Annotated in this window: 187 protein-coding genes, 6 tRNA genes, 2 pseudogenes, 1 CRISPR repeat array and 2 riboswitches (2 of these 198 cut by a window edge); of the genes and pseudogenes, 87 read left to right on the top strand and 108 right to left on the bottom strand. The window is 56.4% G+C overall.

Features of this window, described 5'->3' with window-relative positions:
- Positions 1–212, top strand: partial view of a biosynthetic arginine decarboxylase gene (gene speA / locus ACZ495_RS06780; protein ID WP_012624533.1) — the 3' portion only. 1,705 nt of this gene lie to the left of the window's left edge; 212 of the gene's 1,917 nt are visible here — the last part of the coding sequence; its start codon lies off the left edge, out of view; it ends in the stop codon at positions 210–212.
- 264 nt (positions 213–476) lie between these two features.
- Here speA and ACZ495_RS06775 read toward each other — a convergent pair whose 3' ends face one another.
- From ACZ495_RS06775 to pyrR, 6 genes and pseudogenes are all read right to left on the bottom strand, one after another.
- Positions 477–1,364: an NAD(P)H-hydrate dehydratase gene (locus ACZ495_RS06775; RefSeq protein WP_012624534.1), complete on the bottom strand. Its 888-nt coding sequence runs from the start codon at positions 1,362–1,364 to the stop codon at positions 477–479.
- The gene (locus ACZ495_RS06770) at positions 1,352–2,014 is read right to left on the bottom strand and encodes a putative Se/S carrier protein (protein ID WP_296985039.1); all 663 of its coding nucleotides are present in this window, start codon (positions 2,012–2,014) and stop codon (positions 1,352–1,354) included. The genes ACZ495_RS06775 and ACZ495_RS06770 overlap by 13 nt, the downstream gene beginning before the upstream one ends.
- Positions 2,015–2,323: 309 nt before the next feature.
- Positions 2,324–3,264 (bottom strand): annotated as a pseudogene (locus ACZ495_RS06765) (IS481 family transposase).
- A gap of 86 nt (positions 3,265–3,350) precedes the next feature.
- Positions 3,351–3,566: a sulfurtransferase TusA family protein gene (locus tag ACZ495_RS06760; protein ID WP_012624536.1), complete on the bottom strand. Its 216-nt coding sequence runs from the start codon at positions 3,564–3,566 to the stop codon at positions 3,351–3,353.
- Positions 3,566–4,660, bottom strand: coding sequence for a YedE family putative selenium transporter (gene yedE, locus ACZ495_RS06755; RefSeq protein WP_012624537.1), 1,095 nt, complete (start codon positions 4,658–4,660; stop codon positions 3,566–3,568). Before yedE ends, ACZ495_RS06760 begins: the two co-directional genes overlap by 1 nt.
- 311 nt (positions 4,661–4,971) lie before the next feature.
- A complete protein-coding gene (gene pyrR, locus ACZ495_RS06750) occupies positions 4,972–5,511 on the bottom strand; it encodes a bifunctional pyr operon transcriptional regulator/uracil phosphoribosyltransferase PyrR (RefSeq protein WP_012624538.1) in 540 nt (179 codons plus the stop codon).
- A gap of 127 nt (positions 5,512–5,638) precedes the next feature.
- Between pyrR and ACZ495_RS06745 the strand changes: the two genes are divergently transcribed.
- The 12 genes from ACZ495_RS06745 (at position 5,639) to ACZ495_RS06690 (ending at position 20,627) form a co-directional block, all read left to right on the top strand.
- Positions 5,639–5,956 (top strand): IscA/HesB family protein, encoded by a 318-nt coding sequence (locus ACZ495_RS06745; protein ID WP_081428279.1) that lies wholly within the window; start codon positions 5,639–5,641, stop codon positions 5,954–5,956.
- 89 nt (positions 5,957–6,045) lie between these two features.
- Positions 6,046–6,366 (top strand): IscA/HesB family protein, encoded by a 321-nt coding sequence (locus ACZ495_RS06740; RefSeq protein WP_012624541.1) that lies wholly within the window; start codon positions 6,046–6,048, stop codon positions 6,364–6,366.
- A gap of 167 nt (positions 6,367–6,533) precedes the next feature.
- Positions 6,534–10,001: a transcription-repair coupling factor gene (gene mfd, locus ACZ495_RS06735; protein ID WP_464262867.1), complete on the top strand. Its 3,468-nt coding sequence runs from the start codon at positions 6,534–6,536 to the stop codon at positions 9,999–10,001.
- A gap of 74 nt (positions 10,002–10,075) precedes the next feature.
- Entirely contained in the window at positions 10,076–11,248 is a 1,173-nt protein-coding gene (locus tag ACZ495_RS06730; RefSeq protein WP_464262866.1) for a peptidylprolyl isomerase, read from the top strand.
- A gap of 323 nt (positions 11,249–11,571) precedes the next feature.
- Positions 11,572–12,507: a SurA N-terminal domain-containing protein gene (locus ACZ495_RS06725; RefSeq protein ID WP_012624544.1), complete on the top strand. Its 936-nt coding sequence runs from the start codon at positions 11,572–11,574 to the stop codon at positions 12,505–12,507.
- Between the two features lie 141 nt (positions 12,508–12,648).
- Positions 12,649–13,593: a helix-turn-helix domain-containing protein gene (locus ACZ495_RS06720; RefSeq protein ID WP_012624545.1), complete on the top strand. Its 945-nt coding sequence runs from the start codon at positions 12,649–12,651 to the stop codon at positions 13,591–13,593.
- Positions 13,590–14,342 carry a DNA repair protein RecO gene (gene recO, locus ACZ495_RS06715; RefSeq protein ID WP_012624546.1) on the top strand — a complete coding sequence of 251 codons (753 nt, stop codon included), beginning with the start codon at positions 13,590–13,592 and terminating at the stop codon, positions 14,340–14,342. The genes ACZ495_RS06720 and recO overlap by 4 nt, the downstream gene beginning before the upstream one ends.
- A 379-nt stretch (positions 14,343–14,721) precedes the next feature.
- Entirely contained in the window at positions 14,722–15,600 is an 879-nt protein-coding gene (gene glyQ, locus ACZ495_RS06710) for a glycine--tRNA ligase subunit alpha (RefSeq protein ID WP_012624547.1), read from the top strand.
- A gap of 4 nt (positions 15,601–15,604) precedes the next feature.
- Complete coding sequence (glyS, locus tag ACZ495_RS06705) at positions 15,605–17,689, top strand: glycine--tRNA ligase subunit beta (protein WP_464262865.1); 2,085 nt, start codon at positions 15,605–15,607, stop codon at positions 17,687–17,689.
- A 297-nt stretch (positions 17,690–17,986) separates the two neighbouring features.
- Entirely contained in the window at positions 17,987–18,256 is a 270-nt protein-coding gene (gene rpsT / locus ACZ495_RS06700; protein WP_012624549.1) for a 30S ribosomal protein S20, read from the top strand.
- 212 nt (positions 18,257–18,468) lie between these two features.
- Positions 18,469–18,545 (top strand) — tRNA-Arg (locus ACZ495_RS06695).
- Between the two features lie 417 nt (positions 18,546–18,962).
- Positions 18,963–20,627 carry a sigma-54-dependent Fis family transcriptional regulator gene (locus tag ACZ495_RS06690; protein WP_464262864.1) on the top strand — a complete coding sequence of 555 codons (1,665 nt, stop codon included), beginning with the start codon at positions 18,963–18,965 and terminating at the stop codon, positions 20,625–20,627.
- Positions 20,628–20,734: 107 nt separating this feature from the next.
- On the opposite strand, the gene ACZ495_RS06685 is transcribed toward ACZ495_RS06690, so the two are convergent.
- The 3 genes from ACZ495_RS06685 to dsrA form a co-directional block, all read right to left on the bottom strand.
- On the bottom strand, positions 20,735–20,965 hold the full coding sequence (locus ACZ495_RS06685) for a dissimilatory sulfite reductase D family protein (RefSeq protein ID WP_012624551.1): 231 nt from the start codon (positions 20,963–20,965) through the stop codon (positions 20,735–20,737).
- Between the two features lie 293 nt (positions 20,966–21,258).
- Positions 21,259–22,404 carry a dissimilatory-type sulfite reductase subunit beta gene (gene dsrB / locus ACZ495_RS06680; protein WP_012624552.1) on the bottom strand — a complete coding sequence of 382 codons (1,146 nt, stop codon included), beginning with the start codon at positions 22,402–22,404 and terminating at the stop codon, positions 21,259–21,261.
- Between the two features lie 18 nt (positions 22,405–22,422).
- Positions 22,423–23,736 carry a dissimilatory-type sulfite reductase subunit alpha gene (gene dsrA / locus ACZ495_RS06675; RefSeq protein WP_464262863.1) on the bottom strand — a complete coding sequence of 438 codons (1,314 nt, stop codon included), beginning with the start codon at positions 23,734–23,736 and terminating at the stop codon, positions 22,423–22,425.
- A 792-nt stretch (positions 23,737–24,528) separates the two neighbouring features.
- On the opposite strand from dsrA, the gene cas3 reads away from it, so the two are divergent.
- Genes cas3 through cas2e form a run of 8 tightly spaced genes read left to right on the top strand, consistent with a single transcriptional unit; the run spans position 24,529 to position 32,907 of the window.
- Positions 24,529–27,111, top strand: coding sequence for a CRISPR-associated helicase Cas3' (cas3, locus tag ACZ495_RS06670; protein ID WP_464262862.1), 2,583 nt, complete (start codon positions 24,529–24,531; stop codon positions 27,109–27,111).
- A gap of 2 nt (positions 27,112–27,113) precedes the next feature.
- On the top strand, positions 27,114–28,736 hold the full coding sequence (gene casA, locus ACZ495_RS06665) for a type I-E CRISPR-associated protein Cse1/CasA (RefSeq protein WP_464262861.1): 1,623 nt from the start codon (positions 27,114–27,116) through the stop codon (positions 28,734–28,736).
- A complete protein-coding gene (casB, locus tag ACZ495_RS06660) occupies positions 28,733–29,284 on the top strand; it encodes a type I-E CRISPR-associated protein Cse2/CasB (protein WP_012624556.1) in 552 nt (183 codons plus the stop codon). The genes casA and casB overlap by 4 nt, the downstream gene beginning before the upstream one ends.
- Positions 29,281–29,901: a type I-E CRISPR-associated protein Cas6/Cse3/CasE gene (gene cas6e, locus ACZ495_RS06655; protein WP_072312528.1), complete on the top strand. Its 621-nt coding sequence runs from the start codon at positions 29,281–29,283 to the stop codon at positions 29,899–29,901. The genes casB and cas6e overlap by 4 nt, the downstream gene beginning before the upstream one ends.
- A 30-nt stretch (positions 29,902–29,931) precedes the next feature.
- Positions 29,932–30,984 (top strand): type I-E CRISPR-associated protein Cas7/Cse4/CasC, encoded by a 1,053-nt coding sequence (gene cas7e, locus ACZ495_RS06650; RefSeq protein ID WP_464262860.1) that lies wholly within the window; start codon positions 29,932–29,934, stop codon positions 30,982–30,984.
- Positions 30,974–31,723: a type I-E CRISPR-associated protein Cas5/CasD gene (gene cas5e, locus ACZ495_RS06645; RefSeq protein ID WP_012624559.1), complete on the top strand. Its 750-nt coding sequence runs from the start codon at positions 30,974–30,976 to the stop codon at positions 31,721–31,723. The genes cas7e and cas5e overlap by 11 nt, the downstream gene beginning before the upstream one ends.
- Entirely contained in the window at positions 31,707–32,618 is a 912-nt protein-coding gene (cas1e, locus tag ACZ495_RS06640) for a type I-E CRISPR-associated endonuclease Cas1e (RefSeq protein WP_464262859.1), read from the top strand. The genes cas5e and cas1e overlap by 17 nt, the downstream gene beginning before the upstream one ends.
- Positions 32,599–32,907, top strand: coding sequence for a type I-E CRISPR-associated endoribonuclease Cas2e (gene cas2e / locus ACZ495_RS06635; protein WP_012624561.1), 309 nt, complete (start codon positions 32,599–32,601; stop codon positions 32,905–32,907). Before cas1e ends, cas2e begins: the two co-directional genes overlap by 20 nt.
- Before the next feature lie 41 nt (positions 32,908–32,948).
- Positions 32,949–34,869: direct repeats of the CRISPR family, unit length 29 nt; unit sequence GTGTTCCCCACGGGCGTGGGGATGAACCG.
- Between the two features lie 176 nt (positions 34,870–35,045).
- Here cas2e and ACZ495_RS06630 read toward each other — a convergent pair.
- A tRNA-Glu gene (locus ACZ495_RS06630) sits at positions 35,046–35,122 on the bottom strand.
- A 13-nt stretch (positions 35,123–35,135) separates the two neighbouring features.
- Positions 35,136–35,210, bottom strand: a tRNA-Gln gene (locus ACZ495_RS06625).
- Positions 35,211–35,684: 474 nt separating this feature from the next.
- On the opposite strand from ACZ495_RS06625, the gene ACZ495_RS06620 reads away from it, so the two are divergent.
- From ACZ495_RS06620 to ACZ495_RS06610, 3 genes are read left to right on the top strand one after another with little or no spacing between them, the layout of a single operon-like run.
- Positions 35,685–36,794 carry a YeiH family protein gene (locus ACZ495_RS06620; RefSeq protein ID WP_012624562.1) on the top strand — a complete coding sequence of 370 codons (1,110 nt, stop codon included), beginning with the start codon at positions 35,685–35,687 and terminating at the stop codon, positions 36,792–36,794.
- A gap of 16 nt (positions 36,795–36,810) precedes the next feature.
- On the top strand, positions 36,811–37,206 hold the full coding sequence (locus ACZ495_RS06615; protein WP_012624563.1) for a biotin/lipoyl-binding protein: 396 nt from the start codon (positions 36,811–36,813) through the stop codon (positions 37,204–37,206).
- Positions 37,203–37,655 carry a universal stress protein gene (locus ACZ495_RS06610; RefSeq protein WP_371261805.1) on the top strand — a complete coding sequence of 151 codons (453 nt, stop codon included), beginning with the start codon at positions 37,203–37,205 and terminating at the stop codon, positions 37,653–37,655. The genes ACZ495_RS06615 and ACZ495_RS06610 overlap by 4 nt, the downstream gene beginning before the upstream one ends.
- A 253-nt stretch (positions 37,656–37,908) precedes the next feature.
- Here ACZ495_RS06610 and ACZ495_RS06605 read toward each other — a convergent pair whose 3' ends face one another.
- The 5 genes and pseudogenes from ACZ495_RS06605 to ACZ495_RS06585 form a co-directional block, all read right to left on the bottom strand.
- Complete coding sequence (locus ACZ495_RS06605) at positions 37,909–38,799, bottom strand: formate transporter FocA (protein WP_296984898.1); 891 nt, start codon at positions 38,797–38,799, stop codon at positions 37,909–37,911.
- Positions 38,800–39,400: 601 nt separating this feature from the next.
- The gene (locus ACZ495_RS06600) at positions 39,401–39,793 is read right to left on the bottom strand and encodes a hypothetical protein (protein WP_464262858.1); all 393 of its coding nucleotides are present in this window, start codon (positions 39,791–39,793) and stop codon (positions 39,401–39,403) included.
- 466 nt (positions 39,794–40,259) lie between these two features.
- Complete coding sequence (locus tag ACZ495_RS06595) at positions 40,260–40,832, bottom strand: P-loop nucleotide/nucleoside kinase family protein (RefSeq protein WP_012624568.1); 573 nt, start codon at positions 40,830–40,832, stop codon at positions 40,260–40,262.
- A gap of 262 nt (positions 40,833–41,094) precedes the next feature.
- Positions 41,095–41,266 (bottom strand): annotated as a pseudogene (locus ACZ495_RS06590) (integrase); the annotation flags it as partial.
- Positions 41,267–41,523: 257 nt separating this feature from the next.
- Positions 41,524–41,608 (bottom strand) — tRNA-Leu (locus tag ACZ495_RS06585).
- A 118-nt stretch (positions 41,609–41,726) separates the two neighbouring features.
- On the opposite strand from ACZ495_RS06585, the gene ACZ495_RS06580 reads away from it, so the two are divergent.
- From ACZ495_RS06580 to ACZ495_RS06555, 6 genes are all read left to right on the top strand, one after another.
- Positions 41,727–42,782: a DUF1786 domain-containing protein gene (locus tag ACZ495_RS06580; RefSeq protein WP_012624570.1), complete on the top strand. Its 1,056-nt coding sequence runs from the start codon at positions 41,727–41,729 to the stop codon at positions 42,780–42,782.
- An 85-nt stretch (positions 42,783–42,867) separates the two neighbouring features.
- Positions 42,868–44,166, top strand: coding sequence for a phenylacetate--CoA ligase family protein (locus ACZ495_RS06575; protein ID WP_012624571.1), 1,299 nt, complete (start codon positions 42,868–42,870; stop codon positions 44,164–44,166).
- Between the two features lie 13 nt (positions 44,167–44,179).
- Positions 44,180–44,782 carry a DUF456 domain-containing protein gene (locus ACZ495_RS06570; protein ID WP_012624572.1) on the top strand — a complete coding sequence of 201 codons (603 nt, stop codon included), beginning with the start codon at positions 44,180–44,182 and terminating at the stop codon, positions 44,780–44,782.
- A gap of 1 nt (position 44,783) precedes the next feature.
- On the top strand, positions 44,784–45,536 hold the full coding sequence (locus ACZ495_RS06565) for an RNA methyltransferase (RefSeq protein ID WP_012624573.1): 753 nt from the start codon (positions 44,784–44,786) through the stop codon (positions 45,534–45,536).
- Between the two features lie 529 nt (positions 45,537–46,065).
- The gene (locus ACZ495_RS06560) at positions 46,066–48,096 is read left to right on the top strand and encodes a methyl-accepting chemotaxis protein (RefSeq protein ID WP_012624574.1); all 2,031 of its coding nucleotides are present in this window, start codon (positions 46,066–46,068) and stop codon (positions 48,094–48,096) included.
- A 732-nt stretch (positions 48,097–48,828) separates the two neighbouring features.
- Complete coding sequence (locus tag ACZ495_RS06555) at positions 48,829–50,856, top strand: methyl-accepting chemotaxis protein (RefSeq protein WP_012624577.1); 2,028 nt, start codon at positions 48,829–48,831, stop codon at positions 50,854–50,856.
- 256 nt (positions 50,857–51,112) lie between these two features.
- Here the strand turns inward: ACZ495_RS06555 and ychF are convergent, their stop codons facing one another.
- The 4 genes from ychF to ACZ495_RS06535 form a co-directional block, all read right to left on the bottom strand.
- The gene (gene ychF, locus ACZ495_RS06550) at positions 51,113–52,216 is read right to left on the bottom strand and encodes a redox-regulated ATPase YchF (protein WP_012624578.1); all 1,104 of its coding nucleotides are present in this window, start codon (positions 52,214–52,216) and stop codon (positions 51,113–51,115) included.
- Between the two features lie 252 nt (positions 52,217–52,468).
- Positions 52,469–53,083 (bottom strand): FlgO family outer membrane protein, encoded by a 615-nt coding sequence (locus ACZ495_RS06545; protein WP_464262857.1) that lies wholly within the window; start codon positions 53,081–53,083, stop codon positions 52,469–52,471.
- A gap of 10 nt (positions 53,084–53,093) precedes the next feature.
- Entirely contained in the window at positions 53,094–53,444 is a 351-nt protein-coding gene (locus tag ACZ495_RS06540; protein WP_464262856.1) for a hypothetical protein, read from the bottom strand.
- A 15-nt stretch (positions 53,445–53,459) separates the two neighbouring features.
- Positions 53,460–54,164: a FlgO family outer membrane protein gene (locus ACZ495_RS06535; RefSeq protein WP_464262855.1), complete on the bottom strand. Its 705-nt coding sequence runs from the start codon at positions 54,162–54,164 to the stop codon at positions 53,460–53,462.
- Positions 54,165–54,391: 227 nt separating this feature from the next.
- On the opposite strand from ACZ495_RS06535, the gene ispG reads away from it, so the two are divergent.
- The 7 genes from ispG (at position 54,392) to dxs (ending at position 63,269) form a co-directional block, all read left to right on the top strand.
- The gene (gene ispG / locus ACZ495_RS06530; protein ID WP_012624582.1) at positions 54,392–55,462 is read left to right on the top strand and encodes a flavodoxin-dependent (E)-4-hydroxy-3-methylbut-2-enyl-diphosphate synthase; all 1,071 of its coding nucleotides are present in this window, start codon (positions 54,392–54,394) and stop codon (positions 55,460–55,462) included.
- Positions 55,462–57,186: a proline--tRNA ligase gene (locus ACZ495_RS06525; protein ID WP_012624583.1), complete on the top strand. Its 1,725-nt coding sequence runs from the start codon at positions 55,462–55,464 to the stop codon at positions 57,184–57,186. Before ispG ends, ACZ495_RS06525 begins: the two co-directional genes overlap by 1 nt.
- A 393-nt stretch (positions 57,187–57,579) precedes the next feature.
- The gene (gene xseA, locus ACZ495_RS06520; RefSeq protein ID WP_012624584.1) at positions 57,580–59,070 is read left to right on the top strand and encodes an exodeoxyribonuclease VII large subunit; all 1,491 of its coding nucleotides are present in this window, start codon (positions 57,580–57,582) and stop codon (positions 59,068–59,070) included.
- The gene (locus tag ACZ495_RS06515) at positions 59,067–60,077 is read left to right on the top strand and encodes a M23 family metallopeptidase (RefSeq protein WP_012624585.1); all 1,011 of its coding nucleotides are present in this window, start codon (positions 59,067–59,069) and stop codon (positions 60,075–60,077) included. Before xseA ends, ACZ495_RS06515 begins: the two co-directional genes overlap by 4 nt.
- Positions 60,078–60,082: 5 nt before the next feature.
- Positions 60,083–60,355, top strand: coding sequence for an exodeoxyribonuclease VII small subunit (xseB, locus tag ACZ495_RS06510; RefSeq protein WP_012624586.1), 273 nt, complete (start codon positions 60,083–60,085; stop codon positions 60,353–60,355).
- 15 nt (positions 60,356–60,370) lie between these two features.
- Positions 60,371–61,264: a polyprenyl synthetase family protein gene (locus ACZ495_RS06505; RefSeq protein WP_041723990.1), complete on the top strand. Its 894-nt coding sequence runs from the start codon at positions 60,371–60,373 to the stop codon at positions 61,262–61,264.
- Between the two features lie 70 nt (positions 61,265–61,334).
- Positions 61,335–63,269 (top strand): 1-deoxy-D-xylulose-5-phosphate synthase, encoded by a 1,935-nt coding sequence (gene dxs / locus ACZ495_RS06500; RefSeq protein ID WP_012624588.1) that lies wholly within the window; start codon positions 61,335–61,337, stop codon positions 63,267–63,269.
- Between the two features lie 936 nt (positions 63,270–64,205).
- Here dxs and tilS read toward each other — a convergent pair.
- From tilS to ACZ495_RS06475, 5 genes are all read right to left on the bottom strand, one after another.
- A complete protein-coding gene (gene tilS, locus ACZ495_RS06495) occupies positions 64,206–65,339 on the bottom strand; it encodes a tRNA lysidine(34) synthetase TilS (RefSeq protein ID WP_464262854.1) in 1,134 nt (377 codons plus the stop codon).
- An 817-nt stretch (positions 65,340–66,156) separates the two neighbouring features.
- The gene (locus ACZ495_RS06490; protein ID WP_464262853.1) at positions 66,157–66,492 is read right to left on the bottom strand and encodes a hypothetical protein; all 336 of its coding nucleotides are present in this window, start codon (positions 66,490–66,492) and stop codon (positions 66,157–66,159) included.
- Positions 66,492–67,784 (bottom strand): glutamyl-tRNA reductase, encoded by a 1,293-nt coding sequence (gene hemA, locus ACZ495_RS06485; protein ID WP_012624591.1) that lies wholly within the window; start codon positions 67,782–67,784, stop codon positions 66,492–66,494. Before hemA ends, ACZ495_RS06490 begins: the two co-directional genes overlap by 1 nt.
- A 14-nt stretch (positions 67,785–67,798) precedes the next feature.
- The gene (gene ccsA, locus ACZ495_RS06480; RefSeq protein ID WP_012624592.1) at positions 67,799–68,626 is read right to left on the bottom strand and encodes a cytochrome c biogenesis protein CcsA; all 828 of its coding nucleotides are present in this window, start codon (positions 68,624–68,626) and stop codon (positions 67,799–67,801) included.
- Positions 68,613–69,317 carry a precorrin-2 dehydrogenase/sirohydrochlorin ferrochelatase family protein gene (locus tag ACZ495_RS06475; RefSeq protein ID WP_072312079.1) on the bottom strand — a complete coding sequence of 235 codons (705 nt, stop codon included), beginning with the start codon at positions 69,315–69,317 and terminating at the stop codon, positions 68,613–68,615. Before ACZ495_RS06475 ends, ccsA begins: the two co-directional genes overlap by 14 nt.
- Positions 69,318–69,522: 205 nt before the next feature.
- Here ACZ495_RS06475 and ACZ495_RS06470 point away from each other — a divergent pair, with 205 nt between their 5' ends.
- A complete protein-coding gene (locus ACZ495_RS06470; RefSeq protein WP_464262852.1) occupies positions 69,523–70,812 on the top strand; it encodes a glycosyltransferase family 9 protein in 1,290 nt (429 codons plus the stop codon).
- A 16-nt stretch (positions 70,813–70,828) separates the two neighbouring features.
- On the top strand, positions 70,829–72,172 hold the full coding sequence (locus tag ACZ495_RS06465; protein ID WP_012624595.1) for a CgeB family protein: 1,344 nt from the start codon (positions 70,829–70,831) through the stop codon (positions 72,170–72,172).
- Positions 72,173–72,384: 212 nt separating this feature from the next.
- On the opposite strand, the gene ACZ495_RS06460 is transcribed toward ACZ495_RS06465, so the two are convergent.
- Positions 72,385–73,569 carry a hypothetical protein gene (locus ACZ495_RS06460; protein WP_012624596.1) on the bottom strand — a complete coding sequence of 395 codons (1,185 nt, stop codon included), beginning with the start codon at positions 73,567–73,569 and terminating at the stop codon, positions 72,385–72,387.
- A gap of 197 nt (positions 73,570–73,766) precedes the next feature.
- Here ACZ495_RS06460 and ybgF point away from each other — a divergent pair, with 197 nt between their 5' ends.
- The 4 genes from ybgF to ACZ495_RS06440 all read left to right on the top strand — a co-directional run bounded on the left by ybgF (position 73,767) and on the right by ACZ495_RS06440 (position 78,781).
- Positions 73,767–75,230, top strand: coding sequence for a tol-pal system protein YbgF (gene ybgF, locus ACZ495_RS06455; protein ID WP_464262851.1), 1,464 nt, complete (start codon positions 73,767–73,769; stop codon positions 75,228–75,230).
- A gap of 1 nt (position 75,231) precedes the next feature.
- Positions 75,232–76,560, top strand: a complete 1,329-nt coding sequence (gene dprA, locus ACZ495_RS06450) for a DNA-processing protein DprA (RefSeq protein ID WP_012624598.1) — start codon at positions 75,232–75,234, stop codon at positions 76,558–76,560.
- Complete coding sequence (locus ACZ495_RS06445; protein WP_407844591.1) at positions 76,557–77,678, top strand: tyrosine recombinase XerC; 1,122 nt, start codon at positions 76,557–76,559, stop codon at positions 77,676–77,678. Before dprA ends, ACZ495_RS06445 begins: the two co-directional genes overlap by 4 nt.
- Positions 77,679–77,863: 185 nt before the next feature.
- Positions 77,864–78,781 (top strand): manganese-dependent inorganic pyrophosphatase, encoded by a 918-nt coding sequence (locus tag ACZ495_RS06440; RefSeq protein ID WP_464262850.1) that lies wholly within the window; start codon positions 77,864–77,866, stop codon positions 78,779–78,781.
- A gap of 201 nt (positions 78,782–78,982) precedes the next feature.
- Here the strand turns inward: ACZ495_RS06440 and ACZ495_RS06435 are convergent, their stop codons facing one another.
- The 7 genes from ACZ495_RS06435 to ACZ495_RS06405 form a co-directional block, all read right to left on the bottom strand.
- Positions 78,983–79,357 carry a hypothetical protein gene (locus tag ACZ495_RS06435; protein WP_232088710.1) on the bottom strand — a complete coding sequence of 125 codons (375 nt, stop codon included), beginning with the start codon at positions 79,355–79,357 and terminating at the stop codon, positions 78,983–78,985.
- Between the two features lie 303 nt (positions 79,358–79,660).
- Positions 79,661–80,119: a PTS sugar transporter subunit IIB gene (locus ACZ495_RS06430; RefSeq protein ID WP_012624602.1), complete on the bottom strand. Its 459-nt coding sequence runs from the start codon at positions 80,117–80,119 to the stop codon at positions 79,661–79,663.
- A gap of 1 nt (position 80,120) precedes the next feature.
- Positions 80,121–80,564 carry a PTS sugar transporter subunit IIA gene (locus ACZ495_RS06425; RefSeq protein ID WP_012624603.1) on the bottom strand — a complete coding sequence of 148 codons (444 nt, stop codon included), beginning with the start codon at positions 80,562–80,564 and terminating at the stop codon, positions 80,121–80,123.
- Positions 80,565–80,598: 34 nt separating this feature from the next.
- A complete protein-coding gene (rapZ, locus tag ACZ495_RS06420; protein ID WP_049757400.1) occupies positions 80,599–81,474 on the bottom strand; it encodes an RNase adapter RapZ in 876 nt (291 codons plus the stop codon).
- A 123-nt stretch (positions 81,475–81,597) separates the two neighbouring features.
- Positions 81,598–82,137 (bottom strand): ribosome hibernation-promoting factor, HPF/YfiA family, encoded by a 540-nt coding sequence (gene hpf, locus ACZ495_RS06415; RefSeq protein WP_012624605.1) that lies wholly within the window; start codon positions 82,135–82,137, stop codon positions 81,598–81,600.
- Positions 82,138–82,297: 160 nt separating this feature from the next.
- On the bottom strand, positions 82,298–83,722 hold the full coding sequence (rpoN, locus tag ACZ495_RS06410) for an RNA polymerase factor sigma-54 (RefSeq protein WP_072312217.1): 1,425 nt from the start codon (positions 83,720–83,722) through the stop codon (positions 82,298–82,300).
- Between the two features lie 306 nt (positions 83,723–84,028).
- Positions 84,029–85,672, bottom strand: coding sequence for a CTP synthase (locus ACZ495_RS06405; RefSeq protein ID WP_012624607.1), 1,644 nt, complete (start codon positions 85,670–85,672; stop codon positions 84,029–84,031).
- 260 nt (positions 85,673–85,932) lie between these two features.
- On the opposite strand from ACZ495_RS06405, the gene ACZ495_RS06400 reads away from it, so the two are divergent.
- On the top strand, positions 85,933–86,742 hold the full coding sequence (locus ACZ495_RS06400) for a phosphoribosylformylglycinamidine synthase subunit PurQ (RefSeq protein WP_012624608.1): 810 nt from the start codon (positions 85,933–85,935) through the stop codon (positions 86,740–86,742).
- A gap of 246 nt (positions 86,743–86,988) precedes the next feature.
- Here ACZ495_RS06400 and ACZ495_RS06395 read toward each other — a convergent pair whose 3' ends face one another.
- The 4 genes from ACZ495_RS06395 to ACZ495_RS06380 all read right to left on the bottom strand — a co-directional run bounded on the left by ACZ495_RS06395 (position 86,989) and on the right by ACZ495_RS06380 (position 95,987).
- Positions 86,989–88,131 (bottom strand): NAD(P)H-dependent flavin oxidoreductase, encoded by a 1,143-nt coding sequence (locus ACZ495_RS06395; protein WP_012624609.1) that lies wholly within the window; start codon positions 88,129–88,131, stop codon positions 86,989–86,991.
- Positions 88,132–88,292: 161 nt separating this feature from the next.
- Positions 88,293–91,295: a PD-(D/E)XK nuclease family protein gene (locus ACZ495_RS06390; protein WP_464262849.1), complete on the bottom strand. Its 3,003-nt coding sequence runs from the start codon at positions 91,293–91,295 to the stop codon at positions 88,293–88,295.
- On the bottom strand, positions 91,288–94,707 hold the full coding sequence (locus ACZ495_RS06385) for a UvrD-helicase domain-containing protein (protein WP_464262848.1): 3,420 nt from the start codon (positions 94,705–94,707) through the stop codon (positions 91,288–91,290). The genes ACZ495_RS06390 and ACZ495_RS06385 overlap by 8 nt, the downstream gene beginning before the upstream one ends.
- 326 nt (positions 94,708–95,033) lie before the next feature.
- Complete coding sequence (locus ACZ495_RS06380) at positions 95,034–95,987, bottom strand: DMT family transporter (protein ID WP_464262847.1); 954 nt, start codon at positions 95,985–95,987, stop codon at positions 95,034–95,036.
- A gap of 238 nt (positions 95,988–96,225) precedes the next feature.
- On the opposite strand from ACZ495_RS06380, the gene ACZ495_RS06375 reads away from it, so the two are divergent.
- Both ACZ495_RS06375 and ACZ495_RS06370 read left to right on the top strand, forming a co-directional pair.
- Positions 96,226–96,648 carry a hypothetical protein gene (locus ACZ495_RS06375; RefSeq protein ID WP_012624613.1) on the top strand — a complete coding sequence of 141 codons (423 nt, stop codon included), beginning with the start codon at positions 96,226–96,228 and terminating at the stop codon, positions 96,646–96,648.
- A 178-nt stretch (positions 96,649–96,826) separates the two neighbouring features.
- Entirely contained in the window at positions 96,827–97,252 is a 426-nt protein-coding gene (locus ACZ495_RS06370) for an aspartate 1-decarboxylase (RefSeq protein WP_012624614.1), read from the top strand.
- 78 nt (positions 97,253–97,330) lie between these two features.
- Here the strand turns inward: ACZ495_RS06370 and cycA are convergent, their stop codons facing one another.
- The 13 genes from cycA to ACZ495_RS06305 form a co-directional block, all read right to left on the bottom strand.
- Positions 97,331–98,752, bottom strand: a complete 1,422-nt coding sequence (gene cycA, locus ACZ495_RS06365) for a D-serine/D-alanine/glycine transporter (RefSeq protein WP_012624615.1) — start codon at positions 98,750–98,752, stop codon at positions 97,331–97,333.
- A 699-nt stretch (positions 98,753–99,451) separates the two neighbouring features.
- On the bottom strand, positions 99,452–99,601 hold the full coding sequence (locus ACZ495_RS06360) for a hypothetical protein (protein ID WP_190275419.1): 150 nt from the start codon (positions 99,599–99,601) through the stop codon (positions 99,452–99,454).
- Between the two features lie 23 nt (positions 99,602–99,624).
- Positions 99,625–99,714, bottom strand: a riboswitch (glycine riboswitch).
- A 250-nt stretch (positions 99,715–99,964) separates the two neighbouring features.
- Positions 99,965–100,969, bottom strand: a complete 1,005-nt coding sequence (locus ACZ495_RS06355; RefSeq protein ID WP_296986633.1) for a J domain-containing protein — start codon at positions 100,967–100,969, stop codon at positions 99,965–99,967.
- A gap of 3 nt (positions 100,970–100,972) precedes the next feature.
- Positions 100,973–101,422, bottom strand: coding sequence for a YkgJ family cysteine cluster protein (locus tag ACZ495_RS06350; protein ID WP_012624618.1), 450 nt, complete (start codon positions 101,420–101,422; stop codon positions 100,973–100,975).
- 3 nt (positions 101,423–101,425) lie between these two features.
- Positions 101,426–101,857: a CoA-binding protein gene (locus ACZ495_RS06345; RefSeq protein ID WP_072312092.1), complete on the bottom strand. Its 432-nt coding sequence runs from the start codon at positions 101,855–101,857 to the stop codon at positions 101,426–101,428.
- Between the two features lie 575 nt (positions 101,858–102,432).
- A complete protein-coding gene (locus ACZ495_RS06340) occupies positions 102,433–104,463 on the bottom strand; it encodes a monovalent cation:proton antiporter family protein (RefSeq protein ID WP_394027625.1) in 2,031 nt (676 codons plus the stop codon).
- Between the two features lie 375 nt (positions 104,464–104,838).
- Positions 104,839–105,588 carry an ABC transporter ATP-binding protein gene (locus ACZ495_RS06335; protein WP_464262846.1) on the bottom strand — a complete coding sequence of 250 codons (750 nt, stop codon included), beginning with the start codon at positions 105,586–105,588 and terminating at the stop codon, positions 104,839–104,841.
- Positions 105,581–106,717, bottom strand: a complete 1,137-nt coding sequence (locus ACZ495_RS06330) for a FecCD family ABC transporter permease (RefSeq protein WP_464262845.1) — start codon at positions 106,715–106,717, stop codon at positions 105,581–105,583. The genes ACZ495_RS06335 and ACZ495_RS06330 overlap by 8 nt, the downstream gene beginning before the upstream one ends.
- Positions 106,707–107,786 (bottom strand): ABC transporter substrate-binding protein, encoded by a 1,080-nt coding sequence (locus tag ACZ495_RS06325; protein ID WP_072312095.1) that lies wholly within the window; start codon positions 107,784–107,786, stop codon positions 106,707–106,709. Before ACZ495_RS06325 ends, ACZ495_RS06330 begins: the two co-directional genes overlap by 11 nt.
- Complete coding sequence (locus ACZ495_RS06320; RefSeq protein WP_072312096.1) at positions 107,771–108,538, bottom strand: class I SAM-dependent methyltransferase; 768 nt, start codon at positions 108,536–108,538, stop codon at positions 107,771–107,773. Before ACZ495_RS06320 ends, ACZ495_RS06325 begins: the two co-directional genes overlap by 16 nt.
- Entirely contained in the window at positions 108,526–110,733 is a 2,208-nt protein-coding gene (locus ACZ495_RS06315; RefSeq protein WP_012624625.1) for a TonB-dependent receptor plug domain-containing protein, read from the bottom strand. The genes ACZ495_RS06320 and ACZ495_RS06315 overlap by 13 nt, the downstream gene beginning before the upstream one ends.
- A 127-nt stretch (positions 110,734–110,860) precedes the next feature.
- Positions 110,861–111,397, bottom strand: a complete 537-nt coding sequence (locus ACZ495_RS06310; protein WP_012624626.1) for an FmdE family protein — start codon at positions 111,395–111,397, stop codon at positions 110,861–110,863.
- 376 nt (positions 111,398–111,773) lie between these two features.
- Positions 111,774–112,874, bottom strand: a complete 1,101-nt coding sequence (locus tag ACZ495_RS06305; protein WP_012624627.1) for a DUF362 domain-containing protein — start codon at positions 112,872–112,874, stop codon at positions 111,774–111,776.
- A gap of 213 nt (positions 112,875–113,087) precedes the next feature.
- Here ACZ495_RS06305 and upp point away from each other — a divergent pair, with 213 nt between their 5' ends.
- From upp to ACZ495_RS06290, 3 genes are all read left to right on the top strand, one after another.
- On the top strand, positions 113,088–113,714 hold the full coding sequence (upp, locus tag ACZ495_RS06300; protein WP_012624628.1) for a uracil phosphoribosyltransferase: 627 nt from the start codon (positions 113,088–113,090) through the stop codon (positions 113,712–113,714).
- A 35-nt stretch (positions 113,715–113,749) separates the two neighbouring features.
- The gene (locus ACZ495_RS06295) at positions 113,750–115,009 is read left to right on the top strand and encodes a uracil-xanthine permease family protein (RefSeq protein WP_012624629.1); all 1,260 of its coding nucleotides are present in this window, start codon (positions 113,750–113,752) and stop codon (positions 115,007–115,009) included.
- A 384-nt stretch (positions 115,010–115,393) separates the two neighbouring features.
- Positions 115,394–115,558: a hypothetical protein gene (locus tag ACZ495_RS06290; protein WP_012624630.1), complete on the top strand. Its 165-nt coding sequence runs from the start codon at positions 115,394–115,396 to the stop codon at positions 115,556–115,558.
- Positions 115,559–115,683: 125 nt separating this feature from the next.
- Here ACZ495_RS06290 and ACZ495_RS06285 read toward each other — a convergent pair whose 3' ends face one another.
- Positions 115,684–116,394, bottom strand: coding sequence for a hypothetical protein (locus tag ACZ495_RS06285; protein ID WP_041724001.1), 711 nt, complete (start codon positions 116,392–116,394; stop codon positions 115,684–115,686).
- 180 nt (positions 116,395–116,574) lie between these two features.
- On the opposite strand from ACZ495_RS06285, the gene ACZ495_RS06280 reads away from it, so the two are divergent.
- On the top strand, positions 116,575–117,789 hold the full coding sequence (locus ACZ495_RS06280) for an HlyD family secretion protein (RefSeq protein ID WP_464262844.1): 1,215 nt from the start codon (positions 116,575–116,577) through the stop codon (positions 117,787–117,789).
- Positions 117,790–118,107: 318 nt separating this feature from the next.
- Here ACZ495_RS06280 and ACZ495_RS06275 read toward each other — a convergent pair whose 3' ends face one another.
- Positions 118,108–119,850, bottom strand: coding sequence for a YcaO-like family protein (locus ACZ495_RS06275; RefSeq protein WP_464262843.1), 1,743 nt, complete (start codon positions 119,848–119,850; stop codon positions 118,108–118,110).
- Positions 119,847–120,569, bottom strand: coding sequence for a class I SAM-dependent methyltransferase (locus ACZ495_RS06270; protein ID WP_072312100.1), 723 nt, complete (start codon positions 120,567–120,569; stop codon positions 119,847–119,849). The genes ACZ495_RS06275 and ACZ495_RS06270 overlap by 4 nt, the downstream gene beginning before the upstream one ends.
- A 375-nt stretch (positions 120,570–120,944) precedes the next feature.
- On the opposite strand from ACZ495_RS06270, the gene ACZ495_RS06265 reads away from it, so the two are divergent.
- Both ACZ495_RS06265 and ACZ495_RS06260 read left to right on the top strand, forming a co-directional pair.
- Entirely contained in the window at positions 120,945–121,793 is an 849-nt protein-coding gene (locus tag ACZ495_RS06265) for a 50S ribosomal protein L11 methyltransferase (RefSeq protein WP_464262842.1), read from the top strand.
- Between the two features lie 15 nt (positions 121,794–121,808).
- On the top strand, positions 121,809–122,162 hold the full coding sequence (locus ACZ495_RS06260) for a hypothetical protein (protein WP_012624637.1): 354 nt from the start codon (positions 121,809–121,811) through the stop codon (positions 122,160–122,162).
- 207 nt (positions 122,163–122,369) lie between these two features.
- Here ACZ495_RS06260 and ACZ495_RS06255 read toward each other — a convergent pair whose 3' ends face one another.
- Complete coding sequence (locus tag ACZ495_RS06255; protein WP_464262841.1) at positions 122,370–123,182, bottom strand: M23 family metallopeptidase; 813 nt, start codon at positions 123,180–123,182, stop codon at positions 122,370–122,372.
- A gap of 231 nt (positions 123,183–123,413) precedes the next feature.
- On the opposite strand from ACZ495_RS06255, the gene ACZ495_RS06250 reads away from it, so the two are divergent.
- The 4 genes from ACZ495_RS06250 (at position 123,414) to ACZ495_RS06235 (ending at position 127,299) form a co-directional block, all read left to right on the top strand.
- A complete protein-coding gene (locus tag ACZ495_RS06250) occupies positions 123,414–124,274 on the top strand; it encodes a pirin family protein (protein ID WP_012624639.1) in 861 nt (286 codons plus the stop codon).
- Between the two features lie 173 nt (positions 124,275–124,447).
- The gene (locus ACZ495_RS06245) at positions 124,448–125,527 is read left to right on the top strand and encodes a metal ABC transporter substrate-binding protein (RefSeq protein WP_072312104.1); all 1,080 of its coding nucleotides are present in this window, start codon (positions 124,448–124,450) and stop codon (positions 125,525–125,527) included.
- Positions 125,514–126,440 (top strand): metal ABC transporter ATP-binding protein, encoded by a 927-nt coding sequence (locus ACZ495_RS06240; RefSeq protein WP_012624641.1) that lies wholly within the window; start codon positions 125,514–125,516, stop codon positions 126,438–126,440. The genes ACZ495_RS06245 and ACZ495_RS06240 overlap by 14 nt, the downstream gene beginning before the upstream one ends.
- Positions 126,433–127,299, top strand: a complete 867-nt coding sequence (locus tag ACZ495_RS06235) for a metal ABC transporter permease (protein ID WP_464262840.1) — start codon at positions 126,433–126,435, stop codon at positions 127,297–127,299. Before ACZ495_RS06240 ends, ACZ495_RS06235 begins: the two co-directional genes overlap by 8 nt.
- Positions 127,300–127,385: 86 nt before the next feature.
- On the opposite strand, the gene tpx is transcribed toward ACZ495_RS06235, so the two are convergent.
- Positions 127,386–127,889 (bottom strand): thiol peroxidase, encoded by a 504-nt coding sequence (gene tpx / locus ACZ495_RS06230; protein ID WP_012624643.1) that lies wholly within the window; start codon positions 127,887–127,889, stop codon positions 127,386–127,388.
- A gap of 544 nt (positions 127,890–128,433) precedes the next feature.
- Between tpx and hslU the strand changes: the two genes are divergently transcribed.
- Positions 128,434–129,747: an ATP-dependent protease ATPase subunit HslU gene (gene hslU / locus ACZ495_RS06225; RefSeq protein WP_012624644.1), complete on the top strand. Its 1,314-nt coding sequence runs from the start codon at positions 128,434–128,436 to the stop codon at positions 129,745–129,747.
- 226 nt (positions 129,748–129,973) lie between these two features.
- Here the strand turns inward: hslU and rfbH are convergent, their stop codons facing one another.
- The 12 genes from rfbH to ACZ495_RS06165 form a co-directional block, all read right to left on the bottom strand.
- Complete coding sequence (gene rfbH / locus ACZ495_RS06220; RefSeq protein WP_464262839.1) at positions 129,974–131,275, bottom strand: lipopolysaccharide biosynthesis protein RfbH; 1,302 nt, start codon at positions 131,273–131,275, stop codon at positions 129,974–129,976.
- A 311-nt stretch (positions 131,276–131,586) separates the two neighbouring features.
- Positions 131,587–132,708: a CDP-glucose 4,6-dehydratase gene (rfbG, locus tag ACZ495_RS06215; protein ID WP_072312350.1), complete on the bottom strand. Its 1,122-nt coding sequence runs from the start codon at positions 132,706–132,708 to the stop codon at positions 131,587–131,589.
- 67 nt (positions 132,709–132,775) lie between these two features.
- Positions 132,776–133,912 (bottom strand): SIS domain-containing protein, encoded by a 1,137-nt coding sequence (locus tag ACZ495_RS06210; protein WP_464262893.1) that lies wholly within the window; start codon positions 133,910–133,912, stop codon positions 132,776–132,778.
- A 167-nt stretch (positions 133,913–134,079) separates the two neighbouring features.
- Positions 134,080–135,891 carry a thiamine pyrophosphate-binding protein gene (locus ACZ495_RS06205; RefSeq protein WP_072312348.1) on the bottom strand — a complete coding sequence of 604 codons (1,812 nt, stop codon included), beginning with the start codon at positions 135,889–135,891 and terminating at the stop codon, positions 134,080–134,082.
- A 154-nt stretch (positions 135,892–136,045) separates the two neighbouring features.
- Positions 136,046–136,879 carry an N-acetylneuraminate synthase family protein gene (locus ACZ495_RS06200; protein WP_072312347.1) on the bottom strand — a complete coding sequence of 278 codons (834 nt, stop codon included), beginning with the start codon at positions 136,877–136,879 and terminating at the stop codon, positions 136,046–136,048.
- A 183-nt stretch (positions 136,880–137,062) separates the two neighbouring features.
- On the bottom strand, positions 137,063–138,904 hold the full coding sequence (locus ACZ495_RS06195) for a glycosyltransferase (protein WP_072312346.1): 1,842 nt from the start codon (positions 138,902–138,904) through the stop codon (positions 137,063–137,065).
- A complete protein-coding gene (locus tag ACZ495_RS06190) occupies positions 138,901–139,980 on the bottom strand; it encodes an NAD-dependent epimerase/dehydratase family protein (protein WP_464262838.1) in 1,080 nt (359 codons plus the stop codon). The genes ACZ495_RS06195 and ACZ495_RS06190 overlap by 4 nt, the downstream gene beginning before the upstream one ends.
- Positions 139,981–140,091: 111 nt before the next feature.
- On the bottom strand, positions 140,092–141,153 hold the full coding sequence (locus tag ACZ495_RS06185; RefSeq protein ID WP_072312344.1) for a glycosyltransferase family 2 protein: 1,062 nt from the start codon (positions 141,151–141,153) through the stop codon (positions 140,092–140,094).
- Positions 141,153–143,102 carry a hypothetical protein gene (locus ACZ495_RS06180; protein WP_464262837.1) on the bottom strand — a complete coding sequence of 650 codons (1,950 nt, stop codon included), beginning with the start codon at positions 143,100–143,102 and terminating at the stop codon, positions 141,153–141,155. The genes ACZ495_RS06185 and ACZ495_RS06180 overlap by 1 nt, the downstream gene beginning before the upstream one ends.
- A gap of 60 nt (positions 143,103–143,162) precedes the next feature.
- Complete coding sequence (locus ACZ495_RS06175; RefSeq protein WP_072312342.1) at positions 143,163–144,200, bottom strand: FkbM family methyltransferase; 1,038 nt, start codon at positions 144,198–144,200, stop codon at positions 143,163–143,165.
- Positions 144,197–145,336: an FkbM family methyltransferase gene (locus ACZ495_RS06170; protein WP_072312341.1), complete on the bottom strand. Its 1,140-nt coding sequence runs from the start codon at positions 145,334–145,336 to the stop codon at positions 144,197–144,199. Before ACZ495_RS06170 ends, ACZ495_RS06175 begins: the two co-directional genes overlap by 4 nt.
- On the bottom strand, positions 145,329–147,263 hold the full coding sequence (locus ACZ495_RS06165; protein WP_464262836.1) for a B12-binding domain-containing radical SAM protein: 1,935 nt from the start codon (positions 147,261–147,263) through the stop codon (positions 145,329–145,331). Before ACZ495_RS06165 ends, ACZ495_RS06170 begins: the two co-directional genes overlap by 8 nt.
- A 1,002-nt stretch (positions 147,264–148,265) precedes the next feature.
- Here ACZ495_RS06165 and ACZ495_RS06160 point away from each other — a divergent pair.
- The 3 genes from ACZ495_RS06160 (at position 148,266) to ACZ495_RS06150 (ending at position 152,080) form a co-directional block, all read left to right on the top strand.
- Positions 148,266–150,029, top strand: a complete 1,764-nt coding sequence (locus ACZ495_RS06160; protein WP_464262835.1) for a HAMP domain-containing methyl-accepting chemotaxis protein — start codon at positions 148,266–148,268, stop codon at positions 150,027–150,029.
- Between the two features lie 82 nt (positions 150,030–150,111).
- The gene (locus ACZ495_RS06155) at positions 150,112–151,347 is read left to right on the top strand and encodes an EAL and HDOD domain-containing protein (protein WP_464262834.1); all 1,236 of its coding nucleotides are present in this window, start codon (positions 150,112–150,114) and stop codon (positions 151,345–151,347) included.
- Between the two features lie 241 nt (positions 151,348–151,588).
- Positions 151,589–152,080 (top strand): helix-turn-helix domain-containing protein, encoded by a 492-nt coding sequence (locus ACZ495_RS06150; protein ID WP_464262833.1) that lies wholly within the window; start codon positions 151,589–151,591, stop codon positions 152,078–152,080.
- A 247-nt stretch (positions 152,081–152,327) separates the two neighbouring features.
- Here the strand turns inward: ACZ495_RS06150 and ACZ495_RS06145 are convergent.
- Positions 152,328–152,403, bottom strand: a tRNA-Lys gene (locus ACZ495_RS06145).
- An 83-nt stretch (positions 152,404–152,486) separates the two neighbouring features.
- On the opposite strand from ACZ495_RS06145, the gene ACZ495_RS06140 reads away from it, so the two are divergent.
- From ACZ495_RS06140 to ACZ495_RS06130, 3 genes are all read left to right on the top strand, one after another.
- Complete coding sequence (locus tag ACZ495_RS06140; RefSeq protein WP_083578008.1) at positions 152,487–154,502, top strand: protein-disulfide reductase DsbD family protein; 2,016 nt, start codon at positions 152,487–152,489, stop codon at positions 154,500–154,502.
- A gap of 134 nt (positions 154,503–154,636) precedes the next feature.
- Entirely contained in the window at positions 154,637–155,113 is a 477-nt protein-coding gene (locus tag ACZ495_RS06135; RefSeq protein ID WP_012624654.1) for a chemotaxis protein CheW, read from the top strand.
- Between the two features lie 540 nt (positions 155,114–155,653).
- Entirely contained in the window at positions 155,654–156,112 is a 459-nt protein-coding gene (locus tag ACZ495_RS06130) for a GNAT family N-acetyltransferase (RefSeq protein WP_296986674.1), read from the top strand.
- 34 nt (positions 156,113–156,146) lie between these two features.
- On the opposite strand, the gene ACZ495_RS06125 is transcribed toward ACZ495_RS06130, so the two are convergent.
- From ACZ495_RS06125 to ACZ495_RS06115, 3 genes are all read right to left on the bottom strand, one after another.
- Positions 156,147–156,377, bottom strand: a complete 231-nt coding sequence (locus tag ACZ495_RS06125) for a hypothetical protein (RefSeq protein WP_012624656.1) — start codon at positions 156,375–156,377, stop codon at positions 156,147–156,149.
- A gap of 79 nt (positions 156,378–156,456) precedes the next feature.
- Entirely contained in the window at positions 156,457–159,225 is a 2,769-nt protein-coding gene (locus ACZ495_RS06120) for a TIGR03960 family B12-binding radical SAM protein (protein ID WP_464262832.1), read from the bottom strand.
- 404 nt (positions 159,226–159,629) lie between these two features.
- The gene (locus tag ACZ495_RS06115; protein WP_012624658.1) at positions 159,630–159,971 is read right to left on the bottom strand and encodes a hypothetical protein; all 342 of its coding nucleotides are present in this window, start codon (positions 159,969–159,971) and stop codon (positions 159,630–159,632) included.
- Positions 159,972–160,072: 101 nt separating this feature from the next.
- Here ACZ495_RS06115 and rnc point away from each other — a divergent pair, with 101 nt between their 5' ends.
- Positions 160,073–160,804: a ribonuclease III gene (rnc, locus tag ACZ495_RS06110; RefSeq protein ID WP_012624659.1), complete on the top strand. Its 732-nt coding sequence runs from the start codon at positions 160,073–160,075 to the stop codon at positions 160,802–160,804.
- A gap of 173 nt (positions 160,805–160,977) precedes the next feature.
- Here the strand turns inward: rnc and ACZ495_RS06105 are convergent, their stop codons facing one another.
- The 5 genes from ACZ495_RS06105 to nikA form a co-directional block, all read right to left on the bottom strand.
- Positions 160,978–161,886 (bottom strand): flagellin N-terminal helical domain-containing protein, encoded by a 909-nt coding sequence (locus ACZ495_RS06105; protein WP_012624660.1) that lies wholly within the window; start codon positions 161,884–161,886, stop codon positions 160,978–160,980.
- 422 nt (positions 161,887–162,308) lie between these two features.
- Positions 162,309–163,943: an ABC transporter ATP-binding protein gene (locus ACZ495_RS06100; RefSeq protein ID WP_464262831.1), complete on the bottom strand. Its 1,635-nt coding sequence runs from the start codon at positions 163,941–163,943 to the stop codon at positions 162,309–162,311.
- A 1-nt stretch (position 163,944) separates the two neighbouring features.
- Positions 163,945–164,757: a nickel ABC transporter permease subunit NikC gene (nikC, locus tag ACZ495_RS06095; protein WP_394027582.1), complete on the bottom strand. Its 813-nt coding sequence runs from the start codon at positions 164,755–164,757 to the stop codon at positions 163,945–163,947.
- Complete coding sequence (gene nikB, locus ACZ495_RS06090; RefSeq protein WP_464262830.1) at positions 164,754–165,692, bottom strand: nickel ABC transporter permease subunit NikB; 939 nt, start codon at positions 165,690–165,692, stop codon at positions 164,754–164,756. The genes nikC and nikB overlap by 4 nt, the downstream gene beginning before the upstream one ends.
- Before the next feature lie 148 nt (positions 165,693–165,840).
- Complete coding sequence (gene nikA / locus ACZ495_RS06085) at positions 165,841–167,475, bottom strand: nickel ABC transporter substrate-binding protein (protein ID WP_464262829.1); 1,635 nt, start codon at positions 167,473–167,475, stop codon at positions 165,841–165,843.
- Positions 167,476–168,359: 884 nt separating this feature from the next.
- Here nikA and ACZ495_RS06080 point away from each other — a divergent pair.
- From ACZ495_RS06080 to ACZ495_RS06065, 4 genes are all read left to right on the top strand, one after another.
- Positions 168,360–169,802 (top strand): putative sulfate exporter family transporter, encoded by a 1,443-nt coding sequence (locus ACZ495_RS06080; RefSeq protein ID WP_012624665.1) that lies wholly within the window; start codon positions 168,360–168,362, stop codon positions 169,800–169,802.
- Between the two features lie 17 nt (positions 169,803–169,819).
- Positions 169,820–169,984, top strand: coding sequence for a bacteriocin-type signal sequence (locus ACZ495_RS06075; protein ID WP_394027578.1), 165 nt, complete (start codon positions 169,820–169,822; stop codon positions 169,982–169,984).
- A gap of 78 nt (positions 169,985–170,062) precedes the next feature.
- Positions 170,063–170,287 carry a hypothetical protein gene (locus ACZ495_RS06070; protein WP_012624667.1) on the top strand — a complete coding sequence of 75 codons (225 nt, stop codon included), beginning with the start codon at positions 170,063–170,065 and terminating at the stop codon, positions 170,285–170,287.
- A 5-nt stretch (positions 170,288–170,292) separates the two neighbouring features.
- On the top strand, positions 170,293–170,727 hold the full coding sequence (locus ACZ495_RS06065) for a 2-thiouracil desulfurase family protein (protein WP_012624668.1): 435 nt from the start codon (positions 170,293–170,295) through the stop codon (positions 170,725–170,727).
- Between the two features lie 521 nt (positions 170,728–171,248).
- On the opposite strand, the gene ACZ495_RS06060 is transcribed toward ACZ495_RS06065, so the two are convergent.
- The 3 genes from ACZ495_RS06060 to ACZ495_RS06050 all read right to left on the bottom strand — a co-directional run bounded on the left by ACZ495_RS06060 (position 171,249) and on the right by ACZ495_RS06050 (position 174,449).
- Complete coding sequence (locus ACZ495_RS06060; protein ID WP_012624669.1) at positions 171,249–171,734, bottom strand: HyaD/HybD family hydrogenase maturation endopeptidase; 486 nt, start codon at positions 171,732–171,734, stop codon at positions 171,249–171,251.
- A gap of 79 nt (positions 171,735–171,813) precedes the next feature.
- Entirely contained in the window at positions 171,814–173,490 is a 1,677-nt protein-coding gene (locus ACZ495_RS06055) for a nickel-dependent hydrogenase large subunit (protein ID WP_012624670.1), read from the bottom strand.
- Positions 173,491–173,501: 11 nt separating this feature from the next.
- Complete coding sequence (locus ACZ495_RS06050) at positions 173,502–174,449, bottom strand: hydrogenase small subunit (protein ID WP_333534768.1); 948 nt, start codon at positions 174,447–174,449, stop codon at positions 173,502–173,504.
- A 541-nt stretch (positions 174,450–174,990) separates the two neighbouring features.
- Here ACZ495_RS06050 and ACZ495_RS06045 point away from each other — a divergent pair.
- Entirely contained in the window at positions 174,991–176,256 is a 1,266-nt protein-coding gene (locus ACZ495_RS06045; protein ID WP_041724772.1) for an O-acetylhomoserine aminocarboxypropyltransferase/cysteine synthase family protein, read from the top strand.
- Positions 176,257–176,451: 195 nt separating this feature from the next.
- On the opposite strand, the gene ACZ495_RS06040 is transcribed toward ACZ495_RS06045, so the two are convergent.
- Both ACZ495_RS06040 and ACZ495_RS06035 read right to left on the bottom strand, forming a co-directional pair.
- A complete protein-coding gene (locus ACZ495_RS06040; RefSeq protein WP_464262828.1) occupies positions 176,452–177,456 on the bottom strand; it encodes a D-alanyl-D-alanine carboxypeptidase family protein in 1,005 nt (334 codons plus the stop codon).
- A 9-nt stretch (positions 177,457–177,465) separates the two neighbouring features.
- Positions 177,466–178,572, bottom strand: coding sequence for an AI-2E family transporter (locus ACZ495_RS06035; RefSeq protein ID WP_012624674.1), 1,107 nt, complete (start codon positions 178,570–178,572; stop codon positions 177,466–177,468).
- 587 nt (positions 178,573–179,159) lie between these two features.
- Here ACZ495_RS06035 and ACZ495_RS06030 point away from each other — a divergent pair.
- Positions 179,160–182,189 carry a glycosyltransferase gene (locus ACZ495_RS06030; RefSeq protein ID WP_464262827.1) on the top strand — a complete coding sequence of 1,010 codons (3,030 nt, stop codon included), beginning with the start codon at positions 179,160–179,162 and terminating at the stop codon, positions 182,187–182,189.
- Between the two features lie 157 nt (positions 182,190–182,346).
- Here the strand turns inward: ACZ495_RS06030 and greA are convergent, their stop codons facing one another.
- Positions 182,347–182,835: a transcription elongation factor GreA gene (gene greA, locus ACZ495_RS06025; RefSeq protein WP_012624676.1), complete on the bottom strand. Its 489-nt coding sequence runs from the start codon at positions 182,833–182,835 to the stop codon at positions 182,347–182,349.
- A gap of 456 nt (positions 182,836–183,291) precedes the next feature.
- Here greA and ACZ495_RS06020 point away from each other — a divergent pair, with 456 nt between their 5' ends.
- Entirely contained in the window at positions 183,292–184,845 is a 1,554-nt protein-coding gene (locus tag ACZ495_RS06020; protein WP_012624677.1) for a putative bifunctional lysylphosphatidylglycerol flippase/synthetase, read from the top strand.
- A 234-nt stretch (positions 184,846–185,079) separates the two neighbouring features.
- Here the strand turns inward: ACZ495_RS06020 and ACZ495_RS06015 are convergent, their stop codons facing one another.
- The 4 genes from ACZ495_RS06015 to ACZ495_RS06000 all read right to left on the bottom strand — a co-directional run bounded on the left by ACZ495_RS06015 (position 185,080) and on the right by ACZ495_RS06000 (position 187,651).
- The gene (locus ACZ495_RS06015) at positions 185,080–185,751 is read right to left on the bottom strand and encodes an outer membrane protein (RefSeq protein WP_012624678.1); all 672 of its coding nucleotides are present in this window, start codon (positions 185,749–185,751) and stop codon (positions 185,080–185,082) included.
- Between the two features lie 606 nt (positions 185,752–186,357).
- A tRNA-Ser gene (locus tag ACZ495_RS06010) sits at positions 186,358–186,449 on the bottom strand.
- 280 nt (positions 186,450–186,729) lie between these two features.
- A complete protein-coding gene (locus tag ACZ495_RS06005) occupies positions 186,730–186,870 on the bottom strand; it encodes a hypothetical protein (RefSeq protein ID WP_012624679.1) in 141 nt (46 codons plus the stop codon).
- A gap of 10 nt (positions 186,871–186,880) precedes the next feature.
- A complete protein-coding gene (locus tag ACZ495_RS06000) occupies positions 186,881–187,651 on the bottom strand; it encodes an enoyl-ACP reductase FabI (protein WP_012624680.1) in 771 nt (256 codons plus the stop codon).
- Between the two features lie 85 nt (positions 187,652–187,736).
- Between ACZ495_RS06000 and ACZ495_RS05995 the strand changes: the two genes are divergently transcribed.
- On the top strand, positions 187,737–187,883 hold the full coding sequence (locus ACZ495_RS05995) for a hypothetical protein (RefSeq protein WP_464262826.1): 147 nt from the start codon (positions 187,737–187,739) through the stop codon (positions 187,881–187,883).
- Positions 187,884–187,993: 110 nt separating this feature from the next.
- On the opposite strand, the gene ACZ495_RS05990 is transcribed toward ACZ495_RS05995, so the two are convergent.
- From ACZ495_RS05990 to ACZ495_RS05980, 3 genes are all read right to left on the bottom strand, one after another.
- Positions 187,994–188,875, bottom strand: a complete 882-nt coding sequence (locus ACZ495_RS05990; RefSeq protein ID WP_464262825.1) for a phosphoribosylaminoimidazolesuccinocarboxamide synthase — start codon at positions 188,873–188,875, stop codon at positions 187,994–187,996.
- Positions 188,876–188,900: 25 nt separating this feature from the next.
- A complete protein-coding gene (gene hisD / locus ACZ495_RS05985; protein WP_012624683.1) occupies positions 188,901–190,205 on the bottom strand; it encodes a histidinol dehydrogenase in 1,305 nt (434 codons plus the stop codon).
- A gap of 379 nt (positions 190,206–190,584) precedes the next feature.
- Complete coding sequence (locus tag ACZ495_RS05980) at positions 190,585–191,844, bottom strand: SEL1-like repeat protein (protein WP_464262824.1); 1,260 nt, start codon at positions 191,842–191,844, stop codon at positions 190,585–190,587.
- A 441-nt stretch (positions 191,845–192,285) separates the two neighbouring features.
- Here ACZ495_RS05980 and grpE point away from each other — a divergent pair, with 441 nt between their 5' ends.
- Entirely contained in the window at positions 192,286–192,804 is a 519-nt protein-coding gene (grpE, locus tag ACZ495_RS05975; RefSeq protein WP_407845259.1) for a nucleotide exchange factor GrpE, read from the top strand.
- 143 nt (positions 192,805–192,947) lie between these two features.
- Here grpE and ACZ495_RS05970 read toward each other — a convergent pair whose 3' ends face one another.
- From ACZ495_RS05970 to ACZ495_RS05950, 5 genes are all read right to left on the bottom strand, one after another.
- Entirely contained in the window at positions 192,948–194,027 is a 1,080-nt protein-coding gene (locus ACZ495_RS05970; RefSeq protein WP_012624686.1) for an HD domain-containing phosphohydrolase, read from the bottom strand.
- Positions 194,024–194,620 (bottom strand): PqiC family protein, encoded by a 597-nt coding sequence (locus tag ACZ495_RS05965; protein ID WP_012624687.1) that lies wholly within the window; start codon positions 194,618–194,620, stop codon positions 194,024–194,026. Before ACZ495_RS05965 ends, ACZ495_RS05970 begins: the two co-directional genes overlap by 4 nt.
- Positions 194,620–195,588 carry an MlaD family protein gene (locus ACZ495_RS05960; protein ID WP_012624688.1) on the bottom strand — a complete coding sequence of 323 codons (969 nt, stop codon included), beginning with the start codon at positions 195,586–195,588 and terminating at the stop codon, positions 194,620–194,622. Before ACZ495_RS05960 ends, ACZ495_RS05965 begins: the two co-directional genes overlap by 1 nt.
- Positions 195,585–196,394, bottom strand: coding sequence for an ABC transporter ATP-binding protein (locus ACZ495_RS05955; protein WP_407845258.1), 810 nt, complete (start codon positions 196,392–196,394; stop codon positions 195,585–195,587). The genes ACZ495_RS05960 and ACZ495_RS05955 overlap by 4 nt, the downstream gene beginning before the upstream one ends.
- 172 nt (positions 196,395–196,566) lie before the next feature.
- Positions 196,567–197,694 (bottom strand): MlaE family ABC transporter permease, encoded by a 1,128-nt coding sequence (locus tag ACZ495_RS05950; protein ID WP_464262892.1) that lies wholly within the window; start codon positions 197,692–197,694, stop codon positions 196,567–196,569.
- A gap of 90 nt (positions 197,695–197,784) precedes the next feature.
- Here ACZ495_RS05950 and ACZ495_RS05945 point away from each other — a divergent pair, with 90 nt between their 5' ends.
- Positions 197,785–200,550 (top strand): DNA polymerase I, encoded by a 2,766-nt coding sequence (locus ACZ495_RS05945; RefSeq protein WP_464262823.1) that lies wholly within the window; start codon positions 197,785–197,787, stop codon positions 200,548–200,550.
- A gap of 155 nt (positions 200,551–200,705) precedes the next feature.
- Here the strand turns inward: ACZ495_RS05945 and ACZ495_RS05940 are convergent, their stop codons facing one another.
- Together ACZ495_RS05940 and ACZ495_RS05935 are read right to left on the bottom strand one after the other, a co-directional pair.
- A complete protein-coding gene (locus ACZ495_RS05940) occupies positions 200,706–201,488 on the bottom strand; it encodes a translation initiation factor 2 (RefSeq protein WP_072311831.1) in 783 nt (260 codons plus the stop codon).
- Between the two features lie 242 nt (positions 201,489–201,730).
- A complete protein-coding gene (locus ACZ495_RS05935) occupies positions 201,731–202,972 on the bottom strand; it encodes an HD domain-containing protein (protein WP_012624693.1) in 1,242 nt (413 codons plus the stop codon).
- 262 nt (positions 202,973–203,234) lie between these two features.
- On the opposite strand from ACZ495_RS05935, the gene rplM reads away from it, so the two are divergent.
- From rplM to nrdG, 12 genes are all read left to right on the top strand, one after another.
- Entirely contained in the window at positions 203,235–203,669 is a 435-nt protein-coding gene (rplM, locus tag ACZ495_RS05930; RefSeq protein ID WP_012624694.1) for a 50S ribosomal protein L13, read from the top strand.
- A gap of 13 nt (positions 203,670–203,682) precedes the next feature.
- On the top strand, positions 203,683–204,075 hold the full coding sequence (rpsI, locus tag ACZ495_RS05925) for a 30S ribosomal protein S9 (protein ID WP_012624695.1): 393 nt from the start codon (positions 203,683–203,685) through the stop codon (positions 204,073–204,075).
- Positions 204,076–204,254: 179 nt separating this feature from the next.
- Positions 204,255–206,069, top strand: coding sequence for a YcaO-like family protein (locus tag ACZ495_RS05920; protein WP_012624696.1), 1,815 nt, complete (start codon positions 204,255–204,257; stop codon positions 206,067–206,069).
- 119 nt (positions 206,070–206,188) lie between these two features.
- Positions 206,189–207,334 (top strand): ABC transporter substrate-binding protein, encoded by a 1,146-nt coding sequence (locus ACZ495_RS05915; protein ID WP_012624697.1) that lies wholly within the window; start codon positions 206,189–206,191, stop codon positions 207,332–207,334.
- A 131-nt stretch (positions 207,335–207,465) separates the two neighbouring features.
- Positions 207,466–208,359 carry a branched-chain amino acid ABC transporter permease gene (locus ACZ495_RS05910; protein ID WP_012624698.1) on the top strand — a complete coding sequence of 298 codons (894 nt, stop codon included), beginning with the start codon at positions 207,466–207,468 and terminating at the stop codon, positions 208,357–208,359.
- The gene (locus ACZ495_RS05905) at positions 208,359–209,399 is read left to right on the top strand and encodes a branched-chain amino acid ABC transporter permease (protein WP_012624699.1); all 1,041 of its coding nucleotides are present in this window, start codon (positions 208,359–208,361) and stop codon (positions 209,397–209,399) included. The genes ACZ495_RS05910 and ACZ495_RS05905 overlap by 1 nt, the downstream gene beginning before the upstream one ends.
- Positions 209,396–210,217 (top strand): ABC transporter ATP-binding protein, encoded by an 822-nt coding sequence (locus ACZ495_RS05900; protein ID WP_072311819.1) that lies wholly within the window; start codon positions 209,396–209,398, stop codon positions 210,215–210,217. The genes ACZ495_RS05905 and ACZ495_RS05900 overlap by 4 nt, the downstream gene beginning before the upstream one ends.
- A 54-nt stretch (positions 210,218–210,271) precedes the next feature.
- Positions 210,272–210,994 (top strand): ABC transporter ATP-binding protein, encoded by a 723-nt coding sequence (locus ACZ495_RS05895; protein ID WP_012624701.1) that lies wholly within the window; start codon positions 210,272–210,274, stop codon positions 210,992–210,994.
- A gap of 197 nt (positions 210,995–211,191) precedes the next feature.
- Positions 211,192–213,828, top strand: coding sequence for a M16 family metallopeptidase (locus tag ACZ495_RS05890; protein ID WP_464262822.1), 2,637 nt, complete (start codon positions 211,192–211,194; stop codon positions 213,826–213,828).
- Positions 213,829–214,434: 606 nt separating this feature from the next.
- Positions 214,435–214,616, top strand: a riboswitch (cobalamin riboswitch).
- A 195-nt stretch (positions 214,617–214,811) separates the two neighbouring features.
- Positions 214,812–217,067 carry an anaerobic ribonucleoside triphosphate reductase gene (locus tag ACZ495_RS05885; protein ID WP_072311817.1) on the top strand — a complete coding sequence of 752 codons (2,256 nt, stop codon included), beginning with the start codon at positions 214,812–214,814 and terminating at the stop codon, positions 217,065–217,067.
- A gap of 181 nt (positions 217,068–217,248) precedes the next feature.
- Positions 217,249–217,419, top strand: a complete 171-nt coding sequence (gene nrdD, locus ACZ495_RS05880) for an anaerobic ribonucleoside-triphosphate reductase (RefSeq protein ID WP_041724025.1) — start codon at positions 217,249–217,251, stop codon at positions 217,417–217,419.
- Positions 217,412–217,939, top strand: a complete 528-nt coding sequence (gene nrdG / locus ACZ495_RS05875; protein ID WP_394027563.1) for an anaerobic ribonucleoside-triphosphate reductase activating protein — start codon at positions 217,412–217,414, stop codon at positions 217,937–217,939. Before nrdD ends, nrdG begins: the two co-directional genes overlap by 8 nt.
- 299 nt (positions 217,940–218,238) lie before the next feature.
- On the opposite strand, the gene ACZ495_RS05870 is transcribed toward nrdG, so the two are convergent.
- From ACZ495_RS05870 to ACZ495_RS05840, 7 genes are all read right to left on the bottom strand, one after another.
- Entirely contained in the window at positions 218,239–219,321 is a 1,083-nt protein-coding gene (locus tag ACZ495_RS05870) for a bacteriohemerythrin (RefSeq protein WP_296983609.1), read from the bottom strand.
- A 236-nt stretch (positions 219,322–219,557) separates the two neighbouring features.
- On the bottom strand, positions 219,558–220,712 hold the full coding sequence (gene nifS / locus ACZ495_RS05865; protein ID WP_012624706.1) for a cysteine desulfurase NifS: 1,155 nt from the start codon (positions 220,710–220,712) through the stop codon (positions 219,558–219,560).
- A 4-nt stretch (positions 220,713–220,716) separates the two neighbouring features.
- Complete coding sequence (nifU, locus tag ACZ495_RS05860) at positions 220,717–221,553, bottom strand: Fe-S cluster assembly protein NifU (RefSeq protein ID WP_012624707.1); 837 nt, start codon at positions 221,551–221,553, stop codon at positions 220,717–220,719.
- A complete protein-coding gene (locus ACZ495_RS05855) occupies positions 221,537–221,980 on the bottom strand; it encodes an RrF2 family transcriptional regulator (protein ID WP_012624708.1) in 444 nt (147 codons plus the stop codon). The genes nifU and ACZ495_RS05855 overlap by 17 nt, the downstream gene beginning before the upstream one ends.
- Before the next feature lie 34 nt (positions 221,981–222,014).
- A complete protein-coding gene (metA, locus tag ACZ495_RS05850; protein WP_296983614.1) occupies positions 222,015–222,959 on the bottom strand; it encodes a homoserine O-acetyltransferase MetA in 945 nt (314 codons plus the stop codon).
- Positions 222,960–223,150: 191 nt separating this feature from the next.
- Positions 223,151–223,873 (bottom strand): ATP-binding protein, encoded by a 723-nt coding sequence (locus tag ACZ495_RS05845; RefSeq protein WP_394027561.1) that lies wholly within the window; start codon positions 223,871–223,873, stop codon positions 223,151–223,153.
- Between the two features lie 2 nt (positions 223,874–223,875).
- Positions 223,876–224,532: an HAD family hydrolase gene (locus tag ACZ495_RS05840; protein ID WP_012624711.1), complete on the bottom strand. Its 657-nt coding sequence runs from the start codon at positions 224,530–224,532 to the stop codon at positions 223,876–223,878.
- Positions 224,533–224,802: 270 nt separating this feature from the next.
- On the opposite strand from ACZ495_RS05840, the gene ACZ495_RS05835 reads away from it, so the two are divergent.
- Positions 224,803–225,696, top strand: a complete 894-nt coding sequence (locus tag ACZ495_RS05835) for a Rossmann-fold NAD(P)-binding domain-containing protein (RefSeq protein WP_012624712.1) — start codon at positions 224,803–224,805, stop codon at positions 225,694–225,696.
- A 497-nt stretch (positions 225,697–226,193) separates the two neighbouring features.
- Here ACZ495_RS05835 and ACZ495_RS05830 read toward each other — a convergent pair whose 3' ends face one another.
- The 5 genes from ACZ495_RS05830 to dnaG form a co-directional block, all read right to left on the bottom strand.
- Positions 226,194–226,760 (bottom strand): serine/threonine protein kinase, encoded by a 567-nt coding sequence (locus ACZ495_RS05830; RefSeq protein ID WP_072311313.1) that lies wholly within the window; start codon positions 226,758–226,760, stop codon positions 226,194–226,196.
- Entirely contained in the window at positions 226,742–227,518 is a 777-nt protein-coding gene (gene queC / locus ACZ495_RS05825) for a 7-cyano-7-deazaguanine synthase QueC (RefSeq protein WP_072311318.1), read from the bottom strand. Before queC ends, ACZ495_RS05830 begins: the two co-directional genes overlap by 19 nt.
- The gene (locus ACZ495_RS05820) at positions 227,515–228,516 is read right to left on the bottom strand and encodes a thermonuclease family protein (protein WP_464262821.1); all 1,002 of its coding nucleotides are present in this window, start codon (positions 228,514–228,516) and stop codon (positions 227,515–227,517) included. Before ACZ495_RS05820 ends, queC begins: the two co-directional genes overlap by 4 nt.
- A gap of 163 nt (positions 228,517–228,679) precedes the next feature.
- Entirely contained in the window at positions 228,680–230,449 is a 1,770-nt protein-coding gene (gene rpoD / locus ACZ495_RS05815; protein WP_012624716.1) for an RNA polymerase sigma factor RpoD, read from the bottom strand.
- On the bottom strand, positions 230,436–230,686 hold the 3' end of the coding sequence (gene dnaG / locus ACZ495_RS05810; protein WP_012624717.1) for a DNA primase. The gene runs 1,492 nt beyond the window's last position; the window shows 251 of its 1,743 coding nt (coding positions 1,493–1,743); its start codon lies beyond the right edge, outside the window — the gene reads right to left on this strand; its stop codon occupies positions 230,436–230,438. The genes rpoD and dnaG overlap by 14 nt, the downstream gene beginning before the upstream one ends.

Here is a 230,686-nt window from a genome sequence, read left to right as displayed (position 1 = left end):
ATGGAAGCTACGAGTACGTGCGTGAAATCCGTGGCGACTCTGTGGCGGATATTCTGAGCTATGTGGAGTACGACCCTCGCCGCATACTTGAAGACCTGCGCAGCACCGCGGAACTGGCCGTTCGGCAGGGCCGCATTTCGCCAAGCGAGAGGTTTTCTGTCATGCAGGCCTTTGAAGACGGATTGCGCGGCTATACCTATTTTGAACGATAGAGAGCCTGAAACAGAACGGCCCGTGCCAAAAGCACGGGCCGTTCTTCGTTATGCGGGCGAACGGGTAGCGGCTGGCTGCCCGCAGTTCCGTGGCAGCGTCTTCACAGCCGCCGTTTTTTATGCAGTTCCGTGGCGGAGAGCCGCCATGAGATGCCTGCTGCAAGCCGGCTGGTGTGACCTGTCTGAATGCAAGGCCGTTGCGAGGTGAATGCTGCCGTTTTGTCCGCAAGCGGCGCAGGCGAACATGCGGAACCCTGCACACGGTCAGGATTGCCGTAGCACTTCCTCGGCATAATTGTGAAGCACGTGCGGCAGGCTTTGCAGCAGGGCGCTTACCTGGGTGCCGGGATCAGGGGCGCAGTGCTCTGCCAGCAGGCGGGCAAGGCGTGCCGCCGCAAGGCTGGCCCGGCACATGGATATGCCGCCTGCCAGAAGCGCCGTTACAAGGCCCGTCACCAGATCGCCGGTTCCGCCTATACACTCCATCGCTGCTACCGAAGGCTCTTTTACCGTGCCTGTCAGACGGCCGCCGCAAACAATATGGTCAATCCGGCCCTTGATGATCAGGTGGGCCGGGCAGTTGCCGTGGGCGTTGGCTCTTTCCAGCAGGGCGGCGACGTTTTCTTCTTCGGCCAGCAGAAACCCCCTGGTATAAAATGGATGCGGGGCTTTTTCATCGGCAAGAAAGGCCATTTCGCCAATGTCGGGGGTGAAAAGATCATAAGCGTCGGCATAGCCGCTCATCTTGGCCACATACATAAAGCCGGCGTCCGCCACCAGCACGGGCGGGGCGGGCAGTGCCTGCAGGGCCATAAGCACACGGTTGTGCCAGTCCACATCGGGAAAAAGATAGTGAAATGTGATGCCTTCAGGGTTCAGGGTGTCGGCATGCTCTGCAAGCCAGGCGTACAGGGCGCGGCTGCCTTCTCCCGACCCTGTGTCTCCGGCCAGCAGCAGGCGGGGCGGCTGAAAACCCAAAGCCTCGCAAGCCAGAAGAGCGGTGGCGGCCAGAGCCTCGGTACCGCGCTGCACGGGAAAGGCGCTGTCGTCCGCGAGGTGGAGCCATCCGTCGGACATGCGGGCAGGGCCTTGAGCCGCTGTTTCGCGAAAAACCGGGTCCGGCCCCGGTAGAGTGCCGGCTATGTACCACATGAGTATTGCCTCCGCAGTTCTTCAAAGGCTTTTTGCAGGCTGTAGCAGCAGAGCGTCTGCCCGAGGCTCAGGGGTTCCGGGGCCTCGTCAAGGCGCAGGCCGCACAGGCAGTGTGCCAGCCACGGCACGTCCGGGCAGCCCCCGCCGGAAATGTTCACGATACGGCCGTCCCGGGTGTCCAGGGTGATTTTCATATTGGCCGCGCGTACCATGATCCAGCGGCCCATACGCCTGACCTGGTAAAGCGATACCGGCTCAAGCAGCACGTCGTGGGCGCTGACCACCTGTTCCGGATCAATGTCCTCCTTGTGCAATATTTCCAGCACACGGGCCTGACTCACCAGCTCAAACACGATCACCATATCACAACCGGTGCGCAACTGCGGCGGCGGTCCCTTGACTTCGACGTCAAGACCGGCAGCGCGAAGCTGTTTTTCTGCCTTGATGACTTCGCCCGTGTGGGCAAAGACCAGCAGGCCCCTGTCACTGACGGCACGAGCTGAGCGGGCTGCTGACTGTTCGTCTTTGCCGGGGTGGGCGGCCCGCTGGTCCGTTCTGGCTTTCTTGCCCAGCAGGGCGCGGGCGGCACGGCAAAGGTTGCCCATAAAGCCGCCGCCCGTTTTGCGTATGCCCTTTGGTGTTTTATCCATGCAGATATCCTGCCGGGCGGACGCTCGCCCGGCTGTTTGTTGGCTTTTGAAGTCATCCGTCGTTGTTCCGTGTGGCCAGGTATGGGGTCGACTGCTGTGTCCGGGCCTTCATCCTGGGCAAGTCGCTTTTGGGGCAGCGGTATGCCAGGAAAGTACGCCCTCTGGCTCCCCACCAACTCCTGCCCCGATTCAGAGCAGGAGCATTCCTGCAACAGATTGAAACAAGAATAAAGATGTTGATGGGTGGATTGTGGGAGGCCCCCTGTTGCAAAAGGGGCCTCCCACAAAACATTTCAAGAGTAGAACTCTCTAGCTGTAGAGTGTCAACACGTTGTTCACCCTCCTAGCCTTGAAGCTGGAGGTTTTCTGCCAAGAGCCGAGTGTGGTCGCAAGAAATTATACCGATGCGTCCATATCGACAGATAAGCTGTTCTTTTCCATGAGTGGGTATACGTTTCGGCGTATGCCCACTCATTCAATGCTGTTCGAATGAAGCGTTCTGCCTTGCCGTTGGTTTGTGGTCTATAAGGCCGTGTGCGTTTATGCGTTATTCCAAACTCACGGCAAGCGTCTCGAAATTTCCAAGACCTATAGCAAGCGCCATTGTCCGTCAGAATTCGTTCTACTTTGATGCCGTGCGAAGCATACCACGCGATGGCAAACCACAAAAACTCTATGGCAGATTCCGCCGTTTCATCCGGCAGTACTGCCGTATACGCGGCCCTGGAAGCGTCATCCACACATACATGTAAATATTCCCAACCTGGTCGATGCCGACGGACTTGCCGTGTCCCCGTCTTCCTATGACCAACTCCATCAATCTTGCCGAGACGCTTGATGTCCAGATGAAGCATCTGCCCCGGCTTCGCCCATTGATAACGCTGTACCGGCTCTTTTTCTTCCAAAGAAGAAAGCCGGGAGCAGCCGAGTCTGCGCAAGGCACGAAACACAGTGCTGCGGCACAGGCCAAGGCGTAATGCGATTGCGTCGCCAGTCTGTCGCTTTTTCCGCAACTCAAAAATTCTGGAAACGTCCAGCTCCGTCAGCCGATTTCTGCAATGTCGAGGCCGGGAAGAGGCGTCTGCTAAAGAAGCAAGACCTCCTTCACGGTATCGCTTCATCCATTTTCTGGCGGTTCGCAGGCTTACTCCAAATCCTGCCGCCACCGTAGCGGCAGGATTGTCCAGCATCCGCTGTATCATTTCTTCTCGACCTCTTGCGGTCAGTTTGGCATTCTTATGGCTGTTCACCTTCTCCCTCGATCGGTTTGCTGTTGTCTGTTAACTCCAGCTTTACCGACTTGGGGGAGGGTGAACAACCTATTGGAACACTACATCTAGCCCTTGTGCAGTTCCAGTTTGGTGACTCCTTGCCCTTCGTCGACGGGTTCCACGCAGAATCCCCGGTTGCGGGCCGCGCGGCTGACGTTCTCGCGGCTGGCGTCGTTATCCACAAGTACACTGAAGGGACCGTCGCCCGCCTTGGCGGCATTGAGAAAGAGAAGCACCGGCTGCGGGCATGAAAGACCGCGGGTATCTATAAGTACGGACATTACGCGCCTCGCTTGCAGTTGTAAAATCCTATGCACAAACAAATGCCAAGGCCGGCCAGAGTGGCGGCCATGCCGTGAGGGCCTATGCCGGCGGGGCTGGAGGCCATGCCGAAGTTGTGGGCCATGGCCGTCCCCGCGATGAGGCCCATAACAAACACGGCAGCATCGTTGTCGCCTTCGCCCGCCATAAAGAGCTGCCGCCCGGGGCAGCCGCCTGCCAGGGCAAAGGCAAGGCCCGCCGTAACCATACCCATAAAGTTCCACAGGTCATTGGGCTGTGAAACCGGCTGGTTTTCAAAACCCCAGTGGAAGGAGCCGAAACCGATATTCATGATCAGGGCCGCCGCGAACATGGCGATAAAGCCCAGGGCCAGAAACCACTGGTTGAACAGGATGACGTCGCGCAGAGCGCCCATGGTGCAGAAGCGGCTGCGTTGTGCCAGAAAGCCCACGGCCAGTCCGGCGCACAGTGAAAAGATGAACGGTGCATGCTGTGAACCGGGGCCTTTGATGGAATAGAAGAGCACACCGCTTTTAAGTTCGCCGATGATTTGCGGGTCGGCAAGATACAGGGCCACAAGGGCGATCATAAGCGCAGGCAGCAGCAGCCCCGATATTTTTCCCTGCCCCTGACTGCGCCCCAGAGAGAAGCCCATGCGGAAAAAGACCGTGCCTATGCCCACACCTACGATAAGGCCCGCAAGGCCGAAAAGGGCATGCGCGTCGCCACCGGCCAGGCGCAGGATGACGCGCCAGGGGCAGCCCAGAAAAACCAGCGCGCCTATGCCCGCGATGGCCCCGAGAAAAAAGCGGATGATCGGCGCCGAACCGCCACGCGGCTTGTATTCGCCAAAAAGCATGGCCGCCGCAAAGGCGCCCAGTACCATACCCATTATTTCCGGGCGCAGATACTGCACAAGGTCCGCCCTGTGCAGGCCCACAGCCCCGGCAATGTCGCGGTTAAAGCAGACCACGCATATACCCATATTGCCCGGATTGCCCGCCTGTTGCAGCAATACGGCCAATACGCCGAAAATGAGGCCGACCACGATGATGCCCGTGGTGGTGGACAGAATATTGAAGCCCTGTTTCATGGCTTTCCTCCTGTTTGCGGGCGTGCGCCCATTGCGTAGGCGGCCTGTATGGCCGCATTACGCGGACGGAGGATTACCGTTTGTCAGGGTTGTCGCGCCATGCTCCCAAGCCTCGAGACGCGCCGCCGCCCGCATATACTCCACACCGTGAAGCCTGTGGGTTTGCGTCAGGTCTTGCGCTTGGGCATGTGCGCTCCTTAGTGTTGCGCCGCACGGCCCTGGGCCGTGGGCAGGGGCGGCGTGGCCGCCCGGCAGGGTTACAGCCGGGAGATGCTTCAGGCAAATCCGGTCCCGGCAGGTTGCCCCTGAAATCAGGCGGGGCTGGCTGTAAGGTGAACCGCGTCCTGCCCGTCCCTTTCGGTGAGCAGCACGTCCACGCGCTCCTGGCGGCTGGTGTTGACCGTGCGGCCCACATAGTCGGCATGTATGGGCAGTTCGCGATGACCCCGGTCTATAAGGGCCAGCAGTTCCACAGCCCTGGGGCGGCCATAGTCCAGCAGGGCCTCAAGGGCGGCGCGGATGGTTCGGCCCGTATAGAGCACGTCATCCACAAGAACGATCACGCGCCCGTCCACGCTTGCGGGTATGCGCGACTGGCCGATATGCGGCTGGGCCTCAAGGCTTGTCCAGTCGTCACGGTAAAGATTGATATCCAGCGTACCCAGCAGCACCGGGTGACCGAGGCGCTCCTGCAGCAGGCCTGCCAGGCGGTGGGCAAGGTCCGCGCCGCGCCGCTCGATGCCTACAAGCATGACATGCCCGCAGTCTGCGTGGCGTTCCATAATCTGGGACGCCAGGCGCTCCAGCATGCGGGTCATTTCATGTTCTTCAAGCAGCAGGGTTGTAGCCATCTTTCCTCCCGTAACGTCTCGCTGAAAGCAGGTTAACGCTTTTTGTGGCTGAAGAAAAGTCCCCCGGTAATTGACAAGCCCGGTGCATGGCCTTAGTTACTAGGTCACCAGAAATATGGAGGACACCATGATTCAGTTGACCGACAACGCCCGCAAGGAACTCGATTCCTTCTTTGCGGACAAGAAAAAGGATCCCATCCGGATCTACCTTTCGGCCGGTTGAGGCGGCCCGCGCCTCGCACTGGCTCTGGACGAGCCTAATGATCAGGATTCAACCGAGGAACAGGCCGGGTACACCTTCTGCATGAGCCAGTCTTTGCTGGACGAAGTGAAGGGCGTCACCATTGATTTGACCTATATGGGCTTCACGGTTACCCCCGAGGTGCCCTTTGCTTCCAGCGGCGATGGCGGATGCAGCAGCTGCACGAGCTGCGGCAGCCATTAACAGGGCGGGCTTGGTTCCCCGCTGGCCGATGAAGCATATCTGCCTGTTTTTCGGTATTTTTTATATACTTGAAAAATATTGGAGGAACCATGCTTGAATTGACCGAAAGCGCCCGTCAGGAACTGGATGCCTACTTCAAGGGCAAGGAAAAGAGCGATATCCGCATCTATCTTGCCCCCGGCGGCTGCACCGGCCCGCGCCTTGCGCTGGCTATCGACGCTGCCACTGAAGATGACCAGAGCGAAGAACAGGGCGGTTTTACCTTCTGCATCAATAAAGACCTGCTGGGCCAGATCGAGGGCGTGAAAATCGACCTCACCCACATGGGCTTTATGGTGGAACCCACCGTACCCCTGCCACAAAGCGGCGGGGGGGGATGCTCGGGCTGCTCCGGCGGCTGCGGCGTCTAACAAGGCAGATTGGTATAGTTGACCGGGGGCGGCCTTTGGGCCGCCCCCTCGCCGCTTTAAGGGCGCGGGCGTTTTCGCCATAGCCGCTCCACCATATGACACTGCGGTTCTACGCCGCACTCCCGCATTACAGCGTGCCGGAAAAGTACGCTGTATGGAATATTTTCATGAGTAATTTCAGCACAGTACTGGCAAGCAAGGAAGGACAGGTTTATATCGAGCGCAGCGGCATGGCCACACGCTGCCGCCTCGCCGCCGAGGCCTTTACCCAAGGGCGTACCGTGGTGCTGGTGGCCCGTGACCGGGAAGAGTATAACAGCGCTCGCGCCTTGCTGACGCTTTTTACCCCCGAGCTTTCGCTGGCCGACAAATCTGTTTCAGAACCTCAGTGGAACAGCCCATGCCTGACCCTGCCGCCCCTGAGCCAGTGGCAGGACAGGGCCTCATGGTCGGCGCGCCTTGCCGCCCTGTACGGTCTTGCCCAGGGGCGGCCACGTTGTATTGTCTGCAGTGTCGAAAGTCTTCTGCTGCGCCATATTCCCCTGGATTTTTTTGCCGCCCGCAACCTTGATTTGCGCAAAGGCAGCGACTATGCGCCTGAACTGCTGCTGGATCAGGCCGTTGAGTGGGGATATGAACGTGTCCCCATGGTGACGCGACCCGGAGAAATGGCCCGCCGCGGCGATATTCTGGATATCTTTCCCACAGGTCATGTAAAGCCGGTACGTCTGGAATTTTTTGGCGATACGCTGGATGAAATGCGTGTTTTTGACGCTGAAAGCCAGCGCTCGCTGCAGGGCTGTGATGAACTGGTTCTTCTGCCCGCCAGCCCGCTTGCCCTGGACGCCAAAAGCCTTGCCGCGGCGCGTGAGCGTTGCGACCGCATGTTTGCCGAGGGCCGCATCAGCGAAAACGAGTGCTATTCTTTCAAAAAATCTCTGGATGGCGGCGGTCTGGGGCTTTTGCCCGGCAGCGTACTTGCATCGCCAAGCCTGTTTGAAGACTGGCTGCCCAAAGACAGCCTGTGGCTTTTGCCCGGCGAAAGCGACAGTGCCGATGTCCTGCGCGATGGTCGCCTGAGCCTCAAGGAAAGGCTGGAAGCCGCCGACGCCCCCCTGCCGCAACCCGCATCACTGGCGCTGCGCAAAAGTTCGCAGCCCGCCCCCTGGAACACATTCCAGCGTGTTTACGCCGAACCACTGGTTATGGGCGTGGAAGAGCGGGGGCTGGACCTGCCCGAACGGCCCTTGCATTCCTTTATCGATCTTTTCCCCCTGCCCGGGGCGCAGGACCGCCCCTGGCAACATCTCGCCGCGGGTCTCAAGGAATGGAAGAGCAGCCGCCGTCAGATTGTGTTAAGCTTTTCTTCGGGCAGAAGCCGTGCAAAATTTCTGAAACTTGCGGAGCAGGACGGCATCGTGCCCGTCTTGAGGTATGCGCCCGAGCAGCGGGGGCTGTTCGCTCTGGTTTCGCCTTTCCGCTCCGGAGCCGAGCTTGTCTGGGACGATGTTCTGGTGCTTGGCGAAGACATCCTTTACCCCAAGGCTGAAAAAACGCCGCGGGTCTCTTCCCGCGTGTTCAAGGGACTGGACTCTTTTGATGACCTGAAGCCCGGAGATCTGCTTGTCCACAGGGATTACGGCATAGGTCGCTTTGCGGGTCTGCACCATCTTGATCTCAATGCCGCCGCCAACGATTTTTTGCTGGTGGAATACTCCGGGCGCGACAAGCTCTACGTACCTGCCGACAGGCTGGGCCTCATCCAGCGCTTCAAGGGAACCGAAGGCGTGGAGCCTGCCCTTGACCGTCTGGGCGGCGCGGCCTGGGTGGCAGGTAAGGAAAAGGCGCGCAAGGCCATTGAAAAGATTGCCGCCGACCTTGTGGAGATGTACGCCTACCGCAAGGTAACCAAAGGCTTTCGTTACGATCCGCCCGGCGAGCTGTACCACGAGTTTGAGGCGACATTCGGCTTTGAGGAAACCCCCGATCAGGCCAAGGCTATCCAGGATGTGCTGGACGATATGGACAGGCCGCGTCCTATGGACCGCCTTGTGTGTGGCGATGTGGGTTTCGGCAAGACAGAGGTGGCCCTGCGCGCAGCCTTTCGTGCTGCTTCCGAAGGGCGGCAGGTGGCCTTGCTGTGTCCCACCACGGTGCTGGCCGAGCAGCATTATCAGACATTTCGGGCGCGTCTGGCGGGCTTTCCCGTCAATGTGGGGCTGCTCAGCCGCTTTGTGCCTCGGCCCAGGCAAAAAGAGGTGCTCAAGGCCGCCGCTGCCGGGCAGATAGATATTCTCATCGGTACGCACCGTATCCTTTCCAGTGATGTGAAGCTGCCCAACCTGACGTTGCTCGTTCTGGACGAAGAACAGCGCTTCGGTGTGCGCCACAAGGAAAAGCTCAAGGCTCTCAAGAAAAACGTGGACGTGCTGACGCTCACGGCCACGCCCATACCGCGTACCCTGCAGCTTTCAATGTCCGGCATACGCGAACTTTCCATCATCGAGACAGCGCCGCAGGACCGCAAGCCCGTGGCCAGCGCCGTGCTGCGCAAGGATGACAATGTGCTGCGCAAGGTGCTGGAGCGGGAAATCGAGCGGGAAGGGCAGGTCTTCTGGGTCTACAACCGTGTGCAGGGCCTGGAGCGCGTGGCCGAATATGTACGCGGCCTTGTTCCTGATGCCCGCGTAGGCATGGCTCACGGCCAGATGTCCGAGGCCGAGCTTGAAGATACCATGCACAAATTCTGGCACGGCGAACTGGATGTGCTTGTCTGCACATCCATTGTGGAATCCGGGTTGGATTTTCCCCGCGCCAATACGCTTGTAGTGGACCAGGCGCAGATGTTCGGCCTGGGGCAGCTGTACCAGCTTCGCGGACGTGTGGGCCGCAGCGACAGGCAGGCATATGCCTTTTTTGTGGTTCCCGATGCCGAGCGGCTGACGGCTGTGGCCGAAGAGCGCCTGCGTATCATTCTGGACATGGACTATCTGGGCGCAGGCTTTCAGGTCGCCATGGAGGATTTGCGTCTGCGCGGTGCCGGGAATATACTGGGCGAGGTACAGTCCGGTCACATGTGCCGTGTGGGGCTGGACCTTTACCTTGAAATGCTTGAAGAGGCCGTGGGTCGCCTCAAGGGCACGCCCGAAAGTCTGGTCAGCGAAACCGAGCTTACTCTCGGTCTGCCCGCCCATATTCCGGCATCGTATATCGACGATGGCCGTGAACGGCTGCGCTGTTATAAGGCCCTTACTTCCGCCCAGGGCGGGGCCGCCCGAGAAGAGATCGCCCTCTCCATACGCGACCGCTTCGGTCCCTTCCCCGAGGAACTGGCGAACTTTCTGGCCGTTCTGGATTTCAAGCAGTTTCTTACGGAACTGCAGGTGCAAAAGGCCGATGTGCACCGCGAGCATGTGCGCCTGACCTGGCCCGATGGGCAAACGGCCGTGCAGCCCGAACGCATTGTGGCGCTGGCCGCGTCCATGCCCGGAGCGCGCATGCAGCCCCCGGCCGGGCTGACCCTGCCGCTGGCGAAAGATATGCCTCTTGCCGGGGGGCTTGACAGATTGCGGCAGGCCCTGGAAGACATACGTATGCCCGTTGCGGAAAAGGCCGAAGAAAAAGCCCCTGCCTGATTGCAGGCGTTTCGGTCCGTTCTGCCGCCAGGCTGTTTTTCTCCGGCATTTGTTCCCGTCGGAAAAGGATGTCTATGCCTCTGCTGCCTTCCGTTTTTCACCCTTTTTATGGCGCTCGTCCGGCAGGCCTCGCGTTGCTTTGCCGTCGCCTCTCCGTTTTGCCCGGCCTTGTCCTGTTTGTCTGCTGCCTGTTTCTTGGCGGTTGCCTTGAAGGCCGCCTGCCTGAGGGGGTTGTGGCAACAGTCAACGGCGAACCCATTTATCTGCGTACCGTACAGGCCTTGCTGGATGGCCGCTCGGCGGCTCTGGACACCATGCAGCGTCCATCGCTGGAAAACATGAAGCGCCAGTACGGCGATGCGCTGGGTACGCTTATCATTTACGCTCTGGTCAATCAGGAATTGCGCAGCCTGCAGATCCCTGTCACCGAGTCGGCTGTGGAGTCCGCCGTGGCGAATGTCCGGGCGGATTACGGCGGAGAAGAGGAACTGGCGCGCTTTCTGGCCGAAGAATCGCTGGACGGCAATGAATGGCGTCTGCTCATGCGCGATTACCTCGCCATGCAGAGTTTTGAAAAGCGTGTTCTTTTGCCCGGCATCCGTATTTCTCTTGACAGTGTGCGGGGGTATTACAAGAGACACGAAACGGAATTCAATTTGCCTGAAACGCTGGACATTTGTTTGACCTCCGCCGTAGATCGGCAGGCTGTGGACAACTTTTGTGCGTCTTTTGCCTCTGTTGGCCCGGTTCGTGAAGAGCAGACAGGCGAACTGCTTTTGCAGTGTGTAGAAGCCGGGGCTGCTCAACTGCCCAACGCATGGCAAAAAGGGCTGGAAAAGCTCGCTCCCGGGCAGTGTCTGCCGCCACGGCAGGAGGGTGACCGCTGGTTCGGTCTGGCGCTGGTGCGGCGTAATCCGGCCCATGTCATGAGTGTGGCCGAGGCCTATCCGCTTATAGAAAATATTCTGCGCGAGCGGGAAAAAGAAGCGGCTTTTGCGCACTGGCTGACGGCCGCCCTGTCGCGTGCCCAGGTGCGCGTGAATCCCGACCTTGTTGCTGATCTGCTCTCCCCGGTTTCGACCCGGGCGGCCGGGCGCAACGAAACCTCCGGCGGCAGCGCTGCCGGTGTTGCTCCCGGCGGAGAGGGGGAGAACGAAAACCAGACCGGTCAGGAAGAAGCAGAGGGGTTGGGCGCCCCGGCTGCAGAGCGCCCCGGACAGGGAACTTCAGGAGGGCAGGGCCTGTAGCGCGAGGGCCTGTGCGCCGCTGTGCGGGTGTTTCAGGCCCGTTCGGTTCTTTGGTAATATTCTTGTCTTGCTACATATGCGCCGTATTCTGGCGTACATGACAGTGTTGCCGGGTTCAGCCACAAGGCATCCGGCAACGGCTGAAGCCGGGCCTGCTCCCCGTGGCGATCGGCCGGCGGTGCAGACACCGGGAGATTTTGACGCAAAGTCGCCTGAATAGGGCCGGGGACACCTCTGCCGGGCAGACATTGCATGTCGCGTTGTTTTGGGCTAAAAATCTGAGGATAAACAGGCGCACTGCGTCTTACATGAGGGAGAAACCCGTGAGGAAGACACTTGTTTTGCTGCTGGCGGTCATACTTGTGGCTGCATGCGGCGTGCAGGCCGCCCAGCTCAATAAAGTGGCCGCCGTGGTCAATGGGCAGGTCATTACCATGTTTGATCTGCAAAAAAATGCCCTGCCCGATATGGCGCGCGCCAGGCTTAATCCGGATAATCCCGCTGACGCCAAACAGGTGGATGCTATTTTCCGCAAGGTTCTGGACATGATGATCATGGATATCCTCATTGCCCAGGAAGCCAGAAGGCTGAAGGTCAGCGTGTCACCTGCAGACATTGACAATGAGATTGCCAAGCTCATGCAGGGTCGCAACATGACCAAGCAGCAATTTGAGGAACAGCTTGCCAGACAGAAAAGCAGCGTTGCAGAACTGCGTGGCAATATTGAGAAAAGCCTGTTAAGACAGAAGATCATGAGCATGGAGGTTGGCCGCAAGGTGGTGGTCACCCCCGAGGAAATCCGCGCATACTATGAGGCCCACAAGGACACCATGTATGACCGCAACGGCCTGCACATGGGGGTTATGGTTTACTCTCCCAAGGTGAACGCCGCCTCCATCGCTGCCCAGATCCGTTCCGGTGCGCTGACGTTTGAAGAAGCCGCGCGCAAGTACTCCATCGCGCCCAACAAGGAAAAGGGCGGCGATATGGGACCGGTGGAATGGGACCGCCTGAATCCCGAGTGGGAGGGCCGCCTCACCAAGATGAAGCCGGGCGACGTGACGGAGCTTTTTGACTTGCAGGGGCATAAGGCCCAGGTGCATCTCTTCCGCCCCGGAGGGGGAGGAGTGAAAATGCTCAGCCTTGAAGAGGCCAAGCCGCAGATTGACGCCATATTGCGGCAGCCCAAGGCTATGGAACGTTTTGACGATTATACTGGCCAGTTGCGCAGCAAGGCCGTGATAGATATTCGCTTGTAGCGCGTCTGACCGGGCGCAGCGTGGCCGTGTTTGCCCTGGCCCGCAGCGCCGTTCCGGTTGCGGCCGGGCCTGAAACGGCCCGCGCCGTGCCGCCGGCAACAGCCGCCCATGGGGCGGCAAAGACCTTTACCGAGGCTTTGCATGACCTTAGAGGAATTGGGTGCGGCCCTGCGCGCCGAGCGTGAGCAGAGGGGGCTGAGCATCGAGGATGCGGCCAATCATCTGAAGATAGGTGCACGCCTTTTGCGCGCCCTCGAGGCGGGAGATACATCCTCCCTGCCGCATCTTGCGTATACCAAAGGGTTTATCCGTTCCTATTCCGCCTATGTGGGCCTTTCCGCCGAAGAGGTGGGCGCGGCTCTGGCAACACTGGAAGCCAACAGTGAGGAAGCTGCCGCGCAGCATGCGGGGCCGCCGGAAATCTATCTGGCCCCGCGCCGCAGCCTCAAGCCTTTTTTTGTGGCGCTGGTGCTGATCCTGCTGGGGCTTGGTGTTTATGTGGCCTGGCAGCAGGGCGCGCTGGAATTTTTGAGCAGTCAGACCCGGCGTATGGCGCAACCCGCGCCCATGCAGCGTCCTGACACGGCTGACAACCCGTCTCCGCTTTCCACAGCCCGGCCCGGGCCGGAGGCCGCGCGTACAGACAGCCCCGCCGGGCAGTCCGGCGGCGCGGATTTGCCTGCTGCTGCCACAGCCGCCCAGGCTGCAGCGCCCGCGGGGGCGCAGCGGTCCGAGGTTGTGACCGGTTCTCAGGCCGCTCCAGCGGCTGCCACGGCGTCTGCGCCTGCATCCGCTGCCGCTCCCGCCGCAGCGGCAAATCCTGAAAGCATCGCGGTAGCCGGGCCGCACAAGGTCATCATCACTGCCACCGAAGAATGCTGGGTGCATTCCAGCGCCGACAATACCGATACCAGGCAGTTTTCATTGCGCAAGGGCGATACCTTTGCCCTTACCTTCAACAAGAGCCTGGAACTGAAGCTTGGCAACGCCGGCGGAGTACGCATCCGCTATAACGGCGAAGAACTTCCGCCTGTGGGCGGCAGCGGCCAGGTCCGCACCCTTACCTTTCCCCCGGCTCGGCAATGACAGAATGGGCCGATCACGCGCTTGTGCTGCGCATGGGGCACTTTCGTGAGTCGGACCTCTGGCTGAAAACCCTGTGCCGCAAGCATGGCCTGCTGACGCTGTTCGCTTTTGGGGGCAGCAGAAGCAGGCGTCGTTTTTGTGGCTGCCTGGACGTGCTCAACAGCCTGCACTGCCGCGTTAAAACATCGCCGCGCGGCGGCTTTTTGAACCTTGAAGAAGCGGTTTTGCTTGGCGGGCCACAGGCACTCAGGCAAGACTGGCGACGCATGGGCCTTGCGGCCAACTGCCTGCGCTTTGTGGAAGCCCTTGGCGTGAATGACGACGGCGCGGACGAGGCTTTCGCGCTGGTTGAGGACATGAGGCGCACGCTCGAAGAAGCCCCGGCCCTGCCTGCGCTTTTTCCTCTTTTTTTCCGTCTTCGCCTCGCCGGAGCGCTGGGTTTTGCCCCGAGCCTTGACGTGTGCGGCCTGTGCGGCGCTGACCTGTGCGGCTCTGTACAGTTTGTAGTGGATGAAGGCCATGTGCGCTGCCCATCGTGCCGTGCGCAGGCCGGCCCCGTGCGCTACGGGGTGGAATTGAGCGCCGGCGGGCTTGACCTTTTACGCCATGTGCAGCAAGAATTGCCATCCGGCTGGCACGCGGAGGAATTGCCCTCGGCGGACCGGCGGGCCTGTTCCAGGGTTATCGACGGCTTTGTCCAGTATCATCTGGGACTGGCGTGGGAGGGGGGATTTTTTCGCCGCGTGTAGATGGCCGGTTTTCGCCGCCCCTGTTTTGCGGTTTTGCGGGTCAGCCCGGCCATATCTGCCCATTCCGGGATGGCCATGCTGGAGCGTTTTCACTTTGAAACTGCTCTGGCGACTGCACGCAGGCGGCCGCCACCGAGGCGCAAGCGCAGCTTGCCTGCGCGGGTAAGCGCCGAAATGAGCGTGTTACAAGTTTTGGGAATGCGTATTCTCAAAATTAAAATGCTCTAAAAAGGAGCCGCTGGTCAGCGATTTTTGCCTTCTGTCGCCGCAACGGCAGGGCCGGGCGCAGATATATCGCCCGCAGCGACGGTGTGCCGTTCATGCCGTTGCTCCGCCAGGAAGCAAAAATTTTTTTGATCAGCCTTCCAAAGGACAGCACATGTATTTTCAGGACGTGATTCTCACCCTACAGAATTACTGGGCCAGGCAGGGCTGCGTTATCGAGCAGCCGTCAGGCGTGGAATGCGGGGCCGGAACTTTCAATCCTCATACCTTTTTGCGGGTTATCGGTCCCGAACCCTGGAATGTGGCCTACGTGGAGCCTTCGCGGCGTCCCACAGACGGCCGTTACGGCGAAAATCCCAATCGCTTGCAGCGCTATTTCCAGTTTCAGGTCATCATGAAGCCCTCGCCGGACAACGTGCAGGACCTGTATCTGCAAAGCCTCAACGCTCTGGGCATCAATCCTGCCCAGCATGACATCCGCTTTGTGGAAGACGACTGGGAATCGCCGACCCTGGGGGCCTGGGGCCTCGGCTGGGAAGTGTGGCTCAACGGTATGGAGGTGAGCCAGTTCACCTATTTCCAGCAGGTGGGTGGTATCGACCTTGCGCCTGTGAGCGTGGAGCTGACCTACGGTCTTGAGCGCCTGGCCATGTATCTTCAGGGTGTGGAATCCGTATACGATCTGGCCTGGAACAAAGACGTGACCTACGGCAATATCTACCACCAGAACGAGGTGGAGCAGTCGCGCCATAATTTCGAGGCCAGCGATGCCCAGATGCTGCTGCGCCATTTCAATGATTTTGAAGGCCAGTGCAAGGCTATGCTCGAACTGGGCTTGCCCTGGCCCGCCTATGACTATTGCCTGAAGTGTTCGCATACCTTCAACCTGCTGGACGCGCGCGGGGCCATATCCATTACGGAACGCACCGGCTATATCGGCCGGGTGCGGGCTCTGGCGGCGGGCGTTGCCCGTCTGTACGCGGCTCAGCGCGAAGAACTGGGCTATCCCATGCTCAAAAAGGATGCGAGGTAAAGCCGTGGCCACCTTTGTGCTCGAAATCGGCAGTGAAGAACTGCCTTCCCGTTTTTTGGCTCCCGAAGAAGCGGAACTTTTCACCCGTTTTACCACGGCTCTTGATGAGGCAGGCCTTGAGTACGGCAGCCTGCGCGTCATGAGTACGCCGCGCCGTGCCGTGGTTATGGTTGAAAACCTCAATCCCGTGCAGATTGAGCGGGAAGAGGTGATCTCCGGTCCGCCCGTGCGCGTGGCCTATGACGCCGAGGGCAAACCCACCAAGGCTCTGGAGGGCTTTGTCCGTACCAATGGCTGCGCCCTGGAAGACGTTTTTCAGCAGGAAACAGAAAAAGGCGCGTACGTGGCCGTGCGTAAACGCACCGGCGGCGCGCCCGCCAGTGAACTGCTGGCTGTCATGTGCCCGGCCATCATTTCGGCATTGCCCTTTGCCAAGCGCATGCGCTGGGGCAACCATTCGCTGGCCTACGCCCGCCCCCTGCGCTGGATTCTGGCCCTGCTGGACGATGAGATTATTTCTTTTGAGGTCGGCCCGATGGTTTCGGGACGCGAAACCTGCGGGCACCGCATTCACGGGGCAGGTCCCTTTTCTGTCGCCCGCGCTGCAGAGCTTCCGGCCATACTGGCAGATTCCTGCGGCATCACCCTTGATTCCCCGAAGCGCCGGGAAATTATTGTGGAGGGCGGCAACAGGCAGGCGCAGACCGTCGGCGGCAAGGTGCTCTGGAAGGACAGCCTGCTTGACGAAGTGCAGGGCCTTGCGGAACATCCCGTGCCACTGCTGGCGGATTTTGATCCGGCTTATCTTGAAGTGCCACGCGAGGTGCTGCTGACCAGTATGGAAAGCCACCAGAAAAGTTTCGGCATCGAAGGGGCCGATGGCCGTTTGCTGCCGCACTTTCTGACGGTGCTCAACATCACTCCCGAAGACATGAGTATTGTCAAGCGCGGGTGGGAAAGAGTGCTGCGCGCCCGTCTGGAAGACGCCCGCTTTTTCTGGCAGGCCGACCTGCGGGAAGGGTTTGACCACTGGCTGCAAAAACTCGATTCGGTTATTTTTATCGGTGGGCTTGGCAGTATGGGAGACAAGACACGCCGTCTCGAATCCCTGTGCCGCTGGCTGGCGGAAAAATGCGCCCCCGACCTTGCCGCTGATGCCGCGCGGGCAGGTCGCCTTTCAAAGGCCGACCTCGTCAGCGGCCTCGTTGGCGAATTTGACACCCTGCAAGGTGTCATGGGGGGCATTTATGCCGCCCGCAAGGGCGAAAGCGCGGCCGTGGCCCAGGCTGTGGCCGAGCAGTATCTGCCTGCAGGGCCGGATTCGCCCCTGCCGGGCAGCATGTGCGGCGCGCTGCTGTCACTGGCCGACAAGGCCGACACGCTCGCGGGCTGTTTCGGCCTGGGGATGATACCCACGGGTGCTGCGGACCCCAACGGTCTTCGCCGTTGCGCTCTGGGCATCATTCGTATTGTGCTTGATTTTGGCCTGAGGCTCGACATGCGTGAGGTTTTTGCCAGGGCGCAGGAGCTTTACGGGGACAGGCAATGGAAACTGCCTCCGGCAGAAGCTCTCGATAAGCTTATGGAATTCTTTGGCGCAAGGCTGCGCAACTATTTCATGAGTCAGGGGCAGGACACCTTGCTGGTGGATGCCGCGCTGGGTGCGGGTGCGGCTCAGGTAAAGGACTGTGGCGAACGCCTGGAAGCTCTGGTGGCCTTTAGCCGCGAGGCTGGTTTTGCCGAAGCTGCCCAGACCTTCAAACGCGTGGCAAATATTTTGCGCAAGCAGGGGCAGGCGGAAGATATCCCGGCCCAGTGGCAGGCGGAGCTTCTGCATGAAGATGCGGAAAAGGCCCTGGCTGCAACTCTGGATGGCCTGCTGCCGGAACTGGACCGTATGTGGGCGGCACGGGAACACACCGCTGCGCTGGCTTGCCTGAGCAACGTGCGCCCGGCTGTGGACGCCTTTTTTGACGGCGTAATGGTCATGTGTGACGATGCCGCCCTGCGCCGCAACCGCCTGGCCATGCTTCAGGCCCTGGGCGGTCGTTTTGCCCGTCTGGCGGATTTTGCGGCCTTGCAGATGTAGTTGAATCACGCGGCGCGGGCGTTTTTTCGTTCCCGCGCCGCGAATATATCAGCGCGGCGACCGCGAATAACGGAACTGCCAGCCGATGCGGCCATAAGCGGCCGGAACAGCACCCACAGCGGATCGGCATACAGATGCTGCACTGCTGTTTGTGGCGACAAAACAAGTATCTTGGAAAAAACGGCGCGTTTGCTTGACAGCCGTAAGGCCCTATGCTAACAACCCGTCTTCGCGATAGCGCAACATATTTCAGACTCATGGCTTGCCGGGGCAAGCCCAACATAGTGGAGGATTACCGTGGCCAACCATAAGTCAGCCATCAAGCGTCACAGGCAGAGCGTAGAAAGAGCCGGCCGCAACCGCGCCGCCCGCACTCGCGTCAAGAACGCCATCAAGCAGGTGCGTACCGCCATTACCGGCAGCGACAAGGCTCAGGCCGGTGAAGCTCTGGTGGCCGCCACTTCCGTGCTTTCCAAGGCCGCCAGCAAGGGCGCCATGCACTGGAAGAAGGCCGCGCGCAAGATTTCGCGTCTGGCCCGTGCTGTCAACAGCATAGAAGCCCAGTAGTTTGCAGGGCCGCTTGTGAGCGGCCAGGAGAGTGGAGCGGTTTAAACTGCCCCAAAAGTTTGGTGCTTGAGTGCGATGCGCTTGCGTGGCCGCACAGTGCTTTGTTAAGTACACGCTGATTGAAAATTTCAACTAAGTTCGCAGATTTTCAAAAAATATTTTGAAAAAAAGCTTGACCGCCACTGCGACTTGATATAGTTTCCCTTTGTTACGCGCTCGTAGCTCAGCTGGATAGAGCAACAGGCTACGAACCTGTAGGTCAGGAGTTCGAATCTCTTCGAGCGCGCCACATAAGAATCAAGCCCTTACGGTGAAAACTGTAAGGGCTTTTTCTGTGGGCCGGATGCGGCGGGCTGTTTTTTACGTCAGGCTCGCGAGCGTCCGGTGTAGTTTATCTTTGCAGGTTTATAGTCGTAAAATTCAAGGCGCTCATTCCGGCTTTTGCGCAGTTTGGCTGTACTGTTTTGCTGCCCGGGCAAACTGTGCATGGCCTTGGGGCGGGTGTTTGCCCCTCAAAAAAAAACAGCAAGTCAGTTTCACAATAAAAGCAAAACTTTCCTGATTCCCTGCTGCTACAGCGAGGCGCGCTTTGCCTCAGCGGGTTTGCACTGGAAGTCCGGCGGCAAGCCAGCTACTATGACAGAGGTGACCGCACGCCCGCTTTTTTCATTACTGCCAACTCCGGATTACTGCCAATAGCCCAGCCATGATTATTCTTGGAAACAGAAACATAAAGACACTCCTTCTGGAACTTGCGCAGCAGCAGGCTGTGGAAGACGTGCTTTCTCTGGCGGTCAAAAGTCTGGGAACGGCGCGCGATTCGGCTCTGGTGCGCATATGGCTTGTGGAAGCTGATGACGGTTGCCCCTCCTGTGCAGACAAGGGCGTCTGCGCAGGGCGTGGCCGCTGTCTGCACCTCAAGGCAAGTTATGGGCAGTCCCGCGTTGACGGGCGGCTCTGGACGCAGACGGAGCCGTCAGGTTTTTACCGTTTTCCTCTGGGGCACAGAAAGGTCGGGGCCATAGCCATGACGAACAGGCCCCTTGAGGTTTCGCATATTGAAGGGAATGAAGACTGGATAGCCGCCCCGGAGTGGATTGCGGCAGAAGGCATTGTGAGTTTTGCCGGGCAGCCCTTGGTGTGCCGTGGTGAAACCCTTGGCGTTATCGCATTCTTTTCGCGTGATACCTTGGCGCAAGGCGCTATGGAAATGTTGCGCATGGTGGCTGACCACATTGCGTATGCCATCACCAATGCCCGGCTTTTTGAAATAACCCGGTCCATAACGCAGCGAAGAGAACTGGAAAACGCCCACCTGCGCGAAGAACTTTACGAAGCGCGGCAGTTCACAGGCATCATAGGCGAAAGCGCGGCCATCAAGGCCATACGGGAACAGATACTTGTTGTCAGTGAAACTGAAGCAACAGTGCTTATTCAGGGGGCTTCCGGCACGGGAAAGGAACTGGTGGCGCATGAGCTGCACAAGAACAGCAAGAGGAAAAATAATCCCTTTATAAAAATAAACTGCGCCGCCATACCGCACCATCTGTTTGAGAGCGAATTTTTCGGCCATGTGAAAGGGGCCTTTACCGGAGCCATCCACGACCGCATGGGTTTTTTCCAGCTTGCGGACGGCGGTACGCTGTTTCTTGACGAAATTGCAGAAATCCCTTTGGAACTTCAAGGCAAGCTCCTGCGCGTACTGCAAGAGGGCGAATTCAGGCGGGTGGGGGAAGAGAAAAACCGCCATACCGACATTCGCCTTATCGCAGCCACCAATAAAGACCTCAAGGCCGCCATACGAAAACGCACATTTCGCGATGACCTATACTACCGCCTGCAGGTTTTTCCGCTCACAGTGCCAACTCTTAAGGAGAGGGAGGAAGATATTCCGCTTCTGGTACGCCATTTTATACGTATTTTCTGCCGTAAAAACGGACGCCGCGTTTTTGATGTGCCGGAAGCGCAGATGAACAGATTGCGCCAGTACGACTGGCCGGGCAATATCCGTGAATTGCAGAATTTTGTGGAGCGTATGGTCATTACCGGGCGGCCGGAGCAGGCTCTGGCATATCTTGCCCTGTGTGAAGCGGCGTCGCCGGAAGCGGAAGAAGCGGCTCCGGAGCTGTGTGCTTCTTTTGGCATTCCCAAAATCCTGACAGAAAAGCAGATGCGCCAGATGGAAAAAGATAACATGAAGGCGGCGCTGGAGCGGACCAACTGGCTCATTTACGGAAACCGCGGGGCAGCGGCCTTGCTGGGGATGAAGCCGACCACACTTATTTCGCGGCTCAAGCGGTTTGATCTCTACAGGCTGCGCCCGAATTCCATTTCTGCTGATGGACCTGCAGGCCCCGCAGGCGCAGACTGACGCAAAAGGCGAAGTTCCGGCGGCAATGGCGTGTTCCGGAACTTCGCTTTCATTCATCTGTCTGCAGTGCAGACTTGCCTGGTCAGGCGGCGGGGCAGGAAACGGCCCTAGCCTTCACCTTCTGCCTGACTTTGCTTTCCAGCCCCTTTGAGTCCGTACATGGTGGTACTGCCTGAGGACCAAAATTCCATAATTTCGCTTTGGACCATGGCCGTAAGAAGTTTTTTTACTTCACGCGGCCCTTTGTCAGGAAAGATTTCCAGAAAGTCCTTGAAGTAAAACTTGGTCTTGTTCTTTGTGCTGATGAAATCAACTATCAGTTGCTGATCAGGAATCATGACGGACCTCTTTTGCTGAGCCACCCCGGCGCACCGGGGTGGCTCCATTGGTAATCAGTGTCTTTCCAGAGCGCAACGCTTGCAGCCTTCGCTTGCGACAGGCAAAACCGCCTGCATCTCATCGTGCGCGGCAAGGATTTGCCTTCAAAACCCTGTCGTATTTCAAGCGCGTAATGCCCTGGAGCAGATTTAAGGCACGCTTACTTCGGCGTTTAACCGCACAGGTAAACTGCGCTTACGCCTCCGTAGTGAACGTCTGCTCACTGTCAGAGCAGTTTAACTTTTAAATTACCCTAGAACTTGAACTGCGTGCTCTGCCGCCAGGTGTAGTAGGCAGGGTCACGGAAGTCGTCGATAAGGTGGTGGGTGAACTCAAGGCCGGTCATCTTGAAGAAAGTTTCCCAGCCGATGCGCTCGGCCCAGTCGCCCAGGCGTTCGTACTTGTTGGCATTGGCCGCGTACACTTCAACGATGTGCTTCACGGTCTTGGTCAGCGAAGGCCAGCGGGGCGGTTCGTTGGGGATGTAGCCCACAACGACCTTGGAGAACTTGGGCATGCTGATGCGGTTGGAAACCTTGCCGCCCACCATGATGGCAATGCCGTCGCCTTCGCCGTCCGAGATGGGCAGCGCAGGGCACATGGTGTAGCAGTTACCGCAGTACATGCAGCGTTCGTTCTTGATGGCGATGGAGTTCACCTTCTTGCCGTCAAGCTCCACCTTGGTGGGGCGCACGGCGGCAGTGGGGCAAGCGGCCACGGCCAGGGGAATTTCGCACAGCTGGTCGGTCCACTCGTGGTCGATCATGGGCGGCTTGCGGTGGATACCCACAAGGCCGATGTCGGAACAGTGCACCGCGCCGCACATGTTGATGCAGCAGGCCAGGGCTATGCGCACGGGGGCGGGCAGACGCATGGACTTAAAGTCCTCAAACACAACGTCCATCACAGCCTTGACCGGGCCGGAGGCGTCGGTGGCAGGCGTATGACAGTGCACCCAGCCCTGGGTGTGCACCATGTTGCTGATGCCGGCGCCGGTGCCGCCCACGGGGAACTTGAACGAGCCGCCGTCAAACTTGCGGCTGTTCAGGTCATCGCGCAGGGCCTTCATGCCGTCTTCGCTGTCCACCATGAATTCAATGTTGTTACGCGTGGTCCAGCGCAGGTAGCCGCCGCAGTACTTGTCGGCGATGTCGCACAGTTCACGGATCAGCGTGATGGACATGGTGCGGGTGCCGCCCACGCGGACGGTGTAGCACTTGTCGCCGCTTTCGGCCACGTGCAGCAGCACGCCCGGCTCAAGAATCTCATGATAGAGCCACTTGCCGAAGTTGTTTTTGATGATCGGCGGAAAGTATTCATCATACTTGTGGGGGCCGATGTCAGTGATACGGCCTTCCATCGGTTTTGCGGGATTGTACCCGGAAGAAATAAATGCCATGTTTTTCTCCCCCTTTGACTAGCGTTGATGGCGTTTGCGGTAAGCGGCGAGGTCACGGTCCCAGCCACCGGTAACTTCTTCTTCCTTGAAGAAGATGTACGGGTTGGAACGGGGTTCCTTGACGTGGTAGGCGGCAGCAGGAGTGTCGGTGACTTCCAGCAGTTTCTGGAAGGACAGACGCTTCATGGTTTCACCCACGCGTTCGCGGTTTTTGCCTTCTTCCATCCACCAGTCCCAGATCTTTTCGATGACTTCTTTGACGTCATCGTAGGGAGCTTCACAGGAAACGAAGGGCACGAGCAGCGAACCCATCTGGGCACCGTCAACCACGGGAGCCTTGGCGCCCACGAGGATGCTCGCACCGCGCTCGTCGCCGATGTGCAGGGCGCGGGGCATGGTGTTGATGCAGTGCATGCAGCGCACGCAATCAGCGGTCTTGATGGAAAGCTTGGAGCCGTCCCACTTCATGCACTGGGAGGGGCAGCGGTCCACCACTTCTTTCTGCAGGTCGAACTTGCCCCAGTCGCGACCGGAGTGAGCACCGGCGTTGGGGGCAAATTCACCGGCCACGTAAGCCTTCACGGCTTCCTGGTCGATTTTGATGTCGTCCTTCCAGGTGCCGACCACGGCAAAGTCGGAGCGCGCCATGGCGCACACGCAGCCGTTGGGGCAGCCGTCGAACTTGAACTTGAACTTGTAGGGGAACGCGGGGCGGTGCAGTTCGTCCTGATAGTCCATGGTCAGCTGGTAGCACATGTCCTGCGTGTTGTAGCAGGCATATTCGCAGCGGGACTGACCGAGACAGGCTTCAGGCGTACGCAGGTTGGAGCCGGAGCCGCCAAGGTCCACGTTCATCTTGTGGGTCAGCTCGTGGAAGATTTCTTCGAGCTGGGCGGTCTGGGTGCCAAGCAGCACGATGTCACCGGTGGAGCCGTGCATGTTGGTCAGGCCGGAGCCGCGCAGGTCCCATATGTCGCACAGATCACGCAGGAATTTGCTGTGATAGTACTTGGCAGCGGGCTGGGCCACACGCATGGTGTGAAAGTGGGCCACGCCGGGGAACATTTCGGGCTGGTCGCAGTAACGGCCGATAACGCCGCCACCATAACCGAACACGCCCACGATGCCGCCGTGCTTCCAGTGGGTTTCCTTGTCATTGTAGGAAAGCTCAAGCACACCCAGCAGGTCTTCAGGGCAGTCCACGGGGATCTGATAATCAAGCCCCTTAGGATTCTCGGCCCGGTAGGCCGCTTCCAGCTTGATGTCAGACACAAAGCTCGGCCAGGGGCCGCTTTCCAGCTGGTCCAACAGCGGCGTTGCACATTTTGCCATTATCACACCTCAAAAGTTCAATGTTGTTGTACGAGCAGATAAAGCAACCATGCGGCGCAATAAAAAAAGCACGGCAAAACGCCTTTGCGCCGGATGTCCGCCATCTGCTTGCTCCATCTCCCAGATATGCCCCCTGAAAACCAGACAGGAGCAGATGTAGTGCTTCCCTTATTCAAGAAGTAAGCCTGTTTTGTTTTATATTTAAAAATAATATAGTTACGTAAAAAATAAAAATGTTGTCTGTAAATATATCACGAATTTCAACGTAATATAACGATATTTCGTTGTTAACTGGTTGTTGTCGTTGCTCTGGCTTATGCCTCCATTACAGTGGCAAAAAACAAATGCTCAAATGTACCTGCCCTGTGGAATTCCCGGATGTTCGCAGAGGGGTGAAGCCCACTGACGTCAAAGAGATATTTTTATAGGCTGCTTCAGTTAATTATGTGCTGCTAGGGGCTGTCTCTAAGTTGATGGAATGAAACTTCTTCTATATTCAAATTTGTTATTTTATCCATACCCCGGGGTGAACATGGGGCATCAAGAATGTCGGCCAAATAGTTTAATAATATTATGCAGTAAAATGTATAAAAACGATCATTCCCGGAACAGGTCTGTTCCGGCAGTTGTGTAAAAGGATATCTGTTTCATCCTCAGGCTGATCAAACGCACATTCCATCCTGTTAAGGATTGCTGTAATCATGAGTCATATATAGCAATTCAATAGGCTATTTGCTATTAATGCGTTACTCTATTATGAGTTGCCTTGTGGTCGCCTTGTATGGAGTACTCATGGAAAAGTATACGTTTTGGGCTAAAACATATGCTTCAAATCTGCCGGGGATATCAGTGCTCCTGCATGGCAGGTTTGCCAGCGCTGTGGGGCGCTGCCTTGTACGGGCCATGTTTCCCCCGCAGTGGCAAGATTTGCATGCTGTTGTTGCCTTTCTGCTATCCATACATGATGTCGGCAAAATCAGCCCGCAATTTCAGGGCAAATGCCTTTTGTGGCTTGAGCAGAACGGTCTTGCCAGAGAGGCCGCAAACAATGCGTGGCCCAGTTTTACTACGACTCATGCCTGCCTTTCACAGGAAATTCTTGATTATTTTTGGCAACAAAAGGGGCTTCTGTCAGAGTCGTACTCTCTGTGGAGCGCCATTGTGGGCGCGCATCACGGTAAATGGGCCAAGGCAAGGCCGTACCATTACGGGCAGGTTTCACCACCTTGCCTGGCCCCATCCCCATCAGTCGACTGGCTGCGGGAAGAGCTGAATTTTGTTGCCTATCAATGGGAACAGCATGCCAATACAGAGCTGCCGCCTGTTACGGATGCAAGCGCCAGTCTTTACGCCTCAGCAGGACTCCTGGTTCTTGCGGACTGGATCGCTTCTGACGAGCACCATTTCCCTGCAAACCCTACGCTTGCGCCCATAGCTGATGAACAGATCGACAGAGTGGCTCATGATGTTGTTGGCAGTCTTGGTTTTGCTCCACTTGAAATACGCACCGGCCTGAGCTTTGAAGATATCTTCGGCTGCTCGCCGTACCCCATGCAGGTCGCCGCATGGAGTAGTATTACTGAACCCGGGGTCTATGTCATAGAAGCGCCAATGGGCATGGGTAAAACAGAGGCTGCGCTCATGGCTGCCTACAAGCTTATGGAGCAGGGCAAGGCGCGTGGGCTGTATTTTGGCCTGCCCACACAGGCCACAAGCAACAGGATTTATGAACGGGTACTGGAATTCATACTGCGAATATCGCCGACTGCGCAAAGGGTGCAGTTGATCCACGGCAACTCATGGCTCCTGGATGACACGCTTGCCATGCCAGAGCAGCAGCAACTGTCTGATGATTCCGCCGCAGATCCAAAAGCAGGCTCCGGTGCCGATCCCTTGCGCTGGTTCTGTTCGTCCCGCCGGGCGTTGCTCGCTCCCGTGGGGGTGGGCACGGCAGATCAGGCCATGCTGGCTGCGCTGGCGGTAAAACACTTTGCCCTTCGCAGGCTTGCCCTTCTGGGCAAAGTGGTCATTCTGGACGAAGTGCACAGCTATGACCACTACACGAGAGCCATCATACAGCAGCTTTGCAGGGTTCTTGCTGATCTTGGATCAACGGTCATTATCCTTTCCGCCACGCTTTCCGGCTCAGCCCGTTCAGCGCTCTTGCAGTCATGCGGCCCTGTTCCCAGCATGGGTGCAGAGGAGGACAGTCTGCCATATCCCTGCATCAGCGGGCGCGCCCATGATCAGGATACCGTGCAGGTTATCCCTTGTACGCCGCCGCCTTCACACACTGTTCATGTGGATTTTCAGTCACTACAGGGCGCCATCAGCCGCGCACTGGATATTGCTGCCGCAGGCGGCCAGGTGCTTTGGGTCTGCAATACGGTTGCCAATGCTCAGGAGACGTTTCGCAATATACAAGCTCATGCAGCAGTTACAGACTGCCAGGCAGACATGGGCATTCTGCATGCCCGACTGCCGTTCTTTATGCGCGAAGAGCGTGAAACGGAATGGATGCAGCGCCTGGGCAAGAAAGGGCAGCGGCAGCGCGGATGTATTCTCGTCTCTACGCAGATTGTGGAGCAGAGCGTGGACCTGGATGCCGATGTGCTGTTCACGGAGCTGGCCCCCACTGACATGCTGCTGCAACGTATGGGCAGGTTATGGCGGCATACACGACGCGACCGCCCGGTTCCCCATCCCTGCATGCATATTATTGCCGAGAATTTTTCCCTGACAGATCTGCTGGGTATGAGCGCGCCTGCAATTACAAAAGCGCTGGGCAGCAAAGCCAAGGTGTACGATCCGTTCATTTTATTGCGCACACTTGAGGTGTGGGGCAAGGCTGCATCGGTAACGCTCCCGGACGACATCCGCAGGTTCATATATGCAACATACACAGAACCTGAATTTCTGACGGAAGCATTGCAGGAACTGTATGACGCGCAGTTTGGTAAAAGTGCAGCCATGAAGATGCAGGCGCAAATTAACACGGATATATGGCGACTCGCTGGTACTGATGTAGAAGAATACGCGCCCACAAGGCTTTCAGACCATCAGGAATACGGTTTCGTTATGTACCGTAGTAATGTAAAAAATCAGATAACACTGCTTGATGGCAGTGTTGTTAATGCCAATGACAAGGACTTTCGTAAGGATACGGCTCGCAAACTGCACCGTAACGCAGTCAGGATTCCTGACTACCGTTTGGTGAAAAATCCAGAAAAGTCAAAATTTTTATCTGGTTATAATCTGATGCACTGGATAAAAATTTGTGATGATGGAAACCTGATCCTCCCTTGCCTCAAGAACTCTGCACCACCACACTGGGATAAGGAACTGGGCATCATATGGCCCAAGCAAAGGAAGTAATCATGAACCTTGTGTCAGATCAGTGGATACCTGTACTGGACAACAGCGGGCAGCACCAGCTTGTCAACCTGCGTGAGGCCCTCTGCGAAGGGGCGCAATGGCGCGATCTGGCCGTACGCCCACACGAGAGGGTGGCCCTGATGCGCCTGCTGCTGTGCATTGCCCATGCTGCGCTCAATGGCCCGTCGCGTGAAGACTGGCCCCGCGTGCCGCAATTGCTGCCGGATGCCGTCGCTGCGTATCTGCAGAAATGGCAGGATAGTTTTGACCTGTTCCACCCCCAAAAGCCCTTCTTACAGATTTCCGGCCTTAAAGCGGCAAGTAAAAAAACAAAACGGACTGAAGATGATGAAGGCCCCCTTGTCAAAGCCAGCAAGCTGGATTTTACCCTGGCCACAGGCAATCAGAGTACCCACTTTGACCATGAGGGCAGTTTGGCGCAGCGGTCGGCAGAGCAGGCATTGCCTGCCCTGAACCTTTTGTCTTACCTGTGCTTCAGCCCCGGCGGCCTCATTGGAACCGTAGTCTGGAACAACCATGTTACCGCGCGAAGTTCCAGCGACGGTCCCTGCGCTGTGGGCTCCATGACGCATACGTTCTGGCGGGGCGCAAATGTGCTCCAGACCCTGCACCTCAACATGTGTGCCCGAGATGACATCGAGCGGCGACTGGCAAGTATTCCCGAGGCCGGCTGGGGAAAGCCTGTGTGGGAACAAATGCCTGTAAGCTTTGATGATGCAAATGCATGGCGCAACGCAACCCATACGTATCTGGGGCGTTTGACCCCGCTTTCGCGCCTTGTGCTGTTTCAGCGTGGCGCTTCAGGCATGACTCTTGGCGCAGGGCCGGTTTTTCCCAATTTTAACAATGCCAAGGCTCCCTATGTGGAAGAACCAACTTCCACAATCATCCTCAGGGGCAAGGACAACAAACAGACACGGGCGCTTTTGCCTGTTACACCGGGCAAGGCGCTCTGGCGCGAACTGCACGCCCTTGTGGCACATCGCAACAAGGACGATGTGGGGGGATTCTGGGCTGCGGCTTTAGCCAGCGCTGAAGGTGCATCTGGCAGGGATATGGTTGTGGCGGGCATGGCGAGAGATCAGGCCGAAGTCGTGGACACCCTTGAATCCGTTTACCACATACCGCAAGCCATGCAAAAAACTCCAGGGCAACTGGTTTACGGGCAGGGGGTACAATACGCCGAAGACATGTCCCGTAAACTGGGCTGGGCTGTGGATACGTACCGTGAAAAAGTGGACGGAGGGTGGGCAGGCAGGCTCAAAGGGGCTGGAGCAGGTAAGGTGGAGTTGTTGATCAAGCTTCGTCAAAAAGCCTTCACACTGTACTGGACAGCAGCTGAGCAGAGCCTGCCCCTGCTGTTCGCCTGTGTGGAAAGTCTGGGCAGTGATGCTTTTCCTGTAGCGCAAAAGGCGTGGCAAAAAGCGCTGTTTGTCGCAGCTCGCAAGGCATATTCCTCCATCTGCGCACCGCAAACCCCGAGACAGCACAGAGCCTTTGCCCTTGGCCTTGCCAGGCTCTGCAAACCAGTTGCGACAGCAGCTTCACCAAATATGGCTTCTGAAATTTCTTCCGATACATTCCATGAGGAGGACGACGAATGACAGCACTGGTGCAATGGCTGCGGACACAAAAGGAGCGTCGCGGGGTTCTGGCCCAGCTGCGCTGCGGTATTGTGCCCGGCAAACAGCAAAGAGCATGGCCGCTACTGGCTCCCTTTGACGGTATTGAGGGATATAAGGGTGAGGTTGTTCGCACTGTTGCCGCCCTGTATGCCGCACATCCTGAGGAATCCGCTTCCGGCAGTATGGGCAGCGTGTGCCGAAAACTGTGTTCGGATGACGAGCGGCGCGATGATGAAAAGCCCGGTGCCATTGGTATGCGTTTTCAGCATTTGCTTGCCGCCGAAACTGCGGAGGTATGCCCGCGTGTGGTGCGCCTGATTTTGCGTGCCAGGGCGCAGGGCATACCCGTAAACTATGTGCAGTTGCAAGAAGACCTGCTGCAATGGGCGGTTCCGCACAAACGCAGGTATGTGCAGGAGCGATGGGCGCAGCAGTTCTGGGCACCGGCCGCTCAGCCTGCAGGACTGGATAACACGTCCGGGCAGCAGCCAGATACCCCACAGGACACTCCGGAGACCATGCCATGACCTGGATGACCCGCTTTATGGTGGAGCTGCCAGCCCTGCACCGCAACAGGCTGAGCGACTGCTACGCCTGGCACAAGGCCATCTGGCAGTGTTTTCCCAACAGGCCAGACGCCAGTCGCGATTTCCTGTTCCGGCTGGATGAAGTTCCCGCAGGGACTCTGGTGCACGTGCTCAGCCCGCATGAACCGCAGCGTCCTGATTTTTGTACAGAGGACCACTGGCAGATCAAGGCTGTACCGCCCTGTTTTCTGAAGTACAACTGTTACCGCTTTGATGTGATCTGCAATCCTGGCCGCAAGGTAGAGGCCTTTACCAGTGATGGACAACGCAAAAAAAACAGCCGCCGTGAGGCAATCATAAAACCGGATGAGCAGAACGCATGGCTTGACCGCAAAGCGGCGGCCAACGGCTTTGAAGTCCTGCCCGGCATGCGTATAGATCCCTCAACCAGATATTCCTTCAGAAAAGACCATCGGTCGGGAACGCATATCGGTGTGCGCTTCAGCGGTGTTTTGCGCGTTACTCAGCGGGACGAATTCTGCCGGGCATTCCATAAGGGGCTGGGCAGTGCTCGCGGATTTGGTTTTGGCATGCTGCTTCTCAGCCCTGTGCGGTAATCACTACATACGATTTCAGGAGAAAATACCATGCGTCATCTTGAACTTCATATACTGCAATCCGTTCCTGTTGCCTGCCTCAACCGTGACGATCTTGGCTCGCCCAAAACAGCTGTTTTTGGCGGCGTACAGCGTGCCCGTGTTTCCAGCCAATGCTGGAAAAGAGCAATACGTGAATATTGCGGCGAACTGTTGCCCCAACATTTTAAGGGAGAACGCACACGCCTGATTGTGGAACCTCTGCGTGATATTTTTATAAATACGTATGGCATGGACGAGGCCACAGCATTGGTCAAGGCCAGCGACCTGGCAGAAGGCCTTGCAAAGCTCGATAAGGATGCAGCCAAAAAAAATAAACTTCAGACAAAAACACTTTTTTTTACCAGCAGGTCAGAGTTGGAGGCATTGGCCGCCATCGCTGTAAATAATGAGAATATAAAAAAACATGCCAAAACTTTTGCCCAGTCTCTTTGCACAGACGCGGCGGATATTGCCCTGTTTGGCCGCATGGTCGCCAGCGCGCCCGAGCTTACTCTGGAAGGAGCGGCCATGTTTTCCCACGCCCTTTCCACGCACAAGGCTGATAATGAAATAGATTTTTTTTCCGCTCTCGATGATTTGCTGCCCTCAGAGGAAACGGGAGCCGGCATGACTGGTACACTGGAGTTTAACGCTGCCGCCTACTACCGTTTTTGTGCTCTTAATCTGGACATGCTGGCGGATGCTGACCATCTTGGTGCACTCAGCCCCGATGAGCGGCAGGGCATCGTGGCGGCCTTCGTGGAAGCAACGCTCAAGGCCATGCCCGTTGCCAGAAAAAACTCTATGAATGCCAACACGATGCCTGCCTACGTGTTGTGCGTGTTGCGTGACAGCGGGCAGCCTGTGCAACTGGTCAATGCCTTTGAAAAAGCCGTGTACTCGCCCGATGGCAGGGGATATGTGGAGGCCTCGATCAAACGTATGGAGGAGGAATACCAGCGCCTGGAAAACACCTGGGGCCTTACGGCGGTGGAAACCATCCGCATGCCACTGCAGAGCCTTGGCGAACTCTTGCAGGGGGTGCGGCGGCATGTGCGCTGACGTTTGCTGCCTTGCCCTGCGCTTGCAGGCCCCCATGCTCTCGTTTGGCAATGAAAGCCGGTTTAACCGCAGGTGTACAGCTTCTTTGCCTTCAAAAAGCGTGGTGGCTGGTATGCTGTGCGCGGCCAAAGGACTGCACAGGGGCAGTGTAGAGGAACAGGCCTTTCTACAGCAGGTCGCAGCCATACCCATGCTGTCGGTAGCCATACCGCGATGCTTGTCTGCCAATGGCAAGGACTGGCTTTTGGCCGCTGGCCGTACGGTGGACTTTCACACTGTTCAGGGCACTCGTAAAGCTGCGGGCGGCATCAAGGATTGCCACATCACCACGCGGCACTACCTGCACGACAGTTCTTTTGCCGTGTTTCTCAACGGCCCGTACAGGGTACTCGAGGATGCTGCCAGGGCTTTGCAAAATCCGGTGTGGGGGCTTTGGATAGGCCGCAAGTGCTGCATACCCAGTGCTCCTGTATTTGGCGGACTGTTTTCCAGCGAGGCCGTGGCATTAAACCATATGCTGGATGCTCCGTTGGAATTCTTTACCCATGAGCGGGAGGTGCACAGCTTTGAAGACGGTAACGACACGGTGCCTGACCAGGCGGAAAGTTTTCTTTCTGCCGCTCGCCGGTTTGCTCCCCGACGTGTCCTGCGGGTGCGCGCACGGGTGCATGGCGTACAGCGTGAAGATGTAGAAGAAAAACAGCAACAGGCGGTAATGACTGATGCGCCTGATGTCTGAAACCGTGCCTCTTAAAGAAAGAAACTCCATGCTCTTTCTCAAGTATGGGCGCATTGATGTTGAGGACGGGGCATTTGTATTGGTAGACGCAACGGGCGTGCGTATGCAGATTCCCGTAGGTGGCGTTGCGTGCCTTTTTCTTGAACCGGGTACGACGGTAACTCACGCTGCTCTGGCCTTGGCAGCAGATTGCGGCACCTTGATGGTATGGGTCGGCGAGGGCGGCGTGCGTTTATACTCCGCCGGACAACCGGGCGGCGCACGGGCTGACCGTTTGCTGTATCAAGCCCGTCTTGCACTGGATGATGAACTGCGCCTCAGGGTGGTTCGGGCCATGTACAGAATGCGTTTCAATGAGGAACCGCCACAACGACGGAGCATTGAACAGTTACGGGGTATAGAGGGCGCAAGAGTTCGCGCCTTATATAAATTCCTGGCTGCACAGTATAAGGTGACATGGGGGAAACGGTCTTATGACCCCAGGGAATGGGATGCCACTGATGTGGTGAACAAGGCCGTCAGCGTTGCCTGCCATTGCCTGTATGGAATCTGCGCGGCCGCTGTGCTCGCGGCGGGATATGCACCTGCCATCGGATTTATTCATTCGGGTAAACCGCTTTCTTTTGTATATGATGTTGCCGATCTGTTCAAATTTGAAACTGCAATCCCTGCTGCATTGTCTGTGGTGGCTAAAAAGCCAGGCAAGGTTGAAAGCGAGGTACGTTTGCGTTGTCGCGATCTTTTTAGAGAAACGCGGTTGCTGCAAAAAATCATTCCAGCCATTGAAGAAGTGCTTTCTGCCGGAGGAATCGCCAAGCCAGAACGTCCCCCCGAGGCAGTGCCCATAGCCATTCCCAACAAAAAGGGGCTTGGTGATGCTGGTCATCGTAACTGAAGCAGTGCCGCAGCGCTTGCGTGGGTATTTGTCACGCTGGTTGCTGGAAGTTCGGGCAGGCGTGTATGTGGGCAATTACTCAGTCCGTGTGCGGCAAAAATTATGGGAGGTGGTGTGCCAGCAGGTCGGTGACGGTAATGCCGTTCTGGCCTGGACATCTTGCCACGAATCTGGTTTTCAATTTTTGACCGTTGGTGCCAACTGCCGGGAGCAGATAGACTGGGATGGCCTGCCACTTGTCGCGTATACTCCCAGGGACAATGATCGCGATGATTTGGTAGATTTGTGATGTTTCTGTAACGCGCTGATTTAGTATTTGTATTTATGAAGGTGTTCCCCACGGGCGTGGGGATGAACCGCGGGGGCCTCGTCCCAGGCGGGTGTGGTAGCGGTGTTCCCCACGGGCGTGGGGATGAACCGTTTGGCGCAAGATTGAGGACTCTCAATCGTACGTGTTCCCCACGGGCGTGGGGATGAACCGAGCGCAGACCACGGATAGAGCCTGAAAGGGGAGTGTTCCCCACGGGCGTGGGGATGAACCGGGCTGGCAGGGTAGCACCCAATATGCTCTTGAGTGTTCCCCACGGGCGTGGGGATGAACCGTTCCAAAACGAGGTCGCAATTACTCATGGCAAGTGTTCCCCACGGGCGTGGGGATGAACCGGATGTATTGGCTGCCACTATCCCCCGTGAGACGTGTTCCCCACGGGCGTGGGGATGAACCGTAAGGTGGCTCCCCCTACTCAGGTTCTATTTTGTGTTCCCCACGGGCGTGGGGATGAACCGCGTCACGTATGTGCACAGACATCGAAGAGACAGTGTTCCCCACGGGCGTGGGGATGAACCGCATCACAATTTTTTGGAGTAACGCATTCCTTTGTGTTCCCCACGGGCGTGGGGATGAACCGGGTGTTTCGGCAGAGGGTTTTTCTCTCACAGAGTGTTCCCCACGGGCGTGGGGATGAACCGTGAGGGGAGTAAAAAGACGAACAAGAGGGAGAGTGTTCCCCACGGGCGTGGGGATGAACCGAGAACCCTCCGGCGAGTTTTCCTACGAATGCAGTGTTCCCCACGGGCGTGGGGATGAACCGTTACTGGCGCACCATCATTGTCGTTATCTGCTGTGTTCCCCACGGGCGTGGGGATGAACCGGGATAACGCTATGAGAAAAATATGTGCGTATTGTGTTCCCCACGGGCGTGGGGATGAACCGTAGCCATTTTTACCTCCGTTAAATAGGATTGCGTGTTCCCCACGGGCGTGGGGATGAACCGAGTTTGCTACTATGTCTCGTAAACCCGGTCACGTGTTCCCCACGGGCGTGGGGATGAACCGAGCAAATTACAATTTGCTCTTGAGATTGATGCGTGTTCCCCACGGGCGTGGGGATGAACCGCACACGGCGACAGGTCACGCCCTTCGGCAAGGGTGTTCCCCACGGGCGTGGGGATGAACCGTTGGCGTACCATATCCATCTTTATAGCATCATGTGTTCCCCACGGGCGTGGGGATGAACCGCTTGATATATCCTTCCCACTCGCCCTCACGCTGTGTTCCCCACGGGCGTGGGGATGAACCGGCTATCCTGTTTTGGAGCTTTCAGCGGATGATGTGTTCCCCACGGGCGTGGGGATGAACCGACCTCCGTACGCTCCCGCGCGCACACCAAATTGTGTTCCCCACGGGCGTGGGGATGAACCTTCTGCGGCAGTGCGGGGCAAAGCTATGATGCGGGTGTTCCCCACGGGCGTGGGGATGAACCGGTCAGCAAAAGGTACTGGATCACTTCGTGCCCGTGTTCCCCACGGGCGTGGGGATGAACCGGCTGTACCGCCGCTGCGCCCCGGCGCGGCTGCGTGTTCCCCACGGGCGTGGGGATGAACCGGGTAAAAACGGCTATGTCAACGGCCAGCCGCAGTGTTCCCCACGGGCGTGGGGATGAACCGTGCATTATTGCCGTTGCCTACCATGGCACAATGTGTTCCCCACGGGCGTGGGGATGAACCGAGTTTGCTACTATGTCTCGTAAACCCGGTCACGTGTTCCCCACGGGCGTGGGGATGAACCGGACCTCGCCGTTACCACCGACGGCGCTGACACGTGTTCCCCACGGGCGTGGGGATGAACCGGCAAACTGCAGCTTGCTTTGGAGATTGATGCAGTGTTCCCCACGGGCGTGGGGATGAACCGTTAACATCACATACGGATTCCAGCGCGGCGAGGTGTTCCCCACGGGCGTGGGGATGAACCCAATTTCATGTTGGCTCTTTCAGAGGGAACAGGGCGAGGTGGGGAACATGTTCAGTTCTGTTTATGGAAAACGAAAAAAGGCCGCACTTTCATGCAGCCTTTTTTCAAAACTAACCCCCCGGGACTAACCCCCTGTGGGTATCTGGTGAGGTTTTTATTATAACCTCTTGTAATCAGTGGCGTCCCCAAGGGGATTTGAACCCCTGTCGACGGCGTGAAAGGCCGTTGTCCTGGGCCGGCTAGACGATGGGGACGCACTGTTTGTGTTGGCTGGGCTGCAAGGACTCGAACCTTGATTAACGGAGCCAGAATCCGCCGTCCTGCCAATTGAACGACAGCCCAACACGAAGAGTGTGTATATGTGAACCACGCCGGACTGTCAAGCAAGAATTTTAAAAAAAATCATTCAGCTAGCAAAATGGCTGTTTCCAACGGGCAGAAGAGCGTGCCACTCAAACAGAAAAGAGGGCTGGTTTTTGTGAAAAAGCTGTATCCTGAAAACTTATTTTTTTAGTACGTTAAATTGCCATGCCCAGTGGTTCGCAGGCAGGCGCTGTTCTTCTGATTGAAAAGTTAAAAAAAGAACAAGTATGTCGTTTGGTTGTGACTCGTAATGCTTTGCTGGTTGTTTATGCAGTTTATCGCTTTTTCTGTTTTTTTAAAATTTATTGCTCTACAACCCACACTAACTCACTGAATATACTTGCGCTAATTGGTTTGACGTGATATTCACACCAAACAACTATCCTCTTAACCTTTTACCGGATTGTGAAAGAATGTTTGTAACGTAAAACAACGCTGTGGCGGAGGATGATTATGGAAGACAAAGGATTATTGGGTAAAATTGTGGCCATTATCCCCGGTTTGGTGCTGATGATCGGCACCCTGGCCGTATTGCGCATGTATGCTGTTCCCTGGCTGAACGGCATCACGCTTTTCGGCGTAAAAGGCTGGCCTGTAAAAGTGCTGAGCCTCAACTATATCTTGCTTTCCATTATTGCGGGCATGCTGTTTCGCAACGTTTTGTTTGGCGGCAAGATTCCCGCGTGGGCGGATGCGGGCTTTCGCACAACCCGCCTGTTTATTAAAACGGGCGTTATCATGCTGGGTTCGCTGTATACCCTGCAAAGTCTGCTCAAACTGGGTATAAGCGCCGCGCTGCTGATTATGGCTTTTGTGTTCGGCACTGTCTTCCTTATCATGTGGTTGAGTAAAATATGGAAAGTTGACCGCTCTGTGGCGGCTGTTATGGCGGCGGCCTGCGGCGTGTGCGGGGTTTCTGCGGCGGTGGCGGCAGCCCCCGGTGTGCGCGCCCGTCCTGTGGACCTGGCCCTTGCCATTGCCACGATTCTTGGCTTTGGCATTGTGACGATGTTTATCAGCCCCTTTATCGGTAAAGCGCTCAACCTGTCAGACCTGCAATACGGCGCATGGGTCGGTACGGGCATTCTGAACTCCGGCCAGGTGCTTGCCACCTGCCTGGCATTCAATCCGGTAATTGCTCCGGGAACGGCCGTGGCCTATGGTGAAGTGTGGAACGTGGTGCGCGTCATCAGCATTCCTTTTGTGGTTTTTGCCATCACCGTCTGGTACTGGAAGGGAGAGGGAGAGGCCGAGCACATCAGCCTGAAGGAAATTCTTATTTCCAAGTTCCCCATCTTCGTTTTGGGCTTCTTTGGCATGACGGCCCTGTCTTCTCTGGGTATGCTCGGGGCTGAAGGTTCTGAAACCCTGCACCTTCTGCGCGACTGCATGCAATGGATATTCGGCATCGGCCTTGTTGGGCAGGGGGCGTACATTGACTTCCGTGAAATCAAGGCCGCCGGCGGCAAGCCGTTGCGCCTCGGTCTGACCGCGGGTACCGTAAAATATGTGCTGGCCCTTATCGTCATCATGCTGTTCATGCCCAAAGTAGGCGCGTTCTAAGCCAAAGGAAGATGCCATGAGTAATGACAAGCAAAAAATGACAGTCTTCAGGAATGACCGGCACGAGGATATCGCTTCGATTATTTTTGCCGGGCTTGTAGTAATTTGCGTGCTTGGCTACATGGCCTTTATCGTACCCACGGTAAAGGTGAAGGCCAGCCAGGACGGCAAACTTGTTTCTGTCGCAGTGGAAAAAGGGGCCGAAGTCAAAAAGGGCGATGTGATCTATTCGCTTGAAGTTGTTGAAAAAAAATGGAAAGACAACGTGATGGAAGAAAAGGTTGTCACCAGGGACGTGAGCGTCAAAGCCAACGGAAAGGTTCTTGATGTTCCCGGCAAGCCCGGCGAAAAGGTAAAAAAGGGCAAGGATACCATCATCGTGCTTGATCATGAAAAGGGAACATTGCCTTGATGTCCGCCTCTGCCCCCAAAAATATCCTGCTGCTGCTTGATGAGGAAAGCCCCGCCGCAGCCGAGGCTGTTCGCATTGCGCGTGAAAGCGGCGCGGCCCTGACCGCCCTTTTTGTGCTGGACTCCACATGGAATGACTATGTGGGGCATGACTGGCTCTCGGGTAGTGGGTCCCGCGCGGACTTCATCGACTATATGCAGCAGGAGGAAGAAAAAAGCGCAGCCAGGGCCTTTACCCGGCTTCGGGAATTTGCCGGTGACCAGATGGAAATCCATTGTCTGACAACATCCGGCAATGTGATTGACCATGCCCGGCAAGAAATGGTCCGGGGGTATGACCTGTTTGTTGCTGCCAACCCCCTGCGGCGTGGCCTTGAGCGCATTCGCGGTAATGTGGGGGCGCTTTGCGAAAATGCCCCGTGCCGCATTCTGCTTGTACCCGCAGCGTAATATGACTGAATGGCTAAACCGGCCCTGACATCGCAAGGGCTGTGGAAAAACCGGGGACCGTGCTTTTGACGCGGTCCCCGGTTGACGTTTGCGGCTGTTACGGCGCAGGTGAAGCAGAAAGGCAGCCGTTGCGTGCGGCGGGCGAAAGCCGCTTTTTCGTAGGGACCGCTATTGCCCGCATGGTATTTTTATCGGATCACGCGCTTGTTTTGACGCGGCTGCGCTTGACGCTTCTGATCGTGGGCTTCGGCAGCTAGTCGGTGGACCGGGCTTGTTTTTGCACCGCAGCCCTGCCGGTATGTTTGTGACCGCCATGCCCGCTGCGCAGATAGATCAGCCAGTGAAACATGCCAACAAACACTCCGCCGCCAAGGATGTTGCCAAGTGTTACGGGGATAAGGTTTTTGAAGATGAAATTCGACCAGGTCAGCACAGTCGCGGTATGCTCGGGATCGGTCAGCCGGGCAGCCACAGCGGGAGGCATCATGTCGTTACACAGGATACCGATAGGAATCATGAACATGTTTGCTACGCTGTGCTCAAATCCGCAAGCAATGAAAAGGCCTACAGGAAACAGGCAGGCGGCCATTTTATCAATCAGTGAGCGTCCGGCATAGCTCATCCATACGCCGAGGCAGACCAGCAGATTGCACATGGTACCCAGAAAAATGGCTTCAATGAAGGTGTGTGTGAGTTTGTTTTCTGTGGTGTTGATATAAAAAACAGCTATATCACCACCAGATGCCCACGGGTGTCCGCTCAGCAAAATGAGCGCCGCCAAAAAAAGACTGCCCACAAAATTTCCTGCATATACTATTCCCCAGTTCGAGAACATTTGTCCCCAGGTAATCTTGCGGCAGGCACGCGGAAGAAGCGTCATGGTTGTAGAGGTAAACAGATCCGCACCCAGAACGATAACAAGCATGAGGCCGAGACTGAACACCAGCCCGCCGACTATTTTTCCCGCTCCTGCCGTGTTGGCTACGGCACAGTAAACAAAGCCCAGGCCGATGAACACGCCCGCCATAACAGCAAGCATAAAAGCATTGGGCGCTGGCCTGAGCGCCTTGCCTGCCATTATCACCACCGCCTTGTGACACATCTGCTGGGGATTCAGTGCCTCGAAGGAGGAAGGATCATGCATGGTGTTCTCCTTTGCATGGGATAAAATGCCAAATTTACATTTCTTGCACATATCGAAAACACGAATACCCACGGCTCAAATTCGTTTCGATGTTTACATCCTCTTGAAGCATACGAGTTTCAAAAGATATGCTGAGATGATGCATTCAGGGGGCGCTCCGGCATGCCAGGCGGCGGTCACGAACCTGAGTGTCCTTCCAAGGGGTGTTTTACCAATTTTTCAATAAAGGTATAGGGGCATTTTTATTTATTCCCGGAAAGTATGAATTTTCTAGCCACAAGGGTGGAAGCCAGAGCGACTGGCACCCGCTGAACGGCAGCGCCTCTTGTAAAAGAGAGCATGCTTGATAAAAGGAGCATGTAGACCCATCTGCACCATACAAGACGTACAGCAACGGGGCGCTCTATAGCCCGAATACTTCTGCCTGAAAAGTAAAACAGCCTTGCGGGCGTATCTGTAAAAAACAGAAAAGCCCCAAACGCTGATACGTTTCGGGCCGTAATAATCAGAAGTCTCATATGAAAATTTGTACTTTTGATCATCTTTCGCAAAATTTCAACAGAGTTACCGGTACGGGGACGGGTTTTCAATTAATACGTAATCATATGTATTTTAATGAAGTGGCAAGTTCAGCCCTCAGTTCTTGGTTCTGCTCATTTAATCGCTTGTTCCACTGTCGGAGATTTTCAATCTGTTTTTGGGCTTCGGCAAGCTGGGCTTCGAGTTCGGCCATACGAGCGGATCTATTTGCATCTGCCTTGCTTTGATTAGCGTTGGTTGGGTATTCATCATCGTATCTGTCATAATAGCCATTGTCATGCATGGGCTTTTCATGATTCCTGATCGTCCGATAATGGAATGTGAAGTTATCCAACTCTTCAACTTTGCGGCTCATTGGTTGATATTCATACCACATGCCCCTTTCATTAATAGTATGGTGTTGGATGTAAAACCACTCAAGAACACCATGAGAGAACAGGTCTTTGTGCTGCATGAGATATTCCACGAACTCAGCAGGACCAAGCTTATACCGTTCCATGAGGTTATTGGACGTGTAAAAATCTCCATCATCTGGCTTTGGCATTTCTGTGAAGAATATTTTCAGAGGAAGGGTTGCCAGTTCTGGGGGGCAGATTGTGCCGTCAGCGTCAAAGGCAAGGACAAGATTGTTTCGGCAAAGGCTGTCTGAATTTTAGGTCGTGATTCAACGTCTTGAATGATGTTACAATCTCGCCAGTCCGTTTTGTCAACAGGGGGGAGAGGTGCGCCGCTGCTTTCGGGGGGGGCTTTTCGTGAAAGGCACATCTTTGAAAGGGGCATCCGGTAAACCAAGGTCCTCAGCGGAAACATTGCCTATATATTCGGGATGAAGCTTCTCACATTGCAATACATCTTCCAGTAAAAAATAGGAGCATTGATCATCGTGGATCAGACCAAGGCTAGGGGCAGGAAATTCGAGATCAGTTTTGTTTGCTCTCATTTTGGCCATGATCGAGAATGCCAGAAATATCGGTGACATGGATAGCATGCCCGCCAACTTCCTTAAATATTTCACTGACGGCCACATCAGCCTGTAGTTTTGCAGTATCTAAAACAATGCGTTCTCTATCCCAAGGCTCATACTTTTGATTAACAACACTTTGCCAATCGGGCAGAACATGGCCGGAAATGTCTGGCGACCGGCCTTCGACCCTTTCCTTATGTTGCTCCGTGTCCGAGCAGATGATTTCAATTTCCAGATAATCAACGCCCTCTTGAACGGCTATATCCCGCCATGCGTTACGGGTAATTCGTAATGGATTCACGGAGTCTGCCACAACCGAAAGCCCCAGACGTAGATTGTCCGCAGCTAAAGCATAACCGGCAATATACCCCGCTGGACCTAAATCCCATTGATTTTTTGCCAAGCCTGAACGAACAAGCGCCAGTTCCAAGCTGTCCATGCGTATGTATGCGGCGGAAAGTTTTTGAGCGACTTGGCGCGCTATTGTAGTTTTGCCAGTTCCCGGCAGGCCGCCGAATATTAATAGCAATTTTTGTCCTTATCGTTGAAGTGACCGGGTGTTACTCAGACGAATGCGTTATTCGCGGGCAACCAACTGTCCGTCCCCCTTTCTGAATTGCCGCAATATCCACTTCAGCAACGCCCGCCTTACAAATTCATTGAAAAGATCCTATGAGCGGAGCAGGTTCCGGTGGTCTAGCTTCCGTTATTCGCACCGCATGGGCCGTACTGTGCGGGATCTGTCGGGGCACCGTCCTTGTACACCCTGGCTTCCTTCCACACTAGTGAGCTTAAATGCTTTTGAGATGAACTAAATAATCTGCCATTCCTGCATCATGCGGCGGCGCTCCGGCAAATATTCGGCATGATTGTAGCGGCCCGAATGGCGTTTTTCTCGCCGTGGGCAAGCTGGGCTTCAATTACGTCTGCTCTGTATCCTTGCTCGTTGAGTAGGGTATTGCTCCGCCGCTGGGGGTACCAGAAGTTTAGGCAGGGCAGGGGAGAGAAAATGGTGGGAATATCAGCCAGGAACAAGGCTTTCGCGTGTTGGGGGTATCGCGGAAGGCAATATTCTTTTCTCTGCCTTACTACCCCCAAAATACCCCCAGAAATGGGGTATGTCAACGAACCCTCGCGAATTGAAACGGAAGCTCAGAAAACAAAAAATCCGCTTGGCTATTGGCCTTGCGGACTTTTGCGAACTTCTTTGGAAGTCTTTATGGTGCCGAGGGCGGGACTCGAACCCGCACGAGAATTCTCACTACCCCCTCAAGATAGCGTGTCTACCAGTTCCACCACCTCGGCGCGAAAAAATGAATTAGCGTATTGTGCTGGTCTTGGCAAGCATTTTTTTAAAAAAATTGTCGGGGCTTGCGCTTACGTCGTGTTGCGAGTAACTTCAGGCGCTCACTGGAGACTGCCAATGGACGAAAACGTACATAAATTTTTGCGTCGCACAGGCCCTGTGCTGTGCCTTGATATCGGCAGCGGTACTCAGGACGCACTCCTGGCCCGGCCCGGGCTTGAATGTGAAAACTGGCCGCGCTTTGTATTGCCGTCGCCAGCCCGCATGGTTGCCCAGCGCATCCGCGAACTGACCCTGCTGCGACATGACTTGTGGCTGCATGGCAGCAATATGGGCGGCGGCTTCAGCCAGGCCATCAAGGAGCACCTGGCCGCCGGATTCAAGGTGTGGGCTACTCCGGCCGCTTCGCGCGGCATCCACGACAGTGAGGATGTGGTGCGCGCCATGGGGGTGGAGTTTTGTGCCACCTGTCCCGTGGGCTGCGTTCCCGTTTTTCTGTCGGACTACGGACCGGACTTCTGGGCCGGGCTGTTGCGCATTTCCGGTCTGCCGCAACCGCACATGGTGCTTGCGGCCGCTCAGGATCACGGCCATCATGTAGGGGGCAACCGGCAGGGCAGGATGCTCATGTGGAACCGGCTTCTTGCCGAATCTGCGGATCCGGCATCCTGGATTTATTCCACGCCGCCCCCATCGCTTACCCGGTTGCAACCTCTGCATGACAAAACCGGTGGCCCTGTGGCCGATACAGGGGCCAGTGCCCTGCTTGGCGCGCTGTGTGACAGCGAGGTCATGAACCGCAGCTACCGTGAGGGCATAACCGTCATAAATGTGGGCAACGGGCATACTGTGGCGGCTCTTGTGTACAAAGGGCTGGTGCGCGGCATTTACGAGCATCATACGGGCATGCGCAACCTGGAGCAGTTGCTGGCTGATCTGGAACAGTTCCGCAAGCATTGGCTGCCCGCTGAAGAAGTGCAGGCCACGGGCGGGCACGGCACGGCCTTTGGTCCATACTGTGAAGAGGCCGGAGGCTATGAGCCTACGTTTATCACAGGGCCAAGGCGCGCCTTGCTGCAAGGCCACGGGCGTTTTTTGGCTCCGCATGGCGACATGATGCTGGCCGGCAGCCTGGGATTGCTGTGGGGCTGGGCGCGTACGCATGCCGATTGATCTGCAGGCGCAACCTGCGGCCTGATCCGGTCCGGAGGCTGACCTCCGGAAGTTTTGACAATGCTCCAGTAAGGTGAGGAGAGGCATGGAAGTTTTTGATCCAGCGGAACTGTGGAGCCGGGAGCGCATAGAGGAAACCCAGCTTGTCCGGCTGAAAAATATGGTCGCTCAGGCCCGTAAGTGTGATTTTTACCGGCAGCGCCTCGACGAGGCGGGAATCGGGCCGGACTCTTTGCACAGCCTTGATGACCTGCGCCGCATCCCCTTCACCACCAAAGACGATCTGCGTACCCAGTATCCCACCGGCATGCTTTGCGTGCCTCAGGCTGAAATTGTGCGTATGCACTGCTCAAGCGGCACTACCGGGTCGCCCGTAGCCATCTGTCACACGCAGAACGATATCAATTCCTGGGCCGACCTTATGGCGCGCTGCATGCACATGGTGGGCGTGCGCCGTGAGGACGTATTTCAGAATATGTCCGGTTACGGTCTGTTCACGGGCGGTTTGGGCATCCATTTCGGGGCCGAACGCCTGGGCTGCCTGACCATCCCCGCCGGGGCGGGAAACTCGCGCCGCCAGATCAAGCTGGCCAAGGACTTTCGCACCACTGTGGCGCATATTCTGCCTTCCTATGCGCTCATTCTTGGCGAACACCTGCGCAATATGGGTGAAGACCCGCGTGAATTCCCCTTGCGCATCGCTCTTGTGGGCGCGGAGCCGTATACTGAAGAATTCCGCCGTCGTATTGAAAGCCTTTTTGATATGAAGGCGTATAACTCCTACGGGCTTTCCGAAATGAACGGGCCGGGCGTGGCCTTTGAATGCCTTGAGCAGGCCGGCATGCACCTGTGGGAAGACGCCTATATTCCTGAAATTGTCGATCCGGAAACAGGCCAGCCTGTACCCGAGGGCCAGGTGGGCGAGTTGGTCATGACCTGTCTCTGCCGCCAGGGGATGCCCATTCTGCGCTATCGTACCCGCGACCTTACCCGTTTTCTGCCCGGAGTATGCGGCTGTGGGCGCATGCACCGCCGCATGGACCGTATCCTCGGCCGCGCGGATGACATGTTTATCATCAAGGGCGTCAATGTTTACCCCATGCAGGTCGAGCAGGTCATCATGACCTTCCCTGAAGTGGGGCAGAGCTATCTTATCCTGCTGGAGAACGATGGTATCGGCGATGTCATGCGGGTGCAGGTGGAAGTGCGCGACGAATTCTTTGTGGAAGACATGCGCGTTCTGCAAAGCCTGCAGAAAACTATTGCCCAGCGCCTGCGTGATGAAATCCTCATCACGCCCAGGGTAGAGCTTGTGCAGAGCAACAGCCTGCCGCGCGCCGAAGGCAAGGCCGTTCGCCTGCAAGACATGCGCGAAAAAAAATAATACCGGAAACTGTATGGATTTTTTGCCATTTCCCCTTGCCAGTCTGCTGGCGGGCGCATTCATCACCTTGCTGGGCTTCGTGCTTTTGCTCAACGTCTTCGGGCTGCCCGCCAACTGGGTGCTGCTGGGACTTGTGGCCCTGTGGAAGATGGCGCATCCCGCTTCGGACGCAATGAACGTCTGGTTCTGGGTCATGATGATAGCTCTGGCCCTTGTGGGCGAAGCGCTGGAACTGGGCATGCAGATAGTCAAGGCCAAGCGGTATGGCTCAAGTTCGTCAGGCACATTCGCGGGCATGATCGGGGCCATTGCCGGAGCCATTTTACTGGCGCCGCTGTTTTTTGGCCTCGGGGCACTCATTGGCGCGGTGGCTGGCGCATGGACCGGCTGTTTTATTATGGAAATGCTCAAGGGCCGCCCCTTGGGCGAAGCGCTGGATGCGGCCTTTGGGGCTATGATGGGGCGCTTTTTGGGCACAGTGTGCAAGTGCGGTGTTGGCGGGGCCATGCTGGCTCTGGCGGCAAGCCGTATCTGGCCTCAAGTGCCGGCGCAAACACTGCCGGTGGCCTCCGATCCGCTGCAACTGGTGCTGGCCCTGATCGGAGGCGTGTGCTGATATGGCTTCTCTGCTTGACGGGTTGGATATTGTTCTGGTCAAAACACGTTTTCCTGAAAATATCGGTATGGCTGCGCGGGCTTGCGTCAATATGGGCTGTTCATCGCTGTCTCTTGTGGATCCCGAGCGGTGGGACAAGGAGAAGGCTCGCCCGCTTGCCACGCCCAAAGGGCAGGATCTGCTGGATGACGTAAAGGTCTATGCTGACCTGCCGGAAGCCGTAGCTCCCGTAACCCTTGTGGTAGGAACCACAGCGCGGGTGGGGGGCTGGCGTCAATCCCTGCTCTCGCCGGGGCGTGCCGCTGCGGACGTGGCGGAGGCCCTGGCGCACGGCGAAAGGGTGGCCCTTGTTTTTGGCCCGGAAGACCGGGGCCTGAACAATGAAGAAATAACCCATTGCCATAAGCTTGTGACCATACCAACGGACCCTGCGGCCAGTTCGCTTAACCTTGCGCAGGCCGTGTTGCTGCTTTTATATGAATGCGCCGATGCCCTGCGCAACAGACCGGGAAAAGACGCCGGAAATGCAGAAAAAAAACATCCCGGCGGGGGCAGGCAGGTAACGGCGGCAGAGCAGGAGCGTCTGATGGAATCCCTGAAAGACATGCTGCTGCGTCTCGATTACCTGCATGGCGATAATCCTGATTATTTTATCATGCCCTGGCGGCGGCTCTTTAGCAGGGCCGGTTTACGGCGTCATGAGTATGACGCGTTGATGGGCCTGTGCCGTCAGGTGCGCCACAAGCTGGGCTGACCCGCAGGTGCCGCACTGTCCAATATTTTGCCCGCTGACGCTCGTCAGCGGGCTTTTGTTTTGTGGGGGGCAGCCCGGGCACTGCAACGTAATCCGCCCTGACCGGAGAGCGTGCATCGCAGCGGATGTGTCGGGTAATCTGTGCCGCCCGGTGTTCTCGTCATGTTCGTGGTTTGCAGGTAATTGCCGGCAAACCGCATTTTTGTTTTTTGCCGGTTATATGAAGACTGCAATATTTTTGTTCAATTTTTTATCTATCCTTTTGACTCCGGCAATAATGCAATTTATAGTCTTGCCTAAATAATTATCTCAGTCATCCGATATGCTGTTAAAATGCTCCGTGCATCAGGATGATTGATGATATCTGACAAAATATGTCAGATATCTGATATATCAACGTGTTTTATACATATATTTAAATAAGGAGTTGTCCTTGTAACAATCTTTATTCTGCAGCGTGTATCTCCAGCGTGTTTTTATAGAGGCAATGAACATATTTTCAATGTGCCGTAAGCATGAGGAGTGGCAGATGCGTTTGAGCCTTACCCACAAATATGTCGGATCTCTGTTTTCAGCTCTCATTACCTGCTGTGCCGTTGTTCTGTTTGTATCCATCTATTATATGAAAAAGCCGATAGATGAAGAACTGAGCAACAGCATACATCGCATGCAGAATATCGTTCACTCCGCCAATGAGATGACCATACAGCGTTTTGCCCAGAACGCCGCCTTCATTGCCACCAACGACCGGTTGGCCCGGGCCATGGCCTATAAGGATCACGATGAGGTATTTACCCTTGCTGAAAAGGCCATGAAGATGGCCGGATCGGACTTTATGTCTGTAACAGACGCCCAGGGGATCGTTATTGCGCGTGGGCATTCCAAAAGCAAATTCGGCGACAGTATCGCCAAACAGGAAACAGTTGCCAAAGCCATGCAGGGAGTTCCGGCGCAGGCTGTGGTGACCGGGCCGCTCAATCCATTTACGTTACGCGCATCGCAGCCGGTTCTTTATGAAGGGCAGCTGGTGGGAACCATCTCCATTGGCGTATCGCTTACCGCTCCTGATTATCTTGACTGGCTGAGCCAGCTTGCCGGGGCTGCGGTCACCATTTTCAAGGGTGATACGCGCGTCATGACAACCATTGTTTCTGACAGCAAGCGTGCCGTGGGTACAAAACTGGAGGCGCCGGATGTCATCGACGCCGTACTTGAGCGTGGCGAGACGGTTTTTGTGCAAAATACCATTCTTGGTGTTCCGTATCAGTCTGCATACTGGCCGGTGAAGGCTGCCGATGGCAAGATTGTGGGCATGTGGTTTACGGGAGCGCCAATTGGTGAACTGAAAAAACTTGAAAATGAGGCCATTGTCACGGCCGTCAGTGTGGCTGCTGCTTTGCTGCTGGTACAGCTGGGCATTTCAGTTTTTGTCGGCTTGCGTGTAAGCGCGCCGGTTCGTAAAATAACCAGTTATGCGCTTGAGGTGGCCGACGGCAAGCAGGACAGTGTACTCACGGTACGCGGCTCTGATGATATGGGTATGCTCGCCGATGCCTTGCGCAGCATGGAAAAAAATTTGCGAACACTGGTGTTTGAGGCGGCGGAAAAAGCCAGAGAAGCCGAAAAGTGTGGCGAAGAATGCAAGCTGGCGATGAATGAGGCAGAGCAGGCCAAGGCAAAGGCGGAGCAGGCCAGGTGCGACGGCATGTCAAGCGCGGCAGCGCGCATCGAAGAGGTTGCCGTCAAACTCGGCAATTCGGTTTCGGATATTGCCGAGCAGGTGGAAAATACCGATGTCGCCTTGAGCCGGGCTGTGTCCAGACTTGCTGAAATAGCTTCGGCTATGGAAGAAATGAACTCCACCGTGCTTGCAGTTGCCCGCAATGCTGGCGGCGCTGCAGATATTTCAGATGCGGCGCGCAATCTGGCAGAAACGGGTTCCAGCGTGGTTTCGCAGGCCGTATCCAGCATCCAGCAGGTACAGCAGCAATCGCTGGGCCTCAAGGGCGGCATGACCCTGCTCGATGAGCACGCCAGGGCCATCAGCCGTATCATGAGCGTCATTTCCGACATTGCCGACCAGACAAACCTGCTGGCCCTCAACGCGGCCATTGAAGCTGCCCGCGCAGGCGATGCCGGCCGAGGATTTGCCGTTGTGGCCGACGAGGTGCGCAAGCTGGCAGAAAAAACCATGACGTCTACTACGGATGTGGGCGATGCCATCCGTGCTATCCAGTCCAGCGCAGCGCAAAGCATTCAGCAGGTAGATGAAGCCGTGAACAATATCTCTGTAGCTACAGAATATTCCAATAAGTCCGGCCAATCACTACAAGAAATCGTGGGCATGGTGGACAAGACCGCTGACGAGGTGCGCGCCATTGCCACTGCCAGCGAGCAGCAGTCAGCCGTGAGCGACGAGATCAACAAGTCCATCAGCGACGTAAACTACCTGACCGGAAACACCTCTGAGTCCATGAAGGTGGCTCTGCGTGAGCTTGATGAACTGCGTCATCAGACACAGAGCCTTATGGATCTGGTGGAAGCCCTGAAAAAATCCTGACCAGCGCCTGGCTTCGGCGGGCCATGAGAGATGCCGCAATTCCGGAACAAGGAATTGCGGCATCTCTGTTTTTCCCCGGCATGCCAGCAAAACGTCAATCTTTCTGGGATGGGGCCGGGCAGTCACAACCACCTGACCAGCGTTGCCGTGGCTATGGAGCTGAAGCAAAGAGTACACGCGGAGCGGGCAGTTCTATGCAGCGGCCGGTTCTCCCATAAGTGATGCAGGTGGCGATGCTGCAAGAGCTGCCGGGCAGGTCTGCCGGCATGGTTGTGGGGCCATGAAATATCCGGCGCAAAGATTTTTTTTCACAATATATGGTGTTCCTGTTGTTTTATAATACGCTTATATAATTATAGTTTATTTTTATTCTGAATAATTGTTGAATATAATATGTAAACATTTTTGAATTAAATGCTTAATATTTTGTATTTATTGATAAAAAATTTTTAATAAATATGTACGTATTAGCTTGTGTGAAATCTTGGTTTGCTTTCTGCTCTATTTGTTTTTAAATTCGTGCCGAACAATATAGTAATACTGAATATGCCCGCCGTGTTGTTTATAAAATCAATGGCGGGTTTTTGAGATGTGCTGATAGCAGCGTCAAGGCTGGGGGCCTTTACGTGGATATTGCTCTTTTTTGTAAAAAAAACTCTGCCATGTGGCAGAGGACAGCGTTTTGTGAATCATATATATTTATAAAATAACTTTTTGTTGCAAGGAGGGGGCATGCGCATAACGCTCACGCACAAGTATGTGGGTTCGCTATTCGGCGCTCTGATTACCTGCTGTGGGGTAGTGTTGTTTGTTTCCATCTATTTTATGAAGGTCCCCATTGAAGATGAGCTGGATAAGGGCATCCGCCGCATGCAGAATATCATTCTGGAGGCCAACGAGGTCACCAGCAAGCGCTTTGCGCAAAGCGCCGCCCTTATTGCCAGCGACAGCAGCATGATACAGGCCATTGCGCACAAGGATCATGCGCTGGCCCGAGAGTTGGGCGAAAAAAGCATGAAAATGGCCGGGTCGGACTTCATGACCATTACTGATGAGTCCGGCAAGGTCATCGCCCGTGGTCACTCCGATAAATACGGCGACAGTGTGACCAATCAGGAAACCGTGGTTATTGCCCTCAAGGGGCAGCCCGCAGCGGCTGTTGTGGCAGGCACCATTGTGCCGTTCACAATCCGGGCCAGTCAGCCTGTGGTTTATGAGGGGCGGGTAGTGGGGTCCATTTCCATCGGCACCTCTCTGGTCACCCCTGCCTATCTTGACTGGCTCAAGCAGCTTTCGGGAGTTAACGTCACCATTTTCAAGGGCGATACCCGGGTGATGACCACGATCGTGAATGACGGGCAGCGGGCTGTGGGCACAAAGCTGCAATCGCCGGAAATTATCGACGCCGTGCTGAAAAAGGGAGAGGTTTACTACACCCACAACACCATTCTTGGGGTAGACTACAACTCTGCTTACTGGCCGGTCAAAGACGCTAATAACCAGATCATCGGCATGTGGTTTGTGGGCATGCCCATGAGCGACCTGCAAAAGCTTGAGCACGAAGCAGTGGACAAGGCCATTCTGGTGGCCTGTGGCCTGCTTGTGGTGCAGCTTACCCTGTCGGTGATTCTGGGGTTGCGTGTCAGCGCGCCGGTGGGCAAGATCACCCGCTACGCCCTTGGCGTGGCCGAAGGCAAGAAAGACCTCACCCTTGATGTTTACAGCAAGGACGATATGGGCCAACTGGCCAATGCCTTGCGCCATATGGAAGAAAACCTGCGCCGCCTGGTTCAGGATGCAAGTGAAAAGGCCGAACAGGCACGCCTGATGGGCGAAGAAGCGCAGCAGGCTATGGAAGAGGCCAAGCAGGCCCAGGCCCAGGCTGAAATTGCCAGGCGTGAAGGCATGATAAGCGCTGCGGGCCAGATAGAGGGCGTGGTTGAACGCCTTAATGCTTCCATAAACGACATTGCTGAACAGGTGGACAATACCGGCGGCGCGTTGAGCCACGCCGTGGCCAGGCTGGCGGAAACCGCGACAGCTATGGAAGAAATGAATTCCACCGTGCTTGAGGTTGCCAAAAATGCCGGCGGCGCTGCGGATGTTTCGGCCTCGGCCAAGCTCAAGGCCCAGGCAGGCTCCGAAGTGGTATACAAGGCCGTGGACGGCATACAGGAAGTGCAGCGCCAGTCCCTGGCTCTCAAGGATGGCATGACCCAGCTTGACGAGCATGCCAGGGCCATTAACCAGATCATGAGCGTCATTTCCGACATTGCCGACCAGACCAACCTGCTGGCGCTCAACGCGGCCATTGAAGCGGCCCGTGCGGGTGACGCCGGCAGGGGATTTGCCGTTGTGGCCGACGAGGTACGCAAGCTGGCAGAAAAAACCATGGCTTCAACCACAGATGTGGGCAATGCCATTCGCGCCATCCAGCAAAGCGCCTCGCAGAGCATTCAGGAAGTGGAGCTGGCCGTGCACAACATCGCCTCCGCCACAGACTTTTCCAACAAGTCCGGCGAAGCGTTGCAGGAAATCGTGGGCATGGTGGATCAGACCGCGGACGAAGTGCGCGCCATTGCCACCGCCAGCGAGCAGCAGTCCGCTACCAGCGAAGAGATCAACAGGTCCATCGCTGATGTGAACCACATTGCCGCCACAACCTCTGAATCCATGCAGCTGGCCATGACCGAGCTTGAAGCCCTGCGCAAGCAGGCCCACAGCCTGGTAGAACTGATTGAACACATGAAAAAAGCCTAACGGCGTCAGGGGCCATGCGGCCTCATAAAAAAGATGCGAGCGCCCCCTCCGTTTGTGCGGAAGGGGCGCTCATTTTTTCTGTACAGGCGGGGCGCTTTTCAGAACCACAGTGGTCCGTGATTCTTGCCGGACCGAAAGCGCCCGGTAATCCGGGCAATTTCTACCCTGCTGCCATGCCTGGTGGCTGGGGTACACAAACTCCCGCAGCGCAGGCCCCATGTGCGGACAGTCAGGACACTTCAGACAAGCAGCTGCGCTACACGTTGAAAAGAAAATGCATGACATCCCCATCCTTGACCACATATTCTTTGCCTTCCACACGCAGCACGCCGCTGGCGCGGCAGGCGGCCTCGTTTTCGTGGCTCATGTAGTCCTGGTAAGAGATGACCTCGGCACGGATGAAGCCGCGTTCAAAGTCCGTATGAATGACCCCGGCAGCCTGGGGGGCCTTCCAGCCCTTGTGAATGGTCCAGGCCCGCACTTCCTGGGGGCCGACCGTAAAGTAGCTGCAAAGGCCCAGTGTTTCGTAGCCGGTGCGGATGATGCGCACAAGGCCGCTTTCGGTAATGCCGTACGACGAAAGCATTTCGGCCTGTTCGGCATCGGACAACCCCTGCAGTTCTTCTTCGAGCTTGGCGCAAATACAGGCAAAGCCTGCGTTGCGCCCGGCAGCAAAGTTTTTGAGGGTTTCCACAAAGGCGTTGCCCTCGGCCACGGCGTTTTCATCCACGTTAGCGCAGTAGATAACGGGCTTGGCTGTCAGAAGACCCAGTTCACGCCACGAAGCCAGAAAGGCCTCGTTGCCTTCCGGCAGGGCAAATTCGCGGGCGGCCTTGCCGTCATTCAGGTGCGTCTGCAGGGTCTGCATCACTTCGGCAGCTGCCTTGGCGTCCTTGTTGCCCTTGGACATCTTTTGCAGACGTTCAAGGCGTTTTTCAACACTTTGCAGGTCGGCCAGCAAAAGCTCCGTCTCAATGGTGTCCACATCACGCAGGGGATCAACGCCACCGTCAACGTGGGTGATGTTTTCATCCTCAAAGCAGCGTACCACATGAACTATGGCCGCGCATTCGCGGATGTTGCCCAAAAACTGGTTACCAAGGCCTTCACCCTTGCTGGCTCCCCGCACAAGACCGGCAATGTCGATAAAATCCACACTGGCGTTGATGGTTTTTTGTGGTTTTGCCTTGTTTGTCAGATCCTGCAGGCGCGTGTCCGGCACGGCCACCGTAGCCTTGTTTGGCTCGATGGTGCAGAAGGGGTAATTGGCGGCCTGGGCGTTCTGGGCCTTGGTAAGGGCATTGAAAAGAGTGGACTTGCCCACGTTGGGCAGACCGACGATACCTATGCTGAGGGCCATGCTTTCTCCTGAATTGTCACCAGTCAAGACCTGGCGGGCGTCCGGGCCGCACACGCGCGGCTGCTCCGGAGGGGGCCGGGTCGGTGTCCATACTGAGCTACCGTCATGAAGCCGCACTATCAGCAGGCAACCTTACGGCAGGGGCTGGCGCGGCGGCGAAAGATTTCAGCGGGCCTTGCCAACAAGTCGAGGCCCGGCGCATGCGCCGGGCCGGGCTTGTTATAGACAGAACGGGCCGCCAAGGCAAGAAGCTTACTGCAGGCGGGTATTCACCGATGGCATGACGCCGCCCCTGCCGCCGGGCGTGGGGTCGCGCAACAGTGGCAGCAGATCTTCGGTGATGGGGATCGTGCCGGAACCCATAGCCAGCACTTCGTTGCTGGTGGTGTGGATAAGCCGGATATTGAAGCGCACCTGCTCGCCGCTGACCACGTAGGTTCCTGCCATTATGGCCTGGCTTGTGCCGATTTTGCTGGCAAGGCGGTTGACGTCGCGCGTAAGGATGAATTCGCCTTTCTTTTTGTCAAAATAGATGTCGCGCCCCTTGCGCAGTTCCTGAAAACGGTAGCCCGCGTTGATAAGCCAGCGCGACACTTCTTCCATCATCTGTCGTGCCAGGGGTGAGGCCTCATTGAGGTCATTGAGGTTGGCGGGGGTTGTACCCATGATCATTATATTGGCGCGGGCTACGGCCTGTTGTTCTTTTTTGCTTTCGGCCGGGTCAGTTCTCGCGTAGCGCATCATGAGCTGTTCGTCGATCTGTCTGGCTATTTTTGTAGCCGCCGTGGGCACGTTGCCTGCGGCAGCGGCGGTCAGCGGCAGCAGAAGGGCAGCCATGACAAGAATTATAACAATATAGAGCCTCATGACACAATCCTTAGCGCATGGTGCGCAGCAAAAGTTCAATACCGCCCATTTCTCTTTCAATAACCTCCAGTTCCGCGGCAGAGCGGCAGGTGGAAAGAGCCTGGGCATAGGATTGCCGGGCCAGTTCATACCGGCCCTGGTCGCGGTAGGCACGGGCCTGTTTCAGATATTTGGCGCTGATGTTCGGCCCCTGGTCTGCTGATTTTTTGGGCTGCGCCGCGGGTTTTTCCGAAGCGCGCTCATAGGTCGAGAGATTCTGGGCCGTGGCCCGCGCGCCGTCCGGGTGCACCGCAAAAAACGGCCCTGCCACCAGGGCGGCAAGTGTAATTCCAAAAATACGCAAGCTACAAGTAAAACGCATGGCTGCTTTCCGGCATTATTTGCCCTGTTTGATGGCTACGTTGCCGCTGCTGATGGAACTGGCCGGTGTGTAGAGTGAGGGATACAGGCTTCCGCGCTGTCCGGAAGGCTTGGAGGCCGAAGCTGTGGACACGCTTGCACTCTGTGCCGGTGGCGCGGATTTCGGCGCAGGGGGATCTGTTTTGCCCATACGCGCCACAATGGGCGTATTGACCAGTACAAGCTGCCCCGTGCGCATGACAAGGCCGTCGGTGGCCCGCACAAGACGGGCGTTGACGAAGGTGGCGTCCTTGTCCACATAATAGGTTCCCACAACCAGCGCCGCCCATTTCTGCCCGACGGGGATGACCGCATTTTCAATCAGGGCCAGGTCGTCGCGTCCGCCGACAACGGCAATATTGCCCGTCAGGCGGTATTCGCGTGCGGGAAAGCCCCGCTGGTTGAATTCGTAAAACATGGCTTCGCCCATGAGCCTTCCCAGCGGAGAGCTGCGCGATGTGCTGTTTTCATCCACAAAGGATGTGGGCATGGCCACAAAGCCCTGCAGGGCGTCATTGGGCACTGTAGCGAGCATCTGGTCTGCCAGTTCGCGAAATTTGAGCTTCAGCTCCACGGCATCTACGTAGCCGGGATCATTGGCTGAAGGCGGCGCTTTGGAGCAGCCGGGCATCAGGGGCAGCGCAAGGGCGCAGATGAGTATAAAACGCAATAAACCGTGCATGGCAACCTCAGGTAGTGTTCTGTCATACTTATCGGCCCCCGTCCGGTAAACTTCAGTGCGGGGGTGAAAAATCGGGCGCCTGCCCGTCCCGGTGCAAAAAAATATGCAAAACACGTTCCAGCGGCATGATCGGCTGTCTGCTTGGCTTGCTGCATGAAATAGCTTACAAGACGCCTTTAAAGGATATGGCGACGCAGCGCCGCCAAGTTTTTCATCTGGGAGAAGGCATGGGCAGGAATACCAGAGCGATACGCCTTGGCGGCGTTACTGTGGGCGGCGGCGCACCTGTTGTTGTTCAGAGCATGACCAATACGGATACCCGCGATCCGCAGGCCACCCTGGGGCAGATTGCCCGTCTGGCGGCCCGTGGCTGTGAAATGGTGCGCCTGGCCGTACCTGATGAGGCGGCCGTGGCGGCCCTGCCCGCCATACGATCAGGTACGCCCCTGCCGCTTATCGCCGACATACACTTTGACTACCGCCTTGCCGTGGGCGCGCTGGAGGCGGGCCTTGAGGGGTTGCGCATCAATCCCGGCAATATTGGCCCCAAGGCGCATGTGGACAGGGTGGTAGATGCGGCCAAGGCGCACGGCGCGGTTATTCGCGTGGGCGTCAATTCCGGCTCGGTGGAAAAGGATATCCTGCGCAAGTATGGCGGGCCTTGCCCCGAAGCTCTGGTGGAAAGCGCCCTTGGGCATGTGCGTCTGCTGGAAGCCCGCGCTTTTTACGACACCAAGATTTCCCTCAAGTCTTCCTCTGTGCTGGATACCATAACAGCCTACCGTCTGCTGGCCGCTGCCTGTGATTATCCCACACATATCGGCATCACCGAGGCCGGGGGCCTCATGCGGGGAACGGTCAAATCTGCCGTAGGGCTGGGCATCCTGCTGCACGAGGGCATAGGCGACACCCTGCGCGTGTCGCTGACGGCAGATCCCGCCGAAGAAGTGACCGTGGCCTGGGAGATACTGCGGGCCCTGGGCCTCCGCTCCCGCGGGCCGGAGATTATTTCCTGCCCCACCTGCGGCCGCACCGAGATAGATCTTTTTGCCCTGGCACGCGCGGTAGAAGACCGCCTGGCAACATCCACGGCCTCCATAAAGGTGGCGGTTATGGGCTGCGTGGTCAATGGTCCCGGCGAGGCGCGCGAGGCTGATCTTGGCGTGGCCGGGGGCCGCGACAAAGGCATTATTTTCCGCAAGGGCGAGGTCATCCGCTCCGTGAAAGGGCAGGAAGCCTTGCTGGCGGCTTTTATGGAAGAACTGCAATCACTGCTTAACGAAAAGGAAAATACCTAATGCGCTTCAGCTCCTGCTATATTCCCACGCTCAAGGAATCTCCGGCCGATGCGGAAGTGATCAGCCACAAGCTGCTGCTGCGGGCGGGGATGGTGCGGCGGCTTACATCCGGCCTGTATATTTATCTGCCCCTGGGCCTGAGGGTGATCAACAAGATCGCCCGCACCGTGCGCGAAGAAATGGAAAAAGCCGGTTTTCGCGAACTGCTCATGCCTATGGTGCAGCCTGGCGACCTGTGGAAAGAAACAGGCCGCTGGGAGCACTACGGCAAGGAGCTGCTGCGCTTCAAGGACCGGAACGAGCGTGAATACTGCCTCGGCCCCACCCACGAGGAGGTCATCACCGACCTCGTGCGCGGCGAGGTGCGTTCTTACCGCCAGTTGCCTGTGCGCCTGTATCAGGTGCAGACCAAGTTTCGCGATGAAATACGCCCCCGTTTCGGGCTTATGCGCGGGCGAGAATTCATGATGAAAGACGGCTATTCTTTTGATGCCACTGCCGAAGGGGCCGAAGAAAGCTATAAGATCATGTACGATGCCTACATGAGTATTTTCAGCCGTCTTGGTCTGCGGTTTCGCGCGGTAGAAGCCGACACCGGCTCCATTGGCGGCAATTTTTCCCATGAATTCATGGTGCTGGCCGACACAGGCGAAGATACTATCGCCTTCTGTCACGACTGTGAGTACGCCGCCAACGTGGAGCGGGCCGAGGTTGCCTGGCGGGGCAGCCCCTCGACAGGGGGGTGCCCCGCCATGGAAAAAATCGCCACGCCCGGCGCGCATAGCGTGGAAGAGCTGACGGCCCTGCTGGGAGTTCCCGCCAGTGCCATCGTCAAGACCATGCTTTTCAAGGTGGACGGCAAAACTGTGGCCGTGCTTGTGCGCGGCGACCGCGAGGTCAACGACATCAAGCTGAAAAATCTGCTCAAGGCGCAGGAAGTGGAGCTGGCCGATGCTGCAACAGTGCAGGCCGTTACAGCCGCCCCTGTGGGCTTTGCCGGGCCTGTGGCGCTTGATGTGCCTGTTTATGCCGATGCCGAACTTCAAGGCGGCACGGACTATGTGGTAGGAGCCAATGCGGCTGACGCCCACCTGAAGCACGTGGATCTTGCCCGCGACGCCGCGGTAACCGCCTGGGCGGACCTGCGCGCCATCACCGCTGACGACCAGTGTCCCCGCTGCGGCGGCCGCATGGAACTGACCAGGGGCATTGAGGTGGGGCATATTTTCATGCTCGGCCTCAAGTACAGTGAAGCCATGCACGCTGTTTTTCTGGATGAAAACGGCAAGGAGCGGACCATGATTATGGGCTGCTACGGCATAGGCGTTTCCCGCGTGGCCGCTGCTGCCATTGAGCAGAACCACGATGAGCACGGCATTGTTTTCCCGCCGCCGGTAGCTCCTTTCGAATGTGTGCTGCTTAACCTTGATCCCCGCAGTGAAGAGGTCAACGCCAAGGTTGAAGAAATCTACGCCCTGCTGCAGGGCATGGGGATCGAAGTGCTGCTGGACGACCGCGAAGAGCGGCCCGGCGTCAAGTTCAAGGATGCCGACCTGCTGGGTATCCCCATGCAGCTTGTGGTGGGCGGCAAGGGCCTTGGGCGTGGTATTGTGGAATGCAAAGACCGCCGTACAGGCGAAAAGGGCGAGCTTTCCGCCGCCAGTCTGGAGCAGGATTTTGCCGCCTGGTCTGAAAAAGTGCGGCAGGGCTGGGCCAGCCGATAGAGCCTTTTTTGAAGTAACCGCCGCCCGCAGAGATGTAATTTTTGCGGGCGGCGTCTCATTGGTGCACTGTGCCGGTTGCCGTTCGGGCCATTGTGTCCGGCGTATGGGCGCTGCCCGACCATTGCCAGGTCGTTCAGGATTTGCTTCCTGGCTACGGCATGGGATAAAAGTGTGGATCGGTCTGAACCGCATGGCAGCCGGACACGGGCAAGCGGTTTGCCTGTGAGCGAAGAGCCTCTGCCGGTTACCAGGCGTACTTTTTATCATTATGTGCCGTGCGCCTTGTGGAAACGGCTGTTATCGGCGGGCGTTCGGCCGGGTGATCCCCCGGGTATTTCTCCGGCCCGCCGTCTTCCCTCCGTGGCGTCAAAAAGATATGCTGGCAAAAATATCATGCAGGAAGCCATACTGACCGTCCGTGAACTTACGGAACAACTACGCAAAAGCCTTGAAGGGCGTTTTCCCTTTGTCTGGGTACGGGGTGAGGTGACCAACTTCTCACGCCCCGGCTCGGGACATGTCTATTTCAGTCTCAAAGACCAGGATGCGCAGTTGCAGTGTGTCTGGTTCCGGCACATGCAGCGGCAGGCAGACCAGGGGTTTGATCCGCTTACAGGGGAAGTTTTTGACGAGCCGCGACCTTCTCCTCTTGAGCTTTTGCGCAATGGGCTGGATGTGCTTTGCGCCGGGCGCATCAGCGTATATGCGCCGCGCGGGCAGTATCAGCTTGCAGTGGAACTGGTGCAGCCCGCAGGCGAAGGGCTGCTTGCGCAGGCTTTTGAAGAAAGCAAGCGCAAGCTGGCCGCCCTGGGGTATTTTGACCACGGGCGCAAACGCCCTTTGCCCAGGGACCCGCAGCGAGTGGCTCTTGTTACTTCGCCCACCGGGGCGGCCATTCACGATTTTCTTGAACTGGCGCGCGACCGCGGCAGCGGTTCGTGCATCCGCCTTTTCCCGTCGCTGGTGCAGGGGGCGGAGGCGGCTCCGGCCATTGTGCGCGCTCTGGCCGAAGCCAATAGCCAGGCCGGGCAGAATGACGGGCCGCAGGTCATCGTTCTTGTGCGCGGCGGCGGTTCGCTGGAAGATTTGTGGGCCTTTAACGAAGAAAGCGTGGCAAAAGCCGTCTTTGAATCCCGGCTGCCTGTTCTTGCGGGCATCGGTCATGAAGTGGACATGACACTGGCGGACATGACCGCCGATATGCGCGCCGCCACGCCGAGCCATGCGGCCCAGTTGCTCTGGCCACCGCGCCTTGAGTTGCACCAGCGGGTGGACGAGGCCCGGGCGGCCCTGCGGCGCGCTATGGAGCGACGCCTCGAATCTGCCGGGCAGCGGCTGCGTGAATACGAAAAAGCACTGGCCTGGTTTTCGCCACAGCGGCACCACGAGCGTCTGTACGAGCGCCTGGCTGTTCTGGACGCTGCGCTTGCCAGGGCCGCGCGGCACTGGCTGGAAAGTAGGGAAGCGCAGACAGTCCGGCTCGAATGTGCTTTGCGTGGCTCTTTCGGCCTGGAAAAACTCGATATTTTTGATGCCCGTCTGAAACACCTGCATGCGCGTCTGCATGCGGCTCTGCCGCGTCTGACGGACGAGCGGCAGCGTGCCCTGAATTATGCCGCCCTGCGCCTGCAAAGCGCAGCCAGAAACCATGTGGCGCAGCACGAACGTAGCCTGGATGTTCTTGGGGCGGCCCTTGATGCGGGCGATCCCCTCATGCCGCTTTCTCGCGGTTATGCTTTGGTAAGCGCCGGCGGCAGCCTTGTGCGCTCTGTGGAAACAGCGCCCCCCGGTACGGAAATTCAGGTGCGCCTGGCTGACGGCAGCCTGGCAGCCGTGGTCGGCAGCGTGAACCACGCCGGACGCGGAAAAAGGAAAAAAACGTGAAAAATATCTTCTATATACATCTTGCGTACAGGGCTTTTGCCGCACTGCTGCCTGTGCTGCTTGCATTGGTGGTTTTTTCCGGCGGCCCGGCTCTGGCTGCTCCGCAGATAAGCCTTGAGGCCCCTGCCACAGTAGCCAGAGGCGACGCCTTTTTGGCTCTGGCCCTCAGCAGTGAGGCTGTTCCGGCATTCAGCTTCAGTTGGATGGGGAAAAAGCACACGGTTACGGCATTGCCTGTAGCGTCTGCCCCCGGTGCGGCACAACGCTGGCAGGCCGTTATTCTTCTGCCCGTGCCTCTGGACGCCAGGGAAAGTGACCTCACCCTTGGGGTGAGCCTTGCAACAGGGCAGGGCGGTGGTAAAAAATCCGGCGTTGCCGCGCAGGTTGTCACACAAGGCATCAGCCTTTATGACAAAGACCGCCCGGTCCAGAAGCTCACGGTGGACAAAAAATACGTTAACCCGCCTGCGGCACAGATGGAGCGCATCAAGGCCGACAGGGAGCTTGTGCGCAAGACCCTTGCGGAGTATACGCCCGAGCGTCTGTGGACGCTGCCGTTCGACAGGCCCGTTCCCGGCGGCGTTTCGAGCCTTTTTGGCCTGAAGCGCGTGTTTAACGGCCAGCCGCGCGGCCTGCACCGGGGGCTGGACCTGCGGGGCACTGAAGGCACACCCATAGTTGCCTGCGCCGATGGCAGGGTAGCCCTGACCGGGGATTTGTACTTCTCGGGCAATGTGGTGTACATCAATCACGGCGAAGGGGTTTTCACTGCCTATCTGCACATGTCAAAAATTCTGGTCGCGCAGGGCCAGCCTGTACGCAAGGGCGAGGTCATCGGCCTGGTAGGGGCCACTGGCCGCGTTACCGGGCCGCATTTGCATCTTTCTTTGCTGGTACAGGGTGTGTCTGTTGACCCACAGCCTTTTCTGGCTGTAAAACCCGCCGCAGATGCAGCGCCCCCGGCTGCTTCGGGCATGGCTGCGCAAGACGCCAAAACAGGAAAGTAGACTGCATGAGCGCCAAAAACGACAATCTTTTTGAAAAAAAACTGGCCCGGCTTCAGGAAATCGTCGGCGCGCTGGAGTCCGGCGACCTGCCGCTTGAAAAGGGCATGGCCCTGTATAAAGAAGGCGCCACATGCGCACGCTATTGCCGCCAGCAGCTTGACAAGGCCCGCCATGAACTGGAGATATGGCAGGATGGTCAGGCAAACCCCATGAGTTCCCAGGGCCATACGGCCGGGGAATATCCCGATGATGAAGCGGAAGAAGCCGAGGAAGCGTAGGAGGCTTGACAGGTGATGATGCCAGTATCCCGGATGAAGGAACTTTTGCGCGAACGCGGGCAAATGGTGGAAGAAGAGCTTGCCGTCTGCCTTGACGGCCGTGCTGTGCCGCAGCGCCTCAAGGACTCTATGCTATACAGCCTCCAGGCTGGCGGTAAACGCCTGCGCCCTGTACTCTGCCTGAGCGCTGCCGCCCTGTGCGGTCTGCCGCTGCGCGATGCTTTGCCCTTTGCCTCGGCCATCGAGATGATTCATACCTATTCGCTGGTACATGATGATCTTCCGGCTATGGATGATGACGACCTGCGCCGTGGCAAGCCTTCAAACCACAAAGCATTTGACGAGGCCACAGCCATTCTTGCGGGTGATGGTCTGCTGACGGACGCATTTCTGATGATGTGCCGCAGCCCCCTGGCCCCGCCGCGCGTGTTGCGGGCCATCAGCGAACTGGCCCTGGCCGCCGGCTCTTCCGGCATGGTGGGCGGGCAGGAATGGGACATGATATTTACCGGCAAGGACTTGGTATCCATTGAAGACCTGCGCGGCATTCACGCCATGAAGACAGGCGCGCTGCTGCGGGCTTCCTGTGTATGCGGGGCCATGCTGGCCGGGGCTTCGGATGAAGACCTGGCTGCCATCGGCTCCTATGGCGCAGCCCTTGGCGTGGCGTTTCAGATTGCCGATGACATCCTTGACGTGGTGGCTGACACCGCCACTCTGGGCAAACCCGTGGGCAGCGATGCAGCCCAGGGCAAGAAGACCTATCCCGCCCTGCTGGGGCTTGACCAGAGCCGTGCTCTGGCGCGGGAGCAGGCCGAAAAGGCCAAGGCCGCACTTGCGGGCTTCAGCGGGGACGAGGCGGATTTTTTGCGTGCATTAGCTGACTATACGGTCACCAGGGCGGCCTGACATGCCTGACACACATATAATGACGGCGCAGGATGTTTCTGTGGGAGCCGGAGCGGCACAGGCTGCCGATATGCCGGAACCTGCCGCGCGGGATGAAAACCCGCCGGCTTCCCTACTTGACGGCATAGAGCGCCCCTCACAGCTTGTGGGCATGGATGATGTGGCGCTCGCGCAGCTGGCGGGCGAGGTACGTCAGCGCATTATCGACGTGGTTTCGCGTAACGGCGGCCATCTGGCGCCGTCTCTTGGTGTGGTGGAACTGACGCTGGCGCTTCTTTCCACCTTCAATATTGAAGAAGACAAGCTCGTGTGGGACGTGGGGCATCAGGCCTATGCCCACAAACTGCTTACCGGCAGGGCGCAGCAGTTCCATACCCTGCGCTCTTTTGGCGGTATTTCCGGTTTTCCACGCATGGCTGAAAGCCCTTATGACCATTTTGGCGTGGGGCATTCCTCCACATCCATTTCTGCCGCCTTGGGCATGGCTTTGGCCCGTGACCTTTCCGGACTCAAGCATCACGTGCTTGCCGTGATCGGCGACGGTTCCCTGACGGCCGGAGAAGCCTTTGAAGGGCTTAACCTGGCCGGGCATATGGGACGTCGGCTTATTGTGGTGCTCAATGACAATGAAATGTCCATTTCGCCCAATGTGGGGGCGCTTTCGCTTTTCCTGAGCCGCACACTTTCGCGGCGCTGGGTGCGGCAGACCCGCAAAGAAGTGCTCAACTTCCTGCGCTCCATACCCCGTATCGGTCAAAAGCTGGCTGTATACGCCATGCGCGGTGAGTGGAGCTTCAAGTCTTTCTTTACGCCGGGCATGCTGTTTGAGGCGTTTCGTTTCAACTATATCGGCCCTGTGGACGGGCATGACCTGCCGAGCCTGCGCCGCCACCTGCAAATGGCCGCAGCTGTCGAGGACGGCCCCGTGCTGCTGCATGTGCGCACACAAAAAGGCAAGGGCTATGCCCCGGCAGAAAAAAATCCGACCCTCTATCACGGAGTGGGCCTGTTCACGCCCGAAACCGGTCAGCCGGTTCCTTCCACGGCCAAAGTACCGTCATTTACCGGAATTTTCAGTAAAACTCTGGTAGAACTTGCTGAAAATGATGAAAGAGTCATCGCGATTACGGCTGCCATGCCCGAAGGGACCGGTACAGACAGTTTTCGTCAGCGGTTTCCTGACCGCTTTGTGGACGTGGGCATTTGCGAGCAGCATGCCGTAACCTTTGCCGCCGGGCTTGCCAGTCAGGGATTCAGGCCGGCGCTCGCCATCTACTCCACATTTTTGCAACGTGCTTATGATCAGGTGGTGCACGACGTCTGCATACAGAATCTGCCGGTCACGCTTTGCGTGGACCGTGCAGGGCTTGTGGGCGAGGACGGTGCCACCCATCACGGAGCCTTTGACATCGCCTATCTGCGGCATATCCCGCAAATGAGCCTGCTGGCTCCCCGCAACGAGGACATGTTGCGGCACTGTCTGTTCACCTCTTTGAATCATGATGGTCCCTGCGCATTGCGCTATCCCAGAGGGGCGGGCTTTGGTGTGCCTTTTGACGGCCTGCCGCGCCTGCTCACTCCCGGCAGGGGAGATCTGCTTCAGGATGGAGAAAATATCGCTATTATTGCCGTGGGTAACCGCGCCCACCCCGCGCTGGAGGCGGCGGCGCAGGCAGAACAGGCGCTGGGCTTCCGTCCGCTGGTTTTTGATCCCGTGTGGCTCAAGCCTTTGCCTGAGGAACAGCTGGCCTCCATTGCGCGCCGCTTTGACCGCATACTTTTTGTGGAAGAAGGCGTTCTGGCTGGCGGTTTTTCTTCAGCAGTGCTGGAATTTTATGCGGATAAGGGGCTGTTGCGTGGTCAGTGCATCAAACGCCTTGGCCTGCCTGACAGTTTTGTGGAACACGGCAGCCAGTTGCGGTTGCGTGAACTGGTGGGCCTGCGCACAAAAAATATTGCTGCTGCCATTGTGGAACTGGCAGGGCAGAAAGAGAATGCCATGTGAAAACTGTTTAGTTGCAGTAGGATAACGTTTCGTGCGGGCAGGGGACTGATAAAAATATTCTGCCCGCACGGTGTATTTCGCAACAGGCTTGTTCATGAAACAGGTTTGTGAGTAAAAACAGGCAGTCTCGGGAGAGTGTATTCTTTGGGTTGCCTGTTTTTATATTTTATGGAGTACGTTTGGCCGCCTGCGCGGCGGGATGCAAGGCGGGGCCGGCTATGGGGCTTCGCCCCCTTCTCGGCCCCCTTTGCATCCCCCCCGAAGCACCACAGTTCTACCCTGATCGACAAATACGACTTTTCGAGGGCGGCTGCGCACGAACCTCGCCGTCGTGTCGGCTTCGGTTCTTTATGACGCTGCCCCGGCAACAGTTTGCCCCCTGAGCGGGAGGCGGCATACCTTAGAGCATTTTAACTTTGAAATATTGAATATTTCAAAGTTGTTATTCAGCCGAAAAATGTGATTTTCGGATGAATCCACGCCATATTGTGGCGCGCTGCACTTTCGTGCAACTTTAGAGCATTTACACTTTTTCAAAATTAAAATGCTCCAACGAACCGGATGCTCTACAGTTTTTATGCAACGCAATGGCAAGTGATGGCGTTGCGCGGCGCGGAGGGAGATCGCCGAGCGAAGCGAGGAAGCTCCCGCAGCAAAAGACGCGCAGCCCTCGTAGTGTTATGGAATCTGGAAAGCCCGGCGGGGTGTTCCGGGGGAGTGCAGAGGGGCCTCGGAGGGGCGGCAGCCCCTAACAGGCCCCATCTGCCGCCCGCCGCGCAGGCGGCCAAAACGAGTTCTTTCCTTAAGCGCCATAGCCCGCCGTGCAGACATTTGCTCCGGCGCGCAACGCCATCCACGAATGCCTGATGCGCATAATATTTCTGATTAATTATAAGATTTATATTATCAAGAGCAAAGTGTTCCAGCGGAGCCGCCTCATAGCGGGCCGGAGCGCAAAAAGCGGACACTCCCACCCTTGAGGTGAGCCTCAATGCCCCCAGGCAACTGAAAAAGCGTATTGCCGCGCCCCTGTTCCAGCGCATGGTCCAGAGCCAGCAAGGTTGCCGCTCTGGCCTGCCCTGTGGTGGCTGTTTGCTGTGCCATGCTGTCTGGCAAGCCATCGTCTTCCGCATCAGGTGCGGAACACAGGTGCTGCACTGCCCGCATGTAAAGGCGCAAACGGGCCGCAGCGGGTAGCGACCGTAGCAGGGCGCGGGGCAGGGTGAGGGCCGTGCGCGCCTGCCCGTTCAGCCCAGCCTGTGCGTCATGCGCAGCTTCTTCCATATGCCAGGGATTGTCGCGCAGTGCGGCATCCAGGGTTTCCTGCCAATAGGTCCTGTCCATATCGGCAAGTTGCCACAGGTGGCCCAGGCTGCGGTCCAGAGCGGGGTTTTCCGTCCGCAGCAGCGGCAGTATCTGAAGTCGCAACCGGTTGCGGCGATATATGGTGCTCTGGTTGCTGGCATCTTCACACCAGTCAAGGCCGCAGTGCCGCAAGAGGTCTTTGAGGGCCGAGGGGGCGCAGTGCAGCAGGGGGCGCAGCAGGCGGCGTTTGTCGTCCCGCGCGGGCATGCCGCCAAGGGCAGGCCAGCCTGTGCCGCGCACAAGCCGCAGCAGGATATCTTCGCTAAGATCTTCACGATGGTGCCCGAGGGCGATAAAGTGCGCGCCACTCGCCTGTCGCTCTTCTTCAAGCAGGGCATATCGCAAGGTACGCCCTGCCTCTTCTTCGCCCATGCGGCAGCGGGCGGCCAGGCCCTGCACATCCGCTTCGCGCACGGCACAGGGCATACCCAGGATGCTGCATGTTTTTTGCGCATGTGCCGCATCAGCCTTGGCTTCGGGCCTCAAGCCATGATTGATGCTCAAGCCCCGGAGCTTCAGGTGCAGCCGGGGGACAAGCAGGGAAAGTATGGCGGCCAGCGCTGTGGAATCCGCACCACCGGAAAGGGCCAGCACAAGACTTGAGCCGCGCGGCAGAGCCAGGTGATGCAGGCAGAAGCGCTCTACTTCAAGGCAGAGCAGGGCAGAGGCACGGGGAAGGTCCTGCAGGCGTGGGGGCTGGTTCATGCTTGTGCTCGAGCCTTGTTTGCGGGCTGTACCTGTTTGGCGTCAACAGCTGGGGGGCCTTTTAAAATAGAGAACGTTTGAAATATGTTGTGGGGGATGGACCTTTTGGAAAAGGCTGTCTTCCCCCACGCTCCAACCACATAAAATATTTATTCTTGTTTCAATCTGTTACAAGAATGCCCGTGATCTGAGACGGGGGCTAGAGCAGTTCATACTTGAAATGCTCGACAAGGATTTATCCCCAACTCCTTGTCGCCAAATGATTGTAGGGCGGCCTTGCCAACCGTTAAGCAATCATTGGAAGCGTTAATTGCTCTGTTGGGCTGATGACCATCAATTTGGGGAACACTGTCTGTTTTTTAAGCAGTACGGAAAACTGTCTGATGATCGTGGCTCGGGCAGCAGCCGATCAAAGCCCCAATTGCGGGTGCCATTGTGCGGCGCGCAGGGAGATCCTCGAGCGAAGGGAGGAAAACTCTCGCAGCAAAAGACGCGCAGCTCTTGCAGCACCAAGCTAATTGGAAAACCCTGAAGATTCAGGTCGTGGGAACGGTGCAATCAGGAAAATCCAGCGGGATGTTCCGGGGAGTACAGAGGGGCCTCGAAGGGATGCAGCCCCTGACAGCGTCCTATCTGCGGCCCGCCGCACAAGGCGGCTCAAACCAAAGTTAAAAAAGAGCCTTCGTAGCCGAACAAGGCTCAAAAATCCCTTCTCAAAGGCCATGCTTTTTCTCATCCCATTCCATCCCGGCATGCGGGCTGCGCCACGCCTCGCCGGACAGGGCATTCCGCCGCGCAGGCAAAAATACCTGTCGGGTCAGGCGTTGATGCCGAGATCGGCAAGCGTCTGCTCAAGCCAGGCAATCATGCGGGTACGCAATTCCGGCCCGGCGTAATGCACACATTCGCACCGCATGCGTCCTCTGGCCCGGACCAGCAGCTCCAGTCGTAAAGAATCTTCTTCAAGTTCCAGTCCGAAAACATGCGGCCCACAGCTTTCGGCGTGCTCTTTCTGCAGGCCGGAAAGCAGATCTGCGGGCGCGGGCAGCCAGTACAGACCCTCAAGACCGGCCTCAAGCCCCATTTCTTTGAGTCTGTCGGCTATTTTTGCCGTGTCTTCGGGTGTGAGGTCCTCGATGCCGTACCAGCGCATCAGTTTTCCTCCGAGTAAATACAGCCTGTTTTATCCAGATTGAAAATACGGCGCATTATGCTTATGCGCGGCCCGTTGCCTTCTTGCGACATGCCGCCGTGTTTCAGAAACATGATGGGGTCGTGGTTGAGCTTGCGTACCAGTGCGCCCGCCATGGCTTCAAGAGCCTCACGCGTATTGTCGTCCACAGGGCCGAGCCGCTTGAGGGTTTTTGCCAGTTCTTCTTCCGCGGCGCGCTGGCCTTTTTTGATAAGGTCCACAATGGTGGGCTGCATGTCCAGGCTGGCAAGCCAGCGGGAGAACTGCACCACTTCCTCATTGACGATTTCCGCCGCCTTGGCCGCTTCATCACGGCGGGTGGCGAGGTTTTCTTCAACAACCTCCTTGAGGTCGTCAATGTCATAAAGGTACACGTTGTCCAGACCGTTAACGTCGGGATCAATGTCACGGGGAACAGCAATATCAATAAAAAACATGGGCCTGTTCTTCCGGATCTTGAGGGCGGCGCGGATGTCGCGGGCGCGGATAATTGGTTCCTGCGAACCGGTGGAAGTGATGATGATGTCCACATCCAGCAGGTGGCGGGGCATATCTTCAAAAGGTATGGCGTGCCCGTTGAACTGTTTTGCCAGTTCCTGCCCGCGCACAAGGGTGCGGTTGGCTACAAGTATGTCGGCAATCCCGGCCTGGAGCAGATGCATGGCGGCCAGTTCGGCCATTTCGCCCGCGCCCACAAGCATGGCCTTGTGGGCGCGCATGTCGCCGAAAATGCGTTTTGCCAGTTCCACGGCGGCATAGCTGATGGAAACCGCGCTGGAAGCCACGGCGGTTTCAGTACGTACTCTTTTTGCCACCGAAAAAGCTTTGTGCAGCAGACGGTTGAGGATGACCCCAGTGGCGCGGCTTTTGACAGCCTTGCGGTAGGCTGTTTTCAACTGCCCGAGAATCTGGGGTTCGCCCAGCACCATTGAATCCAGGCTTGATGCCACGGAAAACAGGTGCCGTACCGCCTCAAGATTTTTATGCACATAGACGTAGGGCCTAAGATCCTCAACGTCACTTTTTCGCGCTCCGGCCCAGTTGCGCAGTACCTGTTCCGCCACTTCGCCGGTTCCGGCGGCCAGGATTTCTACGCGGTTACAGGTAGAGAGTATAATACTCTCGCTCACCGCGCCGGTACATGGCAAAGCCCAGTGTTCCTCATCGCAATGATTGGCCAGGGCGAAGCGTTCGCGCACATCCACTCCGGCGGTGCGGTGATTCAGGCCCACAAGAAAGATATCACAGTCCATAGTTCATGCCCAAGTCAGCGCCGGATGAATGCGTGGTGCGTCTCCATAAAGGTATTCACCACAATGATTGAAAAAAGACACAAAATAAAAATAAAAACAGCCAGTCGTGCCGGTTTTCGGCCTCTCCACCCCTTGGTGATCCGGTTGTTGAACAGAGCAGAAAACAGCATCCATATGACGATGCTGATCACTTCCTTGGGGTCGCCCGTAACAGTCGCGCCAAATACGGGTTTGGCCCATACAAGGCCTGAAATTATGCCCAGAGTATAAAGAGGGTAGGCCACAACCGTAGTGAAGGCATTGATTTTGTCAAGCATGGTGAGGGCGGGCATATCCTGCCAGAAGCCCTTCATGTATTGCTTGCTCTTGATGCGCGCCTCCAGAAAAATAAAAAGCGCTCCGGCCGCAAAAGCCAGGGCCAACAGGGCCAGGCTCAGAAAAAGTGTGCCTATGTGCAGGGCGTAAAAAGGCGCCTTGAGCGAAGGCGGAACCTGTACCACTGCTTCGAGGTACGGGGCCGACATGGCAAAAAGCATAAGCCCCAGAGGCGCGGCGAAGATAAGCGGGGCCTCCTGCCGGAGCTTGCCCCAGGCCACAAGCCCGCATAAAACCACAAACCAGGCCATAAGCTGCAGGTATGCGCCAAGGCTCAGCCCGCCGGGCAGGGCCTTGTGAAAGCCTGTGGCCAGAGAGATGGTCTGAAAAATAAAGCCCGCGCCCGCCAGCCAGCAGCCAAGTTTTCGCCAGAAAGGGCTGCGCGCTACCATGCCGACTATGCCGGACACGCTGGCAAGGCCGTAGAGCAGCAGCGTGACGCCGGTGGAAAATTCAGGGGAGATCATAAAGTAACTCCGCTATATGAGCGTGCAGTTCCGTTGGCAATTCCGCCAACAGCCACTGGCGGCAGTTTTCCATTTCCTTTTCCTCCAGCCATTGCTGCAGGGGAGAGGCCGCCAGTTTCCGGAACAGCTCAGTATTCTGCCCTGTCTCGCCGCCCAAAGCAAGGACAAGCGGCCGCAGGCGGCCCATCAGGCAGGCCATGCGCGCCCGCGGAGCCAGCCAGCAGACCAGTTCGCCTTTCCAGCGCCGGGCCAGGGCCGGGCTTGCGCCACCTGTTGAAAGCGCCGCCGCCAGGGGCGTTTTGCGGGCCACCGCAGGAACCTGAAAACTGCCTTCTTCCGGGGTGCTTGCGCAGTTGCACAATACACCGTTGCGGCGGCAGATGGCGGCGATACGCCTGTTTTCCGCATCGTTGCCTGTTGTGGCGAACACAAGGGCCATGCCCTGCATGTCGTTTTCCACGCAGGCGCGGCGTTCAAAGCGCACATTGCCCTGGCGCAGCAAGTCTTGCAGGGCTGTATCGCCGGGCGAAGGTTCGTCAATATCCAGTACAAGCACAAAAGCCGGGCCGCACGCCAGCAGTCCTTCCAGCTTGCGGCGGCCTACCTGACCAAGGCCCGCCACAAGGCAGCGCATGCCTTCAAGGGAAAGAAAGAGTGGATAAAAAGCCGGCCTGGCTGCGGGTGTTTCCATGTGGGGTCCGTTGTGTAGCATGATGCGAAAAACCGCATGTCTTTTCGATATATTCTATGATACAGCAGCCTTCACGTTTTGCAAAGGCCCCGCCCTTGCTTCGCCGGGGCTATTGCCTTACCTTTCCATAATGCGGAAGCCCGGCACTGCCATCTGTCGGGCCTTTTGAAGTGATTGTGAATCCGGCGTCCGGCAAGGAAGGGGTATGGCGGCATTTCTGGTGCTTCAGGCAGCGCGTTTCGGCGATGTGGTGCAAACAGGGCGTTTGTTGCATGGCCTCGCGGCGCGCGGGCAGGTACATCTGGCGGTGGATGAAAGCCTGGTTGCCCTGGCGCGCCTTCTCTATCCTTTCGCGCAGATACACGGCTTGCACCTGCACGGCTGCGACGAAAACGGAATTTTACAAAAAAATAGGCCTGTATTGGCGCAATGGCGGCATGAAAATTTCAGCATCGTCTATAACTGCAATTTCTCTGGCCTCACTGCTGCCCTGTGCCGGATTTTTGAGCCGGAGCAGGTGCAGGGCTACAGGCCGGCACCCGGCGGCATATGGCGTTCGCCGTGGGCGCGGATGGCATTTCGTCTGAGCGAGCGGCGTGTGCTTTCGCCTCTCAATCTTGTGGATTTCTGGGCGTTTTTTGGTCCTGACCCTCTGCGGCCCCAACAGGTGAATCCTGAGGCAACGCCCGGCGGTCAGGGGCTTGGCGTGGTGCTTGCCGGCCGCGAATCACGCCGGTCGTTACCCATACCTTTGCTGGCAGATGTAGTGCGCACGACGTTTTCGGCTATGGGCGGGCCGCGTGTGCTGCTTTTCGGTACAGCGGCGGAACAGCCCGCCGCCCGCAGGCTGCTGCGTCTGCTGCCCGCAAAAATGCAGGACAGGGTGGAAGACCTGAGCGGAAAGACCGGCTGGCCCGGGCTTGTGACTGCCGTGCAGGGGTTGGATGCCGTCATTACGCCGGATACGGGAACCATGCATCTGGCTGCGAGGCTCGGCGTACCCGTGCTGGCTTTTTTTCTGTCTTCGGCCCTGGCACACGAAACCGGGCCTTACGGGCAGGGGCATTTTGTCTGGCAGGCCTCGCGCGCCTGCGCGCCCTGTCTTGAAACGGCCCCATGCCCTTACAATGTGGCCTGTCTTGAACCTTTCCGCAGTCGGGAACTGCTGCGCTCATTGACGCTTGCCCTGGCCGGTGATGCAGGGCGTGCGGTTTTGCCCGATGGTCTGCAATTGTGGCGCAGCCAGGTGGATAGTCTGGGTACGGTGCTGCGTCTGAAATCCGGTAAAGATCCGCATGCCGAGCGGCGTCAGCGGGTGCGGGAATATCTGGCCTCTTTTTTACGCCTGTCTCCACCCGGCGCAGTGGATACGCCGCCTCCGGTCATCGCGGGCGAAAAAACGGCGTATCCGTCGGGCGCGGCTGGTGACGAAGGGGTTGATCAATGGCTGTGCGGCGATGCGGACTGGATGTTGCCGCCGGAACGATACCGCTGATGTGGAGAACACGCTGATGCCCATGACTCCTTTAAGAATACTGGTTGTTTTGCCCATGTATGGCGGGTCGTTGCCTGTGGGCAGGTACTGCGTGCGCGCTCTTGAACAGATGGGCCATAGTGTGCGCGCCTTTGAGGCCCCGCTCATGTTTTCGGCCTTTACAGGATTACAGGCTCTTGGGCTGCCCCCGACGCAGACAGCACAACTGGAGAACGCTTTTCTTCAGGTGGTGGGGCAGGCCGTCTGGGCGCAGGTGCAGGCGCAGGAGCCGCATCTGGTGCTGGCTATGGCACAGGCCCCCATGGGGCGTGGGCTTTTGCAGCGTTTGCGTCGAGCCGGAGTACGCACGGCCATGTGGTTTGTGGAAGATCACAACGTGTTTCAGTACTGGCGGGCCTACGCGCCGCTGTATGACGTGTTTGCCATCATACAAAAACAGCCCTTCATGGACCTGCTTGCCGCAGCCGGGCAAAAAAACTTTCTATACCTGCCGCTTGCTGCGCAGCCTGACTTTCACGTTCCCACAGACCTGACGCCGGAGGAGCGTCGCGAATACGGCGCGGATCTGGGTTTTCTGGGGGCCGGTTACCCTAACCGCAGACTGGCTTTTCGTCCTCTTGCGGGCCGTGACCTGAAGATCTGGGGATCGGACTGGGACGGAGAAGGGCTGCTGGCGGCCCATGTGCAGCGCGGTGGCGCACGTATAGGAGAAGAGGAGAGCGTCAAGATTTACAACGCCACCAGGGTTAATCTCAACCTGCATTCCAGCCTGCAAACGACGGAACTGGTAAGCCGCGGCGATTTTGTGAATCCGCGTACTTTTGAACTGGCCGCCATGAATGCTTTTCAGTTGCTGGACGAGCGCAGCCTGCTGCCGGAACTGTTTGCTCCGGATGAACTGGCTACCTTTGCCTCTATTGAAGAATTTTACGCAAAAATAGACTATTTTCTTGCGCATCCTGACGAGCGGGCCGCCTACACAGCCCGCGCGCGAGCGCGGGTATTGCGCGACCATACCTACAGCCACCGCATGCAGACCTTGCTGGATTTTGTGGGCGAACGCCTCGGCCCCTGGTCGCAAGAGGCAAGGCCGGACCCGCCGGAAATAGCGGCAGGGCAGGGCGCAGGTGCGACCGCCGCATCATGCCCCCCGGGCAGTGCCACGCCGCCGGAACAGGCAGGTACATCCGGTGCAGATATGGCTGCCGCCATAAACCGCACTGTGGAAAAACTGGGCCTTGGGCCGCATGCGGATTTCGATCATGTGGTGGCGGCGCTCAGGACCAGAACAGGCGCTCTTGATGAAACCGAGGCCTGTCTGCTTTTTCTGGATGAATGGCGCAAGCAGTACTTACAGTAACCGGTCTGTTCCTGTGTAAAATGATATGCCCCTGCCAAAATGGACAGGGGCATATCAGAAGGGCCGCCTCGCTTTGCATTACTCTGTGCTTGCAGGAGCAGGTATCTGTTCCGGATGGCATGCGCACAGTGTGGCTGCACGGTGATCGCCTGGGCGAATGCCGGCAGGCTTTGAGATTCGTATGGACAAGGGCGAAATGCCCTAAATGCCTGTCAGGGGCGCGGCGCTGCTGTTTTGTTTTTCGTATCCTTGCTGGCGTCAGGCGTTGCGGGTTGCCCGGTTTCCTGCGCGTCGCCTTGCTGCGGAGCAGCCTCCGGTGCCGCAAGGCTGCCGTCCTGCGGTGCTGTTTCCGGCGTACCGCTGTCCAGCGGTTCTACAAGCGTTTCTTGTGCGGCATCCGCTTTCAGGCTTGAAAGGTCGGTTACCTGCGAATAATAGGGCAGCATAAAGGCCACGGCGATCAGCAACGCCAGCAGCAGGCTGAGCTTATGGCGCATGGGGGCTGCGCTGCGTGCGACAATGGTCCACAAAACCGGCGGCACAAGCCAGATAAGCACCTTGATGCTTTCAAGCGCCACACTGCGACCGGTAAAGGCATCACCCTGCCAGCCCTGCTGTATTTCCGCCACGGTTGCGCCGAGAAAAATCAGCCAGAATATGGTCCAGGCATTGCGCGCCCAGAGGGTGCACCAGGGGATCATGGTGTTGTAGTGGTCGCGGCCGAAGTCCTCACGTTTGCGGCGTATGGCAAGCCACATGGCGCCGCCGGCTCCTGCCATGGCCAGCGCCAGGGGCAATGTCCAGTACAGGGCGAACCAGAAAGGCGACAGCCAGCCGGGAAAAAAGATATCCCCAAGGGTGATGCTGCTGGCGTCAGGGCGCATATAGGCGCTCAGCATACGGGTGGCCCCAAGGGTGACCGCTACGGCGATGCAGGCCTGTATGCTGCTTACAATGCCCATAAAGATGTGCAGGACGGGTACCTTGACCAGAAATTTCCACAAGGCGAAATACAGGCTGCTGATCAGCACGGCCAGGCCCAGCAATATCCAGCTCAGTTCCACCATAAAGTCGGGCAGGGAGTCAGGCGTATAGGCGTCCTGAACAAAAAACAGCCACACGCGCCCTGCGATGAGCAGGGACCAGCCCAGAATCAGGGCCAGCATGGCCAGCTGGCGCGCACATTTGTCGTAGGAAGAGCGCTTGCGGGTGATGGAAAGAATGCGCGCCATGGCAGACACAAAACCGAGGCCCGCAAAGGCCAGCAGCGCCGCCAGAGGCAGGGTCACACACAGGGCGTCTATACCGGTCTGCAAAAAGGGATAGGCCTGTAGCCACTGTTTGGGCAACGCGGCCCATATGGTCAGCTGCGCCAACACATCCTGAAAAAAATTCATCGGGCGCCGCCCCCGGTCTGGCGTGGCTTCAGAACAGAAACACTCATGGTCGCTCCTTGCAATCTTGCGCTGGCTTGGGAAAATACGCTATAGTCAAAAAAATGTGTGCAGACCTGTATTTGCCTTAAAAAGGCCGGGGCCGCAAGGGTTCTTGAAATATGGCCGGGCTTGGGGCAGAACTACAGGGGAGGCTGGTTATGAAAAAAATCTTTGCAGTACCCTTGGTTTGCGCGGCACTAGCTGCCGGCTGCGCTTCTTCCGCCCAGATGCGGCATGTGGAAGAAAAAAATTCTGCCAACCAGCAGGCTCTGCGCGAAACTGACCGGCGTCTGCATACGCTGGAGCAGAATGTGGCTGTTCTGGACAGTCAGATGGCCCAGCTCAGAAACCGCAGTTTTGAAGTGCGCACCCGGGGCGGCAAAAAAACCGGTATGACAGTGGTGCCCATACTGCCTCCGGCGGCTCCCGCTGTTTCTGTTTCAGCCCCGGCAAGCGTTGCTGCCGCGCCCGGCACCCCGGGGCAAGCCGTTCCACCCGTGGAACCGAATGCCGCGCTGGGCAAACATGGCCCTGAAGTGGCTGCCGCACATCCTGCCGTTGCCGCTCCGTCTGCAAGCGCCAATGGCACGGCGCCGTCCGGCACAGGCGCAAAAGGGCCGAAGATTCCCGCGTCGTCTCCTGCTGCGTCCGAAGCGCCCAAGGGCAGGGTTATTGACCCCGCGGCGCCTGTGCGGCCATTCCCGTCGGTTGCGGCTTCTGCAGAATCCGCTGGCCCGGGTCCCCGTGCGCCGGAGGGGGGGCACGCGTCCGGCCAGAGTGCCAAGGCCGGCCCCATCGGTGCTGTAGGAGAAACGGTGAAAAAACAGGTGGCGCCGGCTAACGGCGAAACAGTGCCCGTGGGGCTGCCCCCTGTGGCTGCGCCGGAACCGTCAGCACCACCCGCTCTTGATCCCGCCAATTTTGCTGCTCCCAATGCCGGGCAACCTGTTGTTCCCACGGTTGCAGACAAGGGGGATCCAGCCGGCGGCAATGCTGCCGTACCCGTGCCCCAGCTGCCGCCTTCAAGCCTGGCCCTGCCGCCGGAACATCCCGGCCTGCCTCCGGTGGAAGCCCCGGTTGCAAGCGCAAATGTCACGGCACCGTCTGCCGCTCCGGCAGGCATTGCACCCGGGACTCCGGGTATCCCCACGACAGCCTCCCGGCAAACCGGCTCCCTTCAGGATGTTTCTGCCGCTTCGGAAAAGGCCGCTTCCGCAGCAGGTGCGGCACAAAAGCCCGTGCGCCCCATCAAAGGGGAAAAGGCGGCCTACGAAGCGGCTCTCAAGGTGGTCATGGCCGGGCGCTCCGTTGAAGGTATATCCCGCTTCGAGACGTTTTTGCAGGAATATCCGCAAGGTACTTACGCGCCCAACGCGGAATACTGGATTGGCGAAGGCCTGTACGCTCAGGGCAAATACCGCGAAGCGCTGGCGCAGTTCCGCAAGGTGGACGCCTCGTACCCGCAGCATCATAAAAATGCCGATGCGCTGCTCAAGACAGGCATGTGCCTGAGCCGCCTTGGCGACAAGGAAGCGGCGGGGCAGGCCTACAGCCAGTTGCTGGCGCGTTTTCCCAAATCCGAGGCCGCCCGCCTGGCGCGGACGCGCGGCCTGGCCCGCTAGCATGAATCGCGGCACTGTCTGGTCGGAATTGAGCGATGAAGCCCGCACGGAATACTGGGCCGCTCTGGCCCTGCGCCACTGTGCGGGGCTTGGCGCCAGATCGTGCGCCCGGCTTTTGAAGGCCTTCGGTTCGGCCTATGCCGCCGTGCAGGCGCGTGAGCGCTGGCGCGAGGCCGGGCTTAATCGGAAACAGGCGGCAGAACTGGCTACGGGTTCGTGGCGTGTGACGGCCCGTGATGAGTGGGACCGCGCCCGCGATCTTGATGCAGCCATAGTGTTGTGGACCGATTCCGCATATCCGCCTTTGCTGCGCCAGTTGCCCGATGCTCCGGCGCTTTTGTACTGCCGGGGGGATTTGTCGCTGCTTCAGGCTCCTGCTTTTGCGGTGGTGGGGTCACGGCGGGCCACGGAGCACGGCAGGGCGGTGGCCGCGCACATGTCTCGCTGTTTGTCGGCCTGCGGTGTGACCATTGTCTCCGGCATGGCTCTGGGTATTGACCGGGTGGCGCACGAGGCGGCCCTCAGCCGGATCGGCCGCAGCATAGGCGTTTTGGGCACGGGTATTGATGTTGTTTATCCATCGGTAAACAGAAAAATTTTTGGCATGATGGAGCAGCAGGGCCTGCTGGTTTCTGAATTCATGCCGGGAGCGCGGCCTCTGCCCGAGCATTTTCCCATTCGCAACCGCATTATCAGCGGTTTTGCTTTGGGGGTGCTGGTGGTCGAGGCCGCAAGCCGCTCCGGCAGCCTGATTACCGCTCGTCTGGCGTTGGAGCAGAACCGCGAGGTGTACGCGGTTCCCGGCCCGGCCCTGGATGCAAGCTGCCTTGGCTGCCAGGAACTTGTGCGTCAGGGGGCGCGGCCTGTTTTCAGCGCGGAGGACGTGTTGCGCGATCTGGCGGAACAGCTGCGTCCCTATGGCATCAGCCGCGACAGTCTTGGTGACGAAGAAAAAATTGGCCCGGAACTGGCGCTCATACCGGAAGCGGCAAAAGAAGAACCGGCCGAAAGCGGATATGCCGGGCGTGCAGCCCCGGCGCGCTCGGGGAAACAGCAAGAGAAGCAGTCTGCCCTCCCGGCTGTGGCCCGGCAGCATAAACCCCTGGGCGCCGCGGAAAACCTCGCCCCGGCCGGGCGCAGGGCGGCCCTGCTGGACTGTTTGCGCCAACGCGGCCCCATGCAGGCGGATGATCTTGCCTGCGCGCTGGACATCAGCGTGGCCGATCTCAACGTCATGCTTGTAGGGCTTGAAATGCTCGGCCAGGTGTGTCGTCTGCCGGGGGCCAGATATGCATCGGGGCAGGATTCCGGGAACGGGGCAGAAGCATGAGCGAAAAAAAACTGAAAAAAAATACTGCCGCTGCGCATGCCGAAGCAGATTCCCTTGGCGCGCATTCCGGCGGCAAGGCCTTGTCCGCAGCGGGCAAGCAGGGCAATGGCCGCAATACTGCCCCCATGTCGCCGCCTGTGGGCGCGGCGGGCCGGGCGGGGATGCCGGATGCAGGCGGCCGTGCCGGTTTGCTGATAGAAGCTTTTCTGGCCTGGATGACCGTGCAAAAGGGGGCTTCTGAAGCCACCCGCAAAGCCTATGCTGTGGATCTGGCACAGCTTGCGGAATTTTTACGCGGCCAGGAAATTGATCTGGGGCAGCCGCAAACCGTAACCCGGCGGCACATGCAGGCTTTTCTTGCCTGGCTGTTCCGCAAGGGCGAGGCCAAAAGCTCCATGGCGCGCAAACTGGCTGCGGCCCGCTCTTTCTTCCGTTTTCAGATGCGGGGGGGCAAGGTGGCGGAGAATGTTGCGGCCCAGGTGCGCAATCCCCGCCAGGAAAAACGCCATCCCCGCGCCCTTAACGTTGATGAAACCTTCGCCCTGCTGGATTCGGCCACGGGGCCGGGGGGCAAGAGAGGACCCGTGGTCGGCAGTGCCGAGGAAGAACGCATTCTTTGCCGCGACCTTGCCTTGGCGGAGCTGCTTTATGGCTCGGGGCTGCGCATTTCCGAAGCATTGAGCCTGGATGTGGATGATGTGCAACTGTCTTCACGCGTTTTGCGCGTTATGGGCAAAGGTTCAAGGGAAAGGCTTGCTCCTCTTTCAGACACTTCTTTTTCCTGTCTCAAAGCGTGGCTTGAAGAGCGCCCCCTGCTGGCACTGCCCGATGAAGCGGCTCTTTTTGTGGGCGCACGCGGGGCGCGCCTGAACAGAAGAGAGGCCGCACGCATTGTAGAGCGCCTGTGCCGCCGGGCGGGGCTGACCTTTACGGTGTCGCCCCACAGTTTGCGGCATTCGTTTGCCACTCACCTGCTGGAGGCTGGCGCAGATATGCGAAGTGTGCAGGAACTTCTGGGACATCAGCGGCTTACCACAACGCAGCGCTATACGCAGGTAAGCCTTGAAAGCCTGATGCAGACTTACGATCAGGCGCATCCCAGGTCAGGTAAAAGGTAAAAAAATCACGAGCATATTTTTATACTGTTAATTAAACGAGTTCAGTGATATTCTGCGATGTGGTGACCGTGCCGTGTCAGGAATTTTTCCCCAAGGCTCTTGGCATGAACAGGACTTTGTGCTAAAGAGTACAAATCGGTCAAAACGAACCGCATACCTGAACCATACCGGAAGGAGAGACAGTCATGTCCGCATTAGTTCTTGGTCACATGAATCCTGATACCGACAGCATCATCTCAGCCATTGTTGCCGCCGACCTGTACAGCAAGCGCGGTATGGACGTCACCCCGGTTGCCCAGGGCGCGCCCACTCCCGAAACAGAATTTGTGCTGAAAAAGTTCGGCATTGCCGCCCCCCAGATTGTGGACGATGTGGCCGGCAAGGATCTGTATCTGGTGGACTATTCCGACCTGGCCCAGGCCCCCAAGGGCATGGATTCGGCCACGGTTCTCGGCATTGTTGACCACCACAAGCTTGGCGACGTGACAACCTCTGCGCCGCTGGAAGCCTGGATCTGGCCCGTTGGCTGCACCAACACCGTTCTGAAGAACATGTATGACTTCTATGGTATCGAGATTCCCAAAAATCTCGCCGGGGCCATGCTGTGCGCCATTTTGTCCGATACGGTTATCTTCAAGTCGCCCACCTGTACCCCCGCTGACAAAAAAGCCGTTGAAGAGCTGGCAAAAATCGCGGGCGTGAGCGATATCGTGGCTCTGGGCATGGAGATGTTCAAGGTCAAGAGTGCCGTTGACGGCGCTCCCATGAAGGACCTTGTTTTCCGTGACTACAAAGACTTTGACATGAACGGCAACAAGGTGGGCATCGGCCAGCTTGAAGTGGTTGACCTCTCCATCCTTGAGCCTGTGAAGGCTGGCCTGCAGGCTGAAATCGAAAAGGTCAAGGGCGAAGGCCGCCACAGCGTCTTCCTGCTGCTGACCGACATCATGAAAGAAGGCTCGGAAATGCTTATTGTTTCCGATGACCCCTCGGTGGTGGAAAAAGCTTTTGGCGTCAAGCCCGAAGGCGCCTCTGTGTGGCTGCCCGGTGTGATGAGCCGCAAAAAGCAGGTTGTGCCGAATTTTGAAAAGGCTTTCAAGTAAGCACTGCTCACCATACCTCAAAAGCCCCCGGCACTTTGCGCTGGGGGCTTTTGTGTTACCTGTGTGCAGGTTCCAATAAAAAATGTTCCAACAGGCTGCGTGTGTACACAAAAGCTATAGGGCTGCCGTTTGAAATGCTTTTGTGTTCGTTTGTGGCGCCTGTCTGTATAACGGTCAGGGCATTTTCGTCTTGAAAAGACCCTAATGGCCTACCCAGATAAGCAGGGCAAGCATGCCCAGACAGCCGACAAGTACTACATAGGCCTGGCGGGTTCGCAAGGAGAGCACCGCGCCCATCAGCGCTGCCACATAGAGGGCAGACCAGGTAACTGCCTGCAGGGGGGGCAGGGCCTGATGGCGCTGCAATATGCCGAGCAGGGAGAATATCAGGGCAAAGCAGAGGCAGTACAGGCCGATCTGCCAAAAAAACCTGCGCAGAGACGAATAGCAGAGCGCCGCGCCGGGCGATGTTCCTCCGCGTTTGCCCTCACACCATATCTCCACCTTGTCCACCATGGCGTTTTGCCATATGCGCTGGCGCTGCTCGCAAAAGGAAGCCAGGTAGGCGGCCAGCATGCAAAGGATCAGAGGAATGAGCAGGCTGCCTGGCTGCGTCAGATCAAAGAATCTGCACAGGGGAAAGAGCAATAAAAAACTCAGGTTTCCGTAGGGAGGTACGACACTGCCCAGTTCGAGGGCGTCCAGCCAGAGCAGTTCAAAGATAATGCCGAGTGGCAGGGCCAGGCTCCAGTCCGAGGTGATGAAACCGGCTATGAGGGCAAGGCAGATGGGGCGGTCAACAAGGCCGATTATACAGGAAGAGCGGGCTGCACCGGCCAGGGCAAAAAAAAAGCGTAGGGAACCCCTGCTGCCGTCATTTCATATAAACTGCTCATGGGAACCCCTTACGGTTTCCGTAGGCACACTGCGGAAATCCAGTTGCACCAGATGTTGCTGCATGGAGCGCAGGTCTTCCCTGTCTTCGGCAGACAGGGCCACATGCGGGAGCACCTGCGTTTTTTCAGGACCGTAATGCAGATTGCCGATATTGAGAGTTTCCATAATCACCCCTGCGTCATTGGCGCGGCGGGCGTCCCGGCAGTTGCCGAAAAGTACGAAACTGTCTTCGCCACAGGCGTCAAGAGTGAAGGCCAGATCATCCACGGGAATGAAGTGGGTAAGAACGCGCTGCGGCACGGCGAGTTCAATAATCTGCTGGCGCAGTATGTCTGCCGCCAGCTCATCATTGGCGACTACCAGATGCTTGGCACCGGTATAGGGCAGCCATGCCTCAATGACCTGCCCGTGTATCAGGCGATTGTCCACGCGAAACCACATACTAGCTGTCGCTTTTGGTTCGCGCCTTGTTGCGCAGCATGTTTCCGGCGACCACAATACCCTTGGATCCGGCCTCGCCCGCCAGTTGGGCGAGTTCTTCAAGACTTTTTTCGCGAGCGCTGAACACCTTGAGCAGCATGGGCAGGTTGGCTCCGGTTACCACTTCTACCTTGTGGGTGGCCAGCAGGGAAAGGGCCAGGTTGGTGGGGGTTCCCCCGAACATGTCGGTAAGAATGATCACGCCCGCGCCTTTGTCCAGTCGTTGGGCCGCATCATTGAGCCGCCGCACGGTCTCGGAAACTTCCTGGCCCACATCCACGCTGATAGAACTGCAATCGCTCTGCGGGCCAAGGATGAATTCTGCGGTGCGCAGCATGGCCGAGCCGTAGTCGGCGTGCGCGACAACGATAATTCCCACCTGTGTCTTCTTGCTTTCGTCCGTCATGGCGTTCCTCTTGGCGCAGAGTCTGCCAATTTTTTCAGCCAAGTTCAAGGTGCCGGTGTTCCAGGGTTACCGGATAGTCTGCCTGTCGAAGGGCCTGGGTTACTTCTTCCGCCATGGCCACCGAGCGGTGGCGGCCGCCTGTGCAGCCCACGGCAATGGTAACGCGGTAGCGGCCCTCAGTTTCCATCAGCGGCAGAATGAACAGCAGTAGGTCTATGAGCTTGACGCAAAACTCGCGTGCATGGGGCTGCTCAAAAACATATTGTGCCACCTCTTTGTCTTTGCCGCACATGGGCCGCAGATCTGCCACAAAATAGGGATTTGTGAGAAAACGCAGATCAAAAACAAAGTCTGCCTCACGCGGGACGCCATATTTGAAGCCAAAGGAAATAACATTGACTCTGATGGCGCGCAGCTTGCTTTTACTGTCGCTCCAGCGTTTCTGAATGGCGCGGCGCAGGTCATGAATGGAAAAACGTGAGGTATCAATAACCAGGTCAGCCATTTCGCGCAGCGGACTCAGGCTGTTGCGCTCAGACAACAGGGAAGCCTCAAGTCCCATGCCTTCACGCTCCAGCGGGTGCGGGCGGCGGGTTGTGGCGTAGCGGCGTATAAGTTCCTGCGCGTCGCATTCCATAAAAAGGAGCATGGGGCGTATATTCACGGCCGCAAGGTCAGACAGGGCTTCGTTGATTTCATCCAGAAAATTGCTTTGCCGCAGGTCCATGCCCAGGGCGATGCCCTTGAAGTGGCTCATGGAGGGGCGGGACATCATGTCCACCATTTCGGGAGCAAGGCTCGCGGGCAGGCCGTCCACCACAAAATGGCCCATGTCTTCAAAAACTTTGAGGGCCGTGCTTTTACCCGCTCCGGAAAGACCGGTGACAATGCACACGGCTACGGGCGGCATCGGGGCAGCAGTTTCAACCACCGGCCCTTCGGGCCGCGGGTGTGTGGCGGTGCTCATGAATCCCCCTGAAATTTCCGGGCCGCCCCCGCAACGGCGTTCTTGGGGCGGCCCGGAACAGGCGTGTTATAAAACAGGGTCGATCAGCGCGTAGCCGCTTGTGCGTGTGCGGTATACGACGTTGATGCGGCCGTTTTCAGCGTTGAAAAAGACCAGGAATTCGCTGCCGATAGAATCAAGCTGCATGAGCGCCTCGTCAAGGTGCAGGGGCTTGGCCGCCAGGCGGTCAGTGCCTTCCACCGGTTGCGGGGCCTCGGCTTCTGCCTCGATGTTGTAGGTGAACACATCGACATCGGCGCTGCGCGCCTTGCGGCGTTGGGTTTTGACCCGTGAAACCTGACGCTTGATCTGCGCTTCGACCTTGTCTGTCACAAGGTCGATGGCGGCGTACATGTCCGTGGTCTGTTCCGTGGCGTTGATGTGCAGTCCTTCCCCCACAACGGTTACTTCGCAGCGGTGGCGGAATTTATCTACGGTCAGCACGACGGTAACTTCAAGACCGGCGGACTTGCCGAAAAAACGCCCCAGCTTTTCCATGCGGCGGCGGGCATATTTTTTAAGATGGTCGGAGGCTTCAAAGTTTTTGAAGGCAAAAGAGATATTCATATAATCCTCCTTTTGATGGCGGTTTCCGGCATGGCAACCGCGAGGTCCCGCCCTTGGGCGGGCAGCGAAGCAGTGGCGGTTTACGGCCCTTTTTCGCAATCTTGCGCGTCATTCGCCGTTGGGGCGGCCGGGACCGGGGTTCCGGGACGCGGCGGAAAGATCAGAAATGCTCCTTGCGCCTGGAGGATGAGGGGATGTCAAGGGCGGTACGGTATTTAGCCACAGTTCGCCGGGCAATATTGACCTTGAGGCGTTCCTTGAGCATTTCGCCTATGCGCTCGTCACTGAGCGGCGATTTGGCGTCTTCTTCGGCAATGAATTTTTTAATGAGCGCCTTGACGCTTTCGGAGCCGACCTGGCTGCCGTCGTCCAGCTCAAGCCCGCTGTTGAAGAAAAATTTGAGTTCAAAAATACCGTGCGGCGTGGCCACGTATTTATTGGTGGTAATGCGGCTCACGGTAGATTCATGCATGCTGATGTCATCGGCAATATCCTTGAGAATAAGGGGGGCCAGCCGTGTGACGCCTTCTTCAAAAAAAGGCTGCTGATGCCGCACGATGCTTTCCATCACCTTGTACAGTGTGCGCTGACGCTGGTACAGGCTCTTGATCAGCCATGTGGCCGAGCGCATTTTTTCCGTACAGTATTCTTTTTCCTTGTCCGAAGCGGTGCCCATGTTCATCTGTGTCAGGTTGGAAAGCTGGAGCTGCGGCAGGCCGTCTTCGTTCAGCAGGATGATAAATTCATCGCCCATTTTATACACGAACACGTCCGGACTTACGTAGGCCGGTTCACCGCCGCCGAAGCTCGCTCCGGGCAGGGGGTCAAGGCTCTGGATGATGTCGAGATATTCCTTCAGTTCATCCATGTCCAGCTTGAACTTGCGCAGCAGGGGCTTGTAGCGTTTGGCTTCAAGGTCTTCAAGGTGCGCGTTGACAAGCTCGAGCAAAATGGGGTCGCGATCATACTTGAGGCTTCGTATCTGCACAAGCAGGCATTCGCGGGCATCGCGGGCAGCTACGCCTATGGGATCAAACATCTGTACACGTTCGAGCACGGCCAGCGCCTCGGCGGGTTCCGCCCGGGCCATCTGGGCAACCTCTTCAATACTGGCCTGCAGGTAGCCCGCAGATGAAAGATTGCCGATAATGATTTCGCCTATATCTTTCTGGGCTTCGGTAAGGGAAGAGAGGCGGAGTTGCCAGAGCAGATGCCCTTCAAGGGTGGGTTTGGCGGAATAGCGGGCTTCGAGGGGGGAGATGTCTTCCGCGGCTTCATACTCGCGCGGCTGCACAAGGCGAGGAGTACTGGCGAATTCACCAAGGTAGTCCTCCCAGTCTGCATCCTTGGCAAGATCCTTGTCGTATGCTTCCTCAGCACCGCTTTCCCGCCGGTCTTCCACGTGTTCCTGTGCGGCGTCGTCTCCGTGGGATTCCTCAAGAAAGGGGTTTTCCAGCAGTTCCTGCTGCACGGTTTCCAGAAGCTCCAGACGCGAGAGCTGAAGCAGTTTGATGGCCTGCTGTAATTGCGGGGTCATCACCAACTGCTGAGCCAGTTTTAATTGCTGTCGAAGTTCCAGTGCCATGTGCGTTTTCCGCCTTGAAAAATCCAGAAGCCTTATATTTGTGGTTACAAGTAGTGTGCCATAGTGGCAAAAATTACGCAATAGCCAGAGGTTGCACCATCAAAAGTAAGAAAGCACGGCTAGTTGGATCAAACTTTGCATAAAAGGGAAGCCGCTTTTTTGTTTTCAGGCGGCCCGAGTGAAATATACAGTGAAAAGATAATGTTTCAAACATGTTGCTGTGCGTTCAGACAAGCCTGCAAATAAAAGCGCGGGCCAGAGGCCCGCGCGAAGGTGTGTAAAGAGGAAAGCCCCTCACGCCGGGGATCAGACCTTGGCGTGCTTTTTAGCCGCGCCGATGAATTCCCGGAACAGCGGATGGGCATTCATGGGGCGGGACTTGAACTCGGGGTGGAACTGGCAGCCCAGGAACCAGGGATGTTCCGGCAGTTCGATGATCTCCATCAGGGAGCCATCGGGCGAAGTGCCGCTGAATATCATGCCTTTTTCCGCCAGGGCTTCCTTGAATTCATTGTTGAATTCGTAGCGGTGGCGATGGCGTTCTTCAACCATGTCGGTCTTGTACGCTTCAAAGGCGCGCGATTCGGGCATGACCTTGCAGGGATAGGAGCCAAGGCGCATGGTGCCGCCCTTGTCGCTGCCGGCATCGCGTTTTTCGACGTTTCTGGTGCGGAAGTCATACCATTCAGTCATGAGATAGATGACCTTGTGCTTGGAGCGGTGGTCAAATTCTTCGGAGTTGGCATCGGCCATGTCCGCCATGTGGCGGGCAAATTCGATAACTGCGCACTGCATGCCGAGGCAGATGCCGAAGAACGGTACCTTGTTTTCACGGGCGTAGCGGATGGCCGCGATCTTGCCTTCCACGCCGCGATAGCCGAAACCGCCGGGCACCAGAATGCCGTCACAGCCTTTGAAGTGTTCGGCAGCGTTGCTGTCGTCCACATTCTCAGAGTTGACGTAGCGCAGGTCCACCTGAACCCGGTTGGCCACGCCGCCGTGGATGAGGGCTTCGTGCAGGCTTTTGTAGGCCTCTTTCAGGTCTACATACTTGCCCACGATGGCGACCGTGACCTTGCCGTGAGGATTGTCGCTGTCGCTGACGAGTTTTTCCCACGCATCAAGCTGGGCATTGCGTGCGGGCAGGCGCAGCATGATGGCCACTTTCTGATCAAAGCCTTCCGCATAAAACTTGAGCGGCACTTCATAGATATTGTTCACGTCTACCGAAGAGAACACGGCATCCTGATCCACATTGCAGAACAGGGCGATCTTGCGGCGCAGTTCTTCAGGAATGCTCTGTTCACAGCGGCAGAGGATGATATCGGGCTGAATGCCGATGGAGAGCAGTTCCTTTACGCTGTGCTGGGTGGGCTTGGTCTTGTGCTCGCCGGCGCTGCGCAGGTAGGGAACCAGGGTAAGATGGATGTTCAGGCAGTTGTCGCGCCCAAGTTCGGAGCGCAGCTGGCGTATGGCCTCAAGAAAGGGCAGGCCTTCAATATCGCCCACGGTGCCGCCTATTTCAATGATGGCGACGTCCGGGGCGTCTTCGCCTTCGGCCAGGGAGAGAACCACGCTTTTGATTTCATCCGTAATATGGGGGATGACCTGTACCGTGGCTCCCAGGTAGTCACCGTGACGTTCCTTGGCGATAACCTGGTTATAGATGGCCCCTGACGTGGTATTGTTTTTCCGCGACATGGGCACATTGAGATAGCGCTCGTAATGGCCCAGGTCCAGATCGGTTTCAGCCCCGTCATCAGTGACGAAAACCTCACCATGCTGGAAAGGATTCATAGTGCCGGGGTCAACGTTAATATAGGGGTCGAGTTTCTGTATTGTTACCGAAAGGCCACGGGTTTGCAGCAGCGCGCCCAGCGAGGCGGCCGCCAGGCCCTTGCCCAAGGATGACAGTACTCCGCCCGTCACAAAGATAAATTTAGTTTTCATGGCCTCCACCTTGATTCTTGATCGCTTTTTAGCACAACCCCAAGTTCATAGACCAAAATGATTTTTTTGGCTAGCATTGACTATCGAAAACAAGGTACGTAGTGTGATATTCCCTCTTCAGCGTGCGCGGGTACGGCCTGGCTTTACCGGCGGCTCTTGGGGTGCGGGCTCATTGCGGCCCACGGGCCGCGCGGCGCGCGCCTGGTACGCACTTGCCCGCACTCTGAAAGATCTGCTCAAGCCAAGGAGGCTTTACCCGCATGGGCACGGTCAATACACTGGTCATCACCGGTTACGGAACAAATTCTCATCTGGAAACGGCCCATGCGGCCCGTCTTGCTGGTGCAGACAGGGCTGATGTGGTCCATTTTTCAGACATCGTAGCGGCCAAGGTGCGTCTGGCTGACTACCATTTTCTGGTTTTCCCCGGCGGCTTTCTGGATGGTGATGATTTGGGGGCGGCTCAGGCCGCAGTAATGCGCTGGCGCTATCTGAAAGATGCGCAGGGCGTTCCCCTGCTACAGAGTTTGCGCGACTTTCTGGATGAGGGCAAGCTCATTCTCGGAATTTGTAACGGTTTTCAGCTTTTGGCCAAACTGGGCCTGTTACCCGCGCTTGGCGGCGTGCGCTTTGAGCGCCAGGTTTCGCTGGGTCATAACGATTCTGCCCGTTATGAAGACCGGTGGGTTCATCTTTTGCCCAATGCAAAAAGCCCCTGTGTCTTCACAAAAGGCATGCCCATGCTGTGCATGCCTGTGCGCCACGGTGAGGGCAAGCTTGTGCCCCGCGATGAAGACTGCCTGCGCCGTTTGCAGGAAGAAAACCTCATCGCCCTGCAATACGCTGACCCCGAAACGGGGCAGCCTACGCAGGAGTATCCGCTCAATCCCAACGGTTCGGCCTTGGCCATTGCCGGCCTGACCGATCCCACGGGCCGGGTGCTCGGCCTTATGCCGCATCCGGAAGCCTTCCATCATGTGACCAACCATCCTGCCTGGACGCGCGGTGAGCTGGACCCGCCAGGAACGCTTCTGTTTGTCAATGCCGTGCGCTATCTGCGCGGGCAGTAAGCGCGCTTTTGCTTTGACGATTGCTCAAAGTCTTTAGGCGCCCATTGCGGCCTTTACTGCTCGGGAACACGGTACTTACGCCTGCGAGGTGGATGCCTGCCCGGGCGCCCGCTAGAGCAGGTTACGACGAAACGGTTCACATTGATTGTTGCAGACATCATACAAACAAAATCCCCTGGCTCTGCCAGGGGATTTTGTTTGTATGGCTGTGGCGCCTTTGCTTGCGACCACGCAGGATTTGTTTTTTTAACTTTTGCCGTTGTTGAACATGCTTTGCACACTCTTGCTCAGCGAAGACATGGCTTCGTCAAATTCATGCTGCAGGCTGTCCATAAGTTCGCGTACAGACGTGATCTTGTTTACACGCGACACGTTGGCGCCACAAAAGGCAAAGCCGCGCTCAAGGTTGCCCTTCATGGCATTAATGAGCGCCTGGGCAATGCAGTAGGGGGTTTTTTCCTGTTCGCAGGTGTGTACGCAGTGGAAGATGCATTTGAAGGGCTTTTTGTTGCCTTCGCGGGCGGCATGGATGAACCCATTGTCCAGGGCGCGGCCGGGCATGCCCACCGGGCTTTTGATAATGGTGATGTCTTCAGCCCTGGCTGCCAGGTAGGACTGTTTGAAGCGTTCGTCGGCATCGCATTCGTGGGTAGCCACAAAGCGGGTTCCCATCTGTACGCCCGAGGCTCCGAGGTCAAGAAATTTTTTGATGTCCGCGCCGGAGTACACGCCGCCGGCAGCGATAACGGGAACGGCCTTGCCGTATTTGTCTTCAAAAGACTTCACGGCTTCTACCACCTCAGGAACCAGCACCTCAAGGGAGTGAGCCGGATCGTGCAGTTCTTCGGCCTTGAAGCCAAGGTGTCCGCCTGCCTTGGGGCCTTCAACCACAAAGGCATCGGGCACATAGTTGAAGCGGGATATCCATTTTTTGGCAATAACCGACGCTGCCCGGGCCGAAGACACTATGGGTACCAGCTTGGTTTTAAATTCTTCTTTCTTTTCTTCGCAGGCCTGAAAAAGGTGCTTGGGCATATCCAGGGGCAGCCCTGCACCGGAAAAGATGATGTCTGCCTTGCTTTCAATGGTGGTGCGCACCATCTGGCTGAAGGTGGTCAGCGCCACCATAAGGTTGACGCCCACGATACCGCTGGTCATCTGGCGGGCTTTTTCGATTTCGTTGCGCAGCGCCCGCAGGTTGGCGGTCAAGGGATCCTTGGCCACGTCCGGTTCTTTCATGCCGATCATGGCTCCGGCGATAACGCCGATGCCGCCCTGATTGGCCACGGCCGAAGCCAGGCCTGAAAGTGATATGCCTACACCCATGCCACCCTGGACTACAGGGATCTTGGCGGTGAGATTACCTATTTTAAGTGCGGGAAAAGACATTGCAAGACCTCCGTCCTGACTTGTAAGGACAAGCCCACCCGCCCCCGTTGGTGGTTCTCAGGCATGCCCCGTATGGAAATTAGGCGCAACAATAGCCGTAAAATCCTCAAGACGCAACAGGTGAAATGCCTCTTTTGTGAAGAACGCCAAGGGTTCGGCACTTATACAGAACATAAGCCCGCATAGGGGCACCATCGGCAGTGCTTGTCCGGGCGTGCCGCAAAGCAGGGCGAATATTCCATGTGCAGCAGGGGCAGGGCCAGTGCTGTGCGGCAAAAGCCAAGAGCCGCATCAAGGTCTTCGTCCACAAGGCCGCCGAATAGGGGATGCTCCCTGCCGTCGTCGCGCAGTTCCACCAGGGCCGCATCGCTCAGGGGGGTCATGCCGCTGGCCTGTGCCATGGCCAGATAGCAGGGAAGCTGCAGGCTCGGCAGGCGTTCCCGCAGTTGGCTGAAGAGAGCTTCCAGTTGTTGCAGATGGCTTTCACCAGCTTCCTGCGCGGGGGGCAGGGTGTCGCACAGTTGCCCGGCACGGGAAAAAAAGGCCAGGTCTGTCCACAGGCTGCCATCAAGTTTTTTAATGCCGCCGGTTTTGTAGTCCAGCACGTAGAACAGGCCGTCGCGCCAGTCCACGCGATCCATTGCGCCCACAAAAGCATAATCGCGCCCGGCCAGCCGCAGGGGAACCTTAAGCTCTTTTTCCAGTGCCATGATTGTCACGTCGGCGGGCTGGTTTTCAAGAAAGCGCATAAGGCGCATGGGAGCAGCTTCTTCCAGCATCAGGCAGCTGTCGGCGGGCAGCAGTTTGCGCAGGCCGTGCGCCTCAAGCTGTTCATAAAAGCGGGCGCGGACCGTTTCGGCCGAGATGTCGCCGGACCGCACAGTTTTATTCAGGTACGGCTCATAAAGGGCCTTGAGCGTGTCATGAATGCAGGTTCCTACGGCGGCGGGGTCATCTCCTTCATTAATTTCCTTGGGGGGACGCAGCCCGCACAGATACTGCCAGGCAAAGCGTAGGGGGCACTGAAGGTAAACGTCCAGTCTGGTGGCGGACAGCGGTTCGCGCAACAGGCGCGCCAGCGCATCATTCATGTCGGCACTGCGCTCAAGCTGCTTTTCCCCCAAGGCCGCGGCACGAACCTCGCATACGGCGGTTTCCAGCGGTGGTTCACCCGGGGCAAGCACGGCCCCGCGGGCCAGTTCTTCCTGCCAGAGCAACTGCTCCACAAAACGGCTGCGGCTTTTTTTGCCGTCAAAAAGGCTTGAACGGCTGATGCCTTCCTGCCAGAAAAACGAAACTTCCTGCGCTCCGGCGCACAGACGGTACAGGGTGTGCGCGGCGGCCCTTTCCCGGCGGCGGGAATCGGGCAGGCCCAGAACCTGCCGCAAAGAATCCGGCAAAAGAGGATCCTGCGCGGGATTGCCGGGCAGCCTGTCGTCCGTGGCGTCCACGATGAACACACGCCCGAAATGCAGCAGCCGCGTCTCAAGCATGCCGAGAACCTGGAGTCCCGTGAGGGGATCGGCCTCAAAAGGCACGCGCTCCTGCCCGAGTACTTCGCGGGTCATGCCGTGCAGGGTGGTCAGGGGAAAGGGCGTGCGGGCCAGCAGGTTTTCGCGCAGAACAGGTACGGTCTGCCGCATGAGCCTGTACATGGCCTCGGCGTCCAGGGGAAAGTGCCGCCACAGGTCATCACCCCGGCAGCGCAGAAAGGAGCACAGGCCATGCAGCACACGGGCCATGTCTTCTGTGGTCGCAGCTCCGGCCGGGGCGCGCACGAGGGCCTCCAGTGTTTCTTCAAGCAGCTGGGCCAGCGCTTCGGGCAACTGCCCCCGGCACTCCAGGATAACCTCATCCAGGTCCACGAAGCGGGTTCCCTCACGGATGATGCGCTCCAGCGGCCGCAGGGCGTCACGCAGCAGCAGGGGCTGCCCGTACGCATCGCGGGTACGCAGCATGTTCACATATGGATGGCGCAGGCACTGCAAAAGATGACGCCAGTAGTAGCGGCCTTCATCGCTTCTGGTGGCCTGCAGGCGCAGCAGTCCATCCAGCAGGCGGTTCAGCGGGGACCGCTCCAGCGGATAGCCCATGGACACGTTGACGTCTTTATGCGGCAGGTGGTGCAGCACCGGCATAAGCAAAGAGCTGTCCGTAAGTACAATGGCCGTGGAATGCCCAGACTCCACAGGGATGGGGCTGCCGTCATTCTCGGGGCGGGTGGTTTTTTCCGCTGTGCCATCAGTTGGATCTGCGCGCTTTAGGTCGCGATGCAGGGCGGCAAGCTGTGAATGACAGTCATAACCTGCAAAAAAACGGTATTCGGGACGATGATTTTTTTCATCTTCATCAAGTTGCAAGGCAGTGGCTGCCCGTGCTTTCCAGCGGCGCATCCACGCGGCCAGCTCCTCACAGGCCCAGTGCGGGCGGCTGTTTTCAGCAAGGGCCGGATCGCCATGCAGGCAGATGTCCGCCCCGGCCTGCCAGAGGCGGCGCAGCAGATGGTCTTCACCGCCCGTGAGCAGATAAAAGCCCGCCACCAGTACGGGACGGCCATCCTGGGGCCGCAGCAGCGGAGGAATGGGGGCATCGCCGCGTGCCAGATTGAGAAGGTCAAGGCCGGGCGTGGTCCAGTTTTTTTCCAGCAGAGCGGATTCATAGGCGTGGCTGATGCGGCCAAGAGCGCCCAGCAGAGCGGCCGCAGGCGCGGCTACTTCGTCTTCAACATGGGCAATATCCCTGATTTCCACCATCTGTCCGTACATTTCTTCCAGCAGGGCTGCCAGGCGCAGCCCCCAGGGCAGAAAGAGGGCCATGTCCATACGTGCAAAACGGGCGGCAAGCGTTTCGTCCTCGCGCGACAGCGTGTTAACGCAGGCATGCAGCAGGGCAACGCGGTCCAGCGTGTTGGCCGTGTGCAGGGGGGCAGCGCTGCCTGAAGCCCGCCAGATGCCCACAGCATCGGCCAGGGGCAAAACCTTGGGCAACAGGCCCGTGTAGCCATCTGCGGCATAGAGTTGCGCCATATATCGCCAGGGGCGGTTGTGCGGCACAATAACAAGGGCGGAGCCGGGGCGTCCGCCCGTGATCTCGTGCAGATGCTCCTTGAGGGCGGGCAGAAAGGGGCGCTGCCAGGGAAAAACCAGAAAAGGCGAACTACTCATGCAGGTAATCCTCTGCGGGCAAAAGACCGTCGCAGTGAGGGGTCAGTTCCGATGCGCCGTCCGGCGTCACCAGGCGAAAACGGCGCTGGTCAAGATAGACCAGCAGGCCCATGACGGGGGTATTGGCGTTTTCGCGCTCCAGAAGCAGGCCGCCAAGATATCTGCGTACCTGCTCCACGTGCGCGGCTTCGGGCTGCCCGCTTTTATAATCAATGACCAGCCGCCCCCAAGGTTCGTGGACCAGCAGGTCCATGCGCAAAAGCTGGCCCTGGGCGGTCATTATGGAATGCTCGGGCCAGCCGTTGGCGAGCCACCGCGCGCTTTGAGGCTGGCTTGCAAACCAGTGCAAGGCTTCAAATGCGCCGTGGCGCAGGGCCGCATCATCGGGAACAGGCAACGGATAATGCCGCAGGCCGAAGTTCAGGGCCGCCTGGGCGTCTTCACGCGGGCTGCCGGTAAGGCGCAGGTGTTCCAGGCAGAAATGCAGCAGATTACCCCTGTCTTCAGGCTGAAAATCAAAAGCGGCCATGGGATTGCGAAAAATCTTCAGGCGTGGCAGCCACTGCATGGGGCGCCAGTCTTCAGCAGCATCAGCCGTATCCGGGGAAAAAGCGTCGTATTCCTGATCTGCACCGACGGAAGGGGTGCGGGAGATGGCAGGTGCGGCAGCGGGTAAAATTCCCGGCGCGCCGGCTGTGCCGTCCACATGCTGCAAGCCGGGCGTCGGGGCTGGGGCCGGGTTTGCAGGGCGGCCGCCAGCGGGGCTGGCTGGCAATGCGCAGTCTGTATCCACATCTGCCCCGATAGCGGCATGCGCATGGCTGCCCCGTGACGTGTCAGCGGCCGTGGGCAGACTGCCCAGAGCATAGGGTGGCTGCAGTCCGGCGCGTTCCCAGAGAATATCCAGTCCTGCAAGTACCGGCGACTGTCTTTTGGCCGAAGTGCGAAAAACATACAGGGCGTCTCTTGCGCGGGTAAAGGCAACGTAGAGCAGGTTCAGGCTCTCTCTGGCCTGACGGGCCAGATCCTCGTAGTAGGGGCGTCCCAACGCTTTCTGATTGCGCACCATCATGCTCAGCCCCTGGCGGTTTGTGCGCAGCGGCTTGTCAGAGGCGGAAATGTTCAGCGCGGTAAAGGGGACGAAAACCACCGGGGCCTCAAGTCCCTTGGATTTGTGCACGGTCATGACCCGCACGGCATTCATGTTTTCCGGCATGGGAACCTTTTCTTCCTGGCTTTTGGCATTCCAGTGCTCCAGAAAGGTAGAGAGCGTCGCAAGTCCCTTTTCTTCTGCACTGTGCAGTACCTCCATAAAGCGGCGCAAAAAGGTTGCCGCTTCGGGAAAACGCTGTTCCACCTGAAGGCGCGCATACCATTCAAGTACGGTATCATAGGGCGTCATCAGGCCGGACTGGCTGAAAAAAGGCGCCAGCAGGCTTTGCCATACATGCGGCCAGCGCTGGCGGAAACTCTGGTACAGAAAGCCTTTTTTCTGGCGGGCGCACCAGCCGTGCAAGTCGGTATGCGCCAGTTCGGCAGCCTCGGGATGGCCGTGAAAAATCTCTCCGGTCAGGACGGTCAGCAGGGCGATATTGTCATCTGGGCTGTCAAGAAAGGCCAGCAGGGCCACGGTCTGGACAATGAGAGGATGGGCCGAGAGCAGCAGGCTGTTTTCGGTGATGACCGGAATCCCCAGCCGCACCAGATGGTCCGCGATGCGTGCCGCTCCGTCATTGCTGCGTACCAGCACGAGCACGTCCGACCAGGGGCGCTGCGGGGCCACATCATCAAGCAGGATGCGGCCCAGACGGTCAAAAACGGCTTCGCGCAGCATCTCGGATGAGTCTGCCGCAATATCTTCCACCTGCACAAGGCCGCCGTCGGGTGTGTGCTCCGGGCATTCCTGCCGGGTTCCGGCAAAAGCGCCGAGCAGGCTTTTTACAGAGGCGTCCATTATTTCCGCAGACAGGTCTTCGGGCATGTCGCCCGGCAGAAGGGCGCTCATGACGGCTCTGGCCGTATCTGCCTGTTCCAGAAGGGCAAAAAGGGCATTGTTGTGCTCAACCACCTGACGGCGGCTGCGCCAGTTGAACGGCAGGCTGTCGCGGGCCGTGGTGGCGGCCACGGCGGCAAGCCCCTTATCTTCAAGGATGCCGTCAAAAAGTTCCGGATCGCCGTCCCGCCAGCCGTAGATGGACTGCTTTACATCGCCCACCCAGGTCAGGGACCCCCCGCGCGACAGCGCTTCCTCCACCAGTGGGCGCAGCGCCCGCCACTGTTCCTGGCTGGTATCCTGAAACTCGTCCACCAGGTAGTGGGTAAGGCGCGCGCCAAGGCGGCAGAGCGTTTCCGGCACACCGTGATCGCCGGACAGGACCTTATGCGCCATATGGGGAACAAGCAGACCGGGGAGCGTGCCCTCCTGCTCCTGATTGTGCAGAAAGGCGTCAGCCAGAATACGCGCCATACGTATGGACGGCTCAAGGCGCAGGGCCTGTCGCAGAAGTTGCCCGTCCTGCATGCAGGCCTGGGCGGCCAGAGAAAAAGCAGTATAGGCGTGCTCCACTTCTGGGCCTACAGCAGCGCCTTTTTTAAAAAGTTGGGATGCGGCATCTTTGGTTAAAAAAGCCGAGTTCTTACATTCGCCATCAGCCCAGGCAGTGACAGCCTTTTCCGCATTGGACAGCCAGGGCAGCCGCGTGCCTGAGGCTGCATGCAACAGGTGGCCGGCAGCCTGTCTGGCGGTCCGGTTGAGGGCAACCAGCTTTTGCTCAAGTTCTTCATAAGAAGAGAGATCGCCGTAGCGCCCCAGCAGGGCGCTGTCCAGAAGCGGGCGCAATTGATACAGCAGCTTTTCTCCTGCCAGAAAACCCTTGCTTTGCCCGTGGTGAACCATGGCCCGGCAAACCTGCCGCAAAAGGCCACGCATATTTTCATCCCCTTGCCAGGCTTTTTCAAGCAGGAGGTCCAGATAGGGCGTGAGTGCTTCTTCGGTGGCAAAGACGGGCTGAAAGTCCGGGTGCAGGCGAAGATCCAGGGCAGCTGCGCGCACGATAAGGTGCAGCAGGCTGTCAATGGTGCGTATGTTCAGCGCGCTCATGTCACGCATGATGGCGTCCACCCAGCGCCCGGCTGAAGCGGAATCAAGCTCCAGTCCTTGCATGGGCTGCCCCAGGGCCGCGCTTTTAAGTTGCCGGATGACGCGTTCACGCATTTCGGTGGCGGCGGCATTGGTAAATGTGACAGCCAGTATGTCGCCCCAACCGCAGGGGCCGCTGCTGCTCAGGGCGCAGGCCGGTGACGCAGCTGTGCCGGGAGCACCGCAAGCCACAAGACGCTGTAAGAAACAGCGTGTTAGTTCATATGTTTTTCCGGATCCGGCAGAGGCTTTGACCTGACGCAGATGCTGCATGAATATTCTCGTGTTTTCGCACCGGGCCGTTTGGCTCCGATATGTCGCAATGTGGATTGCGGCCGGGGCCACAACCAGGATATTGCTGTATGGCTGGCCCATACTTCCTGAAAAAAGGCGTGCCGGAAAATCCGCGCGGTACAGCGCGCCCGGCGGCCTGGCCGAAAGCGCCCGGCAGCGGCTCGCATATTTGTACTGCCAGCCCGCAACTGCCTGCTTTTGTTACAGGCAACCGGAATGCCAGCGGCGCTGGCTGCCGGATCCAATCATGCCAAACCACCGGCTTCGAGTCGAGAGGTAAAGTCCGGGCGCCCCTGTGACGGCGTTTAGCGTCGGTTTGCCAGAAAAATTGCGCCAAGGATAAGCCCGCCGCCCAGAAAAACGCGCCCCCCCGGCGCATCACCCAGAACCAGCCAGGCCGCCGCAATGGCGTAAACCGGCTCCAGCGTAATGATAAGGGCGGCCTGGCGTGCCTTGAGAACAGTGAGGCTGTTGATGAAAAGAACGTAGGCCAGGGCGGAGCACAACAAACCCAGGCTGGCGATCCACAGCCAGTCCAATGTGCTTACAGTGCTGAACTGCCGCCAGACAAAGGGCAGGAGAACAACGGCCGTAACTGTATTCTGCCACCAAGTGGTTTGCAGTCCCGGAAGATGCCCGGCAAAGCGGCGGTTGCCCACGGTCACCAGGGCGTAAGCCAGGCCGGATGCCACGCCCAGCAGCAGGCCGACTGTGCCTTCATGAGCAAATGAAAAGGATGGGGTTGTGCAGACAAGCCCCAGCGTTACCATGCCCAGGCCGCGCACCTCGGCGAAACTGGGGCACTCCCGGTATATGAGACTTTCGATCAGGGTTGTGAATGCCGGAAAACAGGCAAAGCCAAGCGTGCCGACGGCCACGCCGCCAATCTGTATCCCCATGAAAAACATTACGAAATGTGCTGCAAGCAATGTGCCGCTTATGGTAAGCGCCAACAGGTCGCAAGCATGCAGCCCGCGCCAGGGGGGCTGTTTTTTACCAAGTCCTGCAAGGGTGAGTGCCGCTACGGCAAAGATGGCACGCCCGCAAACAAGCATGGGAGCGGAGCATTGGCAGAGTTTGCCGAAAATGCCCGAAGCTCCGAAGAGCAGGGTGGCGCCATGCGCACGGGCCAGAGCGGCACGGCGGCCTTTGGGCGCTGCCAGGGCGTTTGCGGCGTCCCCTCTGGTCGTTCCGGGAGTGGATGGTCCGGAGGAGGCCTGTCCGGCAGGGCCGTGCGTTCTGGCGGGGGGCGGTGTCATAATTATCCTTAAAAAAGCATGCCCGGTGCGGGTACGCCGGACGTAAACTTGCGCAGGCGGCACACAGTCGTGCGCGCGTGGCGGAACTGCCTAAAATGTTTTTAAAAATAAGTCTAGATTTTATCTTGAAAATCTGCTTTAATTGATGTAGCGCTTTATAGAACATGATGTAAAACAAGGTTCGGCTGCTCTGTATGCCGGACAGAACATAAAAGTATAGTCTTTTCCCGGGGGCATCATGCCGCAAGTCGCAGCACGCATCAATGAAGAACAGGAACGCTGGCTCAAGGATTATTTTCGTACCAAGAGCGCCGGCGCGGAATTTATCCTGCCTTGGGCTGTGGACACGTTTTTCCGGGCCATCACGGGCATAAAGCACATATTCAGCGGGCCGGAACTGAAGACCATCGTCGAGGCGCATAAAGACATGAAGCTCATGCCGGACCACACGCGCCTTTCTTACCTCATGCTGCGTGTTTCTGATGCCTGCGACGTCAACGGAGTGCATCTGCGCCACGGAGCCAGTAAATCAAGCCTTGAATCAAAAATAAAAAGCCTGGATGATACGCAGGCCACAGCCCTTATGGTGTGGGCTTCGGCTTTTTGGGTCAGCCGCAACTGCTCGGCTGAAAATCTGGATGAGTACATCAAGGCGTATTGATCTTTGCTCGTGGAATCCGTAGGTTCAAGGCCGCGTATGCGGCCTTTTTTATTTTGTGTATGTTGTTTCGTTCCGGAAAGCCAAAGGTGTTTGCAGGTTGTGCGATGCTCGCCTGCAAAAGCAGCCCGCGCGGGGGCGGCAGCCTGTTTGTGCGGCATGTTTTGAAAGAGAGAGAAAAATGCTGAAGATTTTACGCGCCAAATTGCACGGCATACGCGTAACGGAGTGTGTGCTGGACTATCACGGCTCTATCACCCTTGATCCGGAAATATGCGGGCTGGCAGGTATCATGCCGCTGGAGTTCGTTTATATCTGGAACAAACACAGCGGGCAGCGTATTTCCACCTACGTCATTTACGGCGAGGCCGGGTCGCGCTGCTGCATTCTCAACGGAGCGGCCGCGCGCACATGCCAGAAAGGGGATGAAGTTATCATCAGCGCTTTTGAGTATGTCGCCGGACCGGGGGATATTTCTCAACGCAGCCCGGTTGTTTTGACTTTTGACGCTCACAACAGGGTGCAGGAACGTTTACGTTATATAGTGGAACAGAAGGATGGCGGCATGTCTTTCAATATTGCCGATGATCCCCTGCCGGAGGCATGACCTGCCACCGCTGAAAGCATATAACAAAAGGCCCGGTATATCCGGGCCTTTTGTTATATGGAGTCTGTCACGGAACTGTTAGTTGTTGGCGCCGTTCTGACGCTTGCTGACATGGTTCTTGTGGCTGAAGTAATAGCTGATGCCGAGAAGCACGAACCACAGGGGCGTGGTGAGCATGGCCATGCGCGTGTCGGCTTCAAAGGTCAGCAGGACAAGCACTATGGCGAAGAATATCCAGCAGATCCAGCAGGAGAACACGCCGCCGGGCAGCTTGAACTTGGAAGCTGCGTGCCGCTCGGGGTACTTCTTGCGGTAGACGTAGTACGAAACAAGAATCATGGACCATACGAAGATGAAGCAAATGGCGGAGATGGTTGTCATGACGGTAAAGGCCGCCATAATGGTGGGCATGATAATGAGCATGGACGCGCCGAGCAGCAGGCAGAGGCACGAGAACAGCAGGCCGTTGGCAGGAACCCGGTGCGAAGAAAGCTTGCCGAAAGACTTGGGAGCTACCCCGGCCAGCGACAGGCCGTAAAGCATGCGGCTGGTGGAGTAGATGCCGCTGTTGGCGGAAGAGGCCGCCGATGTCAGCACCACGAAGTTGACGATACTGGCTGCCGCGGGAATGCCCACGGCTACGAAGGTGTGAACGAACGGGCTTGTTTCGGGGTCAATGGCGGACCAGGGCGTGATGCACATGATGGCCACCAAGGCGAACACGTAAAAGAATACGATACGGAAGGGAATGGTGTTGATGGCCTTGGGCAGGTTGATTTCGGGATCCTTGGCTTCCGCCGCTGTGGTTCCGATAAGCTCAATGCCCACAAAGGCGAACATGGCTATCTGAAAGCCCGCAAAGAAGCCGAATATCCCCTTGGGGAACCATCCTCCATGATCCCACAGGTTGGATACTGCGGCCACGTCACCTGATATGGATGAGGTAAAGCCGGTAATGACCATAACCGCTCCGGCACAAATAATGGCCATGATGGCCACGATCTTGATGGAGGCAAACCAGAATTCCATTTCACCGAAAAGGTTCACTGAAACAAGGTTGAGTGCCATGATCAGCAGGACGAAGAGAATGGAAGGTATCCATACCGAAAGCGTGGGGAACCAGAAGTGAAAGTAGGAGGCAATGGCGATAACGTCTGCCGTACCGGTAACAATCCAGCAGAACCAGTAGGTCCAGCCTACAAAAAAGCCGGCCCAGGGACCAACGATATCCTCCGCCATGTCAGTGAAGGATTTGTACTTGAGGTTTGAGAGAAGGAGTTCTCCCATGGCCCGCATGACAAGGTACAGAAAGGCCCCGATAATGGCGTATACAAAGATGATGGAAGGCCCGGCAAGGTTGATGGTTTTGCCGGACCCCATGAAAAGGCCTGTACCGATGGCTCCGCCGATGGCAATAAGCTGGATGTGTCTCTGGCTGAGGCCGCGTTTGAGAGTATGAGGATCTTCGTGTCCCACGGGGGGGGTGGGCTTGTCACTCATGGTACGTGCTCCCTGTTTTTTGTTGGTGCTGTGGGGCGTTTACGCTCTTGCCCCGCACGAATAGCAATGTTTGTTTTCCGGTGCGGGATTGGCCTGTGCGGCCTGTCCCGCGCGTGGCCTGTCTGGGTGTCCTCCTTACGCAATCAGCGGGGGGAGCTGGTGCGTCAGTTACAATTACGTCGGTTTCTGGTCAAATAACGACCTGCTGACAGCAAAGGGTAAAAGGCTCATACAGCCCTGAAAAAAACAGGGCAGCCATGAGCCTTGAAAAAAATGGGCATCGGTCTGTTGTATGAATTTTTATGCTGGGAAGCCTGAAAGGGCGGGAGCAGAATATGGTGATAGCGCGGCAGGGCGGCGCGGGGTTTGCCGTGTGTGCTTCGGGCAGCAGGGCATGAAAGTGTGTGCAGTGGCAACGAAAGGCCGCGTGTCGGAGTGTGCGGTAAAACTTCGCTGCCCGCCGTGGTAAGCCGTTTTGGGGGGCTTTGTGCTGTCGGGTAAAAAACAGGCAGCAGAAAATATGTTTTTACTGGATGGAAATGAACAGTGCTGGTGTGGCGAAGGCTGGTGGCGTGGGGGCAGGGCTGCCCCGGCAGAGGCGCGTGTATGCAGGGCGGGGATGCGCCTGATTCTGATTTTGCGGCGGTATAAAAAGGACGAGGGAGATTAGTGCGAACACGCAGAAGCGGAGCAAAACCGCTACGCCAGTCCGTTGCCCGCAGCACCTGCGGGTCCGTCCTGCACGGTCAGTTGTGGCTCTTGTGCTGAAGGGCCGCCAATAGTGGGGCCGATGGCAAGTAAAAACACGCCATGACAGTCACCTCGTTGCAGAGGTTCAACTTCTGTCATCAGCGTGCGCCAATTTCAGAGTGCGTCCGACCATGATCCTTTTGCCTGAGAGTTTCGATCGCTCTTGCCCCTTCGGCGTGCTGTCCAGCAGCAAGCTCTCTCATGGTCATCATTCGCTTTTATGAAAACCCAATGCGAAGTATCTGGTATGCTGGTCAGAGTAGTAACTGTTTAATATGAAGATTGTCAAATAAGTTTTTTCACAATCTTTTGTCACATAAAATAAACATGTTGCGAAGGTTTTTCGTCTTTGGCACTGAGCTGGGAAATGTTTTTCCGTTCATCTGGAATGAAGCCGTACTGTTACCATTGCTACTGACGGATGGGCTGAGGCACGTCTGCCCCGCAGCGGACGGGCAGGGCCTACTCGGTGTACAGTGTAAGATAGAGATCCCCTTGCCAGGGGCCGACGCGCTTGCCCAGCCCGCGCAGGCGTATGGGTTTACCCACGGTAAAGTCAGGGGGCAGGGTTATTTCAACCGTTTTAAGCTCAGCCTGAATTCCCTGGCGTATCTGCAAGCGCACCCGGCAGCCCGGCGCAAGGTTTGCGGCGGGCAAGGTAAGGCTTTGCTCTTCGTCGATCTGTCGGCGCAGCCAGCCCCTGACCAGGCCAGTGACGCCTTTTGTCATGTCAGATGACCATTTGGGCGTACCCCAGGCCAGGTTGCTTTTATGGAGTGGAGCGCTTTTCTTTTCTTTCTGCGCGGCCTTTGGCTTGGCCCTGCTTTGCGGGGCGGATTCCGCTGTATGGGCTTCGGCTGTTTCCTGCTGTGGTTTTTCGGCATGCTGCCGGTTCAGTTCGCTATAAATATCTTCAAAAACACGGCGGGCAAAAGGATCGTTAAGCAGGTCGCGCAGCACGTCCTGTTCCGCATAGGCCGTGCCGTTACGGTCTGCGGTATTTTCTTCAGGGTCGGGGGCTTGTTCGCTTTGAGGCTTTTGCTGCTCGGTCTGCGCGCCCTCATCTGCCCCGGCTGTTTTTGCCTGCTGCTGCCCCGTTGCTTCGGTTCCGCCAGGCGGGGGAGGGGCCTTGCTTTCAGTCTGGCCGGTATCTGTAGCGGGGCCGGATTTTTTATCGGAGCCATTCGCCTGGTCGGCGTTTTTTCTGGGTTTCTGTGCCGCCTTTCGCGCTTCAGATGTAGCCCTGACTCCGTCTTCATGCTTGAGGATGCCTGAAAGCGCCACATAGGCTTCGTTGAGCATCTGAAAATCCCGGCTGGCCTCGGCATTGCCGGGATTCAGGTCAGGGTGCAGCTCAAAGGCACGTCGGCGGTAAGCCCTTTTTACGGCGGCAAGGTCAGCGTTCTTCTCAAGCTTGAGAATTTCGTAGCATTCCTTGAGGGATATCTGGCGGGAGCGGCGTCGCATGATTTATTTAAGGATTAGGGCGTTGGCTTCGCAGTTGCAATCGCTGGCAAGCAGGCCGTGCTCGCGCAGGTACTGGCGGCCTTGTCGTTCAAAGGCTGCGTGGGAAGCCTCCAGACTGATGCCCGGACAAAATTCTTTAGCCATGGCAAGGCTTGCGGGGTCTTCAATATTACCGCGAAAAAAAGGCCAGGCACGACAGATGGCAGGCTTGCCTTCGTGTACACCGCAGCCTTTACCCTGTTGGAAAAAAACGCAATAACCGTCTGCACCGCTGCGGATTTTCAATTTGCCGCCCGCATAGTAGCAATACCCTTCTATAACGGCTTCGGGGGCAAGCCCCATGTGCGCGGCCAGGCGCGTAAGGTCAGTGGGGCTGACCACAATGCCGCCGACTCCTTCGCAGCAGTGGCCGCACATGCGGCAGTCGAAAACCGTATCCGGTGAAACAGACATGAATTATCCTTGAATAGTTGCGGCGTTGGGCAAAAGGCGGGCATGCTCGACCATGATGCAGGCGTCCTCTATCACGGTAATGCCAAGAGCGGTCAAAAGCACACGGGCTTCGGGCGAACGGATGCCTTGCTGCATCCAGAAAACAGCGGGTCGCCAGGGCAGGGCCAGCACTTCACGTGCGTGATCCGGGCAGTATTGCGGAGCGCGAAACAGGTTCACGATGTCCACGGGGCCGGGCAGGGACGCAAGGTGGGGGTAGGCTGTAAGGCCCCACACCGTCTGGCGTACCGGGTGTACGGGATAAATTTCGTAGCCTTTATCCATGAGGTAGCGGCCGACACGGTCAACGGGCTGTCCGGGTTTGTCCTTGGCCCCGACAATGGCTATACGCCGCGCCCGCTCAAGCTGGGCGCGCAATTCTTTGTGATCCTGCATATGGTCCCCGAAAGGTGAGATGACAGAGAGCCGGCGGATTTTCTCCACCGGCAGTCTGCCATCCTAGACGGCTACAGAAAAATGCGCAAGCTTTCCTGACAAGGAGGCCGGACGTAGCGGCATGTTGCCGCGCAGATATCTGGCGTGGGATTAGGGCCCGCAAGGCTGCCCGCAGGATGTGCCCGCAGCGCACCCCTGCAGTACGGAACATGTGCTGAAGCCTGACGATCACCGCGGGGTTGGGCAGTTTTTGGGTATTTTACTTTTGAAGCGTTTTCGCTGTGTTCATCTTGTCTTCATTTGGGCCGTCTGCGTGGCGGGTGGCAGAGGGAACTGTCGGGGCTGCATCTCCGGGGTACCCTCTATATTCCCCGAACCATGCCGCAGGTCTCCTGCTCGTTGCAGTTGCGAGGGCTTTCCCGCTCCATGCCGGACCGTCCTCTGCGTCGCCAAAGGCATCAGTGGGATTGGCTGAAAACATTGGCAGCGGGTAACAAAAATACTTTGCGAATCCGTTGCTGCGCTGGCACTTCAACCAACCCCAGGGCCATTTCAAGAAATAACCTGCTCTACATTCAGGCTGTGGGCCGGGCCGGTTGCGGCATCCCCCCCTTGCCGTCCCTGGCGCTTTCGCGCACAGGCCCGGAAAACAGGGGGGTTATGGCAATGACTTTGTCTGTTTTGCCGAAGAGGTAAACGATGTCCCCGGGTTCAAAAATTTCATCTGCACCCGGCGAGGCATGGGTTATGCCTTCCCGCAGGATGGCAATAACGGTGACCCCGTGGCGGCGGCGCAATTCTGTTTGCGCCAGGCTGCGGCCGCACAGGGGGGAAGCCCCGCCAAGGCGCATGGCCTGTACGCCCATGTCGGGCAGGCGGTTTACAATGCTGTCCAGAGAATCCACCGCGGAACTCATGCGGCGTATCATGCGGTAGTTTTCCTGCCTGATCCGGGCGGCAAACGTGTCTATATCCTGCCTGGGTACAAGGTACTGGCTCAGCACTCTGGTAAAAATTTCAACAGAAGTTTCAAACTCTTCCGCAATAACCTCGTCCGCTCCCAGTCTGCGCAGGGCCGCCACCTCGGTAACAAAACGGGTGCGCGCGATGATGTGCAGGTTGGGGTTGAAGCGCCGCGCCTCAATGGTAATGGCCCGTACAGCCGAGGGGTCGGAAATAACAATCACCAGCACTCGTGCCCGGGTAACGCCCAGATGCTCCAGTACCACGGGTTGCGAGGCGTCTCCGTGTGCGATGGGTTCTTTCTGGCGGTAGCGGCTCACGGTTTCCGGGTTCATTTCCAGAATGGTATATTCAATGCCCGACTCTTTGGCCACATGGGCCAGATGCTTGCCGCTGATACCGAAACCAACGATGATCAAATGATCTTCCAGGCGTTTTTCGCCTTCCTGCTGCCCGGATTCTTCTTGCTGCTCGCTGTTGCGCTGTCCGGCAAAGCGGTCGGCCAGACGTGGGGCAATGGCCATAAGCCCGGGCGTAAGCATCATGGTCAGCACGCTTACGTCCAGAAAGTTCTGATAGGCATCCATGTCAAAAAGCCCGGCGCTCAGGCCGGAGGCCGCCAGTACAAAGGCAAACTCACCCACCTGGGCAAGGGAAAGGGACGTGATGATGGCCGCGCGCAGGGGATAGCCCTGGACGAGTACCGCGGGCAGCGTGAGCAGGCTTTTGATCACAATAAACAAGGCAGTAAGCCCGATGATGGAAAAAAAGTGTTTTCCGAAGAAATCCACATTGAGCATCATGCCTACAGAAATGAAAAAAAGGCTCATAAATACGTCACGATAGGGCAAAATGCCCGCAATGACGCTCATGCTGTACTGGGAGCGGGCCAGCAGCAGCCCGGCCATGAACGCGCCCAGCGAAAGGGAAAGGCCCAGAGTGTTGGTCAGCAAGGCCATGCCGAGGCACAGCCCCAGTGTGGTCAGCAGCAGGATTTCTCTGGTGCGTGTGCGTACCACGGCTTCCATGAGACGGTTGAGGCCGAAGCGCGCAAAAAGAAGCACTCCCCCAAGGGCCAGCACCACCCACAGTGTGGAAAAAAAGGCGCTTTCCAGCGAAAGGTCAAGCGTGCCGGAAAGTAGGGGCACGCACAGCAGCATGGGAGCCACCATAATGTCCTGAAAGACCAGAATGGCGAGAGATAGCCGCCCTGTGGGCGTGTTGGTAGAGCCGCGTTCCTGCATGATGCGCAAGACAATGGCCGACGATGAAAGGGCTACCAGACAGCCCATAAATACACCCTGCTGATAGGAGTAGCCGCCCAGAAGGGCCAGCCCCATCACGGCCAGTACGGTAAGGCCGATCTGCAGGCTGCCGCCCAGAAATACCGGACGCTTCAGGCGGTTGAGTGCCTCACCGGAAAGTTCCATGCCGATGGTGAAAAGCAGCATGGCTACGCCGATTTCAGCCACATGATCAATGGCTTCGCGATCGCTGACTATGCCGAGCAGGGACGGGCCGCACAAAACGCCTGTGAGCAGAAAGCCTACAGTGGCAGGCAGCTTGATTTTGTTGCATGTAACGGTGACGAAGATGGAGAGCAGAAAGATGGTCACGATCTCATAGAGCAAGGGCACGTCCATAGGACCTCCGTGCCGCGCAAAATATCACTGCGGGCATAGCCGTGCAAGCATCTTTTATGAATGAAATTAAATGGGTTATATTTAATATGCTTAGAGAAGAACAGGAGGGCGACGCTACGGTTTTTCCGGCAGGTTCTGCGGTTTGCAGCAAGGCCTGAGGCGACAGCGCGTTGCTGCAACGATATAGCTGCTCTGGTTATTTTAGTATAACGGGTGGTCGCTGTGATTGTTGTCAGGCCCGGGCGCGCGTTTGCCGTCCGCAGGAAAAGTCTTTTTCTGCCCATAGTCCACGTTGCCGTGTATCCGGTAGAGCACATGCGGGCGTAACGGGTTATCCATCCCGGCGTGGAGTAAAGATAACACCCGCAGCCGATTTTAAAAAAGTACGTGAGGCTGGCCGTTGATACGCTGCAAGCGGACAGGAATGCCGTAGACCCGGCTCAGGTCGTGTTCGCCCAGGTCTTTCGACGGTCCCTGATACGCCGGGCGCCCCTGATGCAGCAGCATGGCATCCTGCGCGTAACGCAGGGCGTAACTCAGGTGGTGCAGCACAATGAGTACGCACATACGCCGGGTTATGGTGATTTTTGTAATTATTTCGAGGATATCAACCTGATTGCGAATGTCCAGGTGGTTGACGGGTTCGTCCAGCAGAAGTACCGGAGCTTCCTGCGCAAGCGCGCGGGCAATGAGTGTTTTTTGCAGTTCGCCGCCGCTGAGGCTGGTGACGCACTGTTTTTGCAGGTGGGCAAGCCCCAGTTCTTCCAGAATGGCCTCTGTTTTCAGGCGGTCATTCTTGCCGGGCAGCCAGCCCATGCGTGACCTGCGTCCCAAAAGCACGGCATCAAAAACGCTGCACGGCACGGGATGGGCAACCTGCGGCAGATAGGCCACAGTTTGCGCCCGCTGACGGCGGTTCAGACCGGAAAGGTCCGTACCCTGGTGAAGCACGCGCCCGGATGTGGGTCGGTCAAGCCCTGCCACAATTCTTACAAGCGTGCTTTTGCCTGCGCCGTTGGGGCCGATGAGGGCCATGCAGCGTCCTGGCTCAAGACGGAAGGATACGCCGTTAAGGATAGTTCTGCCGGATCGCGCCACAAGAGAAATGTTTTTGGCCTCAAGCATGCGCTTTGGCCCCCCTGAAAAGGATGCATAAAAAAACGGGCACTCCGGTGAAAGCGCAGACAATGCCTATGGGCAGCAGGGCAGGGTATATGATGGTCTGGGCTACAAGGTCGGCCGCCAGTAAAAAGCATGCGCCGAACAGGGCAGAGCAGCCCAGCAGAAAAAAATGTCCGGCATGGGGAAATGTCAGGCGCACCATGTGAGGAGCCACCAGGCCCACAAAGCCGATGACGCCGTAAAAGGCGGTGGCAAAGGCGGCCATAAGCGAGGCCATGAACAGGGTTGCACAGCGCAGGCGCAGAACAGGTACACCCAGGGCCGTGGCCTGGGCATCGCCCCAGCGCAGCGTGTCGTAGTCAAGGTTGTGACGCAGGGAAAAGGCAAGACCTGCCAGCAGCACAAGCCCTACCAGCGCGACCTCGCGCCAGCTTCCTCTGCTCAGGTCGCCAAAGCTCCAGAATACGGTAGCCGCCACCTGGCTGTCAGTGGCGAAATACTGTAACGACATGGTGGCGGCCCCGAAAAGGGTCGACAATGCCACCCCCGCAAGTATAAGCCCCTGCGGCCCCATGCCGCGCACCATACTGAAGGCCAGTATAAGCAGAGACGCGCCGAGGGAGCCGGCCAGTGCGCCCATGGCTACAATGCTCAGGCCGGCCAGGCCGCCTGCGGCGGGCAGGATGATCATGGAAAAACTGGCTCCGAAGGCGGCTCCCTGTGAAAGGCCGAGGGTAAAGGACGAAGCCAGCGGATTGTTGAGCACGTTTTGCAACATGGTTCCGGCAAGAGCCAGCGATGCACCCACAGTCAGGGCGGCGCAAACTTTGGGCAGCCGCAGGTGGAGCACAAAATAGCGTAAGGATTCATCGCCTGAAGGACTGAACAGGGCCGAACATATGTCGGCCCAGGAGCGTGAGATTGCCCCAAGCTTCATGCCCGTCAGCCCCAGCAGTACGGCAGCGGCCAGCAGTGCCGTTGCTGTGCAGGCCCGCATGAAAGGGCTGTCCCACGGCAGGGAGCAGCAGTGACGTGTTTCTGTGCTGTTGCTGAGGCGTCCGTCTGGGCTGCCACAATAAGCGTGAGACTGTGCGGTGTTGTTTTCGCCGCCGCAAGGTTCCTTACCGGGCATAGTCCAGCCCCTGCCCCGTCAACTGCAGCCTGCCCGGCCTGCCGGTGACGCGCACCATGTCTTCATAAAGAGGGTAACCGTTGAAAAGGATGAATATTTCATCGGCAATCGCCTCGGGGTCAAGGCCGGCATACCTTTGGGGGTAGGCAGCCTTGGCCATGAAAAACGCGTTGATGTAGAGCACTTCAGGGTTGTTGAAGTAGGCAGTATGTGGCAGCAGCAGCCAGGCGTTACCGCTGGTCAGGGCCGTGAGCCGCTCGTAGTAGGCCCGTTCGCTGCCCAAACCCTGCCGTATGAGCGGCAGGCCATTACCGTCAATGAAAATCAGGGGCGGATTGGCTGCCAGCAGAAATTCTTTGTTGATGAAAAAATGCCCTGAACGCCCCATGCCGTCGGCCATATTTTTTATACCCGACAGTGCGAACGGCAAAAAATCGGCGGCCGTGCTTTTGATATCCTGGTTGCCGCGGTAGGAAAGCCCGCCCACGTAGGCCCGTGCCTCTTCGCCTGCCGGCGGGGCAGGCAGGAGGGCGGCCAGAGCACGAACGCCTCCGACCACTTCTTCGGCACGTTCTTTTTTGCCCAGAATACTTCCGGCAAGAAGGATGGAGTCAAGAAAGATTTCACTGTCGAAAGCAGGCAGGCCCTGGCTCAGGGCAATGACGGGGATGCGCAGTTTGCGCTGGAGCAGGTCCGGCTCTGCCGGATCGGTGGAAATGATGAAGACCACGTCCGGCCCAAGGCCCACAATGCGCTCGTAGTTCGGTACGCGCACGGCTCCGGCCTTGCCGACAACGGGCAGGTCTTTGAAGCGTTCACGGTTGCAGAGCACATAGGGCTTGGCGATGATGGTCTTGTCTATGTCTTCCACACCCACGATTTTATCTTGTGCGCCAAGGTATGTGACAAAGGCCATACTGCTGCCAAGGGCCACTATGCGCTTGATGTTTTCCGGTTCCGGCACTTCCACAATGCGGCCCATGGCATCGGTAACGGAGCGCGCCCCGGCATGGGGCGCTCCCGTCAGCAGCGTCAGAGCCAGCATGAGCAGACTCAGCGCTTTTGCCATATGATCATCTCGATGACATAGTCTGTGCGTTCCACATACTGACCGTTTTCGTCTTTGAATGCCTCCACGTGAGCTTCTACAAGGTGCGGGTCCGGCTCCGCGCCGTAGTCGCGCAGGGTGGTGACGCAGGAGTCCACCAGTTCTTCCCGGCTTTTTGCCACTACCCACTGGCCTTTGACCGGGATAGCCGTATACGGTACGCCCTTGTCGTCAAGCCATGCACGCATCTCCTGGGCATTGTTGAAAATTTTTGGAGTAATACCGTAGTGTTCGTGCAAGCCCTGCATGACATCGGAAAGCATGCGGTCGGAAAAGCCCATAAAAACCACCTGGCCGGTGGCATACTGCATAAGCTTTTCTCTGCTTTCATCACTTTCGATGGCCGGCGTCATTGAGGCAAAAACAATGTCAAAGTAGTCGTCTGAGGAAAAATCATCCCAGCCGGAGCATACGGTGGTAATGTTGGTGATGCCCATTGCGGCGGCGTCTTCGCGCAGCAGGCGCAGCATTTCATCGGCCACGTCCACAGCAGTGACAGATCCGGCCATGCGCGCCAGGCGCAGGGTGTACATGCCACTACCGCAGCCCACGTCCAGTATGCGCTTACCGTTGAAGTCCACACCATTTTCCGCGGCATGGCGCAGCATGCCCGCTTCGTAATTGTCGTCGCCTTCTTCAAAGCGCGGAAAGGTGCGTGACCGGGCGTTCCAGTATTCACGCTGCTTCTGCTGTTTTTCGTCTACAGTTCCCATTTGATGCTGACTCCCGCGTTGAATCCCAGTGCCGGGTACCCCCAGGCTTCTTCATACTGGGTGTTGGTGATGTTGTCCGCATAGGCTTCAAGGGTCAGATGTTCGTCCACCTTGTAGCTGAGGCTTGCGCCCAGGGTGGCGTAGTCGTGCAGGGTGCCCTTACGCAGTTGGGCCGTGTTGACGTAATAACTGCGCTCGCCCACATAGGTCAGCACAGTGTCAAGAGTGAACTGCTCATTGATTTTCCAGGTGGTTCCCAGGGTTCCTTTCCAGTCGGGAATATACTCCAGCTTTTCCATCACTCCCCCGGGGTCGGCGGGGTCATTGGACTTTTTGCTGTCCTGTCTGGTCACGGCGGCCTTTACCGTAACATTGTCCAGCACGTCATAGCTGCCGCTCAGCGTAGCGCCGTATATTTCGGCGTCAATATTATAGGCGGCCCATGCCTGATAGCTTTGCGGCCTGTTTACGTAGACGGGCTTGTGGACGATATAATCCTGAATATTGTAGTAAAAGCCGGAAAGCTTGAGAAAACCCTTGCCGCCGAAGCTGTATTTGTAGGCGGCGTCAATGCCGCGGGCCGTTTCTGGTTTTATGTCCTTGCCCACAAGATAGGGTACATTGACGGTATTGTCCCGTGATGATGACTGCGAATTCCAGTACAGTTCGGGAATGGTGGGGGTTCTGTAGTTCTGGTACAGGGCCAGGGAAGCGGACTGGTTTTCGGTAAACTCGTAGGTGATCATGGCCTTGGGGGAAAGCTGCGAGCCGAAATAGTTTCTGTCCTGGCCGTCGGGGCTGTAGCTGAAGCTGTCGTAGCGCAGGCCGATATCCAGATGCAGGCTGTCGGTAAGGGAAAACTTGTCGGCCAGAAACGCCCCCACTACCGTGGCCGGCGCGCCCGCTTCGGAGGATTCCATTTTTCCCGTCCACTTGTTTGGTCCGGCCTTGTTGTAGTTTTTATCCACATATTCCACTGTAATGGGACCGGGGGTCAGTCTTTTGTACTCCACGCCGGTCATAAGCTCGTGGCCGTGAATGGTGGCTCCTGTCTTGAACTTGAAGCCGTGAGTATTGTCTACAATGACATTGCGGTCCAAGACGAGATCGCCGTTTTTTGTTTTGGACGGATCGAAGCCGTCCGGGCCTTTTTTAATCTGCATGCGGGCGTCAATATCCGCATAGTTTTTTTCACGGCGATTTTCGCTGTTCTTGAAGCCGGAAAGCTCAAAGTAGGCTGTCTCCAGAAATTCCTGCCGGTAGGTGAAGTCCATCAGATGGCGGTATTTGGTCCAGTGCGCGCCGTCGCCAATAACGGTCATCGAGGGCGTGGGGGATCCCCCGGCAAAGCTTTCGCCGCTGGCTGTGGGATAGTTGGAGTCTATGGGAGAATCAAAGCCGGGCAGGTCCGGATTGGAGTCGCTGGTGGGGTTGCCGTCGTTTCTGTTGGTGCGGATAAGCCCGCGCCGGGTCTGGCTGTAATTGTAGCCCAGGGTAAGCTCGGCCCGCCAGGGCAGGTCTACGTACAGTTTGGGATTGAAGTGAAAGGAATCATAGTCGTTGTTGCGAAAAAAAGGGTCGGCGTGCTGATGGCTCAACCCCACACTCAGGCCGATGGCGTTGAATTTCTGGGCATAGCTGCCGCGCACGTTATGAAAGTCATAAAAATCCTTCCAGCCGCCCATGGTGGCGTAAACGCTGAAGTAGGGCTGCTCTGTGGGGCGGCGGGTATAGGCATTGATGACGCCGCCCAGGGCGTTGTTGCCGTATTCAACCGAACTGCCGCCTTTGATCACTTCGATCCGCTCGATATTGTCCAGTGGAATGGTGCCGAAGTCGATATAGTTGCCGCCGGACATGCCGGTAGAACTGATGTTGCGGCCGTCAAGGTTGAGCATGATCCTTTTGGATTCCATGCCGCGTATGGAAATGATGTCGCTGCTGTCTCCCATGGCGGCCTTGCGCTTGAAAGAAATTTCAGGGTCGCGCACCAGGTAGTCGGCCACGTTGTTGCTGCGGTTTTTTTCCACCACGATGGCGGTGGTTCTGTCCAGCCTGTCTTCTTCCATACGCCCGGTGACTTTTACCGGGTCCAGAACAAAGACGTCCTGCATGAGATTGTCGGAACCGGCTGCGTGGCCTGCCTGGGGAAAGGCCGTCACAGCCAGCAGGCACAGGCAAAGGATGAGTTTCATACATACCCTCTGGCAGCGCCCGTGCTGAAGGTTGGTGTCAGGCCGGCGCATGTGATGTTTTTAAAAAAAGTGCTATCAATTGCTGGAAAAAAAGGCTGCTCCGGGCAGCCGTCAGCACATTCCCGGCCTACCAGCGCCGGGCGTAATGCCGCAGACAGTCCAGACAGACTTTTTTGCCGTCCTCAAAACGCAGCATGGGTTCGGCCACCCCTTCGCCGCATGTCTCGCAAGGTACGGAAGTGAAAATACGCGGTCTTTCAGGGGCTTCATATGCCGGGGCAGATGCGCTGAACATTGTTTCAAGCGGCATATCCATAAGGGTTTGCTGCCATTCTTCTCTGCCGGTCTGCCCGTTTTTGCTCGCACGCAGACACAGGCGCAGGGCCGTGCCGCTTTCGCGGTCGAAAAAAGAATACGCGTGCTTGCCGCGCGGGCGGGCAACCAGATTGCCTTTGCCGGCGGAACAGCCGAGCAGGCATTGAATGGCGTCTACGCCGCAGGCATCGTTTTCTGTGATGCAAACGAGCTTGCCGTAGCCGGCCTGCCCAAGCACAGGGTGGCCCATTACAGCCTCCACCGCGCGCAGGCCGATGACAAGTCCGGGACAAAGGTGGCCGTGAAAGGCGACGGCTCTGTTAAGCCTGTCTGAAGCTGACTGGTCCATAATGTCTCCTGCATGGCGGTGTAAATAGCCTTTCCGTCTGGCCGGAATATGACCGAGAGTATTCACTGGCCGCAGTTTTGCCGTTGCGTGGAAAGGCTGTGACAATGTTGATCCGCCCAGTAGTATTATTTGTAAAATCGTAACACTAACGCAAAAAGCAGGCAAGGAAATACTTATGAGAAGTGCGTCTTTCGCTTTTTTCCCTGACCCTGCCAGCCGTGATTTCCGGTCGCCAACAGCAGGGCGAAGCACAGAAAAACTGAAACCGGACTGCCTGCATACAGGCAATTCCGGCTTCAGCTTTTGCAGCAGTCTGCAATGTTTTACAGGCTTGGACCCGTTACAGGCGGCGCGAAGCGCGACCTGGCGGCGGAAATTACAGTTTTATGAGTTCGTAGGCCCGGCTGCCCAGCCCGATTTCTTCGCCATACTGCAGTTGAACGCCCCCGCGTGTATGGGGCCAGCGCGCGGTGAACTTGTCCTGTTCCCCGTTTTTTTCCTGCGCGCTGCCGCACAGGCTGGGGGCGCTGCTGACCAGGTCAAGACACGCCTGGTCCAGGGCTACGGGATCTGTGGAAGCCAGAATGCCCACATCGGGCACCAGCGGCATGTCGCTCCAGGCCACGCAGTCGCAGTCCGGCGTTACGTTGAGCACAAAATTGATATAGCAGACGCGCCTGCTTCTGCCCTTGACCGTACCATAGGCATACTCGGTCATGCGCTCCATAAACGGTTCCATTTCCGTCGCCCAGTCAATAACAATGGCCTTGGCCGGGCAGACTGTCATGCATTCGAAGCAGCCGATACATCGCGCCGTTTCCACATGGCTTTTATGGTCGCGCATGCTCAGGGCCTGCTGCGGGCATGAATGCACGCATTTGGCGCAGCCGATGCAGTCGTCTTTGTTGATGCTCACATGGGTGGCGTGCTGCTCCCGCTTACCCCGTACAGATGCACCTCCCATTGCCAGATTTTTGACGGCTCCGCCAAAGCCAGCCATCTGATGCCCCTTGAAATGGCTGAGTACCACCATAGCCGGCGCGTTGCGTATTTCAGTGGCGATATGAACTTCCTTGAAGTGTTTGCAGTTGATGCGCACCGGCGCGTCGTTGCCGCCGAACAGGCCATCGGCAATAATAACGGGAGCGCCCACCACCGAAGGAGCAAAGCCGTTGAGATAGGCGGTCTGCAGGTGGTCGACCGCATTATGTCTGCTGCCGGAGTACAGGGTAGTGGTGTCCGTCAGAAAGGGTTTGCCCCCGGCGGCGGTGATCTTGTCCACCACCTGCCGCACCAGGGTGGGGTTCAGGTGCGTGTCGTTGCCGTATTCTCCAAAATGCAGCTTGACGGCAGTCAGTTCATTTTTTTTGATAATTTTTTTCAGGTTAAGGGCATCGCACAGGCGGGCGACCTTGACCATCTTGCTTTCTTCATGTGAGCGGGAATGTGTATCGGTAAAATATACTTTGGCAGGCATGCTGTCCTCCATAGCTGGCTTTTTATGCTGTAACCATAAGGTTTTTTATGCCGCAGCCAGGGGTTTTCGCAAGTAAAAATCTAGGCGGAATCATGAAAAAATGACCTGCGGCACGGCCGGGACGCTTGACAAGATACTCACGCAAGAATAACCTTAATAAGTTTTATGCTTCATGAAAACAGCGGGTTAGCTCATGCCCTGCAAGGAGGCTCCATGGCCGTTTATGTTGTAGATCATCCCCTTGTGCGCCACAAGATTGGTATTTTGCGTATGGAGTCCACCTCCACCAGCGAATTTCGCAGCGTTTCCAACGAAGTGGCCCGCCTGCTTATTTATGAGGCTACCAAGGGGTTTCGTACCGAAAAGCATACTGTGCAGGGTTGGGCCGGCCCTGTGGAAATTGAAGCCATTTCCGGCAAAAAAGTCACGGTCGTTCCCATTTTGCGCGCCGGTCTGGGGCTTATGGATGGCGTACTGGACATGATCCCTGGTGCCAAGATCAGCGTTGTGGGACTGTACCGCAACGAGGAAACCCTGGAGCCTGTAGAGTATTACGTCAAGCTTGCCAGCGATATGGACCAGCGCCTTGCCATCATTCTTGATCCCATGCTGGCCACGGGGGGGTCGCTTATCGCCACCATCGAGCTTCTGAAGCGTCACGGCTGCCGCCAGATATGCAGCCTCAATCTTGTATGCGCGCCCGAGGGCATTGCCAAGGTGGAGGCGGCGCATCCTGATGTGGACATATATACCGCCGCCATTGATGATCACCTCAATGAGCAGGGATATATCATTCCCGGCCTTGGCGATGCCGGAGATCGCATTTTCGGTACCAAATAGCACCGCGCACACCTTTAGAACAATCGAGGCAGGGTATGAGCTTGAGCGGCTCGCGGCGGGAATTTGCGCCCACCGACTACAATCTGCGCTTCAGGGATTGCCTGATCGGCGCGCAGATGCTTTTTGTGGCCTTTGGCGCACTGGTGCTGGTGCCCATACTTACCGGCCTGGACAGCAACGTGGCCCTGTTTACCGCAGGGGTGGGGACTCTGCTTTTTCAGATATGTACCAGGGGCAAGGTGCCGATCTTTCTGGCATCGTCCTTTGCCTTTATCGCCCCCATCATCTACGGAGTACAGACCTGGGGTGTCGCCCAGACCCTGGGCGGGCTGGTTTGTTCCGGCTTTGTCTACTTTATTCTGAGCGGCCTTATCCGCTGGCGCGGCATTGATGTGGTGTTGCGTGTGCTGCCCCCGGTGGTGACCGGCCCTGTTATTATGGTCATCGGCCTTATTCTGGCTCCGGTGGCGGTGAACATGGCCCTTGGCAAAACCGGCGATGGCGCGGTGCAGCTGGTTCCCGAAGAAATGGCCCTGTGGGTTTCGATGACTTCGCTTCTGGTTACGGTGCTGGTTTCGCTTCTGGGGCGGGGGTTTTTACGGCTCATGCCCATATTGTGCGGTATAACGGCGGGCTTTCTGGTTTCGTTGTATCTGGGGCTCGGCGACTGGACAAAGGTTGCGGCCACACCCTGGATGAGCCTGCCGCAGTTTACCTTTCCGGAATTTGCCTGGGAACCCATACTCTTTATCATGCCCATAACCCTTGCACCGGCCATTGAGCATTTTGGCGATGTGGTCGCCATAAGTTCCATCACCGGGCGCGATTATCTCAAAGACCCGGGCGTGCACACCACCATGTTTGGCGACGGCGTTGCCACCATGGCCGCAGGTTTTGTGGGTGGCCCGCCCTGTACCACCTATGCCGAGGTTATCGGCGCGGTGAGCCTGACCCGTGTGTTCAATCCGGCGATCATGACCTGGGCGGCCTTGTGCGCCATTTTGCTGTCTTTCGTGTCCAAGATCGGGGCTTTTTTGTCGTCCATCCCTGTTCCCGTCATGGGCGGCATAATGATCCTGCTTTTCGGGGCCATCATGGTGGTCGGGCTGAATACTCTGGTACGTGCCGGAAAAGACCTGATGGAGCCGAGAAATATGATTATCGTGGCTCTCATCATTATTTTCGGTGTGGGTGGAATGCAGTTCAGTATCGGCTCTTTCAAGCTCGGCGGCATAGGTCTTGCCGCAGTGACGGGCGTGGCGCTCAACCTCTTTTTACCGCGCAGTCGCAGTTGAGCCTGATATAAAAGCGCCTGTCGGTTGTGGCAACTGCCCAGGAAAATACAAAATAGCGGCAGGGCGCGGCGCAGGCAGATCCCTGATATGCGAATATTCTTCAACCCGCCGGGCGGTATGAGCCTGCCCGGCGGGTTGTATCTTTTCCGGCAAGCATGCTAGGCTTTATTGCAGGGCAAGCCCCGGCTGCCATGTGGCTTTTGTTCGGTGGCGACAAGAAAAAACCGCTTCGCGCAGTGTTGCGGTTTTGGGTCGATTGCCTTGCTCATGTCCGGCCAAAGCAATGTTAGTGTAAAGCTGCCCGATGTTCTATTTCGTGAATGTGCTGTTGAAAAATCAGCTCCTGTTTCAGGGCTGCCATCGAGTCGTAAAAGGAGGATTCCTATGGCTGATAAGAAAAATAATGATGACTATACTGTGTGCCCTGCCTGTTCCGGTACAGGCAAAAATCAGGATAATACCCCGTGCTTTGAATGTAACGGTACCGGTAAACGGCAGAGCGCCTGCACCGTACCCGTTGGCGCTGAAAACAATGGTGTATGCGACTAAAGCGCATGATTCAGGCATCTGTTGTTATTGCTGAAAGAACCCCGGCCAAGGCCGGGGTTCTTTCATGTATGCGCAGGTTACGTGAACGAAGTTGTTTTTATGCGCTGCCGGTTTGGGCTGGCGGCCTACAGGTTGCGCTCTTCAAGGCCGCCCCTGGCGGAGCCTTTTTGCGGCGGTTCCGTTACGGGTTGCAGGCCGGGTACGACGTCGTGCACTTCGGTGGGCGGCGCAAGCGGATTGGAGGCGGCTCTTTCGATGATCTTGCTGTCGCGCACAAAAACTGTGCAGGACAGGCCGAAGCATTCATTGATGGCGGCTACGGTTCCCTTGAGCATTTCCTGATCGTTCTGCGGCGGGGGAACAAGAAGGTAATAGGTGCGCGTGCGCCCGCCCATGCGCGGCTCAACTGTGCAGGCGACTATCCACTCGTCCTGTCCGTCGCCGTTCCAGTCGGCGATGGCCACCATGTTGACAGTAAGTGTTTGCGTGGCATGCCTGATGCGGAAGCCGTTATCCCAATGCGTCACGCGGCTGTCGGGCTGCATGGTGCCGGCAAAGGTCTTGCCCAGATATACATCGTGGCTTGTCTCACCGGCCATGAAGGAGGGAGAAAGCCGCCGGAAGAGCGTTTCACCGTAGCTTTTATAGCCCGCAAAAGACATGGGGGCCACGTAGGAACCTTTGTCATCCAGCAGGTTGCGGGCTTGAAGTTCTTTGGGCATGGCTCTGGCCATGCGGATGAATTGATCTTTCTCCACAACTACCACAGGTCGGGTGGAGCAGCCGAAAAGCAGAACGCCCAGGCAGAGCAGGGCGCAAAAACGCGTGATAAGCATGATGACAGTATTCTCCTGGCGGAGTTTTGACATGAGGCCGGGGTATGCGGCAATGCAGCCTTTGTATGCGCAGGTCAGCGCCTTGTAAAGTGGGTTGTCCTGTAGTTCCGCCCCACATGGTATGGTATCTGCATATTTTTTACAGGCTGGTCTGTTCATGTTTCAAGCCAAGGAAAAATCATGTCTGAAGCCCTGTATATTGAAATGCCTCCGCGAAAAAGCGGGAAAAAATCCCTGTGGCTGCGTCTTCTGCCGCTATGGGCGCTTGTACTGCTTCTTTTGGGGGGTATCTGGCTGTGGTTGGCTCAGGGCCGCATCGTCAGCGCGCATGCCTTTCTCGATGCCATGATACATGTGGTCGCACCGGAATTTTCCGCGCCCGTGGAAGGTTTCTTTGTGCGTGAGGGTGACAGTGTGCGTCGTGGGCAGCCCCTGTTGCGCCTGAATGGCCGCGTCTATCATGACCGCCTTGCCGAGGCCGGCCGCGAAGGTGCAGCCTTGCGTGGCATGGCCGGGCAGGCTTCCGGGCCGCCAACTATGGAAGAAGCCGCTGCGCGCCTTAAAGTTGCGCAGGAGGCAGAGCAGGATATGGTGCGCCGTCTGGCCCTGGCGCGTAATGAAGAGGATGCTAGGCTGCGGCTGCAGCAGGACAGCGTGGCCCTGCATGTGCGCCTGCAGCTGGATTTGCGCTCACTTGACGCCCAGGGAGGCGAACGGACGGCGGGAAAAAGCAGGTATGCCGCAGCCGTAAAATCCGAAGCGCAGGCGCGCAGGCAGATGGAGCTGTCCCGGGTGGAGTACGAAGAAGCCAGCCGCATGCGCGCTGCCCTGGAACAGGAGTTGGGGCGCATACGGCAGGAAATGCTGCGTTACAAGCAGATGGCTTCACGTCAGCGCTATGCGCCGGTGCCTTCAGCCAGGCTTGAGGAGGCGCGGAAGGAGCAGGATGGCACTTCGGTAGATGCCAGCCTGTATGCGCCCGTTGACGGACGTGTGCTGCGCATTACAGGTGCTGCAGGGCAGATGGCGCGAAGCGGCGAAGCTCTTGTGCTGCTTTTGCCGGAGGGAGCAGCCGTGTCAGAGAATTACTGGCTGCTGGCGTATTTCGCGCAAGACAGGGCCGGGGCCATACTGCCGGGCCAACCTTGCCGGATTGAGCTGGAAGACGGTCAGGCTCTGCGCGGAACGGTGCAGGAAGTGCTTGCGCCACAGGTTCTGCCCGGTGGTAAACAGGAGAAACCGGACGGCACAAAGGTGGAAGGCAAGATCTCTGCGGCACTGTATACGCCGGTACGCATCAGCATCGAGCCGGGCGATAAAGCACTGCCACTGCCCGGCACACAGGCTAAAGGTGTAGTGTTTACACGTAATATATGGGGATTTTACGGATTTTAATGAGAATGCGCTGCACGGCTATGCGCCGGGCTGAATGTCATATAAACGCCGTAAGAACAGTAAATATTTAGATTCTAGCAGTATTGTGCTGCGTTTTTGCGCAGCAGGGACAGACAGCATGGCAACAGGCCGCGCGGTCTTGATAGCGCGCGCAGCCCGTACTGTTCTTTACTGCCATCAGACGCAGGGGCGGCAGACAATGTATTGCAGAAACAGCAACCTCGGCCTTTTGCAATGAATGCGCACATAAAGCACACGTTCATTGCAACAGGTCGAGGTTCATAGTTTTTTATACACAGGATTGTTGAAAAAGGGCTTTTACCCCTGTGCGTCCATCTGCGCCAGATGCTGACGGGCAAAATCCAGGTTGGGGTCCAGCTCCAGAGCCGCCGTCAGATGGCGGCGGGCATCCTCATTCTTGCCCATAAACTTTTCGCACAGGCCCAGATTGGCGAGGTCCATGGCCGAACCCTTGTCTACGCGCAGGACTGCGGCAAAGGCCTCTGCCGCTGCCGCGTAATCGCCGGTTTTAAAGCGCGCCACGCCAAGCAGATTGCCGTATTCCTTCATGTCAGGGCACAGTTTCACAGCTTCGGCCAGGGCCGGTATGGATTCGGCCCAATGCCCCTGAAGGGTGTCGGTATATCCCAGGTAAAAGGCTGCCAGAGCCTGGGCATCGGTATCCGGCTGCAGGGGCAGGGCCTGGTCGAAAAAGGCGCGGGCGCTGTCCCAGTCTTCTGCCCGCAAGGCCAGCATGCCGTGAAAAAAGGGGAGAAAATGCGCACCGGGGTAGCATTGCTCAAGCACACGCAGGCCCTCGAGGGCGGTAGGGGCGTCAGCTTCTTCCACCAGCTTGCGGCCGACAAAAAGCCCCAGGCTCTGGTTGCGGTCACGCTCTCTGAAAGCCATGCCGGGTATGATATTGTAATGGGCCGGAATGCCCAGGTGTGGATGGGTGGTTTCCACCGCGTACATGGTCAGCGGGCGAATGCCTTCAAGGGCGGCGAGCAGCTCCTGCCTGATATCGCTGTTTTCCACTGTGGGCAGGCTTTCCAGGCTCACGGTGGGGCCGTCAAGCAGCCATGCGGCCTCTTCAAGGGTGTTGAACTTGGGCAGGCCGGATGCCTCGTAACAGGCATTGGTGCAAAAATCTCCAGCCAGCTGGGCAACTTCGGTTACCGCGCGGATGGCCGCTTTGGCTGGCGACGCTGCCGTACCCGCAGTAAACACGATTTCAGAACTTTTCCCGAGGGTGGCCGGATCCCACGCGATGGCAGCCACTGTGGGCAGGGGCATGCCGAGGGAAAAATCCTTGAGCACCAGATGGACGCCTTCTTTGGCAAAGGCTTCAGTCAACTGGCGAAGCACCGGATCCTGGCAGGTGGTGGGATCAATGGTGGGGGTGCCCGAACGATCACGGTCAACAAGGCAGCATACGTGGCGCTCAATAAGTTCGCTCAACCCCTGAAGAAGAGATTCTTCAGGGCTGTTACCCGCAGAAGTGCCGTTGAATTCGCCCAGCAGCTTGAACCAGTCCAGCGGCAGCCATGCCGTGGTTTCATCGGGCAGGCGCGTTGCCGGGTAAAAGCTCCAGCTTATAAGGTTAAGTACACGGCGGGCCTTGTTTTCATCAAGTTCTTCATTGACTGAGCGCAGCATTTCGGCAAGCGGAATCAGGGCGCTGTCGAAGCGCTCTTCGGCTTCGCTCCACGTGGCCCGTTCCATATGGGGCCGCTTCTGCCAAAAGCTGAAAAATGCGTAGCGCTCCATAAGCTCCATAAGGGCAGATGCTTCGGCCTGCTCAGGAGACGAGCCTTTGCCCATCTGCTTGCGCGTGGGCATGATGCGTCGGGCATCAGCCCCGCATATGCTGAGAAAAACGGGAATGCCCAACCGGTCCACGTCCACCCTTCTGGTGCTGGCAAGGATGTCCAGGTCGGCCACTGTCAGCCGCTGGCGCACACGGGCGATGGTTTGCGGCGGGCTCATGGTTTTGTCCAGATCACGGGTGTAGCCCTTGGGACAGGGGGCCAGCTGTATGCGGGGAAGATGCGTGTTCATGGGCGCTCCAGAATCAGAATACTGTATATGCGGCGTTGCTCTTCGCCATTGTCGTCGTTGGTTTTGACGCCAATGCGGCCTTCGGTAACCTTGAATGTTTTTGCCGCCAGCTTGGCAAAATGAGGCTTGGCGCGGGCCATGTCGGTGCAGAACAGGGCCTTGCCCCCGGGGGCCAGGTGACGGTCCACAAACTTCACCAGAGGCCTGTGCAGGGCGTCAAGGTAAAGAATTTCCGAGGCGGCCATAAGGTCGAACCCACCGGCAAAGCGCGGATCGCGCCCCGGAGTGGTCACATCAACGCGGGCAACCTCGATGATATCCTGAAGGTTGTTACGCAGGACGTTGGCTTTGGCAAAGCACAGGGCTTCGTCCACCACGTCGCTGACCACAACGCGGGTGAATCCGTAACGGGCGGCCACAAGACTGAGCACGCCACAGCCCGCGCCCAGTTCCAGCAGGCTTTTACCCTGTGGTTCATATTTGCGCAGCAGGCGGCCAAGCACAAATGAACCGGGCCAGACCTTGGCCCACAGGGGCAGGTCTTTGAGCGGATCACGGATGGCACGTTTCTGCAGCAGCCTGTCCAGATGCGACTGCATGTTGTTGATGGATAAAATGTGCAGGGGATTTTCATCAACCTGCAACGGCTCGAAATCCACATCAAAATCGGCGCGGATCACGGCGAGAATATTGTCGAGTTCTTCCGTGCTTGTTGGCATGTACTTTCCTTAAAAACGTGAATTAGAGCAGAGGAACATTAAAAATGCTTCTGCTCTGCGCGGAGGGTTGTAAAAAGTCGCGCCACGAAATGTTTGCAGGACGAACTTGCTTCGCCCGTTATGCAAGCATTTCAAAATGAAGATGCTCTGTTGGCGGAGTACAAATTATCTTTTTACTAAGAATCTTCGCGCATGGCAATGTGCAATCTGCTGTGGCAGCGCATGCCGGCAGCGAGTGCAATCCAGATAATCCTGAAAAGGGAGGCGGATGCGTAATTGGTGCTTGTGCCGCCCTCGACCACAGGAAAAAAGTCTGGCATGCTGACCTGGCTTTCCGGCCTGTTACAGTAAAAGAGACGCAAAAAGAGATGCAATATGAAGAAGATTTTTCAGCTTGAAGCTATCGTGGGTGAAGACGCCTATGACCAGGCCCTCGGCCTGTTGACCCTGGAAGTGCCTTTCGGGTGGGAAGAAGAAAGCCTGCCCACCAGTGAAAGCCGCTTTCGTGTGCATTGCGAAAATGCCGACTTTATCCGGAACCTGTGCAATGTCTTTGAGGTACGCCTGCCCGGGGCCAGATGCGCGGTGCAAAGCCTTGAAGAGCAGGACTGGGTAGCCGCATGGAAGCAGTTTTTTACTCCTGTACCCTGCGGGCGGCGCTTTGTTATTCTACCGCCCTGGCTGGCGGACAGTGAGGAGTTTTCTGACCGCGTCAAGGTGTTCATCGAACCCAAAAGTGCCTTTGGTACCGGCCATCACGCGACCACGGCTCTGTGCCTCATGGTGCTGAGCGACCTGCTGGATGCGGGGCGCCTGTCGCCCGGCGAAACGTTTCTGGATCTCGGCACGGGATCCGGGGTGCTGGGAATTGCCTGCTGCAAGAGCGGCCTGCAGGGTGAAGGGCTTGATATTGATTCTCTTGCTGTGGAAAACGCCCTGGAAAACCGCACGCTCAACGAGGTAGAAGAATTTGCGGTGGGGCAGGGCAGTATAGATGCCGTGCCGGGCAAAACCTATGACCTTGTGCTGGCAAATATTCTGGCACGGCCCCTCATCGAGCTTGCTCCGCTTATTGTACAGGCCTGCAAGCCGGGCGCGTGCCTTGTGCTTTCGGGACTGCTTGAAATTCAGGCTGACAGTGTTGAAGCGGCCTACACGGCCCAGTGTCTGCCCAGGCCCCGGCGCGTGCTGGACGGTGAATGGTGCGCTCTGGTGTGGGATTAGGCTGTGGCGGGCGGCATGGCTGCTTCGCCTGTTGAAGGCATGCTTGCCGCCCCGGAGTACGGTTCGGGCGTTGCGGCGGCGGGTCAGTCAGTAATCTGGCTGCCGCCGGACAGCGCCCTGCTGTGGACATGGGGCCTGCTGCTGGCACTGGGGGTGGCGGTTCAGCTTTTGGGGCTGTTGTTGCGGCGCAGGTTTTTTCTGGGGGGCGGCGCCAGCCTTGTATGCTGTGCGGCCCTGCTGGACCGTGATCCCACCCTGCTTACAGGGCAGATTCTGTTGCTGGCCGGTCTTTTATGGCTGTGCGGCCCTGCTGCGGAATCCCGGTCAGGCTTCCTGCGTAAACTATCAGGGCCTAAGCCCAGATCATGAGGCCAGGTCATAAGCCCAGCCCATGAGCCAGATTCTGACATCGGAGCATGCTGCAAAAAACTTCCGGCGCAATGTTCTTTGCAGAAACTCTCCTGCCAGCGGCGAACGTTTCTGTCGACCATGGGTCCCTGGCATGCTTGCGTACAGCCGGGGGCTCGGCCATTTCAGTTGCATCTGTTCTTGTGCTCCTGCACGTTTTGCGGGACGTTATTTCGGAGAATTTTCTCCCCATCCCGGGATGGGCGGCGGGCTGTAGTTTTCCAGTTCTTTCAGGCTGCGGCCCGGGCGTACCGGGCGGCCATTGCGTCCCCGCATCACGGGGCCGCAGCTTTGCGGCGCAAGCTCCTCCGGAATGGCATCGGGGTCCGGTCGCAGAACGTCTTCAGCCCTGGACAGGAAGGGCAGGGGGTCCACCAGGTTGCCCCCGGCATCACGCAGGCCGAAGTGCAGGTGCGCCCCCGTGGTGCGCCCCGTACAGCCCACAATACCTATTTTTTCGCCGCGCTGAACTTTTTGCCCCTTGCGCGCCAGCGTTTTTTCAAGGTGGGCATAGCGGGCGGTCATGCCGTCATCCTGCCGGATATCCACAACGATGCCTGAAAGGCCGTCTTCGCCGGAACGGATGACTTCGCCGCCTTTGTAGGCCACCACAGGCCAGCCCAGGCGGGCACGCAGGTCAACGCCGCTGTGCTCGCGCACCACCATGCCCCGGCGGCTCAGCCAGGTGGGCATGCGGCGCGGGCCAAAGGGCGATGTTACCATTTCTTCAAGCGGCGGCAGCTGGCGAACCTGCAATGCAGCGGGCAGGGATTCTGCGACGGACTCTGTTTTTGCAGCCGCGTCATCTTGCTGGGCGGCTGCCGGTGGCGGTCCGCTTTTGTCTGACGGCAGCGCATGGGCGCTGTGCGCCTGGTCGCGCGCCGGGCTGGAAAGATGGCCTGGTTCATCCGCAAAAGCGGGCAGTCGGCCCCAGGCTGCCGTTACAAGGAGCAGATTCAACAGGAGTATGGCGTTGCGCATGTATGACGTCGTTAAGCGGCGTGTTACGCCGGTAAAATGTCTGTTTGTCGCCCGGAAGGGCATGCTCCGAGCTGTGCTGTTGCTTCCTGCGCTGTTTTCTGCTTACCTGTGAAGCGGCACAGCAGAGCCTGCGCGTCGCCAGGGTGACAGCATGCCGGTTTCAGGTACAGCATTCCGTTGGCGGCAGCAAGTTTTCCACATATGGCGGTTATTCCCGCCAAAGGAGATGGCATGAAAAAACGCGCTATTGCTGAACTGGTCACTGGCCGCAAGGCTGTTGACGGCGCGGGCGTACACCTCGTGCGTGTGCTTGGGTCGCCCACAGTCCGTACTTTTGACCCCTTTCTTATGCTTGACGCTTTTGATTCCCACAATCCTGACGACTACATCAAGGGTTTTCCCACCCATCCGCATCGGGGTATAGAAACCTTCACCTATCTCATGAGAGGGCGCATCGACCACGAAGACAGCCTGGGCAATGCCGGAAGCATTGTTGATGGAGGTTGCCAGTGGATGACGGCGGGCAGCGGCATTCTGCATCAGGAGATGCCGCTGCCTTCACGGCAGATGCTTGGCTTGCAGCTGTGGATCAACCTGCCTCGCGACCGTAAGATGGTGGACCCGGAATACAGGGATATCAAGGCCGATATGGTTCCGGCAGTAGAGGAAGGCGGCGCCCGTGTAGCCATTGTGGCCGGAGAATACAAAGGCATGGCCGGAGCTACACGCGGTGATCATGTGGATGTGACTTTTCTGGATATAAGCCTCAAACCCGGTGCGCTCTGGAGTATGGAAACCCGCCCGCAGGAAACCGTCTTCGCCTATATGGTGGAAGGTGAATGTGAGCTGTCCGGCGATGGCGGGGTGATCCCGCACAGAAACGCCTGCCTGTTTACGCTCGGCGACAGCCTGAGCCTTGTGGGCGGGGCCGAAGGCGCGCGCTTTGTGCTGGTTTCCGGCACGCCCCTGCGTGAGCCGGTGGCCTGGGGCGGTCCTATTGTCATGAACACGGATGAAGAACTGAAGCAGGCTTTTTTTGAGCTGGAAGACGGTACGTTCATCAGGCATGCCCCACACGGTAAGGCTGGCTGATGGCGCAAGCAGGGTGATCCTGCGGGGTGAAGCTGCCCATACCGGTCAGCTTCACCCCGCAGGAAGTATGTGCCGGTATATGTATGCGGCTGTTTTTCTGTGATTTACCCGCTTGACAGGCATGTGACGCGGGCTTAACGAAAAATATGGATCCGGCAAAATGGAGTAGAGCCATGCGTACATCTTTTTTTGCGTTTTTTCGTCATGGCGCTGTGGCGCTTCTGGCTGCGGCAGTCATACTATGCGCCCCGGTTGTGCCGCAAGCGGCCCCGGCCAGTACTCAGGAACACGGGCAGGGCAGCCTGCGTGTTCTTGCAACAACCTATCCGGTCTATCTGCTGGCGCGCAACGTGGCCCAGGCGCAACCCCATGTTCAGGTGGATCTGCTTATTCCGGCACAGACCGGTTGCCCCCACGATTACGCCCTGAGCCCCGGAGACATGAAAAAACTTGCCGAGGCTGATGTTCTTTTGCTGAACGGTCTGGGTATGGACGATTTTTTGCAAAAAGCTCTGTCTGCGGGCAAGCCGGGGCTGGTTGTGGTCGACAGCAGTGAAGGCGTCATTCCCTTGCGCTCGGCAGGGGCCGGGGCTGAACATGCCGATCACGACCACGATCACGATGACTCCGGGCATGGCGCGCACAGCCATGCCGAACACGCGTCTCACAGTCACGGTCCGGAAGCGCATGGCCACGAGCATGGTCACGCTCACGGACACCATCACCACGGCGGCCTCAACCCGCATGCCTTTACAAGCCCGCGCCAGGCCAGCATTATGGTAGGCAACATGGCCCGGGGCCTTGCCAAGGCCGACCCGCAGAATGCCGCCGCCTACGAAGCCGCCGCCCGGTCTTATGCCAATGTTCTGCTTGATCTGGGCAGACGCCTTGCGGCGCTGGGGGGCAAGGCGTCCAACAGGGGCATAGTGCTCATGCATGATGCCCTGGCCTACATGGCCCGCGATGGCGGCCTTGAAGTCATTGCCGTCATTCAGGAAAGTGAAGACGCACAACCTTCGGCCGCGCGTCTTGTCCAGATTGCCAAAAACGTACGCGAGCACAGGCCCGCCCTGATCATAAGCGAGCCGCAATATACGGATAAGCCCGTACAGGCGCTTGCGCGCGAGACGGGAGTTCCCGCCGTTTCGCTCGACTCTCTGGCTTCCGGGCCGGCTTCTCCACCACTGGACTACTATGAGAAAACCATGAGCAATAATCTTGATATCCTTGAGAAGCACCTTGAGCAGCGCTGACACGGCCGCCCCTGATCTTGTTTTTGACCATGTGCATGTGTGTCAGGGTGGGCGTTCCATTCTGGATGATGTGTACGCCACAGTACCGGCCGGAAGCAGCACGGTGATTGTCGGACCCAACGGAGCAGGTAAAACCACGCTTCTGCTGTGCCTTATCGGTGAAATGCCCTATACGGGGCGTATTATTGCGGCAGGCCGGGCAAGCCTGCCGCGTACTGCGTACGTGCCGCAACATCTGTATCTGGATGCCAGCCTGCCCTTGCGGGTGGGTGAATTTTTGGCACTCAACCGCCAACGCCGCCCGCTGTGGCTCGGCCTCTACGGTCCAGAACGGGCAAAGGCGCGGGACCTTCTGCGTATGGTGCGGGCAGAACAGCTTGAAGAACGCCGTATGAGCGACCTTTCCGGCGGCGAAACGCGTCGGGTACTGCTGGCCGCCGCTCTGGACAGGGCGCCGCGTCTGCTGGTGCTGGACGAACCTGCCGCCGGGGTGGATGTGCAGGGGGAGCGCCTGTTCTGGGAGGTGCTTGACGAAGCCCGCAAACAGCAGGGCTTCACCCAGCTGATGGTCAGTCATAATCTGTCACTGGCAGCCCACTATGCCACGCATATCATCTGCCTAAACAAAAAGGTCTGCGCAGAGGGCGCCCCCCATGAAGCCCTTGGAGCCTCTACCTTGATGCAGCTTTTTGGCGTGCCTATCCACCTTTATCCCGACCAGTGCGATCCGGCTGATCCCTCCTGCCCGCAATGTGGGGCCGTATGCGCCCCGGAACGTCTGCTGCCGGACTATGCCAGCGTGAAGCGTCGGTCCGAAGCGCACCGGCCGCAGGATGCCCCGGCAGTGCATGCAGCACAGGGTGCTGTGAAAAAGGGTAAAACCCATGCCGCAAAGGAGAGTGACCATGCCTGAACTTGCATGGGCATATGATCTTTTGGGCCGTTTGCCGCTGGACTGCCTGCAGTTACGCTTTATGCAGCAGGCCCTGTTCGGCCTGCTGTTGTTGGCGCCTATGGCTTCCGTCCTCGGAGTGGAGGTCATCAGCTTTCGCATGGCGTTTTTTTCTGACGCCATCGGACATTCCGCCTTTGCCGGTGTAGCCCTGGGACTGATTCTTGCCGTGGACCCGCATATATCCATGCCGCTTTTCGGCCTGCTGGTGGGGCTTGGCATCATGGCCGTCCGGCGGCGGAGCAGCCTTTCTTCGGATACGGTCATTGGCATCGTGTTTTCTGCCGTGGTGGCTTTCGGCCTGGCTGTGGTCAGCCGCGTCCCAGGCGTGGCCCGTGATATGCAGCGTTTTTTGTACGGTGACATTCTTACCATTACAGAAGGCGAAACAGGCTTTCTGCTTGTGCTCTTTCTGGTTATGCTGCTTTTTCAGGCGGCTGGCTATAACAGGCTGCTGTACATTGCCCTTAATCCGGTAATGGCCAGGGTGCACGGGGTGCGCGTGGCGTTGTGGCAATATACTTTTGCCGGTCTGTTGGCTTTGGTGGTGATGTTTTCCGTATGGGCCGTGGGCGTACTGCTTGTCACGGCACTGCTTATAGTGCCTGCGGCCACGGCCCGGAATCTGGCACGCACGGCGGGCGGCATGTTCTGGTGGGCCTTGCTGGTGGGGCTGAGTTCGGCCTTTATCGGCCTGGTTCTTTCGGCACAGGAGTGGATGGCCACCGCCAGCGGAGCCACGGTTATTCTTGTGGCCTGCTGCTGGTTTGCCGTCAGCGTACTCGTGGCAGGGCTGCGCGGCAGCAGAAAAGGTGCCTGACCCATGCCTGAAACAAAAGCCTCCCCTGCCGAAAAGCGAGGGAGGCTTTATTCATGCGCCGGGCGAGGAAGGGAACGCCCCGCGCGTCAGGCCAGTTTCTTGATGGCCGCCAGCGCGGCGTCATAGTCAGGCTCACTGGAAACTTCGGGTACAAGCTGGGTATAGGCTATGGAGCCGTCCGGGGCCACAACCACGATGGCGCGGGCCAGCAGGCGCAGTTCGTCGATGAGCAGGCCATAATTCTTGCCGAAACTTGTTTCCTTGTGGTCAGAAAGGGTCTCAACAGCCTGTACGCCTGCAGTGCCGCACCAGCGGGCCTGAGCAAAGGGCAGGTCGCAGCTCACGGCCACAATACGCACCTTGTCGGAAAGGGCGGCGGCTTCCTTGTTGAAGCGGCGCACTTCCATATCGCATACGGGAGTATCAAGAGACGGCACACTGACCAGCACAAGCACCTTGCCGGCATAGTCCTTAAGGTTGCGCGGGCTCAGGTCATTGGCGGCCAGGGTGAAGTCAGGGGCTTTCTGTCCAACGGCAGGCTGCTGGCCTACCAGGTGCAGGGGAGTACCCTTGAAGGTAACTGTATTCATGCGTAACTCCTTGTATCCTTGTTATGGAACCAGTGTGCTACAGGAAAATCTACCAGTCAATAATTATTCCTAGCAAGCTCCGGGCTGCCGCGGTGCAGCCTGATGCAGGCGACAGGCCTGTTCATTTTTTCAAAGACATCGCGTCCGGTCGCGCGAACAGTATCCGTTATTTTATAAGGACGGGCAAGCTTTAGTCAAACCGGATAGTTGCCGCGCGGTAAATTTGCCCGACCGCCATTGCCATCACGGTGGCAATGCCTATATTGACAGACAGGGCTGGCGTATAAAGGTTTTTTCAGTGAGGGTTTGCCCTGAGGGTACAGGCCGGTTTTGGCCTTTTGGAAGAGGCCGCCCTTGCTGTTGTGTTTGTACCTTGCAGGCAGATGGCGCTTGCGTTTTTTTGACGGCTTTTGCCCGCGCAGCCGCCGGAACGCCAGTGTATGCGTTCTGCCGCGCAGGAGCGTTTTACCCCCTGGCGGCGGGTTTGAAGCCGCCGGGGCAGACCGCTTTTTTCTACCGGCTTGCCCAAAATCAGGAGCGATTGATGAGCACTTTGACACCGCGTGAGATTGTGGCTGAACTCAATAAATTTGTCGTGGGCCAGGAGCAGGCCAAGCGCATGGTTGCCGTTGCCGTGCGCAATCGCTGGCGCAGGCAGCATCTTCCGTCGGATCTGCGCGATGAAGTTTCGCCGAAAAATATTATCATGATGGGTCCCACCGGCGTGGGCAAAACAGAGATCGCCCGCCGTCTGGCCCGGCTCTCCGGTGCGCCTTTCATCAAGGTTGAAGCCACAAAGTTTACCGAAGTGGGCTATGTGGGACGCGATGTGGAATCTATGGTGCGAGATCTTATGGAAATCGGCATCAACCTCGTACGCGACGAAGAGAACGCCCGTGTGCGCAAGGCTGCCGAAGCCGCTGCGGAATCGCGCCTTATGGATCTTTTGCTGCCTAACTCCTTTGGTCAGGAGGAGCGGGCATCCACCCGTGAAAAACTTTTGCAGCAGTTTCGTCTGGGCTTTCTGGATGAGCGCGAAGTGGAAATGGAAGTGACGGAACAGGGCGGAGGTGGCGTGGATATTTTCGCTATCCCCGGCATGGAGCAGATGGGCGGCCAGGTCAAGGACATGTTCAGCAAGGCCTTTCCCCCCAAGCACAGCCGCCGGAAAATGAAAATTCGCGATGCCTTCAATGTGCTGGTACAGGAAGAATCGGGAAAACTGGTGGATCAGGATGCCCTGAGCCAACGCGCCAAAGAGAGGGTGGAGCAGACAGGCATCATCTTTATTGACGAAATAGACAAGATTGCCAGTTCTTCGCAAAACCGCACATCGGACATTTCGCGCGAAGGGGTACAACGTGACCTTTTGCCTATAGTGGAAGGCAGTTCGGTAAATACCAAGTACGGCATGATACGCACCGACCATATTCTTTTTATCGCCGCCGGGGCGTTTCACTTCAGCAAACCGTCAGACATGATTCCCGAACTGCAGGGGCGTTTTCCGCTGCGTGTGGAGCTTCAGGCTCTGGGCCGTGAGGAGTTTTTGCGTATCCTGACCGAGCCTGACAATGCGCTCACCAAGCAGTACGAAGCCTTGCTCGGCACAGAGCAGATACGCCTGAGCTTTACTATGGACGGGCTGGAAGAGATTGCCGCCTTTGCTGAAGATATCAACTCGCGTACAGAAAATATCGGCGCACGCCGCCTGTATACCATTATGGAAAAAATTCTGGCCGACATTTCATTTGATGCTCCGGACATGCCGGGCGCGCAGATTGTGGTCAACAAGGATTATGTGGTTGAGCACTTGCAGGATGTACGCGGCGATCAGGATTTGACGCAGTATATTCTCTAGATCCAGAGCAATTTCATTTTGAAGTGCTTGCGTAACGGCGTACATCTCTGCTGTCTTCGCCGTTACTTCCTTTGTGGTGATACTCGAAATGCCCTTCTGGAGGGGCAAGCCTATGAAGTGCCTGTGGGCACTGCACACCGTGCGGGGCCGGGGATGTGAGAGTATCGCCATCGCGTTTGATTTGTGCAAGGACGGCCAAAGATAATTTAAAAACCGTGGAGATAAATTATTTCAAACGTGGACTGCGTTGTTTTTTGAAATATTCACGCAGGGTATGGGCGGCGTATAATATATGGTCTTCCGTTAATGCTGGATACAGACCGATCCAGAATGTTCGCTGCATAATTTTATCTGTGCCGAGCAAGTTGGCAGCAACGCGATGCGATACACCTTCAAAACAGGGTTGGTTGGTTATGTTGCCCGCAAAAAGCAGGCGCGTCCCTATCCGTCGGTAGTTGAGGTATTGCAGTAAATCTGCTCTGTCGTAGTTTTTTTCAATAGTAAGCAAATAGCCAAACCATGAAGGATCGGAGTGAGGCGTAGCCCTTGGCAAGGTCAGAGGACCACCTTCCAGAGGAGCTAGAGCCTCGGTAAGCAGGGCAAAATTGCGTTTTCGCAGTGCTGTAAATGCCGTGAGACGTTTAAGTTGCTCCACTCCAACAGCCGCCTGCATGTCAGTAATCTTCAGATTATAGCCGAGATGCGAATACACGTATTTGTGATCGTACCCCTCCGGCAGCAGAGGAAATTTCCATGTATACCGGCGCGTACAGGTATCGTCCGCGCCGGGTGCGCACCAGCAGTCGCGCCCCCAGTCGCGTAGCGAAAGAACTATTTTGCGCAGCAGGGGGTCGTCGCACACCACAGCCCCGCCTTCTCCCATAGTGATATGGTGGGCCGGATAAAAGGAAAATGTGGCCAGATGCCCAAAGCTGCCACACATGCCGATGTTTCCGGCCAGAGTATATGTGGAGCCAAGCGCGTCGCAACTATCTTCCACCAGCCAGAGGTCATGTTTTTGGGCGACAGTTCTAATGGTCGTCAAGTCAAAAGGGTTCCCCAAAGTATGTGCCATAAAAATGGCGCGCGTACGTTCGGTTATAGCGGCGGCGACCTGTTCGGCAACGGCGTTATATGTTGGTGGGGTTACGTCCACAAACACCGGCGTCAGGCCCAGCTGCACCAGTGGGGACACTGTGGTGGGAAAACCAGCGGCAACAGTTATGACCTCGTCGCCGGGCATGAGGCGGCGTTCCTTGAGTAATGGCGAACACAGGGCGGCTATGGCTAATAGGTTGGCGGAAGAGCCAGAATTGACGGCTAAGGCATAGCGACGGCCAAGGCGTTGGGCCAGAGCCTGTTCAAACGCTTCAGCAAAGCGGCCTGATGTAAGCCAAAAATCAAGAGAGGCTTCGCACAGGCTTTCCATTTCTTCCGGCCCCCAGCATTTGCCCGATACGGGCACGACCGACCGATTCGCCTTGAAGGGGGATGGGGCATGCACTGCGTGGTAATGCGAACGTGCCACAGACCTCCCTAAGGCGCGGAGTAGACGGTCAACCGCGCGAGACGTCAGGCGCGCGCCTGTTGTGGTAACGTCTGTTGCTTGTACTGACTTGGTTTCCCATACGTTCGCGCAGAGCGGAATGCTTTTTTTTGCAGCATCCGCAGTGTTAACCAAGGCCTCATCATCCAACGGCACAAGCAGGCCCTTTACGGGAGGCAGAGTATGCAGCCGCACTAGGTGCAGCGTGTCGTCGGACTTACTATAACCGATAACCGTATAAAGGTTGCCATCTGTCCCATTGGCATGGATGATCTCTCCCGGTTCAATCTGCATTAAGCGACTCCATCATTAACAACAGTTTGGGCGGCTGCATAGGCGTCAATCTGACGCAGGGTCACTTCGCGCATATGTCCGGGCGCAGGGTTGGCAGACCATGCGCGATACCAGTCCACAGTGACATTCAGGGCCTCAGCCACCTTGTAGCGCGGCCTCCAGCCCAGTTCGATATTGGCTTTGGTGCAGTCTAGGCGAAGCATGTGAGCTTCATGCGGTTGCGCGTCCTTGTCCACCACATATGTTCCATTGCCCCACAGTGCACAGATACGGCGGACGATTTTTTCCACTGGCCATATGTCGCCCATGTCTATGGGGGCAAAGTTCCAGCCGCAGCCATATTGGGGCCCTTCGACGTATAGCTTGGCCGCTAGCTGCAAATATCCGCTCAGACACTCCAATACATGCTGCCAGGGACGCACGGCGGATGGGTATCGGATATGTATGGGCTTGTTGTCGTGTAGGGCGCGAAAACAGTCGGGAATTAAGCGATCTTTGCCCCAGTCGCCCCCACCGATGGCGTTGCCCGCGCGAGCCGAACCCACGGCCACATGGTGGGATGTGCCGTATTCATTCAGTCCAAAAAATGATTTGATGTACGACATCGTCACCAACTCAGCGCACCCTTTACTAGCGCTGTAGGGGTCGTGTCCTCCCATAGGGTCGTTTTCACGATAGCCCCATACCCATTCATTGTTGCGATAGCACTTGTCGCTGGTGACAATAAGGACAGCACGTACAGAGGGACACTTGCGGCAGGCTTCCAGCAGGTGTGCTGTGCCCATGATGTTGGTCTCAAGTGTGATGATGGGGGATTCATAGGAGGGTCTGACTAGGGCCTGCGCTGCGAGATGTAGGACTATCTCGGGCTGAAATTTTTGTACTTGTTTTTCAAGCTGATTTAGTGAGCGGATATCGACGCGTTCGTGTCGCACGACCTCGTTTAGCCGCAGTGCGTCATGCATGGAAGGAATGCTGGGCGGCTCAAGACCGAGTCCCAAAACATTCGAACCCATATGTTTGAGCCATAGGCAAAGCCATGAACCTTTGAAGCCTGTGGAACCAGTGACAAGTACACGCCGCCCTGAAAAAGCAAAATATATATCCTTAAAGGCGTTCATTTACACTCTCCGTAAATATCCGAATTAGGTCGGCCAGTGCCGTGGTACATGGAGTAGGTAAGGAACGTCATATCGAGCGTTGTCTGGCATGGCAGGCATGCGCGGCGAGAATACGGTCACAAATTTCACGCACGGCCCCTTTACCGCCGGGAGCGGCAGTGACAATGTGGGCTATTTTCAGCACGGCAGGGTGGGCATCGCGGGGCGCGGCAACGTACCCTGCCAGCCTCATGGCGGCAAGATCATTGACGTCATTGCCCATGTAGATGACATTGTGGGGAGTAAGTGTGTGTTCCCGCATAAAAGCGGCAAGAAATGCGGCTTTGTCGCCGCAGCCCTGCTCAACGGGAATACGCATTTTATCAGCTCGTGCCCGTACTACGGGACTGGTCTCTGTTGAAAGGATTAGCATGGGGATATGAGCTGCCCGTAGCATATCTACTCCTAAACTATCGCTCCGGCTGCAATAAACGGCTTCGTGTCCGTGCTGGTCCACACGTACTATATTATCTGTGAAAACACCGTCAAAGTCAAAAATCAGTAGATCCACGCGCGGGGGCATGTTTGCCTTGATGCCAGGCCGTCTGAGGGGGCTATGGGAAATATCATGGGTAGTACACAGTGGCACGGCAGGGGCTGCGGCTGGCTGGTTTCCGAAAACGTATTCTTTCAGGCAGGTACACAGAGTATGGTACATGGGGAGGTGTAGCTCCTGTACGTGAGCGGCTATGTCGGAAGGATACCGCAACTCAGCGTCCAGCAGTTCTGCCATTTCCCCGCCATCACAGCCGGTAAGACCGATGGTGGTGCAAGAGAGCAGACGAGCCACGCGCAGTGCGTGGTTTACATTGGCGGAGTTGCCCGACGTGCTAATGCCTAGCACAATATCGCCGGGGTTTGCCAAGGCATAGACTTGTTGGGCGAAGGACAGATCCCCGTTAACATCATTTGCGAAAGCCGTGGGCAGGGCTACGCCTGATACCAGCGAAATAGCGGCGATGCCACCTTGTAGGGCGGAGAGTTCCTCTATGTGTGCGGGATAGGCATCAGCAAGACGACGCAAAAAGCCTTGTGGAAGCGAACGGTTGAGTATAAAGGATTTCATGAGTTCGTCCACAATATGCTCGGCAGCGGCAGCGCTCCCCCCGTTGCCGCAGATAAGAATTTTGCGCTGCCGCGCTGTACATTCTGCAAGCAGCTGCATTGCTTTAGCAAAGGGGGCTTGGGCTTGCTCCCACTGAGGAAAGCGTGCTATCAACCTTTGCCAGTGCTTGTGGATGAGACGCTGCATGAGTGTACCTTTATTTTGAAGTAGATATTATCAAAATCTGCTTGGAGTAGCCTTTTGCTGCCATGGAGACGCAGCCTCGTTTAGGTGTCCTCTTCCTGCCCTTCCGTCGGAAAAAGCAGATGCGACTGCAATTCTGCACGATCGAGAAAAGGAGACATGTCTTCCGGCGGCAGTGAAATCATACGCCCGTCAGCCAATTTTCTAGCGGCAATTTTGGGTTCAAAACCTTGTTCTGGGTCAAGTAGAGCTTCAATAATGAGTGGCCCATTTTCTTCAAGGGCTTGCCTGAGTTGCTGCTGCCAAGTGTTGCCTACAATACGGTGGTAGCCAAGGCCAAATGCCGCAGCCACGCCCTCGAAGGAGGGAAAGCCTAGACCCGTGTCCGGGCCGGTACCCAATTGGTATTTGAAAAAGCTGCGTTGGGTTTGCCTGATGGACATATATCCGTCATTATTGTAAATAACTATTATGATTGGTAGATTGTTTTGACGTATTGTAGCCAACTCTTGCATGTTCAACATAAAGCTGCCATCACCGTCAAGGCAGATGATACGTTGGCCAAGCACCGCAACTGCGGCACCTATGGCCGCAGGCACGGCCATACCCATGGGGCCATTGCCAAAGTTTGCAATGAGCCGCTGCCTAGGGCGTAAACTGCCTGCCTGTTGGGCGGTTACCCCAGCGCTGGCGTTGCCAGGCACGATGATATCGCGCTCTTTTAGCATTGTGAACAGTTCTTCCGCAAACCAATACGGATTGATTCGTCCTTGGGCATTCAGTCTGCGCAGATGTCCCGGTACTGCGGGTAGTTGACGTACGCGTTCGCGGCAAAAATCCAGCCATTGGGGATGTACAGCAACATTCTGCGCCGCGCATGCGGCATCTAGAGCCTGTACGAAAGCTTTCGTTTCAGCTAGTATTGTCGTATCGGCAATGTACTGTGGGCGTTCACATTCTGTCGCTTCACACTCCACTACTATTTTGTGAGCATTTTTACCCATGGCTGGCCAGTTGTAGGTTGTCATGGTTAGATGCATGGTGACACCCAAGAATATCAACAAATCGGCATTTTGCACATTGATGTTGCCCGCACGGGTGCCCACATTGCCCATACCACCTGCATAGAGTGGGTGTTCTTTTTGGATGATGTCCAACGTGCCCGCACAAAGCACGGGACAACCCAAGCGCTGGGCTAAAGCGCGAAAAGCCTTTGTTGCCTGTACAACTCGCAGGCCCGGTCCCGCAACCAGCATGGGACGTTTTGCGTTGGCTATGGCCCTAGCGACGTTATCTGCTAGGGAAGAAAGATCCGCCGGGGGAGTCAAGGGTATATGGAACGCGGGTAAGGTTTGTGGCTTAATTTTCATGCCCTGTACATCCACAGGAATTTCAATCCATACCGGACCGGGTTTGCCTGACATGGCCACGCGCCAAGCCTTTTCCATTTCATACACAATGCGGGAAGGGTCGTGCACGGCAACCGCATACTTGGTGATAAAGTTGGCCATGGGTACTGTCTGGGCTTCTTGCTCGCCAGCCTGTCGAAGCTGTCCTACTAAGCCGTAGGTCGCGCACAGGGTTTCTCGCTTGGATTGGCCAGAAACAATAATCATGGGTAGCCCATCCACATACGCGCCGAAAACCCCCGTCATGGCATTGAGCGCGCCAGGGCCAGAGGTTATTTGGACGATGGCAGGTCTGCCCGTCACATGGGCATAGCCTTCCGCCGCTAAGGCACAGGCCTGTTCGTGATGGCAACAGAGCGTATGTATGCGCTGTTCTGACGCTAGAGCATCGTTAAGGTGCATAGCCATGCCCCCTGTGAACAGGAAGGCCTGCCGCACATTTTTTGCGGCAAGAAAATCAAAAATATAAGCAGCTACTGTTATCATGGAGCAGTACCCTGAAGCCTACATATTCCAGCATATGCCGGCAGTATTATTGCTTTGCCTTAAATATGGCCAGCATACCATCGATATTGCAGTTTTGTGGTGGAGTAAATTTTCATAGTCTGGTGCGCCTTTCATTCAGTGGGCTTTGGCAGAACTACTTCAGATGCGCCCGCAGTTTTTGGGCCACAGCAGCTTCTTCGGGCAAAATGCGTTTTATACCATCGCCAATGGCAGCTTCAAGAATGCGTGTGTACCTACATAATTGGTGTATGCCAGCGCCTTCCAGACTGGCGGCTTGGTCAGAGCCATACATGGCGCGATCAAGGGTGATGTGGCGTTCAATGGATGTGGCCCCTAACATAATCGCTCCTGCGGAAACGGCAACCCCTGTTTCATGTCCGCTATAGCCGACTGGACACTTGAAAGTGGCGCGCAAGGTTTCTATGCAGCGGAGGTTAGCATGCTCCACCTTCATGGGGTATGTGCCGACGCAGTGCATAAGTTCGAAAGGGCAGGCGGCTTCGCGGAAAATTTCTACGGCATGGCTGATTTGTTCCATTGTGGACATGGCGGTTGAAATAAACGTGTACTTTTTGCGGCTTGCGACGGCGCGCAAAAATGGTTCGCTCGTAATCATGGCAGATGCGACCTTGCTGTACTTGCAGTTGTATTGGTCAAGAAAGGCTAGACTGTTCACGTCCCAAGCTGAAGCGAACCACTCAATCCCCAGTTTTTTGCAATACTCATCAATAACATCATATTCGGCCTTGCCGAATTCTAGACCTGCTTTTTGGTGGCGTTGGGTCGTGCCCCAAGGGCTTTCACGCGGAGAATCCAAAAACTCCTTGGTGTAGACAATGTCAATATCGCGTTTTTGAAATTTGACTGCATCGCAGCCCGCGCTGATCGCCTGTCGGATAAGATCCTTGGCGATTTTTAGATCACCGTTATGGTTGATGCCAATTTCTGCGATGATAAAGACGCTCATGAGCTACCCTTTCATGTTGGAGGTGTGGTTGGTGCGCAGTTGTGGCGGATTCAATAGCCCCCCCTTGCCAGTTTGGGGCAGAACTACCAAGTTGAGTTTAAAGTTTTTAATAAAATCTAATTGTCATGGTATGTTAGAAGCTATAGCTGTAAGTCATCTTGGGACACAGTACATCCAGTATGTCTATGCTTTTATAATGGTGTCCATTGCTGGCGAGGACAACAGCAGGGCTAAGCCGGAATCGTAGGGGCCAAAATCAATTTGGAGGATATCCTTGTTAAGTGCTTTGGCCATGTACTCTACTGCGTCCATAATTTTAGGATAGGCGGAACCATAACTGTTGACAGCCAGAATGCTCTGCGGTCCGACTGAGCTGGAGAGTTTCTCGAAATCTTTTTGCAAGTTAGGCGATGTGTTGAAGAAAAGCAGGTCAAGCTTTTTACGAGCTAGTGGGCTATGCCAACCATCTCGGCGCAAGAGAAAATGGATATCTCGTGCCGCAGGGATCCCTGCCCAAAGGAGATCGCGAGTAACATCCATCTGCAGATACTGCGGACTCATAACCTTGGTCAATCCTCTTCCGGGCAGGGAGTCCTCTGCAAAGACAATTCCTCGTTTGTTGTTTCTGCGAAGGTAGTCGGCCCAGAGGATACTGTAGTATCCCATGCCCGTACCCACTTCCAAAAAACTGTGAAGGTTGTTTTGTTGGATAATGTTCAGCAACAGTTGCGCCTTGAAGGCTTCCAGATGTCCAAGGGCAGCAGTGCGCAAGCTCCAGTAGTTGGGCAGGCGCACGGTTTCGAGGGTGATGGCATCCGGGTACTGTAAGGGGAAGAGCTGGTACCAGTAGTGCCATGTTTCTTTTTGTATCGCTGTCGCCATGTCCCACCAGTCTTTTTTGATGATGCGGGATTTCTGGTCGTTTCTCGGGGGGGCACTGCGTGAAAGGGCGCGCACCAACTGGAAGTTGGGACTCAGGTCTATCCACCCGTGGGCATGGCCACCATTCAGGATGGGCGGAATCTGTTCCGCAAGTTCACGCATGCGGATGCTTACGGTATGGCGTGAGCGAAAAAGCGCATATGCGGCTTCGGTCGTTTCTTTATAGAGATCTGGGTGTTCCAGCCAGTGTTGGGCCTTTTCTACACAATTGCTACTATCCGCAAGGATAAAGTGTTTGTCTGGCTCCATGCCCAGATGTTCAACTCCACAGATGTTGTCACACAGGGCCACGGTGCAACTGGCCATGGCTTCAAACAGCTTCAAAGGCATGAAGTGAAACTGTGAAGAGCAGAAGGCGGAAATACGACTTTGGGCCAAATCCTGCACATAGGATGAGGGGGGAGAAACAGTTTTCAGCAGGCTGTAGCCCGGATGATGCGGCACGCACAGGGACAGGCCGGATTGCTGAAATGCTTGGGCCATCTGGCTGCGTACTGGGTAGAATTCCGGTACATTCGCTCCTGCCAGTAAGATATCGTGTTGCTTGGGCAGGCCAGGGATATAGATATTTTCCGAGGCATAACTGCCGATGGGCATAAAGATGACTTTTTCTTGGACTGTCGGCGGAAAATAGTAGCGCATAGCTTCAGGAGTAATAAAGGGAGAAAGAAAGGCACTTATGTAGAGGCAAAAATTATTACTCAGAAGAACCCTATTCCAGTCCTGGGGGCTAAGATGCCAAAAATCCCCACAGGCTAATATCTTGGGCAACTTGGTCTTGTGAAGATTAAGAGGAAAATGCCAAAGATGGGACGGTAGGACATACTTGAGGGAGAGTTGAAGCCCCAAGGGATCTCCTGCTAGCTCTCGTTCGGGCAAAGCGCAAAAGATGGCATCAAAATTGTTTTCACCACCGTAGGTTTCAAGGATTTCTGGCACGTCGGCGGTGTGGTATCCTGGATAGCCAGGACCGTACAGCACGCTGCCGGGAAAGTATTGGGCTATCAGCTCTTCCATCTCGCTTATCAGTCGGCCTTGGGCTAGGGCCGTTGTCTGCTTGATGCTTAGGTACAGTAACTTCATGCCAGCCTCGTGCACACGTTGTGGGTTCTGCTCAAAAACCAGTGTAGTGTGGTCCTCAGGCCTTCTTCCAGTGTTACCCATTCTTGCACCTGCAGGTCGGCGCGTATTTTTGTTGTGTCGGGCACATAGCATGTGGGAGCGTTGCTTCGTGTGCTGCCTCCGTGCACGTTTACGCCCGTGCTGGGCGATGTCAGTCGGGAGCAGATCTGAGCCAGTTCCAGAATACTTACGGCATGCTGGCTGCCTATATTGTAGGGCACGCCGTGCTCTCCCTCAGTAAGCACAGTCAGCAACCAAACGGCCATATCGCTGCCATACATATAGGAGCGTACGGGCCGACCGTCTCCGTACACCTGAATATCCCTGCCGCACAAGAGATCGGCCATAAAGCTCGCCAGCGCATTGCTGCCGTTGAGTTCAAGGTGCGCACCGCAAAAGGTGAAACATCGAGCTACCGGTACGCGAATGCCATACCTCTGTCCTAAGGCCACGGCGAATAGTTCCAGAAAACGCTTGCTTTCTCCGTACAGGGTAGGCTCTTGCAGTTTTTTTGTCAGAGAAGGAGCTTCTTCCCGAAAAACACTGGTATCCGGGCACAGGGCCGGAACGCCATACACCGCGCCGGAAGAAAGTACAAGCACAGAGTGACAGCCGCAGGTCCCAGCCATGCGAAAAAGTTCTTCTGCGCCTAATACGGGCACGGCACAGTGATGCGCGGCCCAGTCAGGTGTGTAGGAATTGCGATGATTGACCGCCAGCACCGCATAGTCAAAGTCGGCCACAGGTAGGGTCTGCAGTGTCAATATGTCCCCCTCAAGCACATCAAGGTCAGACCGCCCGTTCAAGTGCGGCAAGGCGGTCAAAAAGGCGCGTCTGCTTCTGGTCAGGACCTGCACACGTAGCTGGAGTTTTGCCTGCTGGTTACACCAGAGCAGGCTTTCCATCAGCCAGCGCCCCACAAATCCCGTACAGCCAGTCAGGAACACAGAGGTGTTTCTAAATTTTTCCGCCCGCGCCCCCAGCTGAATAGAAATATTTTGCAGATCTTCTATAAACAGGCTAAATTTTGACTGCATGTAGAGCTCCTAAGGCATTCTTTGTTTAGATTAGGAACAGTGGGGAGCATACCCTCCTGCTAAAAATTCCAGTTTTTTGGTGCGCGAGCTAAGTATGTGACCGATTTTGTTCTAGATGTCTAGAACAAGAATATGGTCGTCATCAATGCCCAACGTGTACAGAGTTTCTGTAATGGGTTGCACCGCGCTGCTGGCGATGATCACCACCATATCCACATCTGTAAATTCGCCAAGCTGGTTGGGACTGAGTACCGCCTTGCCTGAAAAGTCTTGTCCCCATTTGGCAGCATCTGAGTCCACATAGGCAAAGACAGAAAGCCCCATGTCTACCAAAACTGTTGTGACACTTTTTCCTGCAGCCTCTGTGCCGTAGACAAAGAGGTGTTTTTTTTTATGCAGGGTTGAGGCGTGGCGTGTCAGGCGGGAAGCGATATAAGCGGTATCACTGAACGGAATTTCTGAAAAACCTCGGTGTCGCAACTGCAGATTGACATATTCGCGTTGGGCCTGGAAAATCTTGCGGCTTTTCGGTCCCTTGTCAGTTTTGTCCACATGCATGTTTTTGCCGTGAATGCGGTAATAACCAAGCACGTCCGGCAAAACGCAGACTTCGGCACGGGTCATGGCCAGCATAAGCAAGCATCCGTCACTATAACCTCTCATTCTTTCCGGCTGTTGTAGAGGGAAAAAGGGGGCAATGCATTCCTTGGTAAAGGATAAGGCGGAGCAAGGGCTGTGATTGTACATATATCCGTAGGTGAGCAAGGCGTCGCGTCTGTTCAGATCTTCACGGATTTTGCGGTAAATACCTTGTCCATTGGGTGCAAGATAGTGTTGCACAATCCGGTTGGATCTGTGGGCTGCAACAATGTGTTCCAGCTTTTGCGGATACCAGAAGTCGTCACTGTCTAAAAACGCGACAATTTCACCGCTGGCACGAGCAAAGCCAGCGGAAAAGGCGCTGGTTTGGCCGCCGTTTTTTTTCAACACAGATCGTACTCGTTTATCGATTCTGGTGTATTGTTCGATGATTTCAATAGAATTGTCGTCTGAGCCATCGTCAACTACAAGACATTCAAAGTCGCTAAACGATTGGGCCAACACAGAATCCAGAGCTTGGCCGAGAAAAGAGGCATAATTATAGTTGTCTATAATAACAGAGATATGAGGCATCAATTGTCCTGCCAGATGTTATATTCAAGTTCGATAAACTGGCGACGAATATTTATAATGCCTACTATGGTGCCGCCAATATCCTCTGCCGTTCGCAAGGCATCGGTATAATCATCAATAGGTTTCACCGTACTCGGCCCGAAGGAATACGGTACAATAGCTCCAGCGAACTGCTGCCGGGCTTTTATGTTAGCCCGTATATCTTGTTGTTCTTGGTAAGAAAAATGGCTCTGCTCAAAATATGTGCAGGCTTCTTCCGGCAGCCAGTCAAAAAAATACTCCTTAAACTTTTCGGTGGAAATAACATGCACGCCATAACCCATCTCTGTGATCAGGCGGGCTATGCTCAACGTGTGGAAGATAAAGGCACTGTGTGTCACGAGTAGGGTGCTGCCTGAGGGACTCGTGTCCTCAAGGCGTTGGCGCAGACGTTGCACAAAGGCAATGTCCTCGGCATAGGAGCGATATGCTTTTTCGCGAAGACAGGGAATGTCAAAGTCTGACAAGGTTTCAAATCCCGCTTCCAGATAGTGCACCTTTGCTCCCCAGGTCATCAATATCTGTTCAAGGGAACGGCAAGCGCACAGGCCGTCCTCGCCAAGCTGTCGCAGCGCAGAAGCGGTTTTGGAAAGCATTAGGCCCCTGCCCCTGCCGAAAGAACACACGAATAGATAGCCGGGATTAAGAAAATAGTCGCTTACGGTGTCAGCAAAAGCGGGCGGTAAGCTCAGATCTGGGTCGGCCAGCATTAGCCATGTTTGGAGCGGGCAGACCGCAAGGGCGCGCCGGAGAATATCGCCAAGCGTGGTGTTGGCTGTAATCTGGTCAGAAAAAATATGTCGGATGGTTTCTGAAGCGGGGAATACGCGCTCTACGTCATTTTTCAGGTTGGCGGCACCCACTATGTATATGCCGGACAGGGTATTCATGTGTTGCCGGGCAAAGTCTAGTTCCTGTGGAGTGCGAACTGGCTGTACGAGCCAAACCCCATCAGGTTTGAGATTTTGCACTGCATTGCCTACACGCAGTGCGTCATAGGGTTGGTAATTAGCTGTCACCGAAGCCATGTCTAGCCCTAGTGATGGCGGGGTATCGCTCATACTCGTGGCGGCAGAAAACAGATGAACTTTGCCTGCTTTCAATTTGGGGGATTGTACAGACTCAAGCCGCTTGTACAGAGTTTCGGAGGCATCGTCCACTTCATCATTGGCGTTGCGGCTGTATGTTTTCAGAGGCATGCCGCAGATGTCGCACCAGTGGAATTGGTCGGAAAATTCGCTGATATCTTTCTCCCACCAGCCTGGCTCAATGGTTTTACCGCCCGGCCCGTCAAAAAGCAGGTCTAGGGTGCCAGCAATTTCACAGAAAAAAGCTCCCTTGGGAGTGATACTGGCACTCCAGAAATTTTGCAGCCAGCAGTTGGCGCGCATGCGGGCAAATTCTGCATCTCCTATGCCTAGATCCTTACGGCTGATTAGAATCGGTTGATGAAAACTCGGATTGGTGTGGTCATTAAGCCAGAGGTCAGTTACGGTGTCCTGCACGATTTCATACCGAGAATAAAAATTTTTTGGCATGGAGGTGAACAGCAAAAAACCGCGCCCTGCATTTACAGAGCCTTCAAACCACCGCTGCATTTTTGCAAAGCCCAGGCAGTCTCTGACCAGAGCTTGGCAGCGTCCGTCGTCAGCTTTTTTAGGTTTTCCTCTTTTTTGCAAAAGGTATGTGGCAAAGCGGTGGTATTCAGGGTGCAGTAACGGTTCGCCGCCGATGGTTGAAATAAGGCCCCGGTAACCGTCCAAAGAGTCAACAGCTCTTATGAAGGTTTCAAAATCCATGAAAAAGTTTTTCCTATGATGCCCGCAAAAACGTGTACAATTGGAACACTGTTTGTGGCAGGCATTGGTGATGTCTATCTCAATAATCGACATTTCTCGAAGTTGGCGCATGTACGTCTCCTGCAGGCTTGCGGCTGCCAAGGTAGCTGTCGAAAAGCTTTGCAAACAGCTTTACCAAGCGTAAAGTAGGCTATCTCCCCAGGTCGGGGAATAGTGATGAAATGCAAATTGGTAGTTGACTGCGAAATTTTTCAGCAAAAGAGGAATACGGTACATGTCTGATGGGTTATGATACAGAGAAATGGCCAGTCGCGGCTTGCAGCGACATATGGTTTCTTGGGCACCCAGCAGCATATCATACTCTGCACCTTCAATATCGGCTTTGATGAAGGTAACTTCCTTGTGCGCAAAAAACGTATCAATGGTTGTGACGTCTACAGTAGAGGATTGTCCCCAAACGGGAGCGTCGGCAGATAGAAGAGCACTCCCCCCGCCTGCCAGATTCCAGTTTCTGAGAACGCCACTGCCATTGTAGCGGCTCAGACAGTTTTTTACAGGCACGAGTGTCTCTTCATTTAAGGCCCATTCCCGGACAAGCCGTTGGCAGCGGGTAAGAAGTGCGGCAAAATATCGATCATCCGGTTCAAAAGCGTAGTATGTTTGGATATGGGCGTCGTGCGAAAAAAGAAATTTTTCCAAGGAATCCCCGCAATAGGCCCCCGCATCAACCACAACATCGTTGAGACGCGGCAACTGGAAAGGAAGGCCACTTTCGTAGCGAAACATGGGTGATTCCACCAGCCAAGGAGGGACGTCCATCAGTTTTTTTCTGCTTTCCACCACCGCAAGATATTTTTCCCGTGAAGCTTGATCGGAAAAAATATTAAGGGTTTCTTGGATTTTTCTTTCATTTTTGGCAAGGACGTAAGCGTCAACAGATATACAGCGAGCATGACTGTTGAGGGCGAGCGCTTGCTTTTTTATGGAAAAAAATGTTTCTCTAGCAGTTGTGGCAACCAGTACGAGCGGATTATTTAGAGAGCAGATTCTTCGGCCATCGGCAATAACAATGCCATTGATCCGTGCGCCGACTTTTTCTGCTGCAGTGTCTACGAAAAAGTCAGGACGGATGCCTTCATATTCCAGAATACCGCTATAATACAGTGCTGTATTGCCAACCCCCCAGAAAACGATGGGAGAATTTTTCATTGCCGCTCCTTTGCCAGGGCATACACCATAAGCTCCCCGTAAGATGTAGTATGCTGGCGTATGCCCAGTTCGTATGCACCCGCTTTCGCAATACGCAGAGGAAGTTCGTAAAAATCATTCTTTTTGTGATAGAGAGAAAAAATTAGATCTGGTTTCACCGTGCGTAGGAGATTGTGCCCTCCGTCCAATACGTTCGCCTCCCCTCCTTCCACATCCGCTTTAATGACAGTGGGCTTGGGGCCCAGCCGATGGAATAGGCTGTCAAGGCTGCGCATAGGCACCTCAGCTCTTTTTCTTTCGTCTACAAAATAAAGATTGGAACCTTGTCCCTCCGTTGAGATGTACGTCATGCCGTCAGTCGCGGATATGGCAGCAAACAGAGGCAGCACATTGCGGTCATTGATAGTATTTTTTTGTAGCTGCAAAAAACTGTTCAGATCCGGTTCAACGGCATAGTAAGTATATTCATTTTTTTTGCCGCAGGGCGTGAAGGTGCGGTAATCGTGCCAAGTGTCGCCAAAGCTAGCACCCAGATCACAAAAAACGTCATAGCGGATGCGGTGCAGGAAGTCTCGATCAAAGTATGGATGCGGGGTATACGCTTTTTGCATGTATGTTAAGTCTAGCGTAAACTGAAAAGATAAAAAGTTTTTGAGAACTTCTCTGGATGTTGGATCAAGTAGGGCGACAAGTTCAGCTAGGTTGGCATTGTGTTCATACTCTTCCATGTGCAGGCCGATGGGGGCTACTGGGGTGGACGCTAGGGGAAGCTCTATGGGTAAGACCGTCTCCACCGGGTACTGTCGGCACAATGTAAACATTTCTCCGGCATAGGCGGACGAAAGTACCACCAGCGCGTTTTTGGCTTCGGCAAGTGCCGCGACCGGGCGTGTGAGGATGTTTTTATAGCTAGTACCGATACGCGTAGAGTCAGCATCAACGCAAAATAGAGGAGTGACGCCTTCTTTTAGCAATAAATCAATGGTCCCTCGGCCATAATGTCCTGCTCCAAAAACCACAACTTGACGGTCTTTGACGGCATCCCATGAAGAAAAGCGCCCCTCTGAAAAAACAAAAATGTGTTTTTTTAGGGCAGCCAGTTCACTGGGAGAAAAAAGACCTGTTAAGCTATTCATGCGCCATCCTTTGCAATGAATGTGCGGATAAATTGCCATCAGGTGCGAAAAATTTCCCGCTGGCCTGAGTAAAGCCTATCTCCCTAAGATTGTATATATTTTTTATCGTCGGAAACTTTGTGCGTACAGTATTCGCAATGGAGTCAAACTGATCGACCGCCGATACGATCACTGTATCGCAAACAGTGGTTTTGATTTTTTCCGGACTGAATACTTTGTTTTTATTTCTGACTTCCCCCCACAGGGCAGGGTTTTCATCCACTTGGAGCCAAGGAATCTTTTGTAGACTCCGCGACACAGCAGAGAAGAGCATCAGGAAAACCCCTGCTCCCCAAAATGTTACAGTGGAACCGTCCAGTAACCGTTGGAGGGTGGCATCGATAAGGTCGGCATAGGCTTTCAGGGCGACAAAAGTATGTGACTCGCCGCACCGAGGACACAGTGATCTACAATGCTTGGCCAGATTAGAAGGGTAAACGCTGACGGTGTTTTTGTGTGAACAGCGTCTGCAAAAGAAAGAGGCACTATAGTAAACGTCATTGTCTGCGTGAAGGACAAGGGAGGACTCTCTTTGTACCCAGTCCAGAAGCAGAGCTTTTTTTTCTTCATTCAGGCGACCAGTAACAAAAAGATCGTATTCCTCGTCAGAGAGTTGTGACATGTTGACAAGAGGGCAGCCTTTTTTGATGAAATCCAGCGTATCCGTGATGCGGCCTGACTGTACCGCAAGGTTGTACAGGGCTGAGCCGGGATAGAGTCTGATCATCGCATATTCCATGAAGATGACTTTATCCTTGATAGAGTTGGCAAAGGCAAAGGTATTTTCGATAGTCGTCTTGTTTTCCGCTACATCCCCAAAAATAAACTGTCCGGTACAGAGTATCCCGGCATCAAAGGTTCGCTGCACTGTTTCATGAATATCTTGGACGGTGATTTTTTTATTCATACTCCGCAGCACATTGTCGTCGCCGCTTTCAAAGCCATAAAAGATACGGATGCAGCCACTTTCCTTCATGCGGTGCAAAACGTTCGACGTCATGTGCTGGCCGACACGTAAATAAACTAGCCATTGGATATCAAACTTCTGGATCCTTTCGCAAAAAGCATAGAGTCGCTGACTATTGTAAGCAAAAAGTTCGTCATCCAGAAAGATGCGGTTGACGTTTTTTCTGTTTACTAGGAATTCCAGCTCGGTAAAAATATTGTCTAAAGAGCGTTGCCTGTAGGTTTGTCCGCCGGACTTTGAGCAATATGTGCAGGAAAATGGGCAGCTACGGCTGGTCACCAAGGGCGCGGAAATGATTTTTTGACTGCCGGTGACATGCTGTCCGCCTTGCTGAAAAAATTTGAAGCCATCCCAGTCGGGGAAGGGCAGGGCATCTAGGTCTTTTATGGGGTTACGCGGCTTGGTGTAGCAAAGAGTTTCTCCGTGCGGAGTGTTTTCCCTATAGACAAGGCCATCTACGTCTGCGAGGTTTTGTCCTGTTTCCAGCGCTTGGATCATTTCATAGGTAGTGAACTCTCCTTCGCCGATAATGCCGATGTCAGCGCTGTGGATGCCCCGCATGGCCTCGTCGGGGCTGTAGGTGACCAGCCCTCCGCCCATAAAAGTGATGATTGAGTGATCAATAGATTTGACGTAATCCATCATTTCTTTCATCTGGTTAAACCCGGAGACAAGCCCGCCGATACCCACCATGTGAATGCTGTGCCGTAGGATGTATTCTTTGACGATTTGTTTTTCATCCCCGAGTTCAACGTTGAGATTTAGAGTATGAACCCGGCAACCGCGGCTTTTGAGATAGGCGGAAACGTAGGCGGGACCAATGGGAGGAACAGACCAGTCAAATAACTGATAAGATTCGCGCAACAAGATCAACAGAATGTTGGGTTGCTCGCGAGAGAACATTAAAGAGGGACCGTTCATCACGCACCAATGGTTTACGTCGCCAAAAACAGAAATATTTTTTCAATAGCCATGGCGTAGAAAGAAAAGACATGTAGGGGCTGGCATATTTCTCTGAATATCACCGATTTGCCGCAGGGCTATGCTGTCCTTACATCATATATCCTTATGAGACTGAAGAAATCGCCCTTGTCGATCATGATTGCGCTTTCCCGTGTCCTTCCTTGGTACTAGCGGATGGAACTATCATATGCTTCGCAAGTCTAATCTTGCTTAACGTTATGCCATTTATTGAGTTTTGTAAAGAAATCTGAAGCAACATGCTTCTGCTTTTAAGCCCTAAAGTGTGGGGCCATGGAACTACAGTAAGGATTCCAGTTTGCACTATATGTATTGGCATTGGTCGCTGAAAACAGAATGATTGATTATTAGAGGCATCGTGCTGGTATATTTGATAATACATATTATCATTTATATATAAATGTATTCCATGGGTTTTGAAGCAGATTATGGGAATGTGTTTCTGGAAATACCGAGCCATAGGCCAATGGTAACTAGTATGTAACGTCAAGTTTACACTGAAAAAATTCAGGCTTGGTGTAATCGGGCTGCTAAAACAAATAATTCCGGGGATGCGTGTCCTACAACAATGTGTTGCTAAGCGTGGCAAATGTGAATATAAAGAATTGATACCGCAAACCTCCGCCAGATGCTGATTCGGGGGGATCAGCCATGTTGCGTTTGTTTTTTTCGTTGTGTTCGTTGAGTTGATACTCGCTCTTTGTTAGAATAGATTAATTGGTATTCAATATGTTAGAAGCAAAAAATATTAATCGATATGCAGAGTATTTATTTTTGCACACTTCTTGCATCTCTCTCTCTCTCTTGACACTGTATGACCGCGCTTTTTTAGGCGTGGTGCTGGCACTTGTTCAGCTAGAGCGTGCTGATAACGCGTTCTAGCTGTTTTTGTATTTTGCCAAAGAAAATATTAAAAATGTAAAAACATCGTTGGAGGGCGTTATGGGTAATTTGAAATTGAGAACAAAACTAATTTGTGCATTTTCAGGAATATTATTAGTACTAATAATATTGTCAGGTATCACAATCAACAGTTTACTAAAAATTGAAGAGGAAGTCAGCTATATTGATGGTTCATGGAATCCATCGGTGGTTGCAATAATGTCTATGAACATAGAAATGAATAGAGTTAGAACTTATCTTGCTGGAGCAATTGGGGAAAATAATGAGAAAATAATTAAATATAATGAAAGTCGTATTGCTGACGCTTTACAAACAATAAAAGAAAACATGGAACTATATAAAAAAATATTAGAAGAAGATGAAGAAGTGGCTACAGAAGACGCTGCTTTAGTTGCTATTATTGAAGAAGTTTCTCCACAATTCACGCCATTACGAGAAAAGATATTTTTACTTGTTAAATCTTATCAACATAAAGAAGCAAGAGATATATTCAATACAGAATATCGTCCGCTTTATAACAAATTGAGAGATGCATATGAAGCGTTAGTTAAGCTAAATATCAATGGTAGTAAAGCTGCAACTAAAGAAATTGTTGAACTTGGGAAAATGTCGCGTATTCTTGCGATAATTTTGTCAATTGTTGGAGGACTTGTTTGCATTACGCTAAGTTACTTTCTCATTCGCTCTATTAACAGCCAGTTAGGAAAAGATCCGGGTGAATTGAATGGCATTGCCCAGCGTGTTGTGAATGGTGATTATAGTATAGACGATGGAAGTGTGAAGATTGGTGTTTACAGCGCGATAGTAGCTATGGTTAACGCATTAAAGAATCATATTGAACATGCTGAACAAGAATCAGAAAATGCCAAAGAGCAGTCAGCTAAAGCTCATGCTTCGATGATGCAAGCCGAAGCTGCAAGCAAGGAAGCTCAAAAGAAGACTGAAACAATGTTACAAGTGGCAGATCGGCTGGAGCAGGCAGGAAGTGTCATTTCTTCAGCCTCCGCAGAACTCGCGGCCCAGATTGAACAATCTGATCGTGGTGCCGGGGAATCTGCACAACGTCTTTCCGAGGCAGCTACCGCCATGAATGAAATGAATGCTACGGTGCAAGAGGTCGCAAGAAATGCCGCTGCAGCCTCAAGCGCTTCGGCAGAAACCAGGGAAAAAGCACAGCATGGCGCCTCTATTGTTGAACAGTCCTTGCAGAGCATTGAAGGCGTTCGCCATATTTCTTCCCGACTTAAAGAAGATATGAGTCAGCTCCATGGGCATGCGCAAAATATTACCAGAATAATGGGGGTCATTTCTGATATTGCTGACCAGACAAATTTGTTGGCCTTGAACGCAGCAATTGAAGCTGCCCGAGCGGGAGAAGCCGGGCGTGGTTTTGCTGTTGTTGCTGATGAAGTCCGCAAGCTGGCTGAAAAAACTATGGCCTCTACAACGGATGTCAGTAGTGCCATTGCTGCCATACAAGACAGTACTGAAAAAAGCATGATCAGTATGGATGATGCCATGGAACAGGTAAGCCAGGCTACAGAGCTTGCCGGGCTGTCCGGTCAGGCTCTCCAGGAAATTGTGGCCACGGTTGATGTCACAGCAGATCAGGTACAGGCCATTGCCACAGCCAGTGAAGAACAATCCGCTGCCAGTGAGGAAATCAACCAGTCAATTATCCAGGTGAATGACATGGCAGGGCAAACTGCGGATGCCATGCATGAAGCGGCCAGGGCTGTATCAGATTTGGCTATCCAGGCACAAGAACTCACTAGCATTATTCAGAATCTGAAAAATGCATAATTGTCCAGCTTCTACTTGAAGGTAGTTGGTAATCCCCCAAATAGGAGATTGCCAACTACCTAATTAACAGGGTGAGATAGGTATGCTCAAAGATTTTTTTGTTGCACGCCAACCTATTTTTGACCATTCCGGTAAGCTTTGGGCCTTTGAGCTGCTTTTTCGCACTGGGCTTTCTGAACATGCGGCAATAATTGATAATCCCGATGCGGCCACCATGCTGGTAGCCTCTGATGGATTTTTACGTGCCACATCGGGACTCCCCGACAACATCAAACTATGCATCAATTTCACTGAAAAACTGATTTTCCAGCGCTTTCCACTGGCGCTGCCTCCCCAGAAAACAGTTATCGAAATTCTGGAAAACGTCCCTGTCACTCCAAAACTGGTGGAGCGCCTCAGGGAATTAAAGGCAGAAGGTTACATGATTGCCCTTGATGATTTTGTAGGCGACCCCAGTTATAAGGATATCTTCCCGTATATTGATATTATCAAGCTTGATTGTTTGGGACACTCTGTCGCCGAGGTCATAGATATAAAAAAGCGGTTTTCAGGCACTAAATGCCACTTTCTGGCTGAAAAAGTGGAATCTGAGGCGGCATTTCTGGCATTTCGGGATCAGGGGATATCTTTTTTTCAAGGCTACTATTTTGCAAAGCCACAGATATTACAAGACAAGAGGCTTACAAGCTCCTCAGAAGTACGTCTCAAGCTGGCTGTTGAAATTGAAAAGAATACGCCAAATACAAAGACGATCCTTGCTGCAATGCAGTCTGACGTTTCACTCAGCTACAGGTTATTGAGATACATCAATTCTGCGGCCTTTTCTTTCAAAGAAAAAATTTCTTCTATCCGTCAAGCCCTGACGTTGTTGGGTATAACAAAAACAAAACACTGGCTACGCCTCACGCTGTATGCAGACATGCTCAGCCCCGATGCCAATCCTGAAATTCTCCGTATGGCGTTGCAGCGCGCACATTTTCTGGGTGAGCTGGGCGTCGCTTCAAACTTTACCGCATCAAAAAATGAGAGTCTATTTCTTGTGGGCATGTTTTCAACCCTTGAGGCCATACTAGGCATGCCCATGAACACCCTCCTTAGAGAATTGCCCCTGAGTGATGAAATCAAGAGATCTCTTCGGGGCGAACCCGGCATGTATGCCGACTACCTTGCCCTTGCCGTAGCCATGGAGCTTCTGGATTTTACCCGCGCAAACAAACTGGCCAGAGTGCTTTGTCTGCCAGAGAACATAGTCTCGAAGTCTTTTGAACTGGCCATAGAAAAATCCGACGCCATGATGAACCAGCTTGCTGATGTGTAGCAAGCTCAAGGCCTAGTGAGGTTACAAGTATACTTTAACTATCTGTTTGCCTAAGAAAATTTGAAAGGCCGACAAGCACAAATAGTTCTGGGTATGTGTCGGACTGGTCAACAATGCGCGGAATAGGTCATCACTTCCCGGTCGCAAGTATCTAGGTGTAGAGTATCAACGCGTTGTTCACCCTCCCCCAAGTCGGTAAAGCTGGAGTTAACAGACCACAGCAAACCGATCGAGGGAGAAGGTGAACAGCCATAAGAATGCCAAACTGACCGCAAGAGGTCGAGAAGAAATGATACAGCGGATGCGGGACAATCCTGCCGCTACGGTGGCGGCAGGATTTGGAGTAAGCCTGCGAACCGCCAGAAAATGGATGAAGCGATACCGTGAAGGAGGTCTTGCTTCTTTAGCAGACGCCTCTTCCCGGCCTCGACATTGCAGAAATCGTCTGACGGAGCTGGACGTTTCCAGAATTTTTGAGTTGCGGAAAAAGCGACAGACTGGCGACGCAATCGCATTACGCCTTGGCCTGTGCCGCAGCACTGTGTTTCGTGCCTTGCGCAGACTCGGCTGCTCCCGGCTTTCTTCTTTGGAAGAAAAAGAGCCGGTACAGCGTTATCAATGGGCGAAGCCGGGGCAGATGCTTCATCTGGACATCAAGTGTCTCGGCAAGATTTGGAGATGGCAGCGTTACAGCGTGTATTTCCAGTATAAAAGGTGTTCTGCGTACCTGTAAATACTCCAGTTGGGTAGACCGAGAAAGGAGAAGAGGCAGATAATTGTGTAAAAAGATTCCTCCCGTGTGCACTATTATGCCTTATGGATGTTTTTGATTTTTTTCATATGTCCCTTTGACGGTTTGGCCTTTCAGGCAGTATAAAAGGTCGGAGAAAAACCGGCAAAAAGAAGTGGGGATATTATGAGAGCAAAAGAGTGGAACAAAAAAGAGGTTACAGATTCCTCCGTAACCTCTTATTGCTCTCTGGTGGGCCATCAGGGACTCGAACCCCGAACCAACTGATTAAGAGTCAGCTGCTCTACCAATTGAGCTAATGACCCGCATTGCGTGAAAAGGGATTTACGCTTATGGGTGCCAACTGTCAAGCAATTTTGAAAAAAAATAGAAAGAAAGAGTTAATATTGTGAAATTAAAGGATTTTTATTTAATAAAGGTTTTCAGGGCATACAGGTTTTCTACAGCCCTGTGGCTGATACCCCTGTGTATCAGCTTGTTTCTTTTTGTCTTTTTTTCCCGGGCAGAGGCTGAAAGCCTCTCGGGTCGCTTTGAAACCGCAGCGGAAGGCGGCAATCTCATAGGAGCCTTGCACCTGACCCTGCCGCAGGGTTTTCATGCTTATGCGCACGACCCCGGCGATGCGGGCCGCCCTACAACACTGCGCTTCAGCGTTGACGGCGGCGCGCCGCAGGCCGTGTGGTATCCTGAAGGCGCTGTACAGCGGGATTTTTATGATCCTTCGGCCACAATTTTTGTTTATGAGAGCGAGGTAACGCTCTATGTGCTTTTGCCCGCAGCCGATGCAGGCAAGACCTATACTGCTGATGTGAGCATGCTGCTCTGCTCGACACGCAACTGTATGCCCGTCAACCAGCAGTTTCAGGGCGTGGTTCCCCGGGCAGACCTGCCCCTTGCCGATGTGCCCTGGGCGGCACGGTGGCGCGGGCTGAAAAAACAGCCACCCAGATTTTTTGAAGGTGGGACCGCACAGGCGCTGCCCGCTTTTGGCACGGGCTCTTCCTTGGCAGCCGGTTCAGATCAGGTTCCGGCCGAAGGGCAGGGCAGCGTGTCCTCCGACGGAAAGTCTGAAGGCATAGCCCGCTGGCTGGCAGCCCAGAACGGTGAGGCTGCCCCTGCGAGTGATAAGAAACTTGAAGAAGAAAAAGGGCAAAAAGCCCTGCCGCCGCCCGATGGCTTTGTAAGCCTGACGCCTCGCTATATGGATGAATCAATGGAGATATCAGGACTTGGCAAAGCTCTGCTGTTCGGCATTCTGGCCGGCCTGCTGCTCAATGCCATGCCCTGTGTGCTGCCCGTGCTTACTTTTAAGGTCAGCGGCCTTCTCATGGTAGGCGGCTACGACAAGGAAGGGTTGAAAAATTTCAGACGGCATAACATCTGCTTTGCCGCGGGGGTCATGACGCTGTTCAGCGCCCTCGCCCTGGTGCTCGGGCTTGCGGATCTGATGTGGGGGCAATTGTACCAGAGTCAGCCTGTTCTGCTTGTCATGCTGCTGCTGGTATTTCTCATGGGCCTTTCCATGCTGGGTGTTTTTACTCTGCCCGTCATAGACCTGAAAACCGGCACAAATACCAAGAATCCCTGCCTTCAGGCCTACTTTACGGGACTTGTCTCCACCTTTCTGGCTACGCCATGCAGCGGACCTCTTTTGGGGGGCGTGCTTGGCTGGGCCTTCACCCAGCCCCTCATGGTGGTTGTGGTGGTTTTCTGGGCAGTTGGCCTAGGCATGGCCCTGCCGTATGTCCTGTTCAGCATCTGGCCTGTGCTGGCGCGTATTTTGCCCAAACCCGGCGCGTGGATGCATGTTTTTGAAAGGGTTGTGGGCTTTTTTCTGCTGGGTACGGCCCTGTATCTGCTCTCCATCCTGCCTGTGGAAAAGCACATGCAGGTGCTGAGCGTTCTGCTGGTTGTGGCCCTGTGTGCATGGCTGTGGGGCCAGTTTTGCGGCATATCGGCACCGCCTCTGCGCCGCCGTGTTGTAGGCCTTGTTTCTCTTGGCCTGCTGCTGGCCTCCTTTGTCTGGGTGCTGCGTCCCGTGGCGCCTTTGCCGCAGTGGCGTGATTTTACTCCGCAAACATTTGAAGCAACCCTGGGGCATAAGCCCATGCTGCTGGAATTTACTGCCGACTGGTGCCCGAACTGCAAGTTTATGGAGGCTACCGTACTGACGGATGAACGCCTGCGCCGCTTGCAGGCCCGCTACGGCATGGAGCTTGTGCGGGTGGATCTGACCAATGCCAATGCCTATGCTGTGCGGCTTCTGGAGGCCTTGGGCAGCAAAAGCATCCCGCTTACGGCGCTGTTTCCCGCAGGAAGCGAGGCCACTGCCCCCCTGGTGCTCCGCGATGTGTACGGAGGTGAAACGCTGGAACGCGCTTTGGGTGAAGCATTCGGGAAATAATGGATTTTTTTCCGGTAGGCCTATGGTGCTTTACCAATCAGCCGATAAGGCATAGTATGTAAAAAGGCGTGGGCCGGCGGTATTCTCTTCGGCCTTTGTACAGATTGAACTGCTGGTTGCAACAAGGAGCGCACATGGATTTGAATCAGAAAAAGCAGGAAGACGAACTTCTGCAACTGGTGACGTTCAGCATCGGTGAAGAGGAGTTTGGGGTAAATATCCTGAAGGTGCAGGAGATCATCCGCACTATGGAAATTACCAAAGTACCCCGCGCTCCCGAATTTGTGGAAGGCGTCATCAATTTGCGCGGCAAGGTTATCCCCATCATTGACCTGCGGCGGCGTTTCGGGCTTGCCTCCAAGGCGCACGACAAGAATACGCGGATCATTGTTATTGAAATCAACAATATTATCGTGGGCTTTGTGGTCGATGCCGTTTCCGAGGTACTGCGTATTCCCGCGAGCACGGTGGAGCCGCCGCCGCCCGTAGTGGCCGGGGTGGATTCGGATTACATCAGTGGCGTGGGCAAGCTGCAGGACCGTCTGCTCATCATGCTTGACCTCGACAAACTGCTTTCCAATGACGACATGGACATGCTCGGCGGCATCTAGCCCCACTGTCCGGACAAAAAATTGCGGAATATTACAGGGTGGGGGCTGCGGCTCCTGCCCTTTTTTCATGCAGCATGATGCTTGCAAGCCGTTCGGCTTGCGGCGTGAATGACAACCGTGCACGCGGCATGTTGGCGTTCCGGTGCTGAACCACGCCAAAAACAGCAACGTTGTTTTATGAGTAAGGCGCCAGAAAAACCGACTCCTGAACCTACCCGTGCTTATGCCCGACACGATTGCAAGGCCGTGGTCTGAGCCTCCATTTTGCTGCCTGGCGTTCGAGTCTTCGTCTCCCCGGGAGCGCCTCGCTGACGGCATTGCGCCGCGCGAAGCGATGAGCCAGCGCAGCGTATGCCGGACAGCCCTCGCGACCGCATGGTAATTGAAAATTCTGGGGATGCTCCGGGGGAAATGCGGCCCCTCGGAGGGAACAACCCTAGTCACTCCCCCCCTTTGCCGCTCCGCGCAGACGCCAATGGATGCAAGAAACATATGCACGGTGCTGTCCGATATGGGGCCGCCGTGCCTGCGGAGTCGGGTATGAAGATTTCGATTGCAGTGGTCAGTGAAAATAAAAAAGACTTTCTTGATCTTCTGTTACTCGGCGATGAGCAGGAAGACATGATCGACCGTTATCTTGAACGGGGCGAGCTTTTTGTCCTCTCTGAGCGGGGCGGGCGGGCCGCCATATGCGTGTGCGTGGTAACCGACGAAGGCAACGGGCTGTTTGAGATAAAAAACCTGGCTACGGACGCCAGGTATCAGGGGCTGGGGTACGGAAGCCTGATGGTACGACATGTGTGCGCCCAATATATGGGCAAAGGAACGGACATGCTTGTAGGTACGGGTGAAAGTCCGCGTACGCTGAATTTTTACAGGCGGTGCGGTTTCAGTTACTCGCACCGCCTGAAAGATTTTTTTATCAACAACTACCGCCATCCCATTGTGGAGGACGGCGTGGTGTTGACCGACATGATTTACCTTAAAAAGGCGCTCTGATCTTCGCTGTCAAGCTGCTTTGCCACGGCTTGCCCTATTTTGTGGCGTGTCCGGCGTTGATGCGGCGGCTATGGCGCAGGCGCAATTCTTCCACAATGACCTTTTCGTAATCCGGAGCTATGGAAAAATCGGCATGAAGCTCGGCACAGAGCATATTTTCGATCTGCTGTGTTTCTTCCCATATTTCAAGCAGTTCGTCATCCGCAAGGGTTTTGACGCGCTCGATAAAGGGTTCTTCGTCAGCAAAAGGTATACAGGATGCCATAATATTTCTCCCATGTGGCGGGCAAAACAGGATCAAAAGTCAAAAAACGCTGCAGTGTAAGTTCCATTTGCAGGGCCGCTTACGGGTATTCTCGCGCATCGGCAAAAAACTGTGCAGTTTTCATCAATTTGAGTTTGGGTCGCAAGGTTTCTGGTGTTCCCATAGGCTGTAAAACTGCCAGGCTGAACAGTAGAGGCGACAGATAACCACTATCCCAGTCAGCCACAAATGTCACGGTCTCAATGGCATTTGTGCCCTTCTCGGTGGGCCGGGCTTCCCATTGGCTCAGCATGGCCCTGATGTCGGCCGTGCGTGGGCCTTTTTTTGTGTCTCTGGTGTAGAACACCTCGGGCAGGGCGGCAAAGTCGGCAAAACATTGAGCCGCAAGGCGGTTTTCTTCGGGGGTGGGCAGGCTCAGGCTGAAAGCCTCGGCAAGGGCCTGTTCCGTACGGCGGTTCTTGTCTTCTACCTTTTCAACGCGAAGAATTTCCATGCCGGGGGGCAGCAGCGGGTTCAGACGCCCGGCCACTTCTTCGACAGGCAGTGTTTTGTGCAGAGTCAGGGCAAACCATTCGGCCCGGCTTTCAACGCCCACAGGCAAGGCCCGGCCGAATGACATGAGGGGCATGGGGTGGAAACCCTGTGAAAAGGCAAGCGGCAATGCCGCCCGACGCATGGCACGCTCCAGAACGGCCTGCAGCTCCAACTGGCTCAGATAGGCGCTGCCTTCGGCCTTGCTGTGCCAGACACGATACTGGGCGGCCTTGATTGTCAGCTCAAGTGTTATCTTGGGCGGACGGCTGGCCGGGGGGCGGCATACAAGGCGCCCATCGGCATCGCGGTTTGCCTGATGGGCGCGCTGGTCGCGCTGCGGAAAGATAAGCCTGTTGCGGTGCAGATGCGCGTCAGAAAGGGGGGCTGTCTGCCCGGCGGCGGCATCCTGCCCGGAAGGCAGGTGTGCAACGACATTTTCTTCATACGTGCCTTCGCACGGGGCTGCATCGCAAGAACCAGCAGGAGCGGGGGAAGGTGTGTGCGGCATGCGCGATGGCCCCGCCTTTGTGTCGCAGGCTCCGCATTGGCGGCATGCGCCATAGCGGCAGTCGGCGGTAATTTTTTCCTGCAGGGCTCGCTGCCACTCGCGCAATAGAAATTCTTCAGAAATACCGGCTTCCAGGTGGTCCCAGGGCATGGGGCTGCCCGGCACCCGCTCGGCGATGCATTGGGCAGGGCTGAGGCCACATTCCTCCAAAGCTTCAAGCCAGGGCGCCAGATCAAAATTTTCCACCCAGCTCGTGAAGATGGAGCCTTTCCGGTAGGCTTTTTCCACAACATCAGCCATGCGGCGGTCCGCACGGGAAAGGATGCCTTCAAGATGGCTCATGGCAGGCTCATGCCAGCGCAGTTTGAGGAATTTTTGTCCCTTGAACTGGTGCCGTACCAGATGTACGCGCCGCTGGATTTCCTCCTGGCTTATCTGGGGAACCCACTGAAAGGGCGTAAAGGGCTTGGGCACGAAGGGCGAAAGAGCTGCCGTAACCTGAAGCCGCGGGCCGCCGCGCCCGGCCGCATCGCGCACTTTGAGGCAGGTTTCGGTGATGGCGGAAAGGTCGTCGTCGGTTTCTGTGGGCAGGCCGATCATAAAGTAGAGCTTTACCTGCCGCCAGCCGTGCTCAAGCAATTTCTGGGCGTGCAGCAGCAGTTCTTCTTCGGTTATGCCCTTGTTGATGACATCACGCAGGCGCTGGCTGCCTGCCTCCGGAGCGAGGGTGCAGCCGGTGCGGCGCAGGTCGGCCATCCGTTCGATGATTTCATCATCAATGGAGCCGACGCGCAGTGATGGCAGGGAAAGGCCGATCTGTTCGCGGGCGCAGCGGTCAAGTACGCCAAAACACAGGGTTTTCAGCGCGGAAAAATCTCCGGTGCTGAGAGAGAGAAAAGAAATTTCGTCAAAGCCCGTTTCACTCAGGCACTGGTCCAGCAGCGTCTGGATGGTCGCAAGTGAGCGCTCCCGAACAGGACGGTACACCATGCCCGCATGGCAGAAGCGGCAGCCGCGGGTACACCCGCGCGCGATTTCCAGCGACAGCCTGTTGTGCACGGCCCCCACGGGGACCACCTGCCTGGCTGGATAAGGGGTGTTATTGATGTCCGCCACGATACGACGCACCGGGCGGGTATAGTCCGCAACCAGGGGGACGGGGGGCGCAGAGGGGGCTTCCGGGCGGGCGGCAAAAAGCGAAGGTACATAAATGCCGGGTATATGGCGTGCCTCAAGGAGCATCCGTTCGCGGGGCCAGTCTTCGTCCAGGGCCTTTTCGAGCAGCTGCAGCACATCGGGCAGGCTTTCTTCGCCATCACCAAGAACCATGATATCTATGAAGGGCGTCAAAGGTTCGGCGCTGAGCAAGGCTCCGCCCCCGGCAATAATCAGGGGGCAGGCCGTCAGGTCCTGCGGCCGGTTGGCTGTGCGCAGGGGAATGCCTGCAAGATCAAGCAGGTAAAGCACATTGGTATAGCAAAGTTCGTGCGTTATGGAAAAGCTCAGGCAATGCATCTGCGCCAGGGGCGTGTCTGACTCCAGCGTTGCCAGCGGCGTGTTGTGAGCGCGCAGGATTTCCGCGGCTTCGCGCTCGGGGGCCATGACCCTTTCAGCCCACCACTGGGGGCGGCTGTTGACGATATTGTAGAGAATTTTTTGCCCCAGATAGGACATACCGACATCATAGGTATCGGGAAAGGCCAGGGCTACACGCAGACGCACCCGGCTGGGATCCTTGCGGCAGGCATTGTCTTCAATACCCGCATAGCGGCTGGGCTTCGGCAAAAGGGGCAAAAGGGAACGCATAGACTTCCTCATTGAAAGTTTTGCAACAGATATATGTGTCTGTACGGGTTCGCTGGGGGCGCGGCGCTTTTGGCGCATGCGCAACAAAAAAACGGCAGCATTGCTTTTTTGTCAGCCTTGCCGGTCCGGGAATTTTCGGTTTTCCCGCAGATGGCGCTGCCGCATTTTCGGGGTAGTGCTGCCTGCCAATTGCCCTGGCGGCTGTGCTCGGGCAGATATCCGGCATGAGGGTGCCACGCAGTAGGTCTGCACGGTTAATCATCACCGTGGGGGCAACATTGGAAATACATATTCAACAGCCCCACGCCCCAATGATAGGCCGGTCAGGCATGAAAGTAAAAGCAGGGTATGAAAAGGGCGGCACATGGGGCCGCCCTTGGAAAAACCTGAACAGGAAACCGGACTTATTTTATAAGGCCGCTGCCGGAGCCGTTGAACGGCTCGGAGCTGAACTGCATTCTGCCAAGCCCGCCAGCCACGGTAAGGTTGGTGCAGGCTTCGATGTATTTGTCCTGAAGTTCCTTGGGGGTGTTGGCGTAGCGGTAGAGGAAATTTTTTCCTTCCAGGCTGCCGTCAAATTCTGGCTCAAAGGGATAGCCGTAGGGCAGCATCATCATCTGTACGCCCTGCTGGGTGGGTATGCTCTGGATGGCGGCCACGTCATTAAGGCAGTCTTTTTCGGCATCATACTTGCCAATGACCAGTTCACCCGTTACCAGCTTCATCAAACGAATATCGTAAGCCATGCTTTGCTCCTGAATGTTAATGGCTTGTAGGTAGGCATTGAAGCAGCGCATGTCAAGGCATTTTCTGTTGCCTTGGCTGCCGAAAAGACTAAAATACCGCCATGCATAATTTTGACGCTTCATCAGAATACACTTCGTCCAGGGCGCTTGAGCTAGTAAAAAAGCAGCTCGGGCATGGCTTTATTCGCAAAGACCTGCTGGAACTGGCCCTTACCCACAGCTCATGGGCCAATGAGTGCGGGCCGGGACAGGAACACAACGAGCGGCAGGAATTTCTTGGAGACGCCGTTCTTGAGCTTTGTGTCTCGTGGGAGCTTTACCGGCGTTTTCCCTCCGCTCGCGAAGGGGAGCTGACCAAGATGCGTTCCAGCCTTGTCAGCGCTGTAAGCCTTGCGGAAAGAGCGCGTGACATGGGTCTTGACAGGCTTTTGAAGTTGGGGCGGGGCGAGGAAAGTCAGGGGGGAAGAAAGCGGGACGCGGTGTTGAGTGACGCTCTTGAAGCAGTATTGGCTGCCATTTACGAAGACGGTGGCTTTGCCGCGGCGCAAGAGGCCGTAGGCCGCATATTCGCCGATCAGTGGCCCAGCCGCGCTGGGGACGGCAAGGCCTCTAAAGATTACAAGACCAGGCTGCAGGAAGCCTCGCAGCAGCGCTTCGGTCAGGCTCCGCTATATACGCGCGTGGGCAGTCATGGTCCCGAGCATTCAAAGGTTTTTGAAGTCGCCTTGCGGCTGCCCGACGGCAGCGAATTTTCGGCCAGCGGCAGCAGTTGTAAAAAAGCTGAACAGCAGGCAGCCCGTATTGCGCTGGAAACTCTTGGACACACGGAATAACATCCGCAAGCGCCCGCCGGGCAACGAAAAACCGTTGCGACCTGAGGGCTGCTGGGCAGCTTTTTGGGCGTGAAGTGGCTGTATGGCGCGGGAATGACGCAGTCTTGTCTGGTCCGGGGGCACGGCCCCCGGACCTCCCATCTTTGGTCTGCCACAGCCTATTATAAGATGGCCTAGCCGCCGATAAGCTGCATGGCCATCTGGGGCAGCGAGTTGGCCTGCGAGAGCATGGCTACCGCAGACTGGCTCAGAATCTGGTTGCGCACAAACTGCGTCATTTCCGTGGCTACGTCCACGTCGGAAATGCGCGATTCGGCTGCCTGCAGATTTTCCGCCTGAATATTCAGGTTGGTAATGGTGTTTTCCAGGCGGTTTTGCATGGCGCCCAGGTGAGCGCGTATCTTGTCTTTGGAAACAATGGCGTTGGTGATGGCGTCCAGGGCGCGCTGCGCGGCCTGCTGGGTAGAAACTGTTCCGCCGTCACGCAGTTGGCCTGTCGCATCGTCAATGGCCTGATTGCCTACGCCGAGGGCAGAGGCAGTGCTGTTGCCGATTTTGATGTAGTAATAGTCTTCGGCGGAGTCGTTGCCTGTGCCGAAGTGGACCTTGAGCTTGCCTGTAGACGTCATACCACTGCCGTCGTGCGTGTCGCTGGACAGGGAACCGTTGAGCAGGTGAATGCCGTTAAAGTCCGTGGCATTGGCTATACGGGTGATTTCCGAAGCCATAGCCTGATATTCGGACTCGATCATGAGGCGCTGGGTGGAATCATACGTGCCGGTAGCGGCCTGTTCCGCCAGCTCTTTCATGCGGGTGAGCTTTTCGTCAATAACACCCAGAGCACCGTCAGCGGTCTGAATCATGGATATGGCGTCGTTGGCGTTGCGTGCGCCCTGTTGCAGGGTCGCGATGTCGGCCCTCTGCAGTTCGCGGATTGCCAGGCCGGCGGCGTCGTCCGCCGCGCTGTTGACGCGCAGGCCTGTAGAAAGGCGCTGTACCGACTTGCTCAGTTGTGAATAGTGAGCATTCAAATTTCTGGCCGTGTTTGCGGCCATCAGGTTGTGGTTAATAACCAAAGACATGGGACACCTCCTGGTGGTTACTAAGCTGTACCCCCGGCCTTGCAATCCATGTGCCAAAAAAAATTATATTATAATTAAAGTATGTTATGAATTAATTGTGGGTGTGGGAATTTTTTTCCTCCCCTTTGGTGCGAAAATTTTGACGCATCGGTCATTGTCTGCGAGCTGCTGGAGGAAAAATTTGCGGGCAGTGAAACCGGCTGGTTACAGCCGTGGACGAAAAAAGCTTCCGAGAGGAAGCTTTCAAGGATGAGGCCGGGGTTGCCGGGCCGTTTTTCAGGCGGGATGCTTCAGTCGGGGTGGCCGGCTGCCCCGCAGTGTGCCCAGATATGCGCCGCGCGGCATCAAAAAGCAGGGCTGGTTGCAATCATACCGGTACGGCCACATCCGCCCGGGCCGCCTTTCTGATGTTCGCCTGAGCATCAGACCGCCTGCTGATGGCCTTCTGCCAGTTCGGCGGCGGCGCGGAGCAGATGCGTAAAAGATTCATGCCTGCCCGCATCAAGATGCTGGCAGGGGCGGAACTCATCCACCAGACAGCCCTCGCTCAATACTACCACCCGGTCGCAGAGGCGAAAAACAGAACCCATATCGTGCGATACATAAAGTAGCGACAGTCCCAGACTGTTTTTCAGGTTTTCCAGCAGGTCCTGCAATTGCGCGCGTACTACGGCGTCCAGGTCGGTCAGAGCTTCGTCAAGAAGCAGAATGTCCGGTTTTGGGGCCAGGGCACGAGCGATGCAGACCCGTTGCAACTGCCCGCCGCTCAACTGCCCCGGGTATCTATGCGCACAGGACTGGGGCAGTTCCACCAGCGAAAGCAGCTCCGCCGCACGTTTTTTGCGGTCTGCGCCTGACGCCAGCCCGTGGGCCAGCAGAGGCTCTTCAATGATCTGCCCGATCGTCATGCGTGGATTCACCGCGCCCCGCGAATCCTGAAAGACCGTTTGCACATGTCTGCGCCAGTTATTTTTGCGGGCTTCCGGCGAGCCGATGTCTTTGCCCATAATCAGGATATTGCCGTTATCGGGTTTTTCCAGTCCCAGCAACAGGCGGAAAAGCGTACTTTTGCCCGCGCCGTTGCGGCCCATGATGGCAAGACTTTCCCCACGGTGCAGGCGCAGGCTTACATCCCGTAAAACTTCCTGACCGGGCTGACGCCGCCAGCGGCATGCGCCATAAGTTTTTTTCAGGTTGCGACACTCCAGCAGTACCGGTCGGTTGGGATCGACATGCTTTGTTGTGCGGGGCGTTGCGATGGCCTGTTTTTCAGCAGCAGGGCGAATCCTGGATGCGTGAAAGGCATACAGCAGTTCTTTGGTATGGTCATGGCCCGGACGGCGCAGCAGTTCACGGGCCGGTGCCTGCTCCACGATGCGTCCGTCCTGCATGACAGCAATGTTGTCGGCCATGCAGGTGGCGGTGGTGAGGTCATGATCAATATAGAGCAGGGCAAAACTGTGGCGGGCCTGCAGGTTTTTCAGCAGGCGAAGAATGCGCGCCTTGCCGGGCAGGTCAAGGCTCGAGATTGGCTCGTCTGCAATAATCAGCGGGCTTTTTCTGGCCAGCGCCAGGGCTATCATAAGCCGGTGGAGCATGCCGCCGCTCAGTTCAAAAGGGTGACGGGGCAGTATGGATCCGGGATTGGCAAAGCCCACTTCGCGCAAGCGCCGTCGCATGGCGGCTTCTTCGCGCCTGCGCGGCACGCAGCCAGTGTCTCTGAATGTTTCGCGAAAAGTATGCCGTACGGTGAAAAGGTGGTCGAAGCAGTCACCGGGGTTCTGCATGATCAGCGCGGGAGCGCCCCCGGCAATGCGGATATTTCCTTTTTCCTGTTGCACACCGGGCGGCAGCAGGCCCATGACAGCCATGGCGGTGAGAGATTTGCCGGATCCGCTGGACCCCATAAGGGCCAGTGTTTCCCCTGCGCGAATGCTCAGGGAAACATGGTCCACAAGCCTTGATGCTTCTGTTCCGGCTGTTTTCAGGCAAAGGTCGCGAACCTCAAGAATGTATGGGGAGTTCGGCTGGCAGGCCGGTTTTGTCACATGTTCCATATCAGGCCCCCGCGGCGCGCAGGGCAGGGTCCAGGCGGTCCCGCAGCGCATCGCCCATAAGGTTGCAGGCGGCAGTAGCCATGAAGATCATCATGCCGGGATAGAACATGAGCATGGGTTGCGAGCGTATGTAGTTGCGGGCTTCGGAGATCATGAGTCCCCACTCCGGTGTGGGGGGCTGTATGCCCAGCCCCAGAAAGGAAAGCCCGGCCACATGCAGAAGCATATGTCCCACATCCAGCGTTGCAAGTACCAGAACCTGCACAGTAATCGCGGGCAGGAAATGGCGGATGACAATGCGTGTGCGGCTCAGGCCCATGGCCTGCGCTGCCAGGATATGCCCCCGGCTTTTCAGGCTCAGTACATGACTGCGCACGAGCCGTGTGTACCATGCCACATGGGTTACAGCGATGGCGATGACAAGGTTTGTCAGCCCGGCCCCGAGAATGCCGATAAGAAAAAGCGCCAATACTATGGTTGGAAAGGTCATCATGGCATCGCAGACGCGCATGATGGCGGAATCTGCCCTGCCGCCGAGATAGCCTGCCACGGAGCCAAGGGCGAGGCTTGCCGCCACGATACAGGCGATGATGTACAGCACTGTGGACAGGGAGTAGCGGGCCCCCACCATGAGGCGGGAGAGAATGTCGCGCCCCAGGTGGTCTGTGCCCAGCAGATGGTCCGCACCGGGAGGCAGAAATTTTTTTGCCAGCTCCACGGCTTCGGGGTCGTGGGGCGCCAGCCAGGGACCCAGCAGGGCGCAGGCCATCAGCGGCAGCAGCATGAGAAGGGCTACGAGCGTTTTTTTGTTCATCGTCCTTCTCCAAGGCGGATGCGCGGGTCGATGCGCGCGTAAAGTACATCAGTAAGCAGGTTGACAAACACAAAAATAAGGGTGGTTACCAGTGTAAACGTCTGGATCACGGGGTAGTCGTGATTGTAGATGGCAGAAACCACATAACGGCCAACACCGGGCCAGTTGAAAATGTTTTCAACAATCACAGCCCCGCCGAGCAGTTCGCCGAAGTGCATGCTCATGGATGTCAGGACGGGAATAAAAGCATTGCGCAGCACATGCTGGCCTATGATGCGCCATTTTTTCAAACCTCTTGAGCGGGCATAGATGACGCTGCGGCTATGCATGTGTTCCAGCATGCTGGCTCGCACCAGGCGTATGTTGATCCCCATAGACATGAAAGAAAGCGTGAACACGGGCAAAATCAGAAATTCCGGGCCGCCCCGGCCCATGGCTGGCAGAATGTCAAGATGGCGCGAAAAAAGGAGCACCAGTAGAAAACCCAGCCAGAATGAGGGCATGGATACGGCACTGAACGCAAAAATACGGGTAAGATGATCCGGCCAGCGGTCTTTGTACAGAGCAGCCGCGATACCAAGGGGAACGCTGATGAAAATTGTGGCGGCCATAGCCCACATGGTCAGTTCAATGGTAGCGGGAAGATAATACAGGATTTCGTTGAGGGCCGGATTGCCTGTGACATAGGACAGGCCCAGGTCGCCTTGCAGGGCCGAGTTCAGCCAGTCCAGATACTGCTTCCAGAGCGGCTGGTTCAGGCCCAGGCTTTCGCGGGTGGTCGCCAGCAGGCTTTCAGTGGGCGGCAGACCGGACAAACGCAGATATGCCATTGCCGGATCTGTTTTACCGTGGCGCAGGACGGCAAAAACAAAAACAGAAACTCCCAGCAGCAGAGGGGACAGAACAAGAAGGCGGCGGCACAAAAAGCGTATCATGAACGGGGTCCGCGTTGAGGTTGCAGGGAGCGGCGCCGGTCAGACGCCATGTCGCACTTTGCCCATGCCGTGGAATGCGCGAGGCATACCACGGCATGGGCAACAGGGTATAGAGGCGATCACGGGAGATCGTCGTGCCGGCAGTTACCTATGGCCTTGAAATCCGCGCCAGAGGCAGTTCGTAGGAGACAGGGCTGAAGGCGAAATCCTTGATGTTTTTCTTTTTGAACAGTGCCTTGTCAATAGTACGGCTTACGGGAACGTAAACGGCTTCTTCATGCAGCATGGTCAGAATGCTGGTGAACAGGTTCTGAAGTTCCTTGGTGTCCGTTGTGGCAAGGGCTTTTGTAATGGCTGCATCCAGTTCTTTTTTCTGCGGCAGCCCGCGCTGGGCCTGGTAGTCCGCATGTCCGGCCACGCGCATGGCTGCAACGTATGAGAACGGATCATAGGGCGCACCGTTGGATTCGCAGAATATCATGTTAAATGCGCCGTCGGTCTGCGACGCCCCGAACGCGTTAGGCTCTTCGCCCATCAGCTTAACATCCACGCCGATGCGGGCCAGGTTGTTTTGCACCACTTCGGCAATGGAGCGCATGATGCTTTCGTTGGCAATGAACTTAAGTTCAAGGCGCAGGGTTTTGCCATCTCTGGTCCGGAATTTTTCGCCGGATTTAAGCTTCCAGCCAGCCTTGTCCAGAATGGCGGCGGCCTCTTCAAGAGAATGGGGATAAGGCTTCAGCGCGACATCACAGAAGGGAATGTCCTTAGCCAGCAGTTCTTCGGCCGGAGCTTCCTGGCCGAGCAGCACACCCTTTATTATGGAAGGACGATCAATGGCGCGCACAATGGCCTGACGCACAGCAAGCTCATTGGTCGGGAACAGGGCGGTATTCATAGCCAGCAGACGGGTATTGCGCGGAGAAGATTCGCGGGTGGCATAGGCCGGATCCTTGGACAGGGCGGCGTAAGCATCCGGATTTACTCCGGCCGAGCCGTGGTCGGCAATGGCAGTGGCTATAAGGTCCACCTCACCGCTTTCAAGCGCGACAGCCCGGGTTTCTGCATCAGGAATCACCTTGACCACAAGCTGGCGCATCTGCGGTTTTTCGCCCCAGTAATTATCGTTGCGCACAAAGCGGTCAAATTCGCCTTTGCGGCTTTCGGCCAGAACCCAGGGACCAGTTCCCACAGGTGCTTTTATGCTTTGGGCGGTATTGCCGTCTTCGGGCATGGCCGCGGGGGAGAGAAAGCGCAGGGGGCGCACCAGGCTCAGTTCCTGAAGCGCTGCAGCATACGGCTGCTTGAGTACCAGTTCAAAGGTATGAGGCCCGACAGCCTTGTATGAATCGATAAGGTCAGCCGTGGCCAGCCAGTCATGACGCTTGATGTTCATGTGGACGGCATCGAAGTTTTTTACCACTGCATCGGCTGTAAAGGGAGTGCCGTCTGAAAATTTTACATCTTTGCGCAGATTGAAAGTGTAGACCTTGCCATCGGGCGAGATTGTCCAGCTTTCGGCCAGCCAGGGGATGATCTTGCCGCCTTCGGCATATTGCACCAGCGGCTCATATATGAGGGCCTGGGCGAACATCTTGTTGGCGCCGTAGGCGTGTGGGTTAAGGGGACCCACATTGCTGCTCCAGGCGTACACCAGCGTGTCTTTGTCCCATCCATTGGCTGCAGATGCGGGGAGGAGTGAAAACAGAAGGAAAAACAGAGCCAGAAAACAGCCGCAGGCATGACGGAACGATAGGGGAAACGCCTTGAAAATTCTGTTCATCTTCTTGTCCTGTATGGGGTTGTGAGGATTTTTAGAATAGTATCGGCATGTTATTTTTGTGTCAACTTTAAAAAAAACGTGACACACGTTGTGCATGCTTTTTTGCTGGCGCACCGGCTCGGTCCGGGGCTGCTGCCACCCTGGCCTGTAGTTTTACGTGAAGAGGCGCATGCCGCCACAATCGGGCTGGAGAATTGTCTGTTTTTATCAACACCGTTTCCGCGTGATGGAATTTTTTCGAGCAGGTGCTTTATTGCACGTAAGATGATAACTGGGCTGGCTGATACTGGTCGTCGTGTCACGCATGCACCTGTTGGTGTTATAAAGCACAAGGATGGAAGCGACAGCGCCGGAAAAACATGCTTTCCCGGCCAGAGGGGCGCTTTTGGGACATTTTTGAGCAACGTGCTCTTCTGCATGTGTTTGTCTGGTTTAAATGCTTTTCTGATGAACATGGACTGCATTACAAGATAAAATCAAGCCATGTTTGTGCATATTAAAATCATAAGAAAGTTTTTTTGTCTTTTATTATAAATACTGTGTGGAGTATCGTATAAATACTTTCTACAGAGTGATTATTTTTATTTTATACAGTGAGAAAAATGCTGCTTAACCTGTCAGGATAAGAGGATATTTACAGGTTGTTAAACTTTGAACTAATGCTTGACAATCTGGCTCAGAAAGGTATGTTCTCAGGCGGTGCCGCTGATTTTTTCTGTAAGACGGCACCATTTTTGGCGTGGTTTCCCCAGCCGGACACTGCGGCAAATTTTGTCTTTTGGTGCGCCATGTGCTCGTTTGTACAAGGTCGCCAGAGGCAATAGGTGCCGGCGGGGGAGGTGTGTTCGTGATTACTTGCATTATTCGCATGGAGGACTATGGGTATGGCATCACCAAAGGCAGCATTTAACGAAGACAAAGTTGCCCTGCTTATCGGCTGCCTTGTCTTCGTTTTAGCGCTCGGCAAAATGGTCGGCCTGGATATGATGGGCTGGGTCGTGCGCGTTGGCATGTGGGTTGATAACCCGCTTACCGCCTGGAAGGCCGCAACGTGGAAGTGGCTGCCCGGCTGGGGTTCGCTGCTGGTCAGCTATGTGGTCATCACCACCCTGCTGGCTGTGGGCATCAAGCTTATCAAAGGCAATGTGCCCAGCTTCATTCGCGGCTTCACCATCATCTTCTTCATGGCCATCGCCTGCTACACGGCCGGGGCCAACGCCTACATCGCGGCCAACCCCACGCAGCTCGCCAAGCAGGGCATTCCGTGGGCCTTGGGCCTCAGCACTGAAGCTGGTCTTATCGTGGCTCTGGTTGTCGGTATTCTTGTGGGCAACATTACCCCCAAGTTTGCCGAAAGCCTGCGTGAAGCCTGCCGGCCCGAGCTTTTCGTTAAGATCGCCATTGTTATCATGGGTGCCGAACTGGGCGTGAAAGCCGCTGATGCCGCCGGTTTTGCCGGTCACATCATTTTCCGCGGTCTTTGCGCCATCGTTGAAGCTTACCTGCTCTACTGGTGCGTTGTTTACTACGTTGCCCGTAAGCACTTCAAGTTCAACAAGGAATGGGCTGCCCCTCTTGCTTCCGGTATCTCCATCTGCGGCGTCTCCGCGGCCATTGCTACCGGCGGCGCCATCCGCGCCCGGCCTGTGGTGCCGATCATGGTGTCTTCGCTGGTCGTGGTGTTTACCTGCATCGAAATGCTGATACTGCCTTTTGTGGCTCAGCAGTTCCTTTCCACCGAACCCCTGGTGGCCGGTGCCTGGATGGGCCTCGCTGTTAAGTCTGACGGCGGCGCCATCGCCAGCGGTGCCATCACCGAATCCCTTATTCTGGCCAAGATGGCCGGTCAGGGCATCAACTGGGAGCCGGGCTGGGTCGTGATGGTTACCACTACCGTCAAGATCTTCATTGACGTGTTCATCGGCGTGTGGGCCCTGGTGCTCGCTTACGTCTGGACCGCCAAGTTTGACAAAACCCGTGGCGAGCGCACCATGACCTGGGGCGACGTTATGGACCGTTTCCCCCGCTTCGTGCTGGGCTACATTGGCACCTTCCTGATCCTGCTGTTCATGTGCCTGTCCTCGCCCGAACTGCACAAGCTCGGCAAGAGCCTGTCCGGCACTATCAACGGGTTCCGTGTACTGTTCTTCCTCATGACCTTCTTCACCATCGGTGTGGTGTCCAACTTCCGCAAACTGCGTGAAGAAGGCATCGGTCGTCTGGCTGTTGTGTACGTGGTGTGCCTGTTCGGCTTCATCATCTGGGTGGGCCTGTTCATTTCCTACGCCTTCTTCCACGGCATGACCCCGCCTGTTATCGGCGGCTAGCATATTCGGAGTGAGATATGGAAAAGACTAATGAAGTAAAACTCCATGAAGAAATCGAGAAGATGGAGTACGAACCCCTGGACCCCATTGAAATGAAGCTCATTAAGGGTGGCGTGGGGCTTGGCATCTTCCTGCTGATAGTGCTCTTCCTCGTCAGCAAGTTTGTGATGACCACACACTAGGCACCGCCATTGTGTAACTGACTAAACACACCGGGAAGGGGAACCCCCTTCCCGGTGTTCGCGTTGAAAGGATTTGCCATGCCGCGCTATCATCTGCGCTTTATGAAAGGGCCTAATTATACGCTTAACCTCGAGTATGAGGCTGTGGTAGAAGCTGCCTCATTTGAAGAAGCCCTGGCTCCGCATACTGACTGGCCTATTACCGAAAGCTACGATCACGCCACGGCTACCGCCTGGAATCCCGGCACCTGCGTTTATTATCAGGAAATGTGGGAAGCCGCGCTGCTGCCCGAAGAAAAGTAGGCATTATGCATCCTCGTTATGTCGTCAGTGCCTGTCTGGCAGGCATTGCCTGTCGCTATGACGGGCGCGCCACGCCCTGTGCCGCAGTCATGCGCCTGATGGAAGAGGGCAGGGCTGTGGCAGCCTGCCCGGAGTGCCTCGGGGGGTTGCCAACGCCCAGGCCTGCTTGCGAATTGTCGGGGCAGCGGGTGGTAAACAAAAACGGGGAAGATGTGACCACGGCTTTTCTGCTCGGTGCGCAAGCGGCCACTGCTCTGGCCCGGCAGGGCGGCTGTACCGCCGCTATCCTTAAAAGCCGTTCACCTTCATGTGGTTGTGGTCAGGTATATGACGGCACGTTCACCGGAACATTGCGCAAAGGGGACGGGCTGTGGGCCGATGATCTGAGGCGGGCCGGCATTGCCCTGTTTACCGAAGAACGATTGCCCCGGGATGAATGACGCAGGGCAGTTTTAGGGCAAGGCCGAATCATAGCCTGTTTGCATCCGTACGTTTTGCGGAACATTGACAAATACTTTGTTTGAAGCCAAGGGAGCACCTGGCCGGCGATCTGGCAGGATTTGCAAGATGTGTGATTTTAACAACGGTCAGGACGCCACAGAAAAATGCTCTTGGTGTGTTTCGTGCAACGCAACATCGCTGTGCATTTTTTTCAAATAAAGAACTGTCTTGTCGGGCATCCGGCAGTTTCTGCAAGTCTTGCAGTGCGAAAAGTCCCTGTTGTGACGCCAATGCAAATATCCCGTAACAGCCAAATACGCTGCTACGGGATATTTGCATTGGAAGACTGGAACAGTTTTGTGACGAAGCCTTTTGCCGTGGCTGCGCAAGAGGTTCAGCCGTTGACCGGCAGGTTACGGAGGTGCAGACGACTTCGCTGAGTAATTGCGTTGTCAGGCGCCGTAGTGAGCACTGTGACAGCTTCGAGATATGCCTCAACGGTATAACTACGCTCCAGGGGTCAGATTTTTTCGGCGCAAATGTCGTGATGAACAAGCTCGGCCACCACTTTTGCGCAAAACTCCGGCAACCTAGCTTCTGCCTCTGAAGTCAACCCGACCTGCATGGTTTTGTAGTCATATGGCTGCATGCCGAAGACAAGCGCTCGTGGCCGGTGACCGGCCAGTTCGCAGGTTACAAGCGTGTCTACAAGATCGGTCTGGTGCATTGAATCTCTGAAGCTCAGGCTTTGCCGCAGTTTTTCCCCTTCCAGCAAGTATATGGATCCGGGCGCTTCGCGGCCCAATACCACGTCCAGAACCACCAGAAAATCACAATCCATAAGTATGCTCATGAGCATCAGCCCTTGAGTGCCGCCATCCATAAGAGTCACATTTTCAGGCCAACGGTACTGTGCCTCAAGGTATTCCACCGCCCGCACCCCAAAGCCTTCATCGGTCAGCAGAATATTGCCCACACCCAGGATAAGCACTTTTTCTTTGCTCATGTGCCTGCTCGCTTTCTTGAAGGTGAAAAAAAGGGCGGGGGCAAATCCCCCCGCCCTCATCTATTCCGGCTACGGCAGACTACAGAACCTTGTAGTCATGCACTTCGTTGCTTTCACCATCAATGACGTGCACAGAACAGGCGATGCAGGGGTCAAAGGAGTGAATGGTGCGCAGGATTTCTACCGGGCGCTTGGGATCGGCCACAGGAGTGCCGACCAGGGCGGCTTCGGCAGCGCTGGGCACTCCCTTGTCGTCCCGGGGACCCAGGTTCCAGGTGGTGGGAACCACAAGCTGGAAGTTGTCGATCTTGCCGTCTTCAATGGTCATCCAGTGTGAGAGACCGCCACGTGAAACGTCGGCAAAGCCAACACCGCGTGCGGAAGTCGGTACGGCGTAATCTTCAACGATCTGTTTGTCCTTGACGATGTTATTCTCGTATTCGTTAAGCCAGTTTTCCATCTGCTGGGCAATGACCAGCGTCTGTATGCCGCGGGCGGCAGTACGGCCCAAGGTAGAGAACAGCGCTTCGGGGCCGAGATTCAGCTTGCCGAGCACTGCGTCAATGGTGGGCTTGATGGTTTTGTGGTTGTGCCCGTAGGCCACCAGCATCTGGGCAAGGGGGCCGGTTTCCACGGCGTGGCCGTCATAGCGCGGAGCCTTGTTCCACGAATACTTGTCCGTGTCGCCCATAAAGGTAAAGTGCGGATTGGTCTCGCCTTCAAAGGGAGCACGGGCTTTGCCCTCGTACCAGCTATGGCGCACGTGCTCTTCGATCTTGCTGGGATCGAAGGGCTGCACAGAACCCACCTTGCGGTCATAGATAACGCCAGGCTTGTACCAGCGGCTGTTGAGGTCGCGTTCGCCGCCGGGAGCGGGAAACTCGCCAAAGGCCATGAAGTTGTTGGTTCCGCCGATTTTACCCCAATCCTTGTAGTAACTGGCTACCAGCAGAAGGTCAGGGATGTAAACTTCTTCAATAAAGGCACGGGCTTTGACATAAAGTTCACGGAACTGCTTGATGCGTTCGGGTGTCAGGGCTTCATAGCAGGTCACGCCACCGGCAACAGTGAACTGGGTGTGCGGGTTCTTGGCGCCGAAAACGGCCATGCCCTTGGCCACTTCCACCTGGGCGCGCAGGGCCTGCAGGTAGTGGGCGGTGCACACAAGGTTGGCTTCGGGGTCCATATAGTACCCTTCGTGCCCGCCCAGAAAGTAGGCGTTGGTGAAGGGGCCGAGCTGCCCGCTTGCCACAAAGGTCTTCAGTTTTGCCTGTACGGCGGCAAACTCTTCAGTAGTTGCCTTGCGGGGCGAAATGGAGTTCGCCAGCTTGGCTGCCTTGGCGGGATCGGCCAGAAGGGCGCTCGTAACGTCCACGAAGTCCAATGCGTGGAGATGGTAGAAGTGGACCAGGTGGTCGTGCATGAACTGGTTGCCCAGAACCAGGTTGCGGATATAGGTAGCGTTGGCCGGAATGGGCTTGTTGATGGCGTCTTCAAGGCAGCGTGTGGAGGCCAGGGCGTGGGTATAGGTGCAGACGCCACAGGTACGCTGGGTGAAGTGTTGCGCATCGCGGGGATCGCGACCTTTGAGAATGGTTTCAATTCCACGGAAGAGGGTGGCGCAGCTGCGGGCCTCTTTGATCACGCCGCCTTCAACTTCCACTTCAATACGCAGATGGCCTTCGATGCGGGTCAGCGGATCCACCACAATGGGACCGGTGTAATTGCTCCGGGGCGTTTTAGTGACTTGGCTCATTTTTTATCCCCCTAGTTCTGGTAGAACGGCGTCATATCGTCCCAGAAATTGGGCTCACTGCAGCCTATGCAGGGATGCCCGGCAGCCACCGGCCAGTTGGTCTCGTTGAAAAGAACCTTGGGACAATTGTTGTAGGTCTCTGGTCCTTTACAGCCGACATCGTAGAGGCACCAGCCCTTGCGCGCTTCTTCAGAGTTGAAGGAAGGCGCAAACTCACCGGCGTCGAAATGCTTGCGGCGTTCGCAGAGGTCATGCACGCTCTGTCCAAAGAACATAACGGGGCGGCCCACTTCGTCCAGCTCGATTTTTTGGCCCTTGAGGAAAGCCACAAGAGTGCCAACCATATTCAGGGGGTTGGGCGGGCAGCCAGGCACGTTGATGGCCTTGACGCCCAGATCCGCATAGCAGTCATTGATGCCCTTGGCGGCGGTGGGATTGGGCTTGGCCGCCTGAATGCCGCCGTAACAGGCACAGGTGCCGATGCTGACAACGGCCTTGGCCTTGGGCAGGATGTTTTTGCAGATGTCGTACATGGTGTGTCCGGCAATATAGCCGTACTTGTTGTCCATGCCCGTGGGGATAGCGCCTTCGACAAGGCAGATGAAACCGTCAGGCCCGTTGACGGCGGCCTGAAGGGCCTCTTCGGCGGCTTCACCGGCGGCGGCCATGATAGTTTCGTGATAGTCAAGAGAAATGGTGTCAAGAATAAGAGTGTCAATGAAGGGCTGATAGGTGCGCAACAGCGCTTCGGAACAGCCCGTGCACTCGGCGGCGTGCAGGTACACCACCGAAGGACGACGCCCGGTAAGGGCGGCAGCCACATCGGAAGCAAAAGCCGGTCCCATGCCCATGGCCACGGCCACCGCTGTACAAAATTTCATGAAATCGCGGCGGCTGATGCCCTGGCGCTCCAAACGCTCTTCTCCGCCTTCTTTGCCCAGACCCACGGCAATACGCATAATAGCCTCCTGGCAAGAGTGAATGAACATCTGCGGCGCAGTCCCCCTGCCACTGGGGCCTGCTGTGCGGCGCGAAAAAGTCACGCCGTCCGTGTCGAAGACAACGGCATAGCGACGTCCGGCTTTGCAGCCGTGCGCCCTGTGGCGCTGTCTGTGCATAATTCAGGAACTGGTATAATGCGAAAAGGCTGCTGGCTTTGGCGTGTGCGGCGGTCATGCCCCTCATGTTTCCGCACGGCCAGCTGGCCGTCATTTGCGAAAAATTATATACAGTAAGCTAGAAACGGTCAATAGGTTCGTGATTTTTTGCTGGCGTTTACGGGGCAGGTCCCCCCGGGGACGGCGGCTTGAAAAGATTTGTAAAAAACTTTGCCCGGGCGGCCATCAGGGTTGTCTTGCGGGGGTATGTCATGCGTGTCGAAGGGTGGATCCGGAGCTTGCGCGTCAGGTTGCCACCCGGATGCGCTTGCGTTATTTTCGTGCCGCGCGGCGCGAATGTATGGCCGTCATGATCTTTAAATTTCACCGCATTGAGGATGGCATGAAAACGGAATCTCTTTGTCTGCACGCCGGGTATGAGCCTAAAAATGGTGAGCCGCGTGTTGTGCCTATCGCCCAGAGCACCACATTCAGATATGAATCCACCGCAGCTGTGGCCAGGCTTTTTGACCTCGAGGATGCGGGATTTTTTTATACCCGCCTTGGTAATCCCACAGTAGATGCGGTAGAGCGCAAGATCGCGGCCCTTGAAGGCGGCGTGGGCGCCCTTTGCACATCCTCCGGGCAGGCGGCCAACCTGCTTGCCCTGCTTAATGTGGCGCGCAGCGGCGATCATATCGTCAGCGCTTCCAGCATTTATGGGGGTACATTCAACCTTTTTGCCGTCACCCTGAAAAAGCTCGGCATTGAAGTAACATTTGTGGATCAGACCGCTTCGGACGAAGAGCTTGAAAAAGCCTTCAGGCCCAATACGAAAGCGGTGTTCGGAGAGGTTCTGACAAATCCGTCCATGGACGTGCTGGACATAGAGCGTTTTGCCGGGCTGGCGCACAGGCATGGTCTGCCGCTTGTGGTGGACAGTACTTTTGCCACGCCCGTGCTGTGCCGCCCCTTTGAATACGGGGCGGATGTGGTCGTGCACTCCACCACAAAGTATATGGACGGGCATGCTCTACAAATGGGCGGTGTTATTGTGGATAGTGGGAATTTTGACTGGACTGGCGGCAAGTTTTCCGAATTCACCGAGCCGGATCCTTCCTATCACGGGCTGGTTTACACAGAAGCCTTTGGCCGTGCAGCCTATATCGTCAAGGCTCGTGTACAGCTTATGCGTGACATGGGCTGCTGCCAAAGCCCACAGGGAGCCTTTTACATTAATCAGGGCCTTGAAACTCTGCCACTGCGCATGGAGCGCCATTGCCGCAATGCCGAAACTGTGGCTGCCTACCTTGCAAACCATCCCAAGGTCGAGTCTGTCAGTTATCCACGTCTGCCGGGCAACGCCAACAAGGTGCTGGCCGATAAATACCTGCCCGACGGGTGCAGCGGCGTGATTTCCTTTTCGCTCGGCGGAGGGCGTGACGCCGGGGCGCGCTTTATCGACAGCCTTGCAATGGTTTCACTTGAAGTGCACGTGGCTGACATCCGCACCTGCGTATTACACCCGGCAAGCTCCACCCACCGGCAGTTGACCGATGAGCAATTGCGCGAGGCGGGCATAAATCCCGGCACAGTGCGTTTGTCTGTGGGGCTTGAGCATGTGGATGACATTATTGCGGATCTGGACCAGGCACTCAAGCAGGCGTAGCCGCTGTTGCCATAATATGCGGGCCATAAAAAATATATGGGCCATAAAAAAGGCGGCGGGAATTCCCGCCGTCTTTTTATGAACTTTTCGAAAGCTGCTTTTAACTGATTTTTTGTGTAACAGGCTGCGCCACATGCATTGCCGCTTCCCTGCTTCAGCCACAAAAAATTATAATGTGCTCTGGCATGGCTGGCGTCAGCGCTTTTTTCTGGCAGAGAACATTTGCTGTACTTTTTTAGGCGATGCCGGATGCCGGAATCCGGCCTCAATGAGTCTGCGGGCGGCATTATCGCGCCCGACTCTGCTGGTGCCGCCCATAACCACTGCCAGCATGCGGGTTTTACCCCGTTGACCTGTCACAATAAGGTTGTAGCCCGAGGCTACGGTCCAGCCCGTCTTCAAGCCGTTGACGCCAGCGACCGTACCCAGCAGCCCATTGGTATTGCGCGTTTTTCTGTCCCGATAGGTGAGCAGCTGCACACTGTGGTAGCGCAGGGCAGACGGGTGAGAACGCAGGTAGGCTCTCGTCATTCGCGCCATGTCTCTGGCAGTGGTTTTCTGTCCGGCGGCCGGTAGCCCGGTGGGGTTTTTGAATGTGGTGCGGTTCATACCCAGGGCCTTGGCTTTCTGGTTCATAGCGCGGACAAACTGGCGGTCATTGCCACCAATCCGGCGGGCCACTGCTGTGGCTGCATCATTGCCGGAAACCACGGCCATGCCCGTAAGCAGCTGTGACAGCGCGACGCGCTCGCCTGCCCGCAAGTGCATGGATGATCCGCCTACGGCAGCTACCTGCGGCGTAATCCTGATTTTTTCACCCGGTTTGATCTTGCCCGCGCGAATCTGGTCCATAGCCAGGTACATTGTCATGACCTTGGTGAGTGAAGCCGGGGGAATGGCCATATCCGCATTTTTGGCATAAAGAATTTTGCCGGTGTCCATATTGATAAGAATGGCGGAACGCACGGGCATGGCCGCCTGAGCGCCGCCAGGAACTGCACAGATGGCAGTCAGGCAAAGCCACAACAAACAGACCGCCAGACGTGCAGTCGCCCACGGTAGTGCGCCGTGGCGGGCGTATGCGGGGTACGGTCGTGCAGACGTGCCGCTGTTTTCCGTACGGCGTTGTCCGCAGCTGTCCTTGAGGCGGCAAGGCTCTTCCTCTGCCGTAAGTGTGGCGTGAGAATCTTTTTTAACCATTATACTTTGTCAGGCATTGTACTTGTAAATACGGTTTGCTTCCTCCACAGCCTGCATGGCAAAGGCCAGCAGCACGGGACCGGCAATAAGCCCCACCGGGCCAAAGCTGGAAAGTCCACAGAGGATGGCGATAATCAGCACAAAGAAAGGGGCCTTGATACCCTGCCGCAGAAAAAGAGGGCGCAGTACGTTGTCCACACCCGCTACGGCCAGCATTCCCCACAGTCCCAACCCTATGGCGGCCATGCTTTTGCCGGTAAACCAGAGCGAAATGCACAGGGGCAGCCATACAAGAGCTGTGCCCACCATGGGGATAGGGGCTACCAGTGTCGCCAATAATCCCCAGAAGGCAGGCTGGTTGACGCCTGCCACAGCAAAGGCGACGCCGCACAGAAAGCCCTGGGCCAGCGCTACCAGAACAATGCCCAGCATGATGCCGCGCAGCGCCCGGTGTATGGCCGTGATGAAGCGCCGCAGCATGGACTGGGAAATATGGAATATTCTGCCCGTGATCTTGCGTACACGGCGGGAATAGATGGTAAATATCACTGTCAGGCTTACAAAGAGAAAGCTGGTCCAGAGCACGGTCATGGTGCCCCCAAGGAAATCTACGCCGCGCGACAGCAGCAGACCCATGGCAGTATCAAAAAAGCTGTCCAGCCGCATGAGCAGATCATTGAAGGCGCGTTCAAGGCGCGGATGCTCTGTAAGGCTCTGCCTCCATTGCTGGATGTAGTTTACCCACTCAACGGGCAACTGAAAATTATTGGCCTGCAGTTCACGCAGCCGCGTAAAACCGGCTGCTGCCTGCGGCGATACCAGAAGAACCAGCACGGCAATGGGAACGATAAGGGCCGCTATCAGCATGGTGATATATCCGTAAAGCGGCGATGAATTGACAAAGGAGATGAGAAGGCGTCGCTTGCGTGAATCCGGCCGGCTGCGTTCAATGCGGATTCGCCAGGCCCGGGCTTTTTGCCGCAGTTTGCGGTACTGCGGCAGGGTGAGGCAAGACAGACAGGCCGCCATAAAGATTGTGACGGGATTGGGCAGTAGCAGCAGATACCAGGCCAGTACGGCCAGCAGGTAGAGCAAGCGGGGCATTGTTTGTGTCATGCATAAGCCTTGGGTTGCGTGCCCCAAAATTCTGGATGCGGTTGATGTGGCGGATACAGCCCACGGCGCGGACTGTGCCTGTACGATAGCCCGTGGCTGCCAAAGGGCTGGGCGCAGCCAGACTAGCAAATATATGCTTGGTCTGCCAAGCCTTACGGCGCAGTGCGGAAAAAAGAAGGATGTGATTGAAAAACTTCTTTTTTATTGAAATGTTATGAGTTTTTAATCAAGGGACGAGGCTTTGGGGATTAAAATTTTTGCAAAAAATACGCTCCATTGCCTGCAGGGGGCTGCCGTTTGATCAAGTGCCGAACGTCACGCGACGTGATGAAGGCATCGTGTGGAAAAGTTTGTATTTCAGGGCAAACCCCTTGCCCCAATGGCGTATTCCATCTTGCAGGTTCTGTGTTTCCGCAGACAGGGTGCAGCAACGGCGGCACGCTCTGCCTGCATGGTATCTTTAACTGCTAAAAACAGGACGTCGAAGGTTCGAAGCGCTCCTGCCACCATCTTGCCATTGCTGATTTGCGCCATCAGCGAAACCGTGGCGCGTTGCGCCGCCCCACGCCCTGTGCTAGTTTGTGGGCATGACGACAGAAGCACGTAGCAGGCCCTGGCTGACCGTTTTATTGCGCGTATTGCCGGAGTTCTCCGCCCAGGACTGTTGCGCTGCCCTTGAGTACGCCGGAGCCGCTGGGCAGGTACTCATGGCGGCATGCCATGAAGAGATGCGCCCGCATCTCATGTCTTTTGGTCAGGGGATGGTGCGCCGTCAGACAATGCACGCCTTTCGCTGCTATAGCCCGTCCGCAGGGCAATCCTGCCTTGAAGCGCTTAATCTGGCGGCCAGTCAGGCGCGAACCCCTTATCTTTTACTTCTTTCTTCAGCCGTACGCCTTTTGCCCGGCAGCTTGCCGTCAATGCGCGACAGGTTGGAACGCTCGGGCCAGCTTGCCGGGGTCAATCCCCTGTTCCTTTACCGCCAGGAAGCTTTCGGCCAGTCTGCTTCTCTGACGGAAAGCCATATTTTCCCCCAGAGCCGTATTGCCCACATGGGCAGCGTGGGCAATTGTCTTGGGCAATTGCAGTATCTTTATGAAGGCCTGCCTCTGGAGCATGAGCTGGCACGAAAGCGGAGATTTTTTCAGGTAGCTCATATGGGAGCGCTTTTGCTGCGGCGTGAGGATTTTCTGGCTGTGGGCGGCCTTACGACTGCTCTGGACGAGCTTGCACCGCAGGATTTTTGCCTGCGCCTGGCTGCCCCGTACTCCTCCGCTTCTGGGTGCGCTCCGCAGCGTTTTTTCAGCAGCGAGCCCGATGCGCTGGCGGTTCTGGCTGACGATTTTGACAGCTGGAAGACCTGTGGCTTGTGGAACAGCCTGTTGTTGCGCGGCAGACTGTATCCCGGCCTGCTGCATCCTGATCAGGCGGAGCATGCACGGCAAGATGGTCTGGATTACGAATGCACTGCCTGGCTGCATCCGGGGCCGCGCCTGACCTCCTGTCTGGAACAGGATGAGGCAGCCATGCCCGTCATGGCAGCATGGCTGCGTTGGCGGCATGATCCCGGGCCGCAACATCTGCTGGATCTGCTCAGCCTTCTGCCCGAAGGGCAGAGGCGTACTGCTTTGGCTCTTTGCCGTGATTTGCCCGACAGTCTGCCCCGGGTCCTGTCCTGGTATGCAGAAGCCGCCCGCGCGTTATATACCTACGGTTATGAAAAGGAATACCCGGCTCTGGTGGAGCAGGCCGGTGCATGGATGCAACGGGAGGAAGATTTCAGGTGCAGATGTTTGCGTCCCGGCCTGAGCGCGTTGCAGAAGGAGGGGTTGTACGCCTGCGGCCTGGACAATTGCCCTGCAATTTATGATGCCTGGCTGGAACTGGCGGAAAAAAACAGCTTTGCTGCAAAGCTCATGCTGCAGGAAGGAGAGGAAAAAGAACACCGGTATAGTGAACTGCTCGTTGGCCGTCAATGGCCCCACCTGGCCGTGATTATGCCCGTGTATAGCCCGCAGCCCGAATATTTGCGCGCGGCTCTGGACTCTGTTTTAGCCCAGACCTATCCCCACTGGCAGCTCTGTATTGCTGATGACGCTTCTCCCGACCCACATACGCCTGAAATACTGCGCGCCTACGCGGCCATGGACGCGCGGCTGCGTTGTGTACGACGTGAGAGCAACGGGCATATTTCCCTTGCCAGTAACAGCGCCCTGGATATGGCTGATGCGCCCTGGACCGGTTTCTTGGACCACGATGACGTGCTGGCACCTGCCGCCCTTGAACAGATGGCCGCAGTGGCCGCGTCCGCGCCACATCTGGGGCTGGCTTTCAGTGACGAAGACAAGGTGGATTTTCGTGGTGTCCGGCGCACGCCCATCTTCAAGGCGGCCTTCGACCCCTGGACCCTGTACGTCGGGCACTTTTCTGTTTATTCCACAGAATTGCTGCGCCGCCTTGGCGGCTTGCGGCCCGGTCTGGAAGGATCGCAGGATTTTGACCTCTGCCTGCGCGCCACGGAATGTCTAGGGCCGGAGCAGATTGTTCATGTACCGCATGTGCTCTATCACTGGCGCGTGCACGAAGGCAGTTCAAGCGGCGCCGTGGGAGCGAAACCCTATGTTCTTGAGGCAACACGTCGTGCACTGAACGAAAGTGCAATACGCCGCAGGCTTTCTGCCGTTGCCGCGCCTGCGGGACGCAACAATTTTTACGCTCTGCGATTCAGCGTGTTGTCCTGCAAGTGCAGCGTTATACTGCTGGCCCGGCACGGACGGCCAGTACAGGCCGGATTGTGGCAGGCGTTGATGCGCCTTGCCGCACTTTTGCCGCTGGAGGTGCTTTGTCAGCCTTTGACGACAGACAGCGCAGCGGCCTTTGCCACCGTTCCTGCGTCTCTGTCCGCCAGGATTTTGCCCCCGCCGCAGGGGCCAGGGGCAGGCGACTGGAACATCGCCTGCAATCTGGCCGCCCGCGCGGCACGTGGCGAGGCGGTACTTTTTCTGGATTCCTCCTTGCTGCCATGCGAAGATTGCCAGCCGGAGCAATTGCTGGCCCTGGCCCTGCAAGGTGGCGTCGGGGCCGTGGGCGGCATGCTGCGACACGGCAATATCCTCTGGCACGCTGGGCTGATGCCGGATGCTGGCGGACAAACCTTTGCACTGCAGCGCGGCGCGGATTGTTTTCTGCTGCCTTCGCTCTGCTGGGGGCAGCTCTTGCTCACGCGCAGAGTGCTGGCAGCCCCGCAGCAGGCTATGGCTGTAGAGCGCCGGCTGTTTTTGGGACACAACGGCTTTAATCCGTCCATGGGGGCCTGGGCCGGTGCTGATCTGGCCTTGCGTATGGCATCCGCCGACCGACACAGTCTTGTTTGTCCTTGGGCATGGTGGCAGGTTTCTGCAGACGGCCTTGGCGTTGTGGACAGCAGGGCAGGGCAGGTGAACTGGCAGGGCTGGGGGGCAGGTCGCAAGCCGCAACCGAAAACAGAACCGCCCCAGGCGCTGGAGAAATTTCTCGCGCTCTGGGGCGTGTCCGTTCAAAAAAGCGGCTTGCGAAACATAAATCTGCGCGCTGCCTTTGATCAGGGGTGGACCCTGATAATGGAGAAGAAATTATAGTCTGTCGGTCTGGAGCATTGCAGTTTTGAGAACGTGCATTCGCAATATCTGCAAAATACCCACACGGGCGTCTGGTCGCGCAGGCAAACTTCGCTCACCAATTGTGCCGGGTGCCGCCCGCGCAGCCGCCGCCATGCAATGTTGGGGCAATATTGCCTTAGCCGAGGTTTTTGCTGCCCTTGAAGCTGACGCCGATAATTTCGTAAGTGACACGGCCACGAGGAATTTCAACGGAAACTTCGTCCCCTTCCTCGCGCCCGAGCAGGGCCTGCCCCACGGGTGAAAGAAAAGAAATGGATCCCTTGCTGGGGTCGGCCTCATCCGGGCCAAGAATGGTGTAGGTTTTGGCTTCGCCGCTATCTACATCTTCCAGGTCCACAGTTGCGCCAAAGATGACCTTGTCGCCGCTGAGGGTATCAAGGTCAATGACCTGATACAGGGCCATGCGCGACTCGATGTACTTTATACGCGCCTCAGCCATGCCCTGGCGTTCGCGCGCGGCGTCATAGCCGGCATTTTCGCGCAGGTCGCCTTCTTCTCTGGCTTCCTTGATGGCTTGAATGATCTCCGGCCGTTCGCTTTTCAGGCGGGCCAATTCTTCTTCCAGCGCCTTGTAGCCTTGTACGGAAATGGGAATACTCGTCATGTCGAACCTCGCAACGCAAAAAAAACGCCGCTGCCCAGGCAGCGGAGCATGCGTTTACCAAAAAGTGGTTTTTATGAAAAAAAATCTGGTATTCCGGCAGAGGCCTTGGTTCGGCTTGCATAAGCGCTTTGAGCGCTACCAGCTGCCAGAAAAAATGCCGGCCTTGCGGCGTTTCACAGTGTGAATTTTGCCGGAAAATACACACCGGGCAGCTGCACCTTGCAGGCCCGAAAACCTCTCCGGCCAAGCGGGCCGGAATCAAAACCGTAACTGCGCTTCTACCTTAACCACTGCACAGGTTCCGGTCAAGCTTTAAACAAAAAATTCCAGCCCTGTTGGGAGCATACCGGCAGGGCGCGTACAGTTGGCACTTGCGCCGTGCTGGTGCAGCGTATATGGTAAAAAAATTGTTATAAACCGAGCTGATCGTCAGCCGCATTCAAACAACGGCAGCTTATGAAAAAATATTTGCGTTATCTCGGGCCATTACTGATCTCTGCCATTTTTCTGCTGGCAGTGTATCTTTTGTACCATAAACTGAAAAGCTACAGTGTCGCGCAAATTCGCGAAAGTCTTTCGCAGATATCCCACACACGTATCACCCTTTCACTCCTGCTCATGGTGGTCAATTATATGATCCTTGTGGGCTATGACTGGCTTGCGCTCAAGGCCATCCATAAAAGCCTTCCCTTGCCGCGTGTGGGGCTGGTTTCTTTTGTGGGGCAGGCCGTAAGCTATAACTTTGGCGCGCTGCTCGGCGGCACAAGCGTACGCTACCGCTTTTACTCAGCCTGGGGGTTTTCGCTGACAGATATAGTGCGGCTTGTGCTTATGCTGGCGGTTACCTTCTGGGTGGGAGCACTTGGACTGTGCGGAGCCATCTTTATGGTGGCGCCCCCCATTATTCCTGACGAGCTGCTGGTCAAGATGCCACTCAAAGACGTGCGCATCCTGGGCGCCATTCTTTTTGCCATCGCCTGCTCATACCTTGCCCTGTGCTTTTTTATTCGCAAGCCCGTGCATATGTTCGGCAAGGAATTCGTTTTTCCCCCGCCGCGCATAGCCATTGCCCAGGCCCTTGTGGCGGGCGTGGACATCGTGGCCGCGGCGGCCTGCATGTATGTGTTGCTGCCGGGCGATATGGGCATAAGCTTTATCGATTTTCTGCCAAGCTACCTTATGGCCCAGGTGGCCGTGGTATTGACGCATATTCCCGGCGGGGTCGGAGTGTTTGAGCTTGTCATCCTGCACCTTACCCACACTACGCACGAGCAGATGGTTTTTGCCGCGGTGCTCTTGTTCCGGTTGATTTATTTTATTATTCCGCTGCTGGCCGCGGCGCTTTTGCTTGCACTCTATGAAGTGCGCCAGCGTCGTCAGGTTCTGCGCGGGGCCGGGCGATGGCTTTCTGTGCTTTCACATACCATTTCGGCCTATATGTGTTTTTCTGCCGGGATTATTTTGCTGGTTTCATCCACATTGCCCTTGGGCCATCACGCCCTCAGCATGCTGCGGATTATGGAACCCTACCATGTGACGGCTATAGGGCATTTTGTGAGCTGCCTGTCGGGCGCGGCCTTGCTTTTTGTTTCTTACGGGCTGGAACGACGGCAGACACGGGCTTTTTATATGGCTGTGTTTTTTCTCTGTCTCGGCATTGCCGGGGCCTTGCTCAACGGCTTTTCCTGGCTCACGGCAGGCATGGTGAGCGTGGTGCTTTTGGCCGTATGCATGGCCCGCAGGCGGTTTTATCGTGCTTCATTTTTCTGGCAGGAGCCTATTCCCCTGTTCTGGCTGGGGGGGGCCATGGGGGTGCTTGTGCTGGTAGGCGCGTTGGGCTGGACGCTGTACCACACGGCATGGAGCCATTCTGCCAACTGGTGGGGCAACGCTGCCCCCAACGCGGCGCGTACAACGTATGCTTTTGCAGGCATTGCCGTGGGCTTGGTACTTTCGTGGATATGGCGGGCGTCTCTTCGGCGGCGTGCGCGTCACAGACAAGAAAATTAGCGGCGTTTGCTACAAAAAAGCCCGCGGTATATACCGCGGGCTTTTTTGTATGTATTGTAGTCGAAATAGCTGGCGCGCATCGCGCAGCCGCTCTCTGCCGGTGACTGGCGAGGAAGTTCAAGGTGTATTTATGACGCATGGCTACTCGGATGGGCGAAAGCCCCCACTTCCGGTTATCAGGCGGAGGCGGGGGCTTTCTTAACCATGTGGAAAGCAATTTTTTATGCAGACAGGCTAGAACGTAAAGCGAACGCCAAGGCTGAATTCATTGGCATAAGGGGCCATGCCGACCTTGGCCTTTTGACCGGCAAAAGACTTTTCATGTTCGTAGTAACCCAGGCCCACGAAGCGGTAGGCCAGGTCAGCAGAGATTGTTTCGGTAAAGGCGTAGGAAACACCGGCCCCGGCATTCCAGGCAAATACCGTATTATAATCGGTGCTGCTTCCACTGTACCCCTGACCTTCTACCTTGTATCTGCTTTCAATAAAGCCCATGCCAAGCCCGCCGCCGATATATGGCGTAAAGGCTGTGTCATTGTGGAAATCCCAATACACATTGAGGAAGAGGGTCTGCAGGTTCCAGCGGCCCTTCAGGGTCGCGTCCAGGCCGTGCTTGGCGTCCCAATCCGTTTCTGAATTGGTGCGAATGGCGTATTCAATTTCGGCGCGTAAGGGGATGTCGTTGGCAGGGTAAAAGTCGTAACCGACAAAGGCGCCGCCCCCTACGGTGTTCTGGCTGTAGTCGCCGGTGTCAAAGAAGCTTGCGCCCTTGCTGGTAGAGACATTTCCGGTGCTCTGGATGGAATCAATGAATTTGAGTCCAAGATAAAAGCCGGAGTTTTGCGCAAAGGCGGGTACAGCAAGGGCCATAGTCAGCGCGACGGTCAGAAAGATTCTTTTGAACATGATTCTCTCCAGGTTTTGTTGTGCTGTTTTTCAAAGCCTTTCCTTGGCATTCGCCTGTTGTTTCTGAATTGATATCCGCTTTTGTGTAGACCATACCTGAACATTGTAAATTATCAAGCTGCTGCAAGGCATATATGAGTGATGCAATCAGTAATAATTGCATGGTGTTGCGGGAGGTTGTTTCGCTGCATCCTGTTTTTCATGAAGTTGGAGTTTGCTGCACAACTTTATCCATGCGATGGTGTTGCCGTGGCGCTTACCTGCATGTTGTGTATGGCGCCATATCTGCAGCGTGGATGCCGCAGACGGCGGAGCGAAATTCTCTTGCGAAAACGACAGGTTGGTTCAGCCGGACCATCTTTCTATAGGCTGATCGCTTTGAGCTTGGGGCACTGCACGCAGGAACAGGGGCTTTGAGCGGCCGGAAAGGCGGTTGGGTGTTGTTTGAGCGGTTTGGATTGTTGGCCCAGGAGTTGCCCCAAAAAATCAGAGGCAGTCAACGGCACGGATGGGCATTTTTGAGCACAGCAAATTGCCTAGCTACACAAAAAAAGAAGGTTTCATGAGCGCTTATGAGCATTCACGAAACCTTCTAATCATTTATTGTGGCGGAGAGGGAGAGATTCGAACTCTCGGTACGCTGTTAACGTACACACGATTTCCAATCGTGCTCCTTCGGCCAGCTCGGACACCTCTCCGCATGTTTTGCATTCGTGCAAAGCCGAAACTGTATATGGCATATCCACAGAGAATGCAAGCAAAAAGTGGTAAAATTATGAGCTGATGCCACCGGGCTGTTCTGTTTGCCTAGTTTTTATCTTCAGGCGGTATTTTTTTAGCGCCCGTCTTTTTTTCGCCCCTCCGCCGGAGGGGTGGCAGCCGGAAGTCCATTCAACAGAGGCCGCCGCCTGTTTTGACGAGCATCCAGAACAGACCGCCCACAATGGCCACAGTCAGCAAGATCTTGATCAGCATTGCTTAATCCTGCCCGGGCTTTTCACCCTTTTTATTTTTCTGCCCTGCGCGTTTTTTTTCGACCCTGGCCGAACGGTAAAAAATCCATAGCGCCAGTGCGGATAACAGGGTGATCGCTATGGCATTGAGCGTCAGGTAGCCCATAGTTTTATCCTCAGGCGGTTACGCCCACCTTGCTGAAGCCGCTGTCAACGTAAATGACCTGCCCTGTCACGGCGCTGGCAAGATCAGACGCCAGAAAAGCCGCCACGCCACCTACATCGGCTGTGGTTACGTTGCGGCGCAGGGGGGAGTTGCCTTCCACCATGGTGAAAATATCCTTGAGACTCGACACGGCCGAGGCGGCCAGAGTTTTTATGGGGCCGGCGCTGATGGCGTTGACCCGTACTCCCTTGGGGCCAAGGTCGTAGGCCAGATAGCGCATGGACGCTTCAAGAGCGGCCTTGGCCACACCCATGATATTGTAGCCGGGAATGACCTGAGTGGACCCGTGGTAGGTCATGGTGAGCACCGAGGAGTTTTCGTTGAACAACGGCTCAAAGGCGCGGCAAAGCCCGGTGAGGGAATAGGCCGAAACTTCCAGGGCAAGATTGAATCCGTCGCGCGAAGTGTCCACAAAGCGGCCACACAGGTCATCGCGATTGGCAAAAGCCACGGAGTGAACCAGAATGTCCAGATCCCCCCATTTTTCCTTGACGATAGATGCGGCACTTTCAATCTGTGCATCGTCACACACATCGCACTGGAAGGTAAACTCGCCGCCCAGTTCTTCGCTCAGAGGCTCAACACGTTTTTTAATGGCATCACCCACATAGTTGAACGCCAGGCGCGCTCCCTGAGCCTTCAGGGCAGCGGCAATGCCGTAAGCGATGCTTCTGTTGTTGGCCAATCCCATTATAAGAGCTTTCTTTCCTTGCAGCAGCATGGATCCTCCTTGAAAAATACGGGCCGGACAGGCCGCGTGCGGTTGTAATTTGCGCCGCCTGTCCGCTTTTGCGGCTGGAGGCTGTATGAAAAAAATATTCGGCAACGCCGGTCTGGTCACCCAACGGCAGAAGCCGGAGCACATTGCGCGGGGTTGCCCCACGCTTGTGAAATGGGTTGGGCAGCAGGAGCCGTACTTACCCATCATGCGGCATCAGGGACTGTGCCGGTAACGGACCGCATGCGCTGATGTCAGGCATGCGTGACATACGGCGATAATCCTTCGCACGGCAGATGCAAAGCCGCAAGCCCACACCGTTGACGGCACGGGCATATCTACTGTTTATTTTGTAATAATTTCGTAGGCTTCTTTGTATTTATCCGCAGTGATTTTTATAATGTCCTCAGGCAGGGGCGGCGGTGGAGGCTGCATATCCCAGGGTTGTGCTTTCAGCCAGTCGCGCAGGTACTGTTTGTCAAAACTGGGCTGCCCCTGCCCGGCCTTGTACTGATCCGCAGGCCAGAAGCGCGAGGAATCGGGAGTGAGAACTTCATCAATGAGGTGCAACCTACCGTCGATAAAACCAAATTCAAATTTGGTGTCTGCCACGATAATGCCGCGGCTTGCAGCATAGATTCGTCCGGCTTCGTAGATGGCCAGAGAGGTCTGCTCAACCTGACGGGCCATGTCTTCACCCAGCAGGCGGGCAGCTTCGGTCACGCTCAGGTTTTCGTCATGCTTGCCCAGTTCTGCCTTGGTAGAGGGGGTAAAGATGGCAGGTTCAAGTTTGTCGGACTCCTGCAGACCGGGGGGCAGCGTATAGCCGCAAAGGGTGCCGGTGGTCTGATAGTCGCTCCAGCCGGACCCCGTGATATAGCCGCGTACGATGCATTCCACAGGCAGGGGGGCCGCCTTGCGTACAAGTACTGCGCGTCCTTCAAGCTCGTCTTTCCAGGGGGCCAGTCTGTCTGGAAAGCGGTTCACATCGCTTTCCAGCAGATGGTTGGGGATAATGCTCTTGAACTTTTCCATCCAGAACAGGGTGATCTGGTTCAGAATTACCCCCTTGTAGGGGATAGGCTCGTTCATGATCACGTCAAAGGCCGACATTCTGTCTGTGGTAACGATGAGCAGTGTTTTTTCGTCCACGTTGTAGATGTCGCGCACCTTGCCGCGTGAAAGCAGCGGGTAGGCGGTAATGTCAGTTTTGACCACAACCTTCATGGGTGCTCCTGATGTGTCGGCCCGATTATTTTTTGGCTCGCGCTTCAACGCTGCGCGCGTGCGCTTCCAGTCCTTCCATGCGTGCAAGGGCGGCAATGGATTGCATATTTTGCTGCAAAAAGGTTGGGGACGTTGCCACGATGCTGGTTCTCTTGCAAAAGGTCTGCACAGAAAGGGCAGAAGAAAAGCGGGCCGTACCCAATGTGGGCAGCACATGGTTCGGACCGGCGAAATAGTCCCCCACTGCCTCGGGGCTATGCTGGCCCATAAAAATGGCTCCGGCATGGCGGATGTGGGGCAGAACGGCCCAAGGGTCACGAGTGCAGATTTCCAGGTGCTCGGGAGCGACCATATTGGCCACGGCTACGGCCACACTCAGGTTGGGCGTGACCACAATGGCCCCCCAGTCTTCAAGCGAGCGGGCTGCGGTGGTGGCTCTGGGCAGGGCGGCGCACTGTTTGTTGAGCTCCTGCCAGAGATTGTCGGCCAGGCGCTGATCGTCAGTAACGCAGATTGCCGATGCCAGGGTGTCGTGCTCGGCCTGAGAAAGCATGTCCGCTGCGAGCCATTCGGCATTGGCGGAAGAGTCGGCCAGGATCAGCACTTCGCTGGGACCAGCGATCATGTCGATACCCACTGTGCCTTGCACCAGGCGTTTGGCTGTGGTGACAAAGATGTTGCCCGGTCCGGCGATGACGTCTACCGGGGCCATGCTTTGCGTGCCATAGGCCATGCCCGCCACGGACCAGGCCCCGCCAACGCGGTATACTTCTTCAATGTCCAGCAGGTGGGCCGCAGCAAGAATATGGGGGTTGACGCTGCCGTCCTTGCGGGGCGGAGTGCAGATGGCAAGACGCGGCACACCTGCGACCTGCGCCGGAATGGCTGTCATGAGCAGGCTTGAGATAAGCGGTGTATTGCCGCCTTGTCCGCCGGGCACGTACAGCCCGGCAGCATCGACGGGCAAAACGTGCTGGCCGAGAATGCTGCCGTCAGGGCGTGTGGTAAACCAGGATTTTTCCGTCTGCGCTTCATGAAAAGAGCGTATGTACGTGGCCGCCTGACTGATGATTTCTCTGTTTTCAATGGAAACAGAAGCAGCCGCGCGCGCGATTTCCTGCTCGCTGACGAGCAGTGGGGGCGCAAAATCCGGGCAGTCAAAATTACGGGTATATTCCACCAGGGCTTCGTCGCCCCTTTCGCGCACAGCAGCGATGATGTCGCGCACAGCGCTTTCCACCCCGTCACCGGGGTTATTGCGGCCTTGCAGCCATTGGGCAAGCTTGGGCCACTCCTGCTCGTTATGCAGAGTCAAAGTCCGGCATGTCATAGTATTTTCCTCACCTCGGTTGAGGGAATATACAGAAGGCGCCTATGAATGTCGAGACTTGCCGCGGCTTGAGGGGAACAACCGGCATGCGCTTTTTTAATTCCGGAGCATGAAGACAGAAAAAATCAAACCGGCAGGAAATATCCGGCCCGGTCAGGAGGAGAGCCTGACCGGGCCGGGCAGTGCTGCAAAGACAGCGGGAAACTTTGGTTTGCTGTTGCCGGAGCATTGCTCACAGCTTTTGCCTTTGTAAATTTTTCAATGATGCTTGCACTAAAAATCTTTGGGATTGCGGACAGTACACGAGACGCGCGTATTTCTGCACGGGCGCTCTGCCGGCAGTTTCTGCGCGGATGCCTCATATGCCTGCCTGCAGCGCCTAGATAAAGGGCGGCGCGTGGCGGGCTGTAACAGGACGCGGCAGAGGTGCGCTGTCTTGCGTTTTGACGAGATATGTGAGGGCATGGCTGCATTGTTCACGCAATTGTGCGGTCAGCGCATTCCTTCGCTCACGCTCCATTACCAGCTCTGCCTGGCGTTGCGCCTGAAAGGCGCGCAGCCAGGCAGAGGCTCGTTCCATGGCCCTGTTCTGCATTTCATCGTCAATGACGCGGGGACGTCTGATTTTCTGCGAATCCTGAAAATGCAGTTTTTCTTCCTGCGAAAGCAGCGGCCGAGGCGGCAGCACTGCGCAGAGCGCGTACGCCAGTACCTGCTCAAAGGGGATGGGTTGCATTTGAGGCAGGGACCTGTCAGCAAGCAGAAGCCCATTGTCGGTCTTTTCAAGTATACGGCCAATATGTGTATACATGCAGGCATCCTCTACTGCCTGGGCCGCATTTTCTTCAGCAAGCGCTTCAAAAGCGGCATAGGCGAAGGCCCGGGGATAGCCCCTGTTCATGGCTATGGTCCGGTATCGGCGTGCCATGTCGGTGTCCGGAGCTTTGGGGAGGCTGTAGCCGCTGTTTTGTCCGCCGAAGCGATACCAGCGGGAGATTTCATGTGCTGCCGGGCCATAGCCCGCATCCGCGGCCATGAGCAGCCAGTGCAGGTTGGTTCCGGTGTTCCAGCGGGTGGCGTAGGCGTGCATGGATTTGGGGTCGCCAAGAAAGGCGCCTCGCGTATAAGCGCTACGGGTGTGCCCTATGCCGTCATCATACAGGGCAAGGCGGGCATATATCCAGCCTGGGGAGGTATAACGCGCGGCCCATTCCAGCCAGAAGGGGACGGAATGCATGAAGGCCGGGATGTCCGGATGCGCAGCGGCCAGTGCCGGACGATCGCATTGAATGCGGATGATGAGGTCGGCCATGGCTACGGGATTGCCCTCAAGGGCCTCTTGCAGGATGGGCAGATACTGGCCCGGCGCCTGGCAGCCCACATAGTGCGGTTTATTATGGGTTTTGTCGGGGGAAGGGGAGTACCAGTCCGGGTCTTCCACTACGGGCGACGTGACCAGCAGTGTCTGGGGCAGAGCCTGGTTGCAGTGAGCGGAGTTTTCGTCCATGCAGGCAAGCTCGGGCAGGGAACGCAACCCCAGTTGCGGCATGAAGTCAACTTCGGCGGCAGAAAGCCGCAAAGGTGCAACCAGCAGGCAAAGAGCGGCAAAAAGCAGGATGACAGTGCTGCGCCATGACATGATACGCCCTCCTGTGGCATAAGGAGAATCAAGCCGTTGCCTGCCGGACAGCGCGGCAGGCCTGAATTCATATGCCATGTTTCGGACCGGCTTTTGGCAGTCGTCTGCAAAGCCGGGGCATGGCGTAAAAGAGAAAAGCGTATGTTTGCAAAACCGGCCCGCAGATGTATGCTATACCAGCGGCATGTTTTGTAAATATGTCAATGCTTATTTATAATTTTATATTCAAATTCAAATATACGTCAAGCCTCATATGGCCTTGACAGTCTGTGAACGCGAACTTAGTTACAACCAATGAAAGCGACCGTCCTTGGGCGGGGCGACTCAGGAGGAATCATGCAGCGTCACAAGATGCACAAGTCTTATGAAAGGGCGGCGCAGCCGGAAGACGAATTTTCGGAAGATGACCTGAATTTTTGCGCGCCGGACGGCATGGGAGACATGCCTGGCGAATTGGACGATACCTTGCTGGAGAACATGTCTGAAGCGATGACAGAGCAGGGCGACGTCTTTTCGGCGGCAGAAGTTGAAGCACGGTGCAAAGCCGAAGTGGAAGAAATGCGTTTGCGCATGGCTGCTGAGATGGACAACTTTCAGAAGCGCCTCAAGCGTGAGCATGAAGAACAAATGCGTTACGCCGCTGAAAATGTCTTGGGTGATCTTTTGCCCAGTCTTGACAATCTTGATCTGGCCTTGCAGTACGGCAGTACCAGTGAGGTTTGCAAGGACATGTTGCAGGGCGTGGCCATGACACGCAAACTGCTTCTTGAAGCTGTTGCCAAGCACGGCCTTACCCCGGTGGGCGAAGAAGGCGAAGAATTTGACCCAGCCATACATGAAGCCGTGGGTTTTGACGCCCGCCCGGAGCTTGCCCCCAATTCTGTGGCCCGCCTGCTGCAGCGCGGGTACAAGCTTGGTGAGCGCCTGTTGCGCCCCGCAAAGGTTATGGTCAATCCCTGACCGACACGTTCAGTGAAAGAAAAAAGGCCGTAACCGACGGGAACTCCGTCGATTACGGCCTTTTTTGGGGATACTCCAGACACCCTGTGCACGCAGCAGTGAAGCTTGCCGCATAAAGTGGAGAGCCGCCGCATCTTGCGGCGTCAGCCTTCCAGATCTTTGTAGCGTTCGGCAATGGTCTTGAATTGTTCCTGAATAGCCATAAAGGCATCAACAACATCAGGGTCAAACTGGGTTCCCCTGCCGTCCAGGATAATTTTTGCGGCGCTTTCGTGGCTCATGGCAGGCTTGTAAACGCGCTGGCTGCGCAGGGCGTCGTACACATCGGCAAGACTCATAAGCCGTGCTGAAAGCGGAATTCCCTCTTCTTTCAGCCCTTGCGGATACCCCCGGCCATCCCACCGTTCATGATGGCAATGGGCAATGTCGCAGGCCATTTTCAAAAAAGAGTCTTCGCCCAAAAACTTGTCCGCAGCGGCAAGAACATTCCTGCCATGCACGGTGTGTGTCTTCATGGCTTCATATTCTTCATCGGTAAGGGGGCCGGGTTTGTGCAATACCGTGTCGGCAATGGCAACCTTGCCCACATCATGCAGCGGGGCCGAAAGATAAAGCCAGGAAATAACGTCCGCGTCCAGTTGTTCACGGTATTTGGGCTGCCCGGCCATGTGCAGCGCCAGTGCTTTCACATAGTTTTGCGTCCGTTTGATGTGCGCACCCGTTTCGGTGTCTCGCCATTCAGCAAGGCTTGCCATGGCATGAATGGTAGCCTCCTGGGTAAGAGCCAACTGGCGTGTACGTTCGTGCACCAGGTCGTTGAGATGGTCGCGATAACGCTTGTATTTCAGTTGATTGGCAACCCTGTTGCGCACCAGGGAAACGCGAAATGGTTTGGCTATATAGTCTTGCGCGCCCAGGGATAGGCCGGTGGCTTCGTCTGTTTCCTCATTCTGGGCCGTGATGAACATGATGGGAATGTCGCGCGTGTCGGGATCTTCCTTGAGCCTGCGGCAGACTTCGTATCCGTTCATACCCGGCATGATGACATCAAGCAGAATGAGGTCCGGCGGCGGGTTACCCATGGCCAGGCGCAGGGCGTCCGGGCCATTTTTGGCAAACATGATGGTATAGTCCTCGCGCAGGCTTTCGCTCAGGATGCGTAAGTTTTCCGGGGCGTCGTCCACAAGTAATATGCGGCTGCGCTGGGCTGCCGCCTCGCTCACTGCCTGCCCCCGGTAAAGCCCGGCAAGCGCTGTGTCAGGTGCTCAGCCATGCGCTGCACCATGCGGCTTTCAGCGGCAGTGAGAATATCGTAGCTTTTCCCGGCGACGTCTTCTTCGTCCACATAAATGCCGCGAGCGAGCACATCATTATACTTGCTGCGCAATGTCCAGCGCACGTCAAGCACGGCCTTTTGGTCAAAATTTCCGTCCAGGCGCTGCACATCCAGATACAGAACGTAGTCGGCAGTGGATTCGTCCCCGGCGGGCAATACGTTGATGCCGTTGTCGAGCATGGGGCGGGTGAGCACTTCGCGGGTGACACGTCGCACGCCGTGACTCAGCGGCTCGGCCCAGCTGTGAAACTGTGCTACCACAAGCTGGGTGGATTCGCCCACACGGCTGACGATGCCGTCGCGGTCAAGATATTCAGGCACGGTAACGGGCGCCACCCGCAGGCTCTTGCCCGGCAGGCTTTCGGCTGAAACGGGCGTGAGGCGGCTTTCCAGAAGATAGTAATTCGTAGGCGTACTGCGGCTGCAGGCAGCCATCAGCACGACGAAGGCCATGAGGGTGTACAGGGCGTAACGTTGCATCAGCGTTTTCCTTGTCTGCCCATAAGCAGGGCTTCGGGGTTGCGTTCAAGCATCTGTGTGAAGTTGCGGATGGTGCGCAGGGTTTCAATGCTTTCCCTGATCAGGCGGCGGACATCGTTGACGGTGGGCGAGTCACGCCCCACAAGGCTTTGGGCCGAGGCCGTGACTACACGCAGCTGGTCCGCTGCCAGGCTCATGCTCTCCAGCGCGGCTCGCAAGGTAACAAAGGTTCCCGGCATTTGCCCTTCAACTGTGCTTGCGGCGGTGTTGAGCTTTTTCAGGATGCTTTCGGCATTTTGCCGCATGGAACTGTTTTTGAGGACGTCTTCAACTTCTTCAAATGTGCGCGTAAACGCTTTGAGGCCGCGTCCAAGGCTGTCGTCCGCCAGGGAATGGGCCAGGCTTTGCAGGATGGCTTCAAGTGCGTGGGCCATGGATTCCAGCGGCAGTTGCGCCAGGGTGGTTTGCAGCGTGTCAATGGGGGAGGGGATGGTGGGAATTTCCGTATCGGGTGTGCCGGAACGGAAAACAGCGGGTGTGCCGGGAAAGAAGTCCAGCTCGATCCGGTATTGTCCGGTGATAAGGCTTTGTAGTTGCAGGCGGGCACGAAGGCCCCGCTGCACCATGCGGCGGACGATTTCTTCCCGCACTGATTCCGAAATGGGCGCTGAGCCGCGGGCGCGCACAAAGCTTTGTTCGTCTATACGGATATAGACGGGAATGGTGACATTGGAGTCTTTTGTGTTGGCCACAAGGTTGATGCGGGTGACGCTGCCCATGGGAACACCGCGGAACACAACGGGGGCTCCCGTGGAAAGGCCGCTCACAGAGCCGTCAAAGTAGAGAACATACTGCATGTCATTGCTGAACAGACGGCCGCCGCCCAGTACGATGAATCCCAGAGCCAGCAGGGATAGCCCGCCAAGCACAAAGGCTCCCACAGTGGTTCTGTATTTTTGCGCGTTCATATATTCGTTTCCTTGTCCGGCGCAGCGGAAGCGTTTTTTTCCGCCTGCTCTTTTTCAGCGTGACTGCGCTCACCCCTGGTAAGAAAAAGCATTGCGCTGGACGCTGTACCGGGGTCTTGCAGCAGTTGGTGCGGATTGCCGCATGCCGCCACCTGGCGCGTCTGGGCATCCAGAAAGATGAGACTGTCGGCAATGGCGTAGATGCTTGCCAATTCGTGTGAAACAATAACAAAAGTAGTCCCCAGGCTTGCGCGCAGCTCCAGGATCAGGTCGTCCAGCAGGCGCGAGCTTACGGGGTCAAGCCCGGCGGACGGTTCGTCCAGAAAAAGAATTTTGGGGTCAAGGGCCAGGGCGCGGGCCAGACCCGCGCGCTTGCGCATGCCGCCGCTGATCTCGGAAGGGTAGTAGTCTTCAAAGCCTGCAAGCCCGGCGAGGGCCAGCTTGAGTTTGGCCTGTTCGCGTATGGCCGCGCCGCTCAGGTCTGTATATTGCTGCAGGGGCAGTCCCACGTTTTCTGCAAGGGTCATGGAGCTCCACAAGGCTCCACTCTGAAAGAGTACACCTGTGTCGCGGCCCATTCTGCGACGCTGCTCTTCACTGCAGGCCCAGAAGTCCGTCTTACCATAAAAAACCTGGCCCGCCTGTGGGGACTTCAGCCCCATAAGTACCCGCAGCAAAGTGCTTTTGCCGCAGCCTGAGCCGCCGGTGATAAAGAAAATGTCTCCGGCACGCACGTCAAATGTCACATCGCGCATGAGGACATACGAGCCGTAACCCACCTGCAGCTCATTGATTTTGATGCGCATTTCACCGCTGTTTTGTCCGGTACGTAGGGCGGTTTCCGGTTTCGGCGGTGTACCCGGCGCAGACGCGTGTGCGGAGCCGTCCGGCATGCCTGGCTGGCGGCTTGCGGAAGAACTCGCGCCCGCGGAATTTTTTTCGGGCGTGATTTCTGCTATGGTGTTCTTTTCGGCCATGTCAGATGTCCAGCACGTTGCAGATGACGGTTATGACCGCAGTGGCTACGATAATGCCCACAATGGCGTGCACCACGGCGGTTGTGGTTGCAAGACCCACGGCCTGGGCACTGCGCCCGCAGCGCATTCCCTGATAGCAGCCCGTCATGGCGATGATGACGCCGAAAACCGTGCCGTAGGCAAGGCCGATAAAGACGTGTTTGTAGGGAACCATCTGCATGGTGGCGTTGATGTATTCCATCGGATTGATGTTCAGCATGGTTGTGGCCACAATATAGCCGCCCACCACGCCCATGAGGTCGGCGTAGAGCGTGAGCAGGGGGATCATGGCAGTCAGGGCCACCACGCGGGGCAGAACAAGAAAATCCACCGGGGCTATGCCGAGGGTGGCAAGGGCGTCCACCTCTTCATTGACCTGCATGGTGCCGATAAGGGCGGCATAAGCCGCACCTACGCGGCCTGCCATGACCACACCCACCATAACAGCGCCCATGACACGCAGCATGCCTATGCCTACAAGGCCGGCCACGTAGATCTGCGCGCCGAACTGGGTAAGCTGCACAGCGCCTACAAAGGCCAGAATAAGGCCGAAGAGCATGCTGGTTATGGAGATGATAGGCAGCGCCTGCACCCCGCACTCCTGCATGGCTGCCAGCAGGTCTTGCGGGCGCATCTGGGTGCGCCCTACAAACAGGCGGCCCACAGCCAGGGTTGCATCGCCCACAAAGTTCAGAAAGTCGGTCACGCGCGGCGGCAGATCAATGGCGACCTGACCCACGCGCTGCACGAAATTGAGTTCTTCTTTTTTACGGTCTGAACCGGCCTTGGCGGGCACGGCAAAGGCGAGCTTGAGCAGGCGTTCCAGGCCGTCGGGCAGGCTGGTGTGCAGGTTTGCCTTGCGTTCATTGGCTGTTTGCACCAACTGCACAAGAAAAACGAGCAGGCTGCTGTCCCAGACGCCGAGATTGTCGCTTTCAAGGCGAACTTCGCGGATGCTCTGGTCTGTCAGGCTTTCCAGGGCGGTTCTGGCTTCAGGGGGCCAGGCCCTATCGATATTCCAGCTGCCACCAACGCTGACGCGCAGAAGCGGCCCCTGAATGGAAGCTGTCACTTGCGGACTTGTTTCCATCACTATAGTATACGCATAGCTTTATTTATCCGCAAGAGCCGTTCCGGGCAAACTCGCGGACTTGCCACACTCAAAAGAATACGGTTAGCCATGTCTTTAAAAAAACGTCTTGATCTTGCTACTGAACCTGTTTTTCTCATGGACGGTTCGGCCTTTATTTACCGGGGTTTTTTTGCCAACAGAAACATGCAGCGTTCTGACGGGTTTCCCACCAATGCCCTGGTTGTGGTCACCCGTGTGTTGCTGCGTATCCTGCGCGAAGAACGGCCGCAGTATTTTCTTTTTGTCAAAGACGGCAAAGGCAAGAACTTCAGGCATGATATTTTTCCGCTCTACAAGGCTAACCGCGACGCTACGCCGGAAGACCTGGTACGCCAGATGCAACCCATCGAGCGCATGGTGACGGCGCTGGGCATGAATCTTGAGGTTTCCGACCATTGCGAGGCTGACGACTGCATAGCCTCGCTGGCCGCCCGGTTTTCGCAGGAACGCCCTGTGGTCATCGTTGGCGGCGACAAGGACCTCAAACAGTGCCTCGGCCCCAATGTCTATATGTGGGACCCCGCATTCAGGGATGAAAAACTGCTTACGGCCGCGCAGTTTACAGAGGAAAGCGGCCTGACTCCCGCCCAGTGGCCCGATGTTCAGGCGCTTGTGGGTGACACCAGCGACAATATTCCCGGTGTTCCCGGCATCGGTCCCAAGACGGCTGCAAAAATTTTTGAAATCTGCCCTAGCCTTGAAGACATACGCGACCATTTTGCGCTGCTGCCGCCAAAGATTCAGGACAAGCTGCGCGACCATCTGGACGAAATGTTCACCTGGCGCAAGCTGACGACCCTGTCGCTGGATGTCTGCACAGCGGTCGAGATGGACGATCTGCTGGTGCGGCCTATCAACGCCGCCCGCTGCGCCGATCTGGCAGAAGAGTTCGAGCTTCATGCCCTGCGGCGGGAAATGGCTTCTCTTGAACGCATGCAGCTCTCTGCTGCGGCAGATTCAGAACGGGCTGGCAAGGATGAACGTTTCCGGGGCGAATCGTTGCCCTTGCTTTCGGCATCTGCAGAAGCAGGCTCCGACGCAAAAAAAACAGGCGGTGGCCCCGCCCGGGGGGCTGCCGCACAGCCCTTGCCGCCCAAGGGCGCCGGGGCGCAGATGAGCCTTCTTGAGGTGGTGGAAGAAAAACCGGCTCCACAGGTGAGCCGGGTAGAAGACCTGCCGGACTGCCGCGGCAGGAATGTGGCTCTTGTCTGGGCCAGAGGGTTTGATGCCGCGCCTCATGCGGCAGTCGAGGGCGGCGAAGACGTCTGCTGGACCGGCGGGCAGGAAAGCATGAGCCTCCTGTGCGCCTGGGCCGCCGAGGCGCGACGTATTGTGACGCCGGATCTCAAGGGGCTGCTTTCGCAGGCAGCCTGCTGGCGCAGCCTGACGCAGGAAAAAAAACAGGATTTTTTTATGGACCTGGGGCTGGCCGCCTATCTCGTCAATCCGGAAGAGAGCGACTACGCCTGGCCGCGTCTAGCGGTACATTGGGGTGCGCCGTTACGTGACGATGGTCCCGGTCCGGCCCTGCTTGCCCTGCGTATGGTCGAAGTGCTGGAGGCCCGCATGCGACAGGATGGGCTTGCGGAGCTTTACGAAAGCCTTGAGCTGCCCCTCACTCCCATACTGGCGGATATGGAACGGCGTGGCATCGCCATTGATGCCGCCGCATTCGAATCATTTCTTTCCGACGTGCAGGGGAGGCTGGACACCCTGACGGCGGCTGTTTACGAGGCAGCAGGCAGGGAATTCAACATCCGTTCCGCGCAGCAGCTGGGCGATGTGCTTTTCAGTACGCTTGAACTGCCTTCGCCCCGGAAAACAAAAGGAGGGCAGGCCTCCACCAGCCAGGACACCCTTGAAAAACTGGCGGGCCGCCATCCTGTGGTCGACAGCGTCCTTGAATTCCGCAAGCTGGAAAAAATGCGTTCCACCTATCTTGACCCGCTGCCGCGCCTCATGGACGGCAATGGGCGCATCCACACCACCTTTAACCAGAAAGCCACGGCCACAGGGCGGCTTTCTTCCAGCAATCCCAACCTGCAGAATATCCCCGTGCGTGGTGATCTGGGCAAACGCATGCGAACCTGCTTTATTGCGAACCCGGGCAGTGCCCTGGTGTCGGCAGACTACTCGCAGGTGGAACTTCGGGTGCTGGCCCACATGTCGCAAGACAAGGCGCTGCTTGAAGCCTTCCGCAACGGGGAGGATATTCACGCCCGCACGGCCGCTCTGGTTTACGATCTTGCGCCCGACCAGGTAAGTCCGGACCAGCGCCGCAATGCCAAAACAATCAACTTCGGCCTTATTTACGGCATGGGGGCGCAAAAGCTGGGGCAGGACCTGAAAATCAGCACCAGTGAGGCCAAGGAATTCATAGCACGCTATTTTTCGCGCCTCACGGGGCTGAAAGAGTTTTATGACTCTGTGGAGGCAACCGCCAAACGCCAGGGCTATGTGACCACGCTCGGCGGCCGCCGCCGTCTTTTGCCGGACATCCATTCACCCAACGGGCAGGCATATGCCCTGGCCCGCCGCCAGGCCATCAATACGGTCATTCAGGGGTCGGCTGCGGATATCATCAAACTGGCCATGCTGGCAGTGGCTGAAGATGAACAGTTGCGCGAACATGAGGCCCGCCTGCTTTTACAGGTGCATGACGAACTGCTGCTGGAAGTGCCGGAAGCCTCCGCCAGGGCTGCCGGGGCGCGGGTAGCGGACCTGATGAGCAGCGTAAAACCCGGTGGAGAACCTCTCTCGGTTCCGTTAGTGGTGGATTGGGGGGTAGGTAAAAACTGGGGCGCGGCGCATTAGAGCAACTCCACCTTGAAGTTGCTCTGGCGGCTGCGCGAGCGGGCGCTCGCCGTGCAGGCGTAAGCGTCATAACGGGCGTATCGTAAATTTTGAGGATGTACGCTTGATGAACTTGTGAAGATTCTGCCTCTTGCAGGGGGGCAAGCGACGGGCGGCTATTTTCGCAATATGGTGCGCAGGGTTTCTGCCTGCGGGCCGGAAAGGCCGTCAAGTCTTTGCCGCACACGGTCTTGTACCGATTCGTGGCGGGGGGCCATTTCGTAAAGCGATGCCGCTGCGGTCTGGCTTACGGCAAAAGCCGGATCATTCTGCCTGCCGCTGGAGTTGAGGTCGGCATAGCGCAGCGCGGCGTCAATGATGGCGTCCAGATAGGCAGTGTTGCCCGAAGCAGTGTAGGCTGCCCAATACATCTGCAGGACTGTTTTTTCCCTTGTTAGGTCCCATTGCAGCAGGGGCGTGGGATTATGCTGTATCTGCTGTAGCAGGATGGCGTCTTTTTCATCCAGCAGCAACTGCATAAGCGCCGCTTCATCCGTAAGCCGTGCCAGATGTACGGCCCAGGCCAGGGTGCGTTTGCCGTCACGGCTGAGGGAAGGGACCAGAGGCAGCAGGCGCCGGCGCGCGGCAGGGTCTGTCTTGAGGGACTCTGCCAGAAAGGCCGCGAGGGTGAGCTGTTTTTGCCGGTCGTAGAGCACGTTTTGCGCATCAAACGAGCGAAGGATGCCGGGCAGTGTTTCGGGCCGGTTTTCCTTGTAATAGAACTCCATATCCCGGGCGTAGAATGAAAGCCCCTTGGAAGCGGTAAGGGCAGAGGCCCCGGATGTTCCCGCCAGCATGCAGATGCTGGCGAGAAGCAGGACCCGCATAAAAGGTGCGCCCGGCTTGGCATGTGCAAGCACGTGGCGCAGGCGATGGAAAAAAATGGAGAGCAAGTGCATGGCGGCCTGCGGTCGATCCTTCCAGAGAGGTTGAAACGTGTTTTTCAGAAGTATGCACATCAATGGCCTGATCCCAATGCCACAGGAGTCTCGAGCAGCGTTACGCTGCAGTTGCTCTGACACCTGCGCAGCCAGACGTCGCCGCGAGGCGTAAGCCAGCCTGTACGGTTTGCCGGCGCGGCCCAACACCGCAGCGCATGTCTTGCAAGCCTTGGAGCATATCTTCTTGAAGGCTAAATGGTCTAGTCAAAGTCCGCCAGCAAAGAATCCAGCTTGAGACATGCAAGCGGGCTTTGCCGCAGCAGGGTGAGCAGGCGCACTCGGGCTTCCAGCAGGTGGGGGGACGAAACACCGTTACGGATAGAGCTGTGGGCCTCAAGAAAGGCGGCCAGGTTGTCGCAATCCTTGATAAGGCGTCCATCCTTGGGGTCAAGGGCGTCGGTGTTGCAGTTTTCCTGCAGGGTGCAGAAGTCCGAAACCTTTTCAATCCTGCCGTGGCGCCGTACGCATTCCTGAAATTCGGACTGAACCCCCAGGCCGAGATAGTAGGATATGCGTTCTACAAGCGCTGTGAATCCCTGTTGCCGCAACGGAGCGAAAACGCGGCGTTCAAGCTCTTTTTCTTCATATTCCTTGATAATCTTTGGCAGGTCAGCCACAGAGCGCTTGACCGGCGAGATGATGTCGCGGGTGAGCACTTCCGGCAGGTCATGAAAAAGCCCGCAGAAAAAATTGTTGTTGGCTCTGGCGCGGCAGGCGTTGACCGACAGGCTGAAAAAGTAGGCGAAGCAGGCCACAATAAACATGTGCCCCAGTACGGACGTTGCGGGTATGCGCGGAGCCTGCGTCCAGCGGATCTGAAAACGCAGCTGCCCGCAGAGGTTGGCCAGGCGGTTCAGGGCTGTACCCTGGGTACGCATATGCTCCAGGCCCTTCAGGTCGGTGAACGAATGCAGCCTGTCCACAAAGGATTGCCCGATATCGTCCATTTCGTCGTCAAAATGGCTGTTGAGGGGCTTGATAAGATTGAATTCCCACTGTGAGGCGTACAGGTGCGCGGCCGTGAGTATGCGCCGGGGCAGGCTGCCATCATCCGGCGCATGGTGCCAGCGGCACATCCGTTCCCAGAAGGGGCCAAGAGGCGACAGCGCCGGCTGCAGGCTTTCCAGCACATGGTCTGTCAACTGACGGTACTGTTCGGGATTTTCTTTTATGCGGTAAAAGATCGGCGGTTTGATGTCGGTTATGATCAGGCGGTAGAAATAGTCGAAAAGGCCGCCTTCAATAATGTCGCCCGCAAGGCGCACTTTTTTTTCTTCAGACATGTGGAGCGAGTTTTCATGCCACAGCACACAGGCTAGCAGCATCTTGTGCGCCTGCTTGTCGGTTTCAAGCAGTTCCGCCGGGCGCAATTTGTCGTTCCAGCGCAGAAGGTACGCACCTGAAAAAATGAGTTGAAGCAAGCTTTTGCGAATATCTGCCATATTTTCTCCGGAGGCCTGTCGGAAAAACACTTGGCAGTATAGGAAGATATGGGGTAAAGCTCAAGGGCTTCATGACGTCCCCGTATTTTGCGGCTTTTACCGCGAATGGGTGGACAAGCTCTTGACAGGTTCAAGAGTTTACCGTATTGAAGCTTTCTTTACTGCGATACTGTTGTCACCCCCGTTCGACGGCGCATCGCGCAATGAACTTTTTTGCGGCCTCTACGGCTGCTGCTATTTGCAGATGTGAGGAGTCATTCCGATGAAGACGTTCAGCCCCACCCCCAAAGACATCAACCGCCAGTGGTTCGTGGTTGACGCCCAGGATCAGGTGCTTGGCCGTCTGGCCAGCCAGATCGCCCACCGCCTGCGCGGCAAGCACAAGCCGGAATTTGCCCCGCATATGGATAACGGGGACTTTATCGTGGTAGTTAACTGCGAAAAGATCAAGGTCACCGGCAACAAGCTGGCTGACAAAAAATATTACCGGCACTCCGGCTGGGTTGGCGGTCTCAAGACCACCATCCTCGGCGATGTGCTGGCCGACAAGCCTTCCCGCGCCCTGATGGCTGCCGTGAAGGGTATGCTGCCCAAAAATCGCCTGGGCCGCGCCATGCTGAAGAAGCTTAAGATTTACGCCGGGCCTGAACATCCGCACACGGCCCAGAATCCCCAGCCGCTGACGCTGCCGCATTAAGGAGTAGAATGCCATGAGCGAGAAATTTGAATACGGCACCGGCCGCCGCAAGACCGCCACGGCGCGTACCCGCATATATGCCGGTTCCGGTGGCATCACGGTCAACGGGCGTTCCTTTGAGAACTATTTTCCCCGTAAGACCCTGCAGATGATTATCCGCCAGCCCCTGGTGCTTGCCAAGCTGGCCGACAAACTCGATGTGCGCGTCAACGTGGCTGGCGGTGGTGTGACCGGTCAGGCCGAAGCTGTGCGCCACGGTATTTCCAGAGCTCTTCTGCTGGTAGACCCGGCCCTGCGCCCTGTGCTCAAGAAAGCCGGCTTTCTTACCCGCGATGCCCGCAAGAAAGAACGTAAAAAGTACGGCCTGCGCGCTGCACGCGCCCGGTACCAGTACTCCAAACGTTAATACCTTTTACGAAAGCCCTGCATGTCAGGGCTTTCGTGTTTTTCCGGCGGGTCGCCTTTGCGGCCCGCCTTTTTTTACACGCCGCGCCATCGGGCGTTTTTATGCGGATTTTTCCCAGTAAAACTGTATGATCTGTGGCTGCCGGTGGTCCGCATGTCCACATGCCAAAGAGAGTTGCCATGACCGCTATGACCAGAGACGGCCAGCCTTCAGGCCGGTTTCCTATCCTTGATTACGCTTATACGCACGAACAGACGCAGGCCACCACCGGCTATTTTTCCTGTGTGCCGCCTGAGGGCCTGGGGTTCGAGGCCGCCCTCGAGCGCCTTGAAGCCGCGCCTATGGATGATTTTCTTCATCTGCATCTTCTCCGTCATCTGAGTGCGCAAAATACGGACTATCTGGCCGGGCTTGCGGCCTTGTGCCATGATGAAAAAAAGGATGATTTCGTGCGTCCTGTTCTGGCTGCCCTGCTGCTGGAGTGCGCGATTCTTGTGCCGCAGCATGAAAAAGCCTGCGCAGCCTTTCCCGCCGATGCTGCGGCTCGCTTGGCGCATGCCAGTCCGGCACTGTACCTGCGGGCGGTCTGCCGTTCCGACATGGAGACCGCAGCAGCGTGGAGCGAGCTGTTCCGGAACAATATTTGTGGGCATCATGCGCTGCCGCGCCCGGAAGAGGCAGGCATTCCTTTGCTTTTCAGCCAGAAAAGCATTGCGGAAACAGCCCGGGGTATGGCAGCCGGGGCAGGCTCCATCGTCGCGCACCATGAGCGGCTAGCTGCGGAGGCTGCCCCGGCATGGCAGCGCCCTCCAGCCCAGGAGACATTTTTGCGCGCCCTGGATGCCCTGATGGAGGCGGGTATTATTGCCGGTCCGGAAATGCGTCACGAAGCATCGCTTTCGCCCATAGCACTGCTGCGGGCATGGCAGGTGGATATGGAGGTGTGCTGCGGCGCGGCACGTCACCGCTTGCGTGGTCAGGCCACTGCTTATGGCCGGGGGCTGTCTCTTGCTGCGGCGCGTGCCTCTTATGCCATGGAAATTGTGGAGCGTTCCAGTGCTTACGTCAGTATCGGGCCATCGGATGACGGATGCGATGGTGATTGCGAGCGGGCGGAAGTCGGGCAGGTGCGCAACCGCAAGCAGCCGCTGCCGCTGGTGAAGGCCCGTTTTTCCGAGTTGCAGGCATGGGGCAGGGCAGCTCTGGATCCCAACATGTTGCCTGTGGAAACCCCGTACGAAGACTCTCCTTTGCACTGGCTGCCAGCCGTGGCACCGGATGGAAGCGGGGTTCTTGTGCCGGCCCAGGCAGTATTTTTGTTCTGCAACCTTGATGAGCAGGCTCTTTTTCTGGCCGGTGGTTCTACAGGGCTTGCATCGGGCAACACGCTGGATGAAGCCCGGCAGGCGGCGTTGACGGAAATATTCGAGCGCGATGCCGAAGCCACCACGCCTTACAGCCGCTCACGCTGCTTTGTCCTGAAAAGCCGTGATGCGCGTCTGCAATCCCTGCTGGATGATTATGCCGCTTGCGGCATCAATGTACAGTTTCAGGACATTACTACTGAATTCGGGCTGCCCGTGTACCAGTGTTTTGTTATGGGACGCGATGGCGTCCTTGCCCGGGCCACGGGTGCGGGGCTGAGCGGCCCGCGCGCCGCCCTTGCCGCACTGACGGAAACCCCCTGGCCCTATTCCACCTCGCAAGCCGTTCGGCCTACGCCTTCCGGCCCCGGCCTTGCCGGGCTCCCCGTGCGTATGCTGGAAGACCTGCCGGACTACAGCCTGCCATCGCCCGCCGACAATTGCCGCCTGCTGGAGGCCATATTGGCTGATCACGGCAAAAAACCACTTTATGTGGATATAAGCCGGGCGGACCTTGATTTGCCTGTTGTGCGGGCCATTGTCCCCCATCTCTCACTCACCGGAGAATGGGACAGGTTTTCGCGGCCGGATATGCGGATTTTTGCGCGTTACCTTAATCTGTTTACCTGATTTTTACGGGCTTATGGCTTTTCTGAATTGCAGGCTATGCTCAAGTTGTTTATAGTGTGGGCCTGATGGCCGCGTCCTTGTGGCACGGCCCTGTGAAAACAAAAAACTGGAGGGAAAGGATGAAAATGGGCAAATTTTTTGCGGCGCTGGCCGGGCTGGCGCTCACCTTCGGCTTTGCCGGGCAGGCTCTGGCCGCTGATGCCGCTCCTATCAAAATAGGCGTATACCTTCCCTTGACCGGGCAGAATGCCTTTGGCGGGCAGCTTGAGCTTGAAGGCGTACGCCTGGCCCATAAGGAAATGCCCACCGTTCTCGGGCGTCCTGTTGATCTGGTGGTTGTGGACAACAAGTCCGACAAGGTCGAGGCTGCCAACGCTGTAAAACGCCTTGTGGAACGTGACAAGGTTGTGGCGCTCATCGGTTCCTATGGTTCTTCTTTGGCCATGTCTGGCGCAGAAGTGGCCGAAAAGGCCAAAGTTCCCGGCATCGGCACCTCCTGCACCAACCCCCTCGTGACCCAGGGCAAGAAGTATTACTTCCGCGCCTGCTTCATCGACCCCTATCAGGGGGCTGCCGCGGCCACGTATGCCCGTGAAAACCTGGGCTTCAAAAAGGCCGCCGTGCTTATGGATATGACCAATGACTACGCTGTGGGCCTGGCCAGTTTCTTCTCCCGTTCGTTCAAGAAGCAGGGAGGAGAAGTTGTCGGCACTCTCAAGTACAGCTCCGGCGACCAGGACTTCACGGCACAGCTTACCGAACTGATCTCCAAACAGCCCGACATCGTTTTCATGCCCGCCTACTTTGCTGAAGGCGCTATCATCATGAAGCAGGCCCGTGAACTGGGTGCCAAGTTCCGCCTTATGGGCGCGGACGCCATGGATAACCCCGACACCCTCAAGCTCGGCGGCAAGGCTGCTGAAGGCTTCCTGCACACCACCTTTCCCTATGATCCGGCTATGACCAATATGAGCGAAGCCGCCCAGCGGTTTACCGATGCCTGGAAGGCCACCTATCCCGACAAGGAAACCAACGTTAACGGCGCTCTTGGATACAACAGCTACTTCATCATCATTGACGCCATCAAGCGCGCTAATTCCGCCGAGCCTCAGGCCATTGCCAAGGCTCTGGGCGAAACCAAGGACCTGTCCACGGCTCTTGGCGTGTTGTCCATCAACGAATCTCACGATGCTGAAATGCCCGTGGGCATCATTGAGTACAAGGATGGCAAGCGCGTGTATGTGGGCGAAGTGACGCCCAAATAAGTTGCCTTTTCCCTGCCCCGCAGCCTCTGTGGCTGCGGGGCGCTTTTCTCTTTTTTTGCCGCCGTCCGCGCGGAAAGGCCTCTTGTGGCCTTTCTTTCGTCGCGATCCAGTACGGCTGCCGAGGTGGCCACATGAGCCTTGACATGTTTTTGCAGCACTGCTTTAACGCCCTTACCCTGGGATCGCTCTACGCGCTTATCGCCATTGGCTACACAATGGTCTACGGCATATTGCGCCTGATCAACTTTGCGCATGGCGATATCCTGATGGTTGGCGCCTACTTTGTTTTTTTCGGCACGTTCGCTTTTGGCTGGCCCTGGGGTGTGGCCGCCGTAGTTTCGGTGGCGGGCGCAAGCCTGCTCGGGGTTTTCATTGAAAGGGTCGCGTACCGGCCTTTGCGCGATGCGCCACGTATTTCGGCGCTTATCAGCGCCATTGCCGTTTCATTTTTTATAGAAAGTCTGGCTGTAGTCGTCTTTACAGGCCAGCCGCGTCCGGTGCTTCAGCCTGAATGGCTTGTTGCCGAGTGGCAGATAGGCAGCCTGCGCATTTTACCGCTCACAGCGTTTGTGCCTTTGATGACCATAGTTCTTGTGGGCTTTCTGCTGTACGTGGTTTATCGCACCAAGCCAGGACTGGCCATGCGCGCCATATCTAAGGATATCGAGACCACGCGCCTGCTCGGTGTGCGGGTGGACAACATCATTGCCCTGACCTTCTGCATCGGTTCGGCTCTGGCCGCGGCTTCAGGCATTATGTGGGCCTTGCGCTACCCCCAGGTGCATCCGTATATGGGGATCATGCCGGGGCTCAAGGCATTTATTGCCGCCGTGTTCGGGGGGATCGGTTCCATTCAGGGCGCGGTTATCGGCGGGGTGGCCCTGGGCTTTGTGGAAATCATGACTGTGGCCTTCATGCCTGAGCTTTCGGGATACCGTGACGCTTTCGCCTTTGTGCTACTGGTGCTTGTGCTTTTTTACAAGCCCACGGGCCTTCTGGGTGAACGCATGGAGGAGAAAATCTGATGCGCCTGAACAGCAGCACGCTTTTGAGCATACTGGTCATGGTTCTGCTGGGCTGCGCTGTCTGGCAGGCAGAAACATTTTTGGGCGATTACCAGATTTATATTGCCAAGCTCATCTTCATCAACGCCATTCTGGCCCTTTCACTCAACCTCATTTATGGGTTCACAGGTCTTTTCTCTTTGGGGCATGCGGGCTTTATAGCCGTGGGCGCTTACGTTTCGGCCCTGTGCATTCTGCCGCCGGAACAGAAAGAAATGATGTGGATTCTCGAACCTATAATGTGGCCTTTTTCCGAACTGTTCACGCCGTTCTGGGCCTCTGTGCTGGCCGGGGGCGTTGTAGCCACCATATTCGCTTTTTTTATAGCTGTTCCCGTACTGCGCCTTGGGGATGACTATCTGGGTATAGCCACTCTTGGTTTTGCTGAGATCATCCGGGTGCTCATCGTCAACGCCACGCCCATAACCAACGGCTCTCTGGGCATCAAGGGCATACCGGGACACGCCACACTGCTGGCCTGTTACGGCTGGGTGCTTTTTACCCTCATTGTGCTTGCGCGACTTGTGTTCAGCAACTACGGCAACGTGCTGCGCTGCATACGTGATAACGAGATTGCAGCCAGAGTCATGGGTATCAACGTATTCTGGAACAAGGTGCTTTCTTTCTGCATCGGTGCATTTTTCGCCGGTGTGGGGGGAGCCTTGCTTGGCAGCCACCTTTCCACCATTGACCCAAAGATGTTCAATTTTTTGCTGACCTTCAACGTGCTCATGTTTGTAGTGGCTGGCGGGCTCGGCTCTCTGACGGGCAGTCTGCTTGGTGCTACGGTTATCACCATTCTTCTGGAGTGGCTGCGTGCAATTGAAGAACCCATGGATATCTTTGGCCTGTTCGAGCTGCCGGGCATTCCCGGCATGCGCATGGTGGTGTTTTCAATGGTTCTGCTGGCCATTATCCTGTACCGGCGTGAAGGCATCATGGGCACGAGGGAACTGACCTGGAAGAGAATTGGCGCATTTCTGAGGAGGCACAAGGCATGAGCGAGTTTATTCTGCCCCGCCCCCCGCATTATGAAGGCGCCTTGCTTCTCGCCCGGGATGTGACCATGCGCTTTGGCGGCGTTACTGCCGTGAGCGAGCTTTCATTGGCCCTGCCCAAGGGAAGCATCGCAGGCATCATTGGACCGAACGGTGCGGGAAAAACAACGGCCTTCAACGTGCTCAGCGGATTTTACACGCCGCAGGGTGGAGATGTCATTTTTGACGGACAGAGCATCAAGGGCCGGAAGCCCTATGATATCTGCCGTCAGGGCATGGCCCGCACGTTTCAGAACATCCGCCTTTCGCAACACATGACCGTGCTTGAAAATATCATGGTGGGCTGTCATGTGCGGCGTCACTGCCCCTGGTGGATGGCGCCGCTCGGTCTGCCGTCTTTTTACCGTGAAGAAGCCGAAATCAGGGAAAAAAGCCGCAAGCTGGCGGAACGGGTAAATCTTGGCGAGCATCTCGATGACCTGGCCGGCAGCCTGCCTTACGGCGCGCAGCGCCGGCTTGAGATTGCCCGTGCTCTGGCTACCGAACCCCGGCTGCTTTTGCTGGACGAGCCTGCTGCAGGGATGAACCCCCAGGAAAGCATTGAGCTTATGCATTTCATTGGTCATATCCGCGACGAATTTGATCTGACCATCCTGCTCATCGAGCATGACATGAAAGTTGTCATGGGCGTATGCCAGTACATCTGGGTTATGGAGTACGGCGCGCTCATCGCTGAAGGCGGGCCGGAGGATATTCGTAATAATCCCGTAGTAATCCGCGCCTACCTTGGTGAGGACATGGGCGCTGGCGGCATGTTTTGATGCGTGATCGCATTATAGCCGTAACGGCTGAAGATATAATGGATATGGTGCAGCATGCTTGAAATTCGTGACCTTCATGTACGCTACGGCGGCATTCAGGCCGTGCAGGGAGTAAGCCTTACCATCCCGCGCGGCAGCATTGTGACCCTCATTGGAGCCAACGGCGCGGGCAAGAGCAGCATTATCCGCTCCATTGCCGGGCTGAACAAAAACGTTAATGGTGAAATACTGCTAACCCGTCACGAAGGCGAGACACCGTCTTCTCTCATGGGCCTCAAGCCTGAAGATATGGTGCGGCGGGGCATCTCACTCTCTCCTGAGGGGCGGCGCATCCTGCCTCATCTGACAGTTGCCGAAAACCTGATGCTTGGTGCATATTCCCGCAATGACCGTCAGGAAATTGCCGATGATATCGAGTGGGTATATACGCTTTTTCCTCGCCTCAAGGAGCGGAACTGGCAGAAGGGCGGCACACTTTCCGGCGGTGAACAGCAGATGCTGGCCGTGGGCAGGGCGCTCATGAGCCGCCCTGATCTGCTTATGCTGGACGAGCCTTCCCTGGGGCTGGCCCCCTTGCTGGTGCGCGAGATTTTTGAAATCGTCAAACGTATCAATGCCGATGGAAAAACCGTGCTGCTGGTGGAGCAAAATGCTTTTGCGGCTCTTTCTGTGGCACACTACGCCTATATTCTGGAAGTGGGCCGTGTTGTGCTGGAAGGCCCCGGCAGGCAGCTGCTGGAAAACCCCAAAGTCAAAGAAGCTTATCTGGGAGGCTAGGCCCGATAGCGGGAGTGACGGGGCATCCCCCTTGCTTCCCGGCGTTTTGAGAACTATTATAAAAAGCGGGACTGAAAAGTCCCGCTTTTTTGTATCCCTGCAAGGCCCATCGCCGTTCGCGTTTCACAGGCACGGCAGCGGCCCACATCATAACAGCGGGCAGACGGGAGTGTCAGGCCTGCAACGCAGGAGGTTTCATGCGGCGTTTTTTTTCATTTGCGGCTCTGGCATTACTGCTTGCTCTGGCCTGCCCGGCAATTGCGGCCAGTGATAAACCAGCCCAGGGGGATGACAGCGGGGTGCTTACGCGTCTGCCCAACGGGCTTACCGTCTATATTCTGAAGGATGTACGTTTTCCCCTTGTAGCCACGCGCCTGTATGTACGCACAGGCTCTGCCAATGAAAAGCCTGATCAGGCGGGTATCAGTCACCTGCTTGAGCATATGGTGTTCAAGGGTACGGAGCACAGGCCAAAGGGCCAGGTGGCTCAGGATGTGGAGGCGCTGGGCGGCTACCTCAATGCTGCCACCAGCTTTGACAAGACATGGTACATGACCGATATGCCCGCCGCGCATTGGCGCACCGGCATGGATGTGGTCAAGGAAATGGCTTTCCAGCCTTCGCTGGATCCAAAAGAGCTGGAATCTGAAAAGGAAGTGGTCATTTCCGAGCTTGAAGGCGATCAGGACTCGCCCATGAGCAGGCTTTTTGAAAGCCTGCAGACTTCTGCCTTGCAAAACACGGTTTACGGGCGGCCCATCATCGGCTTTAAAGACACCATCCGGGCAGTCACGGCCGAAGATCTGCGTGCGTATGTGCGGCACTGGTATCAACCGCAAAACATGCTGCTGCTGGTAGCCGGCGATATTGATCCGCAGGCGGTGCTGGCGTATAGCCAGAAGCTTTTTGGCGGCCTGACCAATAACGGCGACCTTGCCGAACCGCAACCCGTAAATCTGGCCGATGCTTCGGGCGGGCCGCGGGTAGAGGTTATCTACGGCCCCTGGAGCAAGGTTTATATGGGTATGGCTTTTCCCGTACCCGGCCTGCGCGACCTGCGTTCTGTGGATCTGGATGTGCTCTGCTATCTCCTGGGTGGCGACGGTACATCCGAACTGTACCGCAAGTTCAAATATGAAAAACAGATGGTAGACAGCATCGGCATGGGCAACATGAGCCTGTCCCGTGCTGGTCTTGTCTATCTGAGCGCCCAGCTTGATGTGGACAAGGTGGAGCCCTTCTGGCGTGAACTGACCAGGGACATGGCGGCCCTCAAGGCCGGGCAGTTCAGGCCGGAAGCCATTGAGCGGGCCAGGTTCAACCTTGAGGATAATATGGACAGGGCAGGCGAGACCCTCAATGGTCTTGCTTCATGGCTCGGCACTGTACAGTTTGAACTGGGGGGCAAACAGGCCGAGATGAACCTGCGTTTTGCCCAGCGCAATGTGGATGTACCACAACTGGCTCAGGCCCTTGAGCTGTGGCTCAACCCCCGGCAGGCGCGTGTGCGCGTGCTGGCCCCGGAAGGAGCGAAGCTTCCTGACCTGGAGGCCATCCTGCAGCAGAACTGGCCCGGGCCTGAAAGTGATCAGGTGCGAAAGGCACGGGCTTCAAAGGCGGGCGAGCGCGAAGTGGTACAGCTGGGCGCTGGCCGCACCCTCATTTTACAACCTGACGCCACGGTTCCCTACGTGGCCGTTGATATGATGCTCCCGGGCGGCAACGCTTTACTCAAGCCAGATTGCCAAGGACTTGCTGGCCTTACGGCCCGCGCGCTTACCTCGGGCATCGGCACGCTGGACGCCCAGGGTGTGGAACGCTTTTTTTCCGACCGCGCAGCGGCCATAGATGCCAGTGCCGGGCTGCAGAGCTTTACCCTCTCCATTACCGGCCCGGCGCGCTTCAATGCAGACTATTTCGCCATACTGGGCGAAGCGTTGCGCAGCCCCAGGTTTGAAGAAAAGGAAATACGACGTGAAGCGGACAATATGAAAGCCGCCATACGTCAACGGTCCGACAGGCCTTCGTCCTACCTGTTTTCCAAGCTCAACGGATTTCTTTTCCCTGGCGGCCAACCTTACGGCTATGACGGCCTGGGTAATGCGGAAAACCTCGACCGTTTTGGGGGCAAGGATGTACGCGCCTTCTGGCAGGAACAGATGGGACAGCCCTGGGTCCTTTCCATAGCCGGAGACTTCGACCGTGAGGCCGTGCTGGCCTTAGCCCGGTCCTTGCCTGTACCCCGCACAGATATCCCCGCGCCGGGCGCTCCGGCATGGGGGCATGATAAAAAACTCGACCTGCACCTCCCTGGCCGCAATCAGGCGCATGTGCTCCAGGTTTTCAAGGCTGTGCCGCCTACCCATGAGGATGCGCCGGCCCTGATGCTGCTTCAGGCCGTGCTTTCCGGTCAGAGCGGTCTGCTGTTCAGCCAGTTGAGAGATGTGGAAGGCCTGGGTTACACGGTGACGGCTTTTTATCGCAGTATGCCCGAAGCAGGAATGATGGCTTTTTACATAGGCACTACTCCGGACAAAGTGGAGCAGGCCCGTAAAGGTTTTGGCAAGATTATTGCCGACATCAAGGCAAAACCCCTGTCGGCTGCGCAACTGGAGGCCGGGGCAAACCGTCTGCTTGGCGCATACTTTCGCGAACGGCAAAGCCTGGGCGCACGGGCTGCGGATGCCGCCGGTGATGCCCTTTTGCGCCGCCCCTATGACTTTGACCGCCAGCTTATTGAAAAGGCCGCAACCCTGACGCCTGCTCAGGTGCAGGCCGTGGCCAGGAAATATCTGGAGCAGGAAAACGCTTACGAACTGGTGCTCTTGCCCTGACAATACCTGTAGTTCCGCGAAGGTGCGTGACGACAGTGTGTTTTGCCCCCATCAGGCCTTTCAGGTGAAGCCTCTTGCGCGAACCTGGAGCCTGATGGGGTTTTGCATGGCAATAAGAAGAAGGGCAGGCCTGTTTCACAAAGAAACGGCTATGGCCGAAAGTCGGCACGTACCGTCAGTATCGGCGTTTTTTTACTGTCTGTGAAGGAGGGGAAGTGCTGCCTCCAGCTTGTCAGGAATATTTATCGAAAAAAAATGACCTGAAAAAAACGGCCACTAGCGCGGGTTTTTAGCTGCTAACTTCAAAAATCCGCTTGTATCAAGGACTTGAGCAGCCTTGAAATCATCTTCGCAGTGCGCTAGGTTGCAGATCCGCACTGAGGGAAGTCACCAGCCAGCATATCAGGCTGCGGAACTTTCAATAGCGGTTCCGGCAGTGTTAAGCAGGGCAGAGCCCCCATTCTCGCCCTGTGCTCTTTTGCGGTCTTTTTTCAGTCCTGCTTAACGAGCGTAATTAAAAATTTTTCTTAATATAAACTAAACTGTTCCCATGCACCTAGGAAGTCTTTTTTACCAACCCCAATTGACATGAAGCGGTTCTTTTGAGATTTTCTAGACATTGAAAGTGCCCCACCGGGCTTAATCGGGAATCCCGTGAAAAGCGGGAGCGGACCCGCCGCCGTAAGCCGGGCAACAAACTGTCTTTCACCATGCGCCACTGGGTTCAGCCCGGGAAGGCCGAAAGATGGCCGGCAAGCCGGAAGACCTGCTTTCAACTTACCTTCAAAGGGTGATGGGTATCCCCTGTAACCCCAATAAGGACAACCGACACGGGGCTTTTGTCGGTCAGTCCCCCCGCTGAGGGCGGTCTGCCTTCGGCTGCAGGCATGTTCCTGTTATTTTGTTTGCCCCTCCATTAGGTATCGGTATTTGCGTCCATATTCTGGACGGCCCTGTTCACTATGTTCCGGGAGCTTTCTTCCATGCCCGCCAGCATCATCAAGCGCGATGGCACGGCAGTGCCCTTTGATTCAGTCAAGATCCTCAACGCCATCACCAAGGCCAATCAGGCTGTGGGGGGCGAGGATATGTCCCCCACTGACCTTTTATTCGTCACCGAAAAAGTTTGCAAAAAGCTGAATGAACGTGGTCTGAAGCACGTTGAAGAAATTCAGGACGTGGTTGAAGAATCATTGATTCAGTATGATTACGCCAAAACCGCCAAGGCCTACATCCTGTATCGTGCCGAGCATACGAAAATTCGCAATGCGGAATCGTATCTCATGGATATTTATAAAAAGCTGACGTATTCCGCCGCCATCCATGAGGATATCAAGCGCGAAAACGCCAATATTGACGGCGATACGGCCATGGGCACCATGCTCAAATACGGCTCCGAAGGGTCAAAATTTTTCATAGATAACTATATCTTACCCAAAGACGCTTCGGCAGCCCATATTCACGGTGATATTCATATTCACGACAAAGATTTCTATATGCTCACGGAAACGTGCTGCCAGATAGATCTTATCCCCCTGTTTAAAAATGGTTTTTCTACTGGGCACGGGTATTTGCGTGAACCGAATTCCATTGAAAGCTATTCGGCCCTGGCCTGCATAGCCATTCAGGCCAACCAGAATGAAATGCACGGCGGTCAGAGCGTGCCTCATTTCGACTTTGCCATGGCCGAGGGGGTTGTAAAAACCTACCGCAAGGAATACGAGCGCGCTTTTTCTTCTTTTGTGCGCATTGTTTTGCATGTGGACGCAAGAGAAGCGGCTGCCTTTACTGAAAAGCTGCTTGCTGAGGCGGCGCTGTGCCCCCGTCTCGGCTCTGTGGACGCGCTGTGCCGCCGTCTTGGCGAAGTTGCCCCCGAAGGGCAGGAGGCCATGGTGGCCGAAGCCCACGCCTACGCTGTTGAAGAAGCCCTCAAATACACCGAACGCCGCACCTATCAGGCTATGGAAGCCCTTATCCATAACCTGAATACTATGAATTCCCGTGCGGGCGCCCAGGTGCCTTTCAGCTCCATCAACTATGGTACGGACGTTTCAGCCGAAGGGCGCATGGTCACAAAAAACCTGCTCAAAGCCACCAAGGCCGGATTGGGGAATGGAGAAACCTCCATCTTTCCCGTGCAGATTTTCAAGGTCAAGTCCGGGGTCAACTATAACAGCGAAGATCCCAACTACGATCTTTTCAAACTGGCCATAGACGTTTCAGCCATGCGGCTTTTCCCGAACTTCAGCTTCCTGGATGCCCCTTATAACCTTCAGTACTACAAGCCCGGTGACTACAATACCGAAGTGGCCTATATGGGCTGCCGCACGCGTGTGCTCGGCAACGTGTACGACAAGGACCGTGAGGTCACCTGCGGGCGGGGCAATCTGAGCTTCACCTCTGTGAATCTGCCCCGTCTGGGACTGGAAGCCCAAGGTGATATAAAAAGGTTTTACGCCCTGCTTGACGACAGGATTGACTTGGTTTTTCGTCAGCTCATGCACAGGTTTAAAGTGCAGTGCTCAAAGAAGGTGCGCAACTATCCCTTTCTGATGGGCGAAGGTATCTGGCTTGATTCCGGCAAGCTTGACTGGGATGACAGCGTGGAAGAAGTGCTCAAGCACGGTACGCTGACCATGGGCTTTATCGGTCTGGCTGAAACTCTCAAGGCTCTGCTTGGCGTGCACCACGGCGAAAGCGAGGAAGCGCAGAAACTTGGTCTGGAGATCGTCCGCCACATGCGCAAACGTTGCGATGAAGAAGCGGAAAAAACCAAGCTGAATTTCTCTCTTATCGCCACCCCGGCAGAAAGCCTCAGCGGTCGTTTTGTGGGGCTGGATAAGGCCAAGTTCGGCAGTATCCCCGGTATTACGGACAAGGATTACTACACCAACTCCTTTCATGTGCCGGTGTACTATCCGATCAAGGCTTTCAAAAAGATTCAGATCGAGGCCCCTTACCACGCTATGACCAATGCGGGCCACATCACCTATGTGGAGCTGGACGGCGATACGTGCAAAAATCCAGAAGCTTTTGAAAGCATTATCCGCTTCATGCACGATAATGGCGTGGGCTATGGCTCGGTCAATCATCCCCTTGACCGCGACCCCCTGTGCGGCTACGTGGGCGTGATTAACGGTTGCTGCCCGCGATGCGGCCGCAAGGAAGGCGAGGGCATCAGCCCGGAATTGTTGGAAGAACTGCGGAAAAAATATCCGCATATTCCCAAGTGGAACTAGGCCGGATCACCCATTGCAACGCCATGCGTTGTAACGGCTCAGTCAGCCGGAACCGGGTTTTTCGGACGTATCGCGCCGCGCGAAATGAACACTGTTGATTGGTGGCGCTATGTAGCTACGGCGGCCGCTGCTGCGGCCTGGAATATTCACCGTATTGTTTCAAAGACCAAGGAGAAAACCAATGTTGATGAAGTCGCGTCTGTACGAGGAAGTGAAGCCCACACAAACGCTGGTGGGGCAGGGCATGGGCTTTGAACGCACCCGCCGTATCACCGGCTATCTCGTGGGTACGCTTGATCGCTTCAATAATGCCAAGCGCGCCGAGGAGCGCGACCGGGTAAAGCATGCCTGAAGATGTGATGTCGCAGCCCTTGCGCCTGTCCGGCATTGTGGAGGAATCCATAGTGGATGGGCCGGGGCTGCGATATGTGCTTTTTACCCAGGGCTGTCCCCATCGCTGCCGGGGTTGCCATAATCCGCAAACGCACAGCCTTGAGGGTGGCTTTCTTTTTACAACAAAGGCTGCTCTTGAGCAGTTTGATGGAAATCCGCTGCTTGCGGGGGTGACCCTTTCTGGCGGGGAGCCTTTTTTACAGGCCGCTCCTTTATGTGCCGTGGCCCAGGGCGTACATGAAAGGGGCAAAACGGTGGTTACCTATACAGGGTATACATTTGAAACCCTGCAAGAAATGGCTGTTCATGACCCTTGGATTACGCGTTTGCTGGACTTGACGGACCTGCTGATTGACGGGCCGTATGTGGAAGAACTGCGGGATATGGAATTGCGTTTCAGAGGCAGCTCCAACCAGCGGCTTCTGGACAGGTCTGAGCGCAAACGTCTTGTGGCGGGTTTGCCTGTTTTCACAACATGACAGATATGTTCAGGCTAGTTTGAAAGGGCGAAGAGCAGCCATGCAGAAACTGTAAACTTCAACTGATACTTCGGGCCGGGCAAACTCGGTTTTACTGCCAACTAGCCGGGTACACGGCATTTTACCCGCACTGTCGTCACAACTGCACACGCAGCCTGGCTGCGCGGTTAACCGCCGGAGTGACTGCCATAAGAACATCAAATATAATTTTCAAGAGCAAAATGTGTTGTAGAGAGAAGAGCCTCCGCTCAAAAAGCGGAGGCTCTTCTCTTTACGCGGTCCGATGTCAGGGATGCTCTTTAAATGGCCTGTGTTGCTTCTGTGTTGGTCGCAGCGTCTTCTTCATCAGGTTTTTTCGCGCCATGCTTCGGGGCCACATAGGGAGCGAAAGAAACGTCCATACCCTGAATATGCTCCACAAGCCAGGTCTTCAGAAAGTCCAGCAGGGCAAGGTCCACACCTGATTTGCCTTCAAGCACGGATTCGCGGAAAAGAAGAACTTTATCCCTGAACTGCTGGTGTATTTCAATATGTGCTTTTGCCGCCGGGTAATCGGAGTGGGCGAAGAAAATTTCTTCCGTATTGAAGTGGGTAAAGGCGTAGCCGGCCAAGGCATCAAGTATTTCCAGCAAGAGATCAGAAGCCTCGGCCTGCATGATGCCCCGATGCAATTTGTTAATGTATGAAAGCAGCAGCTTGTGCTGTCCGTCAATAACAGGAACGCCAGTGGAAAAATCGTCCGACCATTGAACATACTCTTCTTGCTGTTCCACCTGGTTGGTAACCGGGTCTGTTTCCGGATCGCCCAGAAATGCGGTCATCTGTTCCACGTAGCTTTCGCAATACTCGAGTTCGGCAATAATCTTGTCCAGCCACTGCACTGTAAAACCGTTAAAAAGCGATTCCTGCGCCAGTTCCGGATGCACTTCAAGCAATTTTCTGATCTGTTCGGCCTGATCAGAAGAAAGTTTGTGCATCTTGCCCACCACTTCGTGCAGGCTGTCTCTGATCATGATTTGACCGGTCATGGCGATTTTGTATTTTTCGCGCCATTCAGCGGATTCATGCTGAAATTTTTCGAGATCGCGCAAGTTTGCAGCCAGCGTACGTGAGCGATCTTCACCGTGAACGGTCATAAGGTCCGCCAGTTCGCGCAGGATGCCACAGTCCGTATCGTGGGGCAGGTGGAGCGCCCCGGGCTGCTGGAGACTGTGGGAAATGTTTTTCATGGGCTTGAGCAGGTCCTGGTAAAGAAAATAAAGCCCGCTGAAGCCGCAGAGCAGGCCCGCGCCGCCCGCCATGTATGATATTGGAAAAGGCATAAGCAGGCCGGCCGCGCTTACAGCGGGAGCCAAGGCCAAAAGTATGATGAATACAGGCATACGGTATCCTTATATATTATGGGTATGGCCTTTGCCGTGGGCTGAACCCGCAGGCTCCGGCCGGGTGACTGTGCTGGAAGTACAGGGCCTGCCGGGCGGCAGGTTAACGGATGAGGCAAATCTTTGGTTCTTGAGGCTTGGAGTCTGACGAAGCCCCGCCGGGGCTTGTCTGGAATTCTTCCAGTGCCCGGCGGGGAGTAACCCGTTTGTGCTGTCTTGTTGTTATCAGATAACTGTTAGTCTTTGAAGGGCGATATGGCCCTGAGAGTTTTGATAACCTGTGGGAAGTGCTCGATAACAAAGTTTACGTCATCTTCGGTGGTGTAGCGTGACAGGGAGAGCCGGACAGAGCCGTGGGCGTAATTAAAGGGCACACCCATGGCCCTGAGCACATGCGAAGGCTCAAGACTGCCCGAAGTACAGGCCGAGCCGGAGCTTGCGCAGATGCCCAGCCTGTCCAGCATGAGCAGGATAGCCTCTCCTTCCACATTTTTGAAGGCGATGTTTGTGGTGTTGGGTAGGCGGTTTTCCACATCGCCATTGACCCTGCAGTCCGGGATGCGTTCCAGAATACCGGCTTCAAGCTTGTCGCGCAACATGGCTACCTGTACGCGCTCTTCCTGCATATGATCCAGGGCCAGCTGGGCAGCCACGCCCATGCCCACGATATAGGGTACGTTTTCTGTGCCTGCCCGGCGCCCGCGTTCCTGATGCCCGCCACGCAAGAAGGGGCGGAAGCGTACTCCCTTGCGGATGTACAGGGCGCCTATGCCCTTGGGCGCATGCAGCTTGTGGCCGGAGAGCGAGAGCAGGTCGGCAGGCAGATGCTCAAGGTCTATGGGGGTTTTGCCCACAGCCTGTACGGCATCGGTATGAAAGAGTATGCCTTTTTCATGCGCCATTTCGGCCATGCGCTGTATGGGATAAATGTTGCCGACCTCATTGTTGGCAAACATGATGGATACAAGTGCCGTGTCGCCGGACAGGGCCTGTTCGTATTCGTCTATGTCGAGTCTGCCCTTGTTGTCCACGGCAAGGTAGGTGACGCGGTATCCGTGTCGCTCCCAGTGCTGTATAACGTTAAGCACGGCAGGATGTTCAACGCGGGTGGTGATGATGTGACGTCTATCGGGCTGGGTTTGCAAGGCCGTCCAGATAGCGGAGCTGTCGCTTTCCGAGCCGCACGAGGTGAACAGGATTTCATCGGGGCTGGCGCCAAGAAGGCTGGCCAGGCTCTGCCTGGCATTTTCCATCGCCTCGGCCACCTGTCCGCCGAAGGTGTGCATGCTTGAAGGGTTGCCATACAGTTCGGAAAGATAGGGCAGTATGGCGTCCCGCACTTCGGGAGCTACAGCAGTGGTGGCATTGTTGTCGAGATAAATGGTTCTCATGTCCCTATGCCTCCTCAACTACAATATCTGGTTCAACATGTTCACGCAAGAGGCGCTGCACGAGGTCGCGAATGGTTACATCGCTGGCGCGACACTGCGAGCAACGGCCGCGCAGGGACACTACTACCCGCAAGCCGTCCACATCCACCAGCTCGATATCGCCACCATCGGCAGCAAGCACGGGGCGGATTTCTTCTTCTATGGTCTTGAGCACCAGCTGCATGCGTTGCACGTTGGTCATGCGCGGCTTGGGCTTCAGTTCCACCAGTGGCTTTTGCTTGAGTTCGGCAGCAAGGATTTCGCCGATTTCATCCAGGCATTCGCCGCAGGCTCCGCCGGCCTTGGTGTAGTTGGTGATTTCTTCTACGGTCTTGAGGCCGTTTTCGCGAATGGCGCGGATGATCTGTGCATCGGTGACACCAAAACATTTACAGACCAGCTTGCCTTCTTCATGCGCATGGGGCACGGGCGGCTCGCCCTTCCACTGGCGGATGGCGGCCTCCAGCGCTTCCTGTCCCATGACGGAGCAGTGCATTTTCTGCTTGGGCAGACCGCCCAGGGCATCGGCTATGTCCTTGTTGCTGACCTTGAGAGCGTCTTCAACAGACATACCCTTGATCATATCCGTGAGCACCGAGCTGGAGGCAATGGCGCTGGCGCAGCCAAATGTTTCAAAGGTGGCATTTTCGATAATGCCCTTGTCGCTGATCTTGAGATAGAGTTTGAGAGCGTCGCCACAGGCCAGGCTGCCCACCTCGCCAATGGCATTGGCTCCTTCCAGGGGTCCCACGTTGTGCGGGCGCAGAAAATGGTCATGAACGGCTTCAGTGTAATTCCACATAATTGCCTCCCGAAGCGGAGTGCTTCTCTGATTCTATGATTTCCTGCAGGGTTCTTTGCTGCAGAAAGCTGCGTATGTGTCCGTCAAGTTCGCTCCAGAATTCACGTGTGGAGCACTGCTTTTCTCTCTGGCATGAACGCCCCTTGCTGAGGCAGCGCACCGGAGAAATTTCGCCTTCAAGGTGTTGAAAAACTTCTTCCATATTAATTTCTGCAGGCGGCTTTGCCAGGGCGTAGCCGCCGCCGGAACCGCGCACGGCCCGGAGGATGCCCATGGGACGCAAGGCCCGGACGATCTGCTCCAGGTAGCCCGAAGAAATGTTTTCCTCGCGGGCTACCTGCCCCAGTTGCAAAAGGCTGCCCTGGGGCTGGGCTGCCAGACGCAGCAGAAAACGCAATCCATAACGGGTTCTGGTCGAAAATCGCATAAGGCTCCTCGTTTCGGCAATTGGCCGGATTAGGCTATGCGCCAGCCCGCGCTTCGCGGTTTTGAGCGATGGCGGTAAGGCTGAACGGAGTTTCCTGATACACGTAATAGTTAAGCCAGTTGCAGTAAAACAGATGCGCGTGTGCCCGCCAGTTCATGCGCGGCATAGCGGCGGGGTCGTCATGGGGATAATAATGTTCCGGTACACGCGGTTTCAGGCCCCTGTCCACATCACGGCGATATTCCGCGTCCAGTGTGCCTCTGTCGTACTCCAGATGGCCGGTCATGAAAACCTGTGAATGGTCAACGCGTTCTACAAGCGTTACTCCGGCCTGTTCCGACTGTGCAAGCAGACGCAGTTGTGGCGTTTCAAGGATGTGCCCTGCGCGCACTTCGGTATTGCGGGAGTGCGGCGCGGTAAATGTGTCGTCAAAGCCGCGGAAAAGGCGGCAGTCCGGCAGCAGAATGTCGTGGTTGAAAATCCCTGAGATTTTTTGCGGCAGGCTGAATTTGGGGATGCCGTAAAAATGGTACAACGCAGCCTGGGCCGCCCAGCAGATATACAGGGTGGAGTAAACATGGCTCGCCGCATAATTCATGATGTCGAGCAGTTCGTGCCAGTAGTCCACATCCTCAAAGGGCAGATGTTCCACCGGCGCTCCGGTGACAATCATGCCGTCAAAGCTGCCGTGCCGTATCTCGCTGAATGTTTTGTAAAAACGTTCAAGATGCTGAGCCGGTGTGTTTTTGGACTCATGCGCCTCGGTGCGCAGCAGGGTGATGTTGACCTGAAGAGGGGAGTTGCCCAAAAGTCGCAACAACTGGGTTTCAGTGGCGATTTTAGTGGGCATGAGGTTGACGATGACTATTTCCAGAGGGCGTATGTCCTGAGCGACTGCGCGGTCTTCGGTCATTACGAAGATGTTTTCACTTTCCAGGGCGGCGCAGGCGGGCAAATCCGCCGGGATCTTGATGGGCATATCCTCTTCCTTGACACTAAAGTTGCAATGCGGGTACAGCGTAATGTTAACGCTGTCGCACCATTGGCGGGTCCCGGCCGCAAGCGGGCGGGACCCGCCCTTAAAACATAGCAATTAGATATGTTTTGTCAAGACGCTATAACTGGCGCTGCTTTTTAACGCCGTCGTCTGCGTTTTTTTGTTGTCTGCTGCTAGAGCTTGACCACATGACATTCCATTTTCAGGTCACTTTGTGCGCCTTTAAGGGCCTGCTGGGCCAGGTGTTCAAGCCCGCCACAGCACGGCACGCTCATGCGCAGTACTGTGAGGCTTGCGATCTGTCCCGATTTTATGATGGCTGTGAGCTTTTCCAAAAGGGCCGCATTATCTTCAAGCTTGGGACAGGCGATAACAGGTATGCGTCCGGCAAGCCAGTCTTTATGCAGATTGGGCAGGGCAAAGCCAGCACAGTGGGCGGCCAGCAGTATCTGAGCGCCCTTGAGAAACGGGGCTGTGGGAGGAACAAGCCGCAGCTGGATAGGCCAGGAGGGCAGATCCACGGCAAGTCCGGGGTTGGCCGCCGCCGTAACTGGGGACAGAGGTTTGAGAGCACGCGCCATGCTGCCCGGGCATCCACCCGGTCTGGGCGTCATGCCCTGCGCCCCGTGTCCTGCGTGGGCAGGGGCTGTTCCTTCGCGCTCAGCCTTGGCCGCCAGGGCCGCCTCCTCATCAAACTCTTCTGCCTCGCGTTCGATAAGCTGCAGAGCTCCTTCAGGACAGCTAAGACATGCGCCAAGCCCGTCGCAGTAAGAGTCCCGTATGAGTTTGGCCTTGCCGTCCACTATGGCCAGCGCGCCTTCGGCACAGTCCAGTACACATTGGCCGCAGCCGTTGCACTTGTCTTCGTCAATTTCGATAATAAGACGTTTTGCCATGGCTATATCTCCACCGTCAGTTCAATCAGTTGGGCCGGGGCGTCGATGATATGATCGGCTCCAGCGGCGCGCAGTTCCGCAGGGCCGCGAAAACCCCAGGCCACACCCACTGACGTTGTGCCCGCGTTGCGCGCGGTCTGCACATCCACGTCGCTGTCGCCCACGTACAGGACCCGGGCCACAGAAGTATGCATTGTTTCAGCCATGTCCAGCAGGGCCTGCGGCTGTGGTTTAAGAGGAACATTTTTTCTGCCGCCGCGTACAAGAACGAAGGGGATGGAAGGAAAGTAGCGCTGCACCAGATCCACCGTATGTTCTTCCGGCTTGTTGGAAAGCACGGCCAGCGGGCATCCCTTGGCGGCCAAGGTTTCCAGTGCCGGGATGATGCCTTCATAGGGGCGGGTGGTGTCGCACATATGGCGGCCGTAGTGCTGGCGGGTTTCTTCCACCAGTTGTGTCAGGGCCGGCGGCTCAAGCTCTGCTGCGGCAGGCAGGGTGTCGCGTACCAGCTTGTCAAAGCCCCGTCCCACAAAGCGTCTGTAGTCCGCCAGAGGGTGCGTGGGGTAACCGTGCCGGGCCAGTACGGCATTGCAGGCATTGCCGATATCGCCAAGCGTATCAAGCAGGGTACCGTCCAGGTCAAAGAAAAAGACTCTCATCAAATCTCCCATGTATTCTTTGCAGCAGTAAAAACAGTGTAGCGGAAAAGCACTATGAATCACAAGCCCGCATCGCGGTCAAAAAAACAGTGGGTTTTAACGGCCTGTAGCGTTCTGTAAAATGCCGCTGACGGCTGCATGTTTCTGTGCGAGACATTTATCATATGCTGTCAAGACGTTGCGCAGTACTTCTGGACAGAGGCATGGCAGCTTGTTAAGGTCATAGCACCGGGCAGAATCAACGTATGTGACGCCCGTCACGGAGGATTTATGGCTCGACATATTCTGACCATCAGAAAGCTGGGAGAAAAGGCGTGCTGGCTGCTTGTGCAGCAGGCCATGGGCATGCCGGAGGCCAAGACCAGAACGAACTTCATGACGGAACGTGTGGCTGTGCTCATTTTTGCCCAGCACTCGCTGCCGGAAAGACTTTGCGTGTCAGCTGCCGTGCGGCAGCTGGGTGGGGCCGTGGTGTATGAGGGCAACCGCAGCGTATGGCGTTCGGAACTCGCCGAATACCGCGAACAGCTCATGCCCATATTCAGTTATTATGTGGACTGCCTGTATACCTACGGGCTACCCGTCGCTTCTTGGGATCCCGCCAGAATCGACCTGAGTTTCCCCCTTATCAACGCCGGCAGCCCGGATGCGCATCCGGCACACGCCCTGGCGGATATTGCCTGCATGCTGCGCAATTCACGCAATCTCGGCAATGTCACCTGTGGCTGGCTTGGCTGCCTCAACGGCACCCTGCATTCACTGGTGGAGGCCACGGCGTGGTTCCCCTTCAGTTTGCGCGTGGCCCTGCCTTCTCATGTAGACCCGGCACCCCTGAAAAGGATCGTTGCCGAACTGGGAACGGATGTGACTTTTGTGGATACCCCGGAAGAAGCTGTGAAGGGCGCAGACTATGTTTTTGCTGGCTGCCGCAAGGGCCTCACGGAAGAAGAGCATGTGCGGTGGAACATTTGCAGTGAACTGCTGTCCAGGGCAAGGCCCCATGTGCGCATCATGCTCAGCGCGCCGCCCATCAATGCCATCCGGGTAGAAAATGATATTCTGCGCAACAACAAGGCGTCCATGCTTATCCAGCAGTCTGAATACCGCCTGCGGGTGCACAAGCGCATGTTGCACTGGGTGTTTCTGGACAATGACGATTCCTGACCGGAAACGGTCCTGTTTATAAGGCATACTGGTCTTGAAGCTTCTGCTGCCGGCCGGTAGCTGTTTATGGGGTGATGCCCCCTTAGGTCCTGGCGTCACAGCAGCCAGGGCCGGGCAACAGCGGCGCATGGAACCGTTGCGGGGGCGCGCTATTTGCGGGAGCCTTTAAGGACAAAAAGGGATGCCACTTCAGGCAGGGGCAGACAGCCTGCTTTTCTGCAGCAAAAAAGTTTTATGAGGTAGTCCTTCAATGCACAACAGCCCGGGGTACCCGGGCTGTTGTGCATTGAAGGACTACCTCAAATACATATCCTGAAACGGGTGATATTAAAATATATACCCTCAAAGCTTAAGATGCGCCTGTTACAGTGCTCAGCAAGGCTGATAAACAATGCTGCATTTTTTCGTATATCTTTCAGGCAAGTGCCGAATCTACGTTTACCTTCATGACGGACTTTTGCTCATGCAGGCGTCGGGCGCTTCAATATGAAAATGCTCTAATCGGCCAGGAATTCGTAATTTTCCAGCTTGTCCCACACCGCACTTACAAGCATGGCCATGGTCGCGGCCAAACGCGCTTTGGACTGATCATCGGGTGGGCTTGCTTCGCCTTTGGCCCGAGCCGTTTCCGACGCCAGACGCTGGCAGAAAAGGTCCGGGCAGCGGGCCTGCTGCCCTTGGGCAAGCAAGGGCATATATCCGGCAAACGGGCCATCCACAAAGGATTCCAGTTCTTCGGGGGCAATTGTCTCCTGATGTTCGGCGGCCTGACCGCATTCTTCATTCAAAGGCGCGGACGTCCGGCTCAGCAGGTTCCCTGTCTGGCGCAGGTAGGCCATGAGCACACTGTTTGGAGCGTGCTGCATAAGCCCGGCTGTGATAACGGCATGGGTGAAGGCCCGCCATTCCGCACAAAACCGGATGGCCCCCGGGCCTTCAAGGTAGGCAGGAGGCAGGAGGGCGCTGTGTGCCAGGCGCACCATGCCCTCGGGATCCGTGTTGAGAGTGAAAAGAATACAGGCCACCTCAACGCCCTGGGCCGCGCTTAATTGCTTTTTGGACATACCCGCTCCTTTGCTTCGGACTTTTCGGTCAGGTATTCGGTATATCCCGCCGCCCGCAGACGGCAGGCCGGACATTGCCCGCAGCCGTAGCCCCAGGGATGCCGCTGTCCGCGCTGCCCTTCATAACAGGTGTGGCTTTCCTCAACGATCAGGTCAACCAGGTTTGCCCCGCCAAGAACTTCCGCCAGGGTCCAGGCATCTTTTTTACTGCGCCACATGAGGGGCGTATGCAGTACAAAATTCGCGTCCATGCCGACATTCAGGGCTACCTGCATGGCTTTGATGCTGTCGTCACGGCAGTCTGGATAGCCCGAGGAGTCACTCTGGCATACGCCAAGGACCATATGACGGATATCAAGCCCGTAGGCCCATGCGGCGGCATGCAGGATAAATATGAGATTGCGGCCCGGAACAAAGGTATTGGGCAGACCCTCTGGTTTATCTTCAATGGGCGAGGTAGAGGTGAGGGCGGTATTGGCAAGCTGGCGGAAAAGGCCGATATCAAGCAAGCAATCCGCATCCAGGCGGGCGGCCCACTGCGGGTTGAGAGTAGCCAGTTTTTCACGGAGGTTCTGGCGGCAGGCCAATTCCACGGCATGGCGCTGGCCGTAGTCAAAACCCAGTGTGCGGACACGGGCAAAGCGGTCCAGAGCCCACGCAAGACATGTTGCGGAGTCCTGGCCGCCGGAAAAAATGACCAGGGCTGTCTGGTCGGCCAGCGGACTTGACGTGGTTCTGCCCGGGGACTGTCGGCTCATGGCGTCACCAGCCAGAAGGAACACACCCGCGCAGGAGCGTAGCCTGCCATGAAGGCATCCATCAGGTTGCCGAAATACACACGGTTTCGCGGGCGTATGTGCTGGGCCTCGGCGCAGTCTGCGGGAAAAAAGCGTAAAGACTCCTTGTTGCCGAGATAGGTATTCTTGGCAACAGGTTGCGAAAGCAGAAAGGCCCACATGCCGCGACGCCCGGCTATGGCCTCATGTTGGAGGTTGCGGAGGCGTTCCTGAAGCTGCGGGCTGAGATCCTGATGCGGGTAAAAATAGGCCGCGCCATTGCGGATCATGATTTCGTTGAGGGACGTGCCGTCCGGCAGCAACACTTCCGCCAGAATTCTGCCGTGTGAATCGCGATGCTTGACGCCTGCTTGCAGAAGCTGCACCTGCTGGCCCTTGGTGAGCGTGTTGAGCTGGTCTCTGGCTTCGCGTGCAAAAAACTGGGCTTTTATGCGGCCCTTGGACAGTTCTGGCGAATCAATGCCGGCCAGCCGTACAACGCGCCTGTCCGTCAGTTTAAAGGTGTCGCCGTCAAAACAGTGCGCCACAGTACCAAGCGGTTGAGGCAGCGGTTCTGCACGGGGAGCATCGGCATTTCCCCTTGTGCTGTCTTCGGAAACAATTTTTGTGCTGTCGCTCAGTTGCCCCACGGCAGTATCTGCCGCCATGCCGGACGGTGCAGGTGCGGGCTGCCCGGAATTGTTTTTGCTTTCCTTGCCCGGAACTTCAGGTCCGGCTGGATCTGGCTGGGCAATGCTGTCAGGAATATTGCCGGAGCTACTGGCAACCGCAGTGGGCGTGGCGGGGGGGGGCGTTACGGCAACCGTAGCAGGCGGGACATCGGGGGAGGTACGTTTTCCGGCCGTTTCTGCCGACAGAGAAGAAGATGGGGACGAGAAAAACAACGACAGGCAAAGAAGGCCGAAGACCATAACAACGGCGCAATGCCGTCCAAGCCGGGACAATACTGACACAAACACGGCCATATCCTGTTACATGGGCTGCAATGTTTTTGCTGTTACCGGCATTCGCCCGGCGGCTGTCCGGAAAACCTTGCGGATTTTGGTATGCCGCGCAGAGCGTATGCCCTGGCCTGTATCATGCGGCAGCGGCCTGGCAGCATGCCAGGCCGCTGCCGGGAAATCAGTTTTCGTAATAAGAGCGCAGGGGCTGGCTGCGCACGGGATGACGCAGTTTGCGTAAAGCCTTGGCCTCGATCTGCCGGATACGTTCGCGGGTCACGTTAAAGAGCTTGCCCACTTCTTCAAGGGTGTGATCACTCTTTTCAGCAATGCCGAAGCGTTTGCGTAAAACCTGCTCCTCACGAGGGGTGAGGTCTGCCAGCACTGCGGCCAGCTGTTCCGACAGCTTGGTGTTGATAACTTCTTCTGCCGGGGCCACAGCTTTTTTATCTTCAATAAAATCGCCCAGGCTTGAATCTTCTTCATCGCCGATAGGAGTTTCCAGAGAAATGGGTTCTTTGGCGATTTTGAGTACCTTTTTGACCTTTTCCACTGGGTATTCCATACGTTCGGCGATTTCTTCGGGCGTGGGGTCGCGGCCCAGCTCCTGCACAAGGTAGCGCGATGTGCGTATGAGCTTGTTGATGGTTTCAATCATATGCACGGGGATACGGATGGTGCGCGCCTGGTCGGCAATGGCGCGGGTAATGGCCTGCCGGATCCACCATGTAGCATACGTAGAGAATTTATAGCCGCGCTGATACTCAAACTTATCCACAGCTTTCATGAGGCCGATATTGCCTTCCTGAATAAGGTCGAGGAACTGGAGACCACGATTGGTATATTTTTTTGCAATGGAAACCACAAGGCGCAGGTTGGAGCGGATAAGTTCCTGCTTGGCGCGCATGGCCGCCGTATTGCCGCGTTTGATGCGCCACAGGACCTCTTCAAGGTCCGTGACGTTATGGCAGCATTTTTCCTGCAGGCGGTTGAGGATTTCAATCTTGCCGATGATCATTTCCTTGAAGGAAAAGAGTTCGTCCACACTGAGCTTGAGGTCGCGGGCGGCATCCATCGGATTGATTTCGCGCTGCTCAAGGCCGTCAAACATGGCCTGAATTTCCGCCTGGGTACGGCCGGTGGCAAGAATGTAGGCAGAAAGGTCACGCTGGCAGTTGTGCATCTGGCGCACGTAGTCCTCAACCGTTTCAATAATGCGGTCAATGAGGGTTTTTTCCAGCTTGATATCACGCAGGCGGGTAACAATTTCTTCCTTGAAGCAGATGATTTCTTTCTGCACGGCGGTGACGCGGCGATCCATGCAGGTGCAGACATCAAGTTTTTTATAGATCTTGCGTTTTTTCTTGAAGGTCTGCTTGATTTCGTCCAGCAGCAGGATGACGCGCGAACGCTGGTTCATTTCATCTTCGCTGGGGTCGTCTTCTTCAATGGTTTTTACCACATCCTTGAGCTTGATGCGGTTCTGGCGCAGGTCTTCGCCCACATTGATCAGCTCTTCAACTGCCACAGGAACTTCAACAAGGGCATAAAGCACGTCTTGTTCGCCCATTTCAATCTTTTTGGCGATAACAACTTCACCATCGCGGTCAAGCAGGGGAACAGCCCCCATTTCGCGCAAGTACATGCGCACGGGGTCTGTGCTGCGGGAAGAATAGTCCGCAGTATCTTCGTCCTCAGACAGATCAAGGGAACTGTCGGTTATTTCCTCGTCAGATTCAGAGGCAGTGGCCGAAATTTTTTTTCCGTCCTTCTCTGAGTCCACAATAACGATTTCCAGCTGTTCAAAGATGCCTATGATCTCTTCAAACTGCTCGGGCGTGCTCATTTCAACGGGCAGCGCTTTGTTGACCTCTTCAAAGGTCAAAAAGCCCGCACCCTTGCCTTTGGCAATAAGTGATTGAATCTGCTGGATATCTTTAAGACTGCTCATGCCCTTTCTCCAAGGTTTCCTTAAGTGCGCGAAGATAGTCCATATCAGCCTCAAAGTCACCCGTGCCGGTGTTGGCCCTCAAGGCTGCGGATAAAGAAGATTTTTGCGCCGAAGCGTAGTAATTGTTCAAGTAATGGCGCAATGATTCCAGTTCCCTGTCGCCGTTATCGCGCGGGGCGGCCTCGGGGCCGCAGCACTTGCACCAGAAATTTTTTTCCCGTTGGTCCAGATGGTGAA

Source organism: Desulfovibrio sp. GTC20076, assembly GCF_055385905.1.
The sequence above is the reverse complement of the archived record's forward strand: the minus strand, read 5'-3'. Positions and strand labels throughout refer to the sequence as shown.

What these genes read in the sequence shown, in the direction of transcription:
- ACZ495_RS06440 (WP_464262850.1), top strand. Translation starts at nt 77,864, where the DNA reads ATGTCCGCATTAGTTCTTGGTCACATGAATCCTGATACCGACAGCATC.
- ACZ495_RS06355 (WP_296986633.1), bottom strand. Translation starts at nt 100,969, where the DNA reads ATGCGACGCCGCTCCCGCCAGATATCCCTCAAGGAATGCTACGAAATT.
- casB (WP_012624556.1), top strand. Translation starts at nt 28,733, where the DNA reads ATGACAGCACTGGTGCAATGGCTGCGGACACAAAAGGAGCGTCGCGGG.
- xseA (WP_012624584.1), top strand. Translation starts at nt 57,580, where the DNA reads ATGCAGGAAGCCATACTGACCGTCCGTGAACTTACGGAACAACTACGC.
- ACZ495_RS06385 (WP_464262848.1), bottom strand. Translation starts at nt 94,707, where the DNA reads ATGCAGCATCTGCGTCAGGTCAAAGCCTCTGCCGGATCCGGAAAAACA.
- ACZ495_RS06475 (WP_072312079.1), bottom strand. Translation starts at nt 69,317, where the DNA reads ATGGAAACACCCGCAGCCAGGCCGGCTTTTTATCCACTCTTTCTTTCC.
- ACZ495_RS05995 (WP_464262826.1), top strand. Translation starts at nt 187,737, where the DNA reads ATGAAAAAAATATTCGGCAACGCCGGTCTGGTCACCCAACGGCAGAAG.
- nikB (WP_464262830.1), bottom strand. Translation starts at nt 165,692, where the DNA reads ATGATACGCTTTTTGTGCCGCCGCCTTCTTGTTCTGTCCCCTCTGCTG.
- ACZ495_RS06490 (WP_464262853.1), bottom strand. Translation starts at nt 66,492, where the DNA reads ATGCGCTGGTACGGCATCGAGGACCTCACACCCGAAGACACGGCAAAA.
- ACZ495_RS06620 (WP_012624562.1), top strand. Translation starts at nt 35,685, where the DNA reads ATGGAAGACAAAGGATTATTGGGTAAAATTGTGGCCATTATCCCCGGT.
- ACZ495_RS06580 (WP_012624570.1), top strand. Translation starts at nt 41,727, where the DNA reads ATGGACGAAAACGTACATAAATTTTTGCGTCGCACAGGCCCTGTGCTG.
- ACZ495_RS06430 (WP_012624602.1), bottom strand. Translation starts at nt 80,119, where the DNA reads ATGTGGTTTCGCGTGGACAATCGCCTGATACACGGGCAGGTCATTGAG.
- ACZ495_RS05920 (WP_012624696.1), top strand. Translation starts at nt 204,255, where the DNA reads ATGACCGCTATGACCAGAGACGGCCAGCCTTCAGGCCGGTTTCCTATC.
- ACZ495_RS06690 (WP_464262864.1), top strand. Translation starts at nt 18,963, where the DNA reads ATGATTATTCTTGGAAACAGAAACATAAAGACACTCCTTCTGGAACTT.
- ACZ495_RS06120 (WP_464262832.1), bottom strand. Translation starts at nt 159,225, where the DNA reads ATGCGTTCCCTTTTGCCCCTTTTGCCGAAGCCCAGCCGCTATGCGGGT.
- cycA (WP_012624615.1), bottom strand. Translation starts at nt 98,752, where the DNA reads ATGAGTGACAAGCCCACCCCCCCCGTGGGACACGAAGATCCTCATACT.
- ACZ495_RS06100 (WP_464262831.1), bottom strand. Translation starts at nt 163,943, where the DNA reads ATGGAACATGTGACAAAACCGGCCTGCCAGCCGAACTCCCCATACATT.
- ACZ495_RS06245 (WP_072312104.1), top strand. Translation starts at nt 124,448, where the DNA reads ATGCGTACATCTTTTTTTGCGTTTTTTCGTCATGGCGCTGTGGCGCTT.
- ACZ495_RS06425 (WP_012624603.1), bottom strand. Translation starts at nt 80,564, where the DNA reads ATGACGGACGAAAGCAAGAAGACACAGGTGGGAATTATCGTTGTCGCG.
- ACZ495_RS06160 (WP_464262835.1), top strand. Translation starts at nt 148,266, where the DNA reads ATGGGTAATTTGAAATTGAGAACAAAACTAATTTGTGCATTTTCAGGA.
- ACZ495_RS05870 (WP_296983609.1), bottom strand. Translation starts at nt 219,321, where the DNA reads ATGCCTGTATTCATCATACTTTTGGCCTTGGCTCCCGCTGTAAGCGCG.
- rfbG (WP_072312350.1), bottom strand. Translation starts at nt 132,708, where the DNA reads ATGAACGCCTTTAAGGATATATATTTTGCTTTTTCAGGGCGGCGTGTA.
- mfd (WP_464262867.1), top strand. Translation starts at nt 6,534, where the DNA reads ATGAGTAATTTCAGCACAGTACTGGCAAGCAAGGAAGGACAGGTTTAT.
- ACZ495_RS05840 (WP_012624711.1), bottom strand. Translation starts at nt 224,532, where the DNA reads ATGAGAGTCTTTTTCTTTGACCTGGACGGTACCCTGCTTGATACGCTT.
- ACZ495_RS06435 (WP_232088710.1), bottom strand. Translation starts at nt 79,357, where the DNA reads ATGCTGGCCGCCTACCTGGCTTCCTTTTGCGAGCAGCGCCAGCGCATA.
- ACZ495_RS06115 (WP_012624658.1), bottom strand. Translation starts at nt 159,971, where the DNA reads ATGGCTTACGATATTCGTTTGATGAAGCTGGTAACGGGTGAACTGGTC.
- ACZ495_RS06040 (WP_464262828.1), bottom strand. Translation starts at nt 177,456, where the DNA reads ATGGTTAAAAAAGATTCTCACGCCACACTTACGGCAGAGGAAGAGCCT.
- ACZ495_RS05890 (WP_464262822.1), top strand. Translation starts at nt 211,192, where the DNA reads ATGCGGCGTTTTTTTTCATTTGCGGCTCTGGCATTACTGCTTGCTCTG.
- cas3 (WP_464262862.1), top strand. Translation starts at nt 24,529, where the DNA reads ATGGAAAAGTATACGTTTTGGGCTAAAACATATGCTTCAAATCTGCCG.
- recO (WP_012624546.1), top strand. Translation starts at nt 13,590, where the DNA reads ATGACAGAATGGGCCGATCACGCGCTTGTGCTGCGCATGGGGCACTTT.
- ACZ495_RS05955 (WP_407845258.1), bottom strand. Translation starts at nt 196,394, where the DNA reads ATGCGCATCAAAATCAATGAGCTGCAGGTGGGTTACGGCTCGTATGTC.
- dprA (WP_012624598.1), top strand. Translation starts at nt 75,232, where the DNA reads ATGAATCGCGGCACTGTCTGGTCGGAATTGAGCGATGAAGCCCGCACG.
- ACZ495_RS06390 (WP_464262849.1), bottom strand. Translation starts at nt 91,295, where the DNA reads ATGAGTAGTTCGCCTTTTCTGGTTTTTCCCTGGCAGCGCCCCTTTCTG.
- ACZ495_RS06255 (WP_464262841.1), bottom strand. Translation starts at nt 123,182, where the DNA reads ATGCGCAACGCCATACTCCTGTTGAATCTGCTCCTTGTAACGGCAGCC.
- ACZ495_RS06545 (WP_464262857.1), bottom strand. Translation starts at nt 53,083, where the DNA reads ATGAGGCTCTATATTGTTATAATTCTTGTCATGGCTGCCCTTCTGCTG.
- ACZ495_RS06525 (WP_012624583.1), top strand. Translation starts at nt 55,462, where the DNA reads ATGCGCTTCAGCTCCTGCTATATTCCCACGCTCAAGGAATCTCCGGCC.
- ACZ495_RS05855 (WP_012624708.1), bottom strand. Translation starts at nt 221,980, where the DNA reads ATGCGATTTTCGACCAGAACCCGTTATGGATTGCGTTTTCTGCTGCGT.
- ACZ495_RS05900 (WP_072311819.1), top strand. Translation starts at nt 209,396, where the DNA reads ATGAGCGAGTTTATTCTGCCCCGCCCCCCGCATTATGAAGGCGCCTTG.
- ACZ495_RS06400 (WP_012624608.1), top strand. Translation starts at nt 85,933, where the DNA reads ATGGGCACGGTCAATACACTGGTCATCACCGGTTACGGAACAAATTCT.
- ACZ495_RS06270 (WP_072312100.1), bottom strand. Translation starts at nt 120,569, where the DNA reads ATGCCAACAAGCACGGAAGAACTCGACAATATTCTCGCCGTGATCCGC.
- ACZ495_RS06445 (WP_407844591.1), top strand. Translation starts at nt 76,557, where the DNA reads ATGAGCGAAAAAAAACTGAAAAAAAATACTGCCGCTGCGCATGCCGAA.
- ACZ495_RS06235 (WP_464262840.1), top strand. Translation starts at nt 126,433, where the DNA reads ATGCCTGAACTTGCATGGGCATATGATCTTTTGGGCCGTTTGCCGCTG.
- cas1e (WP_464262859.1), top strand. Translation starts at nt 31,707, where the DNA reads ATGCGCCTGATGTCTGAAACCGTGCCTCTTAAAGAAAGAAACTCCATG.
- ACZ495_RS05940 (WP_072311831.1), bottom strand. Translation starts at nt 201,488, where the DNA reads ATGCACTTGCTCTCCATTTTTTTCCATCGCCTGCGCCACGTGCTTGCA.
- ACZ495_RS06730 (WP_464262866.1), top strand. Translation starts at nt 10,076, where the DNA reads ATGCCTCTGCTGCCTTCCGTTTTTCACCCTTTTTATGGCGCTCGTCCG.
- dsrA (WP_464262863.1), bottom strand. Translation starts at nt 23,736, where the DNA reads ATGGCAAAATGTGCAACGCCGCTGTTGGACCAGCTGGAAAGCGGCCCC.
- ACZ495_RS06370 (WP_012624614.1), top strand. Translation starts at nt 96,827, where the DNA reads ATGCTGAAGATTTTACGCGCCAAATTGCACGGCATACGCGTAACGGAG.
- ACZ495_RS06130 (WP_296986674.1), top strand. Translation starts at nt 155,654, where the DNA reads ATGAAGATTTCGATTGCAGTGGTCAGTGAAAATAAAAAAGACTTTCTT.
- ACZ495_RS06320 (WP_072312096.1), bottom strand. Translation starts at nt 108,538, where the DNA reads ATGGGAACTGTAGACGAAAAACAGCAGAAGCAGCGTGAATACTGGAAC.
- nrdG (WP_394027563.1), top strand. Translation starts at nt 217,412, where the DNA reads ATGCCTGAAGATGTGATGTCGCAGCCCTTGCGCCTGTCCGGCATTGTG.
- ACZ495_RS05830 (WP_072311313.1), bottom strand. Translation starts at nt 226,760, where the DNA reads ATGTCCAAAAAGCAATTAAGCGCGGCCCAGGGCGTTGAGGTGGCCTGT.
- cas7e (WP_464262860.1), top strand. Translation starts at nt 29,932, where the DNA reads ATGCGTCATCTTGAACTTCATATACTGCAATCCGTTCCTGTTGCCTGC.
- ACZ495_RS06685 (WP_012624551.1), bottom strand. Translation starts at nt 20,965, where the DNA reads ATGATTCCTGATCAGCAACTGATAGTTGATTTCATCAGCACAAAGAAC.
- ACZ495_RS06080 (WP_012624665.1), top strand. Translation starts at nt 168,360, where the DNA reads ATGGCATCACCAAAGGCAGCATTTAACGAAGACAAAGTTGCCCTGCTT.
- nrdD (WP_041724025.1), top strand. Translation starts at nt 217,249, where the DNA reads ATGTTGATGAAGTCGCGTCTGTACGAGGAAGTGAAGCCCACACAAACG.
- ACZ495_RS06740 (WP_012624541.1), top strand. Translation starts at nt 6,046, where the DNA reads ATGCTTGAATTGACCGAAAGCGCCCGTCAGGAACTGGATGCCTACTTC.
- ACZ495_RS06175 (WP_072312342.1), bottom strand. Translation starts at nt 144,200, where the DNA reads ATGAAAAATTCTCCCATCGTTTTCTGGGGGGTTGGCAATACAGCACTG.
- ACZ495_RS05980 (WP_464262824.1), bottom strand. Translation starts at nt 191,844, where the DNA reads ATGTCATGGCGCAGCACTGTCATCCTGCTTTTTGCCGCTCTTTGCCTG.
- rpoD (WP_012624716.1), bottom strand. Translation starts at nt 230,449, where the DNA reads ATGAGCAGTCTTAAAGATATCCAGCAGATTCAATCACTTATTGCCAAA.
- ACZ495_RS06760 (WP_012624536.1), bottom strand. Translation starts at nt 3,566, where the DNA reads ATGTCCGTACTTATAGATACCCGCGGTCTTTCATGCCCGCAGCCGGTG.
- pyrR (WP_012624538.1), bottom strand. Translation starts at nt 5,511, where the DNA reads ATGGCTACAACCCTGCTGCTTGAAGAACATGAAATGACCCGCATGCTG.
- cas6e (WP_072312528.1), top strand. Translation starts at nt 29,281, where the DNA reads ATGACCTGGATGACCCGCTTTATGGTGGAGCTGCCAGCCCTGCACCGC.
- ACZ495_RS06570 (WP_012624572.1), top strand. Translation starts at nt 44,180, where the DNA reads ATGGATTTTTTGCCATTTCCCCTTGCCAGTCTGCTGGCGGGCGCATTC.
- ACZ495_RS06275 (WP_464262843.1), bottom strand. Translation starts at nt 119,850, where the DNA reads ATGAACACGCATCTTCCCCGCATACAGCTGGCCCCCTGTCCCAAGGGC.
- xseB (WP_012624586.1), top strand. Translation starts at nt 60,083, where the DNA reads ATGAGCGCCAAAAACGACAATCTTTTTGAAAAAAAACTGGCCCGGCTT.
- ACZ495_RS05845 (WP_394027561.1), bottom strand. Translation starts at nt 223,873, where the DNA reads ATGGCAAAACGTCTTATTATCGAAATTGACGAAGACAAGTGCAACGGC.
- ACZ495_RS06335 (WP_464262846.1), bottom strand. Translation starts at nt 105,588, where the DNA reads ATGCTTGAGGCCAAAAACATTTCTCTTGTGGCGCGATCCGGCAGAACT.
- ACZ495_RS05960 (WP_012624688.1), bottom strand. Translation starts at nt 195,588, where the DNA reads ATGAACGCGCAAAAATACAGAACCACTGTGGGAGCCTTTGTGCTTGGC.
- ACZ495_RS06195 (WP_072312346.1), bottom strand. Translation starts at nt 138,904, where the DNA reads ATGAAGTTACTGTACCTAAGCATCAAGCAGACAACGGCCCTAGCCCAA.
- ACZ495_RS05990 (WP_464262825.1), bottom strand. Translation starts at nt 188,875, where the DNA reads ATGAAGGTTGTGGTCAAAACTGACATTACCGCCTACCCGCTGCTTTCA.
- ACZ495_RS06380 (WP_464262847.1), bottom strand. Translation starts at nt 95,987, where the DNA reads ATGACACCGCCCCCCGCCAGAACGCACGGCCCTGCCGGACAGGCCTCC.
- ACZ495_RS06535 (WP_464262855.1), bottom strand. Translation starts at nt 54,164, where the DNA reads ATGCACGGTTTATTGCGTTTTATACTCATCTGCGCCCTTGCGCTGCCC.
- ACZ495_RS05935 (WP_012624693.1), bottom strand. Translation starts at nt 202,972, where the DNA reads ATGGCAGATATTCGCAAAAGCTTGCTTCAACTCATTTTTTCAGGTGCG.
- ACZ495_RS06170 (WP_072312341.1), bottom strand. Translation starts at nt 145,336, where the DNA reads ATGAATAGCTTAACAGGTCTTTTTTCTCCCAGTGAACTGGCTGCCCTA.
- ACZ495_RS06050 (WP_333534768.1), bottom strand. Translation starts at nt 174,449, where the DNA reads ATGCGTATTGCCGTGGGTCTGGGCAAAGAAGGCGGAGAAGAGCGTTTG.
- ACZ495_RS06575 (WP_012624571.1), top strand. Translation starts at nt 42,868, where the DNA reads ATGGAAGTTTTTGATCCAGCGGAACTGTGGAGCCGGGAGCGCATAGAG.
- ACZ495_RS06540 (WP_464262856.1), bottom strand. Translation starts at nt 53,444, where the DNA reads ATGCGTTTTACTTGTAGCTTGCGTATTTTTGGAATTACACTTGCCGCC.
- ACZ495_RS06200 (WP_072312347.1), bottom strand. Translation starts at nt 136,879, where the DNA reads ATGAGCGTCTTTATCATCGCAGAAATTGGCATCAACCATAACGGTGAT.
- ACZ495_RS06615 (WP_012624563.1), top strand. Translation starts at nt 36,811, where the DNA reads ATGAGTAATGACAAGCAAAAAATGACAGTCTTCAGGAATGACCGGCAC.
- hemA (WP_012624591.1), bottom strand. Translation starts at nt 67,784, where the DNA reads ATGGACTGTGATATCTTTCTTGTGGGCCTGAATCACCGCACCGCCGGA.
- cas5e (WP_012624559.1), top strand. Translation starts at nt 30,974, where the DNA reads ATGTGCGCTGACGTTTGCTGCCTTGCCCTGCGCTTGCAGGCCCCCATG.
- ACZ495_RS05950 (WP_464262892.1), bottom strand. Translation starts at nt 197,694, where the DNA reads ATGGAAACAAGTCCGCAAGTGACAGCTTCCATTCAGGGGCCGCTTCTG.
- ACZ495_RS05965 (WP_012624687.1), bottom strand. Translation starts at nt 194,620, where the DNA reads ATGCAACGTTACGCCCTGTACACCCTCATGGCCTTCGTCGTGCTGATG.
- tilS (WP_464262854.1), bottom strand. Translation starts at nt 65,339, where the DNA reads ATGAACCAGCCCCCACGCCTGCAGGACCTTCCCCGTGCCTCTGCCCTG.
- ACZ495_RS05915 (WP_012624697.1), top strand. Translation starts at nt 206,189, where the DNA reads ATGAAAATGGGCAAATTTTTTGCGGCGCTGGCCGGGCTGGCGCTCACC.
- ACZ495_RS06405 (WP_012624607.1), bottom strand. Translation starts at nt 85,672, where the DNA reads ATGAAAACTAAATTTATCTTTGTGACGGGCGGAGTACTGTCATCCTTG.
- ACZ495_RS06070 (WP_012624667.1), top strand. Translation starts at nt 170,063, where the DNA reads ATGCCGCGCTATCATCTGCGCTTTATGAAAGGGCCTAATTATACGCTT.
- ACZ495_RS06185 (WP_072312344.1), bottom strand. Translation starts at nt 141,153, where the DNA reads ATGCCTCATATCTCTGTTATTATAGACAACTATAATTATGCCTCTTTT.
- ACZ495_RS06015 (WP_012624678.1), bottom strand. Translation starts at nt 185,751, where the DNA reads ATGTTCAAAAGAATCTTTCTGACCGTCGCGCTGACTATGGCCCTTGCT.
- rapZ (WP_049757400.1), bottom strand. Translation starts at nt 81,474, where the DNA reads ATGCCGCCCGTAGCCGTGTGCATTGTCACCGGTCTTTCCGGAGCGGGT.
- ACZ495_RS06360 (WP_190275419.1), bottom strand. Translation starts at nt 99,601, where the DNA reads ATGACAGAAGTTGAACCTCTGCAACGAGGTGACTGTCATGGCGTGTTT.
- ACZ495_RS06345 (WP_072312092.1), bottom strand. Translation starts at nt 101,857, where the DNA reads ATGCAGGATCACAAAGAATTGCGCGCCCAGCTTGAGCGGGCGCGGCGT.
- ACZ495_RS06775 (WP_012624534.1), bottom strand. Translation starts at nt 1,364, where the DNA reads ATGTGGTACATAGCCGGCACTCTACCGGGGCCGGACCCGGTTTTTCGC.
- ACZ495_RS06155 (WP_464262834.1), top strand. Translation starts at nt 150,112, where the DNA reads ATGCTCAAAGATTTTTTTGTTGCACGCCAACCTATTTTTGACCATTCC.
- ACZ495_RS06325 (WP_072312095.1), bottom strand. Translation starts at nt 107,786, where the DNA reads ATGGCAAAAGCGCTGAGTCTGCTCATGCTGGCTCTGACGCTGCTGACG.
- ACZ495_RS06045 (WP_041724772.1), top strand. Translation starts at nt 174,991, where the DNA reads ATGAAAACGGAATCTCTTTGTCTGCACGCCGGGTATGAGCCTAAAAAT.
- nifS (WP_012624706.1), bottom strand. Translation starts at nt 220,712, where the DNA reads ATGAGAACCATTTATCTCGACAACAATGCCACCACTGCTGTAGCTCCC.
- ACZ495_RS06020 (WP_012624677.1), top strand. Translation starts at nt 183,292, where the DNA reads ATGAAAAAATATTTGCGTTATCTCGGGCCATTACTGATCTCTGCCATT.
- ACZ495_RS06340 (WP_394027625.1), bottom strand. Translation starts at nt 104,463, where the DNA reads ATGGACGTGCCCTTGCTCTATGAGATCGTGACCATCTTTCTGCTCTCC.
- rpsI (WP_012624695.1), top strand. Translation starts at nt 203,683, where the DNA reads ATGAGCGAGAAATTTGAATACGGCACCGGCCGCCGCAAGACCGCCACG.
- ACZ495_RS06605 (WP_296984898.1), bottom strand. Translation starts at nt 38,799, where the DNA reads ATGCATGATCCTTCCTCCTTCGAGGCACTGAATCCCCAGCAGATGTGT.
- nikC (WP_394027582.1), bottom strand. Translation starts at nt 164,757, where the DNA reads ATGAACAAAAAAACGCTCGTAGCCCTTCTCATGCTGCTGCCGCTGATG.
- ACZ495_RS06105 (WP_012624660.1), bottom strand. Translation starts at nt 161,886, where the DNA reads ATGTCTTTGGTTATTAACCACAACCTGATGGCCGCAAACACGGCCAGA.
- ACZ495_RS05895 (WP_012624701.1), top strand. Translation starts at nt 210,272, where the DNA reads ATGCTTGAAATTCGTGACCTTCATGTACGCTACGGCGGCATTCAGGCC.
- ACZ495_RS06350 (WP_012624618.1), bottom strand. Translation starts at nt 101,422, where the DNA reads ATGTCTGTTTCACCGGATACGGTTTTCGACTGCCGCATGTGCGGCCAC.
- ACZ495_RS05885 (WP_072311817.1), top strand. Translation starts at nt 214,812, where the DNA reads ATGCCCGCCAGCATCATCAAGCGCGATGGCACGGCAGTGCCCTTTGAT.
- ACZ495_RS06000 (WP_012624680.1), bottom strand. Translation starts at nt 187,651, where the DNA reads ATGCTGCTGCAAGGAAAGAAAGCTCTTATAATGGGATTGGCCAACAAC.
- ACZ495_RS06035 (WP_012624674.1), bottom strand. Translation starts at nt 178,572, where the DNA reads ATGACACAAACAATGCCCCGCTTGCTCTACCTGCTGGCCGTACTGGCC.
- ACZ495_RS06395 (WP_012624609.1), bottom strand. Translation starts at nt 88,131, where the DNA reads ATGTCTTTTCCCGCACTTAAAATAGGTAATCTCACCGCCAAGATCCCT.
- hisD (WP_012624683.1), bottom strand. Translation starts at nt 190,205, where the DNA reads ATGACATGCCGGACTTTGACTCTGCATAACGAGCAGGAGTGGCCCAAG.
- ACZ495_RS06555 (WP_012624577.1), top strand. Translation starts at nt 48,829, where the DNA reads ATGCGCATAACGCTCACGCACAAGTATGTGGGTTCGCTATTCGGCGCT.
- ACZ495_RS06315 (WP_012624625.1), bottom strand. Translation starts at nt 110,733, where the DNA reads ATGAAACTCATCCTTTGCCTGTGCCTGCTGGCTGTGACGGCCTTTCCC.
- ACZ495_RS05945 (WP_464262823.1), top strand. Translation starts at nt 197,785, where the DNA reads ATGTCTTTAAAAAAACGTCTTGATCTTGCTACTGAACCTGTTTTTCTC.
- ACZ495_RS06560 (WP_012624574.1), top strand. Translation starts at nt 46,066, where the DNA reads ATGCGTTTGAGCCTTACCCACAAATATGTCGGATCTCTGTTTTCAGCT.
- casA (WP_464262861.1), top strand. Translation starts at nt 27,114, where the DNA reads ATGAACCTTGTGTCAGATCAGTGGATACCTGTACTGGACAACAGCGGG.
- ACZ495_RS06290 (WP_012624630.1), top strand. Translation starts at nt 115,394, where the DNA reads ATGGCTGATAAGAAAAATAATGATGACTATACTGTGTGCCCTGCCTGT.
- ACZ495_RS06280 (WP_464262844.1), top strand. Translation starts at nt 116,575, where the DNA reads ATGTCTGAAGCCCTGTATATTGAAATGCCTCCGCGAAAAAGCGGGAAA.
- ACZ495_RS06250 (WP_012624639.1), top strand. Translation starts at nt 123,414, where the DNA reads ATGAAAAAACGCGCTATTGCTGAACTGGTCACTGGCCGCAAGGCTGTT.
- ACZ495_RS06505 (WP_041723990.1), top strand. Translation starts at nt 60,371, where the DNA reads ATGATGCCAGTATCCCGGATGAAGGAACTTTTGCGCGAACGCGGGCAA.
- ACZ495_RS06075 (WP_394027578.1), top strand. Translation starts at nt 169,820, where the DNA reads ATGGAAAAGACTAATGAAGTAAAACTCCATGAAGAAATCGAGAAGATG.
- nifU (WP_012624707.1), bottom strand. Translation starts at nt 221,553, where the DNA reads ATGTGGAATTACACTGAAGCCGTTCATGACCATTTTCTGCGCCCGCAC.
- ACZ495_RS06770 (WP_296985039.1), bottom strand. Translation starts at nt 2,014, where the DNA reads ATGGATAAAACACCAAAGGGCATACGCAAAACGGGCGGCGGCTTTATG.
- ACZ495_RS06720 (WP_012624545.1), top strand. Translation starts at nt 12,649, where the DNA reads ATGACCTTAGAGGAATTGGGTGCGGCCCTGCGCGCCGAGCGTGAGCAG.
- hslU (WP_012624644.1), top strand. Translation starts at nt 128,434, where the DNA reads ATGAGCACTTTGACACCGCGTGAGATTGTGGCTGAACTCAATAAATTT.
- hpf (WP_012624605.1), bottom strand. Translation starts at nt 82,137, where the DNA reads ATGAATATCTCTTTTGCCTTCAAAAACTTTGAAGCCTCCGACCATCTT.
- ACZ495_RS06065 (WP_012624668.1), top strand. Translation starts at nt 170,293, where the DNA reads ATGCATCCTCGTTATGTCGTCAGTGCCTGTCTGGCAGGCATTGCCTGT.
- ACZ495_RS06165 (WP_464262836.1), bottom strand. Translation starts at nt 147,263, where the DNA reads ATGAACGGTCCCTCTTTAATGTTCTCTCGCGAGCAACCCAACATTCTG.
- upp (WP_012624628.1), top strand. Translation starts at nt 113,088, where the DNA reads ATGGCCGTTTATGTTGTAGATCATCCCCTTGTGCGCCACAAGATTGGT.
- ACZ495_RS06205 (WP_072312348.1), bottom strand. Translation starts at nt 135,891, where the DNA reads ATGATAACAGTAGCTGCTTATATTTTTGATTTTCTTGCCGCAAAAAAT.
- greA (WP_012624676.1), bottom strand. Translation starts at nt 182,835, where the DNA reads ATGACGAGTATTCCCATTTCCGTACAAGGCTACAAGGCGCTGGAAGAA.
- ACZ495_RS06210 (WP_464262893.1), bottom strand. Translation starts at nt 133,912, where the DNA reads ATGCAGCTGCTTGCAGAATGTACAGCGCGGCAGCGCAAAATTCTTATC.
- ACZ495_RS06465 (WP_012624595.1), top strand. Translation starts at nt 70,829, where the DNA reads ATGCCCATGACTCCTTTAAGAATACTGGTTGTTTTGCCCATGTATGGC.
- ACZ495_RS05910 (WP_012624698.1), top strand. Translation starts at nt 207,466, where the DNA reads ATGAGCCTTGACATGTTTTTGCAGCACTGCTTTAACGCCCTTACCCTG.
- ACZ495_RS06330 (WP_464262845.1), bottom strand. Translation starts at nt 106,717, where the DNA reads ATGCCCGGTAAGGAACCTTGCGGCGGCGAAAACAACACCGCACAGTCT.
- rnc (WP_012624659.1), top strand. Translation starts at nt 160,073, where the DNA reads ATGCATAATTTTGACGCTTCATCAGAATACACTTCGTCCAGGGCGCTT.
- ACZ495_RS05835 (WP_012624712.1), top strand. Translation starts at nt 224,803, where the DNA reads ATGGCTCGACATATTCTGACCATCAGAAAGCTGGGAGAAAAGGCGTGC.
- ispG (WP_012624582.1), top strand. Translation starts at nt 54,392, where the DNA reads ATGGGCAGGAATACCAGAGCGATACGCCTTGGCGGCGTTACTGTGGGC.
- ACZ495_RS06310 (WP_012624626.1), bottom strand. Translation starts at nt 111,397, where the DNA reads ATGGACCAGTCAGCTTCAGACAGGCTTAACAGAGCCGTCGCCTTTCAC.
- glyQ (WP_012624547.1), top strand. Translation starts at nt 14,722, where the DNA reads ATGTATTTTCAGGACGTGATTCTCACCCTACAGAATTACTGGGCCAGG.
- ACZ495_RS06375 (WP_012624613.1), top strand. Translation starts at nt 96,226, where the DNA reads ATGCCGCAAGTCGCAGCACGCATCAATGAAGAACAGGAACGCTGGCTC.
- ACZ495_RS06565 (WP_012624573.1), top strand. Translation starts at nt 44,784, where the DNA reads ATGGCTTCTCTGCTTGACGGGTTGGATATTGTTCTGGTCAAAACACGT.
- ACZ495_RS06125 (WP_012624656.1), bottom strand. Translation starts at nt 156,377, where the DNA reads ATGGCATCCTGTATACCTTTTGCTGACGAAGAACCCTTTATCGAGCGC.
- grpE (WP_407845259.1), top strand. Translation starts at nt 192,286, where the DNA reads ATGCCTGGCGAATTGGACGATACCTTGCTGGAGAACATGTCTGAAGCG.
- ACZ495_RS06265 (WP_464262842.1), top strand. Translation starts at nt 120,945, where the DNA reads ATGAAGAAGATTTTTCAGCTTGAAGCTATCGTGGGTGAAGACGCCTAT.
- ACZ495_RS06305 (WP_012624627.1), bottom strand. Translation starts at nt 112,874, where the DNA reads ATGCCTGCCAAAGTATATTTTACCGATACACATTCCCGCTCACATGAA.
- ACZ495_RS06470 (WP_464262852.1), top strand. Translation starts at nt 69,523, where the DNA reads ATGGCGGCATTTCTGGTGCTTCAGGCAGCGCGTTTCGGCGATGTGGTG.
- dsrB (WP_012624552.1), bottom strand. Translation starts at nt 22,404, where the DNA reads ATGGCATTTATTTCTTCCGGGTACAATCCCGCAAAACCGATGGAAGGC.
- ACZ495_RS06600 (WP_464262858.1), bottom strand. Translation starts at nt 39,793, where the DNA reads ATGCAGCACAAAGACCTGTTCTCTCATGGTGTTCTTGAGTGGTTTTAC.
- ACZ495_RS06135 (WP_012624654.1), top strand. Translation starts at nt 154,637, where the DNA reads ATGGATTTGAATCAGAAAAAGCAGGAAGACGAACTTCTGCAACTGGTG.
- ACZ495_RS06260 (WP_012624637.1), top strand. Translation starts at nt 121,809, where the DNA reads ATGGCTGCTTCGCCTGTTGAAGGCATGCTTGCCGCCCCGGAGTACGGT.
- dxs (WP_012624588.1), top strand. Translation starts at nt 61,335, where the DNA reads ATGCCGGAACCTGCCGCGCGGGATGAAAACCCGCCGGCTTCCCTACTT.
- ACZ495_RS06190 (WP_464262838.1), bottom strand. Translation starts at nt 139,980, where the DNA reads ATGCAGTCAAAATTTAGCCTGTTTATAGAAGATCTGCAAAATATTTCT.
- ACZ495_RS05905 (WP_012624699.1), top strand. Translation starts at nt 208,359, where the DNA reads ATGCGCCTGAACAGCAGCACGCTTTTGAGCATACTGGTCATGGTTCTG.
- rplM (WP_012624694.1), top strand. Translation starts at nt 203,235, where the DNA reads ATGAAGACGTTCAGCCCCACCCCCAAAGACATCAACCGCCAGTGGTTC.
- nikA (WP_464262829.1), bottom strand. Translation starts at nt 167,475, where the DNA reads ATGAACAGAATTTTCAAGGCGTTTCCCCTATCGTTCCGTCATGCCTGC.
- ACZ495_RS06060 (WP_012624669.1), bottom strand. Translation starts at nt 171,734, where the DNA reads ATGAGCAAAGAAAAAGTGCTTATCCTGGGTGTGGGCAATATTCTGCTG.
- cas2e (WP_012624561.1), top strand. Translation starts at nt 32,599, where the DNA reads ATGCTGGTCATCGTAACTGAAGCAGTGCCGCAGCGCTTGCGTGGGTAT.
- ACZ495_RS06295 (WP_012624629.1), top strand. Translation starts at nt 113,750, where the DNA reads ATGAGCTTGAGCGGCTCGCGGCGGGAATTTGCGCCCACCGACTACAAT.
- ACZ495_RS06460 (WP_012624596.1), bottom strand. Translation starts at nt 73,569, where the DNA reads ATGAATTTTTTTCAGGATGTGTTGGCGCAGCTGACCATATGGGCCGCG.
- metA (WP_296983614.1), bottom strand. Translation starts at nt 222,959, where the DNA reads ATGCCCATCAAGATCCCGGCGGATTTGCCCGCCTGCGCCGCCCTGGAA.
- ACZ495_RS06285 (WP_041724001.1), bottom strand. Translation starts at nt 116,394, where the DNA reads ATGCTTATCACGCGTTTTTGCGCCCTGCTCTGCCTGGGCGTTCTGCTT.
- ybgF (WP_464262851.1), top strand. Translation starts at nt 73,767, where the DNA reads ATGAAAAAAATCTTTGCAGTACCCTTGGTTTGCGCGGCACTAGCTGCC.
- ACZ495_RS06180 (WP_464262837.1), bottom strand. Translation starts at nt 143,102, where the DNA reads ATGCGCCAACTTCGAGAAATGTCGATTATTGAGATAGACATCACCAAT.
- rpoN (WP_072312217.1), bottom strand. Translation starts at nt 83,722, where the DNA reads ATGGCACTGGAACTTCGACAGCAATTAAAACTGGCTCAGCAGTTGGTG.
- queC (WP_072311318.1), bottom strand. Translation starts at nt 227,518, where the DNA reads ATGAGCCGACAGTCCCCGGGCAGAACCACGTCAAGTCCGCTGGCCGAC.
- ccsA (WP_012624592.1), bottom strand. Translation starts at nt 68,626, where the DNA reads ATGATCTCCCCTGAATTTTCCACCGGCGTCACGCTGCTGCTCTACGGC.
- ACZ495_RS06030 (WP_464262827.1), top strand. Translation starts at nt 179,160, where the DNA reads ATGACGACAGAAGCACGTAGCAGGCCCTGGCTGACCGTTTTATTGCGC.
- tpx (WP_012624643.1), bottom strand. Translation starts at nt 127,889, where the DNA reads ATGAATACAGTTACCTTCAAGGGTACTCCCCTGCACCTGGTAGGCCAG.
- ACZ495_RS06005 (WP_012624679.1), bottom strand. Translation starts at nt 186,870, where the DNA reads ATGGGCTACCTGACGCTCAATGCCATAGCGATCACCCTGTTATCCGCA.
- ACZ495_RS06055 (WP_012624670.1), bottom strand. Translation starts at nt 173,490, where the DNA reads ATGAGCCAAGTCACTAAAACGCCCCGGAGCAATTACACCGGTCCCATT.
- yedE (WP_012624537.1), bottom strand. Translation starts at nt 4,660, where the DNA reads ATGAAACAGGGCTTCAATATTCTGTCCACCACCACGGGCATCATCGTG.
- ychF (WP_012624578.1), bottom strand. Translation starts at nt 52,216, where the DNA reads ATGGCCCTCAGCATAGGTATCGTCGGTCTGCCCAACGTGGGCAAGTCC.